The organism is Thalassospira xiamenensis M-5 = DSM 17429 (assembly GCF_000300235.2).
Taxonomy (GTDB): Bacteria; Pseudomonadota; Alphaproteobacteria; order Rhodospirillales; family Thalassospiraceae; genus Thalassospira; species Thalassospira xiamenensis.
The window spans coordinates 3,170,001-3,400,686 of sequence record NZ_CP004388.1; the positions used below are offsets into that span (position 1 = coordinate 3,170,001).

Genomic DNA, 230,686 nt, shown 5'->3' on the forward strand with positions numbered 1-230,686 from the left:
AGATCGGCCGCAATGGGGGTTATGGCAACTATATCCGTCTGCGCCACAACGATTCCTATGATACCGCATATGCCCATATGAAGGGCTTCGCCAAGGGCCTTAAACAGGGATCGCGGGTCAAGCAGGGGGATGTCATCGGTTATGTCGGCACCACCGGCGCATCGACCGGCCCGCACCTGCATTTCGAAATCCTGAAAAACAACGCCCAGGTCAACCCGATCAAGGTCAAGATGCCAAGCGGCAAGACCCTTAAAGGAAACGAACTGAAAACTTTCCTGGCCAAGGCAGAGGGGCTCCGCGGGCAATATGCCGAACTTTCGATGCATAACCGCAAAGTCGCCAGCGCCGAATAAACAGCACTTCCTGAAAATTTAGCAAGCCCGCCATTTGGCGGGCTTTATGCTTTTGGTGCCTGCTCGCCCCCCAGCATTTTATGCAGTTCAAGAATAAGACCGTCATAGAAATCACGTGCCATACCCGATAACGGCCGCACGTTGGACGTAATGATTTCCAGTGGCTCCATAATGCGAGGACGAAACGGCAGCAACCGGATGTTGGGAAAGTTGAAGGCATCGCTGAAATACCGGCAATTAAGCGCATCGACCAATGTCAAACCCATGCCGAGATTGACAAACGACATGGCATGAACCGTCGTATGGACCTCGATGATACGATTGAACGTGATCCCGGCATCGTCATAAGCCCGGCGCAATTCCCGTGTGGTGGCATTTTCCGAATCAAGTGTGATCCAGGGGGATGTTCCGGCATCCGCCAATGTCACCTCATCAAGCCGGGCGGCCGGGTGATCAAGTGGAACGGCACAGAAGCAGGGCAAATCCATCGAAACCGATTCATGGCTAAGCGAGCTTTCGGATTTATCCACCAGCCCGATCTGATACTGCCCGGATGCCACCCCCTGCCGAATCACTGAACAACCCGCATGATGCAGGCTGACCTGCACACCGGGATTCCTTTTCATGTAATCGGCAATCAATTCCGGCAAAAAGCGATAGGCAGGGCCAAAGATGGAACAGATCCGCAGACGCCCGCCCTTATTATTGCGTGCCGCTTTCAGACTGTCTTCAAGATGGCTAAGCCCTTGCAGAATTGAATAAACTTCATCATGCAGGAAGTGCGCTTCGTCGGTCGGCAGGAGTTTACCGTTATGTCGGACGAATAGCTTGTAACCGATTTCCGCCTCGAAATTCGCCAGCATCTTGCTGGCAGCAGGCTGGCTGACGAAGCTTCGTTCGGCCGCGCGGGTGATACTGCCAGTGACAAAAACCTCGTGAAATATCCGTAAACGCTTGATATTCATCAATCATAACTCGAAGTTATCGAACCATTAAAAACATTCAATACCATTATTCTTGTTCTTATCCTAGGATCACGATGATTTTGCGCCGGGGGGCCGGAAATCGCGTCTGATGCAGCAGCATCACAGATTGCGATACGGAAAACCGGTTTGCAGAAACAGCATCAACAAGAACCTTAATCAGGGAAGCATAATGAATAAATTTGCCTCGGCTCTGGCTGTCAGTGCAGCCATGATTTTCGTCCAGACGTCGGCCAGTCAGGCCGAAGAAGGCACATCGACACTTCAGACCGTCAAGGATCGCGGCAGTGTCAGCTGTGTGATCGGGAACTCCTTCCCGGGCTTTTACAGCCTGAACAAGGAAGGCGAATGGCAGGGCATGGATATCGATATGTGCCGTGGTGTTGCCGCAGCCGTTTTCGGAGATGCAGGCAAGGTCAACTTCCTGCCGGTTCAGTGGGCACAGAGCTTTACCACGATCAAAAGCGGCAAGGGCGACATCCTTTCCAAAGGCATGACCTGGACGCTGTCACGTGATGTAAGCCAGGGCCTCGACTTCCTTGACACCTATTTCTATGACGGCCAGGGCTTCATGGTCCGCAAGGACCTTGGTGTCACGTCTGTCAAACAGCTTAAAGGGGCGACGGTCTGCGTGCTGACCGGCACGTCAAGCGAACTGAACCTTGCAGATTACAGCCGGACACATGGTCTGGACCTGAAAACCGTTGTTTTCGATGATTCGGCCGTGCGCAACACCGCGTTCTTTAACGATAACTGCGACGCGCTGACCAATGACAAATCCGGCCTTGCCGCACAACGTTCCGCCGCACCGAACCCGGCAGATTATGTTGTTCTGCCCGAAACCATTTCCAAGGAAGCCCTGTCATTTGCCGTCAAACAGAATGATAGCGAATGGGCCAATGTCGTGAAATGGACCTTCCAGGCGATGGTTGCTGCCGAGGAATACGGCATTACCTCGGAAAATGTTGATGACATGCGCGCCAATTCGGAAAGCCCGATCATCCGTCGTATTCTCGGGGTCGAAGGTGATCTGCATGTCGGTCTGGGATTGCCGCAGGACTGGGCCTATCAGGTCATCAAGAATGTTGGCAATTACGGCGAAATCTATGAACGCAATGTCGGCCCGGACAGCATTCTGGGTCTGGACCGCGAAGGTACGCTGAATGCCCTTTGGCAGGATGGCGGCCTGATGTATGCAAAGTCATTCCGTTAATTCCGTACGTTCAGGCAGGCTGGTGATCCAGCCTGCCTGAATGCCCCACATTCCCACGGTTACCCCGGTATGAACTTTATTTCGCCATCGCGTCCAAAACCCGGCATCGCGCACAGCATTTTCTCCTGTCTGAACAAGGATTCAACACGCGGCGTGGTCATACAGGCCGCAACGCTTGGCCTTGTGCTGGCAGTTCTTTTGTATCTGTTTTCAAATTCGGCACAGAACCTTGACAGGCTCGGTCTGAGTTTCGGGTTTGACTTTCTGCAAACGACCGCCGGCTTTGACATAAGCTGGAGCCTGATCGCCTATGACCCGAGCATGAGCTATTGGCGGGTCTTTCTGGTCGGGATCGTCAACACCCTGTTCCTGTCCTTCTGTGTCATTGTCTTTGGCACCCTTATCGGCACCATTGTTGGCATTTTGCGCCTGTCCCATAACCCGTTGGTATCGCAACTGGCGCGATGCTATGTCGAGGTGGTCCGCAATGTCCCACTGCTGATCCAGATTATTTTCTGGTTCACCACCGTCTTTTCCGCCCTGCCGCCACCGCGCAGCGGTTACGGGTTTGCCGGGCTGATCTTTTTGAACAATCGCGGCTTTTACATGCCATCCGCCGTCAGTGATATGTCTGGCTGGCTGATTGCCGCAGTAAGCCTGATATTGCTTGGCACGCTCTGGTTCCTGCTGCGTAGCATACGTCGCCAGCAACGCCAGAACGGATCGGTCAGCCGTTCGTACCGGATTGCCTTTGCCCTCTGGGGTCTTGTGTTATGTGGCATGGCCCTGATCGTTGGCAGTTCATTGCGCTGGTCGGTACCCGCGTTGCAGGGCTTCAATATCGAGGGCGGCATGTTTTTGCCCTCGGCATTTGGCGCGGCCTTTATCGCAATGACGGTTTACCGGTCCGCCGCCATTGCCGAAACCGTGCGTGCGGGTATGGAATCCATCAGCAAGGGACAACATGAAGCCGCCGCGACCATCGGCTTTTCACGGTTTCAGACGCTTCGCCTGATCCTGATTCCACAGGCCGTTCGCGCCATTATTCCCCCGCTTGCCAATTCCTGGCTGGTCGCGACCAAGGATTCGTCGCTTGCCGTTGCCATCGGCTTTCCCGAACTGGTGTCGGTCTTTATGCAGACATCGGTCAACCAGACGGGGCGCGCGATCGAGATCATTTCGATGGTGATGGGCTTTTACGTCGTGGTCAGTCTGATCATTTCATATCTGCTCAACAAATATAACGCCCACGTGCAAATCAAGGCGAGGTAAGCAATGTCTGAACAGAAGCTCAAACATTTCGTTCCCACCCCGCCCCGCCTTCCGGCCACGAACGAGCAAAACCTGCTACGCCGCATTCAAAAGCGCTGCTTTAACAGCATCGGCAACAGCCTGCTGACCATTTCGGTTCTGGTGCTGATCTATTATGTCGCGAAGTCGTTTCTTGACTGGGCTGTCTTCAACGCGGTGTGGAATGCGGCCACCCGGCGCGAATGCATGGATATAAGCCCGGATGGTGCCTGCTGGGCCGGTGTGATCGACTGGTTTAACGGCCTGATTTACGGACGTTATCCGGATGAAGAACAATGGCGCGTCAATAGCGGTGTCATCATGGCGCTTTTGTGGTTATTGCCCCTGATGACCCGGCGCATTGCCTATCGCAATTCCATCCTGATCAGCTGGATCACCCTGTATCCGTTCCTTGGGGCCTATATGTTTCTTGGCGGCACCTTCGGACAGGATGTCGGGATCATTCATATGATCTTTACGTCGCTGGCTGCGGGCTACTTCATCCTGCTGTATCTGAACTGGATGCTGTGTGCCGCCGGGCAGCCATCCCTGCCGGAAAGGCTGACACCGCTGACGTCAAAGCTGTTTCGGCGCGGGCAACATATGAACGGTTTCCTTTTGGTCTGGGCCGTTCTGTCGATCCTTTGCGGCGGCGTACTGGCGCAGGTGCATCTGGAACCGGTTCCGGTGGATCGTTGGGGCGGATTGTTCCTCACACTGATCATTGCATCCTTTGCGATTACCATGTCCATTCCGGTCGGCATTCTACTGGCCCTTGGGCGACGCTCGAAACTACCGGTCATTCACTGGCTATCGATGATGCTGATCGAACTGGTACGCGCGGTTCCGCTGATTACCGTTCTGTTCATGGCCGTAACCCTTTTGCCGATCTTTTTGCCAAGCGGTGCCGAGCCCGACAAGCTGTCGCAGGTCCTGTTTGCGGTCTGCCTGTTTGCCGGGGCCTATATGGCCGAAAACATTCGCGGCGGCCTGCAAGCCATTCCCGACGGCCAATATGAAGCCGCCCAGACACTGGGCCTTGGCTATTGGTTGACCATGGGGCTGATCATTCTGCCACAGGCCATGCGGCTGATGATCCCCAACATCATGACATCCTTTATCAGCATGCTCAAAGACACGACCCTGGTGTCGATCATCGGCCTGTTCGACATCATGCTGATGGCGCGCAATATCGCCAACGACAAAAACTGGATCGGCCTTCATACAGAGCCGCTTGCCCTGATTTCGATCCTGTTCTTCGTGATGTGCTACGGCATGTCGCAATACAGCCTGAACCTTGAAAAACGACTGAAAGCGCATCGCTCATGACTCTGTCTGATCCGCAGGCACCGGCAGGCAAACTGTCCCGCCCGGCCATTGAAATCGATAACCTGAACAAATGGTTTGGATCCTATCACGCCTTGCGTGACGTCTCCCTGACCGTTGGCGAGCAGGAGATCATGGTGGTGTGCGGCCCCTCTGGCTCCGGCAAGTCCACTTTGATTCGCTGCCTCAATCATCTTGAAGAATATCAGGAGGGCCGGATTTGCGTCTTTGGGCAGGAACTTGCCCGCGACCAGAAAAGTGACCGGTTCATTCATCAAACCATGGGCATGGTATTTCAGAACTTTAATCTGTTTCCCCATCTTACGGTTTTACAGAATTGCACGCTTGGCCTGACATGGTTGCGCAAGAAAACCGAAAGCGAAGCCCGCGATATCGCCATGGGATTGCTTGAACGTGTTGGCATCGAGCATCTTGCGGATCGCTTCCCCGGGCAGCTCTCCGGCGGTCAGCAACAGCGCGTGGCGATTTCGCGCTCCCTCGCGATGGACCCCAAAATCATGCTGTTTGATGAACCGACATCCGCCCTTGACCCCGAAATGGTCAAGGAGGTGCTTGATGTGATGGTCAAGCTTGCTGAAACCGGCATGACCATGGTGTGTGTCACCCACGAAATGCAGTTCGCCCGTCAGGTCGCCGACCGCGTGGTGTTCATGCAGGACGGCGAAATTGTTGAAGTTGGCCCACCTGAGCAAGTCCTCTTGCATCCGCAATGGGATCGCACGCGGGAGTTCCTCAATCACATTCTGTAGGTCCTAGTCCCTAATCCCCGATACACGCCCTGAAACGGAACACATCGAGATGTTGGCAAAACATTCATCGAACTATATCCATGCGCCTTATTGGCAGGCGGCCATCGCGCCGAAAAAACCCGAAGCATCGATCAACCACCGCGATCTTCCCAAGCGTGCCGATACCGTAATTATCGGCGGGGGCTATACCGGCATCTCGGCCGCCATCACCCTTGCCCGCGCCGGGCAGAAAGTCGTTGTTTTCGAAGCCGACGCGTTCGGTAACGGTGCCAGCAGCCGCAATGGCGGAATGCTTGGCCCAAGCTTCAGCAAGCTGGGTGAAAATGGCCTTGAACGCCAATATGGCCGCGAACAGGTTCACGCCACGATCCGCGAAAGTCTGGCTGCCTTTAACTGGCTGGTCGATTTCATCCGCACCGAACAGATCGATTGCGACCTTCAGATATGCGGCCGTTTTCGCGGCGCCAGTCACCCCGCTCACTATGCCGGTCTGATCGAACAGGCCAGCGAAATTGCCAAGATTGTCGACTTCTCCGCAATTGAAATCAGCCGCACCCAACAGGGCGACGAAGTCGGATCGAACGCCTATTACGGCGGCGTGGTTTATCCGACCGATGGCGCGGTCCATCCGGCCAAGCTTTTTCACGGTCTGTGTGAAATTGCAAAGCGCGACGGGGCATTACTGTTTGATCACAGTCCCGTACGTCAGGTGATTAAAAACAACAGCCAGTTCACCATCAGCATCGATGACAAGAAAATCACCGCCGATCATGTCATCATCGCGACCAACGGCTATACCGGCGGGCCGTTCGGTAAATTCAAACGCCGCCTGATTCCGATCCGCTCCGCGATGATTGCAACCGAAGAATTGCCGGAATCCGTCATCCGGTCGGTGTCACCCAAACTACGCTGTCATGGCAGCACCGAACGCCTGTCGGTCTATTACCGTCCCTCCCCCGATGGCAAACGCATCCTGTTTGGCGGGCGGTCGCTTGGTTATGGTGATTGCCCGCAGATATATCATAAATACCTGCAAAACTTCATGACGCGCCTGTTCCCGCAGCTATCAAACGCAAAACTTGATTACGTCTGGTCGGGCAAAATCGCCTACACGTTCGATCATGTCCCCCATATCGGGGTAATGGATGGCATGCATTATGCCATGGGCTATTGCGGATCGGGTGTCGGACGGGCGAATTACTTCGGACGCAAGATTGCGCAAAAGGTGCTTGATCAGGCCGAAGGTTACACAATCTTTGAAGAATTCCCCTTCAAGACCCGCCCGTTCTATACCGGTCATCCGTGGTTCCTGCCCGCGATCATGAAATGGCACAGTCTGGCGGATCGACTTGGGTTTTAGGGGCGGCATTAATCCCCCTCGGAAACAAGAAAAGGGCGGCCCGACGGGGCCGCCCTTGCTCGTTTTTCAATCCATAGCCGATTGTTGGGGCCTATGCTGCATCCTGTTCGAACTGCAACCTGGCCAGACGTCCATAAAGCGGGTTTGATTCCATAAGTTCCTGATGGGTCCCTATGGCAATCAGCTTTCCGTCATCAATCACGGCAATCCGGTCGGCATGCAGCACGGTTGCCAGTCGATGGGCAATCACAAGGGTGGTGCGTGTTGCCATGATGGTTTCAAGTGCCTTCTGGACCACCTGCTCGCTTTCGGCATCCAGCGCACTGGTGGCTTCGTCAAGCAGCAGAACCGACGGATTGCGCAGGATTGCGCGCGCAATCGCGATGCGCTGGCGCTGCCCACCCGAAAGACGAACGCCCCTTTCCCCCAGGAAGCTGTCAAAACCGTCGGGCAACCGATCAAGGAATTCGGTTGCATGGGCGGCATCGGCCGCCGCCCGGACGTCCTCGTCGGACGCGTCAGGGCGGCCATAGCGGATGTTTTCCCACGCATTGGCGGCAAAAATCACCGGATCCTGCGCCACCAGACCAATCCGTTCGCGCACGGCTATCGGATCAGCCGTACGGATATCGACGTCATCGACTTTGATCACGCCGTTCGCCGGATCGTAGAATCGCAGCAAAAGCTGAAACACGGTGGTTTTGCCCGCACCCGACGGGCCGACAAGTGCTACGGTTTCCCCCGGTTTGACCTGCAACGAAAAACCGGTCAGTGCCGAGCGGTCCGGGCGCGCCGGATAATGGAAAGTGACGTTTTCAAAACTGACATGGCCAAGATGTTTTTGCGGCATCTGGACGGGGTTTGCCGGTGCGGCAATCGCCGGTTCGGTTTCAAGCAACCCCATCAGGCGTTCAGCCGCCCCCGCCGCGCGTTGCAGATCACCGATCACTTCACTGATGGCACCTACAGAACCGGCAACAACAATGGCATAGAACACAAAGGCAGAAAGGTCCCCGGCCGAAATCGTGCCATCAAGCACGTCATGCCCGCCGATCCATAAAATCGTCCCCACCGCGCCAAAGACCATGACGATAACGATGGCGGTCAGAAGGGCGCGCGCCGAAATACGCGAAATCGCGGTTTTGAATGCGCCTTCGACAAAGCCATCAAACTTGTCGCTTTCAATCTTTTCGTGGGTATAGGCCTGAACCGTCCGCAGCGCATTGAGCGATTCTTCGGAAAAGGCACTGACATCGGCGATGCGGTCCTGTGCCTCGCGCGACAGGCGGCGTACCCGGCGCCCGTAACCGATGATCGGCACCACCACCAACGGCACGACGAGCAAAACAAGTGCGGTCAGTTTGGGGCTGGTGATCGCCAGCATGGTCAGACCGCCGACAAACATCAGGATATTGCGCAGCGCAATCGAAACACTTGATCCGATCACAACCTGCAAAAGGGTGGTGTCTGTTGTCAACCGCGAGAGGACTTCACCCGTCCGGGTGACCTCAAAGAATCCCGGATCCAGCCGGATGATATGGGCGTAAACCGCCGAACGGATATCGGCAACAACACGCTCCCCGATCCACGATACCAGAAAGAACCGGGCATAGCTTGCCCCGGCCATAAGCAGCGTTACGGCAAACAGAACAAAAAGCGCCTGATCAAGCAGGGAGGCATTGCCATCGGCAAACCCCTGATCAACAAGCATGCGCAACCCGCTGCCAAGCGCAAGCACCGTGCCCGACGCAACAACCAGTGCCACCATCGCGCCGGCAACCTGCAACCTGTAGGGCCGAACGAAGGGGATAATGGCGCGAAGAGCGGAGAAATTACGACTGGAGTCCCTGTCTGCAAGACGGGGTGAAGTACGAGGATTTAATGCCACAGCAGCCTTCCAGTTTACGCTTTTCCTGCCATTTCCATGATCGGATCAGTCGAGATCAAGTCGCCGACCGGTCTTCACCGCAAGATCAGCCGAAAGCTGATCGGTCAGCGTCGTCGACCCGCGGGTCGAGGTCCAGCTTTCATTGTCTTCATCGAAATCATAATGGCTGGCTCCGCTGACCGGCGAGGACATCCATATCTGGCGGTTCGGACCATGTTTATTGATGATGAACTGTTCACCCGAGTCGAGCTCGATCGTCAGGATTCCCGATTGCAGATCGACATCAAGATCATCGCCCATCTCGTCATCTATATGATCCGAGAGGGTTTCGATGGTGTCATCAGCAAGCTGATGGAAGCGGGTTTCATCAAGGGCCACGATCAACACTCCGTCTGTCAAAAGGGGCAAAACGCCCCCTGGCAAGGCGACAATTTCATATGCTGGCGCACCATACTATATAAAGAGTCTCGCGCAAGTCTGCATCACACAGGAACCACGGATTATTACCCGATGCGGTGTGCAATATCACCCTGCCCGCCGGGAAAAAACGCCTATCGCAACCGTTAATCAGGCTTTATCCAATAATTCCCGGATACAGGGGTTGCATAGGTCGATTTTTTACCTTATACACCGCGCTTCAAATTCCGGAGTGATAGGCGATGAAAAAAGACATCCATCCCGATTACCATGAAATCACCGTTCAGATGACGGACGGCAGCAGCTTCACCACCAAATCGACCTGGGGCAATCCGGGCGACGTTCTGAAGCTTGACATCGATCCGAAAAGCCATCCGGCTTGGACTGGTGTTCATCGTCTGCTCGACAGCGGCGGTCAGCTCGCGAAGTTCAAAAAACGCTTCGCCGGTTTCAATATCGGTAATAACTAAGCAAATTTCGCCTTTCTGGCGATTTATGGGATCAGCGCCCGCTAGCGTCTTCATGATGCTGCGGGCGTTTTTCTTTTCCGGATGCAGAATCAGAATGGTATGCAACCCAGCTATACGGTGGCATTAGCCATATTTAATGGTCATCCGGACATTTTCTTGCCATAATCTTCAACCGGCGCTATACCGCGCGGAAAACGGGGATGGGGTCCCCCTATTGTCAGGAAGACTGGGCTAAGCGAATGAACCAGGTGATTGCGCGCACCCAGGTCAGTTATGAGGTCTATGTAAAAGACCGTTCAGGGCGTTGGGAAATTCACGCCCACTTTACCGGTGCGCAGAAAAAGCAGGCCGAGGAAGAGGCGCGCTCGATTGAAAAGATGGCGCATGTCTCGGCTGTGAAGGTCATTCGCGAAGTCTATAACCACGCGACCAATGCTGCGGATGAATATGTCATCTATGAAACGCGGCAAAGCGGCGCAAAAGACAAACCCCAGAACGCATCAAAGACAGCACCAACCCGCCCGGCCCCGGCGCGTGCGCCAGCAAGCCCCCCCGAACAGGTTTCCCCACCGGCCCCAAAACCGGCCCGGACAAAGGTCAAAACAGCCAGCCCGGATGAAAGCCCGGGCCTCATTGCTGTGGCGCTGAAACTGGTGATGGCGTTTTGCATCGCGATTGCCATCGGTCTGGTTGCGATGCTTGGCGCATCTCACGGGCTTGAATATCTGCCGCGTATGGGACTTTCGATCAGTCAGGGCTTCTACGACAAGGCCAATTTCATATCCTTTATTGTCGGCTTCCTTGCCAGTGCGACACCGATGCTGATGAGCATCACAAGCAAATTCAAGGGCAAGGCGCGAAAAGAGCCGGCGCAACAGCCCGTGGCCAAACGTTCCGCCAGACCGGGGCGCAAGACGGCATCGCCGAACCGCCCGTCCTTATCGGGCAGCTTTGCAGAAATGGCCGCCGAGGTTGCGCGTTCTGAAAATGAAGCAATGCCCGACATCGATGCGGATGAAACCGACGATACCCAATCCGCATCCGAACAGCGCGATGACGGCATCCCCGATCAGCCAATGACCGTAACGCCAGCCCTTCAGGCCACGCGCGAGGTCATGAAATCCTTCATCGCCGGTTCGATAGAAGCCATCAAGCGGACCGTTCCGAACATGGACGCCTACCACAAATTCGGCGTCAATCTATACGTTGCCGGTGCCTGTGACGCCTGTAGCGAGAAGAACGCCCTTGGCACCAGTCAGGGACGAAGTGTTCTGAAGGACTGCATTTCCGCACTTGGGGCAACCCACAATATGGCCGACACATTCTGCAAGAATGTCGACAGCTATATCCTGGAACCGAAATACAAGGACATGTATGGCGCGGGCAGAAGCTCGATGGATGCCTACATGAAGGACGAGCAGAGCATCACCACATCGGTGTCGCGTGCGATTGCGTCATGGTCCGAAAAGCCGACTGGCGCGCCAGCAAACGCAAATAACAAGCTGCATGCGCTGATGTTTACCGACATCGTCAATTCGACCCAGATGACCCAGCAACTGGGCGATGTCGGCGCCCAGAAGATGGTGCATATCCACAACCAGATCGTGCGCACCGCCCTGATCAATAATTACGGCAAGGAAGTGAAGCATATGGGGGATGGCATCATGGCCGTGTTCCCGTCGTCTGCAAGTTCCGTCGAAGCCGCCATCGAAATTCAGCGCAACATGACGCAGCATAATGGCCGCGAGGACCTGAAATTCCAGATTCGCATCGGCATCAATGCCGGCGAGGCCATTGCCGAAGAAAACGATCTGTTTGGCAGCGTCGTGCAGCTTGCCGCACGTGTCTGCGCCCAGGCCGGTGGGGATGAAATTCTGGTATCGCAGAACGTGAAGGATACCTACGCCGGCAGCCGGGCAACCTTCACATCGAAAGGCACACGCCAGATGAAGGGCTTTGCCGAACCGATAGAAGTCTTTGCCGCGACCCCGCGCGCCTAAAGCATTTTGCCTTTAATCTGAAGAAGGTGGCTGAACCGTTGCTCAGGCTGAACAGCGTGCCGCGACCTGAAGCTCCATCCGCGCCGTTCGCATATAAAGCGAATGGGCCCGTTCCATAAGATCGCGAAGGGCGGGGGGAAATCCTGTTTCTTCGTCGCAGTCGTCGCGAACACAGATTTGCAGATCGACCATCAGATCATCAAGATCAACCGCATCTTCCCAATCAATCTCGCCCTCTTCAACCGCCCGCACCGCAAGCAGCCACGCCATCGCCCGGATCAGGCGGTTGGTCATGCGCATCTCCTCAACGAATTGCTTCATTTTGGCACTGCCGTGAATCCCATGGCGCGATGCGGTTCGATTTGCGGAAAGATAATTACGCGCCTCCACCAGCAGGGTGAAAGCCTCGTCATAGGTTCGCGAAAGAGGAACAATCGCGAAGTTGCTTTGATAGGGTTGCCCGATCCCGGTCGGGTGATCCTTTTTTGCCATAAAGCTTATATGGGAAACGGACACCGGGCTTCAAGCATCCGGGAAAATTTGCTCTGAATTTGCCCCGAAATAGCCCGAAATAGAAAGACCGCCCCAAAGGGCGGCCTTGCCTCAACCTGCTAAACTTGCCGGACTTTTTTTTATTCTTGATCTTGTTTGTGGCCGAACTGTAGCTAGCGGTTGGCAAGGGGTCAAGGTAATAAGTGTCGGAAATATGACAGTACGTATTAATACGTACCGAAATACGTATAAACAGTACGTAAAAGGCGAAAACATAAAAAGAACCGCCCTGAATTCGGGCGGTTCAGTTTAACAGGGAGGCATCGAAACATCACGTTCGACAAGGGGCCAAACAGTGGCCCACTACCCATATATAAGACGGTAAGTTTAATATTCAATTAACCGGAGATTTAAAAATATATCCTCACGTTTAATGTTTTGGCGTACCCGTCCCCGTCAGTTCTTGAAAAGCGCTTCCGCCCCGGCACGAACACCATTGCGATGCTCCATTGCCGCATCAACCCGCACCAGTTCCTGCTCCAGGGCGGCTCGATAATCGACAAGGTTTTCAATCGACATTCCGTCAAGGCTCCGCGGCAGGCCGAACATCGCGGCCAAAGGTTTTTGCAGGTCGTCTTCTTCCACAGTCATCCTCCTTTGACATTTTGCCCCTGGCGGTTTTGCCGCTATTACATAGGGATCGAATTTATCATTCGCTATGGAGTTTTGTCATGACCTTGCCAGACGACCTTGCCCCAAGCCTTGCCCCAGACCTTGCCAAAGACATGCAGGCAATCGAAATCCGTATTGACGGCGAAAACCGATATCTTGCCACGGGCAAGGTCGCGATGCCGCAAATCGCGCAGGGCGAGGTTCTGGTGCGTATTCGTGCCGCCGGGGTCAACCGGCCCGATCTGATGCAGGTGGCCGGCATGTATCCCCCGCCCCCCGGCGCGTCGGAAATCCCGGGGCTTGAACTTTCCGGTGAAATTGTCGCCACCGCCCCCGATGTCACGACATGGAAGGTTGGTGATCAGGTTTGCGCGCTGGTCACCGGCGGCGGCTATGCCCAATATGCCGCGGTCCCCGCCGCCCAATGCCTGCCGGTCCCGGCTGGTCTTTCCATGACAGAAGCCGCAAGCCTTCCTGAAACATTCTTTACCGTCTGGCATAATGTTTTTGACAAGGCCGGGCTGAAATCCGGCGAAACCTTCCTTGTTCATGGTGGCACATCGGGGATCGGCACCACCGCGATCCAGCTTGCCAAGGCATTTGGCGCGCGCGTGATCACAACGGCCGGCAGCGATGACAAATGCCAGGCCTGTCTGGACCTTGGTGCGGATATCGCCATCAATTACAAAACACAGGATTTCGTCGAACAGGTAAAATCCGCAACCGATGGCAAGGGGGCCGATGTCATCCTTGATATGGTGGCGGGCGACTATGTTGGCCGCAATTTCAAGGCGGCTGCGATGGAAGGCCGCATCCTGATCATTGCCTTCCTCAATGGGCCAAAGGCCGAAACCAACTTTACCCCGCTTCTGTTAAAGCGCCTGACCCTGATGGGATCAACCCTGCGCGCCCAGCCGGTTGCAAACAAGGGCGCGATTGCAGAAAAGCTTCGCGAACAGGTCTGGCCGCTATTTGAAAACGGCACGATCAAACCGGTCATTTACCAAACCCTGCCGATGGATCAGGCCCAACAGGCGCATGAGATTTTGCAGGGTGGCGCACATGTTGGAAAAGTGGTACTGGAAGTGCCTTGATCGTTTACGGATCCGGGTTGAAGGCATATCGATCACCATCGACTTCACCCTTTCCCGGCAACAGGCCTTCGATTGCGGGTCGAAAAGAAATATTCTTTTCGATAACCTGCAACAGATTGTTGCTTTTAACCGCACATTGATCGAAAAGAGCGCTGTGGCGGTTCCAGCGACGCGCGGCACTCACCTTGGGTTGCCTTTGCTGCGTTGCCGGAACACCAAAACAGATTATATTCTGGGGCAGATATTCCCGCGTATTTGGGGTTCATCCCATCGCCGGTCTCCAGAGAGAGAAAGAGTAAACAGGAGGAATTATGGCTCAGCCCCTCATGCCCAAAGCAACGGCCGTATGGCTTATCGACAATACCGGTTTGTCGTTCCGGCAGATTGCAGCCTTTACCGAGCTGCATGAACTGGAAATTCAGGCCATCGCTGATGGCGATGTCAATCAGGGGATTGTCGGCCTTGATCCGGTTGCCAATGGTCAGTTGACCAAAGACGAGATCGCGCGCTGCGAAGCTGATCCGCGTGCATTGCTGAAAATGGCAAAGTCCGACCTGCCGCGTCCGCGCGCGCATGGCAAAGGCGCACGCTACACCCCGGTTTCAAAACGCCAGGATCGCCCGAATGCGATTGCATGGCTGCTCAAACACCATCCGGAACTCTCGGATGCGCAGATTTGCAAACTGATCGGCACCACCAAGGACACGATTGGCAAAATCCGCGACCGTACGCATTGGAACTCGGCCAACCTGACGCCGCGCAACCCGGTGACCATGGGGCTTTGCATCGAACTTGACCTTGAAAAACAGGTCGTGATCGCACGCAGCAAAAACCCGGAAAAGGTCGTCAAGAATGTCGAGCCCGATCCGCTGCCCGAAGAATTGCAGATCAACCCGGAACCGGATTATCCCGGCAAAAAGGATGATCGCAAAAAAGACGAACCCAAAACATCCGATTACATGGAAGCAGCAGAAAACCTGTTCCGCTCCTGATCGATGCAAAGGCCGCCCACCGGGGCGGCCTCAGACCGCTGACAAACCCCGTCATATTTTGGCGGGGTTTTTCTTTTAGAGGTGTTTGAAAGCTGGCTTGAGTGTGCCGAGGGGATTATCCCTCAGCGATTGGCCCCTTGGGGCCCAAAGCCAGGGCTATTTTCTTGATGTTTTGGGCGGCGGCGGCCAGCAGACATTGGCATTTGACATTGATCAGTCCCCGGAACCTTGCATATCGATGACCGTGAAGCTGTTTGGCATCTGCAAAAGAGCGTTCGACCGTCTCTTTTCGGCGCTTGTAAACCCGCTTACCCCACTCTGTCAGACGATAGGCGTCAGCCCGGTCTCTGGCGTCTTGCCAGACATGGCGCGTGACAGTTTTTCGGTGGTGGGCATTGGCGGTACAGGAAGCCAGCACAGGACAGGTGCGGCATTTTTCCGGGTCGCTGTGATAATGGCGGTATCCATTTCGGTCGGTTGTCGCATAAGACAGAAGCTGACCTTCGGGGCAGCGATAAGCATCACGTTCAGGGTCATAAACGTATTTGCGTTTGGGGATGTAGCCTTCCCGAAGGTTCGGGCGGCGATAGCCCGTCACGCCAAGGATGTCACGATCTTCAAGGCCTTTGGCAATCGCGGCGGTCGCATAGCCCGCATCCAGTCCGACGGCGATAACATCAAGGTCAAAACGCTGCCTTTGTCGGTCAAGACGGTCGAGATAGGGAATGCTGTCATGCAGATTGGCCGGGGTGGCGTAACTGTCGGTAATGATCCCAAGCTTGCCATCGACCGTGCGGTGATCGAGATAGAAAAAGCCCTTGGGCTTGCCGTCGCGCACCATATATCCGCTGTCGGGATCGGTTCGGCTGATCTTGGTTTCTTTCTCAACCGGCTGGCGTTCCTTGGCTTTGAGCGGCTTTTTCGCATGAGCCGCCCGGTCTTCCTCAATCGCCAGATCCAGATCATCCCAATAGGCCGCGCGCGATTTGGCAACCACTTCGCGGTCCCATTTGTTCTTGTTGGCATCGGCCTTCAAATGCGTGCTGTCGGTATAGAGAACCTTACCATCCACCAGCCCGTGCCTGATCGCCTGCTCGACGATCTCGTCAAAAATATCCTGCGCAACACTGGCATCATGATATCGACGCCGCCGGTTCTGCGACAGGGTCGAGGCATCAAAGACCTTGTCGGTCAGCTTGAGTTGCAAAAACCAGCGATAGGCGACATTGACCTCAATCTCGCGCACAAGCTGGCGCTCCGAGCGCACGCCAAACAGATAGCCAATGAACAGCGCCTTAAACATCATCACCGGATCAAGGGCGGGACGGCCATTGTTCGCGCAGTACAAATCGGCCACGCGCGCATGGATAAAACTGAAATCGATCACGGCATCGATCTTACGAAGCAAATGATCGCTGGGGACCAAACTGTCGAGTGTCACCATCTCAAGTTCGGTTTGATGTGGGCTGGGTTTCTTAAGCATTCCCCATTGAATCAAAAGTCCCCGCCAATGGCGAGGACTTTGTCAGCAGTCTGAGGCCGCCCACCGGGGCGGCCTTTTCTCTTTGGCGACCAACCCAAAAGCGAATATGTTTTGTTTCATATGAATGCCGTGAAACGGTAATATTCCTGAAATGAACACGACATAACATTCGTTCAAACAAAACCGCGAAACAACCGCCAAAGAACCCCTCATGCAAAAACGTCCGACTGAACGTCAGGCCAGTATCGTTGAACTTGTCCGTGCTGACGGTTTCAAGACCATTGAACAGCTTGCCGAACGTTTTCAGGTAACCCCGCAAACCATCCGCCGCGATGTAAACGCCCTTTGCGACGAAGGATTGCTGCGCCGTCGCCATGGCGGGGTTGAACCGGCACTTGAACATGAAAACATCGCCTATCGGGCGCGCAAGGTTCTGCATGTGAATGAAAAGCGCAAGATCGCGGCACTGGTCGCGCGCGCCATTCCCGATGGCGCATCCCTGTTCTTTTCAATCGGCACCACACCGGAACTGGTGGCAAGCGCGCTTTTGCAGCATCGCGGTTTGCGGATTTTCACCAACAACCTCAATGTCGCCTATGTCGCCGCCACCAATGACAGCTTTGACGTCACCCTGATTGGTGGCCGGTTGCGCAATCGCGACCGCGATGTTCTCGGGCCAGAGGTCGAGGCCTTCTTTAACAGCTACAAGGTCGATTACGGCATTTTCGGCGTTGGCGGCATTGATGCCGATGGCAGTCTGCTTGACTTTGACGAACAGGAAGTCCGCGCACGTTCCGCCATTCTGACCAATTCGCGCCAGACCTATCTGGTCGCCGATCATACCAAGTTTGGCCGCAATGCCGTGGTGCGGGGCGGCTCTGTCACACAGGTCACCGCCTTCTTCACCGATTGCGCACCGCCCGCTGCCATCGCCCAGATGATCGAAAAAAACGGCGTTGCCCTGCATATCCCCGAACCAAACGCCGAATTCCCGACTTTCTACGTCCCCGAAGAAGACTGATTTGGCGTCCAGTCTCGCGCAGCCGCAATCAATCCATTGCGGACTTCGCGCAATCCGCTGCCCATCACCTTGTCGCGCCGGACAACAAGGGCAAGGCTCCGCGCAAGGTCCGGGGCAAGCTTGCGGGTTTTGATCGGGAACTGTGTGCGGCCCAGCCGCGCGCCCATGGCGGGCAATATCGTTGCCCCCAACCCGGCACCCACCAGTTCCTTGATCGCCTCGACACTGCCCAGTTCCATGATCGAATGCCCGGCAACACCGGCGGCCCGCAGCCAGTCATCAACAATCGTGCGCGTCTGACCACCGCGTTCATACAGAACCAATGGAATATCTGCCAGATCAGCCGGCCGGACCAGATCGGGCACATCCATCCCGTCGGCAAAGATCGCGACAAACGGATCGGTCAGAACCGGCACGATATCAAGACTGCGCCCACTGGCGGGTAATGTCACCAGCCCGATATCAAGGCTGTTTTCCTCAATCGATTTCAGAACGTCGCTGGTATTGCCGGTCCGAACGATGATTTCAAGCCCCGGAAAACGCCGCTGCAACTGTTCCAGAACCTTTGGCAGGAAATAGATACACGCCGTCGCCCCGGTCCCAATCCGCACCTGCCCCACCGTGCCGCTGGCAAATCCCGCCACCGCATCCAGGGCGTTCTGAACGGACGCGTCAATCTCCCCCACCCGATCCAGCAATGCCTGCCCGGCGGGCGTTGGCATCGCGCGTTTGCCGACGCGCTCAATCAACCGCACACCAAGACGATCTTCAAGCTGGCGGATCTGTTGACTGATCGCAGGCTGGCTTAAATTCTGCCGTGCGGCGGCGGCTGAAAAACTGCCAAGTTCGATCACATCGGCAAAGGCATGCACCTGATCAAGGTTAAGGCCACGCATCTAAAACTATTCCTTATGATCCGCATAAGAATACAAATCTTATCTTATTTCAGATGACCGGCTAATGTCACGCCATACCATCAATTTCTGATATGGAACCCCGATCAATGTCGACCGATACACTGCCCGCCGCCACCAAAACGTCCGATCTCGTCATACGCAATGCCGATCATGCCGACATTGCCGCGATCACCGCGATTTACCGCCACCATGTCCTGACCGGCACCGCCTCGTTCGAAGAAATCCCGCCGTCCGAGACCGAAATCACCAATCGCTTTGATGCCATCCGCGCCAATGGCCTGCCCTATCTGGTCGCCCTGCGCGGTGATGTCATCGTCGGCTATTGCTATGCCAGTCTCTATCGCCCGCGGTCGGCCTATCGCCACACGGTGGAAAATTCGATCTATGTCGCGCCCGATTGCATCGGGCACGGGATCGGTGCGGCCCTGATGGCGGCCCTTCTCGAACGCTGCGAAGCTGGCCCGTGGCGGCAGATGGTTGCCGCCATCGGCGATAGCAAAAACCACGCATCGATTGCCCTGCATCGGAAATTCGGCTTCGACATGACCGGGACGTTTCACAATGTCGGCTACAAGTTCGGCACATGGCTGGACTCGGTTCTGATGCAGTGCCCGCTTGGTTCTGATAAACCGGTCATCCCGGGCCCGACGGATAAATGATCACCCGCGCACTTGTCATAAAGCTGGGGCTGGGGCAGCTCATCAGTTGGGGCACGGCCTATTATCTGATTGGCAATTTCGGAACCCTGATCGCCCAACATCACGGCTGGTCCGACAGCGTGGTTTATGCCGGTTTCTCGGCAAGCCTCCTGACCATGGCGGTCATATCCCCCTTTTGCGGCAGGATGATCGACCGTCACGGCGGGCGGATCATCATGACGCTGGGGTCATGCCTCAATGCCCTTGGCTGTCTGATCCTTGCATTCGCCGATCATCAGATCATGCATTTCATCGGTTGGATCATTCTTGGGCTTGCCATGCGTGCCACCCTTTATGATGCGGCCTTTGCCACCCTCGCCCGGATTGGCGGGCGCGATGCCAGACGGGCGATGGGGCAGATCACGCTTTTTGGCGGCTTGGCCTCAACCGTCTTCTGGCCGCTCGGGCATTTGATCCAGTCGGAATTCGGCATCACAATCGCCCTTGTCGTCTATGCCGCTTTTGCCCTGTTGACCGTCCCGATGTATGCCGCCATCCCCGATGCCCGACATGGCAAACCTTCGGGAACCACCCTTAATTCCACCGATAATACCAATGACACCAGTAATGCCGATGACCATGGACTGCCAACGCATCAACGCCTGTGCGGCTTTCTGTATGCCGTGATCGTCACCCTGCTCAATGTCGTGAATGCCGCAATGTCGGCCCACATGATCGCCATCCTGATCGGACTTGGCTTAACCACCGCCGCCGCGATCAATGCCGCATCGCTCCGCGGTATCGGCCAATCCGCGGCGCGTGCCGCCGAAATCCTGTTTGGCAAACGCATCGCCCCGGCAAGCCTGACATTGTTTGCCACGGCCGTTTTGCCGCTGTGCTTCGTCCTTGCCTTCTGGGGCGATCAGTTTGCGATTGCCGCCATGACCTTCACCCTGCTTTACGGGGCGGCAAACGGCGTCCTGACAATCACGCGCGGAACCCTTCCCCTGATGATCTTTGGCAATGCCCGCTACGGCCATCAGGTCGGGCGTTTGCTGGTACCGGGTTTTATCCTCTCCGCCCTCGCACCCAGCCTTTACGAACGCGCCATCGCGCACTGGGGCCCCAACGGCGCACTCTGGCTTTCCATCGGCCTGCTGGCCTGTGCCTGTGGCGCAGCCATATGGCTTTATCTGCTCTTACGCCCGCAAAGGTCTGAAACCCGCCCTGCGCTGATTGTCCGATAGATATTTCTCATAAAAAAAGCCCGCAAATCAAATTTGCGGGCCTCACTAGCATCGCGTCGCGTTCAGAACTTCAGGTCTAAGGTAATCATCACATCTGCGCGCTGCGCAGCCGGATCCCCGGACAGGCTCAACTTACTCGAAAATCTGTCATCAATATCCGCAAGCATTGCGCCCGCGGAAATTTCTGGCGTCCCACGATCAGACAGGCTGGTACCGACATAGGGCGACGCCGTTACGGCAAAGTTTCCATCCCGACCGGTAAACGAAATACCATAAGCAACCAAACCGCTCAGCGTGTATTCGCGGTAATCATCACGCCCGACCATGCGCGACCCTTCGATTGAGCCCGACAGACCCGTCCCGCCCGAGGCAAACCGCACACCACCACCAAGGTCAAACGCCCCGGCATCGCCGTTGGTCTGGTCGGTGAAATCGTGGATATAACCCGCTTTGACATATGGCGTCAGGGACGTCTCGCTTATCTGGAAAGAATAGGCCAGCTCGGCATTCGGCTTTAACTGAACGGTATTGACCGAGGATTCAGCAACCCGGCTACCGTCACTTTCGGTGTAGGCAGCAAGCGTATTGCGCGACGTCAATGCACCCAGCCCGCCCGTAACCCGAAACGGGCTATCTGCAATTGGCTGGAAAGTCTGGCGTGCATCAACCTGCAGATACCAGGTCTGGCTGTCGGTATTTCCCGTCACAGTGCTATTGCGGCTTCTGGCGACATCCCCGAACGCATATCCCGCAATCGCCGAGAAGGTCAGCATGTCCGACGGTCTATAGATCACATAGGGCGAGAGGTTCCACGTATCCTCTTCGTAAGTGCCGTTCTCAAAGGTGGTCGTAATGTCTGTCTGGGCGTAGCCGACGGACATACCCGCCACCAGTGCGGGCGAAAAACGATAATCCGCACCGACATTGTACCCCCAGACGCTACCGTCGTAACGGCCGTCCTCGCCCGTCCGGTTGCGCGTATTCTCGATATCGGTAAAGGACCCATGCCCCCAGATCGTAATCGGACTTTCGCGAGACAGCAGCGTTCGTTGTTCCGCCCCATCCGTTGCACTATCAGCGTTTTGCGCCACCGCAAGCACACGCGATGTATCGAAAGACGCAAGCATCGCCAGCCCGCCCAGGGTTGTCCCCTCCGTGCGCGTTTTCTTGCCCATGGGATCATCAAGCAAGCCCACTGAAGCAAAACCGAATTGCTGTGTCGACGTGGTGTTAGTATTAGCCGGCACCGTTCCAACGGATTGGCCAGCTGTCATATTGGCCACCCGTGATCCGAAATTCTGGCCGATGATCACAGATTGCGCCCGTGTTGCCGAACCTTGAAGCGCGCGCAGGGCAGCGGCCGAGCTATCAGAGGATGCAGCATCAGCAGTCGTGATTGTGACCGATGCACTGTTGAAGGTCGTAGCCCCCCCCTACCACTAGGGTATAATTGACGGTCATCCGGATCGTCGCCCCGTTCTCCCCATCAATGGTGACCGTCGCGGTTTCATTAGTGGCATTTTCGCGGTCATTTGTGCAACTAGCACCAGCGGCGGCGTTAAAAGCGCCGAGACGACATCCTCTATGCGCAGCATCGTCGCTGCTACCCCCGGTTCCGATCCTGAATTGCTCGACTGAGAGGTTCGAGTTTCGGACCTGGAAGACGATATCGCGCAATGCGGTGCTGTTGTTTTCATTATTTGCCGCGACGCAGGTACCATCACTGTCGTCGTAGGCCACATGAGAGGTCGATGCATTGGCTGCTGCGAGGTTGGTGCAGGTGATTGTCGTCGTTGCCGCAAATGCGTCACGCCCATCACCGGCCATAAAGCCACAAAAGATGGTCATCGCCAAAAGCAGCAACGATGGCAATTTAGCAATACTAATCATACAGGTCCCCGAACCATTCCGCCCCAAACAGATTTATCGCACGCAACACCGCGTTGCATAACAACCTCCCACGCAACACTGCGTTGTGTAATAACCTGACTAGCTAAAATTTTTATTGTGATCAACCTTTTAAGAGCCACAAAAACAACGCGCGGTTTCACCACGCGGAAACTTCAGGCCCTGTGTCGCTTCTTTTGGTCGGGAGCGTATCTTCAACCCACGGTGGCTTAACCGGCCTTCCATGCGGTTTCCAGCATGTCGGAAATCGCCTTGCTAAGATGCCCCGACACGGGCAGGGCGGGCGGAATGTTTTCGGCAATCATCGGACAACGAATCATCCATCAGCACCTTGAACGCATCACGATAATAAATCATGTCATCAATACTCATTCCCGACACATTGGCCATCTGCCCATAACTGGCAGTTCAAACCCCGCCAAGGGCTGGATAAATCAACGCCGCCCCGGAACCCGGCCCCCAAAGCTCTCTTCGCGCGCCCGGACCGCAATCCCGGCAGCCAGAACGATCTTCTTGCCTGAATGCACCCGGCGATCTGATCCGTGCCTTTGCCGATCCGCCGGTCTTGCATTTCACGGGTTGGGTTGGGTTGGGTTGGGTCGGGGCGGGTCGGCTCTGCTCGGCTCTGCTCTGCTCGGCTCTGGCCCTGCCATGCCTGCCCCGCCATTCCGATGCCGCCTTTGTGACATTGGCCGGGCTTGGCGGAGGTGATGCTGCACGGGCAACGGGCAAATCCCCTGCCCGGCCTTCGCATAGCTTGGCGGTCTGGCAGTCTCGCGGCCTGACGGTTTCGCAGCTTGGCCGTCTGGCGATCTGGCATCGACGGAGCTGTCGCACCTGCCGATCTGATCCGGTCGCAATTCGGCCCTGCCGCAACCACAGTCATTGCCATCGCCACCCCTGTCGGGTTTGCCTCTTTCGCCTTCCCGACACTTCCGGCACGTCCCGATGCCCGAAGGACACATTTCTCCCGTCATGATTAACAACCGTTTTCGCAAATGCCCCCCGAAACTTATCGAGGCTATCGGGCGTCACCGCCCGGACGCACGTCCCCCGTAATGACTTTTCCATCCGCCATCAATGCCCCTGTGGCAACGTCGTCGTCGCCCTGCCGCCCCATCAGATCGCTGAACAATCATCGTCACTTTCCTGTCTTCCCGGCCCGGATAAGCAAAAACCCGCGAAAGCGCATCACGCTTTGCGGGTTTTTGATCCGGGTGCATTTGTCCCGTTGACTTTGCCTTTATGGCACAAATAAAAGAACAAATCAAGAACATTTTTCGGAAAAATTCATTCCCGTGAAAATGGTATATTTTTCAATATATTAGGAAGGCCCGCCCGCAGGATAAATCAGAATAAATCCGGCGGGCGGTGATGCTGCCCCGGCCCCATACCAGTCCCGGCATTGGGAGTTTTCATCCCATCAGGATCACGCCGATTTGGCGTAACCAATATCTTTCAGGGCTTCGGCAATTTCCGGCAAAATCCCCGGATCATCAATGGTTGCCGGGGCGTTATATGCCTCCCCATCCGCGATGGATCGCATGGTTTTACGAAGGATTTTGCCCGACCGGGTTTTGGGCAGACGATCCACGATGGTTGCCTGCTTAAACGCCGCAACCGGCCCGATCTGATCGCGGACCATGGCAACCACTTCCTTGATGATCGCCTCATGCGGGCGGTCCACCCCGGATTTCAGAACCACAAAGCCAAGCGGTAATTGCCCCTTAAGGTCATCATGCACCCCAATGACGGCACATTCGGCAACATCGGGATGCCCCGAAAGCACTTCTTCCATCGCCCCGGTCGACAATCGATGCCCCGCGACATTGATGATGTCATCGGTTCGCGACATCACATAGATATAGCCGTCCTCATCGATAAAACCGGCATCCCCGGTGGCGTAATAGCCCGGGAATTCTTCCAGATAGGCCGACCTGAACCTTTCATCATTCTGCCAAAGGGTCGGAAGTGTTCCCGGCGGCAATGGCAGCTTGGCGACCAGTGCGCCGATCTTGCCGCGTTCAAGCGGCTTGCCGCCCTCATCCACCACCTGCACGTCCCAGCCACAGGCCGCGACCGTCGGCGATCCATATTTGATCGGCAGCATTTCAATACCGCGCGGATTGGCACAGATCGACCAGCCGGTTTCGGTCTGCCACCAATGGTCGATCACCGGCACGCCAAGGCTGTCTTCGGCCCAGTGCAGCGTATCGGGGTCTGACCGTTCGCCCGCAAGATAAAGCGCCTTCAGGCATGAAAGATCATAATTGGCCATCAACGCGGCCTTGGGATCATCGCGCTTGATCGCGCGAAACGCGGTTGGTGCGGTAAACAGGACCTTGACGCGATGCTGCGATATCACCCGCCAGAATGCCCCGGCATCGGGCGTTCCGACCGGTTTTCCTTCATACATCACCGTCGTGCATCCGGCCAGAAGCGGCGCATAAACGATATAGGAATGCCCGACGACCCACCCCACATCGGATGCCGCCCAATACACATCACCCGCCTCAACATCATAGATATTTTTCATCGACCAGTTAAGCGCCACCATATGACCGCCATTGTCGCGCACAACCCCTTTGGGCTGGCCGGTCGTGCCCGATGTGTACAGCACATAAAGCGGGTCGGTCGCGGCCACGGGCACACAATCAGCCGGGGCGGCCTTGGCACATTCCGCCATCCAGTCAAAATCACGGCCGTCGATCAGCGGGGCCGAACATTGCGCCCGCTGGAACATCAGGACCGTTTCGACCTTGTGCTTCGCCTGATCAATCGCGCGGTCCAGAAGCGGCTTGTATTCGATCACCCGCGATCCCTCGATACCGCAACTGGCACTCAGGATCAGCTTTGGCTTTGCGTCATTGATCCGGGTCGCAAGCTCGTTCGATGCAAAGCCACCAAACACGACCGAATGGATCGCACCAATGCGCGCACAGGCCAGCATCGCCATCGCCGCCTGCGGGATCATTGGCATATAGATGATCACCCGGTCGCCTTTGGTCACCCCCTTGGCATGCAGGGCCCCGGCAAGGCGCGCAACCTCATCACGCAACCGGTTATAGGTGAATGTTTCAATCGTATTGGTGACGGGGCTGTCATAAATCAGGGCCGCCTGTTCACCACGACCGCCTTCGATATGACGATCCAGCGCATTAAAACAGGTATTGACCATTCCGCCTTCGAACCAGCGATAAAACGGCGCGTTGCTGTCATCAAGCACCCGGTCCCATTTCTTGTACCAGGACAGACTTTCCGCAGCTTCTGCCCAGAAACCTTCCTTGTCCGCGATCGAACGATCATAGATTTCCTGATAGCGACCCGTCATTTGTGAAACTTCCTCCCGCGCGTCTGGATCTTTGCCCAAATATACGCGTCTGGCTTGTGTGCTGCGTTACCGCGACATCATCATCCGCAAATGTTGTGACATCGCCTGCCCGATCCGTATCAAGGGCCAGCCCCAAGGCCGCCCTAATTCGGCATCATAATACCGATTTAAATTTCCAATGCCCCTTAGACATTGGTAGAGGGCAGAAAACCGGGATTTTTGCGGATTTAAATCAATCCAGAAAACATCTTTCCACGTATGTTGCTTTATGAAGGTCAGAACGCAGAAGGATGCTTACAAGAATGCCGCCTCTCGTTGTGGGCGACAAGCGGAGGCGGCAAAAAATGAAGGAACTGATCCTGTCGTCAGGAGATGCATTTTTCAGGAAATCGGCACAGCCTTACCATCACGCCATGCGGATTTTGCCAGCATCCTCTTGACGGCTAATGGGTTATTCGACTTATCTCGTCCTTGATTTCGAGCTTGCGGCGTTTAATGTCTGCGACACGGGAATTGTCTGGCGCCGGGCGGCGCTGCTCGTAATGGAGTTCCTGCTCAAGTGCAGCATGTTTGGCAGTGAGAGCTTCGACATGGGATTGAACACTCATTCGCCTACTCCTCAGTTCTGACTTTGCCCACACAAAGATGGTAGTAATTCTGTAATATGATTTCCAGTCTTTCGACGACGCAATCGTTCAAATAGTGACCCGGATAACACATAAAATGTCTCAAAAGGATCGACTTATCATTGGCATAACCGGCGCGTCCGGGGTGATTTACGGCATTCGTTTTTTACAGCTGCTGAAAAATTCGCCAATCGAGACCCACCTGATCCTTTCAAAGGCGGCAGAGCGCACAATCGCCTATGAAACCGATTTTAAAATCCGCGATATCAAAGAGTTGGCAGATGTTGTCCATGACAATGCGGATATCGGTGCCTCAATCGCATCCGGTTCTTTTCGCGCACGCGGCATGGTCATCGCCCCCTGCTCGATGAAGTCTCTAGCCGAGGTCGCAAGCGGAGTCGCAGACAATCTGATCGCACGTGCCGCCGATGTGATGCTCAAGGAACGCCGCCGACTGGTTTTGATGGCGCGTGAAACGCCTTTGCATGCCGGCCACATCCGCAATATGGCACTGGCGACTGAAAACGGTGCGATCATTGCCCCGCCGGTTCCCGCCTTCTATGCGCGCCCGCAATCGCTTGATGAAATGGTCACGCAAAGCTGCGGCCGGGTCCTTGATCTGTTTGATATCGATCTTCCGGAAACGGCCCGCTGGGGCGACACGGACGCCGAAAACCACATCCCGGTCACCGGCAAACCGCGCAAGACGGATTAAGCTATCAGGCCGCCCTGCGCCTTCGGACTTAACTTCATGCAGGCGCAAAGCTGTTCCAGCGCAGCATCGCATTCCGACTGGCTCATCTTAAAGCGGGTCGGCGATAGATAGGCCCGTGCCGGTGCCATCGGATCACCGGCCGGGACGGTTTCAACGGCCTTGCACAGAAGTTCCTGTTCGATACGTTCGGCGGCAACTTCGTCATTCTTGACCTTGCCACGCAGTTTTTGCGCACTGCTCCAATCGGCATTGCGCAAAAAGCGACGGGTATTGCGCAACGGCACAATCACCTGTTCACGCCAGTCCCGCACCGCATTTTCAAGGGCGGATATGCTATGCGGTGCCTGCCCCTTCTGGCCAAGATAGAACATGAACAGCAACATGTTCACATCCAGATCACAACGTTCCTGCAATTCAAGACAAAGCGGCGCAACGCCGTCCCGTCCATACATCTCGACCGTAAAGGCCCAGACTTCCTCTGCGTTCATATCCAACCTGTGCGTTTTTCGTTTTTATAAGCGTGCGATCTTTTGATCAGACCGTCTTTGCCGTCCGCGCTGTTTCTGGCGGATGCCCCAGATAGGCACCAAGCCCTTTTGCGGTCGATACCATGGTTCCCTTGGTATCGACAAGACGCGGCCCGACAATCACATCGGCCATCGCAACATCAATCACCTTGCGCTTTGACCAGGCGACGACACGATCAAACCTTTTCTGCGCAATCAGGTCCACCGCATGCACCCCGAAGGCCGATGCAATGACCCGGTCGCGCGGCGATGGAATCCCGCCGCGCTGCACATGGCCCAGCACGGTCACACGGGTTTCCCAGCCGGTTCGTGCGCCCAACTCATCGGCCAACCAATGCCCGATCCCGCCATAACGTATTTTCTGACCATCATCCCCTTGCGTCACCGCCGCACCGTCATCGCGTTTTACGGCCTCGGCAACGATCACCAATGCATGATTGCGTCCACGCTTGCGGATATTCAGACAATGTTCGGTCAGGGCATCCAGATCGTAATCCATTTCCGGGATCAGGATCGCATCCGCCCCACCGGCGACCCCGGCAAAAAGGGCAATATGCCCGGCATCGCGCCCCATGACTTCAAGGATCATGATGCGGTCATGGGATGCGGCTGTCGGCTGCAACCGGTCAAGTGCCTCGACCGCCACATTGACCGCCGTGGTAAAGCCGACGGAATATTCCGTCAGTGCCAGATCATTATCGATGGTTTTGGGGATACCCACCAGATTGATGCCACCCATTTCGGCCAACCGATGCAGGATCGCCATACTGCCATCCCCGCCAACCCCGATCAGGGCATCAAGGCCAAGCTTGTGATACCCGGCAATCACATCGGCGGATCGGTCGGCAAAACTGCCATCAGGCATCGGATAATGGAACGGATCCCCCTTATTCACGGTGCCAAGAATCGTACCGCCCAAACGCAGCATTCCGTCATTATTGACGTAATCGTTCAGATCAATGGCCTGCGGCGGGTCCTGCATCAAACCGTGCGTCCCCTGCCGGATGCCAACCACGTCCCAGCCATAACCAAGTACCGCACGGCGTACAACCGCCAGAATAACCGCATTCAGGCCCGCGCAATCGCCGCCACTGGTCAGAATTCCGATCCGCATCCGTATCCTCCGTCCTATCCGATCTTGCTTAACAAAGCAGATTACAAATCATATGGGTTGCCAACCCGAATTCTGATAGTATTACAGGCTCTTCGCGTCGCTAACCAAGCTGGATCAAAAATGGACGAAATCAATCAGATCGCGGTTGAAAAAAGACTGCTGTTTCTGCGCGAGGAACATCGTGATCTCGATATCGCAATCGAACAACTGGCCCACGGGGCCCATCACGATCAGTTGCGGCTGGGGCGCATGAAAAAACGGAAACTCGCCCTAAAGGACGAGATTCTGTATCTCGAGTCGCAACTCGTACCCGACATTATCGCCTGATAAACAATCCGGTGTTTCCGGCAGAACACCCCTTTTGGAAAGACACGAGCGGCACGGCAGGACGCCGTTCTCGCCTCAAAGACCGCTTGGAATACGTTGTAATTGCGCTGATTTCATTTCTTTTTCAGCACGCAGGGCATAATCGACAGATACCAACGCTTCTTCGGCGGTTTCCCCCGATTTGACGTGATAAATGCCAAAAACCGGAACGATGGTGATGTATTTTCCGTTCCAGAAATAAGGATGCTTTCTTAGCCGACGTGTAATTGCGTCTGCCCGCTGCCAGGCATCCTGTTCATCCATGTTGTAAAGCAACGCGATAAAATCGTTGCAGCCAAGATATCCGACCTGATGGGGCGGCATGATGAATTCGGTAATCGTGCGATACAAAAAGGTAAACACCCCTTCCTTGCATCCATGACCGTGCCGCTGCAACACATCATCAAGATTGGCAATCTCGCACAGCAACAGCGCGCGTGTCGTTCGATCCGATCCAACCAGCACCATTTCATTTTCAACAATCTGCATGAAACTGGTGCGGCTTAACGCGCCGGTAAATGGATCACGCCCTTCTGCGCGGGCCAGTTCGACCTGATGACGCTGCAATTCGCTCAGATGGTCCGAAAGCCCGTTAACGCGCAGCATCAAACGCGAAATCGCCCGTTCCACAGCCGGGGTCACCTGTTCATCAGGAATGCCCAGAACATCGGCAATGTCGTGGATGTTCGCGGTAACAGCCGGTTCGGCATTCAGGATATCGCGATTGACGATATCAACCTGATGCTGATCGGGGTCAGGCGCACCTTTTTTGCGCACCGACCTGCCATAGGTGTACGCGGCATAGGGATTGGATGGATACCGTCCATCGCCCGCCCCCATTGATGACGGTGTGGCGGCACCGGGTCTGGTGACTTTCATGTCTGCCCTCTCTTGTGCTACCTGCACAGAGACAAAAATTAAGATCAAAAACTATAAACCCAAAATACTTATACTTCACTTAAATTATCAACTGTAAGCAAGGATAGTATCCCTACCCTTATAGCTACCCCTGCGCAATATTGCGCGCCGCGCAGAATGCTGCGCGAAACGATGTCATATCGCGCCATTGGCGGGCTTGCATGATCACCCTTCCTGCCTATAATGCGGGCCTTCTGATAACGCCCGAAAACGGAGCCGCCAGCATGAGCGATCAAAGCCCGGTCATCGGCATTATCATGGGAAGCCAGTCTGACTGGGAAACCATGAAAAATGCAGCAGATGTCCTTGATGCGCTGCACGTCCCCTACGAAACCAAAATCGTATCAGCCCATCGCACCCCTGATCGCCTGTATGACTATGCCAAATCAGCAAAGTCGCGCGGCCTTAAGGTGATTATTGCCGGTGCTGGTGGTGCGGCCCACCTTCCGGGCATGGCCGCGGCCATGACGCCGCTTCCGGTTCTCGGCGTTCCGGTACAAAGCCGCACGCTTAAGGGCCTTGATAGCCTTCTGTCGATCGTTCAGATGCCGGGCGGCGTTCCGGTCGGAACACTGGCAATCGGTTCGGCCGGGGCCAAGAATGCCGGCCTGATGGCCGCCGGGATCATGGCACTGATGGATGATGCGCTCGCAGGACGTCTTGACGACTGGCGCGCACAGCAAACCGACGCGGTCGCCGAAGAACCGGTCGATCCCGCACCGTGACATGAATGAAGCGCGCCCGAACGGGCGCGTTTTTCTTTGGCATCATTCAGGTCAATGATGCCCGCCCCAACCGGGGAATGTGAAGGAATTCGAGGAATAAATGACGCAGGATTTCGCGACACGCATCATCGCACCGGGCAGCACGATTGGCATCATGGGCAATGGCCAGCTTGGCCGGATGGCCGCCCTGTGCGCTGCCGAGCTTGGCTATAAGGTTCATGTTTTCGGCCCCGGCACAGACAGCCCGACCGAACAGGTCTGTGCCAAGGCAACAATTGCCGATTACACCGATCTCGATGCGCTTCGTGCCTTTGCCGCCGATGTTGATGTCGTGACGTTTGAATTTGAAAACGTGCCGCATGACAGCGTGAAACTGTTATCCGAACTGGTGCCTGTCCGTCCGGGCTGGAAATGCCTGCATCTGTCGCAGAACCGTCTGCGTGAAAAGACTTTCTGCAATGAAAACGGCATCGGCACGGCACCTTTTGCCGCCGTCCGTTCGATTGCCGATCTTGAGGCCGCCGTTGCCAAACTTGGCCGCCCCGCCGTGCTTAAAACCACCGAAATGGGCTACGACGGCAAGGGTCAGGTCAAAATAACTGACGAAACCAGCCTTGCCGACGCATGGACGGAAATGAACGGTGCCGAGGCCATCCTCGAAGGATTCATCTCGTTCGAGCGTGAAATCTCGGTCATTGTCGCGCGCGGGGTCAAGGGGGACACCGCCTGCTTCTGCCCGGTTGAAAATGTGCATACCAATCACATTCTTGATGTCACCATCGCCCCGGCGAAAATTCCCGCCGATCTTGCCCGAAAGGCCGAGGACATCGCCACCCGTCTGGTCGAGGCGATGGAATTTGTCGGGTTGCTGGCGGTCGAGATGTTTGTGACCACTGATGGCGACGTTCTGGTAAACGAAGTTGCCCCGCGTCCGCACAATTCCGGCCACTGGACGATTGATGCCTGTGTCACCAGCCAGTTCGAACAGTTCATCCGTGCTGTTTGCGGATTGCCGTTGGGCAATCCGGCCCACCATTCAAATGCCCGGATGAAGAACCTTCTGGGCCATGACATTGATGACTGGCAGGCAATTTTGGCCGAGCCGGATGCAAAACTGCACCTTTATGGCAAGGCCGAAGCCAAAGCCGGGCGCAAGATGGGCCATATCACCTGGGTTCTGCCCAAAGAGGACTGATATCCATCCGAGTGCAATTTATGCCAATGCCCCGAACCATGCTGGTTTCGGGGCATTTTTCATTGGATCACAGATGCTTCGCCCGGCAGGCAGTTTCTTCCTGCCAAACTGGCATTGCGCTTGCTGATATCCCGTCAGGAAATACTTTTCGGGTAACAGGCGTGATGAAAAAACTTCTTCTCATCCTTGCAGTCATAACCGGCTTTGCATCAGCCACCGGCACAAATAACGCCGCCCACGCCGCACCGGGGGCCGCGGGTTTCCCGGATGTACTGCAAGGCGACCAGCTTCGGTTTGGCAATATGATTGTCGAACTGTTTGGCATCCGCGCCCCGCGACCGGGCATGATCTGCCGGGCAGGCAGTGTCGAGTTTCAATGCGGGGCCGCCGCCGCACAGGCACTTGACCGCATCATTGAAAATTATGCCGTCGCCTGCCAGCAGGTTTCAGATTCCCAGCTATTCCCGATGCTGACCGAATGCCGCATGGGTCAGACCGACATCAACCGTTTGCTGCTGCGCGCGGGTTGGGCAATTGTCGATATGAACAGTTGCGATGGCAACCCGAACTGCCTGACCTATCTGGGGGATCAGGCCCATGCCAAGGAAAACCGCAAAGGCATGTGGATGGGTGACCTGCCCTATGAACTGGTTGCATTGGCCGCCAAACCAAAGCCGATTGATATCGACAACGCCAATGGCGAAACGGAAGTCGCCAACGACAACGGTGCACCGTTCAGCATCAATCTTGCCGCCGAAATGGAACAGGCGAACAAGCCCGACACGACGCTTCTGAGCTTTCTGATGCGCTAGACGCAGTCACGCGCCTTGTCCCCAAAGTCCTCCCCAACGCAAAACGCCGCCCGATGCAGGGCGGCGTTTTGTCTATGGATATAAATCAGAGCCGGTCTATGCGCCGAACTGGCGACGGACCCGCCCCGGCGTTGGCATGCATTTGGCCAGCTTCGCACCAAGCTTGAACGGGGTTGCCGCGAATTTCCCTGCCTTTTTAACCGTGCCGGTGATTTTCGGGATTTGCATGACATTGCCGATCCGGCGATCCAGAAAGACCCAGCTGTCTGCGTGACCTTCGGATTTGTCATCCAGCCAGTAGGCAAGTGTCGAACCATAAACCCCCGCCAGCAACATCCGTTTGGTGTACCAATTGTGATCGGTCGACGTATCACCGGCCGCGATCCACATCTTATCCACCGTGCCATGCGTCAGCTTAAGGCTAAGCGGGACGTTTTGCGGCAATGCCAGATAGGAAAGGGCTGCCCGCACCGTATCCTTTTCATGTTCCACCAGCGACAGTCGGGTTTTGACCGCAGTGGCAATCCGTTCGCGGATTTTCATCGATGGCAGATCAAGCTCGTCGAGTTCCTCGACCATTTTGCGATCTGTCATCTCGACATAGGTAATGATGGCCTGACGAATGCCCCCGGGCAAAAGACGATCCACCTCGCCCGGTGCAAGTTCAAGGTCCTCGGCACCGCTGCGAAGGGCGGCCATGCTCCAGCCGTCAAACGGGATATGTTGAAGTGCCGCCGCAACCAGCGCCTCACGCTGCGTACGCAGGCGGTTCATGCTTTCGGAAACGGTCATTTCAGGCCTCCTTGCTTTCGTCATTGGCACCATCATCGGAACTGTCAGCAGATGATGCCCCCTGTCTGAGGGGCGTCTCGGGCGGGTTGTCGCGCAACTCGTCGGCAAAGCCCAGCAACGTCATGTCTTCCATACGTTCGGGATACATCACCCCGATCAAATGATCATATTCATGCTGAACCACGCGCGCATGGAATCCACCGGCAATGCGTTCAACATCCTTGCCATATTCATCTAACCCGCGGTAACGGATTTTGTTCCAGCGCGGCACCACGCCCTGCAACCCGGGAATCGAAAGGCATCCTTCCCAGCCATCAACGATTTCATCGCCAATCGCCTCTATTTCCGGATTGATCAGCACGCTTAACGGCACTTCCGCATCATCGGGATCATCGCTTTTGCGAAAGGCCGGGACATAAAAAACCATGATCGCCTTTGACTGAAACACCTGCGGTGCCGCAAGGCCAACGCCTCCGGCATCCTTCATGGTGTCCTTCATATCCGCGATCAAACGCTGGATTTCTGGATCAAGCGGGTTTTCGACCTGGTCCGCGACCCTGCGCAGAACCGGGTGGCCCATCCGGGCAATTTTAAGGATCGACATGGCTCTATATCCAACCAAAACGCCCCGACTGTAAAGCCCCTACGCATGATCCGCCGCCTAATGAGCCGACAAAACCAACGTCTGTAGCGGCCAGAGCAGCGCCTGAATACGCAGTAACAACGCATGCACGATCCCGACCGTCTGCACCATATGCAGGAACAACCATTCGCCCGTACTGATTTCCGGGTTTTCAAGCTGATCATGGGTATTGGTATAGGCATTGGCAACGCACTGGCTGCCCCTTGGCACATCCTTGATCTGCTCAGGATAAAGCGGGATCATTTTGGCAAGGAACGTACCCGGTACGGCCCGTTCCGAGATATCTAGCAATCTGTCTGTCGGGCGGAACTGACCGGCAGCAATCACCGGTTGCACACTGGTTACCAACATCGGGATGACTTCAAACGGCAGCGACGCACACGACATTTCCGCAAGAATCCCGGCTTTGACAACCTGGGCGGAAACCTGCTGAAAACCGGCTTGGAATATGACCTCCTCGGGTTCGGCTGGTATAAGGATACCGGCCGGACGTAACAACGGATTGACGATATCACCGATCTGCAATGCAAATTGCTGTATCACGCCATCGACACCGGCCCGGACAACGGTTTTGCCAAGGGCAACCTCGGCCGAACGAAGCGACGCTTCCGCGCTGGCAAGCTGGGCTGGCAGAAGGGTTTCCATTCTGGTTTCGACGGCATTGACATTGGCCTTGGCCGCATTAACCGATCCCTGTCGTGTGGTTAAGGCCACTTCAAGCCGTTCGACCTCCCGCCGGGAAACCGCATTGGTACCGCGTGACAAAAGATCAGCCTTGACCGCCAATTCCTCGCGCACCTGCTCATACGCCCCTTGCGCTTCTTCAAGATTGCCGTTCGCCACCGCAAGATCAGCCTGCGTTACCGCCATCTGCGCACGGATTTCCTGCACCTGCTGCCGGGCGATTTCGACCGCCTCGGTTTCTGTCCGGTCATCAAGGCGGAATAACGGTTCGCCCGATTTTACCTGATCATCGTTATCGACATAAATCTCGACCACCCGGCCATTTTTCTCCGGCAAGATGGTCAGGGTCCGATAGAACGACGCAACGTTATGACTTGACGGGTGGTAATAAAAAATCAGCGTAATCAGCGAAATTGTCAGGATCGCACAGCCGACAATCCCGTATCGCAGCTCGTACCAGACCGAAAACAGGGTGATTTCCTTGCCGATACGTTTGCCCTGCGCATATCGGCGAATCAAGTAATCAGGCAGGATCGTAAAAATGGAACATAGCATAAGTTCAAACATCTTTACGGCCCTCCTGCACATTCATATCGGCGGAGATCGTCGAGGCGTCACCATCGGTGACCGGCTTTGGCCCGGTGGATTCGCTCATTACCCCCTTTTCCCGTGCCATGGCCTTCACGGCATCAGCAATCGCATTAATCGGGGTGTAAAAATCGGGAACCTGAACCACGGCAATCACCAAAGCCGCCAGCCAGAACAGGTTGTTATGGGTAAACAGCGCCAGAAGCGTCAGGATACTGATAAGCTGGATCTGGGTGTGATTGGCATGATGGGCCAACCGTTCAGGCAGGGCATGCAGGCTCAGATAAAGAGCCCCCAACCCAAACACCCCCAGAACGACAGACCAGACAACAATCATGAACAGCACATCCGACTGTCCGGGCCCGGTAATGAAGAACGGCGCATGTGCAATTGCCGTCTCTCGCAATGAGCTTTCCATGTGCAAATATCCCACCGTTATGAGGGCTCTGCGCGGATGCAAACCTACGCCACCGGCGGCATACCCAAACTCACCCCCAGCGATAAGCCCAATTTTGTCAAAGCATTATATCAACTTTTGAGATTTTTTTCGGACATACAATTCGCGCAAAGCGCAACACCACAAACCCAGAGTCTGGAAATTCGTGTTTTGCCTTGGCGTTTTGCGCCTTTGGCTCAACCAACGCCAAAGGCGAATATCTCCTTCCCTCTTTTCTTTTGCTCCGCTTTGGACTATATAAAGCCCACGGTCATACAGGCCGTGCTACCAACCGGAGGGCATGCTGCCTTATCCGGGTGTTTTTGTTTTTTTGAAAGGAGCGTGGTTTCCGTGCAGGTAATCGTTCGCGACAACAATGTCGATCAGGCTCTGAAAGCGCTTAAGAAAAAGATGCAGCGCGAGGGCATTTTTCGTGAGATGAAACTCCGCCGCCACTTTGAAAAGCCGTCGGAGAAGAAAGCTCGCGAAGGGGCGGAAGCAGTCCGCCGTTCCCGCAAGCTGGAGCGCAAGCGCATCGAGCGCGAAGGCTTCTAGTCTTTTTCACTTTCGGGGTTCCTCGAACGTGACTGTACGATCGGTTTTGGCTTGCTAAAACCGGACCCGTGCGCCAAGCCCGCCTCGGAGCAATCCGGGCGGGTTTGGTTTTTTATACCCCTTTTTTCCAAATCTCTCCCCGGATCGCATAGCTGTCATTCCTGCTAAGTTTTTTGCCTTGGCATCGGATTGTTTTAAACAATTCCCCGGCAGGTCTTCACCCGCCATGCGCAAACACCTTTGCGCCACCACCAACCAGTCAATCGGGGAGACATGACTGTGAACACACAAACCGATACCGGCAACGCCCCCGCCGGATCCGACTTCAATGGATATTACCGACTGACCCGCGTCCTGCCTGTCATCGCTGTGATGGCCGCGATCTATGGCATTGCCGCACTGGTCGATTACCACATCAATGCTGTCTTGCTGACCATCGTTGTCATGATCGCGCTGTGTCTTTTGCGCGTTCCAGTGCCGATTGCGCTGATTTCCGCCGCCTTGCTGGGTGCACTGCATGCCGGGATGGATACAACCACCGCCATCGGTGCGCTTAATGACAACCTTCTGGTCGGCGCGCAGGTCGGCATGACCTATGTGATGATCGGTGCCTTTGCGGTTGCGATTACGCGTTCGGGCATTCTTGATCTGTTTGCCCAAAAGATCGCCGCCCGTGTCGGAAGCGATGCGCAAAGTACCTCAAAGGGCCTTAAGTGGTTCCTGTTTGCGATCTTCATTTTCTGTTCGTTGATTTCACAGAACCTGGTGCCGGTTCATATCGCCTTTATCCCGGTGATGATCCCGCCGCTTCTGGCCGTATTCAATCGCCTGCGGATTGACCGCCGCGCCATTGCCTGCATCCTCGCCTGCTCGATCAGCTTTTCCTATCTTCTGCTGCCGACCGGCTTTGGGGCGATTTACCTTAATGAAATCCTGATGGCCAATGTCAACGACGTTGGTGCGGCCTATGACCTTTCCATGACGGCCGATATGGCGCCCAAGGCTATGTTCCTGCCGGTTATGGGGATTGTCGCCGGGATGCTGGTTGCGGTCTTCATCACCTATCGCAAACCCCGCGATTATGTGACCGATCCATCTGCCGAGCGCCATATCAACCCGGCCAAGCCCGTGTCGATCAATCCGCTTCAACTGCTGGCAACCTTAGCCGCCCTTGCCGTTGCGCTGATCTGCCAGTTGCAGTTTGACAGCCTTCTGGTCGGCGCGATGATCGGCTTTGTCATTCTGGCGGCGGCGGGCATTTTCCGCTGGCGGGCTCAGGATGATGTCTTCACCGAAGGCATGCGGATGATGGCCCAGATTGCCGTGATCATCACCATAGCATCGGGCTTTGCCGGGGTGCTTGATGCCACCGGCGAAATTGCTCCGCTGGTGCAGGCCAGTGCCGAACTGATCGGCGATAACAAGGCAGTTGGCGCGCTGATCATGCTTCTGGTCGGCCTGTTCATCACTATCGGCTTTGGCGACAGCTTCGCCAGCGTGCCGATCCTGGCTCCGATCTATATCCCGCTGGCACTGGCCCTTGGCTTCTCGCCCATGGCAACCATTGCGCTTCTGGGGGCATCGGCTGCCCTTGGCGATGCCGGATCACCGGCATCCACCATCACGCTTGGCGCAACATCGGGCCTTAATGCCGACGGGCAGCATGACCATGTCAAGGATTCAGTGATCCCGACCTTCATCCACGCCAATTTTGGAATGGTTGTGTTTGCGTGGATTGCGGCCATGACCCTTTGATCAAATCCGCACAATAAAGCCGGAACCAAACAACAAACCCGTCCGATATTTGTCGGACGGGTTTTAATTTGCCGACTGAAACCCGGGTATCATTTCGACCCGAGCAACCAGTCAAACACCCCATCAACAGCTCCCTTTCTGGCGTCATTCGACTGTGTAACGTCTTCGCGCACCAAAAGCCCGAACTGGCTTTTATAGACCGTATAAGTATTGGCGACCGCGATATCGGTGAAAGTCGAACTGCCATATTCGGCATCAATCAGGAAGTTCCAGTCCGCCACCAGCTTGCCGATATCAATGCCCTTGGTCGCATCAAGGTCATAGGCCATATGCGGGCGGGTGTTCTGATCTTCGATATCTTGGTATCGGCCTTCCAGTCGCACCAGCTTGTACCGGGAATCCACGCCAAGAATATTGGCCCACGGCTTGATCTTCACAAACTCCGCGTCAATCCGCCACTGATCGCCGTAAATCACGTATTTGCCAGGGATATCGTGGCCCGGTAATGTCAGATAAGCGTTGTATTCCTGATCCCCGATTTCCTCGAACGTAATTCGCGCCACCGGCTCCTCGGCGGTCAGCCGGAAATAGGTGATGAAAACACCCGAAACCGACGCCACTAGCGCGAGCGACAACAGGACAATCGTAAAGACGGATACTTTCAGAAGTCGGAACATCAATTCTCCCGATTTGAAGGCGGAGTACAATTCTCAGGCATTTTCCTGAGAAAATCTGAACTCTTCACGTGTAATTTGATAATATCTACAACGCTCCTGACGATCTCGAGCAGAACTATATGCCATCCTTTCTTCGAAAGACTTCATACCCCATGAGGTCATGACACCAAAGGATGCCTCATTGGCAAGCTGGGCACCGGCTTCAATGGAATCAAAGCCAAACAGATCAAATCCAGCCTGCAAAATGGTGAGCTTGATTTCGCTTAAATACCCGCGCCGCTGTGCCGGTATCCCTATCCAATATCCAAGCATTCCCCTACGCGGATTATCCTGATAGCGATACAATGAGACCCAGCCAACAAAACGATCTGTCTCACGCTCGATGATCGCCAATGGCAGTGCGTCTCCTGCCGCCGCCTCCTTCCTACTTCTTGTGATGCGATCTCGCGCCATTTCGACGGTGAACGGAACCTTCCAAGAGGCCAACCAACAAGCAATTTCATGTACCATCAAGCTTGCAATGGTTTCCGCGTCCTGATCTTCGACGCATCGCAGATACAGACGTTCGGTTTGCGCACTGAAATTCGTTAGGCTGCTCATAGATTTCTTACTCAAGCAAAATGAAACGAGGCTAGACTGCCAAACCGACAAATACACCGTAGCCGACGGATATTTTAGTCGAGTATGAACCTTTAGAAGAAGAAAAGGGCGACCAAATGGCCGCCCCTCTTGTGTCCCAGCAGTGAAACCAAATCACTCGTCGAGATGCATCACAATCTCTTCGCACATCTTTTTGGCGTCACCGAACAGCATCATCGTGTTGTCCTTGAAGAACAGCTCGTTCTGGATACCGGCGTAGCCTGCCGACATTGAACGCTTGATGAACAGAACGGTTTTGGCTTTTTCGACCTCAAGGATCGGCATGCCAAAAATCGGCGATGACGGGTCGGTTTTGGCTGCCGGGTTGGTGATGTCGTTGGCACCAATCACAAAGGCCACATCCGCCGTGCCGAAATCGCGGTTGATTTCTTCCATTTCAAGCACGTCGTCATAGGGGACATTCGCCTCGGCCAGAAGCACGTTCATGTGGCCTGGCATACGCCCCGCTACCGGATGGATGGCATAGCGAACGTTAACGCCCTCGGCCTTGAGGATATCGCCCATTTCACGAAGCGCATGCTGGGCCTGTGCGACCGCCATGCCGTAACCCGGCACGATGATCACGCTCGACGCGTTTTTCATGATGAAGGCCGCATCGTCGCTTGAGCCCGATTTGACCGAACGGTCGCCATCGGTTCCGACCGCCGGGCCTGCATCGCCCTCGGTCCCGAAGCCGCCAAAGATGACGTTAAAGATCGACCGGTTCATGCCCTTGCACATGATGTAGGACAGGATCGCACCCGATGCACCAACCAGTGCGCCGGTGATGATCAGGGCATTGTTCTGAAGCGTAAAGCCGATGCCGCATGCCGCCCACCCCGAATAGGAGTTCAGCATCGAAACAACAACCGGCATGTCCGCCCCGCCAATCGGAATGATCAGCGTCACGCCAAGCACCAGAGCAAGCACCACCAGAATCCAGAAAGCCGTGTGGCTTTCGGTGGTCACAACGATGATGCCAAACACCAGTATTCCGATTGCGATTGCAAGATTGAGCATATGCTGCCCGGTAAAGCGAACTGGCGTACCCGATACGATCCCCTGCAACTTGCCAAAGGCAACAAGCGAGCCGGTGAAGGTAATGGCACCGATGGCAACGCCAAGGCCCATTTCAATCAGGCTGGCCGCCCCGATATTACCCGCCGTGCCAATGCCATAGGCACCCGGCGAATAAAGGGCGGCGGCGGCAACAAACACCGCTGCCAGACCCACCAGCGAGTGGAAGGCGGCAACAAGTTGCGGCAATGCGGTCATCTTGATCTTGAGCGCGATGACCGTACCAATGGCCCCGCCAAGCAAAATGCCGACAATGATAGTGGTATAAGACACGACTTCGGGTGATGCCAGGGTGGTCAGAATGGCAATCGCCATCCCCACCATGCCAAGGATATTCCCGTTACGTGCCGTTTCCGGTGAAGACAGACCGCGCAGCGACAGAATGAAGCAGACGGACGCCACCAGATACAGGAAAGCCGACAGGTTTTCCGACATTGTGTGTTCCCCCTACTTCTTTTTCTTGAACATGTGCAGCATGCGCTGTGCGACGATGAAACCGCCAAAGATGTTGACCGACGCCAGCACCACGGCAATGAAGCCCATCGCCTTGGACAGGTTCATATCAATCGGGCCAGCCGCCAGAAGCGCACCAACAATGATCACCGATGAAATGGCATTGGTCACCGCCATCAACGGTGAATGAAGGGCCGGGGTGACTTTCCACACAACGTAATAGCCAACAAAGCAGGCCAGAACAAACACCGTCAGGCCAAGCACCGTAGGGCTGACACCGCTTGTATGGACAACCGTGTTGGCCGAGCTGGCCATATCGCCCGCCTGATTGGCAAGGCTATCGGCAAGCTTTGCGGCCTTTTCGGCCAGACCAAGGGCCGCATCGCGCAGCTCGTTGGCATTCTCGGCGGCATTCTGGGCCGCATTTTGGGTTACGGATTGATCAGCCATTTGCGACCTCCTCACCACCGAATTTCGGATGAACAACCTTGCCATCACGGGTCAGCATGGTTTCGGCAATAATCTGGTCTTCGGCATTGAAGGCCAACGTGCCTTTTTCCTTGTCAACGGACAGCGTGATGAAATTCAGAAGGTTTTTGGCATACATCGCCGTTGCATCGGTTGCGACGGAACTGGTGATGTTTTCAGGGCCAATGATTTTCACACCATTATCGGTCACAACCGTTTCACCAAGTTTCGCACCCGCAACGTTGCCACCGCGTTCAGCCGCAAGATCAATGATGACCGATCCCGGCTTCATGCCCGCGACCATGTCGGCGGTAACGATTTCCGGTGCCGGACGGCCCGGAATCAATGCTGTTGTGATGACGATATCGGTCTTTGCCAGAACTTCCTTAAGCTTGGCGGCCTGTTTGGCCTTGTATTCGTCCGACATTTCCTTGGCATAACCGCCTGCGGTTTCGCCATCGGCTGCGTCGTCTTCGACCTCGATAAACGTCCCGCCAAGTGACTGAACCTGTTCCTTGACTGCCGGGCGCACATCAAACGCGGAAACCACCGCACCAAGGCGCTTGGCGGTCGCAATCGCCTGAAGCCCGGCAACACCGGCCCCGACGATAACAACGCGTGCGGGTGGCAACGTCCCCGCGGCTGTCATCATCATCGGATAAATCCGGCCAAATTCATGGGCGGCATCAAGCACCGCACGATACCCCGCCAGGTTGGATTGTGACGATAGCACATCCATCGACTGGGCACGCGAAATGCGCGGCATCAGTTCCATCGCAAAGGACGAAACCCCCGCCGCCGCCATTTTTTCAATAAGATCCTTGCGATCATAGGGATCAAGCAAGGCAATGATGGCGGCACCCTTTTTATAGGCGGCAAGCTCGTCGGTTTTTCCATCAACAACCGGCGGGCGCACCTTCAGGATGACATCGGCATCCTTGACGGTGGTTTTCATCGTTTTGGCAATGGTTGCACCAGCATCGGCAAAGCGATCATCCGGTATCGCGGCGTTAATTCCGGCACCAGCTTCGATTGCAACGTCAAACCCAAGACCAATCAGTTTCTTGACGGTATCTGGTGTAACGGCAACGCGCCTTTCCCCGGGCCATATTTCCTTTGGAACGGCCAGTTTCATCGCGTTCAACCTCCTTCCCTACAATTATGAATAAGCACGGCATTTTTGTTTTTATAAAACGCGGTCCGCGTCCGGTGCCTGCGCATCAGACTGGCCACGATTACCCTTGCCCGGCAAGAAAAAAGGCGGTTCTTCCGCTTTAACAGAAGAAACCGCCCACTTTCCCACCACGCATTCCGAGGCAAAAAGCCTTGGCGACAAGTCAGGTCCCACCCGCCATTGGTGCTCAGGACAAACAATCAATGACGCCCTGCCTTGTCTGCGTTGAATGCAAGATGCGATTTCTTCCGGCCTGCGACAACATCAAAACCCTATAAAAAATCACTTTAACTTAATTTCAGTTTATATTATCTCAAAACACATATGAGCGGATTCTCGCACATATTATTTCCACCCTGTAACAGGTCCTTATCCCGAACAGATAGAATCAATCCCTTGATTTATGGAAGTTTCCCCTATTTCACGCCATCGCGGTAAGTGAATATTATTTGAAAAACACACCCTCAGGTTTTCACCAAACCCATCACAACGCAAGCAAAGAAAGGAAAAAGTTTTCAACACCCAGGGTCGTTCAAGTAGGGAAATTTCGGATTAAATAGCCGAAAAAGGATCATGCAAAACCGTATTGTTCCGAAATAGCCGATCAATTCGCAAATCGACCCAACCGATTCTTTCGATCCGGAACGTCAAAAATAAAATTATAAAACAGGGAAATCGGATCAGTTTTCTGGACGATCCAGCCCGACTTTGGAAAGGGCAGCATCCTGATTGCGGGCCAATATGTCCGCATCAAAGTTTCCGACCAGATCGTTGAATATCTGATACCAGTTCAGATGCGCATCAAGGCGCAGGAACACCGCACCAAGCCCAACGGCCGCACGATCCACCAGAACAAATTCGCGCGGCGGCTTGACCCCACCGACGCGGCGCAACTCACTGTGCACCCTGCCCGCGACCTCCGCCCCATAGGCCACCGAATTGGTTTCATCCATCCGGCGTTCGCGATCATCAAGGATCGGGCCATACACAAAACCAGCCCAGATATTAAGAACATCAATCAGTTCTCGTGACGGGTTATCGAATCCCCAGCTTTGATAGGCATGAACCGCCTTTTCCTCGTCCTTATCCCGCAATGCTTCATAAAGCGTGATGACGGCATTGACGAAAGCAGGCGGGAAAATACGGATACAGCCGAAATCAAGCAGATTGACCGACAGATCTTCGCGCAGCGAATAGTTCCCCAGATGCGGATCGCCATGTATCACGCCATAACGATAAAATGGCACATACCACGCGCGAAACATGTTCAGCGCCACCTGATTGCGTGCTTCCTGCGACGGATCACTATCAAGGAATTTCTGGAATTTCTGCCCAGTCTGCCACGTCATGGTCAGAAGCCGCTTGGTCGTAAGGTCCATCACCGGTTCGGGCACATGCGCGCAATTTTCATCCGCCACCATATGGCGATAAAGCTGCATGTTGCGGGCTTCGCGTTCGTAATCAAGTTCCTCACGCAGGCGCGCGGTCAGTTCCAACTGGATATTTTCGGCATCAATCGCGCTGTCATACCGGCGATAGATCGCAAAGGCAGCGCGAAGCTGCTTAAGATCGGCTTCCACTGTCGCCGACATATCGGGATATTGCAGCTTGCAGGCCACCGTTCGACCATCATCAAGTGTGGCACGATGAACCTGCCCAAGCGATGCCGCGGCCACCGCATCACGGCTGAAATCGGCGAATTTTTCCTGCCATCCCGCCCCCAATTCGGTGCGCATCCGGCGTTTGACAAACAGCCATCCCATACTGGGGGCGTCCGCCTGAAGCGTTGCCAGTGCCTGGGTATATTCCTTTGGCAGGGCATCGGGGATGGTCGACAGGATTTGCGCAACCTTCATCAACGGGCCCTTAAGCCCGCCCAAGGCGGACGTCAGTTCGGCGGCATATTTCGCATGATCGATATCACCGCCGAACATTTTTCCCGTGGCAAGGCGTGCTGCCAGCTTTCCAGCCGACGCCCCCACCTTCGCATAACGACGAACCCTCCCGCCGAACCGATTGCTCTCGTTTTGGGCGGTGAAATCTTCGTCGTCATTGCTCATCTCAGGAAAGTTCCTCCAACTCGTCGATCATGCGTTTGATCATGTTAAGGCCGCGCTGCCAGAATGCCGGATCGGAGGCGTCCAGACCGAACGGTGCCAGCAGCTCCTGATGGCGTTTGGTGCCACCGGCTTTCAGCATTTCGAAATATTTCTGCTGGAAACCGTCTTCGGCATTTTCATAAACGTCATACAGCGAATTCACGAGGCAATCGCCAAACGCATAGGCGTAAACATAAAACGGCGAATGGATGAAATGCGGGATATAGGACCAGTAATATTTGTACTCGTCCTCGTACCGGATCGCATCACCCAGACTTTCATGTTGTACGGCAAGCCAGATCTCGCAGATCTCATCGACCGTCAATTCACCTTCGCGGCGTTTGGTATGAACGCGTTTTTCAAATTCAAAGAACGCGATCTGGCGCACGACGGTGTTGAGCATATCCTCGACCTTGCCAGCCAGCATGATGCGTTTCATCTTCGGATCGGTTTCCGCACGCAGCATCGACTGGAAGGTCAGCATTTCACCAAAAACAGACGCGGTTTCCGCCAAGGTCAGCGGCGTGTCAGACAGGAAATAGCCCTGCTCCCCGGCAAGAACCTGATGAACCCCGTGGCCAAGTTCGTGCGCCAGCGTCATCACGTCGCGCGTTTTGCCGTGATAGTTCAGCAGAAGGTACGGGTGGGCTGACGGCACGGTCGGATGGGCAAAGGCCCCCGATGATTTACCGGCGCGCGGCGGCACATCAATCCACGGATTATCAAAAAATTTCTGACCGACTTCGGCAAGCTCGGGCGAAAATTCACCATATGCCTTAAGGACGGTTTTACGCGCCGTGTCCCAATCGATATGGCGATCATCATCATCTGGAAGCGGCGCATTGCGATCCCAGTAATCAAGCTGATCAACGCCAAACCATTTGGCTTTCAGACGGTAATACCGATGCGACAGATCGGCATGGCTGCTGGCGACTGCGGAATTCAGCGCCTCGACAACATCGTCTTCGACCTGGTTTGACAGGTTGCGCGCCGACACGGGGGTTGCGAATTTACGCAGCCGGTCGTCAATTTCCTTGTCCTTGGCCAGCGTATTGGTGATATGGGCCAGAAGCTTGATGTTTTTTCCAAGCACATCGCCAATCGATTTTGCCGCTGCCTTGCGTTCCGCCACCTTGGTCGAAGACAGCATATTGGCGACATCCGACATGGTCAGTTCTTCGCCATTCATCGGGAAACGCAGATCGGCCATCGTCTGATCGAACAAACGCACCCATGCGCTTGAACCGGCAACGCGGCGTTCATGCAGGACCTGCTCGACCTCGTCCGAAAGTTGGTGCGGACGGAAAGCACGGTTTTCATCAAGCCACGGGCGATAGCGGCGAAGGGCGGCACTTTCGTCATATTTTGTCGAAAGCACCTCTTCCTCAATCCGGTTGATTTCAAGACCGAAGAACAGCGACAGGCTGGAAATGCTCGTCATTTCTTCCTGAACGGATTGATAGAACTGACCAATCGCAGCGTCCGAGCTATCGCCTGCATACAGCAGTTGGGCAAATGATCCGATCCGGCCACAGACTTCACTGATGGCTTCATATTCGGCAATTGCGGCTGCAAGTTCATTCCCCGAAAGATCGGCAAGCTTGCCCTGATAGTTTTTCTGGAAGGCGTCCGAGCGGGCTTTGGCATCGTCAAGATCACGCCGGATGGCCGGGTCTTTGGGATCGTTATAGAGATCGGTCAGATCCCAGGTCGGCAAATTCTTGTCGGTCGCGTTCATTTGTCCTCCAGACAGTCGATTATGCCATCAGGCCTTTTACATTCAGGCCCGAAACATCCATGCCCCGATATATGCTGGCCGGGGGCCCTGCGCCAGTGCCGATAACAGCTTTGTCTGTGCGCGCACATCAAACGGGGCGAATTTCAATACCGACAATAGCGTTTTGAACCCGGCTTGTGAAATCGCTATCATCGATGGAACCCAACGAATTTTTCCTACGGTGTGAAGTCGCACGCATTTGAACGGTTCAAAGATCATTTTCCGGCTGCGTAATGCCGCAATCCCTGATAACAAAAGCAATGTGGCCCCGTGCATCTGTGATGGAAGCGCCGAACTTTTGATAGTTTGCGATCACAATGCGGTGACAGACGTAAACAGTGACACCAAGATCACTGTATGAAGGTAAGAGAAACGACAACAAGGCAAGGAAGCGTCATGACGAATTTGCAGGATTATGCCGATTGGCAGAACTTGCCGTCGATGTTTTTCAAACAGGCTGAAAAATACGGGGATTCACCGTTCTTGTGGACCAAGGATGGTGAGACAGATGAGTTTGTCCCGACCAGCTGGAATGACGCCGCCGATCAGGTGCGCGCATTGGCGCGCTCACTTTATAAAATCGGGGTTCGCCCCGGTGATCGGGTTTTGCTGGTGTCGGAAAACCGCACCGAATGGAGTATTGCCGATCTGGCGATCATGTGTGTTGGTGCCCTGACCGTTCCCGCCTATACCACCAATACCGAACGCGATCATCTGCACGCGATCGAAGACAGCGGTGCAGGCATTGCCATCATATCGACCAAAAAACTCGCCCAGCCGTTCCTGCATGCCGCCCTTGATAGCGGGCGCTGCCGTCATGCGATCATGATGGAAGACTGGGGTCAAAGCTTTGTTGGCGACATTACCATCACCCGATGGGAAGATATGATTTCACAGGGGCGCGGACTGACCGATGATATCGATGCATGGGTTGCCAATATTGAACGCGATCAGCTTGCCTGCCTGATATACACATCCGGCACGGGCGGCGCGCCCAAGGGCGTTATGCTCAGCCACGGGGCGATCCTGTCAAACTGCATGGGGGCGTTTGATATCATCGAAACGCTGGGGATCGAGGAAGAGGTCTTCCTGTCCTTCCTGCCGCTGTCGCATTCCTACGAACATACCGCGGGCCTTTATTTTCCGATGAGCATCGGCGCACAGATCTATTACGCCGAAAGCCTTGATCGGCTCGCGGCAAACCTTGCCGAAGTCCGCCCAACCATCATGACGGCTGTACCGCGCCTTTATGAAATGCTCTATCAGCGCATGAGCCGCATGGTCGAAAAAGAAGGCGGCTTCAAGCAGAAGCTGTTTAACCTGACGCTCAAGCTTGGTCGCAAAACTTACGAAAAACAACCCCTCAGCCTGATCGAAAAAATCCAGAATTTCGTTTGCGAAATTCTTCTGCGCCGCAAATTGCGTCAGCGTTTCGGCGGCCGGATCAAGGCCATGGTATCAGGCGGCGGTCCTCTGAACTACGAACTGGGTGTATTGTTCGTCTCGTGCGGCATTCGTATCCTTCAGGGATATGGACAAACCGAATTTGCCCCGGTCGTGTCGTGCAACCGTGCCGAAAACAACAAATTGCGTACTGTTGGCCCGCCGATGGTCGGGGCCGAGGCGAAAATTGCCGATGACGGTGAAATCCTGCTGCGCGGCGAAAGCATGATGAAGGGGTACTGGAACCTGCCCGAAGTCACTGCTGCCACCATCATAGATGGCTGGCTGCATACCGGGGATATCGGCAAGTTCGACGAAGAAGGCAGCCTTGTTATTACGGACCGCAAAAAGGATATCATCGTCAATTCCGGGGGCGACAATATCTCGCCCCAACGGATCGAGGGTCTTCTGACGCTGGAAACCGAAATTTCCCAGGCGATGGTTTACGGCGACGACAAGCCCTACCTGGTTGCCGTACTGTGGCCAGACGAAGATTTCATGCGCGAATTCGCCAAGGAAAACGGAATCGAGAACAATATTGATCTCCTTGGCGAGAACGAGGAATTCCGCAAGAAAATCCGCACCGCGGTTGATCATGTCAATCGCCGTCTTTCGACGATTGAAAAGGTCAGAAGCTTTACCTTCGCCGAAAGCCCGTTCTCGATTGATAACGAGATGCTGACGCCATCAATGAAAATCCGCCGCCACAAGATCAAGGCGGCCTATGGTCAGGCTCTTGATGCCCTATATCAGCGCAAACGTGGCGGGCAGTAACAGGAACCAATGGCAAATCATTTGGCGGACAAACCGATATTAACCCTGATCCGGGGCCTTCCCGGATCAGGCAAATCAACCCTTGCCGCCGCGATTTGCCAGATAACCGATGCAGTCCATCTCGAAGCCGATCAGTTCATGATCGACCGCAACGGCAATTACCGGTTTGATAGCCGCAAACTGCGTGACGTTCATGCACGCTGCGAAGCCGAATGCGACGGGCATCTATCAGCCGGGCAAAGCGTTGTTGTTTCCAACACATTTAGTGAAATCTGGGAAATGCAGGCCTATCTCGACATGGCGGAACGCCACCATGCCGCATTGCAGATCATCGAATGCCATGGACGATTTGGCAATATCCATGGCGTCCCCGATGATAAAATCAACGCCATGCGCAAACGCTGGCAACAGCTTCCCGAACGTTATAGCTAAGCCGTTCAGTTCACGGTCGAAAAGACCTTTTTCAACACATCCGTTGTCCAGCGCGCCGGGTCGTTGCGGATATCGGCTTCCTGTTTTGCGATGTAATAAAACAGGCCATCCATCGCCTTGTCGGTGGCATGATCGGAAAGTGATGCCTTGATATCGGGCACCATCGGCAATGTGTCGTACTGCCCCATCATCTGATCATAAAGCTGCAACGCGCCGGTTTCGGCCAATGCTTCGCCAATTACCGGCCGCAATCTGCTTTCGATATCCCCGCCCGATACACGGCGCAGATATTTCGTCGCGGCATCTTCCGGCCCATCAAGAATACCCTTGGCATCTTCAAGCGTCATGCGACTGACGGCATCGGCGAGAATATCACCGGCATCCCGCATGGTCTGTTCGGCCGCGCGGTTCATTCGCAATTCAATTTCCTCGCCATAACTGCCAAGCCCGGCAGCACTTAGCAGGGATTGCGCATGCTTGACGCTATCAGGCAGCGGAATATGCGCCACCGGATCGGCATTGAAGCCATCCGTCACGCCAAGATCGGTGGTGACAACCTCAACCCCCTTATCAAGCGCCTGACGCAGGGCATCGGAAACCGTTTCATCGGATAACCCCGCCATCGACGCCGAACTGCTGCCCGATCCGCTGCCAGTCGTGTTCCCTGTCACGCTGCCAAGTGCTTCCTTGGCCTTGTCAAAAAAGGATTGCGCGGATGCATCGACCGATAGTCCGGCCATCAGGGCCAGAAACGACGCGGACACAATCAATCGGGTAAAGGTCTTGGGTTTTGGTGGCAGTGATCGCATGGATGTCCCTTTGGATTTGGTATTTTCATCATCCTGCAGGCAGATCATGGCCTTGAAAAGACAAAACCCCGATCCGGGACCGGGGTTTTGCAAGATTTCAAATCTGCGATGATCAGTCGACCAGTTCGACCTTCTTGCCGTTCAGAAGTAACTGACCGCCTTCAGCAGAAACCGGGATGGTATCGCCATCCTTGATCCCACCTTCAAGGATTTGCATTGCAAGCGGGTTTTGCAGATAGCGCTGAACAACCCGTTTAAGCGGACGCGCACCATAGACCGGGTCATACCCCTTATCGGCCAGCCAGCTTTTGGCGAACTCGTCAAGCTGCAGGGTGATTTTGCGATCAAACAGCAGCTTTTCAAGACGACCCAACTGGATATCGACAATCGTATCCATCTGGGCACGTTTCAGGCGATGGAAAAGAAGCACTTCGTCCAACCGGTTCAGGAATTCCGGGCGGAACGACGCCCGCACGACTTCCATCACCTGGCTGCGCAATTCGCTGCTGTCATGGCCTTCTTCCTGATTGGCCAGAATGTCGGCCCCCAGGTTCGACGTCAGGATGATCAACGTATTACGGAAGTCGACTGTGCGTCCCTGCCCGTCGGTCAAACGACCTTCGTCAAGGACCTGCAACAGAACGTTGAACACATCGGGGTGGGCTTTTTCGACCTCGTCAAACAGCACCACCTGATACGGACGACGCCGCACAGCTTCGGTCAGCGAACCGCCTTCCTCGTACCCGACATAGCCCGGAGGCGCACCGATCAAACGCGCGACCGCATGTTTTTCCATGAATTCCGACATATCGATGCGAACCATGGCCTGTTCATCATCAAACAGGAACTGCGCAAGCGCCTTGGTCAATTCGGTTTTACCAACCCCTGTCGGACCAAGGAACAGGAACGATCCCATCGGCCGGTTCGGGTCCTGCAAACCGGCACGCGCACGGCGCACCGCATTCGAAATCGACCGCACCGCTTCATCCTGACCGACGACGCGTTTGCGCAGGATATCTTCCATCCCAAGCAGTTTTTCACGTTCGCCTTCCAGCATCTTGTCAACCGGGATCCCCGTCCAGCGCGATACCACCGAAGCGATGTGCTTTTCGGTCACCGCTTCTTCTTTCATGCCGTCGGCCTGATCGTCTTCGGCCTTTTCAAGCAACCTTTCCAGTGCCGGAATTTCTTCGTATTGAAGCTGCCCGGCACGGTCCAGACGCCCGTCACGCATCGCACGTTCAAGTTCGCCGCGTGCCTGATCAAGCTGTTCCTTGATATGGGTCGATGCCGCCAGTTCCTTTTTCTGGGCTTCCCATTTCGCGGTCAGCTCCGCCGATTTGCCTTCAAGTTCGGCCAGTTCCTTGTCAAGACGGCCAAGGCGATCTTTCGATGCCCGGTCTTCCTCTTTCTTAAGCGCCTCGCGCTCGATCTTCAGCTGAATGATACGGCGATCAAGCTCGTCGATTTCTTCGGGCTTGGAATCAAGTTCCATCCGAAGACGCGACGCCGACTCATCCATAAGGTCAATCGCCTTATCGGGCAGGAAACGGTCGGTAATGTACCGGTTCGAAAGCGTTGCTGCCGCCACCAGCGCATTATCGGCAATACGCACCCCGTGATGGAGTTCGTATTTTTCCTTAATGCCGCGCAGGATCGAAACCGTGTCGGAAACACTTGGTTCTGAAACAAACACCGGCTGGAAACGACGGGCAAGAGCCGCGTCCTTTTCAATATGCTGCCGGTATTCGTCCAGGGTCGTTGCCCCGACACAGTGAAGCTCACCGCGCGCCAGTGCCGGTTTCAAAAGGTTGGAGGCATCCATCGATCCCTCTGCCTTTCCGGCTCCGACCAGCGTGTGCAATTCGTCAATGAACAGAACAATCTGTCCTGCTTCGGCCTCGATCTCGGACATCACCGCTTTCAGGCGTTCCTCAAATTCGCCGCGGAACTTGGCACCGGCAATCAGCGCCCCAAGATCGAGCGACAGAAGTTTCTTGTCCTTAAGCGTTTCAGGCACGTCACCCTTGACGATGCGCAACGCCAAACCCTCGGCAATGGCGGTTTTACCCACGCCGGGCTCGCCGATCAGAACCGGGTTGTTTTTTGTCCGGCGCGACAGCACCTGAATCGCGCGCCGAATTTCTTCATCACGGCCAATCACCGGATCAAGTTTGCCTTCTCGTGCCGCCGCGGTCAGATCACGCGCGTATTTCTTAAGCGCGTCATACTGGCTTTCCGCACCGGAACTATCGGCCGTGCGGCCTTTGCGGATATCGTTAATCGCCCCGTTAAGAGCCTGTGCGGTCAATCCTGCATCGGCCAGAACCTTGCCCGCAACCGATTTCGGATCAAGTGCAATGGTCAGCAACAACCGTTCAGCGGTGACATAGCTGTCACCGGCTTTCTTGGCGACTTCCTGTGCCTGATCAATCAACCGGGCAAAGTCGGACGACAGATAAATCTGGCCATTGCCGCCCGATACCTTGGGCAGTTTTGCCAATTCCTGCGCACAGCGATCCTGTGCCGTTTTCGGCTTTCCGCCCGCCGCCTTGATAAGATTGGCTGCCAGACCTTCTTCGTCGTCAAGCAGCACTTTCAGAAGGTGGATCGGCACAAACTGCTGATGGTTTTCACGCAGCGCCAATGATTGCGCCGCCTGAAGAAAGCCTTTGGACCGGTCCGTAAATTTTTCGAATTCCATGCCTGTCACTCCTTGAGCCAACAGTATCGTAACATGCGGACCTTCTTGGAAGCATCCGCGACCTTAAGTGGTTTTATCCACAATGGAAATTATCACCCTTTCCATTGCCGACGTCTTTGATATGTCTCAGTTTCAGGGCTTTGCAAGACGATACCCCTACAAAAGTTGCAAGAATTAATTGTGCATCGCAAAACCGTTTTCTGGCATCATTCAAGATTGCGACGAAAAGCACTGTCATTCCCGGCAAATCCGTTGCGCAAGACCGCACAGGAAGTCTTGCCCTTGGGAATGCAAGGCATTAACGTCGCCCTTCATATTTTTACGGCTTGCAACCCGGCCCGCCCCGTTTGCCGATATGCATATTATGCCACACAGGATCGAATGCCATGACTGTCCAGCTTAAAGCCATCAAACGTTACCCCGTCAAAGGGCTCAGCGGCATTGAAATGCCTGCCGCCGACATCACTGCACACAAGATGCTGCAAGATGATCGTCGCTTCATCATCGCCACCCAATCATCGGTTGGTCAGGACGGTGTGCATGAATGGGCGCGCAAAAGCAATTTCCTGCAACTGGTTAACACGCCCAAGCTGGCCGAACTTGGCATCGAATATGACGATGCAACCACGACGTTGGCAATCCTTCGCAATGGTCGCGTGATCTGCAAAGGCAATCTTGAAGACAAGATGGGCCGCACCGTGGTCGAGGATTTCCTCTCGGCATTCCTGAAAAACGAGATCGCCGGAACGCCCAGAATTTATTCTGTCCCCGATGTCAGCTTCGGCGACATGAAGGAACCCTATATCTCGATCATCAATCTGGCATCGGTGCGCGATTTCGGCGACCGTGTCGCCCAGACAGAAATCGATCCGATGCGCTTCCGCGGTAATCTGCTGATTGACGGGCTTGAACCATGGGCGGAACTGAAATGGGAAGAAGGCCAGATCATTCAGATTAATGGCGTAGATTTCCGCGTTATCCACCCGATCACGCGCTGCAAAGCAACCAGCGTCAACCCCGGCACGGCAGAGTCCGACATCAATGTGCCCCTGCTGCTGCGTAAAGGTATGAACCACCTTTATATGGGGGTTTATGTCGAAGCACTCGGTTCCGGTGCCATCCATCCGGAGGATGTAGTCACAGTTGCATAACGCTAGCTGAATGTCGGGGCATGTACGGCCATGCCCTGAAACATCTCGTCATGGTACCAGTCGATCCGGTACGCCCGGATCGGCGGGGTTCCTTTACGAAACAGGATCTGTTCTTCGACCGGGAAGCGCGCAACTTCGGTTGATCGCAGGATTGGCTGATTGTCCTGGGGTCGCAGATGCACCGGGCGATCACCGCTTACACCACCCCCGGTATCGTCAAATTTCGACATCGCAGTCAGTCCGGCAACCCAATCCAGGTTGAAAGCCCCATCCTGGCTCAGCACCGAAATCGCATCCGCCTTCCCGACAACATTTTCCCAATTCAGGCAAACATCCATCAGGCCGCTAACACCGGAAAAACCGGGCCAGATGATCATGCCATCGCCAAACCCGCCACCCAAAAGACGTTCAAACAACGGCATCCGGCCAACGGCCTCGATACCGTCCAGCAACACCAGAAATTCTGCATCCCCGCTTTTCCAGTCCCGGCGGGCAATCAGCTGCATCATCGCACCAATCATCACCCGGCTGAATGCGGTTTGGGTGGCCGGTGTGTCACCTCCCATTTGACCGACAATGAAAATGGATACCGGTCGCCCCGTCAGATCATCCATACCAAATGTGCTATTGCTGACGACACGTGCAATCGCCGGATTGTCAAAATCGGCCGTTGCCATCCGGCACGCCTCGATAATCGACATCCGCTGATCTTCGGTCATATCAAGGATCGTCAGGGCAATATCAGAAATCCTGCCATCTGCGGATTCAATCCCCATCAGATCCTCAAGTATTTTATAGAAACGGTGCGATGGCATGACCAGGTTGCGGCGAACTTCGGCAAGGCTTCTGCTTTCTTTCAGGCTGGTTTGCATTGTGTAAACAATGAACCCCTGCAAAAGGGTGCGTGCCGCGCGTGTTTCCTGCTCGTCCAGTTCCTGTACAAATGCCGGTGCCAACAATGTATCGGCAATCAAACCGGCATCGGCAATTAATCCTTCGCCCTGCTGGCGTATAAAATCGCATGGATTGAACTGATCGGTTTCTGCGCCGGCCTGACCATGCGGATCAATCACGATGATCCGCTGCCCAAGTTTTTTGCGGCGCTCATGCACCGCACGATAGATGCTGCCATAACGTTCATAAACAAACAGCGCACCAGTATGGAGCAAGGCGTTTGGCTCCGCCGAAGCGCGATAATATTCTTCCGGCTTGCTGGCGAATGTTATCACTCGGCGCAATCCCGATGCCCCGATCAGGCGCTTTTCAGCCCCCCAGCGTCCCAGAACGATTGACGGCTTGGGATCAAGAAGCTTTCGCGCTTCCAGGTCTTCGGCCTTGGCCCATTGGCCCTCGGCTTTCATCTTGGCCGCTACCATTGGTGATACAGATTGTTTTTTCTTCGACGGGGATGATTGCGCACGATTAAGCACGATCACAACCAGCGGCAGGAACATCGGAATGATAAAACAAACCGCCCCTAACAAAGCCAGCTCATAATCACCGTTAAAAACGCCAAGCGCGACAACCATAGCGCCAAGCGCCCACAGCAGTACCATGATGACGCGGAACAAGCCTGCCCCCATCATTCCCCCCCCAAGAATGTTTACCTGTCTTTTAGCGAAGAGACCCCAATGCATTAAAATGCCTTTCGATCCTCCAGCAGGTCATACTTCCATCAAGTGATAGCAGTTAAAATCTGCAGTTGCATCATATTAACTATTTATGGATGCGGGGTTTCACATCAAGAAGTCCAATTGACAGCACCGTAAATAAAGCTGTGGCAACGTGGCACTTCGAGGGCCCGGAAACAACAAACCCCGCGGGATTTCTCCGGCGGGGTCTGTTGTAATCGTGACAAGCCAAATGATCAGGCGGAAACCGGTTCCGCTGATTTGTCTTCGCTTGTACCTTCATCGCCATCTTCGCGACCGGCAGCACGGCTGCGGCCACGACGCGCTGTCGGATGACGGCCACGTGTGCGGCTTGTTCCGGCAGCAGCTTTGCGCGGTTTCTTTTCTTCGCCGTCCGCCGACGTATCGGTATCAGCATCGGCATTATCAGCTGGGCCAATATCCAAAGATGGCTGATCGCTGTCTTCGGATGCGGCTTTTGGCGGGCGACCACGCGGCGCAGCACGGCGTGCACGCGGTGCACGTTTTACCGGTGCAGCATCACCATCGTTGTTGTCCGTGGAAGAAGCAGCAGAAGAAGTTGCAACATCATTGCTATCGGCCGAATTGGTGCCGGTATCATTGGACGTATTATCTGCCGACGCCGCAACATCATCCTGATTGACAGAATTGTCGCTGCTGTCGTCCCCATTCTGGTTCTCGCTGCGCTCGTCACGGTTCGGGCGGTTGTTGCCCCGATCGTTACGGTCATTGCGATCATTTCGCTGCGGACGCGGGCTGTTATTGTCGCCACGCTCTTCACGACGCTGGTTTTCCCAGTCAATCGCGGCTTGCAGAATACGATGATAGTGTTCCGCATGCTGGTAATAGTTTTCAGCAAGGACCGGATCGTCAGTACAATCCTTCGCCAGCGAAACGTATTTTTCGTAAACCTGCTGGGCGTTTCCACGAACGCGCCCGTCCGGACCGTTACTGTCAAAAGTCTGAAATTTCGGATTTACAGGACGTTTATTCGGCTGCTGCCGACCGCGCGGACGCTTATTGTTGTTGTTGTTGTTATTTCTCATATCAACATGTCTTTGGTGTTGAAGGACAAATCCGGATTCATAAAGGAATCCCGGAACCACTCCGTCTGAAAAACATATTTCCCGCTAAACAGCACCGATTGAACGGCACTACGACAAACCTGCCGAAAACCTTAAAGGGAACGGAGATTCATTACTGTTTACAGGGGAACACGGCGCTTTCATAGCGCGTCGGGCACCCGGCCCGTAAAAACAACCTATATGGCTTGACGCCTTATTCCAACTGTTTTTTTCAATGCCCGTATTTTTTTTGCAATGACGTGGCAGATCGGTCAGATCACACAGCGCCCGACAGAACAGCGGGTCTTTTTGGCTGCAACGCAGCGCACGATGCCCCCCAAATCCTCCCGATATTCCACGCCGACAAATCCGGCCTCGACCAAAAGACGGGCAACGTCTTCTTCCTGCCCTTGCCCGATTTCAAAAATCACGAACCCGGCCGGTTTGACGAGTGAAAATGCAACCTGTGACAGAATGCGATACGCGCCAAGCCCGTCACCTTCATCGGTCAGCGCCATACGCGGATCATATTCGCGTACTTCAGGCGATAATATTTCCATATCTGCCCGTGTGATATAGGGCGGGTTGGACACCACCAGATCAAAACCTTCCTGGCGTTCCTCGTCCGTAATCGCACTGTCCCAGTCCGACACACGAAACTCAACCTGATCGCCAAGATCAAGGCGGTCGGCATTTTCGCGTGCGCAGGAAACTGCCCCCGCACTGATATCAACGCCAAGCCCACGGGCATTTTGCAGATCGCCGACGATGGATAACAACAGACATCCCGTGCCGGTTCCGAAATCAATAACCGTCGGCGCGTCGCGGTCTTCAAGCCAGTCCAAAGCCAGTTCGACAAGCGTCTCGCTATCGGGGCGTGGATCAAGGGTTTCGGGGGACAGCTTGAAACTGTGACGCCAGAAATCCCGTTGCCCCAAAATGCGTGATACCGGTTCGCGCTTCAAACGGCGTGCGACCATGTCCCGGAATTTTGCTGCACGGTCATTGGCAACCACATCCTCGGGCCGTGCCGCAATCCGGCTGCCATCGACTTCTGCTGCGTCGGATAAAAGAATACGGGCATCCATTCGGGCATTTTCGATACCAGCATCACGCAATGCGCCAACCGCCTCGGCCATCAGCGCGCCAAGGGTTACCGAGTTGTCGGTCGTGGTGGCATGGTCTGCCGTCATGGGATCAATTCTCGATCTCGGCCAGTTTCTGGGCCTGATCTTCCGCAATCAGGGCATCAATCATTTCATCAACCGACGGTCCGCCCGTAATGAAATCATCCAGTCGATAAAGGGTCAGGTTGATACGATGATCCGATACACGCCCCTGCGGGAAGTTATAGGTGCGGATGCGTTCAGAACGATCCCCGGAACCGACCTGCGATTTGCGGTCGGCTGCGCGCGCGCTGTCCTTGCTTTCACGCTCCTGATCATACAGACGCGAAAGCAGCATCTTCATCGCCTTTTCCTTGTTCTTGTGCTGCGACTTTGCTTCCTGGCTGGCGGCGACCACACCGGTCGGAATATGGGTGATACGCACCGCACTGTCCGTGGTGTTAACGTGCTGGCCACCCGCCCCTTGCGAACGATAGGTATCGATACGCAAATCTTTTGGATCGATATGGATGTCGACCTCCTCGGCTTCGGGCAGAACGGCAACGGTTGCCGCCGAGGTATGAATGCGCCCGCCACCTTCGGTCACGGGCACACGCTGCACCCGATGCACGCCACTTTCAAATTTCAGGCGCGCAAACACGCCCGAACCCGATACGTTGACGATGACTTCCTTGTATCCGCCAAGATCGTTTTCATTGGCGTCCATCTGCTCGAACTTCCAGCCGCGGTTTTCCGCGTAACGCTGATACATGCGATACAGATCGGCGGCAAACAGGGCAGCTTCCTCGCCACCGGTACCGGCGCGAATTTCAAGGATGGCGTTCTTTTCGTCCGCATCATCCTTGGGCAGAAGCATCAGCTTCACGTCATGCTCGGCCTTCGGCAGCGCGTCGAGGATTTCATATTTCTCGGCTTCGGCCATTTCGCGCATATCGCGATCAGAACCCGCATCGTCAAGAATTTCCTGCGCACCTTCCAGATCAACGCGAAGCTTTTTGACCTTTTCGACCGCTTCGACAATCGGGGACAGCTCGGCATATTCGCGCGACAGTTTGGCAAACGAGTCACCATCCACCGCTCCACCTGACAGCAGGGATTTGAGCTCGTCGAACCGGCGTACAACGCCATCAAGTTTACCGGGGTCCAGACTCACTCTTTTTCCTCCTTCGGGGGTTCATCATTCTGTTCGGCTTTGGTGCCATTCGGTTCGGACTGCAACGCGAACAAACGCGTCAAAAGCTTTTGCGCCTTCATCCATTCGACCGTTCCCGCACCATCCGTGGTTGCCGCAAGGTCTTTAAGCGCTTGGGTCGGTGCATGCAACAACCTATTGATCAAAAGCCGGGTTGCCTTTTCAGCATCACCGTGGCTCTCGCGCAGCGCATCATCACGCACCGTTTCGAAATGCGTTCTTAAATCCGCCATCGCCGGGATCGCGGCACGCTCGGCCCGGACACGGACGAAATGTTCAACCTCTTCCTCGATCAGCGCCCAGGCTTCGTCGGCCTTTTCTTCACGCCCGCCACGCCCTTCGGCGGCAATTTTTTCAAGATCATCCAGCCGGTAAAAGAACACTTCGTCGATTTCGTCAACCTGCGGGTCGATATCACCGGGAACGGCGGTATCGATCATCAGAACCGGCCGATATCGTCTGCGTTTGATTGCGGCAAGGGCGCGCGTTTTGTCAATAATATAGCGGCGTGATCCACCCGCGGTCAGAACCATGTCCGCCTCGGCCAACAAGCGATCCAGATCATCAAGTTCCGACCAGTGGCAATCAAGACGGCGCGCCACAAGACGTGCCCGTGCCGCCAGTCTATCGGTCACAAGAACCCGACCCATACCTCGTTCGGCAAGGGATGCGGCAATCAGTTCGCCCATGTCCCCCGCACCCGCCAAAAGCAATGTGCAGTTGGCAATATCACCATGCAGGTCACGCGCAACAGACTGTGCCGCCGCGGCAATCGAAACCGCCCCCTGCCCGATCCCCGTCCGGCTGCGCACCTTTTTGGAAATGGCATAGGCCGTCTGATAAACCAGTTCCAGTTCGCGTCCGACAAGCTGATGCTGCCGTGCGATCCGGTGGGCATCCTTGACCTGTCCGAAGACTTCCGGCTCGCCAATCACCAGACTGTCTAGCGACGCGGCAACCGCAAACACATGGCGCAACGCATCGCGCCCGGAACGGATGTAAAGCTCGCTTGCCAGCTTGTCGCGATCAATATCCGCCCAAAGCGCCAAAAGATCGATCAACCGTTCCCGGCCGCGTTCGGCTTCGGACGCAAGCAAATGGATTTCAGTGCGGTTGCAGGTCGAAACCACGATCGCCTGACCCAAACGGGCCTGCAAAATCGCCGACAGGAACTGCGGCAGGCGGGCTTCGTCGATGAACAGACGGTCACGCGTATCCTCGCTGGAGCGCCGATGATTGGTCCCGATCACCATCAGGCGATCCAGTGGCCAGTCTCCGGCTTCTTCACGCGCGAATGCGTCTGTCACCCTGCACTTACCTTTTGCCGATTACGCCTGCAAGCTGATCAAGTGCGATTTCCTGCTGCTCGCCACTGTCAAGGTCGCGCAACTGTGCAATCCCCTTGGCCAGTTCGTCATCGCCAAGAATAACCGCAAGATGCGCATTGGCCTTGTCCGCACGCTTCATGCGCTTTTTCATGTTACCGGCATAGCCAAGCTCGACCGCGATCCCCGCCTCACGCAAAGTCTGCGCCAGCGTGCGGCATCGTGCCTCGGCAGCATCCCCCATCGGGATCAGCGCAACCGGGCGCGGTGCTGCCGGGGCTTCACCGACCATCAATGCCAGACGTTCAACACCTGCAGCCCAGCCAACGCCAGCCGTCTGCGGGCCACCCATGGTCGAAATCAGGCCATCGTAACGGCCACCTGCCATAACGGTTCCCTGTGCACCAAGGGTGTTGGTCGTGAACTCGAAACAGGTATGACAATAGTAATCCAGACCACGCACCAGACGCGGGTTCAACTCATACCCGATCCCGATATCACCAAGTCCACCAGTCAGCGACTTGAAGAATTCCTGACTGTGTTCATTCAGATATTCGGCAAATAGCGGTGCATTGGCTACCAGTTCCCGGTCGCCTTCATCCTTGGAATCAAGGATACGCAGCGGGTTCTTTTCAAGACGCGCCCGGCTATCTTCCGACAGCCTGTCGAAATGTCCCTTGAAATAATCGACCAGAACATCGCGATACGCAGCCCGGCTTTCGGGATCGCCAAGGGTATTGAGCTCAAGCGTTATGCTTTCCCAAAGACCAAGGCTTTTAAGGATATGCGCGCCGTATGCGATCATTTCGATATCGCCCGCGACCTGCTCGACGCCCAGGAGCTCCGCACCGATCTGATGGAACTGGCGCTGGCGGCCTTTCTGCGGACGTTCATAACGGAACATCGGCCCATAGTAGGAAACCTTGACCGGTGACATCTGCTGCATCCCGTTCGAGATGTAGGCGCGCGCGATGCCGGCCGTCCCTTCGGGGCGTAGCGTGATCTGTTCACCACCGCGATCCTCGAACGTATACATTTCCTTTGTCACGACATCGGACGTATCGCCAAGGGTCCGTGCAAAGACATCGGTAAATTCGAAGATCGGCGTGGTCATGCGATGGTAACCATACAACTCGCCGATGTCGCGCGCGACCTGCGCGATATGATCCTGCAGACGGTTCTGTTCAGGCAGAAGGTCATGCGTGCCACGGACGGGTTGAAGCGATGCCACTTTGGGGTCTCCGATCTAACTTGAATTCCAGATATTTGCGCCAAAATGATCGGCCCAAATTCATGTGAACATGAAAATAGCTTTCCACCCGGACGGCGGAAAGCCAAAATTCGTCAATTCTGCTACGCTATTCTGCCGCGGCCAGCTTTGCCGCTTCTTCGGCTTCGATCTTGGCGGCGCGTTCCTCGACCAGTTCGACGATATGGTCGACCATTTTTTCGGTGCTGATATTGTGATCCGGGCGACCGGAAATATACATCTTGTGGTTTCCACCACCGCCACCGGTAAGCCCGATATCGGTTTCACGCGCCTCGCCCGGGCCATTGACGATACAGCCAATGATCGACAGCGAAATCGGCGTCGAAATGTGCGCCAGCCGTTTTTCAAGCTCCGCCACGGTATCGACAACGTTAAAGCCCTGACGTGCACAGGACGGGCAGGAAATGATCTGCACACCGCGGGTCCGAAGGCCCAGAGATTTCAGAATGTCATAACCAACGTGGATTTCCTCGACCGGGTCTGCCGAAAGCGACACACGCAACGTATCGCCGATACCGGCCCACAGAAGGTTGCCCATGCCAATCGCCGATTTAACAGTACCACCGCGAAGGCCACCAGCCTCGGTAATCCCCAGATGCAAAGGATAATCGCATGCCTCGGCCAAGCCGTAATAGGCGGCAACCGCAAGGAATACATCCGATGCCTTGACCGAAATCTTGAACTCGTAGAAATCCTGATCTTCAAGGATTTTGGCGTGGTTTAACGCACTTTCGACCATCGCCTCCGGGCAGGGCTCGCCATAACGTTCCAGCAATTCCTTTTCAAGCGATCCGGCATTGACCCCGATACGCATCGAACAGCCATGATCCTTTGCTGCCTTCACGACTTCGCGTACACGGTCGGTCGAACCGATATTGCCTGGATTGATCCGCAGGCACGCTGCACCGGCTTCGGCGGCTTCGATGGCACGTTTGTAATGGAAATGGATATCGGCGACGATCGGGACATGCACCTGCTTGATGATGTCCTTAAGCGCCGCGGTCGACTCCCGATCCGGGCAGGAAACACGAACAATATCGGCACCTGCTTCTTCAAGGCGCAGGATCTGATCCACGGTCGCAGCAACATCGGTGGTCAGGGTATTGGTCATCGACTGCACCGAAATCGGCGCGTCTCCACCAACTTCCACATTACCAACGCGGATCTTGCGGCTTTTGCGGCGTTCAATATCTCGATAAGGGCGGACGCTCATTTCCGGTTCCAAGCAAATCTGTGTCTCTAGGCCGACTATATAGCTTATCAAGTGCCAATTAGAAACCGTTGCCTTACGGTTTTTCCGTCAGATTTTGCAAAGCTGTCATAAAAAAAGCGGCCTGATATGGCCGCTTTCTTCAAAATCTTTGGTGCCCTCATGATAACGAGAGGGCCCGGCACTACTGTGCAGGTGCCACACCGGCCCCTTCAAGGGCCTCAACATCAAGAGAGAAGTCCGAAATCACCGCACCATATTCACCGACCGGCAAGGCTTCCTTGCCATCAATGCTGTAGGTAAGTGCCCCGGCATTACCGACTTCAAGCATCAGCCCGTTTTTATTGGGCACGCGATAGGTATCCCCCGCACTCAGCATCCGGGTCAGCAGGATGTTGCCATCACCTTCGCGAATGCGAACCCAACTGGTTTCGACCGCCTCAATGGTAACACGGCTGTCAAGATTGACCGCACCAAACACACGCCCGCCACCAACTTCGTCAACAGCCGGTGCTGCCGGAACAGAAGCCGTTTCCGCCGCTGGTGCAACTGGTGCCGATGACGGCGACTGTGCGGTTGATTGTTCCGGTGCTTGCGCTGTCGGGGCAGGTGCTTCGGCAACTTCGTTCTGTGCCGCAGGTGTTTCTACCGGTACCGTATCAGCCACTTGCGGGGCTTCTGCGGTTTCCTCCACCGGTTCCTGTTCTGTCACGACAGATGCAGGTGCATTTGAATCATCCGCTGGCGCTTCCGCCGTTTCGGCAGGTTGCTCTGCGGATGCGGATGGCTCGACTTCTGCCGCACGGGCATCCGCCGCATTTTCAAGATTGCGTTCCGGAACGGCCTGCTCACCACCCGACGTATAACTTGCAAGACGTTCAGGCAGCGGATCAACGAGATCAGCAATCGTTTTTCCCTGGCTCGACAAGTAATACCAGCCACCATAGGCACCGATACCAAGCAATGCCGCAATCAGAAGAACCGCTCCACCGGGAACGCGGCTTTCCTGAACAGGTTTTGGGAAACTAAGCTCGCTTCGGGCTGCGGGCGCATTGCTTTCCACGCGGAAACGCCGCACGATTTCTGCCCCGTCAAGTCCGAGATGTTCGGCATAGGCTTTAACAAAGCCCAAACCATACGGGCCACCGGGCAACACCGAATAATCGCTGTTCTCGATCGCCTCGATATAAATCTTGCGGATACGCAATAACTGACAAACGTCTTCCACGCTCTGACCAAGGCTGTTCCTGGTATGGCGCAAAAGGCGTCCTACCTCGGTCTGGTCAGCGGAATTACCGGTATCTGCTTCCATCTTAATGTCATTTGACGGCCCATTTCCAGGCAAAGGCCTGAAACGCAAGCGCCCCCCGGATTGCTCGTCCAAATGATCTTCCTTTCGCTTTCCGATCGCCAACTCCGCACCCCCACGTTACGATCTAGCAATAAAAATAGCAGAATCCCCACCAAAAGCGATTGTTTTTAAAGTTTTACACCGTGATCTATTGCGAAAGCCTTAAGACGCGATCGCAATGACTTGGTCGAACTTCCCATCACCGACAGGACATATCCTTCAACGCTTCTCACATTCAGACTCCGGACCATTTCCTTTACAGGACCGATAGAAGCCGGTGCCATGGACAAGCGGCGAATGCCCAATCCGATCAGGGCCATCGCTTCAAGTGGTCGCCCGGCCATCTCGCCGCAGATGGTCAGACGCACATTCCGTTCGTCACACAATGTGACAAGCTGCCGCATAAATGCAAACACACTTGGCGAAAGTGTATCATATCGCCCTTCCAACCGCGGGTTTCCACGATCAGCAGCGAACATGAACTGCAGCAGGTCGTTGGTTCCAACCGACAAAAAGTCGACACGCTCCAGAAGCGCCGGTGCCTGCCATATCAGCGCCGGAACCTCCAGCATCGCGCCAACCTCGACCCGGTTCGGTACATAGCCGCGTTCTGCTTCGCGTTTCAACTGCTGATCCAGAAGCGCCCTTGCCTGGTCGAACTCTGCGACTTCGGCAATCATCGGGAACATGACATACAGGTCCCGCTCATGGGCGGCCCGGATCAACGCGCGCAACTGATGAACAAGCACTGCAGGCCGATCCAGCGTAATGCGGATCGAGCGCCAGCCCATCGCCGGGTTCTCTTCTGTCATATCCTCCCAATAGGGCAACAATTTGTCACCCCCGACATCAAGCGTCCGAAACACGACCGGACGACCTTCCGCCTGTTCAAAGATCCGGGTGTAAAGCCGGGTCTGATCGCCAATATCTGGCATGGCCGATCTGACCATAAATGGAATTTCCGTCCGATAAAGCCCGATCCCGTCCGCGCCGCTTTCAATCACATGGGGTACATCGATCAAAAGCCCCGCATTGACGTTCAGCGAAATATCAATCTCGTCACATGTCCGGGACGGCATATCGCGCATCTGCGCATAAAGCGCCTTGCGCTCGGCCCGCGCACGAAGCGCACCGTCAATAACCGAACGGACATCTTCACTCGGCCGGACGAACAATTGTGCATTGTCGGCATCGACAATCAGCGGATCACCGGTTTCGACCTTGTCGAGAACCCCTTTAACCCCGCCCAGCACCGGAATATCCAGCGCACGCGCAACAATTGCCACATGTGACGTATGCGACCCTTCTTCAAGAGCAAGGCCGCGCAGGCGGGTATGATCATAATCCAGAAGTTCCGCCGGACCGATATTTCTCGCCACCAGAATGATATCGTCGGGCAACTCGCCAAAGGCCGGGGACTGATACTGCCCCGAAAGATGCTGCAGCAGACGGTTCGCCAGATCTTCAAGATCATGCAAACGTTCGCGCAGATACGGATCACTGACCTGGGCCATGCGCGCACGGGTATCATCATGAACCTTCTGAACCGCGGCTTCCGCCGTAAGGCCGGTATGGACCGCCTCGGTAATGCGGTTAAGCCACCCGGTATCCTGCGCAATCATTTTATAGGCTTCAAGGATATCGCCCGGATCATCATCGCCGCCACTGCTATCCATTCCCGCAACAGCTTCAAGCATTTTGTCGAGATGGTCCTGAAGCCCGCGCATGGCGTCGCGAAGCCGGGTCAGTTCCTCGTCCGGATCATCGGATACCATCCGGTCGATGACAATACGCGGCTCATGAAGAACCGCAACGCCCTTGCCAATCCCCGGTGCCAGACGCGCCCCACCAAGCCGCAAGGGCAAAAGCGCAATCCCGTCGGTCGGAATCAGTTCATCGCGGCTGACCAGTTCGCCACCGGCGACCATTTCGGCCAGCACCATGGCAACGTTTTCAAGCGCTTCCTGCTCGTCCTCTGAATAAAGACGTTCGGTCCGGTTCTGCACGGCAAGGACGCCAATGATACGGCCCCCACGCAGGATCGGCACACCGATCATGGAATGATAGATTTCCTCGCCGGTTTCCGGACGGTAAGCAAAGTTCGGATGGCCTTGCGCATCTTTAAGGTTAAGGGGCCGCGCATGGGCCGCCACATAACCGACAATCCCCTCGCCCACCCGAAGGCGGGTCATATGAACTGCCGCCGGTGCCAGACCGCAGGTCGCGAAAAGTTCCAGCACCTCGCCCGCGCGCATCACATAGACCGAACATACCTCCGCCACCATATCGGCGGCGATGATGGTCACGATCTGCCCAAGGCGCTCTTCTGCCGTCCCCGGACCAGCCATGACGTCGCGAACGCGCTTTAACAGGCGTCGCGGACCAGTGACTGCGGCGGACGGCATGCTCATCGGGTTTAACTGTCTCTTCTAACGAGGGACTGAACGGCCTGTTCGACCAGTTCTTCCAGAATTTCGGATACCGGTTGTTCTTTCTTTACCATACCAACCGACTGCCCTGCCATAACCGATCCGCCATCGACATCACCATCGATAACAGCCCGGCGAAGCGCACCGGCCCAGAAATGTTCGATCTCAAGCTGGGCTTCACCCTGATCAACCTCACCGGCGCGGAATTTGGCAATTACCTTGCGCTGGGTTTCAAGGAATTCATCGGTTCCCTTATTGGCAAGGGCGCGTACCGGAATAACCGGGAAACGTTCATCAAGCTGAACCGTGGTGACCGCATCGCGTGCGCTGGCACGAATGAAGGCCTTTTTGAAATCGGGATGCGCAATACATTCGGTTGCGCATACCAGTCGCGTACCGATCTGAACACCGGCCGCCCCCTGTTCAAGCAATCCGGTAATGGCTTCGCCGCGCGCGATACCACCGGCACAGAATACCGGAACATCGCGCATTTCCGGCAGGATTTCCTGCGCCAGAACCGTCAGGGAAACCGGGCCGATATGACCACCAGCTTCGCTGCCTTCGATCACCAGCGCATCCGCACCCGAGCGCACCAGTTTTTTGGCCAAAACCAGTGCCGGTGCAAAACAGATGACCTTGGCAAATTCCTTGGCTTTCTTGATCGCTGCCGATGACGGCAGACCACCGGCCAGAACGACATGACCGACTTCATGCTCACGGCAAACCTCGATCAGGTCATCAAGCATCGGGTGCATGGTAATCAGATTGACGCCAAACGGCTTTTTGGTCAGGGCCTTGGTCCCGGCGATTTCTGCCGACAGCAATTCCGGGGTCATCGACCCGCACGCAATCACACCAAAGCCACCGCCATTTGAAACCGCCGCCACAAGGTGACGTTCGGAAACCCAGGACATTGCACCCGCCATGATGGCGTAATCCGTTCCCAGAAATTCCTTGCCCGCCGCCCACAATTTTTCAAGGCGGGCGCGTGCGACATCGAATTTCGGATCTCTCATATCATTCTGTACCCCAAAGCAGAAATGCAGGAAACCAAGGGTTCCCTGCCATTTCATCATAAAGGCCGAAACCGATAGTTCCAGCTAGTATGTAATAATTGACGCAATTTAACAGTGACTTAATCACAGGCCATGCAAGTCACATTATATTAAATTACTCGGCATCAAGGCCATAAGCGGTATGAAGCGCGCGAACTGCCAGTTCGGTATATTCTTCGGCAATCAGAACGCTTACCTTGATTTCCGAGGTCGAAATGACCTGGATATTGATGCCTTTTTCCGCAAGCGTTTCGAACATCTTGCGCGCAACGCCAACGTGCGAACGCATGCCCACACCAATGATCGACACCTTGGTCACATCTGATGTGCTCAGCAATTCCTTATAGCCGATCTTGGCCGAATTGCCCTCAATCACCGACAGCGCACGTTTAAATTCGCCGCGCGGCACGGTAAAGGTCATGTCGGTGCTTTTACCGTCTTCTGAAACGTTCTGCACGATCATGTCGACATTGATATTGGCCTCGGCCAGCGGGCCGAAGATAGAAGCAGCGATTCCCGGTTTGTCGGCGACTTTCACCAAGGTGATCTTGGCTTCGTCACGGCTATAGGCAATCCCGCTGACGACTTCCTGTTCCACGATTTCGTCCTCGTCTACAACAAGTGTTCCTTCCGCATCACTAAAGGAGGAGCGGACCTGTACCCGGACGCGATGGTTCATGGCCATCTCGACAGAACGGGTCTGAAGGACCTTCGCACCAAGCGATGCCAGTTCCAGCATTTCTTCGTAGGTAATCTTTTCGATCTTGCGCGCCTTGGGCACGATGCGCGGATCGGTCGTGTAAACCCCGTCAACATCGGTATAGATATCGCAACGATCAGCCTTCAGAGCCGCGGCAAGCGCCACCGCAGAAGTATCCGAACCGCCACGGCCCAGCGTGGTAATGCGGTTGTCAGGTGCGATCCCCTGGAAACCGGCAACACAGACAACCTCGCCGCTATTCATGCGCTTGTCGAGTTCGGTTGTATCGATTTCCTTGATACGTGCCTTGGCATGCGCGCCATCGGTCTTTATCGGAATCTGCCAGCCAAGCCATGAACGTGCTGGTACGTCAATGCTTTGCAGCGCCATGGCGATCAGGCCAACTGTCACCTGCTCGCCCGATGATACGATCACGTCATATTCACGCGCGTCATACATCGGTGAAATTTCATCAGCCCAGCCAACCAGTTCGTTGGTCTTGCCCGACATTGCCGAAACAACAACCGCTACCTGGTTCCCGGCATCGACCTCGGATTTGACCCGACGGGCGACGTTCTTGATCTTTTCGACATCGGCGACCGATGTGCCGCCGAATTTCATGACAATACGGGCCATGAAGTATCCCCGCTAAGCTTGCCATCCATCGGTGCTCCGAAGAAGACGGCATGTGATCCGGCCCTCGATCGATTGGCGCAGGCCATCAATGCGGCGCGCCGCCTGATCCGGGCGGCGTTATCAATACTGCCATACTCTTTTGGAAACAAGCATCAACGCAGGGGAAAATTGCATCGATTCATTTTTTATTCGGGTTTGATGCGCCAGATGCCTCCCCAAGGGCGCAAACTGCGAAATATCCTGCGAATTCTTACCTGAAAACCCTGACAACACATGCGATTGGCGCAAGGCACGTTTCGATTTCCCTCATGCTGGCAAAGCCCTCATTCGCCCGGCGTCAGGACCTTGATGCCCGGCAAACTATTGCCTTGCCGGGCGCGCCCGCGTAAACAGGGCAAAGAAAATCAACGTCACGCCATCGGAGCCGTCCATGTCGCACGCATCCGCCAATAACAGCCGCACCGCCAATGCCGAGGAAATCGCACGCTTTTCCGCAATGGCCGAAAAATGGTGGGACCCGAACGGCGCGATGAAGCCCCTGCACAAGTTCAATCCGATCCGCTTGCAGCTTCTGCGCGACAATATCGCTGCCCATCTCGGACGCGATGCCAACCAGCTTGACGTCCTGAAAGATGTCGAAATCATCGATATCGGTTGCGGTGCCGGTCTTCTGTCCGAACCGCTGGCACGCATGGGCGCAAAAATGACGTCAATCGACGCAGCCGAAAACAATATCGAAGTCGCAAAAGTCCACGCTGTGCAATCGGGCCTTGCCATTGATTATCGCAATTGCACCCCGGAAATGCTGGTCGACGAGGGCAAGCAGTTCGATATCGTTCTGAATATGGAAGTCATCGAACATGTCGATGACCCGCAATTCTTCATGCAGGCCTGTGCGGCGTTACTCAAACCCGGCGGGTTGATGTTTGTTGCCACCCTGAACCGGACGATCAAATCGCTGGCACTGGCAAAATTCGGCGCTGAATACATCCTGCGCTGGTTGCCTGCTGGCACCCATGACTGGCGCAAATTCGTCAAACCATCAGAAATGTCGGGCTTGCTGCGAGGTGCCGGTCTTGATCTCGTGGATATCACCGGTGTGACCTACAACCCGATCACGGATAAATGGTCGATTGCCCCTCGCGATCTTGACATCAATTATATGGTGATCGCGCAAAAACCCGCCAAAGCCTGATCCTATAGCTGACAACGTATTTTAGGACGGCACATCAGGCATGAAGGGAGCAAAGCGGGATCGAGCCCCTAATTCTTCTTGCTCTCATCAAGCCATGGCAACGCCTGAACATCAATGCCTTCATCGATCAGTTCGGCGGTTTCTTTAAGTGATGCCTCGCCATAAATGCCGCGCTTTTCGGTTTCGCCGTAATGGATTTTGCGGGCTTCCTCGGCAAATTTGTTACCGACATGCTCGCAATTCTGTTCGACCTGCTTGCGGATTTCGGCGATTGCCGCACGGGTTGCCTCGGCAAAGGCGACCTGGCGGGTCTTTTCGGCGGCTTCCTCTTTTTGGCGCGACGTCCGAAGACGCGGTGCCATCAACGCCTTTCCGACATTGGCCGTTCCACAAAACGGGCATGACAATTCACCGCTGGCAGCCTGGGTGTCATAAGTGGCACCGTCTTTGAACCAGCCTTCAAATTCGTGATCATGTTCGCATTTAAGCTGAAAGAGGATCATGGTGTTGTTTTGTTCAAGCAAACCGTAACAATTGCAAGGTGTTTTGATATCAATGATATAGCGACACCCTGCCCGAAACGCCAGTTTCAGGCGGCTCCTTCAATAACCAAGATTTATGAAAATGTCATCATTAATGCCATCGGACTGGGTTACCCGTCATTCCCCACCCTGCCCCGCGACCGGTGGAACGGCCCTTGATCTTGCCTGTGGCAAGGGTCGTCACAGTTTCTGGCTGGCGGATCAGGGATGGCAGGTCACAGCCCTTGATCGCGATCTGTCGGATACGGGAACCGGTGAAAACACAGGAATTGAGTGGATCGAAGCAAATCTTGAATCTGGTCCCTGGCCGCTTGGGGACCGGCAGTTTGATCTGGTGGTGGTCGTCAATTACCTGCACCGACCGCTATTTGAAAATCTTCGCGATGCGATCAAATCCGGTGGCACTTTGCTTTATGAAACCTTCATGATCGGTAACGAAGCATTCGGCCGCCCGCGATCACCAGAATTCCTTCTGCACCCTGGCGAACTGCAAAACGCCTTTTCCGGCTGGAAAATCAACGCATTCGAGCAGGGCCCTCAATACAAACCAGCCACAGCCGTTCCCTTCGCTGTGAAACAATTCCTGTCGGCCTGCAAACCATAGGCAAAGCAGACCGCAACAATTCCGTAACACACTGGAATAAAAATAAAAATAAACACAAGTGTCATAATTAAAACAGCTGGTTTCTGGCATCTTCCTCGGCGCTAGTTTTAGCATTTGGCAGAGAGAGAAAACCATGACAGAACACTTTGAAATCGTCGAGGATCGCGATGACATTCCGTCGAACCCGACAAACAATCCGCGTGTAGCCGACCTGATCAATGCCCGCCTTTCCCGCCGTGGCTTTTTCAAGGGGCTGATGGCAACCTCGGCCGTCGCTGGCGCCGGTATCGCGACCTCCGGCATGGCCCGTGCGCAGGACGCATCGACCCTGACCTTCAAATCGATCCCGCAGAAAATCACCGAAACTCATGCGGTAGCTGACGGTTACGATGCCGACGTCCTGATTCGCTGGGGCGACAAGGTTGCTGCCGATGCACCGGCCTTCGTTCCGGGTGCTGTTGACGCAACCGCCCAGAATAAACAGTTCGGCTATAACTGTGACTATGTTGGCTATATGCCGCTGCCGGTCGGCTCGGACAATTCCGAACACGGCCTTCTGTGCGTCAGCCATGAATACACCAATGCGGAAATGATGTGGCCGGGACTCAAGGATGCCATGGGCGCATCACAAGAACAGGCCCTTCACGAAATTGCCGCCCACGGCCATTCCATCGTCGAAATCAAAAAGACCAATGGCAAATGGCAGGTCATCGACGGGTCAAATTATGCACGCCGCATTTCGGCCCTTGATACCGAAATGGCCATCTCCGGCCCGGCCGCCGGCCATGACCGCCTGAAAACCAGTTCTGACCCGACCGGCACGCGCGTCATCGGCACGCTGAACAACTGTGCAGGCGGCAAAACCCCGTGGGGCACCATCCTGATCGCCGAAGAAAACTTCAACGGCTATTTCGGGGGCGACATCGCCAAAACCAGCGAAGAACGCAACTACAAGCGCCTCGGCATCGAGCCGGACAGCTGGTATTCATGGGTCAAATATTTCGACCGTTTCAATGTCGAAAAAGAACCGAACGAACCGAACAAGTTCGGCTGGATGGTCGAAATCGATCCCTACGATCCGACATCAATGCCCAAAAAACGCACCGCCCTTGGCCGCTTCAAACACGAAGGCGCAACTGTTATCGTCAACAAGGATAACTCGGTTGTTGCCTATTCCGGCGACGATCAGCGTTTCGACTATCTCTATAAATTTGTTGCGGCGAACAAATACAATCCAAATGATCGCGCCGCAAACATGGACCTGCTTGACGAAGGCACGCTGTATGTTGCCCGGTTCAACGATGACGGTACCCTCGACTGGATGCCGATTATCTTTGGCGAAGGCCCGCTGACCGCCGAAAACGATTTCAACAGCCAGGCCGATGTCCTGATCGAAACCCGCCGTGCGGCTGACCTTCTGGGTGCTACCCAGATGGACCGCCCCGAAGATGTCGAACCGAACCCGGTCAACGGCAAAGTCTACGTTATGCTGACCAATAACAGCAAACGCAAGGAACCCAATGCCGCCAACCCGCGTGCAGCCAACCCGCATGGTCATGTTCTTGAACTGACTCCTCCGGGGGGTATGGGCAAGGATGCGGATCACACCGCAAATCGCTTCACTTGGGACATCATGATTGCTGCGGGCAATCCTGCCAATCCGGATGACAAAGCGGTTTACCACCCTGCTGCCGAAGCCTGGGTATCATGCCCTGACAATATGGCAATCGACCATCGTGGTCGTTTGTGGATTTCGTCTGACGGAGCACAGGGTTCCGACATTCCTGATGGCATGTGGGCAACCGATGTTGATGGGCCGGGTCGTGCATTGACCAAATTCTTCTTTGCCTGCCCGGTTGGCGCTGAAATGTGCGGCCCGGAATTCACCCCGGACGGAACGACCCTGTTTGTCGCGGTTCAGCACCCAGCAGATGGTTCGACATATGACGCACCCAGCACCCGCTGGCCGGACTTCAAGGACGGCGTTCCGGCGCGTCCGTCGGTGGTTGCGATCACCAAGCAGGGCGGCGGCGAAATCGCAAGCTAAGGCCACGAAACACACCTGATGGATCACACGCTGGTCCTGAAGAAAATGGCGGCGGGCAAGGATGTATTTCCGGTCCGCCGTCCTTGTTTTACCTGCTATGTCGGTTCATTCGCACATCGGAATATTGGTCAAATTGTTCAAGGCTTTAGTTTGGAATAAATCCAATTCATGAAGCTTCGAGCCCCAAAATACATTCACCCGAACATTGTAACCTATCAATCACATTAGCTTCACCAAACCGCCCCTTATCGATCTTAAAATGAGAACCATTCGCTGCATGGCAGAGTGCAGCCGAATATTCCGTTCGATAAGGGAGAACATCGAAATGAAACGCCTTCTTGTCGCTTCCGCACTGGCTGGTGCCATGTGTGCGAACGTTGCTGTTGCCGCTGACATGCTGCCGCAGGCCAATGATCCGTATTTCGTCGCCGCCCAGCAGACCCTGCAGCAGAAACTGCAACAGCAGGCCAACACCAACCGCGCCAAGAACATCATCCTGTTCGTTGGCGACGGCATGAGCATCCCGACCGTTACCGCAGCCCGCATCTATGAAGGCCAGAAGCGCGGTGTGGACGGCGAAAGCAACAGCCTCGCCTTCGGCCAGTTCCCGAACGTTGCCCTTGCCAAAACCTATACCCACGACGGGCAGATCGCAGACTCGGCTCCGACCGCATCGGCGATGATGGCTGGCGTCAAAATGAATAACGGCACCATCGGCGTCAGCTCGGACGTTGTCCGTGGCGATTGCAAGGCACAGCTTGCCCATCCGGTCAAAAGCCTTGCGGCCCAGGCCGAAGAACAGGGCATGTCGACCGGCGTGATTTCCACCGCTCGTCTGACCCATGCGACCCCGGCAGCAACCTATGTTCACACCTCCGATCGTAACTGGGAAAGCGACAGCGACCTCTCTGATGCTGCCAAAGCGGATGGCTGCAAAGACATCGCAGCCCAGTTGATTGAATGGTCGGCGGGCGACGGGCTGGAAGTTGCCTTTGGTGGCGGTCGCCGCATGTTCATGGACAAAACCATGGAAGACCCGGAAGACAAGGGCAAGATGGGCCAGCGTTCCGACGGTCGCGATCTGACCAAGGAATGGGTTGATGCCAAGGGTAAAGGCGCGTCCTACATCTGGAACAAAGAACAGTTTGATGCGATCGACGTTGCATCGGCAAAGCATGTTCTGGGTCTGTTTGACCGCTCGCACATGGAATATGAAGCCGACCGCGCCAAAGATGCGGCTGGCGAACCGAGCCTGGCCGAAATGACCGGCAAGGCAATTGATATTCTGTCGAAAAATGACAAGGGTTACTTCCTGATGGTTGAAGCTGGTCGTATCGACCATGCCCATCACGAAGGCAATGCGGCACGCGCACTCGAAGACACCGTCGCACTGAACGACGCGGTCAAGGAAGCCATGGGCAAGGTCAATCTTGACGATACCCTGATCATCGTCACGGCCGATCACTCGCACACCATGACCATTTCCGGCTATTCCAGCCGCGGCAATCCGATCCTTGGCGTTTCCGAGGAAAAGGGCGACGACGGCAAACCTTACACTACCCTTGGCTACATGAACGGCCCGGGTGCGCTTAAGGACGAAGTCCGTGCCGACCTGACCAATGTCGACACCACCGACATTGACTTCCTTCAGCAGGCACTGGTCCCGATGAGCAGCGAAACCCATGCTGGCGATGATGTTGCCATCTTTGCCAACGGCCCGTGGTCGCACCTGTTCAGCGGTGTCGTTGAACAGAACTTCATCTATCACGTCATGTCCTATGCCTCGAAAATCGAAGACCGCATGGCTTCGAAATAAGGCTTGCGTCTGATACCGCCGACCGCAGCAAACTGCGGTCGGCATTTTCTTTGATGGAGATTTCCATGATCGTCGGACGCCGCACATTCATTGCAGGTGCAGCCGCCACCGCCGGGATGCTGATCGCCCCGCCGGCCTTTGCACGCGACCGGATCAAAATTCCCGATATTTACGAAACCCAGAACGAATTTTCCGTTCAGGCCAAGACATTCGCCAAAGATAAAAGTCGCATCGAAATTACCGGCTTCATGGCTCCGCCACTTAAGGCGGAGGCATCCTTTTTCGTACTGACCCGTCGCCCGATGTCAGTTTGCCCGTTCTGCGAAACATCCGCCGACTGGCCGGTCGATATTGTCTTTGTCAGAACCCGCGAAAGGGTCGACGCCGTCGCCTTTAACCGCATGATCGTCACGAGCGGCATTCTCGAGCTCGGCGAAGCCAAAGATGAGGAAACCGGATTTGTCAGCCTTGTCCGACTTGTCGATGCAGAGTTCGAAGTCCTCTAAGCCCGGCGCAGATCAAAGCGCGTCGGACCTGTTGCGGATTTCGGATCTTCAACTGCGCTATCATCGCAATACGGCCCCGGTCATCAGCCTGCCATCCCTTGCCATCCATCAGGGCGAGGTCGTTGGCATTTCCGGCCCGTCGGGGTCGGGGAAGTCCAGCCTGCTTTATCTGATCAGCGGCCTTTTGCGTCCGACAGGCGGCAATATCATCTGGAACGGAACCGATATCACCAGCCTGTCCGAAGGCGCATCTGATCGCTGGCGCCGCCAATCGATCAGTTTTGTCTTTCAGGATTTCCATCTGATTGATGAAGTCAGCCCGCTTGAAAATGTTCTGATCCCGGCAAGCTTTGCCGGATGGCGCATTTCACCAGAAACCCGTAAACGCGCCTATGATCTTCTTGATCAGGTCGGCGTCCCGATGGCGCGCAAAAGCACATCGGACCTATCGCGCGGCGAACAGCAACGCGTGGCGATTGCACGTGCCCTTCTGTTCGATCCGCCGATCATCCTTGCTGATGAACCAACCGCAAGCTTGGATGACACAGCAAGCCAGATCGCGACTGACATTCTGTTTTCACTTGCCGGATCAAACCGCACCCTGATCACCGTCAGCCACGACCGCGACGTGATTGATCGCTGCGCGCGCATCCTGAAATTCGACAAGGGCCATCTTGTGGATGATGCGACCACCAACCGGGCGGAGGGCACATGAACCCGTTTCCCATCGTCATTGCAAGCCTGCGCCGCCACTGGATCATGAATATTCTGTTCGTGCTGCTGATCGCGGTTGCGGTTGCCATTGGTGTCGGCATTACCGCACAGGAACGTGCACTGCGCCAAGGCAGCGCCAAGGCCGCCGACAAATTCGACATCCTTATCGCCGCCCCCGGCAGCCAGACCGAAATCGTCATGAACACGATTTTCCTGCGCCATAGCGCGATCAATCTACTCGATGGTCAACACTGGGCCAGCCTGATGACCGACCCGCGGGTTGAAATCGCCGCCCCGCTTGCCTTTGGCGATAGCTGGCAGGATTACAGCATTGTCGGATCGACGCCGCAATTCGTAGCCTATCTGTCGGATGGACTGGCAAACGGCCATATATTTGAAAACATCGAACAGGCCGTTATCGGTGCTGCCGTCCCGCTTGAAATAGGCGATGAATTCGAGCCCAGCCACGGTCATGGTGCCGAAGCCGAGCTTGAACATCATCACGGCGTTCATCTACAAGTCGTCGGCAAGATGAAGCCCACCGGAACCCCGTGGGATAGTGCGATCATCGTTGCCGTCGAGCAGGTCTGGGATATCCATGCCCTGCCAACCGGCCATGATGAAGACGAAGATCACGACCATAACGGTGCCGCAGAAGAACATCATGACGAACATGAAGATCATGATCATGACGAAGCAGCGGAACATCACGACGAGGATCACGAGCACGAGCACGAGCACGAACATCAGGTGATGGACCATATCGGCCCGCCCTTTGATGCCGATGCCCTGCCCGGTGTTCCGGCACTGGTTGTCCGCCCCAAAAGCGTCGCAGCCGCCTATACGCTGCGTGCCGATTACCGGACAGACCACAGCACCGCCTTCTTCCCGGCCGAGGTTCTGGTGGAAATGTATCGCCTGCTGGGCAATGCCGGTTCGGTGATGCGTGCCATGGCACTGGGATCACAGGGACTGGTCGTTGCCGCCATTCTGGCCGCGATCCTGGCATTGATGCAGCTTTATCGCAAACAATTCGCTGTCCTGCGCGCTCTTGGCGCACCGCGAAGCTATGTGTTTGGCGCGATCTGGTCCTATGTCTCGATCCTTGTCGTGATCGGTGCCATTGCCGGTCTTGGACTTGGCTGGTTTGTTGCCCAATCGGTTTCTACCGTCTTTACGGCCGAAACCGGTATGGCGTTACAGGCAACAATTTCAGGCTCAGAACTATCGCTTGCCGGTGGCTTTGTCCTGATTGGCCTGATCCTGGCCACGGTTCCGGCCTTCCTGCTTTATCGGCGGCCAGTCGTCGAGGCCTTGCGCAACTCATAAAAACGCCCCCAGCAGACCAATCTGCCGGGGGCATTTCATCCTGAGGTCACCTTACTTCACCGGGGCTGTCCCGTCATAGGTGCCGTCATTATCGCGGATCGCCTTCCAGCTTTTATCCGACGCATCCTTGGCTTCAAGCGACGTCCAATTACCTTCGGACTTGTTGATATTCCCACTGATATCGCTGGACCAGAAACCAACCACCGTCGGCGTGATGTTCAGATAAAGCGCCCCATCGACAATCCGCCAAAGGTTCGGATTTGCCGGAACCTTGCCCCCCTGTGCAATGCCATAGGCACAATGCCCGTCATATTTCGGCGCATATTTTGCAGGATTGGCAACAAACATGTCGCGATGCTCCTCGGATGCAAACGCCCATGTCGCACCGTTGTAATTGGCGGTAATATCGGCACGACCCGGCACCGCAAGTGGCTGTGCCCCGCCCGGCTCCGCCTGTTTCAGATCGAAATAGGCCACCGGATCATACCCGCTGATCGCAAATCCGGTTTCATCAACATATTGCTCCCCGGCAAAAGCCGCCCCTGACGCCGCTACCATCACGCACGAGGCCAGTAAAATACGCTTAAGCATGACCATAAAACTCCGTTTGCTGTCTTGATGATCACAGACTGCAAAAAGCGCCCCCAAAGGTAAAATGACGTTGCGACACTGTTTCGTGAAGCCGCGTGACCAATGGCGTCCAAAATCGAGCTGATCACGAATTTTCCTATTGACCTCAACTTAAGTTAAGGAATTACACAGAAAACAGTTGAGAGAAAAACATAAAGGAGATCACCATGAGTGATGCATTTTTGGAACATGTGAATTTCACCGTCGCTGATCCAGCCAAAACGGCTGCACAATTATGCGACTGGTTTGGCTGGCATGTGCGCTGGAACGGTCCGGCAAAGGATAACGGCATCAGCTATCATGTCGGCAGTGATACAAGCTATGTCGCCGTCTATTCCGGCGGAACACCGGTAAGTTCGGACGAAAATTCCTATCGCACGCTGGGTGGGATGAACCATGTCGCCATTGTGGTTGACGACCTTGATGCCACCGAAAAGAAAATCCTCGCCAGCGGCCTTAAAACCCACAATCACGCAGATTACGAGCCCGGCCGCCGGTTCTATTTCCACGATGAAAACGGCATCGAGTTCGAGGTAGTCAGCTATAGCTGACCATCTGCCAGACGGCGCTTAAATCAGCAAGGTTTATACGCCCGGTCATTATGAAGCGACGGCACCATCCGCCGAATGTCTTCGACCCGGTCCAGATCGATCTCGGCGGTAACAAAGCCGGGATCGGTCCCCGCATCGGCAAGAACCTCACCCCATGGATCGATAATAAGCGAATGGCCGAATGTCTGCCGGTTGCCCGGATGATCACCACACTGTGCGGCTGCAACCACATAACAACCATTTTCAATCGCGCGTGACCGCAACAGATTGTGCCAGTGCGCCTGCCCGGTCGTGCGCGTAAACGCCGCCGGGATCGACAGAATCTTTGCCCCCGCCTTGGCATAATCACGGAAAAGCTGCGGGAACCGGACGTCATAGCAAATCGCGATGCCGATATCGCCGATATTGGTTTTGGCAAGCCGTGCCTGATCGCCGGGGCGGAATGTTTTACTTTCGCGGTAACTTTCCCCATTCGCCAGATCGACATCAAACATATGGATCTTGTCATAGGATGTGATCACCGCCCCGTCCGGGCCGATCACAAAGCAGCGATTGGCAACCCGGTCTTCGCCCGGCACCTTCACATGCAATGACCCGACAATCAGGGTCGATTTCAGTTCTTCGGCCAGATCGCAGAAAAATGTCAGGGCCGGATGATCGGCCTCGTCAAAGGCGGCTGTCCGCACCTTTTCCCCGCCAAACGACATCATCGAAACATTTTCCGGAAACGCAATAAGCGTCGCCCCCGCCGCATGGGCATCGCGCGCATAGGTCGCGGCACGTGCAAGGTTGTCGCTCATATTGTCACGCGCATTCACCTGGACACAGGCAGCAATGAAACGGGCCATGACATCGTCTCCTTATCGTTGTTCTGCGATAATCATGGAACGCGATCGGACCACGGACAATACACAATTGGGCTATCGCGCCACCAAAACAGTGTTTTAATCTGAGAACACAACCACAGAGTCATTTTTTGTCGATTTGATCTTCCAATGGTTAAGTTTAGTGTATACAGTATTCCACATGCGAAAAAAGGATTGAAGATGGAACCGCTTTCCGGTCGTAAAAGTCTGACTGACGAAGTGCATGATCGCTTGGTCGATGCCTTGTGTTCCGGTGCTCTCCCTCCCGGAACGCCTTTGCGTCAGGAAGCCTTGGCCGAGGAGCTCAATGTCTCGCGGCAGCCAGTGTTGCAAGCTCTGGGGTTGCTGCGTCGTGATGGACTGGTGGTACCGATGGGACGGCGCGGATACCGCGTTGCGCCGGTCGACGCCAAACTGGTCGAGCACGTTTATGACTTGCGCGAAGCGTTTGACGGGCTTGCCGCCCGTCTGGCGTCAAAATCCCCGGAAGACGAACGGAAATCGGCCCTGCGGGCTGCCATCCAACAGGGACACCACGCCCTGGACAGCAATACCACCGCAGACCTTGTTGCAGCCGACGTCGCGTTTCATCAAACGATCTATCGCCTGTCGGGCAACCCCCTGTTGCCCGAGGCATCAGCCGCAATCTGGCTGCAGGTTCGGCGTGTCATGCATGCTGATCTGCAAACCGGGACCGGTCCCGACCCCGTCTGGACCGAACATCAAGCCATCGCCGACGCGATCTGCGCCGGCGATGGCGCGGCGGCCCAACAATTGGCAATTGCACATACACGCAATGCCGCAAACCGCCTGATCACGCACATGAAAGAAACTGCAAAGAAAAACAATTGAATCGCCTGGCGCATAAACCGCCCGAACCGGGCACAAGGTCGCACAACAAAAACCAAAATCTTGCGACACGGAGGAACGTCATGAAACTCAATGAAGCGGCACTTGCCGAATTTCGCGAACAGGGCTTTGTCTTTCTACCGGAACTTTTCTCTCGCGAAGAAGCCGCCCTTCTTCTGTCCGAAGCCCGCCAGATTTATGCATCCGACCGCGAAGAAGTCTGGCGCGAAACATCGGGCGTCGCCCGCACGGCTTTTGCCGCCCACACCTATAACGAAGCCCACCGCCGCCTTGGTGCCCATCCCCGCCTGATCGAACCTGTGGAACAGTTCCTTGATGAACAGGTTTACATGCATCAATACAAAATCAACGCCAAGGCCGCTTTTGATGGCGCCGTCTGGCAATGGCATCAGGATTACGGCACCTGGCAGCGCGACGATGAAATGCCCGAACCGCGCGCGTTCAACATCGCCCTGTTCCTCGAAGACGTCACTCCGGCAAACGGCCCGTTGCTATTCATCCCCAAAAGCCACAAGGCAGGCGTACTCAAAGCCGGTCACGATCTTGAAACCACCTCCTATCCGCTTTGGACCCTGGATCGAGAAACCGTGACCAAGCTTGCTGCCGAAGGCGGCTGTGAAGCCCCGATTGGGCCTGCCGGATCGGTTGTGATGTTCCACGGCAACCTTGTCCATGCCAGCCCCCCCAATATCAGCCCGTTTGACCGCACCATTGTTTATCTTAGCCTGTGCGCGGTTTCGAACCATATCCGGGCGTTTAATCGCAAACCGTGGATCGCCCATCGCGACTTCGCCCCGATCACACCGCTTGCCGATGACTGTCTTGACGAACTGGTCGCCAAACAATCGTCCGCCAAAAGTTCTGCGGCCTGATCGCCCGGCGACGGAGTATTTCAAATGAACCTTGATGCAAAGCTGCGCAAACGTGCCGCAGACGGCAATCCCGTTCGCGTCGGCATTATCGGTGCAGGTAAATTCGGCTCGATGTTTTTAAGTCAGGCCGGACACCATCCGGGCTATCACGTTCTCGGGGTCGCAGACCTGAGCGCGACCCGCGCCAAAGAGGCCCTCGACCGTGTCGGCTGGCCAAAGGAACGCTATCAGGCAACCGATCCGGACAATGCGCTTGAAAACGGCACCACCTGGATCACCGAGGATGCCGATGCCCTGATCGAAGCCAACGGCCTCGAAGTCATCATCGATGCCACCGGCAGCCCCGCAGCCGGTATCCGCTATGGCCTGAAGGCCATCGAATATGGCCGCCACCTTGTCATGGTCAATGTCGAGGCCGACGTTCTTGCTGGCCCCCTTCTGGCCCACAAAGCCGAACAGGCAGGCCTTGTCTATTCCATGGCCTATGGCGATCAGCCCGCCCTGATTTCGGAAATGGTTGATTGGGCGCGTGCCGTCGGCCTTGATGTCATCTGTGCGGGAAAAGGCACCAAATATCTGCCCGCCTATCACCATGTCACGCCTGATGATGTCTGGACCCATTATGGCCTGACACCGCAACAGGCAAAGGCGGGTGGGATGAACCCGCAGATTTTCAACAGCTTCCTTGACGGCACCAAATCCGCCATCGAAATGGCCGCTGTTGCCAATGCCTGTGATCTGGTGCCACAGGATATCGGCCTTCGCTTCCCGGCCTGCGGGGTCGATGACCTGCCACGTCTGCTCTCACCACGCGAAACCGGCGGATTGCTTGATCGCAAGGGCACGGTTGAAGTGGTTTCAAGCTTGGAACGTGATACCCGCCCGGTGTTTCGCGATCTGCGCTGGGGCGTTTATGTCACGTTTGAAGCCCCCAGTGACTATGTCAAACGCTGCTTCTCGGAATATGGTCTTCTGACCGATCCGACCGGGCAATATTCCGCGATGTATAAACCCTATCACCTGATCGGGCTGGAACTGGGCATTTCGGTCGCCTCTGCCGCCCTGCGCCACGAGGCCACCGGCTCACCGCGCGCATGGTCGGGCGATGCGGTTGCCTTTGCCAAACGCGACCTTCGCGTCGGTGAAAAGCTCGACGGGGAAGGCGGTTACACGGTCTATGGCAAACTGATGCCCGCCCGCATGTCAAAGGCCCAAAATGCCCTGCCCATCGGCCTTGCGCACCACCTGACACTCAACCGCAATGTCGCAATTGATCAGGTCGTGACATGGGACGATGTCGATTTCGACCCTACCGATCCCGCCATCCGCTTCCGCAAGGAAATGGAAGATACCTTTGGCTAACGAACTCTCTCTGTCGCATCACCAAAACGAAAACCCCGGCCACATGGACCGGGGTTTTCAATGTGCAGGGTGATGGCCCCATTCAGGCCGACAGCTTGCTGTCTAGGCCGCCCTTGGCGTTCAGCGCCATCAACTCGTCGCAACCGCCAATATGTTCGTCATTGATGAAAATCTGCGGCACGGTGTGCTTGCCATTCGCACGATCCATCATTTCCTTTTTGCGACGCGGTTCCATCATCACATCGATCAATTCGTACTTCGCACCCTTTTCTTCCAGAAGCTTGCGGGCACGCTTGCAATAGGGGCACCATTCGGTGGCATAAACTTCGACTTTTGCCATCTGGTCATGTTCCTTTTTCATTGGGTCGTTATCGGTGCTATGGCGCATATTTTCACGGCCTTGCACCAGAATACGACCGGCAATCCGTCCTTTATGGGCGTTCTATAACAGATATTTTGCGACGCGTCATCGGACCACCCGTGCAACTGTGATCACATCGACGTGCATGGCTCCGGCGCGCTTTAAAATCCGCGCGCATGCATTGGCCGTCGCACCGGTGGTCAGCACATCATCAATCAAAACCACGCGCGCCCCCGAAAGCCCGATCCGCTGTGCGATCCTGTCATCTACGCCGAACGCACCGCCAACCTCGCGCTTGCGCGACGACGGCCCCAAACCGCCCAGACTGCGCGTTTTTCGCAACCGCCGCAGCACCGTACCATGCCATCCAATGCCGGTCTGGCGCGACAGACTGGCGGCCAACAACCCAGACTGATTATATCGTCGCATCAAAAGCCGGGTACGATGCAACGGCACCGGAAGAATGATATCCGCATCGGCCCAGAAATCCCGCCCGGCCTGCACCAGCCAGCGACTTAAAAGCGGCGTCAGATCGGTGCGATCCCCGTGCTTGAACCGTAAAAGGTAATCACGACTGGCGTCGTCATAAACCAGTGCCGCACGGGCCCGATCAAACGCAGGCTTTTTACGCAAACATTCGCCGCACAGGATGCCATCGCCCGCATTGTCTTCAGCGGCAAGCTCGAACGGATAGCCGCAACACGCGCACAGTGGATCGGAAATAAACCGAAGCCCGATCCAGCAATCAGCACAGACCGCATGCACTGTATCGGTAACCGCACCGCATCCACCACAACGCGGCGGCAAAACGGTGCGCAAACCGATCTGCATGACATTGCCGACAATACGGCCAATCTCTGCCGGTAAAATCCCCACTCGATCTTCCCTGCCCATGCATCGTCATCGATCACAAAACACCCGATCCTATCACGCAAGATGATTGAAACGATGCGCTAATTGATACGCTTATCCGCACGCAGACGATCCACCGCCAGGTCAATAAAGGCGCGCACCTTAGCCGGTGCATGGCGGCCTTCGGGATGGACGATATGAATGGGGATCGGTTCGGGCTCATAATCGCGTAAAACGACTTCAAGCGATCCTGCCTCAATCGACGGTATCGCCTGATAAGACAACAGGCGCACCAGCCCCCATCCGTCAATCGCCGCCTTGCGCGCGGCTTCAATCGAATTGGTTTGCAATCGTGCACTGACCGAAAGACTGGTTTTCTGATCGCCGCCAAACTGCCAGTCCAGTGGTGCCGATGATCCGGTTGATGCAACAACCCTGTGCATCCCGATATCTGCGGGTACCTGTGGCCTGCCGTGGCGATCAAAATAATCGGGGGACCCGCAAATGATACGCCTAACCGTCCCGACCTTGATCGCGCTCATTGATGTATCGGCCATATGCCCGATCCGAAGAGCAAGATCGATGCCTTCCTCGACAATATTGACGATGCGATCAAACAACAGTACCCGACCGCGCATTTCGGGATACTGATCGAGGAATTCGGTCATTACCGGAAATACATACATCTGACCGAACAGAACCGGGGCCGTGATGATCAAGGTCCCGCTGGGTCTGGCATAGGCACCGCCTGCCGCGGCTTCGGCTTCTTCCAGGTCGCCAAGCAATCGTTTGCAATCGTCATAATAATGTGCGCCCGGTTCGGTCAGGGAGACAGACCGTGTTGTCCGGGTCAAAAGCCGTGCGCCGGTGATATCCTCAAGGAAGGCCACCGCACGTGTAACCGCTGGCGGGCTTGATCCCAATTCCCGTGCCGCAGCGGCAAAGCTTTGTGCTTCGACAACGCGCACAAAAATCCTCATCGCCTGAAATCGGTCCATGGTGCTTTTCCTGCTCCGCCAACACACAACTCCACTTTATGGAATAATGAATTCCCCGAAAACCATATTCCGCAAATCAGAGGAAACAATCACAGTAGGCAGCATCGCATCAACCTCATATTCGAAGAAGGATTTGGAACAATGAAGCTGCATTATTTTCCCCTCTCGGGCCATGCCCACCGCGCCCACCTGTTTCTAAGCCTTCTGGGCGTTGAGCATGATGTCATAACGGTCGATCTGCCCAATGGCGCGCATAAATCGCCGGAATTCCTCAAACTGAACCCGTTGGGTCAGGTGCCCGTGCTTGAAGATGGCGACGTCGTGATTGCCGATTCCATCGCCATCATGACCTATGTCGCCAAGAAACGCGGCGCGACCGACTGGCTGCCCGAAGATGCCGAAAGTGCCGCCAAGGTTCAGAAATGGCTTTCGGTCGCGGCGGGGCAAATTGCCTATGGCGTCTGTGCTGCCCGTCTGCTCACGGTGTTTAATGTACCGTTCAATGCCGACGAAGTCATTGCACGCGCCCATGCCATTCTGGCCCAGATTGATGACGCGCTTTCGGGCAAGGACTGGATCGAGCTGGGCCGTCCAACCATCGCCGATGTCGCCCTTTACAGCTATATCGCCAATGCGCCCGAAGGCAATGTTGACCTCGCCCCCTATGGCAATGTGCGTGCCTGGCTGAAACGGGTCGAAGCCCTGCCCGGTTTCGTGCCGTTCGAACAGACTGTCGCTGGCCTGCGCAAGTCGGCCTGACAGGTCGGGCCGGTCTTTCGCCTTGTCCAGGCTCCCCCTGCACGGACACAGCGATCACCCCGCCCGACCGGCCCTTCCCCGACTTCCCTTGTGTCGCAAAGGAAATTGCCATGAACACGCCCGTTACGTCATCTGCCCCCGTAAAATTCACCCCGTCTGGCACCGACACCAACGGTCCGTGGCACGAAGGTGAAATTCACATGCAGAAGCTGGTCGGGGTCGATGAACGTATGGCCGAAGTTGGCAAACGTGTTCTGCGCGACCATCTGATCGACCAGCATCGCCAGTTTTACCCGCAACTGCCCTTTGCAGTATTTGGTGCGGTTGATGACAATGGCGATGTCTGGGCGACCCTTCGCGCCAACCACCCCGGTTTTCTGCATTCCCCCGATCCCTATCAGCTTGCCGTCGATATCCCCCGCGATCCAGCCGACCCGGCCGATGCCGGGATGGATGACGGCAAGGCTATCGGAATGATCGGGATCGAACTGCACACAAGACGCCGCAACCGCCTGAATGGCACCATCGCACGTTCTTCTGATGATGGTTTCTCGATCCGGGTCGGGCACAGCTATGGCAACTGCCCGCAATATATCCAGTTACGTGATTTCGAGTTCACCCGCGATCCACTGACCCCGGTTTCGCCAGAAATCAAATTGTATGAGAATTTGGAAAACGCATTGAATGATCGGGTCCGCGCAATGATTACCGCGGCCGACACCTTCTTTGTCGCGACCTATGTTGATCGCCCCGATGAGAACCGCGAGGTCGATGTTTCACACCGTGGCGGCAAACCCGGATTTGTCCGTATTGATGACGATGGCAGCCTGACCATCCCCGATTTTGCCGGAAACCTGTTTTTCAATACGCTGGGTAATATCCTCGCCAATCCCAAGGCGGGCCTTGTTTTTACCGATTTTGCCACGGGCGATGTCCTGCAAATCACGGGCGATGCCGACGTCATCGTCGACGGGCCGGAAATTGCTGCCTTTCAGGGGGCGGAACGTTTGTGGCGGGTTTTCCCGCGCAAGGTCACCTTGCGCAAGGCCGCCCTTCCGATCCGCTGGCGTGATCAAACCGACGGTGCATCCCCCAACAGCCTTCTGACCGGCAACTGGGAAACGGCGGAGCGCAAGATCGCGGCGATGAAAAACGCGATTATTTGGAAAAATTTCAAAATCGCGCGGATTGTGAAGGAAAACAGAATAATCAAATCCTTCCATCTCGAACCGCTCGACGGGACTGGAACCCTGCCTTACAAGGCCGGACAGCATCTGCCGATCCGGGTCACGGTACCCGGCCATGACAAACCACTGATCCGCACCTACACACTTTCAAGCGGCCCGTCGGACAATCGCTATCGCATCAGTGTGAAGCGCGAAGGCTTGGTTTCAAGCCACTTGCACGATAACCTTGCCGAGGGCGATGTGATCGAGGCCCGTGCGCCTGCAGGCGATTTTTCAATCGACGCCCATGTCAAACGCCCGGCAGTTCTGATTGCGGGTGGGATCGGTATCACACCGATGATCTCGATGTTGCGCCATATCGTTTATGAGGGGCTCCGCACCCGCGGCTTCCGGCCGACATGGCTGTTTTATGCGGCGCGAACCCTTGAAGACCGGGCGTTTGATGACGAGCTGGTCGAACTGGTCAAAGCAGCCCAAGGCAGCATTCGCCTTGTCCGCGTGCTTGCTGATCCGACCGACGCCGAACCGCGCAAGGATTACGAAGCATCCGGGCGTATCGATATGGATTTGCTGCGCTCCCTGCTGCCGTTTGACGATTTCGATTTTTATCTGTGCGGTCCGCCACCTTTTATGCAGGCAATATATGACGGTTTGCGCGGCCTTAACATTACCGATACCCGCATCCATGCCGAGGCCTTCGGCCCTGCATCCCTGCAACGCAGCCACGACAGCCAGCCCGATCTGCCTGAACTGGCACCGGCAAGCAGCACGGATACAAAAGTTGATTTTTCAGGTTCGGACAAAAGTGCGATCTGGAAGCCAGATGATGGCAAAACCTTGCTGGAACTGGCCGAAGATGCCGGATTGGCACCAGAGGCAAGCTGCCGCGGCGGGAATTGCGGCACCTGCCGGACTAAAATCCTGCAAGGGAACGTCACCTATAAAACCCGGCCCTCGGCTAAAACCGCCCAGGACGAGGCATTGATCTGCTGTGCGGTACCTGCGGCTGCGGAAGATAGTAGCGATGAATCGCTTGTTCTGGCGCTTTGATCCGGTCTTGGATTGCAAGGGAGGGCGCGACGTTCTATCTAGGTCGTAACTTTTAAAACGACTTTTGACGGAGCTTCCCGCCTCATGGCCGATCCGATCACCGTTTTTGATCGCCACATCCTGAAACTGCGCCGCGACCGCGCGGCAAAACGTGCCAGCGAGTTCAATTTCCTGTTTGCCGAAACTGCCGAACGCCTTGCCGACCGGCTTGACGACACCACGCGCAAATTCCCGCTAGCGGTTGATCTTGGCTGTCACAATGGCGAGCTTGGCCAGATCATCGGTGCACGTGGCGGGATAGAAACCCTGCATCAATGCGACATTTCATATGGTTATGCGCAGTCAGCCAAAATGCGCAATGAGCGCACGACATTCGTTGCCGATGAAGAATTCCTGCCGTTTGGCGATGGATCGCTCGATCTGATCCTTTCGAACCTGTCGCTGCACTGGGTCAATGACCTGCCCGGTATGCTGCTTCAGGCGCGGCGCGCGCTTAAACCCGATGGCCTGTTTCTGGCATGCATTCTGGGAGGCGATACGCTGCGCGACCTGCGCGAGGCATTGATGACCGCCGAGGCCGAAGAAGAAGGCGGCGTATCCCCTCGCGTATCCCCCTTTGTCGATGTTCGCGATGCAGGGTCGCTGTTACAGCGCAGCGGCTTTGCCCTGCCGGTGGTTGATAGCGACCATATCACCATCGATTATCCAGACGCCCTGAAACTGATGCGCGATCTTTCGGGGATGGGCGAAAGCAACCTTGTCGCCATCCGGTCCAAGAAATTCACCAAACGCAGCACATTGGCCCGTGCGGCGGCAATTTATCACGAACGTCACGGTCGCCCGGATGGCCGCGTTCATGCCAAATTTCAGGTGATCTACCTTACCGCCTGGGCGCCCGATGAAAGCCAGCCCAAGCCGCTTAGACGTGGTACCGGTCAGGTCAGCCTTGTTGATTTTCTGGGTGACGCCCCGGACAAGCCCGATCCGGCGAAAAGCAATTAGTCATACTTTTTGATTTAACCGATCAAAAGCAAACAGTTACCGGAATTTGACATGCTCCTTCCCTCTCCCCTGATCCGGGGCAAGCTGATCAAACGTTACAAACGTTTTCTGGCCGATATCGAGCTGGAAAACGGCGATATGATCACCGCCCATTGCGCCAATCCGGGCGGGATGATCGGGTTGAAGGAGGCCGGGATCGATGTCTGGCTGTCGCAATCGGACAATCCGAAACGCAAACTGAAATACAGTTGGGAACTGTGCCGGGTTGGCGGTGCGATGGTTGGCATCAATACTGCCCATCCCAACGCAATCGTCGAAGAAGCCATCTTGTCGGGCAAGGTGCCGGAGCTGGCCGGATATGAAACGCTGAAGCGTGAAGTCAAATATGGCAAGAATTCACGGATCGATATCCTGCTTTCTGATCCGGAACGTGGGCTTTGCTATGTCGAAGTCAAGAATGTGCATCTTAAACGCGATGATGCTGTTCCGGGGCTGGCGGAGTTTCCCGATGCGGTTACCGCGCGCGGGGCAAAGCACCTTGACGAAATGGCCGACATGGTCGCAGAAGGTCACCGTGCCGTGATGTTCTATCTGATCCAGCGCGATGATTGCGACCGTTTTGCCTTGGCATCCGATATAGATCCGCACTATGCCGCGCGCTTTTCAGCGGCGACCAGCGCCGGGGTCGAGGCATTGGCCTATGACTGCATCATTGATGTCAAGACACCATCGGTAACCGTAAACAAGGCCGTTCCGATCTGGGACATCAGCGCAAAGTGACGGCATCCTTGCCAATTTCGCCCTGTCCGATTATGTCATTGAACTATGTTGCGACACAGCGACCATTGAATTTACTGCCGAACCAAGGAGATTTCGGGTGGCGAACGGAAAAGTAAAACTGCACGGACCCGAAGCGTTCGAAGGGATGCGCGCCGCCGGACGGCTGGCTGCGGAAGTCCTTGATTACATTACGCCCTTCGTTGTTCCGGGCGAAACGACCGGCAGGCTCGACCAATTGTGTGATGAATATATTCGCGATCATAATGCGGTTTCGGCCTGCCTTGGCTATCGCGGCTTTCCGAAATCGATTTGCACCTCGATCAACCATGTTGTCTGCCACGGGATTCCCGGCGACAAGAAACTGATGAATGGCGACATCATGAATATCGATGTCACGGTCATTCTCGATGGCTGGTATGGCGATACGTCGCGCATGTATATCGCGGGCACGCCCAAGGTGATGGCGCAGCGCCTTGTCGATGTGACGTACGAAGCATTGTGGCGCGGGATTAATGCCGTCAAGCCGGGGGCGACACTTGGCGATATCGGTCATGCGATCCAAAGCTATGCCGAAAGCGAACGTTTTTCGGTTGTACGCGATTTCTGCGGTCACGGCCTTGGTCAGGTGTTCCATGATGCGCCCAATATCCTGCATTATGGCCGCCCGGGCGAAGGGCTGGTTCTGGAACCCGGCATGATTTTCACCATCGAACCGATGATCAACCAGGGCACTTATACCTGCAAAATCCTGCCTGATGGCTGGACAGCGGTGACGCGGGACCGCAAACTGTCGGCACAGTTCGAACATTCACTTGGTGTCACCGATGACGGGTTTGAAATCTTTACCCGTTCACCGGCCGGGCTTGAAAAACCACCATACGACATTAGTGCAGCCGCCGAATAAGGCCGCAAACAAAAAGGGGGAAGCGGATTTGAGCGAAACAGAAGATCGCAAGGCTGCTTCCCGTCCTGACGCATCAATCGATGTACAGATTGATGACGGCACGCGCGTCTTTTTCGATCAGACGCGCGCTGCGGTTCCGGTCGGACAAAGTACCAGTTTCCAGCCATCGCCGAGCGACGCGAAACCGCCCAAACCCCATTATCACGGCCACCGTCAACGCCTGCGCGAACGGTTCCTTAAAGGCGGGGCCAATGCGCTTGCCGATTATGAATTGCTTGAACTTCTGCTGTGTACGGCGATGCCGCGTGGCGATGTCAAACCGCTGGCGAAATCGCTGATTACGCAGTTTGGCAGCTTTGCCAATGTTCTTGCCGCACGGCCCGAAGATTTGCAAAAGGCCAAGGGGCTTGGCGATGCCGGAATTGCCGCGATCAAGGTGGCCGAGGCAAGCGCGCAATATCTGGCCCGTGAACGCGCGATGGAATTGCCCGTGATCGCCAGTTGGGAACAGCTGATTGATTACTGCCGGGTGCGTCTGGGCCATCGCAAGACCGAAGAACTGCATCTGCTGTTTCTGGACCGCAAGAACCGGTTGATTGCCGATGAATGCCATCAGACCGGCACGGTCGATCACACCCCGGTTTACCCGCGCGAAGTGATCAAGCGCGCCCTTGAATTGCACGCCAGCGCGATCATTCTGGTCCATAACCATCCCAGCGGCGATGCCACCCCATCGCGCGGCGATATAGACATGACGCGCAAGATTGTCGAGGCCGCAAAGGCGATGGAAATCACCATCCACGACCACATCATCATCAGTCAGGCCGGGTATAATTCGTTTAAAACCCTTGGCCTGATTTAGCCACATGATCCAGCGGGATAAGATCGTGCTTTTGGGATAAAAGTGCAGCGCCGCCGTAAAACGAACGGAACCAGACAGAAACAGTTGGCTAAAACGGAAAATCTGGTCAGCCATTGAGAACAGCCGACCAGATATCTGTCTCTTAATTTTCAATTGTCTCAAACAATGAAGACGACCGAGGTCAAATCCTTCCTTCGGCAACCATTTCACGAGTACGCTTCAATGTAGACATCAGGGCTGCTTTGTAGCCGTTATTGCTATCGAACTGTGCTTGCTCTGCCTGTTCTTCCGAGCCGTTAGGTTCCTTGTCGCGCAGTCCTAGGTAGCAGTAGAATTTGAGCTGAAGGTCGCCCGTTTCGTCCTCGAACAGTTCGTTGATGATCGCCCCCTCTCGCGGGCCTGTTGCCTGAAAGAAGGTGACCTTTCGTTGCGCATCCAGCGTAATGATCTCGCGCAGGTCGACACCGCTGATCGTAGCATCGCGGACGAAATGTGTTGAGCTTTCCTCTGTGACATCGCAACGGGTACAGAGGCCAGCCGGAAGAAATTGTCGCGCATCACGAGCTTTCAGCTCAAGGCCCTTCCAGACCTGTTCGCGTGTCAGTCTGGGTTTACCTTGCGGGTTAACCGGGACGGTTGCAGTCGAATATATCATGTCGATGATCCTTTTTTCGGTCGGGTTGGAATGAGGGCGATCAGTCAACGATCTGCGCGACATAATCACGATAGGAGCGCAACGGACGGCCAAGCATCGACGTCAACCGGTCGACGTCGCCAGCATCCGGAAGCATGCCATCGGTCAGGAAACGCTCCGCCATCAGTCGCATATCAAAGGCCATCCAGCCTGGCATGAACTGACGCAGGTTCTGTTCAAACCCAGCAGTATCGTTGCCGGGAAAGGTGATTGGGCGGCCAAGGACATCGCCCCAAATCGTGGCCGCATCCTTGCCGGTCAGCGTATCCGGACCAACAAGGTTGATGCGATTGATCGGCAGCGGTATTGCCGATTGTTCACGGCGGATCAGTTCGAGCGCAGCAATTTCGCCGACGTCACGTGCATCAATCATTGCAAGTCCCTTTTCACCAATCGGCATCGGATAGATGCCAAAGTTGGTGACGACGTCCATGATCGTAATTTCGTTATCCATGTAATAAGCTGGGCGCAAAATGGTGGCACCAAGACCCATTTGTTCGATCATCCTCTCAACACCGAACTTGCCCGCGAAATGCGGCACGTTGACATAGATATCGCTGTGGATCACCGACAGATATACGATCCGCTCGATCCCGGCCTCACGGGCAAGGTTAAGCGTAATCAGCGCCTGCGTGTATTCGTCGGCAACAACCCCGTTCAGCAGAAACAGGGTCGAGACACCGGACAGGGCGCGCCGCAGTAAATCGACATCACGCATATCGCCCTGAACGACTTCCACGTCGTTCGGGAAACTGGCCTTGGACGGGTCACGGACCAATGCACGCACATCTGCACCGCGTTTCAGAAGTTGTTCGACAACATTGCTTCCGACATTGCCGGTCGCGCCGGTTACCAGAATGGTCATGGTTTTTCTCCTTGGTTGAGCAATTTGACTGCCCCAATTTAATGATCCACATTCACGGCAATAGACGTTATATTTAGACAGACTGTCTCGCTGGTGGAACACATGGACCTTCTTGCCCTTGCCGACTTCAATCTGGTCGCCCGACACGGTGGGTTTGGGAAAGCGTCGCGCGCCACAGGCCGCCCGAAAGCGACACTGTCACGCCGCGTGGCAGAGCTGGAGGCAAGCCTTGAGCTGCGTTTGTTCGAACGCAGTGCTCGACTTCTCAAACTGACCGAAGAAGGAAGGACGCTGTTCGAGCGGACGAGCCAGTTGTTCACTGAACTCGACGAGACGACTGCGGCAATTGCCTCTGGCGGACGCGAACCGAGGGGGAAACTTCGGATCAGTGCACCTTTGCTGTTTTCGCAGACTGCGATGGGGAAACTGGCTGCGGACTTCGCCCTCAAATACCCGAAGGTCCGACTTGAGGTCACGACCGAAGATCGCCCGGTCGATATGATTGAGGAAGCCTATGATCTGGTAATAAGGGTTAACCCGGAACCTGATGAAAGCCTTGTCGGTCGTGTGTTCCTGCGTGATCGACTGGTGATCGTTGCTAATCCGGGCCTGACGCCACCGATGGATGGCTCCTCTGTCCCGGCTGTTGTACGGGGGCAAGTCCGCCAAGACGAAAGCTGGAATGTGAAAACATCAACCAGCCAGTCAAAGATCGCGGTCAATCCGGTCCTGAGCCTCTCATCGCTCGTCATGGTTCGGGACGCCGTACGCAAAGGAGTTGGCGCGGGACGACTTCCGGTGTCGCTTGTGTGTCATGATCTTGCCGATGGTACGCTGGTGCATTGGGGCGATGTGGACGGGCCTGAAATTACCTTATGGGCGCTCTATCCGTCACGCCGCTTGCTAAGCGCACGCGTCTCGGCGTTCCTAGACTTTCTAAGGGATGCTTTTCCCAAAGGAACTCCGGACGAGTTGGCGGCCTATGTGGGAAGATGAAAGCCATATAGCTTGGCTTCCATGCCTGCTGTCCGATTGAAAAGAGCACAGAAAAGGCGAGTCGGCCCACTGGACGTGACCGACCCGCCAGAAACCGGCCGCCTGAATTTGGGGGGCAGGAGACCGGTGCCTGAACCCAAAGGTCAGAAGTTGTAAACCAGACCCAGACCGATGCTGTAAACATAGTCATCATCAATCAACGGGCTGTCAGTATAGCTGTCAGGCAGCAATTCCACCCCACCGGTTCCAAGCAGAACGATACTTTCGGTAATCGGATAGGTCACAGAAACGTCAAGATGCGGGATAAAGGCAGCATCCGCGTCATAGACGGCCCGGTCACTTCTGACTTCGGTGCCGCTGACACCGACATGGTAGTTTGCCAGCTTATCGCTTTGCCAGCGTACCCCGCCACCCCAGTCGAATGTTACATTCTGCAGATCCATCGGGATGGTATAGGTGAGGTCAAGTTCATGACCGTCATGGGCGTCATTCAGATCAGTCAGGTAATAGGCCCCGACTTCCCCGCGCCACAGGCGGCTGGTGAAACCGATCCCGGCCTCATAGGCCATATCGCGCTCTTTCATGCCACGCAGATATTCACTATCGCCATTTTCAAACGGCTTCATGCGAAGCGCACCAAGTACGTCAAGACTGGCGAATTCATTTTGCCATGCGGTGACAGATATCCCGTCGGTCCCGATATGCAGCCGATCCGCATCATAGGCCAAAAGCGGCAAAGGATCTAAATCGACGCTGTCCGCACCACGATAAGGATTGCTTTCAACCTGGCCATATGCCCCGAACTGCCATACCCCACCAAGCCAGGGATCAGCAGCTTCATCTTGTTTGGGGTTAACCTCTTCGCGCAGGACGTCCCTTGTACCTTGCTGCGCATTGGCCGACGTACTGATGACGAGCATAAGCGCACTTGCACACAATCCGGCCCCCAACAGGATCAAACCGTTCCCGACCAGATTTGAAACTTTATAAAAATTCATTTTGTCCGATCACCCTTGTATCAGTTTTGGTGACCCGACAATGCAGTGTCGTTCTGTGTCTGGCGTCCGGCTCTGTATCTTCGAACCTGATCTATGCGATCAAAAGGTACGAATGCGCATTCGGACGCGTTAAGTATTTGTATTTAATGAATTCTCATCTCGGTACGCACTGGGCGTTTTGCCGATGATTTTCTTGAAGGCCAGATTGAAAGTCGATTTGGAATTAAACCCGACACTGATGGCGATATCGAGGATCGTGCGATCCGGCTCCTTGATCAGAAGGCGGGATGCCTCGTATGTACGGACCTCGTTGACGAAATCAAAGAAGCTTTTGCCAAGATGCTGGTTCAGCACATAGGAAAGCTGATTGGGTGTCACCCCAACAGCATTCGCGAGCTTTGGCATGGTCAGAAGCGGATCAAACATCAGCTCGCGTGCCGCCACGATGCGGTCCAGTTTTGCCCCTATTCGGCTGACATCTTCGGGATCAACCACATTGCGCGCCAGACCGGGTCTGGGCCTTTTTCCATCACTCTCGCCGGTGTTTTCAACCTCGTCGCGTTCAGGCTGTACGAACAATGCCGGATTGGCGGCAATAACGTGACACATCCGAAAGAACACCAGAACAAAGGTCGCCTTCACACACAGAACCAGCCATTCACTGCGTGAAACGATGGTATCGAAAAGACTGATCAGCGTGAAAAGGGTGAAAATCACACTCAACCCGACGAGCAGTTCGAGAATCCAGCGCCTTAGCCCTTTCTGATCGACTTCAAGCTGCCGATGGGCATCTTTCAAATACCGGACCGCAACATGCCAGATCCGGAACATATAGATCGCAAATTGCAGACAGAAGATCGCGATCAACATCATCAGCAGCAGATTAAAGACGTTGCCCTGACTGAAATCGAGATTGATGCGGACGTCGGAAACAGCCGTGTCCGACCGCGAAAGACTGGCATGCAGCAGAAAAACGACCCAGACCATGACCGCCGACACCGGAAGCATGATTGCAAAATGCCATGCCGGTTTTGCGGATGGATTGCCTGATATCTCCCGGAAATAAAGATAGATTGCCGGAATGAAGGCGAAAAAGAAGGGTGTAACAAGTGGTGTCAGATACAGGTTCACAAGTGGGGGGACGATGGTATCGACAATATCATCGATAAAGCCCATGCCGACAGCCACCGCAAACATCATCAGCCATCGATTTGCTCGAAATGCGCGTTTACCCTCGCCCTGCAAAAGAATAATCAGAAAAACGGCCTGAACCGCGCCAAGTGCCGCAATCAGCAGCAGCAGCAAATCGATTGTTTCAAACATTCATATGCCCGTCATTTGCGACGATAAAGATTACAGCAGCGCTAAAGTACGGGGTTACGCCGCGACAGGGTCTCCGATCGGTAAACACTTGGCGTTTTGCCGGTGATTTTCTTAAAAGCCAGATTGAAGGTTGATTTGGAATTAAAACCAACACTGGTTGCGATATCAAGGATGGTGCGATCCGGCTCGTTTACCAAAAGGCGGGATGCCTCGCCGGTTCGAACTTCGTTGATGAAGTCAAAGAAGCTTTTGCCAAGATGCTGGTTCAGCACATAGGAAAGCTGGTTAGAGGTTGCACCGACTGCATTTGCAAGCTTTGGCAGGCTGACAAGAGGATCGAAAAGCAGGTCGCTTCTGGTCCTGATGGCGTCAAGCCGTTTACAAATTCTGCTGATTTCATCGGCATCCACCAAGTTGCGAGGTGCAAACCTGGTTTGCCTCGACCCGGTTGCCGTGAAATCACGGGCATCTTCATCCATTGCCATCTCTTGCGCCCCGTCCCATTCCGCCTGAACGAACAAAGCCGGGTTGTGCGCAATCACGTGGCACATACGAAAGAATACGAGCGCGAACGCCCCCTGTACAAGGGTCGTCAGCCATTGGCTATCGGTAATGAAAATATCGACAATCGTCGTTGCGGTAAAAATCAGAAAAATCAGGCTGATGCCAGTCAGCAGTTCCGTCACCCAGCGGCGCAGAACGCGCTGATCCGCACCGAGTTGTTCACCCGCCTGCCGCAGATAGCCAATCGCAACCCGCCAGATTTTGACCATATAGCCAAACAACTGGACATAAAGCGCAATAATGATTGTCAGCAGGATCGCAGCCACAGGCAAATGACTTTCAATATCGGTATCCAGTTCGAAATCGATTTCTCCGCCAATGTCGCCCGGAAGTATACGGGTGCGCATTATGTGTACCGCGACCGCCGTCAGGATGGCGACCGGCACCAGAATGACGAAATGCCCCCCCGGATAGCGCACGGGACGGTCAGCAATTTCGCGAAAATACAAGTAGATAGATGGCAAAAAAACAAATGTGACCGGTACAAAAATAATTGCCAGATACAGAATATAAAGCGGCGAGAGGAAGACATCGCTGATGTCTTCGACAAAGCTTGCGCAGGCGGTCAACGAGAACACCAGCAACCAGCGATTCGCACGAAATGCGCGTTTGCCCTCGTGCCGCAACAGCAGCATCAGGAATGCGGCCTGTGCAAGGCCGACTGCAGCAATAAGCAAAAGAACGATTTCGGACGTATCCATTCTTTATCCTGATGGTCGCTGTCTGTTGTTAACCGGGGCCGACGACAGCATCCCCAACAATTCCGGGGCGGTCGTGTGCGTATCTGCAGCAACTCGGTATTTGCTTGGTGTTGTACCGGTTACACGCCTAAACGCAAGATTGAAGGTGGATTTTGAATTGAACCCGACGGCCATGGCAATATCAAGAACCGGTCGATTTGGCTCGGCAAGAAGCAAGCGAACAGCTTCTTCGATCCGGACGGTATTGACGAATTCAAAGAAGCTTTGGCTTAGATGCCGGTTCAGGACAAAGGATAACTGATTAGGCGTTGCCCCAACCGCGCTTGCCAGTTTGGGCATCGTCAGAAGCGGATCAAACATCAAATTACGTTCGGTGCGCAGAACATCAAGGCGTTTTCGGATGCGTTCACTTTCGTCGGTATCGACCAGCGAACGTAGTGGTTCATGATCTTTGTCAGCGAGATCGGTCAGCGGGTCGACCGACAGGTGCACAACCTTTGCTGGAATGGTATTGAACGGCTGGCTTGCGACCAGAAAACTCAGCCGCATCACTATGCACAGGAACACGAAATTCATCACCGACCCCGCCCAGTAAAGGCTTTCGGTCCACCACTGAATTATCTGAATACCGGCAAAAACGACGAAGGCCAGATGCAGGCTTCTTACGACATTGCCGATCCATTGCCGCTTGGCCAGGCTTTGCTCAGTTCCCTGTTTTGTCAATTCCGTCGCAAAGGACCGGGCGGCACGCCACATCATGAGATGATAAGTGCCGACATAAACAAAAAACGCCGTCATGATGGCAACCACAAACCAGGACAGCGCCGGATCGGTTTCAAATGTCAGATGGATAGGCGCACCGGAAGAAATTTCATCGCCATATCTGGCAAAGACCGAGGCGGTCAGAATACTCGAAAAGACCATACCGACCAGAAGCGATACAAAATGCCACCAGCCGTTGGATACCCAACGCCCGGCAACAGTGCGAACATAAAGAAAGATTGCCGGACCAAGTGCAAGATAGGCGCTGAAAAGTAGCGGTTCGGTCATCAGCGCGATTTCAGTTCCGAACAGCAGAAATACCGCATCTCGAAGGAAAATCAGCGCAAAGCACAGTATGAAGATATAGAGCCAGCGATTAGCATAGAGGGCAGATGGCCCTTCTTGGCGCAAGAGCAGAATAAAGAAACCGGCCTGAGAAATACCAAGTATGGCAACCATCAGGGCCGCCAGATCAAACGGGCTTAAAGGCATCTTTCGGTCGCATTTGTTGATAAAGGAAATCTGCAAAACAGCGTACGCAAAAACCCGTAGCCTGAATGACGATGTTTCTCAACGGCAATTTTTTGAATTCACGCTTGTTTCATCAAGCTGCCATGACGCGATACCGGGCCTGTATTCCGAAATCTTTTAACGCGCGAAAATGTAACCAGAGCACGCCCATTTTCGCGCCAAGATATTGAAATCGCCTGAATTGCCGAAAAATAATGCAGAAAATCACAAAGCCCGATTCGTGATCACCGAATTTGGCGGCCAACCCTTTGAATGTGAACTGTTTCACTTTTTGCGCATATAGCCGCAAGGCGCGACGCGACAATCACCATTACATGCAAAACGTTTTACAGGCGAAAGTTGCAGGCTTCCTCAGCCGTAGAACAATCTGCTATTTCCGAATAATACGCAAGATAACACCACAAAACGACTACAATCACGCAAAAAAACACCATTTATTTCAAATTTGTGGAATCGTGACTTGCAGATCACGCATGTCAGTCTCAGTATTTTTGCGTACGTACTTTCAGGGAGTACGTCGGCAACAAAGCAAAATAGATGAGGGAGACATTACAGATGTCACAAAACGCGAAGACCGCAAATGGTCTCGTGAAGGGATTGCTTAATTCCTCGCGGGCCTTTGTGCTGGGTACGGCATTGCTTGCCGGTTCCATGACCATGCTGTCCACCACACATGCACAGGCTGAAAAAATCCTGCGCGTCGGCAATGACGGCGAACCGCAATCAATGGACCCGCATTTCATTTCGACGGTTCAGACCAGCCGCCTGTCGGATGATATGTTTCTGGGTCTTCTGACATATGGCCCGGATGGTGAACCGGTGCCAGGTGCCGCTGAAAGCTGGACCGTTTCTGACGACGGCATGACCTATAGCTTTAAAATTCGCGATCACAACTGGTCGGACGGCGTGCCGGTAACTGCCGGTGATTTTGTCGCGGGCTGGAACCGCCTGCTTGACCCGGCGACCGGTGCGGAATACGCATCCCTGCTTTATATCATCGAGGGTGCCGAGGCTGTTAACAGTGGCAAGGAAGGCGCGAAACTCGCGGCCACCGCCCTGGATGATAAAACCTTGCAGGTCAAACTGACTGCGCCAGCCCCTTATTTCCTGGCACAACTTACCCACCAGACCGCCTTCCCGATCCCGCAGCATGCGATTGCCAAATTTGGCAAAGACTGGGTGAAACCGGAAAATATCGTGGTGAACGGTCCGTACAAACTGACCGAATGGCTGCCGAACGTTCATTCCAAGCTTGAAAAGAATCCGGAATTCTATGACGCAGCCAATGTGCCGATCGACGAGGTGATCTATTACACCTATGAAGATCGCACCGCGATGCAGAACCGTTTCCGTGCAGGCGAACTTGATGTCGCACGCGACATCGCGTCCGAACAGATTTCCTGGCTTCGCGATAACCTTGCCGATAGCCTGCGCATCGCACCGTATGCCGGTATCTATTACTATGCGATCCGTACCGACAAGGACATGTTCAAGGATGTCCGTGTCCGCAAAGCCCTGTCGATGGCGATCAACCGCGAAGCCATTACGGACTCGGTTCTGAAAACCGGTGAACTTCCGGCCTATTCCTTTGTTCCGCCCGGAACCGGTAATTACGGCGAGCCAGCCTACATTTCGTGGAAAGGCCTTTCCTATAATGAAAAGCTCGAAGAAGCCAAAAAGCTTCTGGCCGAGGCCGGTTACGGTCCTGACAATCCACTTAAATTCACCCTGCGCTACAACACGTCTGAAAACCACAAGCGCATCGCGATTGCGGCCCAGAACATGTGGAAGCAGATCGGCGTTCAGGCCGAGCTGTTCAACACCGAAGGCAAAATCCACTATGCCGATCTGAAGGTCGGTAACTTTGAAGTGGCACGTGCGGGCTGGATTGCCGATTACAACGACGCGCAGAACTTCCTGTTCCTCGGCGAAGACCGGACCGGGCCGCTGAACTATGCGGCTTTTGATAACCCGCGGTACAACGAACTGATGCTGGAAGCCGAAAAGGAAGGCGACCTGAAAAAGCGTGCCGGCCTTATGAAGCAGGCCGAAGCCATCATGATGGAAGCACAGCCTTACATCCCGATTTACTACTATGTCTCGAAACAGCTCGTCTCACCGAAGATCGAAGGCTGGATCGATAACGCCCCGGATCGCCACCTAACCCGCTGGCTCGACATCAAAGAGTAAACGCCGGAGACTTTGCCGCAGGTCCGGATCACGGACCTGCGGCAACTCATCGGCCCCCAATGGGGATGAGAGAGAATTATGTTATCTTACGCCATCCGGCGCCTGATGATCGCGATCCCAACGCTGTTCGTCGTGATCACGGTTGCCTTTTTCATGATGCGCATTGCACCAGGCGGACCGTTCGATCAGGAACGTGCCCTGCCCCCGGAAATCGAAAAAAACATCAAGGCCGCCTATGACCTTGATAAGCCGCTGCTTGAACAATACACGATCTATATCGGCAAAATCCTGCGTGGTGACTTTGGCCCGTCGATCAAAATTCGCGATTTTTCCGTCGCGGAACTGATCATGGCTGGTGCCCCGGCATCGATGCAGCTTGGTCTGTCGGCGATCTTTCTGGCGCTGATATTCGGGGTTGGCTTTGGCACCTATGCCGCCCTTCGACAGAATAGTGTGGTTGATTTTGCGGTAATGGGCGTTGCCATGGTCGGCATTGCCATCCCGAACTTTGTCATGGCGCCGCTTCTGTCGCTGGTGTTTGGCCTGTATCTTTCGATCCTGCCAACGGCAGGTTGGGGAGACGGCGAAATTCAATACAAGATATTGCCGATCATCGCCCTTGCCCTGCCACAAGTCGCTTATATCGCGCGCCTGACGCGCGGGTCGATGGTCGAAGTCCTCCATTCCAATTACATCCGCACTGCACGCGCCAAAGGTTTGCGTGAAAAGCTTGTCGTCAACCGGCATGCGATCCGCGGCGCGCTTTTGCCTGTCGTATCCTATCTGGGACCGGCAACCGCGGCGGTGATGACCGGCTCTGTGGTCATCGAAACCATCTTTGGCGTGCCCGGTATCGGGACCTATTTCGTCAAGGCAGCGCTTAACCGCGACTACCCGCTGGTGATGGGTGTGGTCATTGTCTATGCGGTGATGATCATCCTTCTGAATTTCCTGGTCGACATGGTCTATGGCCTGCTCGATCCCAAGCTGAAGTCACGCTCATGATGAACAAGGATCAAAAAACAGCTATGCTTCAGGCGGCAGGCACCGCCGGAGAGATCGAGGGTCGCAGCCTGTGGCGCGATGCCCGTATTCGCCTGTTTCGCAACAAGGCAGCCGTCGGGTCGATGATCATTCTGGCCATCATTACTCTTATGGCGATTTTCGCCCCGCTGCTCAGCCCGTTTGAATACGACCAGATCGACTGGGGCTATATTCAGGAAGGTCCGAACTGGGAAAACGGCCATATCCTTGGCACGGATGGCAATGGCCGCGATATTTTCATTCGTATTCTTTACGGTGCGCGTGTGTCGCTTGCAGTCGGCCTGCTGGCAACAGCGGTGTCGCTCGTGATCGGGGTGACCTATGGCGCGGTTGCAGGTTATTTCGGCGGCCGGATCGACAATATCATGATGCGGTTTGTCGATGTGCTTTATTCCCTGCCCTTCATGTTCTTTGTGATCATGCTGATGGTGGTGTTTGGCCGGAACATTTTCCTGATTTTCGTCGCCCTTGGTGCGGTTGAATGGCTGACCATGGCGCGGATTGTCCGCGGTCAGACGCTTTCGATCCGACGGCGCGAATTCATCGAAGCCGCGCATGCCACCGGTGTTTCGAACTTCAAGATCATTTTCCGCCATGTGATCCCCAACGTTCTGGGGCCGGTCATTGTTTACATGACGCTGACCATTCCGCAGGTGATCCTGACCGAAAGCTTCCTGTCGTTCCTGGGCCTTGGCGTGCAGGAGCCGCTCACAAGCTGGGGCGTTCTGATTTCCGAAGGGGCGAAAGTGATCGAAGCAGCGACCTGGATGCTGATTTATCCGGCGATCTTCCTGGCACTGACGCTGTTCTGTTTCAACTTCATCGGCGACGGATTGCGCGACGCCCTTGATCCGAAGGACAGATAGGCACATGACAAATCATATTCTGACTGTTGAAAACCTGCGTGCCCGCTTCCAGACCCCCGACGGCGAGGTCGAGGCTGTCAACGATGTGAACTTCCATATCGATCCGGGCGAAACACTTGGCGTTGTGGGGGAGTCCGGATCGGGCAAAACCCAGATTTTCCTTGCCGTGATGGGTCTTCTTGCCAAAAACGGCAAGGCCACAGGTACGGTGCGCTACAAGGATAAGGATATCCTCAATATCCCGTCACGCCAGCTTAACAAAATACGCGGTGTGACGATGTCGATGATCTTTCAGGATCCGATGACGTCGCTTAACCCGTTCCTCAAAATCTCCAGACAGATGACCGAGGTACTGGTGGAACATCGCGGCATGTCCGAAGGCGATGCGCTTAAACGCGCGATCAACATGCTTGATCGTGTCGGTATTCCGGGTGCGGCCCAGCGCGTGCATATGTATCCGCATGAATTTTCCGGCGGCATGCGCCAGCGCGTGATGATTGCCATGGCGTTGCTGTGCGACCCCGAAGTCCTGATTGCAGACGAGCCAACCACCGCCCTTGATGTGACGGTGCAGGCACAGATCCTTGATCTGCTGCGCGATCTTAAAAAGGATTTCAATACGGCCATTGTCATGATCACCCATGATCTTGGCGTGGTGGCAGGCCTGTGTGACCGGGTGATAGTAATGTATGGCGGGCGGATTGTCGAAACCGGTTCGGTGCGTGACATTTTCTATGACAGCCATCATCCCTATACCGAGGGGCTTTTGAAATCGATGCCGCGCATCGACACGGCAAGCGAAGAACACATGTTTGCCATCCCCGGACAACCGCCTAACCTGCAAAACCTGCCAAAGGGATGTGCCTATCAGGAACGCTGCGCCTATGTGATGGATCGATGCTGTGTTTCCCGCCCAAGCCTGTTTGGCTTTGACGATGGTCGCGCCAGTGCCTGCTTCCGGGAGGACGGTCAATGAATGCGATCCGTAAAAAGAAAAACGTCCCGATCCTGTCGGTTCGTGACCTTAAGGTTCACTTTTCCCTGCCGGGCAAGGGATTTTTTGGGGCAGAACGCCAGCTTAAGGCCGTCGACGGGATCGATTTCGATCTGTATCCCGGCGAAACGCTTGGCATTGTGGGCGAATCCGGTTGTGGAAAATCGACCCTTGGCCGTGCGATCCTGCAACTGATCCCGCCGACCGACGGGCAGGTCGTGTGGCTGGGGCGGGATATTGTCGGCGCCCCCCATCGCGAAATGCAGCCGCTACGCCGGGACCTGCAGATCATTTTTCAAGACCCGCTGGCTAGCCTTAACCCGCGCATGACGATTGGCGAGATCATCGCCGAGCCGCTTGTGACCCACAAATCCGAACTGGGTAAGGACGAAATCAAGGCGCGCGTTAAACGCATGATGGCGCGCGTCGGGCTTTTGCCACAGATGATCAACCGCTATCCGCATGAATTTTCGGGCGGCCAGTGCCAGCGTATCGGCATTGCACGCGCGATGATCCTCGAACCGAAACTGATCATTTGTGACGAGCCGGTGTCAGCACTTGATGTATCGATACAGGCACAGATCGTAAACCTGTTGCAGGAATTGCAGCGCGAATTTGATCTGTCGATGATTTTCATCAGCCACGATCTTTCAATTGTGCGCCATATCTGCCACCGCATATTGGTGCTGTATCTCGGCAATCTTATGGAGCTGGCCGACCGCGACAGCATCTATGCCAACCCAAAACATCCCTACACCAAGGCGCTGATTTCCGCAGTTCCGATCCCGGACCCCGAGATTGAACGCACCAAGGAACGCATCGTGCTGACCGGTGATTTGCCCAGCCCGATCAACCCGCCATCGGGTTGCGTGTTCCGCACCAGATGTCCGTTTGCCAAGGATGTCTGCGCGACCGATGTCCCGACCGTTGACACAGTCAACGATCACCATCGGGTGGCCTGCCATTTCCACGAACGGATGTAGGAGGGCAACCTCCCTTTGCACCACCCAAACTTAGTCGGGCCGTCTTGCGACGGCCCGTTTTTTGTTTGGATCGCTCAGTAGTCTTCAAGATCAACCATGCTCAGCGTATCGATGATCTTTGTGCGATCCTGACCATCACGTTTGAAATAGACAAGCGCATAGGGTGCGTTGCTTTCAAGCGCCTGCCCCATCACGGCTTCGAACTCCTCGGGTGTGGAAATCTCGGTATCATTGATCCGGGTAATGAAATCACCCTTTGTAAATCCAGCCTGATCGCCTTGCCCCATCTTTTCCATCCGATCAACGACAAGCCCCTTCGTGCCAACGGGTAAATCCAGTTTTTCCCATGCCTTTTCATTAGCCGGAACCAGTTCGAGGCCCATGACTTTCTTCCGACCATCATCCTTCGGCGTTTTACCAAGAATCTTGTCGCGTTCGGCCTGGCGGCGGCGGCTTTTGGCTTCGTCCATATCGCCGGGGATCATCGTAAAGCTTTTAAATCCACCATCGCGCCAGACGGTAACGGTCGTTTCACCTTTTGCCTCCGCCGCCTGCATGCGGAAATGCAGGCGCGATGTGACCGTTTCGCCATTCACCGCAACAATCACATCTCCTGCACGAATACCTGCTTGATAGGCCGGTTCGTCATCGGGGGCCCGGTGGATCAACATTCCCTCGTCATGGTCCATCCCCAGAAGCTTGCCGATGCCCGGCTTGACTTCAGAATAGGCAATCCCGAACCATCCGCGTTTGATTTCACCATCTTTGACAAGCAGATCAATGATCCCCTGCGCATGTTCAGCCGGGATGGAGAAGGCCAGCCCCTCGTTCCCGCCAGAGCGGGTATAAAGCGCGGAGTTAACGCCAACGACCTTGCCATCCATCGACAGAAGCGGCCCGCCGGAATTGCCCTTGTTTACCGCGGTATCGGTTTGCAAATAAGGGTTATATTCCCCTTTGGATAGCTGGCGCTGCTTGCCCGAAATCACCCCGGTGGTCAGACTTTGATCAAAGCCATAGGGATAACCAAGCGCAAAAACCGGATCTCCGATACGGATCGCATGCGAGTTGCCCCATGAAAGCGGCTTAACATTTTCAGGCATTTCAACACGAAGGACGGCGAGGTCGGTCAGAAAATCCTTCCCCACCAGATCAGCGCGAACACGACGACCATCTTTCAAAACAACTACAAAACGCGCACCATCGCGGACCACATGCTCGTTGGTAACAATCAGGCCGTCATCGGTAATGAAAAAACCAGTCCCGGTCGACGCATTGCGCTTTTTTTTCTGCCAGTCGTATTTGGGTTCATCGCCCTTTTCGCTTTCCTTGTTCTTTTCATCGCGATCATTGCGATCTTCATCTTCGTCCTGATCGCCACGTTCGTTCGGCGGCAGATAGAAATCCTCGCCGTTTTCCTTTTTCTCCCGTTCTTCGGCGACGATCTCGGCATAGCTTTTCTTGATGACATTGATGCGAACAACGCCAAGTGAAACAGCGTCGTAAACTTCGGCAAGGTCTTTGTCGGACAATGCCATGCTTGCCTGTTCTGCCATTGCATGAACGGGGACAAGGCTTGATGTGGCAAGCATCGCGGCAAACAGGGTCGCGGTCAGGGTTCTTTTCATATTATCGATCTCACAAGCAGGTTTGGCCGGGGCCCAAAGCCCCGACAGGATTAACGCGGAATTTTCAGTAGGTGTAAGTCAGTCCGAGCCAAACTGTCCGGCCCTTGCGGTAGGGGGTAGATGACGCAAGCGTATGGGCGCCGCCGCGGTTCAGAACATTCTCGATGGAAGCATTAAGGCTCAGAACACCCTTTTCCCGGCTGATAATGTCGTAATCAAGCGTCATATCCAGATCGAAACGCGCCTTGGCGTCGCCGTCCTCATAGACATCATAGGTCGCGCCATTGATGGTGGTATTCGATCCGCTGTCATCTATCGTGGAATAGGACAAGGTGTATCGCCCGGTTAGTCCGGTACGCAGGCGATTGTCATCAAAACTCGAAAACAGGCTGGCGTTAAAGAAGACCGGCTCGTCCAGATTACCGGTCAGGATCGACAGATCCGTGGTCGATATGATCTTGCCGTTATAGACCACACTTTCGCTGTCATCACTGGTCAGGAAGTAACTGTTGTTGGAAGTTCTGCGTTCGGAATATTGGCCATTGATATTGAACACATGACGCCCGCCGAACGGCCCGGAACCAATTCCCCTGCTCCATTCTGCGGAATAGGAGGTGTAGAGGCTGGAGCCCTCATTCGACAGATTATATTCGGTTGTTCCGGTGTCATCGGTGGCACGCGAAAACTGGTCACGGCCTTTTCTTTCCAGCCATTTCAATCGTGTCACCCCGCCAAGAAACGGCAGAGGGAATGAAACGGACGCTGTCTGTTCGTCGGAAAAGGGGGTGCTCAAACCTGAACCGGAAAATGACCGCTTTATCCCGGATGACGAGGCTGTCCAGTCATCATAGAAAATAGATGAACCCGGAGTGGTGGTGGTATCAGCAGTCCGCGTTTCACTGATGGTCGCCGGGGTTGCATCCTGAAAGGCGTAACTCAGCATGTTTGCTGCGTAATAGCGGTTCCACCCCGCATTGAAGCTGATATCCCAGTCCGTGTAGTAGGTCGCGTTGAAGCGCGGAGCCAGATTGGTATTGCCAAGATATGTGTCGTGTTCAAGCCGTGCACCCGGCCTGAATTCCAGCTCGCCGAAAGGAACATGGTCAAAAAGCAGCGTATATTCATTATAAAGGGCTGTACTTACGAAACTGACGCTTCCTTCGAACGCCTGATATTTTGTCCGACGCCGGTTCGCCTGATCACCATCATCACAGAATATGTCATCGGCACTCGCGCAAACCACGTTGGTGCCAGTAGTTCGGGTAGTTGCATAATACGCATCGGCAGAACGTTCTCGTGTTCCGCTCAGACGATGGATATCCGCACCGAGCAGAAAGTTCGTTCCAAAAATATCGCCGGTAAGGTCGGCGGTATAACCGACATCTTGCTGGGTCTGGGACAGGTCTCCGTACCAGCCGGTCACACATGTACTGGCATCACACAGATCGGCATATTGTGACCCGGCCACAGTCGTACTGATCTGTCGGCGTACATTGCTTTCGGAATCACGTGCATTTTCTGATGAATTGAAGGACAGCTTCGTATCGAGAAACAGATTGGAAACCCCGTAGCCATCATATTCAAACGGCTTTTCGAGCCCGACATAGGTGGTTAGGCCAGTGCCAATGATATCCATCCTGCTGTCATAGTTTTCCGATGCTTCCCATTCCTGGGCATAGGGCGCGTAAACGATCTGGGTCGTAATCGCGGCCCCCGTATCACTTTCGTAACGCAGTTTGCCAAGCACGTTGTCGGCTTCAGTGCTGGTCGTGACCTGTCGACCATAATAGTCATCGCCAGCAGTCTTGGTCGTCTCGGCGGTACGCCGACCGGCAGAAACCAGCATGCCCCAATTATCATTGATCGGTGTGCTGGCAGACGCTGAATAGAACCATTTTTCATAAATCGGCTCTTTGGCAGCAGCATCAGGAGTCTCTTCGGATTTCAGATGATAATCGTTCCAGTTCGAGCCGCCGCGTTTGATACTTGCCCCGAATGTCGGTTCATTTGACGGATTCTTGACCTTGTAATTGACGACCCCGCCCTGGAACCCACCGTATTTCGCTGACACATTACTGTCGATGATTTCGGCCTGCTCAAGAATATTTGAGTCCACATAGACAGTCTGTGGATGCAAGCCATGGAGGGTGTCTGCGTTGATCGTATTGTCATCATCTTCTGGCATGTTTGAGTCGTTGTAATTCGACTCAGTTCCGCCAAAGGAATTGATCCCGACCCCATCAAGCATGAAGTTGTTCTGATCGACCCCAGCCCCGGATATGCTGATATTTTGTGGACGCAAGTCCTGTTCGGCAGTTGCGGTTGCCCCTTCTTCACCGCGCTGCCCTGCGATCACATACTGGACATTCGGATTGGCGCGAAAAATCTTGTTCGGGTCACTGTCACCTTGGACCACGGCACCAATCATATCCTCGCCATAGACCGTTGATCCACTGGCGGCACCGGTTCCTAGTTGAAAGGTCGGTGTACGGTTGGCACTGACCGAAATCGGGGCCGTAACAATTTCTGCATCCTGCGACTGGTTGGACAATTTCGGGGAAATCACCAGAACGCCGTCGGCAACGGCAAAAGTAACTTCCGTACCTTCCAGCATCCGCAGCAAGGCATTTTCAATGCTGAAATCACCAATCACCGCCTGACCGTTCATCGCAAGGTTGGTACCATCCTGCACCGAAAACGGAATACCGGCCTGCTGTGATAGTTGTTCCAGCGCACGCATTAGCGGCAAGGACGGAATATCAAAACGGTATGAGGGAGATGCTCGTGGTGGAACCGGTGTGTCATCAATAACCGGGTTCTCCTGCGCATGCAGCAAATTCGACGGCGCCACTGCCAGCAAGGCAGAAGACGCAACAGCACAGAACAACAAATCTTTCCATGCCCGGCAATGCCCGGCTTCACTTGTACTGTGGGCGGTATTCTGTTGTCTGGTAGTCTTCATTCGGCACGACCTAATGCAAGTTATTGCGTATCACTCGCATTTAAGGACGTTGCTATAAACAGAAACCGGACATTTTTTTAATGTTTTTATTCAAAGGGGATTTTAACGGGGAATTCGCCTGAAAATGTCGACCAATTGCTGTACGCGCCAGATGTGAAATGCGGCATCAGCGCGCCAGCAGATAATGATCAAACGGCAATTCAATAATTCTTGTGCCGGTGGTTCGGGAAATCAGGTCCAGCGATGCCTTGGCATCGGCAACATTGAACCGACCGCGTATTTCCAGATCGGCAAGACCGGGATCAAGCCAGATTTCCGTTCCGCTCTGGCGGCTTATGGCATGGGCGACATCGGACAGTTTCGCCGATGAAAATACCCGCCATCCGTCCAGAATTTGCATAATATTTTCACCGTCAAAGTCACGCCGTCTTACATCTCCATTCCCCGAAACGGTGACGCCATCACCCGCATGCAGGGTAACTTCGCGGGCTGGTGGGGATTGTTTTTGCACCACCCGGACCGTTCCTTCGGCAACACCAACCTCGCTGGTTTCAGCATCGCCAATCACAACAAAGCGGGTCCCGACAACCACCACACGGCTTTGGGGCGTTGTCAACACAAGCTCCCGGTCCTTGTTCGGTGCGGCAGAAATCACGACCGCCCCCTGATCAAGGACAATATTTCGTTCCTGTTTGGAAAACTCCCAGTATAGCCGGGTGCCACGCGCGAGCTGCAATTCGCTGCCATCGGGCAAAATCTGGCTGACGGGGGTGGTGTTTGCCGCGATATAACCGGGATGATCAGAATGGTCCGCCGGGCGCAGTGTCAGCACGGCAACAAGGATTGCAGCACATAGGGCAACCCCGCCCCAAAATGCCCTTCGAGCAAGTGGCATCCCGGCCGTCACTGGGCGCAGTGACCTGCGCGTGGGGGGGGATATTTTCAACACGCCTGATGCCGTATATGTCCGGGTAGTCGATTCTGGACCAGCGTCAAATTTCCGCAAAATATCGTCGAAATCACGGTCATCAAGAAAAGCCCGGACTGAGCGGGCCGCCTGCTCATGAGCTGTGCTTTGACCGCACCATTTCTGAAACGCTTCATGCGTTTCCGTCCCGGCGATGTCCACACCGTCACGGGCAAGCCACTCCATTGCCTGATCGACAAGACGATCCTGCAAATCGTCCTTTGCGGCTGTCTCCGGATTCTGGCCGGTATAATGGGTGCCGGTCATGGGCATGGCCTAGTCATAGTGTTTCATCAGATCACGACATGTCGTCATCGCACGATAAAGATGTTTCTCGATCGCGGCCTTCGATAATCCGGTCGCAGCAGAAATCTCGTCATGGGTCTTACCATGCAACTTACGCAAGATGAAGACTTCTCTGGATCGCGTTGGCAGGGATGCAATGGCCTGCTCAAACGCTTGCAGACGCTGCCGGTGATAAATCACACTGTCGGCGGGCGGGCGGTCTTCTGCCGCCCATTCCAGCGGATCATGACCTGATTTCAGCTCAACAATATGGCCGGCATTGCGTCGCCTCTGATGATCGCGGATCAAATTGAGAACCACAGTCCGCAGGAATGCCGGCGGATCGTTGATCGGTTCTTCCCGGTCCTTGATCCCGGCAATCCTTACGAAGGCATCCTGCACGATATCCTTCGCCTCGTCCGGATTTCCCAGCTTGCGCATAGCCAGGCGCAGCAAAGACGCGCGTTCCTTTTCAAAGGCGCGAACAAGATTTACCGATATCTGCCGGGATGCGAAAAAGGTCATAAAAACAAACAGGAAGGTGAATTCGTTCCTGCTGACATACACCAGCCGCGCTTAATTGCAAATAGTTATTAATAACCTTTAATAAGCACCACAGCAGCCAGAATGATACCGGCCCAGATCAGTCAGACCCGGATCAGCTATTTGGCATCATGAAAAATGATGCCAAGCGTATGCCGTGACCCGGCGCGCAGGCGGGAAACACCGTGGCGCATATTCACCCGGTACGTTCCGCGCCTGCCCGCCACAGGGCGATGGTGGACGGGGAAAATCACGGCATCGCCTTGCATCAGCGGCACGACCTCGGCGCGGGATTGCATACGCGGACGCTGTTCGGTCAGAACAAATTCGCCGCCTTCAAAATCCGTTTCCGGGTTGCTTAGAAGGATCGCGACCTGCAAAGGAAACACGCAATCGCCGTAAACATCCTGATGCAGGCAATTATAATCCCCTGCCCGATAACGCAGCAAAAGCGGCGTCGGGCGGGTCTGCCCCGCGTCATGGCATTGGGCAACAAACCGGGCGTGATCGCCGGGAAAGTGCCGATCCAGGCCCATCGCCCGGTTCCAGCGGTTGGCAATTTCGGCCAGTGGCGGATAAAGCGATTGCCGCAAACCCGCGATCATATCGGGCAGGGGATAGGCGAAATATTTGTATTCGCCGCGCCCGAACCCGTGCCGAGCCATATGGATATGGCGGCGAAAAGTTTCCGGCTCGTCATAACGCGCGATCAATGCCCGGCATGTGTCCTGATCAATCAGGTGTTCAAGGATCGCACAGCCATGGGTATCAAGTTCGCGGGCATGCTTTTCCCAATCAAGCGATGCGATCCCGTCACGGGTCATCTTGTTCATTCCCCGGCCTCCCCGCTTTCAATATCCAGCAGGGTTTTCTTGCGCTCCACCCCCCAACGATATCCCGAAAGATCGCCATCCTTACGCACCACCCGGTGGCAGGGAATGGCAACCGCGATGCTGTTGGCGCCACAGGCCTGCGCAACGGCGCGGGTAGCAAGCGGAGATCCGATCTTTTCGGCGATTTCGGCGTAGCTTGCCTTTGTCCCGGCCGGAATTTCCGAAAGCGCCTGCCAGACGCGTTGCTGAAAGGCTGTACCGCGAATATCAAGCGGCAGGTAATGACCAAGCTGCGGGGCTTCGACCAGACCGATGATCTGTGCCATCCAGTCCTCGAACGCCGGATCACCACCAATCAGTTCCGCCTTGGGAAAGGCGTCCTCTAACTGACGCACCAGCGCATCGGGGTCATCGCCCAGAAGGATCGTGCAAATCCCCTTGGCGCTTGCCGCGCCAAGGATTGCGCCAAGCGCACATTGCCCTACCGCAAACCGGATTTTTTCGCCCTTGCCCCCCGCGCGATAGCTGCTTGGCGTCATGCCCAGCATCTTGTGTGCGCGTTCATAAAACCGGCTGTTGGAATTGTAACCCGCGTCATAGATCGCCTCGGTCACGGTATTACTGCTGCGTAGTTCCTCGCGTACACGACCGGCCCGGTGGGCGCCAGCATAGGCCTTTGGCGTTACACCGGTAACCGCTTTAAACACCCGGTGAAAGTGAAACCGGCTCATCCCGGCTTGTGTGGCCAGATCATCAAGGCTTGGCATTTCTTCGGCATTACGGATGATTTCGCATGCCGTTTCCACGACATCCGCATTGCGTTCGGCAATCGATGCGGTGTTCGGACGGCACCGTTTGCACGGGCGGAAACCCGCCTGTTCGGCATCATCGCAACTGGCATGAAACGCGACATTTTCCCGGCGCGCCAACCGTGCGCCGCAAGACGGGCGACAATAAACCCCGGTGGTTGCCACCGAATAATAAAACTGCCCATCGGCTTTGCCATCGCGTTTTGCCACGGCCTGCCATTTATCTTCGTCACTGATCCAGCGGATCGTTTTGTTCAATCTCGTCTCCGTCAGCATGGGATGACTCCTTTATCAGAATACAGGGATGCCAAATGCATCCGTTTGACCGGCATTCTGATCGTCCATCCCGTTGGCCGCACTCCGTTCCTTGCTTTCGAATTCGCACCCCACGAAAACCCGTCACATTTACGAATTCAATGCCAATAACCGGAGTGATCCGTTTCCGTTCGCAATCTAGCGTCCCGACATTCGGCCTTGCTGGCCATCCTATCATGACACAGGGGACGGAAATATGTTCACACTGGACGGTAAAACCGCAATCATCACCGGGGCCAGTTCCGGCATCGGTCACGCCGTGGCCGAACTTTTTGCAAAGCAGGGCGCACAACTTGTCCTTAATGCGCGGCGCGCTGATCTGCTTGACGATATGGTCGCCGATATTCGCGATGCCGGTGGCATGGCGGTTTCGGTTCCCGGCAACCTCACGGACGAGGCAATTTCAAAACAGCTGGTCGAGGCCACCCTTGATCATTTCGGCAAGCTTGATATCGCGGTCAATAATGCCGGGATGGTCGGGGAATCGGTTTCGATCCCTGATATGGCAACCGATGACTGGCATGAAATGATCGAAACCAACCTGACATCGGCGTTTTTCGGGGCGAAATATCAATTGCCAGCGATGCTTGCCAATGGCTCGGGATCAATGATCCTGACATCAAGCTTTGTCGGTTATTCTGTCGGCATGCCCGGCATGGGGGCCTATGCCGCCAGCAAGGCAGGCATGATCGGATTGATGAAGTCGCTGGCAGCCGAATACGGACCACAGGGCATTCGGGTCAATGCACTGCTGCCCGGCGGGACCGATACCCCGGCCAGCATCACCAACAAACCCGGTGCCGGGCCGGAGGTCGAACAGTTCGTCAACAGCCTGCATGCGCTAAAACGTATGGCAAAACCGTCCGAAATGGCGCAGGCCGCCCTGTTTCTGGCATCCGACGCGGCAAGCTTTGTGACCGGGGTGCCATTCCTTGCCGATGGCGGGGTTTCGATCAACCGAACCTGATCAAAGACGGGCCGGGTGCAATGCGTCCGGCCCGTTTTTACCTGCGCAAGAACTGCGTAATATCGACTGCGTCACATTGATCGGGTTGCAAATATTTGCGGCCATATTCGATATAAACGCCAGATGACAACAGCAGATCGAACAGGTCGCCATCAATCTGTCCTTTGTCTCGCATGTCGGCCAGGATCGCGATGCATTCCGATAACATTTTGGGCCGTTTATAGGGACGATCAACCGCAGTAAGTGCCTCGAAGATGTCGGCAATCACCATCACCTTTTCGAGAATGCCCATATCTTCGCCAAGCAATCCGTTGGGATAGCCCGAACCATCCATTTTTTCGTGATGGTTGCCGGCAATTGCCGGAATGCGTTGCAGTTCCCGAGGATAGGGCAATTGTGCGAGCATTTCCTGTGTCACGACCACATGATCATTGATGATCTTGCGCTCTTCGGATGTCAGGGTGCCGCGCGGAACCGAAAGGTTATAGAGTTCGCCGCGGTTAATGCCCAGATAGGCCTGATCGCGGCGGTCATCCAGAAGCTTTTCAACGCCGGGCTGGCTGAATTTGGCACGGTCATCTTCGGTCAGGCGTTGATTTTCGGCCCATGAAAGCCCGATGGTACGGTCAAAATGTCGCACCCATTCCTGCGCCCCGATTTCATGCAGGGCAAAGACCGCGTCGGTATCGAGTTCCTCGTCACCAATATTGCTGTGCGCAACCATTGAAAACTGGCTTTCAAGTTCGGCAATCCGGGCGTTGAAATCGGCATCGCAACGTTGGGCATCCTCGCCCGCGAGCTTGCGTTTGAGCATCTCGATTTCGGCATCGCGCCTGAGGACCTCGAACCGGGTGCGGATTTCGTGAATACGGTTATGGATGGTTTCAAGTTTGGTGGCCTTTTCCACCACATGATCGGGTGTGGTGATCTTGCCGCAATCATGGAGCCACGCCGCCAGATCAAGCTCGTACCACTCCATATCCGTCAGATAGAAATTGGAAAATGTTCCCCGTTTTTCATCGACGGCGGCCTTGGCCAACATGCGGGCAATGATGGGTACTTTTTCACAATGATGGGCTGTATGGGGGGATTTGGCATCAATTGCCTGCCCCAGAACACGCACGAAACTCTCCATCAGGTCGCGCTGCGCCATTAAAAGGCGGCTATTTTCAAGTGCCACCGCCGCCTGACTTGCCAGCGCATTGATGATCGGTTCGATTGCCGGATCAAAGGCAATAATATCGCCCGCATCGTTACGTGCATTGATCAACTGCAACACACCGATCACAGTACCGCGCGTATTTTTAAGCGGTACCGTCAGGAATGATTTCGACCGATAACCGGTTTTGGCATCAAAGGCGCGCGTGCCGGAAAAATCGAACCCGTCGGCGAAATAGGCATCCTCGATATTGATCGACTCACCCGTTAACGCGACATAGGTTGCGATGTTTTTGTGATTGGGGTTGCCCGCTGCATCATAAAGCGGCAGGGGAGGAAAAGGTTTCTCGTTTTCGCGGCCAGATACGAAGAACGTATCAAGCGTATCGTTCATCAGAATACGAAATTGAAGTTCCGTCTCGTCCTTGTTGACCAGATACAGCGACCCGCCATCGGCATTGGTAAACTGCCGGGCTGCCATCAGGATTTTCTGATGAAGTTCCTCACGACCCTGCTCTGCCGACAGGGCAATACCAAGATCCACCAGCTGCGCAAGATAGCGCGCATCGGTGTCTTCGCTTCGGGCTATGCGGGTCGGAGGATTTTTCAAATCATCCCCGGTGCGGGTCATAAATACGCGCCATTATCTGTGTCCACTCGCGATCAGAGCGGTTTGCCCGCCCTTGTTCTGGAATGCTCGTTTTACGAACTGTATCCATCAGGAGATTGAGATAATCTTAGCAGATGGCAAGTTACACACAGGTAAAAAGCGATAATAAAGCTGTTATGCCCCAAAACAGGGTCCAAGCATAGTAATGCGTTTGGTGCGTGTCACTCCCTGATAAAAAAGATCAAAACTGCCAATCGGCCGGGACCCAGGCATAGCCAACATCCGTCTTGAGCATCCGGCCAAGGCCCGGGAACGGATAGTGGAAGCCGAGAACAAGGAGTCGGTCTGTCGCTGCCATGTCAAAGATGCGACGGCGAGAGGCAAGAGCCGTTTCCTTGTCGCGATCCGGCCCCGGCAGCCATGACCGGTCGACATTGACGATCGGATGATACGCAAGATCGGCCGTCAGCAGGAGCTGATCATTTCCGGATTGAACAAGGAAATTTGCCATGCCAGGTGTATGGCCCAATGCCGGAAGCGTGGTCAGCCCGGGGACGATCTCCTCACCGGCTTCGTACAATTCGATCCCGTTTGTGACCGGCTCGACACTCCGCCTGATGGCGGCGGCGAAATTGCGACGGAAATCCTCGGGCACCGGCATGTAGGAAAGGTCTGGATCGTTGGCGACAAAAAAGTCCCAATCGGCACGGGGCGCAAAGACAGTCGCCCTTGGAAATGCCTTGCCTCCATCGACAGTTCGAAGATTGCCGACATGGTCCGGGTGCGTGTGCGAAACAACCACAATATCGATATCCTCGGGCCTTAAGCCTATGGCCGCCAGATTCTCGAAGATGCGACCGCCTTGCGGCCCCATCGTCTGCCCGGCTCCGGCCTCAAGAAGGATACGCCTGCCATTCGTTTCGATAAGAAGCGTGTTGAGGTTGAGCGTCAGGCGGTCGGTCGGCAGAAAGGCTTGCCTCAGAACTTCCTCCAGTTCCACCTCCGGCGCATTGCTGGCATAAATCCGCGGCGGGCCACCGATTAGCCCATCGCTCAACACGGTTGCGGATATATCGTCTCCGACGCGAAAACGATAATAGCCGACATTTCCACCCGTATGTCCACTTTGGGCCGGAGACGGCGCGCCGGCAGCAGCCTGCGCAAATGCCATGCAGCCGGTTGGCAAGATCAGTCCCGCCGCTGCCGATGCGGCTGTCAGCATGATCTTTCTGCGATTCAATGTGATTCCGCTCATACTCATCATCCTGTCCAAATATCTGATTGCAGATGCCGTATTTGATTTCAGCTTGTTGCAGCATCGCGATTATCCGCAAGCGACGCCCCGCAGCATGCTTTCTAGGGATGACACAGATCGAGCGCGCAGATAAGCTAACAAAAATGGATCAGCTTATTAAGCAAAGCTTTGCAATGAAATCGTTACGCCTCGACAGTCTGGAGATATTTGAGGATGTCGTGCGATGTGGTGGCTTCAGAGCCGCCGCGCTCGGCAGGGGCGTATCATCCTCTGCCATCAGCCAATCGATCAGTGTGCTTGAGGAAGCGCTGGGCATCCGGCTGCTGAACCGAACGACACGCAGCGTCGCGCCTACCGAAGCAGGCGAGCGGCTTCTTGAGCGACTTGGACCTGCCCTTCACAATATCAGAACAGCCATCGACGATCTCAATCAGCTTCGGGAACACCCGTCCGGCACCGTGCGGATCAATGCGCCGGGACCGGCCGCCGACCATGTTCTTTGCCCTCTGGCCTTTGAATTCATGGAAATTTACCCCGACATCAATATCGAGATCGTCAGCGATGCCGCGATCATCGATATTGTGGCGCAGGGTTTCGACGCTGGCGTGCGCTTCGGACATCAACTCGCCCAGGACATGATCGCCATACCGCTGGGTCCCGCATTGCAATATGCAATCGTGGCCTCGCCCGATTATCTTCGCAGACGTGATCGCCCCGGCTCACCGGGCGATCTTCTTACCAATGACTGTATTCGCCGCCGCTTTCCCGGCGGAACCATGGTGACGTGGAAATTCGAAAAGGACGGTAACGAGGTGGAAATCCCCCCAAAGGGCCGACTGACTTTGAGTTCAGCACATCAGGAACGTCAGGCCGCCCTTGCCGGATCTGGCATCGCGCATCTGTTTGAGGATTATATCCGCGACGATGTCGAACAGGGCAGACTTGTCGAATTGCTCGTCGACTGGAAGAAGAAGCTGCCGAGTTGGTATCTGTATTATCCGAACCGGCGCCATACAAGCGCGGCCATGCGAGCCTTTCTCGAATACATCCGCAATCGGAAATGATCCCCGATTGGAGACTAATGCCCGGCAGGCATATCGAGAAACATGTAGCAGCAATCGAAAAACACCGGCAAAGATGCCCCCGGACGGGGACGCTGCACGATGCAGGGTTGCCAATCGCGACGATTTGGACTATCCGACGCTTTGAAAGCGTGCCGGAACCAGCATCGCACTTCGCTGATCACGCAATCTGGTCATGACCCGGCACCCAACCATCCTGCCCGGAGGCGACTGCATGATCCCCCGTTATTCCCGTCCGCAGATGACATCAATCTGGGAACCGGCGAACAAATTCCGTATCTGGTTTGAAATCGAGGCACACGCTGCCGACAAACTGGCCGAGTTGGGCGTCATTCCGACTGCCTCTGCCAAACTGGTCTGGGAAAAAGGCAACAAGCCCTATACCCAGGACCGTATTGATCGCATTGATGCTGTCGAAGCCGAAGTCAAGCACGACGTGATCGCCTTCCTGACGGAACTGGCAGAACTGGTCGGCGAAGAAGCCCGCTTCGTTCATCAGGGCATGACCAGCTCCGACGTTCTCGATACCTGCTTTAACGTGCAGCTCGTTCAGGCAACCGACATCCTGCTTGAAGATATGGACAAGCTTCTGGCCGCCCTTAAAAAGCGCGCCTATGAAACCAAGGACATCGCCTGCATGGGCCGTTCGCACGGCATCCATGCGGAGCCTGTGACCTTTGGCCTGAAACTGGCAACCTTCTATGCCGAATTCAAACGTAACCGCGACCGTCTGGTCGTCGCGCGTGAAGAAATCGCGACCTGTGCGATTTCCGGTGCGGTCGGCACATTTGCCAATATCGACCCGCAGGTCGAAGAACATGTTGCAGCCAAGCTTGGCCTGAAACCCGAACCGGTTTCAACCCAGGTGATCCCGCGCGACCGTCATGCCGCTTATTTCGCCGCCCTTGGCGTTATCGCATCCTCGGTCGAGCATCTCGCCACCGAAATCCGCCACCTGCAGCGCACCGAAGTTCGTGAAGTTGAGGAATTCTTCTCAAAGGGGCAGAAGGGTTCGTCGGCAATGCCGCACAAACGCAACCCGGTTCTGACCGAAAACCTGACCGGCCTTGCACGTCTTGTCCGTTCGATGGCGATCCCGGCCATGGAAAACGTCGCCCTGTGGCATGAACGTGATATTTCGCATTCATCGGTCGAACGCAATATCGGCCCGGATGCGACCGTAACCCTCGACTTTGCTTTGATGCGCCTGACCAATGTGGTTGAAAACCTTGTCGTCTATCCGGAACGGATGGACGAAATCCTCAATCAGATGGGTGGTCTGGTCTTCTCGCAGCGCGTGCTGCTGACCCTGACGCAGCATGGCGTTTCGCGCGAAGATTCGTACCGCATCGTTCAGCGCAACGCGATGAAGGTCTGGAACCGCGAAGGCGATCTGTTGTCGCTTCTGAAGACCGATGCAGACGTTACCGCGAAAATCCCGATGGAAACGCTCGAAAGCCTGTTTGACCTTGGTTACCACACCAAGCATGTCGACACGATTTTCGCCCGCGTGTTTGCCGACTGACGGTAGCACCGCACACTAAAATCAAAGCCCCGGTCAATTTGCCGGGGCTTTCAGACCGCTGACAAACCCCGTCATATTTTGGCGGGGTTTTTCTTTTAGAGGTGTTTGAAAGCTGGCTTGAGTGTGCCGAGGGGATTATCCCTCAGCGATTGGCCCCTTGGGGCCCAAAGCCAGGGCTATTTTCTTGATGTTTTGGGCGGCGGCGGCCAGCAGACATTGGCATTTGACATTGATCAGTCCCCGGAACCTTGCATATCGATGACCGTGAAGCTGTTTGGCATCTGCAAAAGAGCGTTCGACCGTCTCTTTTCGGCGCTTGTAAACCCGCTTACCCCACTCTGTCAGACGATAGGCGTCAGCCCGGTCTCTGGCGTCTTGCCAGACATGGCGCGTGACAGTTTTTCGGTGGTGGGCATTGGCGGTACAGGAAGCCAGCACAGGACAGGTGCGGCATTTTTCCGGGTCGCTGTGATAATGGCGGTATCCATTTCGGTCGGTTGTCGCATAAGACAGAAGCTGACCTTCGGGGCAGCGATAAGCATCACGTTCAGGGTCATAAACGTATTTGCGTTTGGGGATGTAGCCTTCCGGAAGGTTCGGGCGGCGATAGCCCGTCACGCCAAGGATGTCACGATCTTCAAGGCCTTTGGCAATCGCGGCGGTCGCATAGCCCGCATCCAGTCCGACGGCGATAACATCAAGGTCAAAACGCTGCCTTTGTCGGTCAAGACGGTCGAGATAGGGAATGCTGTCATGCAGATTGGCCGGGGTGGCGTAACTGTCGGTAATGATCCCAAGCTTGCCATCGACCGTGCGGTGATCGAGATAGAAAAAGCCCTTGGGCTTGCCGTCGCGCACCATATATCCGCTGTCGGGATCGGTTCGGCTGATCTTGGTTTCTTTCTCAACCGGCTGGCGTTCCTTGGCTTTGAGCGGCTTTTTCGCATGAGCCGCCCGGTCTTCCTCAATCGCCAGATCCAGATCATCCCAATAGGCCGCGCGCGATTTGGCAACCACTTCGCGGTCCCATTTGTTCTTGTTGGCATCGGCCTTCAAATGCGTGCTGTCGGTATAGAGAACCTTACCATCCACCAGCCCGTGCCTGATCGCCTGCTCGACGATCTCGTCAAAAATATCCTGCGCAACACTGGCATCATGATATCGACGCCGCCGGTTCTGCGACAGGGTCGAGGCATCAAAGACCTTGTCGGTCAGCTTGAGTTGCAAAAACCAGCGATAGGCGACATTGACCTCAATCTCGCGCACAAGCTGGCGCTCCGAGCGCACGCCAAACAGATAGCCAATGAACAGCGCCTTAAACATCATCACCGGATCAAGGGCGGGACGGCCATTGTTCGCGCAGTACAAATCGGCCACGCGCGCATGGATAAAACTGAAATCGATCACGGCATCGATCTTACGAAGCAAATGATCGCTGGGGACCAAACTGTCGAGTGTCACCATCTCAAGTTCGGTTTGATGTGGGCTGGGTTTCTTAAGCATTCCCCATTGAATCAAAAATCCCCGCCAATGGCGAGGACTTTGTCAGCAGTCTGAAAGCCCCGGTCAATTTGCCGGGGCTTTTTTCGTTTACGGGTTTTGCGACAATGTCAGTTCCCGTGCCTCGCCCAGCAGCCAGTCGCGAAACAGCTTCACCTGACCGCGCAGTTCCCGGTTTTTTGGATGCACCAGATAGTATCCCGAAGGAACGGCCAGAACCTGTTCGGGGAACAGATGGACCAGCTTGCCTTCCATCACGTCTTCTTCGGCCAGCAATGGATTGGCCATTACCACACCCTGTCCGTGAATCGCGGCCTCGATTGCCATGGATGTCTGATCGATTTCAATGCGCTTGATTGCGGCAATCTCGCTTGGGTTCATCCTGGCAAACTGGCCAAGCCATTCTTCCCACCAGTCATGCAGAATGTCGTTTAACAAAGTAGCACGCGCCAGATCGGCTGGATGCTCAAACCCCATGCGGTCGCGATAGGCCGGCGAACAGAATGCCGCCGCCTGACCGCGATAGATCAGGACGGATTCAAGTTTGTCGTCATTGCCGTCAAAATACCGCACGGCAATATCGACCGGATCGCGATCAAAATCCGTAAATTGCACCGACGACCCGACATGAAGTGACGTTGACGGATAATCGATCAGGAACCGCGCCATCCGTTTGGAAAACCATTTCGCGGCAAAACTTGGCGGCATGACCACACGCACCGTATGTTCGCGCTGCCCGCGCAAATGCTGACTGGCATCGATGATCTGCAGCAAGGCGGGTGATATGCGCGCGGCATAATCAAGCCCGTCGGCTGTCGGTTTCACCTGCCGGACCGAGCGAACAAACAGTTCCACCCCTAGCCAGTCTTCAAGCTTTCTGAGCTGCTGCCCGACGGCACCCGGCGTCACATTCAGCTCTTCCGCTGCACGAGAAAAACTATTCAATCGAATAGATGCCTCGAACGCACGCAAGGAATTGAGCGGCGGATATGAACTCATGATGCAGATTTTCTATTCCATGATCCAGATAACATGATTTGTACGCCATTTGGACCGGACCTACAATCGCGACATGACCCCCACGAAAGTTCCGGCCATGAAGAACAACGCATACCTCGTCTTTGGCTTTCTTGCCCTGTGCTGGGGCATGACCTTTTTGTTCAACAAAACGGCAAGCAGCCTGATATCGCCAATGCAGGTCGTGACCGTGCGGGTCATCATGGGCTTTCTGCCGGTTCTGGCATTTGCGATGGCGCGCAAGGTGCTGCATTGGCAACATCTGCGCCATACGCATCATTTCATCGTCATGTCACTTCTCGCGGCCACCGTCTATTACCTTGCCTTTGCCAAGGGCATCTCGCTTCTGCCATCCAGCGTTGCCGGGATGCTAAGCGGTGTGATCCCGATGTTTTCCTTTATCGCGGCGGCGATTTTCCTGCGCAGCGAACCGGTCAATATCCGATCCATCATCGGATTGCTGTTTGGCTTTACTGGTGTCCTGATCATTGCAAAACCATGGGAATCCGGTGCGTCTGGTATTGATCTGATGGGGGTTCTTTATGTCGCCATCGGGTCGGGCTGTGTCGGGCTTTCATTTGTTTATGTTCGCAAATTCCTAAGCCCGCTTGGCATTTCGCCAATTGCACTTTGCACTTATCAGCTTGGTATTTCGGCGGTAACGCTTCTGCTGATTTGCGATTTTTCCGGTATGGATGCGATCTTTACCAACTGGAAAATCGCCACCGGCCTTTTCATCGGCCTTGGCATGTTTGGAACCGGCATTGCCTATATGTGTTATTACTTCCTGATCGGTAAACTGGGCGCTGTCAAAACCGCCGGGGTCACCTATATCCCGCCGGTCATCGGCCTTCTGACCGGCAGTCTGATTTTGGATGAACCGGTTTCCGCAACCGATATCGTTGCGACCGCAATGATCCTGTCGGGTGTCTTCATAATCCAGTCGGGCAGAACGCCGCCGTCATCTACAAACACGACATCACCGAATGTCCGGGCAAACAACCTGCCCGAACGTGCCTGAGACTCTCCGTCTCATGGACAGCACCCCCGCGTTGATCACGGGGGTGCCCTTTTTGATTGGCTATTTTTCCGATGCAGCTTTGACAAAGCCCGTGATCAGCGGATGATTTTCACCGCGCAGGGCGGATCGTTCCGGCTGAAATGCCGTGCCGATAAAGAAACGATGATTGTGCAACTCCACCGCACGTGGATCGCCATCTGCATCCCATGCCCCAATCTGCAACGCCTGCCCTGCCAGCAGCCCCGCATAATCACGATTAAACCCATAACTGCACCGATAGGTTTCAATCAGATGATCCGATCCGCAATAATCACGCATCAGGCTCCCCGCGGCCAAATCAATCGCGCCATCCTGATCAATCAATGCACAGGTTAGCGGCGCGATCAGCGGCAATTCCGCATCCGGATCAATTTCGGCATTCGCGGCATTGGAAAGCCCCAGAACATTACGCGCATATTCCAGAACCGCATGCTGATAGCCACCGCACGTGCCCAGAAAGGCAATATCGTTTTCACGCGCAAAACGGATGGCGGCAAGGGCACCTTCAAGACTTTCATACGGACTGGCCGGAACACACCACATCCCGTCATAGCCAGACAGTATCTGCCCCGCACCACCATCAAAACACGGCGTTGCGATCCATTCATATTCAACGGGAATACCGATTTCGGCAGCCGCGATTCCAATAGCCTTGGGGATAGCCTGATGGGCAGTAACGGCGGGATTATAATCCCCGACAAGGGCGATACGGATGGTCATTTCAGTTCCTCGTTTCAGGTGACATTACGAGGGGAGTAGCCCAAACCGCCAAAGAAAAACGGCCCGTGAAATCACGAGCCGGGTTTCGAGCGTCAGATAGCGCTGCCTTTGACAAGCTTACTACAAGTTTCCAGCGCGCGCCATATCTTCAAGTGCGATTTTTACCGCCTGTGCACGGTTGGACACATGCAGTTTGCGGTAAATGTTTTTCAGGTGATATTTCACCGTAATTTCGCGCAGATCAAGATGCCGCGCGATATCCTTGTTCGGCCGCCCTTCGGCCAAAAGCGCAAGAACTTCACGCTCCCGCGGTGTCAACCGGCTGAAATCGCCTTCGTTGCCAAATCCGCCAGCCATGCGCGGTTCGCCGTCACTACCGCCGCCAAATCCATCCCCCATGTCATTAAGGATCGAGGATGGCAGATATTTTTCGCCCGCCAGAACCAACTGGATCGCATTGGCAAGTGCCTGCCCGCGCAGTGTTTTGGGGATAAAGCCGTGTGCGCCATTTTCGATGGCATGACGTACATCTTCGCTGCGATAGGCACCGGAAAGCAAAACGACCGAGGTTGTTTTGGATGCCTTTTCAAGCGTGCGTTTAAGTCCCTCAAGCCCGTTCATGCCGGGCATGCGCAAATCCAGAAGCACCAGATCGAAATCATTCTGAGCTTCGATATGCTCCAGCGCCGGGTCAAGCGCCCCGGCTTCGACCACTTCACAACCTTCGAAATATTGCTGGAATAGCAGTGATAATGCTTCACGAACCAGATCGTGATCGTCTGCCAACAGGATACGCAAAGCCTTTACCCTTCTTTACCTGACCCACAACCATGCCCGAACATTAACAAGCAAAACAACGCGTGGCTGCAACCAGAAATCTTTCTTGATCCGGGAACAGAATACGAAACCGGCTAATGGTTTGCAAATCCGAACTTTTTCTTATTTCGGGGAAACAACTATTCCTCGAGCACTTCGGCACGTGCGATTGGGCGTAACGCTTCGAGTTTACGGTTAAGTTCGCTAACCGTCATATCGATATTGTGCCGTCCGAAATCGGCCAGAATCACCGAAATCACCCCGTTCTCCTGAGGATTTGCAATAACATCGCCGATGACTTTTGCAGCATAGGCCTGACTTTCGGCCTCGGTCATACCCATTTTATCGCCGGCCCAAACGGCAAGCTTTTTATAAAGGTGGGCCTCGATGCGGAAATTCTGTTCAAGATCAAAGCTGTATTTTGCCTCGAAACCGCGTTCGCGTTCGGTCAAATTCGTCATGTGCGCACTCCTCCATCTGATTTGTTTTTTGGCGGGACGTTTCCCCGTTGTCCTTTATTTATGGACTGTACCACGTCATGTCACCGTGGTGCTGTGATACTTTTGAATTTGACAAATGCCGGTCCATGTCGCTTTGATCTGGGTCATGTGTACATTTATCATTCTGCGCCGCCCCGACCATGAATGGCCGGTGATTATCGGCGCCAATCGCGACGAAATGAACAACCGCCCGTGGAAGACCCCTGCCCGCCATTGGGAGGATCGCCCGGATGTTATCGCCGGACTGGATGAAACCGGCGGCGGAACATGGCTTGGCATCAACGAAGATGGCGTGGTGGCAGCGGTCCTGAACCGGTTTGGCACACTTGGCCCCGCCGACGACAAACGGTCCCGCGGGGAACTGCCGCTTGAAGCACTTGATCATGCCGATGCCATTGATGCCGCCCAGGCACTTGCCGAACTTGATGGCACAGCCTATCGACCGTTCAATATGGTGATTGCCGATAACCGCGATGCTTACTGGCTGGCCAATCGGGGAGAGGGCAAAATTGAAATCACCGATATCCCCGAAGGATTGTCGATGATCACCGCCCATGACCTGAATGACAAGACCAACAGCGAACGCACCAAACGCAACCTTCCGCGTTTTTTAACGGCGCCGCCACCCAACCCCGAAGCCGATGACTGGTTTGCCTGGCAGGCGCTTCTGGCCGATACCGGCTTGATGGAACCCGATCCAGAACATCATGACATCCGTGCTGATGCCATGCTGGTGCGCAGCAATATCGGGTTCGAGACGATCTGTTCCTCCCTGATCGGGCTTCCGGCCATTCCGACTCAGAAAAACGAACTGCCGCGCCGACCGGTCTGGCTGTTCGCCAATGGCCAACCAGACAGGGTTCCGTTTCACCCGGTTGAGATTTAGGCACCCCACTAATTTCGCCTCGCAACGCCCGGATTTGGCGGGCCATTTGCGCTGCAACAACCTGTCAGACGGACAGTTGCAAAATCCTATTATCAAGTCTGCGTAAATAGACCTACACGGCAATTGAGTTTCTGCGTCAGCACTGCTATACGGGGGGCGCGATTTTCAGGGTGCTCGGGGACACTCCCCGCGAGCAAAGATGTGAAAGATCCCGCCAATGTCCAGAAAGCAGCCCATCTACGAGGGTAAAGCCAAGGTTTTGTACGAAGGTACCGAGCCCGGAACCATCATCCAGTATTTCAAGGACGATGCCACGGCGTTCAACGCACAGAAGCGCGGCACCATTGCCGGCAAAGGCGTCCTGAACAACATGATCACCGAATTCGTCATGACCCGTCTGGCGGAAATCGGTATCCCGACGCATTTCATTCGCCGCATCAACATGCGCGAACAGCTTTGCAAGAAATGCGAAATCGTTCCGATCGAAGTCGTGGTGCGCAATATTGTCGCCGGTTCGATGGCAAAACGTCTTGGCCTTGAAGAAGGCGAACGTCTGCCGCGCCCGATTGTCGAGTTTTATTACAAAGACGACGCCCTTGGCGATCCGCTGGTTTCTGACGAGCATATCCTTGCCCTTGGCTGGGCAAGTGCGGAAGAGCTCGAAGAAATCGTTGGCATGACCCTTCGCGTCAATGATTACCTGTGCGGTCTTATGCGCGGCATCGGCATCAAACTGGTCGATTTCAAACTTGAATTTGGCCGCGTCTGGGAAGGTGATTTCATGCATCTGGTTCTCGCCGATGAATTCAGCCCGGACAACTGCCGCCTTTGGGACGCCGTCACCAACGAAAAGATGGACAAGGACCGGTTCCGCCGCGATCTTGGCGGGGTCGAAGAAGCCTATCAGGAAGTGGCGCGCCGTCTCGGCGTCCTGCCTGAGTCCGCAGATATAGAATCGCTGAATAAAGACAAATAATCCAAAGGCCGCGCTTGCGCGGCCTTTTCTTATCGACTTCTCATCGATGCCGGAACCTTCGGAACCGGTACATTATTGTTTGCAAACAAGTATCGCCGTATGGCGAGTGCGCACTCAAAGGAGCTTCTCGTGAAAGCACGTGTCCACGTCACCCTGAAGAACGGTGTTCTTGACCCGCAGGGTAAAGCCGTTCACCACGCCCTTCAGGGTCTTGGTTTTGCAGGTGTCAACGATGTCCGCCAGGGCAAGTTCATCGAACTCGAACTGGATGGCAGCGACGTCGAAAAGGCACGCGCCGAGGTCAAGGAAATGTGCGAGAAGCTTCTCGCCAATACCGTGATCGAAGATTACAGCATCGAGCTGGCCTAACTGCCCGGGCGGGGCTTTGCCGTTGCAGGGCCTTTGTCTGTCGCGATCAAGTAACGGATATTAATCGAGAGACGGTATTTCATGAAATCCGCTGTCATCCTCTTCCCCGGCATTAACCGGGAGAATGACGCCATTGCAGCACTCGAACAGGCCACCGGCACCAAGCCAACCGTGGTTTGGCATGGCGAAACCGAACTGCCAAAGACCGACATCATCATGGTCCCGGGCGGTTTTTCCTATGGCGACTATCTGCGTTGTGGCGCCATGGCGGCCAAATCCCCGATCATGCGTGCGGTTGCCGAACGCGCCAAGGCCGGTGTGACTATCCTTGGCGTTTGTAACGGTTTCCAGATTCTGACAGAAGCAGGCCTGTTGCCCGGTGCGCTGATGCGCAATGCCAGCCTGAAATTCATCTGCAAGAACACGCATCTGAAGATCGAAAATACCGACACACGCTTTACCAACCAGTACAAAACCGGCGACGTTGTCGATTATCCGGTAGCCCATCATGACGGCAACTTCTTTGCCGATAGCGAAACGCTTGACCGCCTTGAAGGCGAAGGTCGCGTTGTTCTGCGCTATTGCGATGCCAATGGTGTTGTTGATCCGGCAACCAACCTGAACGGGTCGCAGCGCAATATTGCCGGCATCATCAACGAGGCGGGCAATGTCCTTGGCATGATGCCGCACCCGGAAAATGCGATTGATCCGCTCCATGGTGGCACCGATGGCCGCAATCTGTTCAAAAGCTTGGTGGAGGCAGCATCGTGAGTGCTAACGATTTCAACACCCCGATCACGCCGGAACTAGTCAAGGAACACGGGCTGAACGAGGAAGAGTACAAACTCGTCCTCGAAATCATGGGCCGCGAGCCCAATATCAACGAGCTTGGCATTTTTTCGGTAATGTGGTCGGAGCATTGCTCCTACAAATCATCGAAAAAATGGCTCAAAACCCTTCCGACCAAGGCAGACTGGGTCATTCAGGGTCCGGGCGAAAATGCCGGTGTTATTGACATTGGTGATGGTCAGGCCGCCGTATTCAAGATGGAAAGCCACAACCACCCGTCCTTTATCGAACCCTATCAGGGTGCGGCAACCGGCGTTGGCGGCATCATGCGTGACGTATTCACCATGGGTGCCCGTCCGGTTGCAAATCTTAATGCGCTTCGCTTTGGCGAGCCGGATCACCCGAAAACCCGCCACCTGCTAAGCGGTGTGGTCGAAGGCATCGGCGGTTACGGCAATTGCATGGGTGTCCCGACCATTGGTGGGGAAACCAATTTCCACGCATCGTATAACGGCAACATCCTGGTCAATGCGATGACCGTGGGCCTGGCCGATGCAGACAACATCTTCTATTCGGCAGCAGCCGGTATCGGAAACCCGGTTGTCTATGTCGGTTCGAAAACCGGCCGTGACGGTATCCATGGCGCGACCATGGCCTCGGCCGAGTTCGATGACGACAGCGATGAAAAGCGTCCTACTGTTCAGGTCGGCGATCCGTTCACCGAAAAGCTTCTGCTGGAAGCCTGCCTTGAACTGATGGCAACCGACATGATCGTCGCCATTCAGGATATGGGGGCGGCCGGTCTGACATCCTCCTCGTTCGAAATGGCGTCCAAGGGCGGCGTTGGTGTCGAACTGTGGCTCGATAAAGTCCCGATGCGCGAAGAAGGCATGACCCCCTACGAACTGATGCTGTCAGAATCGCAGGAACGCATGCTGATGGTCCTGAAACCCGGTTGCGAAGACGCCGCCAAGGCGATCTTTGACAAATGGGAACTCGACTTTGCCGTCATCGGTATCCTGACCGATACCAAACGCATGGTTCTGAAATGGCATGGCGAGGTTGCCGGTGATCTTCCGATTGATCCGCTGGCCGAAGCATCGCCGGAATATGACCGTCCATGGGAACCGACCCCGAAGCAGGATCGTATCGATCCAGCCAGCATTTCGGGCAAGGTCAGCCATGTCGATGCGCTGAAAACCCTGATGGCGTCGCCGGATCTGGCATCGCGTCGCTGGATCTGGGAACAGTATGACCACCTGGTCATGGGCAACACGATTGTCCGTCCGGGGGGGGATGCCGGTGTCGTGCGCGTTTCGGGCACGAACAAGGGCATTGCAGCCACCACCGACTGCACCCCGCGCTATGTCATGGCCGATCCGGTCGAAGGCGGTAAACAGGCCGTTGCCGAAGCCTATCGCAATCTGGTTGCAACTGGTGCCAAACCGCTTGCGATCACGGACAATATGAATTTCGGCAACCCGGAACGCCCGCGCATCATGGGTCAGTTTGTTGGCGCATGTCAGGGAATTGCCGAGGCCTGCATCGCACTCGACTTCCCGGTCGTTTCGGGCAACGTGTCGCTGTATAACGAAACCAATGGCGTCGGTATCATGCCGACCCCGGCAATTGGCGGCGTCGGGGTGATTTCCGATCTGGGCCATCATGCCACCATCGCCATCAAACGCGATGACAGTGCATTGATCATGATCGGTGCCGCGACCGGTGAACTTGGCCAGTCACTGTATCTTAAAACCATTGAGGGCCGCGAAGAAGGCGCCCCGCCGCCGGTCGACCTGAATGCGGAAAAACGTGCCGGTACGCTGGTGCGCGAACTGATCGAGCTTGGTCTGGTACGTACCTGCCATGATATCGCCGATGGCGGTCTTCTGGTCGCGGTTGCCGAAATGTGCCTTGCCGGCAATATTGGTGCTGACCTGCATCTGCCCGAAGCCGGCAGCGAAGTCGCATGGCTGTTTGGCGAGGATCAGGGCCGTTATGTGATCGCCACCCGCGATCCGGACAAGGTCCTGAATGCCGCTAGCAGCGCCAATGTCGCCGCCGTCATCATCGGTCAGGCCGGTGGCGACGCGGTCACCATCGATGGTGGTGCCAAGGTATCCCTTGCCGAGCTGCGCGAACTGAACGAAGGCTGGATGCCGAACTTCATGGCAGAAGCCGTCCAGTAAGCCGTCTACACTACAAACACAAAACCCCGTCAGAGAAATCTGGCGGGGTTTTGTGCTTTGGCCCGGTTCGGTTCAAATTAACGCAAATCGGCCGCCAGCCCCCGCAAAATGGCCGCCGTTTGGGTGTCGGCTGGCAACAGGGTTTCGATGGCAAGTTCGGACAATGTGACTTCGACCGGAGTGCCAAAGACCGTGGTTGTGCTGACAAAACGCAATTCACCGGCGTCACTTTGCAAAACCAGCGGCACGACAAGCCCGGACAGATCCCCTGCCCCGTCAGCGGCACCGGGTTCGTCCGCATTTGCGGGCGCATGATAACGACTGGCTTCATCATAAAGGCAGCGCAGTTTCGCATCGGCCGTCACTACAATCTGGCGACGCAATCGATCCAGCAAATGGTCGCGCCATTCGACGTAATTCACGACCCGAGGTGCAAGCCCGTTAGGATGGAGGCTCAGCCGCAGGATATTGACCGGCGGTTTCAGAAATTGGGGATCAACCCCGCCAAGCAATAACGGTACGACCCGGTTCGCCGCCACCATGTTCCAGTGCCGGTCCATCGCCAGCGCCGGATAGGGTTCATGTGCGGTAAGGATTCGATCCACCGCCGCCCGGATTGCAGCCGACTGTTCGGTGCCAAGATCATGTTCGGCATAGATGGGCGCAAATCCCCCGGCAATCAGCATCGCATTGCGTTCGCGCAGCGGCACATCAAGACATTCGGACAGATGCAAAACCATGTCGCGGCTGGGCCGGGCGCGACCGGTTTCAAGAAAGCTCAGATGCCGGGTCGATATGGCGGCCTCGCTTGCAAGGTCAAGCTGGCTCATACGACGCTGCTTGCGCCAGACCTTAAGCACATTGCCAAACGGATCGGGTTTTATCGCGCTCATCAGATCACCGTCATTATTGATGACGTAATCCTAACACCGATCAATTCGAACCAACATTACCTGTCAGGTAATCGTATTCTTTCCCACTTTTCGGCAAGGTTCGCGAACCACAACCAACCGAAAGGTCAAAAAGATGTCTATTGATGTGCCAAACAAAATGCTGAAAACCGTCCTGATGCTTGACGCGGCAACCTGCCTGACCTTCGGCCTGCTGCTGTGTATCGGCAATGCTTTCCTTGCGGGCCTGCTGGGCCTGCCTGCCGATTTGCTGCTTTATGCCGGGATCATCCTGTTTCCCTGTGCCGTTTTGATGTCTGCCACCGGATGGCAAGCCCGTCCAAATGGCTTTCTTGTCCGGTTGATCGTTGTGGGCAATCTGGGCTGGGTCCTTGCCAGTCTTGCGGTGCTGATTGCCCCGGTTGGCGTTCCTACAGCCATCGGATATGGCTTTGTCATCTTACAGGCACTGGGCGTTATGGGCATCGCGGCACTGGAATATCGCTTTGCAGCATCGCATTCCTTGTCGGTGGCATCCTGACGCCCCATGTCTTCTGTACGGTAAGAAGCATCATCAGGGGCCAGAATGACATTTCCGGCAAGATTATTTGCCCTATTGATACTCGTCGTCGGCCTGGCCTTCGCGGTCCTGATGCCGGCGACGCAAAGCCATGCCGAAACCATTTATGTCGACGAAGCCAATCCGCCCTTCATGTATCGTGCCGGGGATGAGGCCGCGGGCATTTACCCGGCCCTGATCCGTGCGATTTTCAGACATGCCGGCATAAATGTTGATGTCGTTGCCGTCCCTTGGAAACGCGCCATTGAAAACCTTGATGCCAACAAGGGCGGTGTTGCCGGGATATACAAGAATCTTGAACGCCAGAAGAAATACGTCTTTTCCCAGCCGATCCATATAGAACAGCTGATGCTGTATCAGCGCCAGAGCACATTCGACAATCCAACCGATATTGATGACCTGCGCGGCCAAACCGTTGGTGTCATTCGCGGATGGAGCTACGGGGATCAGATTGATGATGCGCGCAAACGCGGCGTGTTTAGCGCATCCGAAGCCACCGGGGACGAACAGAATTTTCAGATGCTGGCACTTGGTCGGGTCGATACCGTCATCGCGATTGGCGAGGCAGGGGATGTCTGGGTCAAACGGCTGGGACTAAGCGACAAGGTCGTCCGCAGCAAAACCCCGATCCGGGAAAACCCGACCTATATCGTATTCAACCGTGCATCATCGACAATATCGACGGTGACGATGATCAATCGATCCATCGAAGAACTGCGCGAAAACGGCACCCTGCAACGCATCGCTCAAGAAGTTTTGCAGGGTACCAGCAATTATTAGGCGAAAGTCGGGCGACCTAACGGAAGCTGATTTTCGGGAACAGGCTTTTCTTCGGTGCGGTTTTCGGTCCGATGCGTTCGTCAATTGCCGCGGCGATCTTGTCGGCAATCGCGGCATAGGCCTTGGAATGTTCACCTTCGGGATCGGTATGGATAATTGGTTTGCCTTCATCCGCACCCAGCCGGATTTTAAGGTCCAGCGGGATTTCACCAAGGAACGGGACGCCCAGTTCATCTGCGGCCTTGCGTGCACCACCATGATCGAAGACATGATCGACATGGCCACATTCCGGGCATTTGTAATAGCTCATATTCTCGATCAGGCCGAGCACCGGCACATTGACCTTGCGGAACATATTAAGTCCCTTGCGCGCATCCAAAAGGGCAATGTCCTGCGGGGTGGAAACGATAACCGCCCCCGTAACCGGCACGCGCTGCGCCATCGAAAGCTGGATATCGCCGGTACCCGGTGGCATGTCGACGACCAGAACATCGAGTTCGCCCCAATCGCTGTCGCGCAGAAGCTGTTCGAGCGCGCCCATCGCCATCGGTCCACGCCAGATCACCGGCTGTTCTTCATCGACCATAAACCCGATAGACATGATCCGGATGCCAAAGGCCGACGGCGGCACCATTTTGCCTTCCTTGTCGGAATGGGTTGGTTTGGCATCACGAAGGCCCATCATCCGTGGCAGGCTGGGGCCATAGATATCGGCATCGAGAAGACCGACCTTAAGCCCCTTGGCCGCCAGTGAAAGCGCCAGATTGACCGAAGTGGTGGATTTCCCCACCCCGCCCTTACCCGACGCAACCGTGACGATCGAACGGACACCCGTCATTTCGAGCGGCTTTTGCCCTGCACCTTGCGGACGTTGCCCTGCTTGCGGTGCGCCCTGTTGCGCCCCATGTGTATGATCATGAGAATGGGGATGCGAATGACCACCTTCAGCCGGGGCAGAAGCCCCTTTGGGACGCTCTGCGGTAAGGGCCACACGAGCTGTTGTGACCCCGTTCACATTGGCAACGGCACGTTCGGCCGCAAGGCGCAGATCTTCAAGAGAAGCCCCGCGTTGCGGGTCAACCGCGATTATGACGTTCACGGTTTCGTCATGAATATCAATGCCTTGTACCATACCCTTTTCAACGATAGTCTTGCCGTCAGCCGGATCGATAACACTTGAAAGGGCTTCAGTAATGCGTTCCCGGTTGGGCGAGGTCATATTGCAGTCTCCGAAAAATGGCTTAAGTCCGTGATCGTACAGAACCTGCAGGCGCGTATCGTTGTTTTGCAGGACAAGCTGTCATATAAGGCCTTAGGGCGTGGCCCCATTAATTACATGCAACTCTGCTTCGATAAAAGGATTGAGACGGTTCTTGATGCGCAGATAGGTCAGATGACCGCGATAAGCAAGTGATCAGGCATGTTATTGATGGGCTCATGTCCCAAGCTCGGTAAGCATAAATAAACACCGAACGGCAAGAAGAGGAAGACACTCGATGCCTTGGAATTCACAAGGGGGCGGCGGCCCCTGGGGTGGTGGCGGAAACAATGGCGGCGGCCGCAATCCTTGGGGACAGCGTCCTCAGGGTGGCGGCGGCGGCGGTGGTAACACGCCCCCCGATTTTGATGAAATGATTCGTAAAGGCCAGGAACGCTTGAAGCGGCTGTTCCCCGGTGGTGGTGGCTATAAGGGCTTTGTCCTGATCGGTATTGCCATAATCGGGTTGTGGCTTTTGACAGGCTTCTATCGCGTCCAGCCGGGTGAACAGGGTGTTACACTTCTGTTTGGCAAATGGGTTGGCACGACCGGTCCGGGTCTGAATTATTTCCTGCCCGCCCCGATTGGCGAAGTCATCAAGCCGAACGTCGAACGCACCAACCAGATTGAAATCGGTTACCGTGGCAATGGCACCGGCACCGGTGGTGCCCGTGATGTCCCGGAAGAAAGCCTGATGCTGACCGGTGATCAGAACATTATCGACATTGATTATGTCGTTCAGTGGCGTATCAGCGATGCGGGTGCCTACCTGTTCAATGTTCGCGATCCGGAAAACACCATCAAGCTTGCAGCTGAAAGTTCGATCCGCGAGGTCATCGGCAAAACCAGTCTGGAAGAAGCCCTGACGGTTGGTCGTGTACGCGTTGAAGAGCAGACACGCACCTTGCTGCAATCCATTATGGATGGCTATGAGTCGGGTATTTTCATTGCAGAAGTGAAAATGCAGAAGGTTGACCCGCCGCGTGATGTTATCGATGCGTTCAACGACGTGCAGCGTGCCCGTCAGGACCGTGATCGTTCACAGAACGAAGCACTGGCGTACCGCAATGACATCATCCCGCGTGCAAAGGGTGAAGCCGAACGGATGGTTCTTGAAGCCCGCGCGTACAAGGATCAGGTTGTGAAGAACGCCCAGGGTGAGGCCGAACGCTTTACCTCGGTCTATAATTCCTATCTGACCGCGAAGGATGTCACCACGCGTCGTCTGTATCTTGAAACCATGCAGGATGTTCTGAAGAACTCCAACAAGGTCATTCTTGATCAGAAGGGTGAAGGTGCCAATGGCGTCGTTCCTTACCTGCCATTGCCCGAAATCCAGAAACGCTCGAACGCAGGAGGCAACAACTAATGGCAAGTCCTAAACTTATTGCCACCGGCGTCGTTGTCGTCATCGCGGCCGTGGTTGCATCCATGTGCATGTTTACCGTCCGTCAGGACCAGCAGGCGCTGGTGCTTCAGTTCGGTAATCCGGTTCATGCGGTTTCCGAACCGGGTCTGCATTTCAAACTGCCGATCCAGAATGTGGAATATTACGAACGCCGCATTCTTGAACTTGATCCGCCGGTGCAGCAGGTTCTTCTGTCGGACCAGAAACGTGTCAATGTCGACAGTTTTGCCCGCTGGAGAATCGTTGATCCGCTGCAATTCCGTCAGCGCGCAACCAATGCAGCGAACTTTGTTCAGCTGTTTGGCCAGCGTCTGAACTCGGTCATTCGTGGCGAACTTGCACAGGCCCCGCTTGTCGCCCTGCTGTCGGACAACCGGTCGCAGATCATGGAGAAAATCCAGGCGACCCTGATCGAACCGGCCAAGGAATTCGGTGTCGAACTGATCGATGTCCGTATCGGTCGTACCGACCTTCCGCAGGAAACGTCGCAGGCGGTTTATAACCGTATGCGTTCTTCGCGTATCGCCGAAGCCGCACAGCTTCGCGCCGAGGGTGAAGAGCTTAAGGCGAAAATTCAGGCCGAAGCAGATCGTGAACGGGTTGGCATTCTGGCCGAAGCCCGCCGTCAGGCCGAAGTCCTGCGCGGTGAAGGCGATGGCGAGCGAAACATCGTTCTGGGTGAAGCCTATGGCAAGGATGCCGGTTTCTTCGAGTTCTATCGTTCGCTTGAAGCCTACCGCGAGGCCCTTTCGGATGGCTCGACCATGGTGATTTCACCGGATTCCGAATTCTTCCAGTACTTTAACAACTCCACGCCTGGCGCAACGCGCTAGACAAACGGGTGCTGGACAAAGCACTAGGGCGACCGGCATAGTGTGCCGGTCGCCCTTTTTTGTTTGAAAATAATGTCCTGTTGATAGTTATATCGCACACAGGTTCATAGAAACGCCGGAACGTCCACGCCCATGAAGGAACTCGCCACAGCTATTCTCCTGGCCATCGCGCTGGAGGGAATGTTTTATTCGCTGTTCCCGGGCGGGGCGAAACGTGTGATGGAGCTAATGCAGGAAATCCCCGAATCCCAGCTTCGGATCGGTGGCCTTGTTGCCGCGATTGCCGCCATTGCTGCGATCTGGGGGATGCGGGTCTGGCTTTGAGGGCAAAGTTTCAAGGCATTTCTGCGCATATTTGCGCCTTCTTGTGTGAAAACACAGAAAAACCAGAGCTCTTCCTTGATTTTTCTCAAGCCTGCCAAATTTCTGACAAACTCGGCGCTAACTTGGCTAGTTAAGCGGTGCATGAACTATCCAAAAGAACAGCATCGCGTGCTGCAAAAATTCAATACCGTGAACGCGGCAACGAACAGGATCAGACACATGCTAAAAGCATTATACAACCCGGCGCGAAGCAGATTTACGGCTGCGCTGGTGATTGTTCTTCTTGGCGTGACCAGCGTCTCGCAGATTGCGAACGCTCGCCCCGCTCCTGAAAGTTTCGCAGACCTGGCCGAAAAGCTTCTGCCCAGTGTGGTAAATATCTCGACCAGTCAGATGGTGGCCGAACGTCAGGGGCCGGACTTCCAGTTCCCTCCCGGCTCGCCGTTTGAAGATCTTTTCAAGGACTTTATGGATCGCAACGGACAAGGCGGACAGGGTCAGGGCCAGACTCCGCAACAGCGCCGTGCGACCGCACTTGGTTCGGGCTTTATCATTTCGGCTGACGGTTACATCGTGACCAACAACCATGTGATCGATGGTGCCGACGAAATCACGGTGCGCCTGCATGATGGCGATACCCTTCCGGCAAAACTGATTGGCCGCGACCCGAAAACGGATGTCGCACTTCTGAAAGTCGAACCGGAAGAAGACCTGCCCTTCGTCAATTGGGGAGACTCCGATCATTCCCGCATTGGTGACTGGGCCATGGCGATCGGTAACCCGTTTGGCCTTGGTGGCACGGTGACAGCCGGGATCATTTCGGCACGCAACCGCGACATCAATCAGGGTCCGTATGATGATTTCATTCAGACGGATGCATCGATCAACCGTGGCAACTCGGGCGGGCCTTTGTTTAACCTTGATGGCGATGTTATAGGTATCAACAGTGCAATCTATTCGCCGTCGGGCGGTTCGGTTGGTATCGGCTTTGCCATTCCCTCGGCAATTGCACAGTCGGTTGTTGATCAGCTCAAGGAATATGGCCGGACCCGTCGTGGCTGGCTGGGTGTCCACATCCAGACCGTGACCGACGATATCGCAGACTCGGTCGGACTTGATAAATCGACCGGCGCAATGGTTGCCGGTGTATCCGATGATGGCCCGGCAAAAGCAGCTGGCATCAAACAGGGCGACGTCATCCTGTGGTTTGACGGCAAGGAAGTCGAAAGCATGCGCCGCCTGCCACGTATCGTTGCCGAAACCAAAATCGGCAAGGATGTCGATGTTGTGATATGGCGTGACGGAGAAAAGAAAACCGTTCAGGTCGAACTTGGCGAACTTGAAGAAGACGTTGTCGCAACATCTGCGGAACCGGGCGAAGAACAGGCACCGGTCGCAATTGCCGAAGCCGAAATCAAGCCGCTGGGCATGAAGATTGCCAATGTCGATGATGAACTGCGCCGCCGCTATAACCTGGCCGAAGGCACCGAGGGTGTCATCGTGACCGAAGTCAATCGTGACAGCTATGCCGCCGAAAAGGGTGTTCGCCCGGGCGACATCATTATCGAGGCATCGCACAGTTCGGTTTCCTCGGTCGAGGAAGTTTCAGACGCGGTCAAAAAGGCAATGGATGATGACAAACGCACCATCCTGATGCTGATTGAAACCTCGGCGGGACCGCGTTACTTCGGCCTGACGCTGAATAAGGAAGATTAAGACCTTCGGGTTTTACTCTCCCAAAATCAAAGAGGGCGGCCTTTGCGGGCCGCCCTCTTTGCATTCCGGCTTATGATTGCCGCTATCAGCTCGAAAAATCGGATTGTGCATATCCTTGCAGATACAACAATGCGGTCAGATCACCATGATTGATGCAGATGCGCGCCTGTTCCTGAACCGATGGTTTGGCATGAAACGCCACACCGGTCCCGGCCAGTGAAATCATCTGAAGATCATTGGCGCCATCGCCAACCGCAATGGCGTCCTCAACCCCGACACCCTGCTGGGCGGACAGTTTTTCAAGCGCATCGACCTTTGCCTGACGGTCAAGCACCGGTTTCTGAACCTTGCCCGTCAATGTGCCGTCTTTGGTGATCAGCACATTGGCCTGATCAAAATCAAATCCCAGTTCACGACGCACGGCACCGGTAAAGAAATCAAACCCGCCCGACACAAGGGCAGCGTAGGCACCATTGGCCTTCATGGTCGCCACCAGCGTTTTGGCCCCGCCAGTATATTCAACGGTTTTCCATGCCTCGGCCAGCATGTCGGTCGACATGCCATCCAGCAACCCGACCCGTTCATCAAGGGCAGCCTCGAAATCCAGTTCACCATTCATCGCACGCGCGGTTATCGCCGCAACCCGGTCCTTGACCCCGGCAAAGGCCGCCAGCTCATCAAGCGTTTCACCGGTGACCATGGTGCTGTCCATATCGGCAATCAGCAATTTCTTGCGGCGCGTTTTGGCAGTCTGGGTCACGGCATCGACACCAAGAGCGGCATCGCGAAGAGCCGTATCGGCAATATCGAGGCTGAGCCCGCCAAAGCCGATATCACAGGCCTCCCCCGCCGCCAGCCACGAAACATCCCCGACACGCGCCCCGGCCCCGGCCAGAACGGTTTTGGCGCGCGCGACAATATTGTCACCTAGCGCGTTCGAATTGGGGGCAGCGATCAGGGTCAGGACCAGATCCATGGATTGCGGGCTCCTTGGCGGGACAAAGGTAAATCGGATTTTCGTCTTTATCCGTATTGGGACCGGCAAAGACAAGGAGTTTTCTTCAGGCTACGGGTAAGCCCGGATCGGTTTTACGAAGAAGGGCGTGACTGGCCATCCCTTGCCACCAGCGTTGCAGGCGCGGAAAGCTATTCACAATTTCCAACCCTTCCGGGGCCAACGTGAAATAAGCCATCATCGCGCCAAGATGCAGATCGGCATGGCTGATCGCTGCCCCTGTCAGAAAGTCCCCGTCGCCCGCAAGCTTATCTAGTGCTTCACAAACTTTTCGCGATGCGACTTTACCTTCGGCGATAACGTTTTCCTCAGGCTCCTCGCCCTCAGCCACCCGAAAGACGCGATGGGCAAAGAGCTGTCGCACCATGGGCCAGTATCCGTAGCTATCCGCAATTTGGATCATTTGCATCATCAGCGCCCGACTTTCGGGATCGGGTGGTGAAAGCAATACAGGAGGGGAAATTTCATCAAGATATCGCGCAATAGGTGCGGTTTCATACAGGACAAAATCACCATTACGGATCACCGGAACCCGACCAAAGGGGTGTAGATCAAGGTAAGCCAGATCAGGATTGTCGGAAAAGGGATCAATTTCGACATAGCGATACGCAATGTCCTTGGCGGCGAGTACCATTCTGACGATGCGCGTATAAACGCTATAATGATAGCCATACAAGATTACCGACATGCGTTTGTTCCCGCAAAGTCACAACGGTCGAAACATAACACGAGACCTTATCAGATATAGACTTGTTGCTACATTATTGAAAAACGCGCGCAGACATTGTAGCATTGTTGCTACAATATTGGAGGCGAGCCATGGGTATCACAACAATCACGAGCCGTGATTTCAATCAGGACACGAGCGGAGCCAAAAAGGCATCCCGCAACGGGCCGGTCATGATCACGGACCGGGGCAAGCCATCGCATGTTTTGCTGTCGATTGAAGATTACCAGAAACTGACCGGGCAATTGCCGTCAGTTGTTGATCTTCTTGCCATGCCAGCAGCAGGCGATATCGAGTTTGAGCCGCCGCGCATGCAGCCGATCACACGTCCGGTTGATTTTTCTTGATGTATATCCTTGATACGAATGTCATATCGGAATTGCGCAAAGCCGGTAACGGAAAAGCCGACGGAAATGTTGTTCGATGGGCGGATTCTGTCCCGACTGCCAGTCTTTATATTTCGGTCGTAACCATCTTGGAAATCGAGACCGGGATTTTGCAACTAGAACGTCGAGCTCCCGATCAGGGGGGCATATTGCGCGAATGGTTTGAAGCCCATGTCCTGTGCGCGTTTGAAAATCGCATTCTGTCAATAGATGAGACAGTTGTCCGACAATGTGCCCGGTTGCACGTTCCCGATCCGAAGTCAGAGCGGGATTCCCTAATCGCGGCAACCGGACTGGTACATGGCATGACGGTTGTGACGCGGAACATTCGTGATTTTGAACAGACAGGCGTGAAGCTGCTTGACCCGTGGCAGCCATAAAATCCCGATATAGAAACAAATTGATATGACACAGCCAAGCAGCACGATTCCCTTCCAACCCGTCCTTATCGTTGCCGGGCCAACAGCCAGCGGCAAGTCCGCCTTGGCACTTGATCTGGCGGATGCGTTTGACGGGGTGGTGATCAATGCCGACAGCATGCAGGTTTACAAAGAACTGCGCGTGTTGAGCGCGCGGCCCGATGACAGCGAGATCGCGCGCGCGCCGCATCGGCTTTATGGCGTACTATCCGGGCGCGAAGCATGTTCGGCCGGAAAATGGCGCGATATGGCGATGGCGGAAATTGCCGAATGTCATGCAAGCGGCAAGCTTTCGATCATTACCGGGGGTACGGGCATGTATCTGAATGCCCTGACCGAGGGGATCGCGCCGATTCCCGATATTCCTGCCGGGATTCGCGACCAGGTCACAGCCGAGCTTGAAAAAGACGGACATCAGGCCTTTTTTGAAGCATTTGCCAAACGCGATCCCGACACCGCCGCCACCCTTGATCCGTCAAATACCCAGCGCCTGATTCGTGCGGCCGAAGTTCTGGCGGGCACGGGGCGCGGGGTGGCGGCATGGCACCGCGAACCGATGGTAACCCCGCCCGACGGCATGGTTTTCAAAAAGCTGTGTTACATGCCACCGCGCGACATTCTTTATGATCGCTGCAACCGGCGTTTCGATTTGATGATCGAACAGGGCGCGATTGAGGAAGTGCGGGGGCTTTTGGCCGAAAACCTGCCGGAAACAGCCCCGGTGATGAAGGCCGTCGGCGTGCGCGAGATTGCCGCCTACCTTGCCGGCGAGATCGATCTTGAGAGTGCAAAAGAGAAATCGCAGCGCGAAACCCGGCGTTATGCCAAGCGTCAATTAACGTGGTTTCGTCATCAGATGAGTGACAAGGAGATCATCGACACGCAATATTCGGAAAGTTTGGCAGGCAAATTGCGTAATGATGTTCACCAATTTCTGTTGACCACGCCAAAGTGAGGCGATAGGTTGGCCCTTCCGCCGTCGAAATGGCGGAAAACCGCCGTTTCGGCGGATTTTTCAACTCCAGTTCAAGGGTAATTGGATCATGTATCAACCACGCGGTTATCACGCGACACGTTGTTGTCGCTAAGGAAGAGGCTCGAAAAACATGGCAGAACGTATTTTAAGCGGTTCGGAAGTAGTGTTGCAGGCCCTGGTCGATCAGGGTGTGGAAGTCGTGTTCGGCTATCCCGGCGGCGCCGTCCTACCGCTATATGACGAGATATTTAAGCAAAACAGGATTCGTCATATCCTAGTACGCCATGAACAGGCAGCCGTGCATGCCGCCGAAGGTTACGCACGTTCGACCGGAAAGGTCGGCGTTGTTCTGGTAACCAGTGGTCCGGGTGCAACGAATGCCGTTACCGGCCTTACCGACGCGTTGATGGATTCGATTCCCATCGTCTGCCTGACCGGTCAGGTACCGACCCACCTGATCGGCAATGACGCCTTTCAGGAAGCCGACACCACCGGCATCACCCGCCCCTGCACCAAGCATAACTATCTGGTGAAGGATAGTGCGAAGCTTGCACGCACGATGCATGAAGCATTCCACGTTGCGTCAAGCGGCCGCCCGGGTCCGGTCGTGATCGACCTGCCGAAAGATATTCTGGTTGCCAAGGCACCGTATCTTGAACCGTCACAGGTTCAGCACCGCACCTATAACCCGGTTGTCAAAGGCGACCGTGGCCAGATCGAGGAAGCGCTGGAATTGCTGGCATCGGCGAAAAAGCCGATCCTGTATTGCGGTGGTGGCGTCATCAATTCCGGCAGCCAGGCCTGCAAGGTCCTGACGGAATTCACCCGTCTGACCGGCATTCCGATCACGCTGACGCTGATGGGGCTTGGTGCCTATCCGGCTTCGGATAAACAGTATCTTGGCATGCTGGGCATGCATGGTACGTACGAAGCGAACATGGCGATGCACGATTGCGATGTGATGATTGCGGTTGGTGCACGATTTGATGACCGCGTGACCGGCAACCTTGATTTCTTCTCGCCGGGTTCGCAGAAAGTCCAGATCGATATTGATCAAAGCTCGATCAACAAAAACGTTCCGGTCGATATCGGGATTGTTGGCGATGTCGGTCATGTCCTTGAAGACATGATGAAAATCTGGAAAGCCAAACAGCACAAGATCGAAGCCAAGGCGCTTGATAGCTGGTGGGACGAGATCGAAGGCTGGCGGGGCAAGCATTGCCTGTCCTACAAGCAGCCCAAGGATATCATCAAGCCGCAGCATGTGATCCGTCGCGTTCATGCACTCACGCGTGATCGCAAGACATACATTACCACCGATGTCGGACAGCACCAGATGTGGGCGGCCCAGCATTTCGGATTTGAACATCCGCATGAATGGATGACGTCGGGCGGGCTTGGCACCATGGGTTATGGCATGCCAGCGGCCCTTGGCGTTCAGGTTGCCCACCCGGATGCCACCGTTGTCTGCTTTACCGGTGATGCATCGATCATGATGAATATTCAGGAATGCGCGACGCTGACCCAGTATCGCCTGCCGGTGAAAACCGTGATCCTGAACAACCGTTACATGGGCATGGTCCGCCAATGGCAGCAATTGCTGCACGGGTCGCGCTATTCGGAAAGTTACAGCGAATCCCTTCCGGATTTCGTGAAACTGTCCGAGGCATTCGGCTTTACCGGTCTTACCTGCAACAACCCGGCCGATCTGGACGATACGCTTAAGCAGATGCTTGAGATTGATGGTCCGGTGATCCTTGATGTGGCCGTGGATGACAAGGAAAACTGCTATCCGATGATTCCGTCGGGCAAGCCGCATAATGAAATGCTGCTTGGTGCGGAAACCACCGGTGACGAAGCCATTGATTCCGACGAAGGGATGGTTCTGGTCTGATCCGCGAAACCCGTTCGCGTCAAGACATCATCAAAACCAAAATCAAAGGCCGGGCCGGGCTGCACATTGAATGCGCCCGCCCGCGCCCTAGCGGAGCAAGACCCGTGAGAGAAACCGAAATTTCGAAACACACGATATCCGTTCTGGTGGATAACGAAGCAGGCGTTCTGGCCCGTGTCATCGGCCTGTTTTCCGGTCGTGGCTATAACATCGAAAGCCTGACCGTGGCCGAGGTTGACGCCAGTTCCCATCAGTCGCGCATCACTGTTGTCACCTCGGGTACGCCCATGGTGATCGAACAGATCAAGGCACAGCTTTCACGTCTGGTGCCGGTTCACAAGGTCAGCGATCTGACCCTTTCAGGACCGTGCGTTGAACGTGAACTTGCCCTGGTCAAGGTGATTGCATCGGGTGAAAAGCGCGTCGAGTCCCTGCGTATTGCCGATATCTTCAAGGCCCGCGCAGTCGATGCGACCAACAGTTCCTTCGTCTTCGAAATCATCGGAAGCCCGGAAAAAATTGACGCTTTCATCAAATTGATGGAGCCGTTGGGGCTTTCGGAAACTTCGCGCACGGGTGTCGCAGCAATTTCGCGCGGCACGCTGACGATGTGAGTTCGCCGGGGGTGCCTTGGCAGTCCCGCTTTAACAATTTGATCCATCCGCCACGCAAAGAAAAATCGCGTGGTCCAACGTCCAGAGGTATCGAAAGATGCGTGTTTATTACGACCGCGATGCAGATGTTAATCTGATCAAGACCAAAAAAGTTGCCATCATCGGTTACGGTTCGCAGGGCCATGCCCATGCACTGAACCTTCATGATTCCGGTGTCAAAGACGTTGTTGTCGGCCTTCGTGAAGGTTCCAGCTCGCGCAAGAAGGCTGAAAATGCCGGTCTGAAAACCATGACCCCGGCCGAAGCCGCCGCATGGGCAGATGTTGTCATGATCCTGACCCCGGACGAACACCAGGCTGCGATCTATGCCAACGAACTGCGCGACAACCTGAAAGACGGTGCCGCCCTTCTGTTCGCACACGGCCTTAACGTTCATTTCGGCCTGATCGAGCCGCGTGCTGATCTTGACGTCATGATGATCGCACCGAAGGGCCCGGGCCACACGGTTCGTTCCGAATACAAACGTGGCGGTGGTGTGCCTTGCCTCGTTGCCATCGAACAGAACGCGTCGGGCAACGCGCTTGAACTCGCACTTTCCTATGCATCGGCAATCGGTGGCGGCCGTTCGGGCGTGATCGAAACCACCTTCCGCGAAGAATGCGAAACCGACCTGTTCGGCGAACAGGCTGTTCTGTGTGGCGGCCTGACCCAGCTGATCAAATACGGTTTTGAGACCCTTACCGAAGCTGGTTATGCTCCGGAAATGGCCTATTTCGAATGCCTGCACGAAGTGAAACTGATCGTCGACCTGATGTATGAAGGCGGCATGGCCAACATGCGTTATTCGATCTCGAACACCGCGGAATACGGCGACTATGTCACCGGCCCGCGCGTAATCGACGCATCGGTCAAAGAACGCATGAAAGAAGTTCTTGCCGACATTCAGGAAGGCAAATTCGTTCGTGACTTCGTTCAGGAAATGCATTGCGGCCAGCCGATGTTCAAGGCAACCCGTCGCCTGAACGCCGAACACGAAATCGAAGAAGTTGGCACCAAGCTGCGCGCGATGATGCCGTGGATTGCTGCCAACCAGCTCGTCGACAAAGAAAAGAACTAGGCTTTCCGCTTTGTTTTGCAAAACGGCCGTCCCGATGGGGCGGCCGTTTTTGTTTGTCCGCACACAACAGCCATGATCTGTTTGGGGTAGATTTTACAACCTGATCCGCGTAATCCTGACCTTTAAAACTTTAACTCAACCATGAGCATTCTGAATGTCGGACTTTATCGATATCGCCCCGGAAGTCGCAGAAGCCCTTGCGGCAGGCCGCCCGGTTGTCGCCCTTGAATCCACCATCATCTCGCACGGGATGCCCTATCCGCAGAACCTTGAAACCGCGCAGGCGGTTGAGCAGGACGTGCGTGATAATGGCGCAATCCCGGCCACCATTGCGGTGATCGGCGGGCGTTGCAAAATCGGCCTGTCGCCGTCGGAACTGGAATATTTTGCCAAGGGCACCGACATTCTGAAACTGTCGCGCCGTGATATTCCTTATTGCATCGCCAAAAAACGTGATGGTGCCACCACCGTTTCAGCAACCATGATTCTGGCGGAAAAAGCCGGTATCAAGGTCTTTGCCACCGGCGGGATTGGCGGGGTTCACCGCGAACTTGCGGCAAGTTTTGATATCTCGGCCGATCTGACCGAACTTGGCAAAACCAGCGTTGCCGTCGTCTGCGCGGGTGCCAAGGCAATCCTTGATATTCCGATGACGCTTGAACATCTTGAAACGCTAGGTGTGCCGGTGATTGCATATGGCACCGATGAATTCCCGGCCTTCTATACCGTCAAGAGCGGCCAGAAAGCCCCGATCCGCCTCGACACCCCGGCCGAGATTGCAGAATTCCTGAAATCCAAATGGGACTTTGGTCTTGAAGGGGGTGCCGTGATCGGCAACCCGCCGCCTGCGGACAAGGCACTGGAGCTTGATGCCATCGAACATGCGATTGACAGCGCGCTGATCGAAGCCAAGGGCCTTAACATCCATGGTCGCGAAGTCACGCCCTTCCTTCTGGAACGCGTGACCCAGCATACCAAGGGCAAAAGCCTTGAAGCCAATATTGCGCTGGTGCGCAACAATGCGGTCCTTGGCGCAAAAATCGCGGTTGCGCTGGCGGGTTAAAGCCCGACCTGTTCCGATTTAAAAGGCAGTCATCTGGCTGCCTTTTTGTTTATTCCGGTGCTTTGGCAACCGGTCCGGAATAGGCCGGATCAAGGCGGGTATCTGCCACCGGATCGCCCCAGACATTGGTGCAGGGTAAAACCCCGGCCCAGACCGGCAGACTGTAATCCTCCTCGTCATCGACAGGATCACCGCTACGGACCTTGGCCGATACCTCGTTCAGGTCAAAACCAAGGAACATGGTGGCCTTGAGCTCCTGTTCACTGGGGTGACGGATCTGGTCCCAGCGGCCTTTGGACAACTTTTCAACAAACAGCCGGGAATGTTCCATTTTGCCTTCCGGGTCGGCCACGATTTCGCCCCTGCCGTAAATCACCACCGACCGATAGTTGGCCGAGTGATGGAATGCCGAACGCGCCATGACAAGACCATCCAGATGGGTGATGCACAGGCAGGCTTCCTCGCCATTGGCGATGGCGGCCAGAATGCGGTTCTTCGATGCACCATGGATATAAATCCGTTCGCCCACGCGCCAATGCGCGGTCGGGATCATCGACGGGCGACCATTCACAACGGTTCCGACATGGCAGATCAGGGCATCATCGATAATGCCATGCACAAGTTTACGGTCGTAACTCGCACGTTTGGGGCCGCGCACGATTTTGGTTGATGGATAGACTTCGTATTGCTCGGGAAGGTCGATGGTATCAGGCATTTTCTATTTCTCTGTAACTTCTGGTGGTGCGACGGGCTGGTGTGATCATCGGCATAATTGGACTTTATCAAAGGTCCGTTATAATAATTTTGATAGAACCAATTTTACTGACCCTGATTTTCGATAGGCCACCATGCGCAGCGACTTTACCTGGATCTATCCCAGCCATGCAGCCACGGCAGGCGATGAGAACGGCGATACGGCTTATCGCCGGCTTTATCTTGGCATCCGCCAGGCCATTCTGGACGGGCGACTGCATCCGGGTGAAAAGCTGCCTGCCAGCCGTGATCTGGCCAAAAGCCTTGGCATTTCACGCAATACGGTGGTGACGAGTTTCGATCTGCTGGTATCCGAAGGTTATCTTGAAACCCGGATCGGGGCCGGAAGCTTCGTTGCCAGTAGTCTGCCCGACCGGGAAATGACGGCAACCATCCTGCCCGCATCGGCCGATCAGACCCGTAAATCCGCAAACCTTCCACGGCTTAGCCAAAGTGCGACCCGCATGCTGGCCTATGACCGGCGCTTTCCACGGTTTCGCGTGGCGCGTCCGTTTAACCCGGCAACCCCCGATCTTGATGCCTTTCCATTTGATCTTTGGGCCCGGTTACTGCGCCGAAGCTGGCGGGCCCCCACCCTTGATCTGACCATACCGGTTGATCCGCTTGGCATGCCGGCATTGCGCGACGAGGTTGCCAAATGGTTGCGGCAATCGCGCGGGGTCAAATGTGATGCCGATCAGGTGATGATTGTTTCCGGTGCGCAGCAGGCGCTGGACCTGATTGCGCGTGCCCTTGTGGACCCCGGTGACGTGATCGCGACCGAGGACCCGGGTTATGAAGGTATTCGCGGGGTCCTTGCCGCCAGTGGTGCAACGTTGCTTCCGATCCCGGTCGATACCGATGGATTGCAGGTCGACAGGCTTGATCAGGGGCCCCCGGCGCGCATTGTGGTCACGACGCCATCGCGCAATTATCCGCTGGGCACGACATTGTCGCTTGCCCGTCGTCTTGCCCTTTTGGCATGGGCGGATGCCCATGATGCGTGGATCGTCGAAGACGATTATGACAGCGACTATCGCTATGACGGGCCGCCGTTATCGTCCCTTCAGGGGTTGGACCAGCAAAATCGCGTGCTTTATGTCGGCACGTTTTCGCGCGTCCTGTTTCCCGGTATCCGGCTTGGCTATCTGGTTTTGCCACATGCCCTGATCCCGGTATTTCGCGGGATGCGCGGCTTTGCCGATGGCGTGCCCGCCCCAACGGCACAGGCGGCACTGGCCGCATTTTTTGCCGAGGGGCATTTTGGCGGTCATGTCCGCAAGATGCGGCTGAGTTACGGTGAGCGCCGGGCGCATCTGCGTGACCTGATCGAGACACGCGCCAGCGATATTTTGCAGGTCCTGCCATCGGATGGGGGATTGCATCTTTGCACGCGCCTTATCTGTGACCAGGACGATGTGGAATTGCAGGACCAGATGGTCAAGGCGCAGCTCGACTGCCGGGCGCTTTCATCCTACTATCATGATAAATCGACACAAAATCGCGGCAACCTGCCCCACGGACTGGTGCTTGGATTTGCCGGATGGAAAAAGAATGTGATTTCGCAAAGTTTCGATGAACTGATCAATCTGGTCCGCCGTACATGATGATGTACCCCGAGCCAGAGAGAGCGCATCGACATCCCTCTATGCTGTCACAGTCGATGTGCTCTCTCACCCTTTTGCCCCCTCCCTCCCCCAAGGTACGAGTTCCCGGATGCCTTCTGCTTCTGCCGCACCGATTGCCATCATGTGGTTTCGCAATGACCTTCGTCTTGCCGACAACCCGGCATTGAACGCCAGCGTAAAGTGGGCACAGCAAAATAACGGCATCGTGCTTCCGGTATTTATCCTTGATCGGGTGATTGATGCCCAATTGGGCGGGGCGACGCGCTGGTGGCTCGAAAAAACCCTGACGCGTCTTGATGAAAGCCTTGCAACAGTGGCCGGAAAAAAGGCCCCCTGTCTGCGGGTTTTCAGATCGGATGCGCGGGACGTTTTCAATCAGTTGCAAACTGATCACAAAATCGGCGCGCTTTTCTGGAACCGGCTTTATGACAAGGCGTCCATCGCGCGCGATGCTGATATCAAATCATCCTTGCGCGATCAGAATATCGAATGCGAAAGCTTCAATGGTCAATTGCTGTATGAACCATGGGAAGTCAAAACCGGGGCCGGATCGGACTTCAAGGTTTTCAGTCCGTTCTGGCGGGCGTGTTTGAAACTGCCACCCCCGGCAGAACCCAAAAAAGCCCCTGAAAGCATCCCGCTTGGCGATCTGCAACTGAGCGATGAAGCAGATATTGCCGGGCTTGATCTGTCGCCCAAGCCGTTTGACTGGGCCACCGGCTTTGCCGATCGGTTCACGCCGGGTGAACAGGGCGCGATGGATCAGCTACATGACTTTATTGATGGCAGGCTTTCTGATTACGCCGACCTGCGCGACCGACCCGATCATCGGGTGACGTCGGAACTGTCCCCGCATCTGCGGTTTGGCGAGATCAGCCCGCGGCAGGTGTGGCACGCGGCAAACCATTACGCCGACGCCCATCCCGGCCAAGGCAAAACCGCATCAAAATTTATGGCCGAACTGGGTTGGCGGGAATTTGCCCATCACATCCTGTTTCATGCCAGGGATTTGAAATCCGTGCCGCTTCAGGGGCAATTCACCGATTTCCCGTGGGATGATGATCCAAAGGCGCTTGAACGCTGGCAACGCGGGCAAACCGGTTTTCCGATTGTCGATGCCGGAATGCGGGAACTTTGGCATACCGGTTATATGCATAACCGGGTGCGGATGATTGTCGGATCGGTACTGGTCAAACACCTTCTGATCCATTGGCGCGAAGGTCTGGCATGGTTTGACGATACGCTTGTCGATGCCTGCCCGGCCAATAATCCGTTTTCCTGGCAATGGATTGGGGGCTGTGGTGCCGATGCCGCCCCCTATTTCCGGATTTTCAATCCGGTCCTGCAAGGCGAGAAATTTGACCCGGACGGCCGTTACGTCCGGCAATGGGTCCCGGAACTTTCCGATATGCCCGCGCAATATATCCATAAGCCGTGGGAAGCATCCCCGCTGATCCTGAAGGCCGCAGGGGTGGATTTGGGGCAGAGCTATCCCGAGCCCCTGATCGGTATCAAAGAAGGCCGTGAGCGGGCGCTGGCGGCTTATCAGGATATGAAACGAGCAGCGACCTAGCCGCCGCCCGGTTTCGATTTGCCGGGCGGGCTACTTCCAGAACGGTTTCTGCTTTTCGAATTTCTTCCATGCCTTATCAAGCCCCTGAAGGCGATGATCGGCGCGTGCACCGAACCAGCCGGAAATCAGGCCAATGGCGATCATGCCGTCTTTGGAAAGCTGCGGCCGCAAGGCCATCAGGCGGGATTCTGCCACGGCAACATCATTCAGCCAGCCAAGAATTTCCTGCAAACCCGTCAGTTCCTTGCGGAATTTATTGACCGGTTTGGCCGCATAAACCTCGCCAAAGAAATCGCTGCCATAGCGCATCTGTTTGACATCCAGACGCAAGGCGTGAAGTTGTGGCACCGTAAGCTTGCCAACGTCGCCGCCGCGTTTGGTCACGCGTTTATAGGCCCGGCTCAACAGCGGTTCTGCCAGTTTTGTGACAGGTGCAGACATCGCCTTCATCTGGCTGGCATCCGCCCCCGATGCCCAGCGCGAATAACTCGACCATGCGCCAAGCAACAACAAAAGCTGCTGATACTCGAAACTTTCAAGCATTTCGCGCGCGATTACCAAGGCCGCTTCGCGCTGCTTGGCGGCAGCCTTGCGCAGATCGGCGACGCCGGGATGATCGGGAAACCGTTCCTCGACCATCGGCAGGGTTTCGGTTAGGAAAACATCCCAGTCGCGCAGGCCATCAAGCGCCTTGGTGCAATGTTTCAGCAGGCGGCGGATCAGGACAGCCTCGCCCTGCGGCAGGTTTTTCTTAAACAGGTTGAACGCAACCCGAAGGCGGCGCATCCCCACCCGCATCTGATGGCAGCCTTCGATATGAAGGTCTTCGCGCACGCAGACCTCGTTGCCAAGGATCATCCGAAGCCCTTGCGCAAGAACCGCCCGAAACGAAATTTCGGCCGACATATCGGCAGCAAGCCCGACCGGAGGTGCCTTATAGAAGCCAGGTGTCTCGTTAAGATAAAGCGCACGTCCGCGCGATGCCTTTGAGCGCAGGCTCAGGAACAGGGGTACGGTGCGTTGCAGTTCAAGTGCCAGATCAAACAGGGCGGCGGGATGGCCTTCCTTCAGCTCCAGCTCCACCTCGGACAGGGGTGATTCTTTCTCCGCGGTGCGCACCACGCCCTGATCGATTGCCAGTTCCATGATCGCGTCGCGATAGGTCAGATCAACCGCACTGCGTTTCAGATCGGTTTCAAAAATCCGTTCGATCTTCTTCTTTTTAACGTGCTTATCAAGCAGTCCGACGACGTCTTCATCGGTGAATTTATCCAGATCAAGAACGCCATCGGGCAGTTCGACATTCCATTCATGACGTTCCGGCAGGGCTTCGCGAAGTCCGTTTGATGCCTTGACGGTCTGCTCCCACCCGTTCGTTCCCTTCTTGCGCACACGCAGGGCCAGCCCCTTGCGGGCCAGCGAAAGCTTGGGCGTGTCGTGATAGATGGACACAAGATGGGTGGTCAGAAGACGACGGCCTTCCTTGACCTCGCGCAGGACGGGTGCCTGCTTCAAACGCGATACATGTTTCGGATCGATACGGAGCTTCAGTTCGATCTCGATCTGCTTTTCGGCCATCAGGGTCCCCTGGATGTTTGTTATTGCAGCGCAGAACACGCTGTCTGCCATAACGTCATAGCCCGATTTGTGTTTCAGCAGTTTGAAACCAGCCGCCAGACATCATGGTAACGGGATGTAAAATTTCTGCAACATTCCTGACATGACTGTCTCTTTTCAAGCGTTAATGTTGCGGCTGACATCTTGCGCGCACGGTTGTTTTCATTTGAAAAGCGAACCGACGCGATACGTTCGTTTGAGCAGTACAAGTATGAGGAATCATCAAAACACCCGGACGAATCGCAAATTTGTCGAGGGTGAAAAGGTGCCGTTGCCCGCGATTCCCTCCCTTTTTCTGACAGCGTATAAAGTTTTTCAAAAAAGTTCTTGATTTGTTCTTTTATTTATGGCATAAGATAAAAGTCAACGGGATAAATGCCCCCGGACCGAACCCCGCAAAGCCTTGTGCCTTGCGGGGTTTTGCGTTTGGGGCCGGATCAAAGAGGATATCAGGATGCAGCGGCAAAGACACAGACAGGATGGCGGGGTAATCCGCAGGATATGGGTCGGCGGATGGCGAAGCCATTACGGCGGCATTTCGCGCCGGGTCTAACAGGTTTCGAATACGCTTGTTTGTCATGACGGGAGAGGTGCGTCTTATCGGGGAAGGGATCCCGGATTTGCCGGAGGCGGCAACGATGGCAGCAGCGGGCTTTGGCCCGCCGATGGTGGACAGATGGGGGCCGTGCGCCCGAAGTCCGTCTTTGGCGAGAATGACCGACGCCCGAAGTGTGTCCGGGCCGAACCGGTTGCCGGAAATGCCATCAGGGCCGAGAGTGATCAGAGCGGGTCAGAAGCCCGAGAGCCGTCGGTTGGCGAGTATGGCGAAGGCCCGAAGTTTGTCTGGATGTCGGGGTGGCAGGTTGGCACCGTGACCGGAAGATGATCGAAGTGGGCAACGAGCCCGTGGACCGTCTGTAGGTGGTCCGTCGGCGAGGTTGCTGGAGGCCCGAGGTTTGTTCGGGGTTCATCAGTGACGCGCATGAAGCGATGGTCCTGCGAAACACTGGGGAAGTGCCGAAGGTGGTGTCTGACATGCCGGAGATCGGATCGACACACGAGATTCAGGACATTGCGAAACTGGTTTCGCAACGCAGCGCCAGATCGCTCCTTTTTGGATTAGGCACTATGCAAAATAGAGCGCCAAACTATGCAAAAAGCCACGCGCCGCTTTAGAATATTTGGACGTCTTCAAGGTGGGGAATATCAAAAAAATGAAACGCGACTTTCGTTCGCGCACAAAAAAACCCGGCCAATGGCCGGGTCATTTTGGGCTACCTAAAGATGGTGCCCGGGGGCGGATTCGAACCACCGACACGCGGATTTTCAGTCCACTGCTCTACCAACTGAGCTACCCGGGCATTCTTTAAGCGTCTCCGTTTCCGGAGCGTTCCCTGCGGAACGAGCGGGGTTATACAAACTCCTTCGGGGCTTGTCCAGCCTCAAATCGCATTTTTTTTATGCGCGAAAATCTTCTTCATCTTCAAGGTCTTCAAGATACTCCGGCGGTTCGGTCGCCGGGACGGCATAGCTTTCATTGAGCCATTTGCCGAGGTCGAGATCAGCGCAGCGTTTCGAGCAGAACGGCCTGTATTTTTCCACCACCGGCTTGCCGCACATGGCACAGCCCGAGCCTGCTGTTTTAACTGTGTTTTTTTCAACCATATCAGAGTTTCTCCAGCCTGTAGTCAGCGCGCGAAAGGCTTTCGTCGGCGGCCAGTTCCGGTGCCATCCCCATCGCACGTTCAAGAATTTGTTGCCCGTGGCTTCCCGGCGCAAGATCCGCGACAAGGTCCTTTGACAGATAAAGCCTGTATCGCCCGCCCTGTCCGCCCTGCCCGCTGCGCATATCGCGAATCACGGAACGCAGCACAAAGTTCAATGCTGCCGTTCGCGTCGGCATCGGATCAGGCAGCCTGCCTTGCATCAAATCGACAAGGGCAATGCCGCCGCGCTGCCGGGTCAGTTCAAACAGACCCAATCGTGTGAACCCGCCAAACTGAACCGCACCGCTCATTTCCGGGCCAAAGGCATCGCGAAGGGCGGCTTCGAACCGGTCGCGCGATGCCTTGCCCGCCATGCGAAGCGGATCAATCACCACCAGACCGCCAATATTGCGCAACTGCAATTGGCGGACAATTTCGGGTGCTGCGCGCAAGTTGACCTGCTCTGCCCGCCGTGCCTGATCATTGTCGGAATCCGATCCGCCTGCATTGACATCAATCGCACAAAGTGCGGTCGTCTGTTCGATGGCGATCCAGCCACCGCCCGGAAGCGGCACACGCGGTTGCAGGGCGGTTGCGATATCGTCTTCGATATCCTGATCATCAAACAGCAGGCGCGTGCCGTCATGACGGATCAGGTGCGCATCATCCAAACCACGTGCGCGCAACAATCCACGCAAACGCACAAATTCGTCCGAACCATCAACAATGCATTCGCCGCCCGCCATCACGTGGCGTTCGATCAGCTGATCGGCATCCGACAATGCCTTGAAAACCACAACCGGCTTTGCCGGTGATGCAAGGGCCGCCTGGGCGCGTTTCCACACAGCCCGAAGCTGTCCAAGTTCGCCTGCCAATGCGCCGTCATCCCAATCGATTGCCAGACTGCGCAGCGTGATGCCCTCTTCGCGGGCGATCAGCCCCTTGAACAGGGTCATGAGCACCGCACGCCGGTTTTCGTCCTTGAGCTTGCGGGGGAGTTCCACCAGACCGCCGCGCTTTGCGTCGGTGGGATGCTCGTTCGGGCGCAGGATCATGCCCAGCCCCTCTATCGCGATGCGGCCGGTCAGTTTCGGGCCTTTATCCTCGAACCCGAGGCGGGAAATCTGCACGATGACCCATTGGCCTTCATGAAGCGGGCCGTCAATGCGATCAAACGGCAGCAGACCATCGTCGACACCGTCAAGAACCACCATGGCCGCAGCCATTTCAGAAAGAATTTTCGAAACACGGCCCAGATGGATATCAAACCGCGCCGGGCCACCGCGATCAATCCATAAACGCGCCAGCCGGTCATTGCGGATCAGGGCGATGCGCCGTTCGCATGCGACGGCATCAATCAGCAGGCGGTCTGTTTCTGTTCCGCCAGCCACCATGATCACATCCCCTGTTTGAAACCAAGACCGCGCAGCATCCCGTCAGCCTCGCACAGCGACAGGCCAACGACATTGGAATAGGACCCGGTGATGCTTTTAACAAACGTTGCGGCATATCCCTGAATGGCATAAGCGCCTGCCTTGCCCTGCCACTCGTCATGGGCCAGATAGCGCGCAAGATCGTCATCGCCAAGACGGCGGAAAACCACCTGTGTTTCGATCACGCGCGCGCGGGTCGTACCATCGGGCGCAACCACACAAAGACCACCATAAACACGGTGACGTCGACCGGAAAGCAGCGAGAGGAATTTGCGGGCCTCGTTCGTATCGGTCGCCTTGCCCAAGGCGCGACGGCCACAGGCCACAACCGTGTCGGCGGCAAGAACAAAGCATCCCGCATGGTCGGCGGCAATCGCACGTGCCTTTTCCTCGGCCAGGCGCAAGGCAAGCCGACGCGGACTTTCATCATCATGCGGAGTTTCGTCGATATCAGCAGGGATAACCTGATCTGGCACAATTCCGATCTGTGCCAGCAGCTCAAGACGCCGCGGCGATGCAGAGGCCAAAATCAGTTTCGACAAGTCGCGGCTCCCCACAGACATCCAAAGCCAAACCAGAAGGGTTGTAGACACAGCAAAACGCAACCTTGCGCGCAAACCTAAACTGCGCGCCCGGCAACGTCAATTTTTGCGGTATTACAGGTTCCGGATTACTTGAAACGGAAGGTAATACGACCCTTGGTCAGGTCATAAGGCGTCATTTCGACGCTGACGCGGTCACCAGCAAGAACACGAATGCGGTTCTTGCGCATCTTGCCCGAGGTATGAGCAAGAATTTCGTGATCATTGTCCAGCTTCACGCGAAACATCGCATTGGGCAGAAGTTCGACAACAGTGCCCTGAAACTCGATAACGTCTTCTTTAGCCATGAGACTCCTAGCTTTCGTATTGCAATACCAATTACCGGTGGCCCGCAAACTGCTCCGAACGCGCAAAAAGGTCAAGCCCTTTCACGCAAGGGACAAAGCGGCCCAGCACTGCATTTCAATCATGCCCTGCGTGATGGCATTAACCCGCACCGGGAAATCATGTTGTTTCCCATGACCAATCCCCTTTATGGTTCCAAGGCCCCCATCAAGGACCCTGACCATGACCGCCAATCATCGCCATCCCGTCAACCCGCCCCAAATCCGGCCCGCAACCGCACAGGATGTTGACGATATCCATGCCATGCTGTTTGAAATTGCCCGTGCGACCGGGTGCGAGGATAAATTCAAAAGCACAGCGGAAGATCTGGCGCGTGACGGGTTTGGCCCCAACCCGGCGTTCGAGGCCCTGATTGCGCATGACGGGGATACACCGGTTGCACTTTGCCTTTATTTTCCGAGCTATTCGACATTTCGTGGCAAGGCCGGGATTTACATTCAGGACCTGTTTGTCGCCCCGGAATATCGTGGCGGCGGTTTTGCCCGTCATCTGATTGCAAAGGTTGCCGAACGGGCCCGAACACGTGGCCAGCATTATATCCGCCTGTCAGTCGATGCCGAAAACGTCATCGGGCAGCGGTTTTATGCCCGCATCGGCATGCGGCATGCCCATGATGAACGCATTCATGTGCTGGACGGGGATGCGTTTGACGCGCTGATTGACGGCCCATACGGGGCGTCTGTTTAGACCTTGGGTGTCAAACCTTGGGTGCAGGACCAACCGGGAAGCGTTCAAGGATGCGTTTTTTGATCTGGTCGCGGACCTGCCGATAGGCTTCAAGGCGGATTTCGCGTGAACCTTCGACAATTGTGGCGTCGAAGGTATTCCAGAATTCGACATCACAGGCCATGGTGCGGGTCATTTCAACCGCCCTGTGCTGGGCTTCGGGTGACAGGGTGATGATCAGATCGAAAAACCCGTCTTCAAGTTCGTCAAATGTCTTGGATTTATAGGTCGAGATATCCAGCCCGATTTCTTCCATGACCGCGACGGCAAAGCCATCAAGATCACCGGCCCGCAAGCCGCAGCATTCAACATACACCTTCGTTCCGTGATAGTGACGCATAAGCGCAGCCGCCATCACGGATCTTACAGCGTTGAAGCTACAGGCAAAAAGAACCGAACCGGGGAGTTCTTCTGCCACCGTGCCCTAACCCCGGATATGAAGGACGCAGATCAGGGTAAACAGGCGACGCGCGGTATTTTCATCAATCGTCACCTTTTCCGACAGCAGTTCGCGAAGCTGTTCGGATCCTTCGTTATGCAGGCCGCGGCGCGCCATATCGATGGTTTCGATCTGTGCGGCGCTCGCCTTTTTGATCGCGTCGTAATAGCTTTCGCAGATCATGAAGTAATCCTTCACAATCCGGCGGAACGGGGTTAACGGCACGACAATGGTCGTCAGGTTTTCGGTATCATCATCGCCGCGCACATCCATATAGATGCGGTTGTCTTCGATGCGCATGTGAACCGAATACGGACCTTCGAAGCCGCCCTTGGGCACGAAATGGTTATCTTCGAGAAGGTCATAGATGGCCACCGCCTGCTCGTGCTCGACCTCGGGGCGGCGACGCACCTTGTATTTCTCGTCGAGATAGATACCGGCAATGCATTGGTTGTCTGCAATTTCTGCCATCTTAGTCTCCCTGCGATCCCTCGGCGCTGCACTGCAACAGCTTACATGCGGTTGGACCGGATCGCCACAGAAAGTCCGTGTGCCTGCAAACCTTCGCTTTCGGCCAGTGCAATCGCCGCCGGGCCGATTTTGGCCAGACTTTCAGGCGTGCATTTGATCAATGACGACCGCTTGATGAAATCAAGCACACCCAGACCCGACGAGAAACGCGCCGAACGGGCGGTTGGCAGAACGTGGTTTGGCCCGGCAACATAATCGCCAATCGCCTCGGGCGTGTAACGGCCAAGGAAAATGGCACCGGCATGATGAATGTCTTCGGCAAGTGCGTCCGGGTCATCCACAGCCAGTTCAAGATGTTCCGGTGCGATCCGATCAACCAAGGCCGGAGCCTGCGTCAGATTTTCCACCAAGACAATTGCACCAAAGTCGCGCCAGCTTGCCCCGGCGATTTCGGCACGCGGCAGTTTTTCAAGATGCGCGTCAATGGCGTCCTGAACACGATCGGCAAAAGCCGCATCATCGGTAATCAGGATCGACTGTGCGACCGGATCATGTTCGGCCTGCGACAGCAGATCAGCCGCGACCCAGCTTGGATCGTTGGAACCATCGGCAACAACAAGGATTTCCGACGGACCGGCGATCATGTCAATCCCGACCTGCCCGAAAACGCGGCGCTTGGCAGCGGCGACAAAGGCATTGCCCGGACCAACGATCTTGTCGACCGGCTTGATGGTTTGCGTCCCATAGGCCAATGCTGCAATCGCCTGTGCCCCGCCAATCCGGTAAATTTCGTCAACACCGGCAATCCATGCGGCGGCCAGAACCAGCGGGTTCATCTTGTTATCAGGGGTAGGTACGACCATCACCAGACGTTCGACACCGGCAACCTTGGCCGGAATGGCGTTCATCAGCACCGAAGACGGATAGGATGCCAGCCCACCGGGCACATAAAGCCCGGCAGCCGATACCGGACGCCAGCGCCAACCGAGTTCGACCCCGGTTGCATCGGTATAACGTTCGTCAGACGGCATTTGCCGATCATGGTAGGAACGAATGCGTTCAGCGGCCAGTTTCAGCGCCTGCAGAAGGTCGGCATCGATTGCGGCAATCGCAGCATCGACTTCGTCCTTTGTCACAACCATGCCGCTGGCATCGATATTCAGGCGATCAAACTTGTTGGTGTAATCACACACCGCTTCGTCTCCGCGTGCGCGGACATCGGCAATGATATCGGCAACTGCGGCATCAACATCGGCATCAGATTCCCGCTTCATGCCAAGCAGTTTGACAAAGCCTTCTTCGAAATCGGCATCGGTGATCGAAAGTTTAATCGGCATTGCGCACCTCGGAGAAACGGTCAATCCAGGGCTGAACATCAGTCGGACGGGTTTTAAGTGCGGCCCGGTTGACGATCAGGCGCGAGGTGACATCGGCAATATGTTCGATTTCGCGAAGCCCGTTGGCCTTTAACGTATTACCGGTCGACACAAGGTCAACGATACGACGGCACAGGCCAAGGGTTGGTGCCAGTTCCATCGCCCCGTTCAGCTTGATGCATTCGGCCTGCACACCGCGCGCGGCAAAATGATTGCGGGTGACGTTGGGGTATTTGGTGGCAACACGGACATGCGACCAGCGCGACGGATCATCGCCATCAATCATTTCTTCGGGCTCGGCCACGGCAAGGCGGCAATGCCCGATATCGAGATCAAGCGGGGCATAGATTTCGGAATAATCGAATTCCATCAGGACATCATTGCCGCAGACACCGATATGCGCCGCACCAAAGGCAACAAATGTTGCAACGTCGAAGCTGCGCACACGGATGATATCGATATGCGGATGATTGGTGGCGAAACGCAGGGCCCGGGATTTCGGATCGTCAAATGCGGCTTCCGGTTCGATCCCGGCTGCGCGCACCAGCGGCATTACCTCGTCTAGAATGCGCCCCTTTGGCAGGGCCAGCACCAGCTTTTCGTCACTCATCAATCAGTCGCCTTACGCGTTTATCTGTCTGTCCCGGCCTGCTGGCCGATAGCCCATGTCATTATGCAGGGTAATTATGCAGGAACACGGACACGTTCGATCTGCGCCCCGCAGGCGCCAAGTTTTTCTTCCAGCCGCTCATAACCGCGGTCCAGATGATAGACACGGTTAATAATCGTCTCGCCCTCGGCTGCCAAGCCTGCAAGTACCATGGATACCGATGCACGCAGATCGGTCGCCATGACTTCGGCCCCCGACAGTTTGGCACTGCCGCGCACAATCGCGGACCGGCCATGCACGTTGACATCAGCGCCCATGCGGCTCAGTTCCGGGACATGCATGAAACGGTTTTCAAAAATCGTTTCGGTGATCATGGATGCGCCATTGGCCACCGCCATAAGCGCCATGAACTGTGCCTGCATGTCGGTCGGGAAGCCGGGATAGGGTTCGGTCATGACGTCAACGCCCTTAAGGGCGGCGCGATTGCCGCGCACGATCATGCCGTCTTTGGTTTCCTCGATCTCGACACCGGCCTTGCGCATCGACACGATCAGGCTTTCGATCAGTTCGGCCTTTGTTCCGACCAGCTCGATCTCGCCCCCGGTAATGGCGGCGGCAATGGCATAGGTACCGGTTTCAATGCGGTCCGGCACGACGGAATGTTCCGCACCATGCAGGCGCGGCTTGCCGGTGACCTTGAGCGTATCGGTGCCGATACCTTCGATCTCCGCCCCCATCGCGACAAGGCAATGGGCCAGATCGGTGACTTCGGGTTCACGCGCGGCATTGGCGATTGTGACCACACCATCGGCAAGGGACGCCGCCATCAGGGCGTTTTCGGTCGCACCAACCGATACCTGCGGGAACAGGATATGCCCGCCCTTGAGCCCTTCGGGGGCGCGGGCTTCGATATAGCCCTCGGTCAGGTGGATTTCAGCACCCATGGCTTCAAGCGCCTTCAGATGCAGGTCAACCGGACGGTTGCCAATCGCACAGCCACCGGGCAGCGACACACGTGCCACACCACACCGCGCCACCAGCGGCCCCAGCACCAGAACCGATGCCCGCATTTTGCGGACCAGATCATAGGGTGCGGTCGTCGATGCGATTTCCCTGGCGGTCATTTCCAGAACCCGACCGGTATGGCCGCCATTGGGCGCATGGCCGTTCAGATGCAACGCGACACCATGCTGCCCCAACAGGTTGGCCATCGATGTGATATCGGCCAGATGCGGCAGGTTGGAAAGGGTCAGCGTCTCATCGGTCAGAAGGGCTGCTGCCATTAGCGGAAGGGCCGCATTCTTGGCACCGCCAATTGCAATTTTGCCCTGCAAGCGGCGACCGCCGGAAATCTTGATCTTGTCCATTCAATCCTCGTATGACCATGCCGATTGCGACATGGCGGTTACTCGTGTCTTTGGCGATGCCGCCTTTATGCCATTGCCTTTATCACAGGCGTGGCAGCGTGACACCTTTTTGGCCCATATATTTTCCTGCGCGATCCGCATAGGAGGTATCGCATTCGCTGTCGGCTTTCAGGAAAATGAACTGGCAGGCCCCTTCATTGGCGTAAATGCGGGCCGGAAGCGGCGTGGTATTGGAAAATTCAAGGGTGACGTGCCCTTCCCATTCCGGTTCCAGCGGCGTGACATTGACGATGATGCCGCACCGCGCATAGGTCGACTTGCCAAGGCAGATCACCAGCGTGTCGCGCGGGATACGGAAATATTCGACCGTGCGCGCCAGGGCGAAACTGTTGGGCGGGATCACGCAGACATCAGTCTGGCGATTGACGAACCCTGCGTCGGAAAATTCCTTGGGATCGACAATGGCCGAGTCGACATTGGTAAAAATCTTGAATTCGTCGGCAACCCGGGCATCATAGCCATAGGAACTGACCCCGTAGGAAATGACACCATCGCGTTTGAAACCGTCGACAAACGGTTCGATCATGCCTTTTTCCTGCGCCATCTGGCGTATCCAGTGATCCGGTCTTACCGACATATCGCCACCCCTGTTGTACAAATTGGCATTGTGCCATTGGTTTTACCCGTGCGGGGCATGCAAGATCAACCGGACGATGCGGGCAACCGGGCCAAATTGGCATTTTTCTTGAAATGGGGCTCCGAAACCGGTGGGAAGCGGACTAATCCTTGTCCGAACCGTCCGAACCGCTGCCCTGTTCGTCCGCCTTGGTATTCTGATCCACCGTCTTGCGCGAACGCTGCTGCTGCTTTCGGCGCGCCAGATTGGCACGCAGGGCTTCGGCTTCGCGTTTTTTGCGCTCTTCATTGGTCGCGGGATATTGCTTGCTTTGCTGTGCTGTCATCTTGCCAATACGTTTCTGGTTCCAAAGGTCCGGCTTTTATAGAATATTCCGAAGCAGAATGCAGCCTTGACCAACAAAATTGCACCATCCGCGCAAGATCAAAAATCTTCGCATAATTCGGGCTTGACCAATTGCCAGCCAGTGGCCTATAACCCGCCCGCACCGCAAGGGCTCGATGCTGCTGTAGCTCAGGGGTAGAGCACTCCCTTGGTAAGGGAGAGGCCGGGAGTTCAAATCTCCCCAGCAGCACCATTGCCCGACGATCAGCCTTTTTTTAAGGGCTGCTGTAGCTCAGGGGTAGAGCACTCCCTTGGTAAGGGAGAGGCCGGGAGTTCAAATCTCCCCAGCAGCACCATTTTCCAGATATTTTAGGAAACCACGCAAAAGCATAACGCTGTAAGCGCAGTATGCATGACTTGTGGTATAGAACAGGCGCAATCACGCCTGCCCCTAACAAACCAAGCCTTACCCGTAAAAGGCTTTGTACCATTCAACAAAGCGGCCAATCCCCGTTTCAATCGAGGTTTCCGGCTTGAAGCCGACGGCATCGGTCAGGGCATCGACATCGGCATAGGTCGCCGGAACGTCACCCGCCTGCATCGGCAGCATGTTTTTATCAGCCGTTTTGCCCAGTGCCTTTTCGAGCGTTTCGATCATGTGCATCAGTTCTACCGGGCTGTTGTTGCCGATATTGAACACGCGATACGGCGCCGAACTGGTTGCCGGGTCCGGTTTGGCCGGGTTCCAGTCGGGATTAGGGGCAGCAACGGTTGAAATGCAGCGATGAACACCTTCGACGATATCGTCGATATAGGTGAAGTCGCGGCGCATTTTTCCTTCGTTAAAGACGTCAATCGGTCGTCCTTCCAGAATGGCCTTGGTAAACAGGAACAACGCCATATCAGGCCGCCCCCAAGGACCATAAACCGTAAAGAAACGAAGGCCCGTGGTTGGCAAGCGGTAAAGGTGGCTGTAGGTATGCGCCATCAGTTCGTTGGCTTTTTTCGATGCGGCATAAAGACTGATCGGGTGATCGACATTGTGATGCACCGAAAACGGCATTTCGGTATTCATGCCGTAAACCGAACTGCTTGAGGCATAGACCAGATGCTTCACACCATTATGACGGCAACCTTCAAGGATATTGGTAAATCCAACGAGGTTGGCATCAATATAGGCATGCGGATTTTCGAGCGAGTAACGCACCCCGGCCTGGGCCGCGAGGTTGACGACATAGGTTGGCTTCTCGGTTGCGAACAGGTCAGCAATGCCGTCGCGATCTTCAAGGTTCATGCGGACAAATTTGAAACCGTCCCGCCCTTCAAGCCGTGCAAGCCGGGCTTCTTTCAGCGTGACGTCATAATAATCGTTGACGTTATCAAGCCCGATTACGGTGCTGCCCTGATCCAGCAGTTTCTGGCAAAGATGCGATCCGATAAAACCGGCAGCCCCGGTAACCAGAACCGTTTCATTTGCGGGAATGACAAAGTCGGACATCACGATCAGTTTTCCTGTCTTGAAAGGCTATTGCCCAAGAATTGGGGGCATCCAAAATCAAGCCTTTCCTGTAACAGCCTATACTTTGGCACGCAAGACAGCATGCTTCATGCAAGGCACCAAAGGTATAGACACCGGGCGAGACTCCTGCGAATTTTCCTGCTATCCTTACGTATCGATTTTGTATCGCCACGGAAAACCATTTCGATCCGATGATTACGACCGGTCAAACCATAACGAACCCCGCTAGCGGTGGATTGGGCATTGTCCTGAATGTCAGGGAAGTTGCACAAACCGCTGATGGCAGGGTTTTGGCCGAATACGAAGCGCTCGAAGTTAAACTTGGCAATAAATCCGGACTGTCAAATGGTGCTTATGGTTTTGGCGATGCCTCAGCAGCCGGGGTTCGAACGCGTATCGTAGACCCAAGGACACTTACCGAAGCACAAGCCGTTGCCAGTGGCGTCAGTCGCGGCGAGTATCGCGAAGCCCGCGAGGCCAGCGAAGACAATGCCGAAAGCAATAATGCCGGCCCTAAAAACCCGGCGAATATGAGTGATGCGGAGAAGGCCGCAGTTGCGAAGCTGCAAGCTAGAGATTCGGCTGTAAAACAGGAAGAAAAGGCCCACGCAGCGGCGGCTGGCATGTATGCTTCTGCCCCGCAATATGAATATCAGATAGGGCCGGATGGAAAGGCATACGCCGTTGGCGGACATGTCGATATCGGTGTTAGCCTTGTCGGGAGCAAGGAAAACAGAGAACGCGCCCTGGCAACCATTCAGAATGCAGCGCTTGCACCGAACGCACCATCGGGCGCCGATATGGCAGCCTTCCGAGACGCAAGTTTGCAACGCGCAGCACTTGGCAGTGATGCATCAGAAGTGATGTCGAACGATCAGCAACCGAAAAACGACGCGAACGACATTTTTTCGATTTACGCATGATTTTCTCTAGCCATATAACTTGAGATTCAATGAACTTTACTATGCAATACGCGACAATATCTTTATCACATTACACAGAATACTATCCTCATGGATAATTCCACCCCCTGAAATCCATCCTGCAGTTTGACAGGACATCAGAATTATTTAATGCTGCGCTCGCGTCCGGGGGGACGCGAAATTTGGAAGATGACAACTTTGCGTGTTTCCGTATGTTTGGGTGCGGGACGCGATACCGGTACCGCCTTTTGCGGGAGACGGCTAAAAACGGGTACGGCACAATAACATGAACATCCTGCTAGCGGACGACCATGACCTCGTTAGAGACGGGATCACATCCTTTCTGAAAACGGCGGCGCCAGAAGTCGAAATTGCCCAGGCAAAAGACTTTGCCGAAGCACTTTCCATCGTCGATGGCGATACGCCGGTCGAACTGACGATCCTAGATCTCAACATGCCAGGCATGAACGGGCTTTCGGGCCTGACCGTAATGCGGCAGAAACATCCGGAAATTCCGGTCGTCATTTTGTCGGGATCGGTCAAACGCAGCGATGTGCTCAATGCACTTGAACATGGTGCGTCGGGCTATTTGCCCAAAACGTTGTCTGGCAAGTCGCTGATCAATGCGCTCCGCCTGATCATGTCAGGGGAAAAATACATTCCGTCGGCACTTCTGGAAGATGATGGCAGCAACACCCGTCCGGGTGAAATTGATCTGGATGGGCTTGCTCCTGATAATCCCCTGCGTCAACTGACCAATCGGGAACGTGAAGTTCTGGCCCTGCTGACCAAAGGTCTGTCCAACAAGGAAATCGCCAAACAGCTTACGGTCCGCGAAATCACGGTGAAGGTTCACCTGACCGGCATTTTCAAAAAGCTTGGTGCCGCGAACCGTACACAGGCGGTTAAAATAGCCATGCAGCTTGGCTGGGAAGCCTGATTTTCCCGCATCAAACCAAAGCTTTCAAAACCCGGCCCCTTGGCCGGGTTTCAGACTGCTGACAAAGTCCTCGCCATTGGCGGGGATTTTTGATTCAATGGGGAATGCTTAAGAAACCCAGCCCACATCAAACCGAACTTGAGATGGTGACACTCGACAGTTTGGTCCCCAGCGATCATTTGCTTCGTAAGATCGATGCCGTGATCGATTTCAGTTTTATCCATGCGCGCGTGGCCGATTTGTACTGCGCGAACAATGGCCGTCCCGCCCTTGATCCGGTGATGATGTTTAAGGCGCTGTTCATTGGCTATCTGTTTGGCGTGCGCTCGGAGCGCCAGCTTGTGCGCGAGATTGAGGTCAATGTCGCCTATCGCTGGTTTTTGCAACTCAAGCTGACCGACAAGGTCTTTGATGCCTCGACCCTGTCGCAGAACCGGCGGCGTCGATATCATGATGCCAGTGTTGCGCAGGATATTTTTGACGAGATCGTCGAGCAGGCGATCAGGCACGGGCTGGTGGATGGTAAGGTTCTCTATACCGACAGCACGCATTTGAAGGCCGATGCCAACAAGAACAAATGGGACCGCGAAGTGGTTGCCAAATCGCGCGCGGCCTATTGGGATGATCTGGATCTGGCGATTGAGGAAGACCGGGCGGCTCATGCGAAAAAGCCGCTCAAAGCCAAGGAACGCCAGCCGGTTGAGAAAGAAACCAAGATCAGCCGAACCGATCCCGACAGCGGATATATGGTGCGCGACGGCAAGCCCAAGGGCTTTTTCTATCTCGATCACCGCACGGTCGATGGCAAGCTTGGGATCATTACCGACAGTTACGCCACCCCGGCCAATCTGCATGACAGCATTCCCTATCTCGACCGTCTTGACCGACAAAGGGCAGCGTTTTGACCTTGATGTTATCGCCGTCGGACTGGATGCGGGCTATGCGACCGCCGCGATTGCCAAAGGCCTTGAAGATCGTGACATCCTTGGCGTGACGGGCTATCGCCGCCCGAACCTTCGGGAAGGCTACATCCCCAAACGCAAATACGTTTATGACCCTGAACGTGATGCTTATCGCTGCCCCGAAGGTCAGCTTCTGTCTTATGCGACAACCGACCGAAATGGATACCGCCATTATCACAGCGACCCGGAAAAATGCCGCACCTGTCCTGTGCTGGCTTCCTGTACCGCCAATGCCCACCACCGAAAAACTGTCACGCGCCATGTCTGGCAAGACGCCAGAGACCGGGCTGACGCCTATCGTCTGACAGAGTGGGGCAAGCGGGTTTACAAGCGCCGAAAAGAGACGGTCGAACGCTCTTTTGCAGATGCCAAACAGCTTCACGGTCATCGATATGCAAGGTTCCGGGGACTGATCAATGTCAAATGCCAATGTCTGCTGGCCGCCGCCGCCCAAAACATCAAGAAAATAGCCCTGGCTTTGGGCCCCAAGGGGCCAATCGCTGAGGGATAATCCCCTCGGCACACTCAAGCCAGCTTTCAAACACCTCTAAAAGAAAAACCCCGCCAAAATATGACGGGGTTTGTCAGCGGTCTGAAACCCGGCCCCTTGGCCGGGTTTTTTTGTATTTCAACCCGCAACGACTTCGGAAATTTCATCAAGCGTTGCCAGAAGCTCTTTTAAATCAAGCGGCTTTGCCATCACCATGACCGGCGCATCATCCCCATCCTCTGTCGGTCTGTCGGCATCCCCCGGATGACCGGTCATAACGATCACCGGCAAAGCGGGATTGCGTGAACGCAGTTCCCGAACCAGACTATTGCCATCCATCTGTGGCATCCGGATATCGGTGATCAGAATGTCGGGCTGCACAACACCGGCCAGTGCAAGCGCATCTTCGCCGTCGCTTGCCGCCGAAACCGAGAATCCCTGCGCTTCGAGATAGGCTGCGATGATCTCCATCGCATCAATTTCATCATCGACAACCATGATCCGCAAATCGCGCGACCTTGCCTCCGGAACTTTTTCCTGCTGAGGCAATAACGGGGCATCATCAGACGGATCATTTTCATCCCCCTGCGTTTCGCCGATATGCGTCGCAGGCAGAACAATCTCGAAACAGGCACCGTCTCCTTCATTGCGAACATCAATATGCCCGCCCATTCCCTCGACGATGCCATAGCTTACCGAAAGGCCAAGCCCCGTTCCCTTTCCGACATCCTTGGTCGTAAAGAACGGATGGAAAATAAGGCCAATGGCGTCCTCGGGGATGCCGCCGCCATTGTCATTAATCGCAATTCGAAGCACTTCCTGATCGGGATCAAGCATGGCTGTTAATCGAATGAGCCCGCCAATCCCGCCGGTATCATCGCCGTTTTCCGTGATTGCATCACGCGCATTGGTCAACATATTGACCAGAACCTGTTCAAGCTGGACCTGTCGCCCAAGCACCTGGCAACTTTGTGCCGATGGAACGACATCCACCACGATCCCCGCCAAACGGCAATCATGCTCGATCATGTCCACTGCACGGGTGACCGCCCGCATCGGGTCGAAAAGCTCGAAATCATCCTCGTCCGGCCGACTGTATATCTGCAAATGTCGAATAATTTCGGCCATGCGCTGGGTTTGCCCGCTGATCAGGGACAGTCGCTCTCTCTGAAACGAGGGTTGAACCTTTTCAAGTTCATATTGAAGCGCGCAGGTATCAGCCGCCATCCGAATGACATTAAGCGGCTGGTTCATTTCATGGGCGACGGATGCGGCCATCTCGCCAAGGGTCGCCAGCTTGGAGGTCTGAACCAGTTGCCGTTCGATTTTGCGCTTTTCCGTAACATCCTCGGCCAGCATCAGCATGGCTGGCGCGCCTTCGTGGGTGAAGGCGATGGCGGATACTTCAAGCTCGACATTCTCGCCGTCGCCCCGTCGGCAGATGATGACAAAATCCGCCCGCCCCGTATAACCGCCAGCGTAACGGGCAATATATTCGCTCATGATTTCGCGGCTGTCGGGATGGACCATCTCCATGAAGCTGCGCCCGACCAGTTCGGAACTGTCGTTCCCATGCAGAATGGCAACGCCCTGCTGGTTGATATAGGTAATTTCCTCACCGCTCAGCACCGAAATCAGTTCCGGTGCCAGTTCCACCAGCTTGCGATACCGTTCTTCGCTTTCCTTCAAAGCCTGCTCGGCACGCGACCGTTCAATCGCATAACGGATGGATCGGCGAATGGTCCTGCCGTCGGGGAATTCTTTGGTCAGGTAATCTTCTGCGCCGTGCTGAAGGGCTTCAAAGGCAAGTTCTTCGTCCTTGTGCCCGGTCAGGACAACAACCGGTGCGCTATGCGCGCAGCCGCGAATTCGGCGGATGGTCTCAACCCCCGATGAATCGGGCAGCGTCAAATCCAGCAGAACAACATCAAACTGTCCATCCGGTGACGGATCATTCAGCAGGGCCATGGCCGAAGCAAGATCGGACCGATGTTCGATACCGAATTGCTCACCGGTTTCCTCCAGCAATGTTTTTACAAGAAACGCATCGCCGGGATTATCTTCGACCAGAAGGATGCGAAACCGGTTTTCGGTCATATGGCACGGCCCATTCATTTCAGAATTTCAGGATTGGCAGCTCGGATCAGACTGATTCTGCATATATTTGCCTCTGCTAGCAATCCTGCACATCAATCAGCAAACGCCCCCGAACCTGCCCTTTGAGGATTTTTTCACTCCACGGCAGGATATCACGAAGTCCAACCTTTGTTGTCACAGCATCCAGTTGATCCATTGGCAATTCCTGTGTCAGACGTTTCCAGGCTGTGACGCGCTTTTCATAGGGGCACATCACGGAATCAATTCCGATCAACCGGACCCCGCGCAGCAAAAACGGAAGAACCGTTGCAGGTAAATCCGGCCCGCCAGCCAACCCGCAAGCAGCAACCACGCCATGATACTTCATTTCCGATAAGACATGCGCCAATGTCGTGCTGCCGACACTGTCAACAGCCCCCAGCCAACGCTCGCTCAGCAAGGGCTTGCTTGCCTCGCTTAACTCTGATCGATCCAGAATTGAATGCGCACCAAGGCTTCGAAGATAGTCATGCGTGTCAGCACGCCCGGTCGAGGCGGCAACACGATAACCAAGATTGGAAAGAAGACCTACCGCGACCGACCCAACACCGCCCGCCGCCCCGGTAACAAGGACTTCGCCATCCTGATCGGGTGATACGCCCTGCTCTTCAAGGGCCATCACGGCAAGCATGGATGTAAAGCCCGCGGTACCGATGGCCATGGCGTGCGCACCATCAAGCCCATCTGGCATTGGCACCAGCCAATCGGCTTTGACGCGGGCATACTGGGCATATCCGCCCCAATGGGCTTCCCCAACCCGCCATCCGGTCAGGATGACCTGATCGCCGGGCGCATAACGCGGATCATCCGATGAAATCACTTCGCCGGCAAAATCGACACCGGGCACATGCGGGTATTGCCGGACAAGACGGCCAAGCCCGTTCAGGATCATGCCGTCCTTGTAATTCAGGGTCGACCATCGTACCCGAACCAGCACATCTCCGTCTGGCAGATCATCAAGTGTCAGATTTTGAAAATCGGCCTGAACTGATTTTTCCTGCTGGCGCAGAACCAAGCCACGAAATGTATCTGCCATGGTCGTATCCCCGTTTCATGATGGAATTGCATCCAAGCTTAAAAGGGCGGGGCAAAGACTGTCAAAGGCGCAAAAGTCGTGCCTTAACCAGCAGACGAAGTTTTCAGGAAGCTATCATCGGGCCCTGTGAGCATAACAATGCCAGTCAGAACCAGGATCAAAATCAGAAGATACAACCATTTACGAGACTTTGCCGGCGTCTCAAGATTGTCGGATGCCATATCCGATTTTATGGATGGCGGCAGGCTTTTATATGAAAGCCATCCCAACAGGGGCACGATAACAAGATCATCAATCCAGCCAATACCGGCAATGACATCGGGCAACAGGTCAATCGGGCTAACGAGATAGATAATCCCGGCCAGCAACAGGATCTTGCTTCGCAGTGGCACATCCGGTCGAAACAGGCTGCGCAACAAATTGGGAATAATCGCCCAGACAGTCGGTTTGGCCATTGGATACTCCAGACATTAACCCTGCATTACCAACGCGTCAGGTCGACTTGGCGATATCAGCGACGCGCCGTATCCAGAGGAAGGCTTACCTGCATATATGCGCCACCTATTGAACTGGCCTTTTCCAGATCAAATGCACCGCACAGACTGCCACAAGATGCGTTATCGGCATTCCCATAACGGATGGCATACATTTCAAACCCGGATTTGTAGGCAGGAACCGGCACAAGATTGAGCTGGGTTCTCTGATCCCCCACAGCCACCTGAAGCCACGCCATGGAAACGGCAAACAGCAACACCACGATCATTGTCAGATGCTCGGTACGGATCATCTTTCTGGTCCGGAACAGTTGAAACAAAATTCACATGATAAGCAAATGCATTAGCATGCGAATTGTTCCCGATTGATCGCAAACAGGATTGTCCGGACCTTAAAATTTCAGCTTTAAGAACGCCCGCCATTAAACTCTTTGAGGCTTGGCGATCGTAAGTTTCTCTGCCGCAAACAGGGGATAGCGATAATTGACCGATACCGTTTTGCCATCGGTCGTTTCAATTTCGGTTTTCACATCTCTGTCTGCCCGAATATCGTCGACACCTGACAAATGCATTATCCCGATAGTCGCATGCGGTTCGTTGGGTTCGACAAAGATCGATTTCTCGGCATCCCAGAATGGCTTGTGCTGACATTGCCACATCGCATAGGCAGGGAGATATTCGGCCTTATAGCCTTCAATGTGGATGATCTTGCCCAAAGACAACTGCTCGGCCGGGAACATTTTTCCGTTCATGGCAGCTTCAACAATAACTTCCTGCCAACGCTTCCAGTGTGGTGCCTTTGCTGCAATCGCGAATGTCGCCGCAGACAGCACATAGTGGGGGATCATTTTTTTGGCTGTCGCCCAGCCAAAAGCCTTTTTGCCATTGGCGTTATAGAAACTGCCAATTTTTCGGGGCCATCTTCCAAGCCAGGAAATACGGATCGGCTTTGGATAAGAGCGGTCTGCACCATTCGTAATCGCCAGACGATCACCTTTCGCAGCGGATCGAATGAACATCTCTACAGATGACCAGTCCTGAACCCAGGTATCACAATCCATCCACAGATATACGTCATATCCGGGAAATATTTCGGGGATGAAGGGGCGGCAAATACACGCCTTGAGGTAGTCCTTACCTTTTGATTTTTCTTCCGAAATGCCATTGGGCCAGCCAGGGATAACGAGTTGGTTGACCAGAGGTGACAGTTGTTCCCTCTGGGATTCAGCCAAACCTGCATCCATCACACAGATGTCGATATTTCGGTCGACCGAGAATTGTCTGACCGAATGCACCATTTCGATCAACAAAGGAAAATAGTTTTTGTCGGAACCTGAAACGATGGCGATCCGCATGCTTCCCCGCTTAAACAAACCGATAATTTATTTTAAAAACTTACATGAAAATTCAAAAACTTTGTCAACAGACAGGTCTGTCATCAAAGATTTCTGAGATTTCCAGTCGACACCGTCAGCCACAATCTGATCATAGTTGCGATCCGTGCAGACATAAGCTGTCTTCTTACCATATGGCGCATAGTTTTCCGGTCGGGATGGCCCAAAAAGCCCCACGGTGGGAGAACCGGAAGCAGCCGCCATATGCATCAAGCCGGAATCATTACCGATATAAAGATCGGCTTTCTCCAGGCACGCTTGCACGGTCAATAAATGCTCGGTTCCAAAAACAACAGTTCTGCGATCATCCGCAATGGATGAAATCAGTTCCTGCGCCTTCTCGATTTCAGAAGGTGCACCAACCAGCAAAACATGCGCATCCGGCAACGGACCCGCTAAGGACGTCAGCCGCCCAACAAGATCCTGGAAACGATCTATCGGCCACATCTTTCCTCCCCAGTTTGCCGTCGGACCAACGACAAGAAGCGGTCGCCTGGCAAAAGAGGAAAGAATTTCCTGAGCCCGTTTCACATGTATCGGATCAAGCCAGATTTTGGGATTTAGAGGACGATCAACACCGATCAGACGTGCAAGCTGCTCCACCCGGTGAACACTGTCATCGTTGCCTTTGAGCACCACCCGCTTCCAGCCCGGCAACACATAAGCCGTCGCACTGCCGCGCAGATCGACGATGATGTCCCACCAGCGAAACGCGACCGACTTCCAAAGCTTCCACCAATGGCCGCCGCGTTTCTGTTTTGGCATTTCGATGATGCGTTCAAGCCCCGGAACTGCTTCAAAAATCGGGGCGGCGACCGGGCCGCAGGCAACCGTCACCCTGATGCCGGGATAGGTTTCGACATAGTGGCGCAGCACTGATGTCGAAAGAACGGCATCGCCCAGCCGGTTCGAGGTGATGAACAGCAAACGCACGGTTTAAAGTTTCTCCAGCTCGCCAGCGACATTAAGCCATTCACGGCGGCTGTTACGCGCCGCTTCGGACTGGCTGGCAAAAATCTGCCGGTCGGCCAGCAACTGCATCACCAGATTGCCATAGGCGGTTTCATCGGGAACGATATAGCCGGTTTTGCCGTTTTCGACCCGCGCCGTGGCAATCCCGCCATAGGACACAACCGGGGTTGCCGCCGCCAGCGCATCGTAAATCCATTGACCGACCTGATCATTGCCGTATTTGCCGTGATGCAGAAACGCCCGCGCGGTTGCGACACGTTCGGCCATGTCGGCCTCGGGCATCGGGTGGCAAACGCGCACACCCTTGTCGATATTGTCGCGCACCATATCGACGAGTTCGCCGGAAACATCGTCATTTTCGCCCGCCATCGCCAAGAACAGGTCGGCAGCATAAATTTCCAGAATGGCACCGGGCACCTTGGGTGCGACATAAGCCGACCAGATGCGGATGATCTGGGCAATGCCGGTTTTGCTGTTGGCGACCGTCACGGCAAGGTTTTCGCGGCTCTCGAACGCCCAGTGCATGTTTGATGCCATGGCAAAGGCCGGACACGCCCCCGGCGCAATCACAATGGGGCGTTTGGCGATATCGCCATCAAATGCCTTGCCCTGATCTTCATGGGTGAAAATCACCTGCGCACCGGTTTCAAGCAATGCCAGACGTGCCTTATCCGCATTCAGATCGGATACCATGCCATCAAACCAAAGCCAGCAATCGGCACCTTCGGGAATGGACGGATGACGCAGCAGCTCCGCATCGCGCCATACCAGAACCCTATCCACAGGATCCCCGCCAAAGGGCGGCATGGCACTGTCAAGCTGTCGCCAGGCGACACCATGATGATCAAGGTCAATGCCACCGTTCCGGCAGGCTTCAACCTTGTGGCCACGGGCAACAAGGGCTTCGGCCAGCGCGATAAATCCGCGTTGGCGCGATCCCAGGGGGCGGGCTTCGCGATCCTTGGGATCAAAGCCGATGGAACGATCAAGCATCAATATTTTCATACATTGCGTTCTATCGGTTCCCGCGCAATTTATGAAGGCTTTTCTTGTGGCAGGTTGCTTTTGCCTTTGCCAAACCACCCCTTGCCAAATGCCCCCCATTGCCCCACATTTCGGCCAACAATTCCGATAAACCGGAGCCATAAGAATCATGAGTGAGACTTTATACGCCCCCCTGCCTGACCGGGCCGTGATCCGGATCAGCGGGCCTGATCGCGTCAGCTTCCTTCAGGGGCTGGTGTCGAACAATATCGAAAAAATCACGGCTGATCATTCCGGCTATGGCGCGCTTTTGTCGCCGCAGGGCAAGTTCCTGTTCGATTTTTTTGTCTATCAGCAGGACGAGGACAGCCTTCTGATTGAATGCGAACGCGGCGAAGACGGTGCGCGTGCGGCCGAGCTTTTCAAGAAACTGCGCATGTATAAATTGCGCGCGAAGGCCGAACTGACCGATGTCACCGAAAGCTATGACGTCGTTGCCGTCTTCGGCGATGGTGCGCTTGCAGCACTTGATCTGCCCGATACGCCCGGTGCCACCGCACCGTTTGCCGACGGGATCAAGGCGGTTGATCCACGCCTGAGTGCGATGGGTGCGCGCGTGTTGCTGCCCAAAAACGAACTGGCACAGATGGCAGCCATCGGTGCCACCGAAAGCGATGAAAGCACCTATCATCAGCATCGCGTGCTGCTGGGCCTGCCCAATGGCAGCGAGGAAATGGAAATCGACCGTGCCATCCTGCTTGAAAACGGGTTCGAGGAACTGGGTGGCGTTGATTTCAAAAAGGGCTGCTATATGGGGCAGGAACTGACCGCGCGCACCAAATATCGCGGGCTGGTGCGCAAACGCCTGCTGCCGATCACGATCACCGGCCCGACCCCGGAAATCGGCACCCTGATCATGAATGGCGACAAGGAAGCCGGTACGATCCGCAGCATCCATGGCAATGCGGGCCTTGCCCTGATCCGGCTGGAACGGATTGGCGATGATGCCGAGCTGATGGCGGGTGATGCCAAAATTTCGGTCAAGGTTCCCGACTGGGTCAAGTTGCCGGAAACGGCGGCCTGATCCGCCAACCGATAATTTCATCAAATGCAAACGGCGGCAGAATTTCTGCCGCCGTTTGCTTTATCAATGCTGCCCGTCAGCAGCCTTATTTCTTGAGCGCAGCCTGTGCGGCAGCCAGTCGCGCAATCGGCACGCGATAGGGCGAGCACGAGACGTAATCCAGCCCCTGTGCCTCGCAGAACGCGATGGATGCCGGATCACCGCCATGTTCGCCGCAAATGCCAAGCTTGATGTCAGAACGCGTTTTACGGCCACGTTCAGCCGCAATGCTGACCAGTTCGCCCACCCCTTCCTGATCCAGCGATACGAACGGATCACCGGCAAAGATATCCTTGGAAATATAGGTATCCAGGAACCGGGATGCGTCATCACGCGAAAGGCCAAAGGTCGTCTGGGTCAAATCGTTGGTTCCGAAGCTGAAGAATTCGGCCTCTTCGGCGATTTCACCGGCCCGAAGGGCGGCCCGCGGCAATTCGATCATCGTGCCGACAAGGAATTCGAGCTTGGCCGATTTTTCGGTTTCGACTTCGCCTGCGACCTTGATGATCACGGCCTTGAGGATTTCAAGTTCCTTCTTGCCGACAATCAGCGGGATCATGATTTCCGGTATCACCGGATCGCCGCCATCCTTTGAAACCTCGATCGCGGCTTCGAATATCGCACGTGCCTGCATTTCATAGATTTCGGGATAGCTGATGCCAAGACGGCACCCGCGATGCCCCAGCATCGGGTTGGCTTCCGACAGTTCCAGCAACCGGCGACGCACGACAATCTCTGCCACACCCGCCGCATTGGCGACCTCGGCAATTTCGTTGTCGCCATGCGGCAGGAATTCATGCAATGGCGGGTCCAGCAGACGGATCGTCACCGGAAGGCCCTTCATGATCCGGAACAGGTCAATAAAGTCCTGACGTTGATAGGGCAGAAGTTTATCAAGTGCCGCACGACGGCCCTTTTCCATATCCGCCAGGATCATTTCGCGCATGGAGATGATGCGTGCCGGATCAAAGAACATATGTTCGGTCCGGCAAAGGCCGATCCCCTCCGCCCCGAAACCGCGCGCGGTTGCCGCATCATCAGGTGTTTCGGCGTTGGTGCGGACCTTAAGACGGCGCACCCCATCCGCCCATTCCATCAATTGGGAAAAATCACCCGACAGGTCGGGTTTCAGTGTCGCCACCTCGCCCAGCATCACCTCGCCCTTCGCACCGTCAAGGGTGATGACATCGCCTTCGTTGAGCGTCACGCCGCCCGACATCATGGTTTTATTGGTATAGTCAATCTTGATCTGACCGGCCCCGCACACGCACGGCGTCCCCATGCCGCGCGCCACCACGGCGGCGTGGCTGGTCATGCCACCGCGCGATGTCAGAATACCCTCGGCTGCGTGCATGCCGGCAATATCTTCGGGGCTGGTTTCTATGCGCACCAGAATGACCTTGCGGCCCCGGTTATGCACCCAGTCCTCGGCGACCTCGGCGGAGAAAACAATCTGCCCGGATGCCGCACCGGGCGATGCCGGAAGCCCCATGCCGATCACCTTGCGTTCCGCATCGGGATCAAGGGTTGGGTGGAGTAACTGGTCAAGCTGTGCGGGATCAACACGGCGAAGGGCATCTTCGCGCGTGATCACATTGGCCTGACACATTTCGACCGCGATGCGAAGGGCGGCCTTGGCGGTGCGTTTGCCCGCACGGGTCTGCAGCATGTAAAGTTTGCCGGACTCGACGGTGAATTCCATGTCCTGCATGTCGCGATAATGGGATTCAAGCCTGTCACGAATATCACAAAGCTCGCCAAAGACGCCGGGCATGGCTTCTTCCATCGACAGAAGGTCGGAACCCGACTCTTCGCGTTCGATTTTGGTCAGCGGGGCCGGGGTACGGATCCCCGCCACAACGTCCTCGCCCTGCGCATTGATCAGATATTCGCCGTAAAAACGGTCTTCGCCGGTCGACGGATTGCGCGAGAAGCAGACACCGGTGGCACAATCATCGCCCATATTGCCAAAGACCATGGCCTGAACGTTAACCGCCGTGCCCCAGCTTGCCGGGATATTGTGCAGGCGACGGTATGTATTGGCGCGCGCATTCATCCAGCTTCCGAAAACCGCACCAATCGCCCCCCAAAGCTGTTCGCGCGGGTCCTGCGGGAAGGGACGCCCGAGTTCGGCATCGACCTTTTTCTTGAAGCCCTGGACAATCGCCTGCCAGTCATCGGCATCCATATCGGTATCAAGGACATAGCCCTTGTCTTCCTTGTGGATTTCAAGGATTTCCTCGAAATGGTAGTGATCGACGCCAAGGACCACATCGCCATACATCTGAATGAAACGGCGATAGCTGTCATACGCAAAACGGCGGTCACCAGAGACCGCCGCCAAACCTTCAACCGTTTCGTCATTCAGGCCCAGATTAAGAACCGTATCCATCATGCCGGGCATCGAAGCACGTGCGCCGGAACGGACCGAAACCAGCAACGGGTCTTTGGGGTCGCCAAATTTGCGCCCGACCAGGGCCTCGACAGCAGCAAGCGACTTTTCGACTTCGGCTTCAAGACCATCCGGGTACGCACGGTCATTGTCATAAAATGCCGTGCAGACTTCGGTCGTGATGGTAAAGCCGGGCGGGACCGGAAGGCCGAGATTGCTCATCTCGGCAAGGTTGGCACCTTTACCGCCCAAAAGCTCGCGCATATCGGAACGTCCCTCGGCGCTACCGCCACCGAAGCCGTAAACCCATTTGGTCATCTTGCCTTTTCCTCATCTGGTCAAGGCGTTCCGGAATTCCGGGCGACCCCGACCTTATTTATGACTCGATCTTCGAGAAATCGGCAATGTCATGCAAGGCAGTCCGAATTTGCGCCAGCAGCTTAAGCCGGTTGGCACGTTCTTCTGCCTTGTCACTATTTACCGTGACCCCTTCGAAGAATGCATCGACCGGTCCGCGCAGATGCGCGAATTCGGCCATAGCCGCGGCATAATTCTCGGCCCGCAGAAGCGGCAAAGCCTTATGCCGGACATTGATGAGCGCCTCATAGAGCTTGCGTTCCTCGTCCTGCGTCAGAAGATCGGCGGACACATCCGCATCATAGGATTTTTCATCCTTCTTCTCTTCGATACGCAGGATATTGGACGCGCGCTTGTACCCGGCCATAAGGTTAACGCCGCTTTCACCCGATACAAAATCAGCAAGCGCATCAACACGGGCCAGAAGGCGGACAAGATCGTCCTCGCCATCCAGGGCAAACACGGCGGACACCAGATCATGGCGCACGCCCTGTTCACGCAGATGGACTTTCAGGCGGTCGGCAAAGAATGCCAGAAGTTCGTCAACCGCCTCGTCACGACGAATAGAGGCCGGATATTGGGAAACGGCAAAGGCAAATGCACGCCGCAGCGGCACACGCAAACCGTTTTCCAGAACCAGCCGGATGACACCCAATGCCGCACGACGCAGCGCGAACGGGTCTTTTGAACCGGTCGGCTTTTCATCGATGGTAAAGAACCCGGCAAGGGTATCGAGCTTCTCGGCCAAGGCAACAGCCACCGAAACAGGCGCGGTCGGACACATATCCGACGGACCGGCCGGTGCATAATGCTGTGCAATGGCGTTGGCGACTTCGGGGGCTTCGCCGTCATTCTCGGCGTAGTATTTCCCCATCAGTCCCTGAAGTTCGGTAAATTCGAACACCATGTTCGACACCAGATCGGCCTTGGCAATTTCCGCCGCCCGATCGGCAAGTTTGACATCGCAGCCCGGAATGTCGGCTGAAAGTTCGCGTGCCAGTCCGCGCAGGCGCAAAACACGCTCCGCCAGCGAGCCAAGCTTGGCATGGAACACGATGTTATCAAGTTTCGGCAGACGCGCTTCAAGCGTCACTTTCCGATCCTGATCCCAGAAGAATTTCGCATCATGCAGGCGCGCACGCAAAACGCGTTCGTTCCCGGCGATGATCTGCGCATTCGCATCCAGCGTCACCATGTTCGAAATGGTGATGAAGCGCGCGGCCAGTTTGCCCGTGCTGTCTTCGACAACGAAATATTTCTGATGTTCACGCATCGAGGTTTCCAGAACCTCGCGCGGGATATCCATGAACTGGTCATCGACCTTGCCCATGACGGGTACCGGCCATTCAACCAGACCGCAGACTTCCTCAAGCAGTCCGTTATCTTCCAGAAGCGTAAAGCCTTCTGATGCCGCAAGCTTGCGCGCACCGTCCAGAATGACTTTCTTGCGTTCTTCACGGTCCAGCATGACCTTGGCAAAGGCAAGCTTCGCCTTGTATTCGGCGGCATTGGCAACACTAAAGGTGGCCGGTGCCAGGAACCGGTGGCCGCTTGTGATATTGCCTGCCGTTACCGGGCCAAACGATGCCGGGATCACCTTGCCGTCAAACAGGCACAGGATCCGGTCAAGCTGACGGACCCAACGGACCTTCTGATCGGCCCAGCGCATCGATTTCGGCCAGGGCAGTTTTGCCATGGCGTCTTCGATGATGTCCTTGATGACATCCGCGCTATCGCGGCCCTTCTGTTCGACAATCGCAAACAGGAAAACACCCTTGGGCGTTTCGCGCTTTTCACATTGTTCCAGCGTCACACCATTGCCGGCAAGGAAACCGGCAATCGCCTTTTCCGGGGCATCGGCACGCGGGCCACGGCGTTCTTCGCGAAGGTCCGGCTGTTTTTCGGGCAAACCATCAATGATCAGGGTCAGACGGCGCGGTGTAACCAATGCCTCGACATTATCAAAACCAAGGTCGGCGGCCTTAAGCCCATCGGTGACCAGTTTGGTCAGGTCTTCGGAAGCACGCGCCTGCATGCGGGCCGGAATTTCTTCCGAAAACAGTTCAAGCAGCAATTCGGCCATGACTTATGCCTCCTCTTTCAAATGCCCGCGCGAACGAAGCCACGCCTCGCAGCAGGATTTCGACATGTCGCGGACACGGCCGATATAGGCCGCACGTTCGGTGACCGAAATCACGCCGCGCGCATCGAGGAGGTTGAAGATATGGCTGGCTTTCATCGCCTGCTCATAAGCAGGCAATGCAAGGCCGCGTTCGATATTGACCGCACATTCGGCCTGCGCGTCCTTGAAATGCTGGAACAGCATGTCGGTATTGGCGACTTCGAAGTTATAGGTCGACTGTTCCTTTTCGTTCTGCAGGAACACATCGCCATAGCTGACGCCATTTCCGTTATAATCAAGGTCATAGACGTTTTCGACGCCCTGGATATACATCGCCAGACGTTCCAGACCATAGGTCAGCTCGACCGGGACCGGATCGCATTCAAAACCGCCGACCTGCTGGAAATAGGTGAACTGGGTGACTTCCATCCCGTCCAGCCACACTTCCCAGCCAAGGCCCCACGCGCCCAAAGTCGGGCTTTCCCAGTCGTCTTCGACGAAACGGATGTCATGCGCCATCGGGTCAATGCCCAGATGGGCCAGCGAGCCAAGATAAAGTTCCTGCGAATTGGCCGGTGACGGCTTCATCAGGACCTGGAACTGGTAATAGTGCTGCAAACGGTTCGGGTTTTCGCCATAACGACCATCGGTCGGGCGACGGGACGGCTGCACATAAGCCGCATTCCAGCTTTCCGGACCCAGCGCGCGCAACGTGGTTGCGGTGTGGAAGGTACCGGCCCCGACTTCAAGGTCATAGGGCTGCAGGATGACACATCCCTGATCGGCCCAATAGCTTTGCAGGCGGAGAATGATTTCCTGGAATGAAGGGGGACGTTGCGACCCGTCGAGCGCCATTGCGCGAACTCACTTTGATGTTGTCGGTAAATTTAGAGCGGCAAGCTACCGCCCCACCCCGTCGGGGTCAAGAACGCAAAAGCCCTGAGTGGGCCTGAATTTAGCGCTTTTTATGACGTCCCGCCGAATCTTATACCGCATTGCAACATACAACATCCGTGCAACAACCGGTTTTTCAAAGCGAAATCACGGTTTATTGGGCGAAAGTCGAAGAAATCAGCAAAGGAAAATATGCCGTCCGCGCAACTCAGACTTCGCAAACATGCGCGCTGCCTTCGGCGTGATAGACACCGCATTTCGGGCATTTTTCAAGATCATGCGCCACAGCTTCGTGTTTCTGCTGTTTGGCTTTTTTGTCATGCGCGGTCTGTTTTGGCTGCTCCTGCCCGGAAACCTGATTCTTGCGGGTAAACAGCTTGAAGCCCTGCCATACCACCAGAACGATCAGTGCGGTAAAAAGGATTTTCGACAAACTCAGCATGGCATTTCCCAAAGCATCAAGGTTTCTGCGCCACAACGGACCCGCGACGCACTTTATAGTGCCCTTATATTAAACCAAGCCCGATTTAGAAACCGGGCAATGCAGATGGCCCCCGCAAAATCGCCTCGCATTCGGGCAGATAAGCCCCCGCCTCGTCATGCAGAACAATTCCGCGTCGCAGGGCAACCGGCGATGAAACGCCCTTGCGGGCCGAGACAATCACGCGAAGCGGCGCATCGGCACTGGCCTTGCTCCAGATCGGATAGATGGTCATGTCGCCTGCCCGACCGTGCAAAAGCCCGATGATCCGGTCGAGATGATCCGCCCGGTGTACGATGGTGATCCGGCCCTTCTGGCGGACCATCTTAAGGCAGAAATGGATCCAGTCCTTAAGATCAGCCGTACCTTCCTGATGCGCCTTGGCCCGGCTTTCATTGGCGGGGCGCGTTCCCCCGGCATAGAAGGGCGGGTTTGAAATCACCTGATCAAAGCTTTCGGCTGCCAGCGGCAAGGACCGGTCATTGATATCGCCATGAACCGGCGTTACCCGGCCAACAAGATCATTTTCGACAATGTTGCGGCAAAACAGCGCATAGAGATCGTCCTGCAACTCGACCCCGGTCACTTCGGCATCGGGCAGACGGCGTGCGACGCACAGCCCGGCCGATCCGACAGCCGCCCCGACATCGAGTATTTTCTGATCCCGTCTGGAATTGATCGAAACGGACGCCGCCAGCAAAACAGCATCGACCGCCGCGCGATACCCATCGACCGGCTGTTTTAACGTCACCGAACCGCCCAGCAGAAAATCGTGGCTGATGCGTTCTTCCGCAAAATCGGGAACATGAAATGCGCTATCGGTTCGGGTCATAAATGCCTTAATTCCTGCAACCTTGCCGATGTCGGACTGATTTTCAGTCCTGAACTTCCTCGGTATCGGGATCATGCTGTGCGTTATGCGCATCAAGTTCGCGTCTGGCAATATCAAGGATGTATTTGGCCCGGCTTTCTTCCTCGGGGGCCACCATCAAACGCCTTGGCAATGCGCCGATGGATCCTTCGAGAATGCTGGCGTGGTAATCAAAAATATGGCTGGCGATGTCTTCGTCGGCGAGAACCGATTGCGCCCAGCTGAGCTCGATCGGGTCGTTGCTGCGAAATAGCTCGATCATGCGATTTATGCGCCCCGGTTGTTATTGTATGTTTATGTTATCCATATATATGTGTGTGGCAGAACATATTCGGGTAAAAATGACGGCAAAGCGGTTATTGTTGCCTGTCTGGCAACCATTTGTCCACTTGACCGTCACCACCCGGCATCTCTATGTTGAGGCCGCCCACTGAAATCAGCGTTACCCGTCCCGGTGGGCGGGGTCAATACGCGAGAAATTGTTTCGGATTACAGCGTGACCAATATCGCAACGCAGCAGACGACCGAACCCAGCCTGGACTCCCTGATCCGCCTTGTCGATGCCGACATGAAGCGCGTCAATCAGGTCATCATTGACAACATGCACAGCGAAGTCGCGCTGATCCCGCAACTGGCAAGCCATCTTGTCGCTGCTGGTGGCAAGCGCATGCGCCCGATGCTGACACTGGCATCAGCCCAGCTTTGCGGCTATCAAGGCGGCACATCGGCGGTTGATCTTGCGGCCTGTGTCGAGTTTATCCACACCGCAACGCTTCTGCATGACGATGTCGTTGATGAAAGCCTGCTGCGCCGTGGTCAGGCATCGGCCAATGCCCTGTTTGGCAACGAAGCCAGCGTTCTGGTCGGTGACTTCCTGTTTGCACGCGCCTTTGTCGTGATGGTCAAAAACGGCTCGCTCAAGGTTCTTGATATCCTTGCCAAGGCGTCCGCCGTCATTGCCGAAGGCGAAGTTTTGCAACTTTCGACCGCCAATGACATGGCGACCACCGAAGAAGCCTATCTTGAAGTCATCACCGCCAAAACCGCCGCCCTGTTTGGGGCTGCGTCGCAAATCGGGGCGGTGATTGCCAATCGTTCAGCGGAGGACGAAGAAGCCCTGCGTCTTTATGGCATCTATCTTGGCACGGCTTTCCAGCTGATCGACGATGTTCTGGATTATTCCGCCCATCAGGCGACGCTTGGCAAAACTGTCGGCGATGATTTCCGTGACGGCAAGGTGACCCTGCCGGTGATCATTTCCTATGCCAAGGGTGACGACGCGGAAAAGGCCTTCTGGCGCCGTTGCATGGAAGATCAGGAATTCCAGGATGGCGATCTTGATCGCGCGCAGGAACTGATTCGCAAATATGACGCGCTTAGCGCATCGATGGATCGTGCGCGTGAATTTGGCCAGCTTGCCATTGATACCCTGACGCGCTTTGACGATGGCCCGATCAAAGATGCGATGATCGAAGCGGTCGAGTTCTGCATTTCGCGCCCATACTGATATCGCATGCCGGTATCGCATGCCGGGGTCCCGGCGGATTGGCGCAAAAAATCCTTGCGTCGGTCGGTATTTGGGATTATCACCCGGCTTCGCAGAATGACGGAGCGTAGCTCAGCCTGGTAGAGCACTGTCTTCGGGAGGCAGGGGTCGGAGGTTCGAATCCTCTCGCTCCGACCATCATTCAAAGGCCCTGAAACGGTTTGACGTTTCGGGGCCTTTTGCGTATTGGCACAAACCCCGCCGAATTCACCCGCAAAGCGATTGATGCCCACACCGCGCAACCGTGAAATCATCTGTCGTAAAACGGCAAAGTTTTTCAGGCCCACCGACCGGTTTATGCTTGATCCAGCCCTGAAGACGGGCTAAACAACCGCCCACTGACGGAGCGTAGCTCAGCCTGGTAGAGCACTGTCTTCGGGAGGCAGGGGTCGGAGGTTCGAATCCTCTCGCTCCGACCATCAGTCGGGAAGCCTTTTTCAAAGGCTTCCCGTTTTCATTTCCGGATGCTTTCCCCGCCTGACATGCCCCGCCTTAACCATGCGTTATATCGGGTGCCTGCATCACAAGGTCCTCTTTCCGCACGGCTGACCAGAAAGCCCTTCGCAAACCGGTTCTTCATCAAATCAAACCATCTTGGCCGCACTGCGCCGCGCCGCAACAAATTCGCACTCCCGTTCGCAAGTGCAAACTTTCTCATCATGCTTTGGCATCGCTTCCCCTCACCTTGCCAGTCTTGCGCATGACGGCACCACACCCGTCAACAATCCGAAAGCAGTTGCTTTGCCAATCGATTCGCAACCATAGCGCGGGTTACCGGGCCTTTCTGCCATAACAACTTTAAATGAGAGCTATGCAATATGCTGAACCCCGTATAAATACGCATTTCCATGCGGAAATCCCGGTTTTTTGAGCGAAATCAAGTCATTTTTGTGCGTTCGCGAAGATATTTTCTTGCGTAGCGGGCGAAACAAACTTGCTCATACTTGCGAAATACGCTTAAGCTTCGCCCTGCAACAAGAGGAACGGGACGTTTTCGCCAGCAATAACAAAAGCAAAAGGCGGTTATCGCCCCGACGTGGTAATACCAATTTCGGACTTCTTAGGGAGGAAGCTACGAATGAAATTTTCTAGTTTTTTGAAATCTGCAACCTGTGTGGCCGTACTTGCAGCGGCTACTTTGACGACGGTTGCGCCTGATGCGGATGCTGCTGATCGTGTTCGCTGGAAAATGGGCTCGACCTATCCGGGCAGCCTGACCCAGCTTGGCACGCTTGGCAAACGCGTTGACGAAAAGATCGACGAAGTTTCCGGCGGCAACATTCAGATTAAATTCTATGAGCCGGGCGCACTTGTTCCGGCACTTGAAGTGTTTGATGCGGTTTCAACCGGTTCCATCGATGCCGCCTTCTCCACCCCGGGTTACTGGGCGGGCAAGGTTCCGGCACTTCAGCTTTTCGGTGCCGTTCCGTTTGGTCCGCAGGCTGGTGAATATCTGGCATGGGTCAAATTTGGCGGCGGTCAGGAAATCTTTGACCGGCTTTACGCCGAACATGGCATCAAGTCGCTGTTCTGCGGCCTGATCGCACCAGAAGCCTCAGGCTGGTTCTCCAAGGAAATCAACACGGTTGAAGACCTTAAAGGCCTGAAAATGCGCTTCTTTGGTCTTGGCGCAAAAGTGATGGAAAAGCTTGGTGTCTCGACCCAGCTTCTGTCGGCTGGCGACATCTATCCGGCACTTGAACTCGGCACGATTGACGCGACCGAATTCTCCATGCCGGCGATCGACCTTAAACTGGGCTTCCATCAGGTCGCCAAATACTACTATTTCCCGGGCTGGCATCAGCAATCCACCTTCTTCGATCTCATGATCAACAAGGAGAAGTGGGAAGGTCTTGACAAGACCCAGCAGGCACAGATCGAAGCCGTCTGTAACGACAACCTGGCTTATGGTTTCGCCGAAGGTGAAGCGATCCAGTTCGCAGCCCTTAAAGAACTTCAGGAAAAAGGCGTGAACATCAAGAAATGGTCGCCTGAAATGCTTGATGCCATGCGCGGTGCATGGGAAGAAGTCGCAGGCGAACTTGCTGCACAGGATGCGGACTTCAAAGAAGCCTATGACAGCCTGCAGGGCTTCCGTGCCAACTACAAAATCTGGAAAGACATCGGATATCTCGATTAATCTTTCCCGGTCCTGATGCGACCTTGTGTCGGACCACAAAAAAGTCTCGGCAAGGCCGGGCGCCAATGGCCCCGGCCTTGACCGCGATTAAGAAAAGACCCGGGAGGCTTTTTAATGGAAGCGCTACTAAAACTGAGTGACGGCATTGATGCCATCGTTTCCCGCATCGGGAAATGGGCCGCCCTGCTTGCCATTCCGTTGATGCTGACGATCATGTTTGACGTGATCCAGCGTAAATTCGGCGGCCAGGGTTCCATCAAGCTGCAGGAACTGGAATGGCATCTCCATACCGGCCTGTTCATGCTGTGTTTCGGTTTTGGCTATATTCGTGACTCTCATGTCCGCATCGAACTGATCCGTGACAATTTACGCCCGCGCACACGCGCCATCGTCGAGATGATCGGCGCGATTATCTGCATTCTGCCGTTCTGCGCACTGGTGATTTATTTTGGTTATGATTTTGTCCTTCGATCCTTCGAAAACCACGAAGTCTCTGCCTCGACCACGGGGCTGACCCATCGCTGGCTCATCAAATCAACCATCCCCATCGGCTTCGGCCTTCTCGCCATGGCCGGTTTTTCGGTCTTCCTGAAATGCTATGTCTTTGTGTTCGGCCCCAGCAACCTGCGCAGCCGTGCGGGTCACTATGTCGGCGCAACACATCACGCAGACCTTGGCAACGAAGCCGCCAGGCTCAAAGACTGATTGCGGAACGGGGATAATTCCAAATGGAAAACTTCTATATCGAAGACTGGTTTCCGCTGATCATGTTTGCCTCGCTGGGCATTCTGGTCTTCTCGGGGCTACCGGTCGCATTCGTCATTTCGGGCATCGGGATCGCCTTTGGCTTCCTTGGCATGGCCTATGACGTCTTCTCATTCATTGAATTCTTCAACATCGTATCGCGCATCTGGGGTGGCATCGCCGAAAACATGGTGATGGTTGCCGTTCCGATGTTCATCTATATGGGCACGATGCTGGAAAAAAGCGGCGTTGCCGAAGACCTGCTTGAATGCCTGAACGTGCTGATGCGCAAGGTTCCCGGGGGTCTGGCACTTTCGGTTACCCTGATGGGTACGATCATGGCCGCCACCACCGGCATCATCGGTGCATCGGTTGTGATGATGACCCTGCTTGCCCTGCCGGTCATGCTGCGCCGCAATTATGATCCGTCGCTTGCGACCGGGACGATTGCCGCATCGGGAACGCTCGGCATTCTGATCCCGCCAAGCATCATGCTGGTCCTGATGTCCGACCTTCTGTCGGTTTCGGTCGGGAACCTGTTCCTGGCGGCGATCATTCCGGGTCTGTTGCTGGCATCGCTTTATACCATCTATATCTTTGTGCGGTGCCAGATGCAGCCCCATCTTGCCCCGCCCCTGCCCGATGCCGAAGCGGTCCATGGCACGGAGATGCTGCGCATGATGGTGCGAAGCTTCATCCCGCCGGTCTTCCTGATTGTGCTGGTGCTGGGATCGATCTTTGCCGGTTTTGCCACCCCGACCGAGGCCGCAGGCGTTGGTGCGGTAGGCGCGACCTTCCTGGCACTGGTCAAGGGTCGCCTGAAATGGGATGTGCTTAAGGACGTCTGCGAACGGTCGGCTTTGACCGGGGCGATGCTGTTCTTCCTGTTTGCCGGTGCAACCGTCTTCTCCTATGTGTTCCGTTCACTGGGCGGGGATGATCTGGTTATCGATCTGGTCGATAGCGCCGGCCTTGGGGCGTGGGGCGTTCTGTTCCTGCTGATGCTGATCGTGTTCATACTTGGCTTCTTCTTCGACTGGGTCGAAATCACCCTGATCGTGTTGCCGATCTTTGCACCCGTCATTGCACAGCTTGATTTCGGTGATCACCTTGCCGTTGCCGGGATTGGCCCGACCGAGACACAGGTTCTGACCTGGTTTGCCGTCATGGTTGCGGTCAATTTGCAAACCAGCTTCCTGACACCGCCCTTCGGGTTTGCCCTGTTCTATCTTAAGGGCGTCGCACCGAAATCGATCACCATCCAGCAGATTTACAAAGGCATCATTCCCTTTGTCATCCTGCAGGTGATCGGGCTGTTGCTGGTGATGTATTTCCCGGAACTGGCGCTGTGGATGCCAAATACCATTCTTGAATAGGCTTATGTCTGTCACATCAAAGGCACCGTGCAAACGGTGCCTTTTTGTTTCCATCCCCTGCAACACAAAGAAAAACCGCCCCGACAGGGCGGCTATAATCTTTAATGTCCAAAGGGATGCCGGACTATTGCTGCGGCAGGTTCCGCTCGCTTGGCAATTGCAGCATACGGCCCATCAGGTAATCGACATCGTCTGAGTCAAATTCGACACCAAGATCACCATACTGGGTCAGAACCCGTTCAATCATCCGGCGTGAATAGCGTTCCCGATCACGTTCCCCGCCATCAAGGTCGGTTTCACGCGCAACTTCTATGGCCGCGCGAATGCCCGGGAAGAAATGTTTGGGCATGTCAGCCTTGTTGTAAATCGCTTCAAGCCCGAACGGGCCGCTATCATGGATCAGAATGCGGGTATTGATCAGTGACACCCCGGCACGGCGCGCAAGGGCGGCTTCGAAAAAGGCAACATCGCCCATGCAAAGCGCACGCAGGATCAGACCGCTGGTCAGACGGTTGTTGGTGTGAAGATGTTCGACCAGAAGCTCGACATCGCGTTCTTCCGCACCATCCCCCAGAAGGCCAATGGTCGCACTTTCCTGCGACTGGGTCATGACCGCATTCACGATCCCCTCGGGGATGTGGCCGCGCGCAATCAGTTCGGATCGCATCCGGTCAGACACCAGCGTCACAAGCCGTTCGGCAATCGTGATCGGCAGATGGTTGCGTTCGATCATCGGCTTTTGGATGCGCTCGTTCTCGCCGAATTCATCCACAACCTTTTGCAGGGAATGTTCACTGATCTGTGCGCCGTCATTCGAAATCAGATCGACCATCACGTCTTCATGACCGATATCGACAAGAGTTGCCGAAACGATTTCCGACACATGCGGTCGTGATGCGATGGCACGCTGTTTTTCAACACTGTCGGCATTGTCACCGATAATGTCGACCAGATCCTCGTCATTGAGAACTTCGGAAAATTTCAGGATCGGCAGGGCCACATCATCAACGTCGCGTGCAAGGGTCGCTGCGACATCGTGGGGCACAAGCGGGGTCTGCTTAAGGTTCTTGGCCAGCGCCTTGCGCACACGCACTTCCGCGTCACGCACCATCAGCCGGAAAATATCCTCGGCAAGCAGACGTTCGCTGTCACTCAGGCTTTCAGCAGAAAATTCACGGCTGATTTTCTCGGCCGTTTCGGCACGATTCTTCCCGGAAGGATCCTGGATCAGATTGTTAAGATCTTCTTTGGTTATACGCGGCAATGGAGTTCTCCCGGCACGCTAAGCAATCGGCTGCCAACCATTTGTAATTCTTTATACACCGTAGGGCCGATTGACTAAACGCAAATTATTCAGTTCCTGCATGTGGTAAATGTCGTGTCGAATTCGGGAAACTCAACAGTAAGCCGATCTTTTTTAACGAAAAGCGAATTTTTGCTTCTGTTTATGTTTTTCGGTTCACTTGTGAACCAACCAACGACACAATGTAGTGGGAACCCTACCACCGCAGACCAAGAGAGGCCCGCAATATGAATTTGACCAAAACACTTACCATCGCCGCCACCCTGGCCGTACTCGGCATGGCACCGGCAATGGCTGGTGATGCCGAAAAAGGCGAAAAAGTTTTCAAGAAATGCGCTGCCTGCCACAGTGTGGAACCTGGCCAGAACAAGGTCGGACCATCGCTGGCGGGGGCCTTTGGTGCGCAATGTGGCCATGTCGCCGACTTTAAATACGGCAAAGGCTATCAGGCTGCTTGTGAAAAAGGTTTCACCATCGATGAAGCCTTCCTGGTTGACTATCTTCAGGATCCGTCAGCCAAGCTTAGCGAAATCTCGGGTTCGAAAGAACGCTCGAAGATGACCTTCAAGCTGAAAAAAGAAGACGAAATTGCCGATGTCATCGAATATCTGAAAGCGCACTAAGCCTTTCGATATCCGGTACCGGAATAAAAAACGGCCAGTGCTTCTGCATTGGCCGTTTTCATGTGTGCGAAGATATCACGCTGCGGCGCGTCGCCGACCAAGTTCCTCGGTGATCGCGCGGATTTGCTCCTCGACCCGAATATCGATGGTCGATGTAACTTCCAGTTCGCGATCTTCGTAAACATCGCGATCAGGATGCTTTTCACGCCATTCGTTGATTGTCATATCACGCAGGCGAATCAGCTGTTCGATTTGCGGCCGATACAGAAAGATCATCCCCGATATCCAGCGATTTACCGGCCAGGATGGTTGCGCATGATCAATGATGAAGTTTTCGAGCATATTGATCACGGTTTCGCCGTCATACCAGACTTCGCCGGTCACCCACCGGTTGGTGGTGAACAGACGCTGGGCAAAACCGTATTCATCCATCGATACCGCAATCAGGTGCGACAGCGCGTCATTTGGCCCTTCGGGATAGTCAAATCCCTCAATCGGTAACGGCTTTGACCCGGCCGGCATACCGCGCGGCCGCAGGAAGGTATGGAAATGTCCATGCTCGTTCCAACTGCGCTGTTCGTCTTTGGGATGGGCATGATAATAAAACTGGGCGTGCGAATTTCGGTCATACACATCCCCTTCGGGATAGTGCGTCCATTCATAAAAAGGCCCCGCCGTCTTGATCAGTTCACCGACAATATTATCGCCGGTCACCGTCAAGACCCGGTGGCATTCCATAACATCGCGTCCCGCAGTCAGCATCCGTTCAAGCCGTCCGGTCGGAAGCGATGTCCAGTCAATTGCAATTTCGGTCATTCCAACACCAGTAACCTTGCGATGAGAATCCTATCCGCAGCGGCAGAAATAACCCGTCCATGACCATGACGGCCAATTAATCCCGTTCAAGAATTAGTGATTCTGTCACAATGTGCAAGTCTGCTTCGAAAACAGGTCACTATTCATGCATCAACCGAAATCCGATAAGGATATGCTGCATATGTTCCGGCCTGCCATGGCGGGCGGCGGGGCGGCAAACACCGCATCCCCGATCATCCCAAGATCCGCCCTTAACAATACGGTATCCGGCTTGCAAACTGGTGGCCGTCCATTCAAACACCTGCCCCGCCCCGTCATACAGCCCATAAGGTCCGGGTTCGAACTGTCCCACCGGGACTGTATCAAACGGGCCGCGATCGGCACTGTTCAATTGCAGCGGATCATAAATATTGCCCCAGGGATAGAAAATGCCGTCCGCACCGCGAACCGCCTTCTCCCAATAGATTTCTTCGGGGATGCGCCACTTGATGCCGGTTTTCGAACTTAGCCAGGCGGCATAATCCTGGGCATCACGCCACGACACCAGAACAACCGGATGATTGCCCTTGCCACGCGGCGGTTCGCCATTCTGCCACGCAAAGGGACGGGTCGCGTCATATCCGTAAATCAGACCAAGACTTTCCCAGTCTTCCTCGCTGATATCGGGCGCCTCACGACCGGTATCCCGGACAAAGGCGGCATACTGATCATTGGTGACCGGCGTTTTCATGATGAAATAGTCGGGCAGATAAATGTGCCATTTATCGACTTCAACATCGTACCAGCGATTCCGGCGGCTGATGTCATGGCCATAGACCTGCTCATCAATCTGATAGGCATATTGCCGTTCAATCGCATCCGACCCCTGAAAGAACCAACCGGCCGGAATTTCCGCCACATCGGCATATGGTACATCTGCGGACTGCGCCCGCACAGAACCGGGCAACGACATCGCGGCCAAAACGGTCGCAAAAAGCCCGCCGATCATGTGACTCTGCTGTTTTTTCATTGTCTGTTCCGGTCTCCGTGATGGCTGTTCTCACGGTTTATTCAACCGTACGCCATGCTCCGCTCCCCGTATCCCTGATTTCTTAAATGCGTAAAATCTATCGGTTTTTCAATCGTTTTGATACCAAAGCATAAAAAATCAAACATGAATTGTTCGCGACTCATTCAACCGTTGGCATATTTTGACCGCTTCTTTCACACGGCTCTCTCACATAACAGTGAAACCATGTGACGTTCCGGGCGACCTGATTTGGCGCATATTGGCCTGCATCGGACGAAAAACATTCAAACGTCCCTAAGTCAGATCGAAATGAACGCTTAATCAGTGAGGCAATCAATGTCCAAAAAATCCAGCTTCTTCTCCCAGTCGGCCCTGATGCCCGCGATTGCCGTTGGTGCCGGCCTTGTCATGGCAGCCCCGATGGCAATGGCGGCCCCGCTTCCGACACCGACCGCCGAAGTCGCGACCTGCACAGCCAATCCTTGCGCGGCCAACCCCTGTGCCGCAACCCCCTGTGCCGCAAACCCGTGCGCGGCCAAAAAGGTCGTCAATCCCTGCAGCCCGTGCGCGGCCAACCCTTGTGCTGCAAATCCTTGCGCGGCGGCTAACCCCTGCGCTGCCAATCCGTGTGCGGCAAATCCCTGTGCTGCCAAATAACCGGGCCGATCCGTCGCCCTGACCATGCAAAAGGGGCAGTGCTTTTGGCGCTGCCCCTTTTTCGTGTCTGTCCGGAACGATAGCAATCAGTCGCGAACCACCATCACCGAACAATCGGCATGGCGAACAACCCGCGCGGCATTCGGCCCCAGAAGGTAATCCTTCAATTCCGGGCGGTGTGCCCCGATGACGATCAGATCGCAATTGGTCTTTTTCGCCATTTTCAGGATCACTTCATAGACCGTGCCCTGTCCCACGATATGCTGGACCTTAAGGTCGGACGGAATATGTTCGGAAACGAACTGGTGCAGTCTTTCGTTATAGGCATCAAGAACCTTTTTCTCGTAACCCTTCGGAAAGAACTGCCCGACCATCGACATCCCGACCGTGGGAACCACGGTCAGGACATGAAGGCGCGCATTGAATGCCTGGGCTTGCTTGATTGCGACCGGAATGGCTTTTTTCCAGGATAGATCGTGATCAAGATCCACTGTAACCAGAATATCCTTATACATGGACTTGGCCCTCCTTAGGCCGCTTCGGCACGACGGCGACGGCGTTGCAATACGATGATCCCGCCCAGCAGAACAAATGCCGGGATAAAGAACACCTCTTTGGGCATGCGGTCGGCTTCGATCTTGATCGCGGTGATTTCAAAGTCGAAATCAAGTCCCGCTTTCTCGGCCGGACCACCAAATACCAGATCATCGATAAAGACCTTGCCGTCTTCGTTGCGAACCGCAATGCCCGCATTGTAAAGACGATCTTCACCCGATGCTTCCGGCCCCAATGGCAACATCACCGATTTGCTGACTTCGTCGCCTTCAAGACTGATGCCCTCGACATCCAGAAGAATGCTGGTATTGGCGGGCATATCGGCCGCCTTTTCAACAATCTCGGTCGCGGGCAGGTTTTCATAGGGCGGTTCCAGCAGATCAAGCCAGAAACCCGGACGGAACAGGGTAAAGGCAATCAGCAGAAGTGCCGCACTTTCCCACAGTTTAGAGCGGGTGAAGAAATACCCCATCGTCGCTGCGGCAAAGACCAGCATCGCAACAATCGCGACAAAGATCACCATCACCACTTCAAACGGATGATCAAGCCCGATCAGCAGAAGCTGCGTGTTGAACAGGAACAGGAACGGCAGAACGGCGGTACGCATGCTGTAAAAGAACGCGACAAAGCCGGTCTTCATCGGGTCGGCCCCTGAAACCGCAGCCGCGGCAAAGGATGCCAGACCAACCGGTGGTGTCACATCGGCCATAATGCCGAAATAGAACACGAACAGATGCACCGCAATCAACGGCACGATCAGGCCGTTCGCAGCCCCCAGTTCAACAATCACCGGTGCCATCAGGCTCGACACCACGATATAGTTCGCCGTGGTCGGAAGCCCCATGCCAAGGATCAGGCTGATGATCGCGGTAAAGATCAGGATCAGCATCAGATTGCCGCCCGAAATCAGTTCCACGAATTCGACCATCACCTGACCGATCCCGGTCAGCGACACCGTACCCACGATGATACCGGCCGCCGCGGTCGCAACCCCGATCCCGATCATGTTGCGCGCCCCGGTGGCAAAACCGTCAATCACATCGGCAATGCCATCCTTGATGCTGGCCATATAGTCCGGCTGCTTGCGGAAGAACGCCTTGACCGGGCGCTGGGTCAGCATGATGAACAGCATCAGAACCGTCGCCCAGAAGGCCGACAATCCGGGTGATTTCAACTCGATCATCAGGAACCAGACCAGAACCACGACCGGCAACAGATAATGCAGGCCGGACTTGGCAGTTTCGCCCAGTGCCGGAAGCTCCAGCACCGGCTTGTTGGGATCATCCAGTTCAAGATCGGGATATTTCGCCGCATAATACAGACCGGCAAAATAGATCGCGGCACATTCGACCGCGACAATCCAGCCCACCGCGTTACCGAATATCTGTTTCTGGAAATTGATCGCGTAGTAAATCACACCCGCAAGAATAACCAGCGACAACACGAACAGAAGCGAACGCATCAGCACTTGCTGCACGGTCGATGTCTGACGTTTCGGCAGGCCCTTCATATTGGCCTTAAGCGCCTCAAGATGGACGATATAGATCAGCGCGATATAGGAAATCGTCGCCGGCAGGAAGGCATGCTTGATGACTTCCGGGTAAGGAATGCCGACATATTCCACCATCAAAAAGGCCGCAGCCCCCATGACCGGCGGCATGATCTGCCCGTTGACCGACGATGCGACTTCGACCGCACCGGCCTTCTCGCCCGAGAAACCGACACGCTTCATAAGCGGGATGGTAAAGGTCCCGGTCGTTACCACGTTGGCAATCGAGGAGCCTGAAATCAACCCGGTCATTGCCGATGCCAGAACGGCAGCCTTTGCCGGACCGCCACGCATGTGACCAAGGGCGGCAAACGCCACCTTGATGAAATAGTTGCCAGCCCCGGCTTTATCGAGCAACGAGCCAAACAGCACAAACAGGAACACGAAGCTGGTCGAAACGCCAAGCGCAATCCCGAACACGCCTTCGGTGGTGATCCACTGATGCGACATCGCCTTGGAGAAGCTTGCACCCGCCCATTGCAGGACATCGGGCACCCACGGCGCATTGCCAAAGAACACATAGGCAAGGAACACCATCGCCACGATCATAAGGGGCGGACCAAGTGCGCGGCGCGTTGCTTCAAGCAACAGCACCAGACCGGCACCGGCCACCACAAGATCCTGCGTGATCGGCAAGCCCGGACGCGATGACAGCTCGCGGTAGAAAATAAAGATATAAAGAGCACAGAATGCCCCGGCAGCCGCCAGGACCCAGTCAAAAACCGGAATATAACTTCGCGGTGAATTCTTGAAAGCCGGATAGGCCAGAAACGCCAGGAACACGGCAAAAGCCAGATGGATCGACCGTGCTTCGGTCGAATTGAAAACCCCAAAACTGACAATATAGGGCAGTGGCGATGCCAGCCACAGCTGGAACAGCGACCAGGCCACGGCAACATACAGCAAAATTATTGCCGTCATGCCGGTCGGCTGGCGCGCGCCTGTATCATTTTCCGCGATCAGATCCTGAAGATCCTGGTCCGATGGACCCTGTGTCGCGCTTTTATCGTCGGTCATTGCAAACTCCCGGTCTGAACGCGGTTTCTGTTTCGGGCGGCCCAAACCGATAGCCCAGAAACAAAAAACCTCCGTCGACACTTACCCGGTCGCCCACGGAGCATATCGGCACATCATTGTGCGCCATTTTGATCAAATTTTTTAAAATGCCCGCAGGACGGAAGAAAACAAAACGGGAGGCACGGCGTGCCCCCCGTTTCAACCTGACTTACATCAGGCCAGCTTCTTTGAAGTATTTGACAGCGCCGTCATGCAGCGGTGCCGAAAGGCCGTCTTTGACCATTTCTTCTTTTTTGAGGATCGCAAAAGCCGGGTGCAGCTTTTTGAAGTCCTCGAAGTTTTCAAAGACTGCTTTGACAACATTGTAAACGACGTCCGCATCGGTTGCGGTCGAGGACACGAAGGTCGCGCCGACACCGAAGGTCTGAACGTCGTCCGGGTTACCGCGATACATGCCGCCCGGAATGGTGGCAACACGGTAATACGGGTTATCGGCAACCAGTTTGTCGATTTCCGGACCGGCAACTTCGACCAGAACAGAATCACAGGAAGATACAGCTTCCTGAATCGAACCGGACGGATGACCAACGACATAAAGCATCGCATCGATCTTGTTATCGCAAAGCGCCTGCGACTGTTCAGCCGGCTTCAGTTCGGATGCCAGTGCGAAATCGTCAAGCGTCCAGCCCTTGGCGTTCATCACGATTTCCATGGTGTCGCGGCTACCCGAACCCGGGTTACCGATATTGACACGTTTGCCTTTAAGGTCATCAAAGGTTTTGATGCCGGAATCAGCGCGGGCAACAATGGTGAACGGCTCCGGATGGATCGAGAAGACGGCACGCAGTTCCGGGAACGGGCCGACGTCTTTGAATGCTTTTTCACCATTCAGGGCATAGTACTGAACGTCAGACTGAGCAACGCCAAGATCCAGCTCGCCCGAACGAATGGTGTTGATGTTGTAGGACGAACCACCAGTGGACTCGACCGAGCAACGAATGCCATGCTCTTTACGGTCTTTGTTCACCAGACGGCAGATTGCACCACCGGTCGGATAGTAAACGCCCGTCACGCCACCGGTACCGATGGTGATAAAACGGTTTTCCTGTGCCGATGCCTGTCCGGCGAACAGCGACGCACCTGCCAAGGTGGCAATGGCACCCGCTACAGCAATAAGTTTCTTCATCAGGATTAGCTCCCTATTACACCCTGTTATAAAGTTTTCAACCACACCGCGAAGATGTGGCGGAAAAACATGGAAACATCAGATAAATCAGATGTTTCAGCGAGAGGATTATAATGACGAGCCCCAAGAATTGAAACCCTATAACCCCGAAACCCCCTGATACTTTTATGTCAGGTAACCAGTCTGTTTTCATTGGCGCGCCAAAGTTCACCACTGCGGTTGCATGATTTTTCGCGCCTGATCGCCGGTCGCAACAGTCCGACCCATAAGATACGCGCCTTCGCGCGCCTGAACGATCAAAGCAGCATTGTCGACCGCACCCGAACGGTCAACCAAAAGATGATTATTTTCAAAACCAATGCGCGCATGGCCACCCAATCCGGCCGCCGTCAACGCACAGGCATTTTCATGTACCCCGAAGGCGCACATCATCCATTCCGATACAAATGGCGACGCATCCAGATACGGCAAAAGGTCTTTGGGATCGGATACCTGCCCCGTGGTGTAACGGCCCAGAACATAAAGCACCGGCAGCTTTTCCCCCGGAATGACACCATCACGCACAAGCTGGTTGAACCGGATCACGTCTTCTGGCGCATAAAGGATGAATTGCGGCAGGATATCCGCCTCGCGCATGAAGGCAAAGAAATCGCGCAGTTCATCAAGATCGGCATTTTCCGGCGCAATTTCGCGCACTGCAATCGATACCGCCTCGGGCACAAGTTCGCGGATCATCGCCATCTGATCCTGCGCGCCATACATGCCGACCGCCTCGCTCGTGACCTGAAGCAGCATGTCATCACCAACACTTGCGCGCACCTCGGTCAGCATTTCACGATACCGGCCCACATCAATGCTGTGCTTCTGGTCATCATCACGCACATGCAGATGCATCATTGCCGCCCCGGCGGCCTTGCATTTGGCGGCTTCCTTGGCCAGTTCGGCCGGGGTTATCGGAATATTAGGCAGATCGGCCTTGGTTTTGCGCGCCCCATTGGGGGCCGATGCGATCAGAAACGGGGTTTCACCATAAGACATTACAAAAGCCCCTCGGCGGCAAACACGTCATTCATCGCCAATTCAAACAGATCAACGATCCTTGCGACATCATCCCCGGTCACGATAAAGGGCGGCGCAAACAGCACATGATCGCCGCGCACGCCATCAATCGTGCCGCCCATCGGATAGGCCATCAACCCGCGGGCAAAGGCCGCCTTCTTGATCTTGGCGTTGATCTTGCGCGCCGGATCAAACGGGTCTTTGGTTTCGCGATCCGCGACCAGCTCAAGCCCCCGGAACAATCCCCGACCGCGAATATCCCCCACAAACGGATGTTGCCCGAACCGTTCGCGCAATCCATCGGCCAGCAATTCGCCCTGCCTGACGACATTGGCCAGAAGGTCGCGTTCGCGAATGGTTCGCTGGGTTGCAAGGGCCGCGGCACAGGCGGTTGCATGCCCCTGATAGGTATGACCGTGCTGAAAGAAACCCGATCCATTGGCAATCGCGTCATCGATTTTCTTCGACACCAGGATCGCACCAATCGGCTGATATCCGGCACCCAGCCCCTTGGCGATGGTTTGCAAATCACCCGAAATGCCTTCCTGTTCAATCGCATGCAGGGTGCCGGTGCGGCCCATCCCGCACATGACCTCGTCAAGGATCAGCAGCACACCATACTGATCGCAAATCTCGCGGATGCGTTTGAAATATCCCGGCACCGGGGCCAAGGCACCCGATGTTGCGCCGACAACCGGCTCGGCGACAAAGGCGGCAACGCTGTCGGCCCCCAGTTCAAGGATCGCGGTTTCAAGTTCGTTGGCGACCCGCAAACCATATACCTCGTCGCTTTCGCCCGGCATCTGGTCACGATACGGATAACAGGGCGCGATATGGTTTGCCGTAATCAGCAGCGGTTCGAACTGCTTGCGACGCCACATATTCCCGCCAACCGAAAGCGCGCCCAGCGTATTGCCATGATAGGACTGGCGGCGCGCAATCACGTATTTCCGGTCGGGCTGCCCGATCTCAAGGAAATATTGCCGCGCCATTTTAAGCGCCGCCTCGGTCGCCTCCGACCCGCCCGAAACGAAATATGCCTTGGCAATGCCTTCGGGGGCATGGGTTACAAGGTCCTCGGCCAGTTCTTCCATCGCATCGGTGGAAAAGAAACCCGAATGGGCATAGGCAATCTGATCAATCTGGGCATGCATGGCCGCACGCACCAACGGGTCGGAATGCCCAAGGCATGAAACTGCGGCACCTCCGCTGGCATCCAGATAACTTTTGCCATTCTGATCAAAGATATAAACACCTTCGCCCCGCACCGCACGCGGCGGGATCGCAAGACTGTTGCGATGAAGGACATAGGTTTCGGGCTTGCTGTGGGGCTGATTCATGATCGGGAATTCCGGGTGGGGGCGGCTTCTTCATGATAGGTATCGAAAGCCGCAAGTTGTTCTTCCGCAACGGCAATCCGTTGCAGTACCTTTTGACCGCCGCGCGCAACCAGAAGGGCGACAAGCGCCTGCATGACCGAAACGCTGGTGGTAAAGCTTTGGAAAAAGGATGGGGAACTGTCTGATACGACCAGCTTTGCAACCGCATCGACCGCAATCGGCGCAACGTCCGAATCACAAACCGCAATCACCGGACAATGCTGTTTGCGGGCAAACGCGACCGCGCGCACCGTATCGCGAATATAGGGCCGTGCCCCGACGGCAATCAGAACGTCCCGCGGGCCAATCCCGCGCAACTGGTCCCCGAATGCCCCTGCATGCCCGTCAACCAGAACACCATTTTCGTTAAACAGCCGATAGGCATAGGCAAACTGATACGCCGCCGGATAGGCCGCACCACGCCCGACGACAAAAACCTGACGGGCGCGCGCAATATGTTCACACGCATCCTTCATGCGTTCGCACATTTCCGGTGCGAATGCCTGACCGATATTGGCAATCTCGGTCTGCGCGATGCTTTGCAGCAGATGTGCATCGCGATGGATATCGGCATCGCTGTTTTGCAACGCGCGCGCCCGGTGTGCGTAACTTGCCGGCAGGTCAAGCAACCGGTTCTGGTAACTGTCGCGAAACTGCTGCCAGGTATCGACACCGATGGCCGCCATCAGGCGGGTAACCGTACTGGGTGGCACATTGGCCGCCCGTGCAAGGGCGCGCATCGAACGCAGGGCCACATCATTGGGATGATCAAGGATATGGCGCGCCGCCTTTTGCATTTGCGGGCTCAGCGTCGCATAATCGGAAATCAGCTTTTCGCGCAAATCGGTGTAAACACCCATTTTCCCGGGTTCCTGTGATCAATTGATCGGAAAACTACGCCACAGCGCCACCGGATTTGCAACGAATGTTTCAATTGTATGACTTAATGAAACGTTTGTTTCGCAAAATGTTTCATGGCCGCAGTACCCCTTAAGGCTGCAATTGGTAAAAACCATGGACTTATAAGAAAAAGATGTAACAATACCAAATTCGCGGCAGGAACGTTTACGTTTCATATAAAGATATAAATCTACATTCGCGATGTGGGACTGGGCACCGAATCGATAAGGTGGCCAATGAATAACCAGATCATCGATGCACTGGCACAGACAAGTGCGGGCATCGCTCTTTTTGACAGCAATGAACGGATCATCTATGCGAACCCGGCGTGGGAACAGCTGATTACCGGCGTTGCCGAAGAAGACCTGCTGTTTTCCGAAACGGAACTCGCTGACGGTGGCATGATTTCCGTCTGCTTCGTCAAGCCGCAGGCGGAGCATCCCCACCCGATTGCCCTTCCGGCATCGGCCAATGACAGTAAAATCGGTACCGTGATCATCGCCGATGACAGCGAAAGCAACCGCATGGTCGCGCGCCGCATCCTGCAAGCCGAAGGATACGGCATTGTCGAGGCCACCAACGGGCAGACCGTGCTGAACATGCTGCGTCGCGGGGTGACGGCCGATCTGATCCTGATGGACGTCGAAATGCCCGATATGGACGGATTGCATACGACGCGCCGCATCCGCCACATGCAGGGGCCGGTTGCCCATACCCCCATCATTGCCTTGTCTGCTCACCAGTCGCGCGACTGGAACGTCATTGCGCGTCAGTCCGGGGTTGATGAATTTATCAACAAACCGATCCAGCGCGCCAAGCTGCTTGATACCATCCGCGACCTCATCAGCCGGTCCCCGGAGGGTGCGGCTTCCGCCCCGCGTCTTTCGCCGCCGCCGGTATTGCGATCCAAGGGGGCACGCATCACCCGCCCGGAACGCCTTGATCCGCCTTCAAGCCCGGTGCTTGATATCCGCACCCTCGAACAGCTTTATGCCGACGCCGGGGACGAAGGCGCATCATGCGGTATCGACCTTTTCATCAATGAAACCGAAACCCGTCTGGTCAAAATTGACAACGCGCTGTCAAATGACGACCTCGCAACCGTCCGGGACGAAGTCCATGTGCTCAAAAGCACCTCGGGTACCTTTGGCTTGCGCCAGCTTTCCGATTTGTGCGGGGTCACACAGAATTTCTTTGAAGAAGACGATATCGACGAAGGCCGCATCCTTGCCCTGTCCCGCCAGGTGGTGCAACTGGCACCAACGGCCCTGACCGCGCTTAATCTTTATCGCCGTTCACGCGGCTGGGGGCGTTCCGGCATGTAACCCCCTGTCTTGATGCGTGCTGCAAACAATGCAACATTTTCCACCATTGCTGTGCTGATGTTTGCCGCTCCGATATCCGATTGCCAACACCCCTCCCGCAGTCTCCAGACCAGCATCGCCCAAAGGCTTAACGCCATATCCGGTGCCCTAGCTTGTGTTGCCCTATGCCAGTAATGCCGCCGTTGGCGGTTTGTCACCGGCAGATCGCCAAACAAGACATCAATGATCCGCCCGTCATTTCCCCAAAGCAATGCGCCAAGCTTAACCAACCATTCAGCGATCGGCGGGTTGAAGCCGATTTTGCCTGCACACAGATAACCATCAGGCATCATCGGCGCGATGACCGCCCGCAACAGGACCTTCCCCCCGCCGCGCAGATGCGCCCCTGCCGGAACATGCCCGGCGATTGCCATCACCTCATGGCCAAGCAACGGCACCCGATATTCAAGCCCATACGCCATGCCGCACCGATCCGACATGGCAAGCTGATTGCCCGGCAAGGTGATTTTCCGGTCAAACGCCATCAGCCGGTCGCTCAATTCGCCATTTGGCAAATCCGCGGCCAATGACAATTGCGATGACACTTGCGAAATGCCCGCACGATCATTCCAGAAATGAAACGCATCTTGGGCGCTCCCCTGCCCTCCGCGAACAAACCGTTCTGCCTTGCGCGGCAATGTCCTCGCAAAATTCCCGGCCATCGCGCGCCGAACAACACCGGGTATATGCTGCCAAAAACGGAACATCCGGGCGGCCCGATAGCGCGGATAACCGCCAAACAGCTCATCCCCGCCATCCCCGGCCAGACAGACCGGCACATGCTTTGACACGCCCGCACTCAATGCCTGCATCAGAACAATCGACGGATTGCCAAACGGGGAACCAAAAGCCCGTAAACCATCCTTCAGATGCCCAAAAATTTCCTCAGGCTCCTCCGGTGCCGCAATGACATGCAGCTCCATTCCCAGATGCTTCGCCAACTGCCGGGCCCTTGGCGTTTCGTCCATCGTCGCATCGCGGAACTGCATGACAAAGCCCGGCGGCGGCTTTTGACCGCGTTCACGTGCAACGTCTGATGCCATCGCGGCAATTGCACCGCTATCCATCCCACCGGACAACAGCAGGCCAACATCCCGATCCGCATCCATCGCATCCGCGACCGATTGTCGAATCGCCCCTCGCAGATCGGCCTCTATGTTATCCCCGCGAACTTGATGGCAGGCGGTCGGCTGAATGACCCGACGGTCAAAGGTCCCATCCTGCCAGCAGATCAACTCCCCCGGCCGTAACTGCCGGATATTGGCAAAGCCGGTCGCCGGTGCCGGGACAAACAGATGTGCAAGATAATTTGGAAGAACATCCCGATCCGGCGCAGACGGAACGATGCATCGCAGGGCGGCAATCTCGGACGCGAAAGCCACATTGCCACTGCCGTACCCCGCGAAACAAAGCGGCTTTATCCCGGCGGGATCACGCCCCAGCCAAAGCTGCCGCAAGGCGCAATCCCAAAGCGCAAAGGCATACTGCCCGGAAAGATCGCCAAGCGCTTTGGCAGGATCACCACCATCACGCAGGGCACTACCAAGAACCGTCAGAAACAGTGCCGCATCACTGTCGCTTTCAACAGTGAAACCATCTTGGCGCAAGGACGCAATACGCCGCCGATGCCCGGCAATATAACCGTTAAACGCCAGAACAAACCGGCCATCGGGTGAAATCAGGGGCTGATTTGCCGCAGCCCCCGGATCGGTCGTGATCAGCCGACGCACGCCAAGCGTTACCGCACCCGCGGGATCAGACCAGCACCCTTCACCATCCGGTCCCCGATGGACAAGTGCATTCAGTGCTGCGTGAACACGTGGTTGCTCCCCGCTGGCTGTCGCCCCTGCCAGTCCACACATTTATTGATCTTCCGGTGCTTCTTCGTGACCCGATGGCATATCAGGGTCACGATCCCGCCCCAACCGCCCCTGCAAATCCGCCAGCACATATAACCGCAAGGCGCTTGAAAGGTTGCCGTCGCGGCCTTCATCAACCTCGGCCACCAGTTCGGCAATTGCCATGTCGCGCCGTGTTGCGATGCCCTGAAGTTCGGACCAGAATGCATCTTCAAGCGAGAAACTCGTCCGGTGTCCGGCAATTGTCACAGATCTTTTGCGAACGTCGCTGCTCATCGGCCTGTATATCTTCCCAATCCTCGGCAACTCGATCATCATGCCGGTGGCGTCACCCGATCATGATAAGGCATCCCTATGAAATTCATACATCTTTCCGACACGCATCTGCTGGCCCGTGATGATCTTTCGCGCCCACCACATGCGGGTGATACGCTGCGTGCCGTCATTGCCGAAATCAATGAATATCATGCCGATGCAACGATCTGCGTGATTACCGGCGACATCACCCATCATGGCCGCCCCGAACAATATGACCACGCGGTCGAACTGTTCGCGACCCTTGCCATGCCGTTTATCATGATCCCGGGCAATCACGATATCCGCGAACCGATGCTCGCCGCCTTCCCCGATACGCCGCGCGATGAAAACGGCTTTATCAATCATGGACAGACAATCGGCGGCATCCGCTTTGTGATGCTTGATACCATCGTGCCTGATGCCCATCACGGCACATTGTGCGACGCCCGGCTTGACTGGCTGAAACACGAACTGGCAGAGCACCAAAACCTGCCGACCTTCCTGTTCATGCATCACCCGCCGCTTGATATGGGCCTGCCGTTCCTTGACTCGATCCGGATGGATGCAGACGTCGAACTGGCCGTCATCGTCAAAGACCATCCGCAGATCAGGCATATCTTCCTTGGCCACCTGCACCGTCCCTGCAACGGCATCTGGCAGGGTATTCCGTTCAATGTCGGTGGCAGCAGCCAGAAGGGCGAGCCTCTCGACATGCGCCATGAAAAGGAAGAAGAACTGGTTGAACGCGCCCCGTTAAAGCCGATGTTCGGCATCGTACTGACCGATCCGTCGGGCAATGTGCGCTATCATTATGAAACAGTGCCGTTCGACTAGGATCACGGCGCGGGGCGCGCCCATTCCGCCAGCACCACCGGATCACTTTCCATGCGTTCATGACGGGATCGCAGGGCGTCAAACGCCTTGCCATCCATCAATTGCGACAGCGCCCAGACCGCCGATCCGCGCACAAGCGGGCTTTCGTCGGTCAAAAGGCTTTCGACACGCGGCACAAGATTGACCGCCCCGCTATTGCCCACCGCCGTCAGGACATTGCGCAAAAACTTCGCCCGCCCGATCCGCTTGATCGGCGATCCGGTAAAGAAACTGCGAAATGTCTCGTCATCCAGATCAAGGAAATCGGCAAGCCTTGGCGCGGTCAGTTCGGCGCGCGGGATAAAGGCCATTTCCTGTGTCCGGCTGGCAAACTTGTTCCACGGGCATACCGCCAGACAATCGTCACAGCCATAAATCCGGTTACCCATGGCGCGTCGAAACTGGGGCGGGATCAAGCCATCATGCTCGATCGTCAGATACGAAATGCATTTGCGCGCATCAAGTTTATAGGGCCCCGGAAACGCATCGGTCGGACAGGCCGAAAGGCATTTGGCGCACGACCCGCAATGATCGATTTCCGGCGCCGCCAGATCAAATTCAAGCGTCGTGAAAACCTCGCCCAGAAACAGCCAGCTGCCATAGTCGCGGGACACAAGATTGGTATGCTTCCCCTGCCAACCAATCCCGGCGGCCTGCCCCAACGGCTTTTCCAGCACCGGGGCGGTATCGACAAATACCTTGACCTGTTCGCCGCCTACCCCCGATTTTTGCGCCTGTTCCATCATCCAGCGCGCAAGCTGTTTGAGGCGTTTCTTGATCAGGTCATGGTAATCGCGGTTTCTGGCATAGACCGAAATCATCGCCCGGTCGGGATGGTCCAGAAGGGTTAGCGGATTTTCCGCAGGGCCATAGTTGGAACCCAGAACAATGACGGATTTGACTTCCGGCCACAGCATTTTCGGATCGCGACGGCGCGGCAGCCGTTCCGGGTCATTCATCCAGTCCATGGTGCCATATTCGGCAGCGGCGACAAATTCATCGAGCCGCGCCTGATTGCGTTCGTCAATCTGCGGGCGCGCCACGCCACAGACATCAAAGCCGATTTCACGGGCTTTGGCCTGAAGGCTTTCAAGGGTTATCGCAGCACCAACCGTCATGGCAAAACATCTGGGTCGTTTTCTCTCTCTGTGCTGCCTTATATAGGTTTGTCGCCGAAACGCAAAAGGCCGCAGCACATGGCTGCGGCCTATGGTCTCGAAAATGCGTAATTTACCAGTTATATGTCAGGTTCGCGATAACACGGCGTCCTTCGCCTGCATAGCAACGATATTGCGTACAATTGGTCAGATAGTTCTCGTCGAGCAGGTTGGTGGCATTCACCCCCAACAACCAGTTGTCGTTCAGGCGATAATTGACTACCGCATCAATCAATGTCCTCGGACGGGTCTGATAGTCGTTTGCCGTGTCACCATAATAAGTACCGGTGAAACGGACGCCGGAACCAACTGCCAATCCGTCAAACACACCATGATTGAACGTATACTTGGCCCAGGCCGAAGCAATATGCGTCGGTGCGAAAGGCACATCATTGCCCCGATCACCCGTTTCACTTTTGGTGATTTCGGTATCGGTATAGGCATAGGAGGCCGTCACATCAATCGCCTCGGTAAGGGATGCCTTTGCCTCAAGCTCGATACCGCGCGACCGGACTTCTTCCGACTGCCTGTATGCAATCGCACCATAGTCATAGGTAACCGCGTTTGATTTATCCAACTGGAAGACCGCAGCACTGAACAGGGCATCAAAGCCAACCGGCTTGTATTTTACGCCAGCTTCGTACTGGTCGGACTCTTCGGGGTCAAACGTCCGGCCATTGGCATCAACATTGTTGTTCATGTTAAAGCCCTGCGCGTAACTGACATAGGGAACAATCCCGTTATCGAACTCGTAACTCAGCGCAAGATGCGTGGTAAATGCATCTTCGGTGTTCTCGGTCGTTTCACCGGTCTGGTTATATTCCATCTCGCGCGTGAAGTTGGAGTATCGTCCGCCAAGGGTAAACAGCCAATTGTCGGCAATCCGCATCTGGTCCTGAGCATAAAGACCGATCTCGGTATTGGTCTGGTCAAAATCATACTGGCTTTGATAAGTGCCGGTGAAACCCGTCGTACCAGCATAAACCGGGTTTGTGATATTCAGGCTGGAAACAGTGTAATCTTCGCCGCCATAGCGGAAATTATTCTGCTCATATTCGCCGTCGATCCCCATCAGGACGGTATGATCAATATTATCGGTCCCGAAGTCAGCCTGAAGCTGGTTATCAAGAACGACCCCGCGCACTTCGTTGTCGGTATAGTTCACATAACGATCAATATTGTTGCCTGAACGCTGCCAGCCAAAGACACTTCCCGCTTCGACATCCAGACTGCTATAGCGCGTCTTTTGACGGAACTGCCAGACATCATTGATCCGGTGATCAAGTTCAACCGCCGCCGTGAATTGTTCGTTATCATAGAATTCATATCCCGGTTCGCCCGGCATAAAGCCAACATTGTTGCCTTTGGCATCAACAAACGCATAGTTCCCGCCACGATTATCAAGCGTATAATCCGTCAGGATCGTCACTTTGGTATCGCCATTCGGGGCATATGTGAATGACGGCGCGATATAGATGCGGTCCTTGTCGACCTCATCCCCGTTGGCAAGGTCGTACTCATAATTGCCCTGGCTTGCCAAACCGACAAGACGGAACAGAACCGTTTCGTCCTCAACAACAGCTCCACCAATATCAAACGCACCCGATACATGGTTCCAGTCACCATATTGAAGGCGCACTTCCTGCTTCTGATCGGCATTCGGGCGTTTGGTCACACTATCGACAATACCGCCAATATTGGCTTGCCCATAAAGTGTATTGCTTGAACCTTTAAGGACGTTCACCCGTTCAAGGCCGTATTCTTCGGCAACATAAAGCGCCTGATTTCCGCCGGTTACCCGTAAACCATCACGAAACTCGCCGTTTTCATAATTCTCAAATCCGCGCATGAAAAAACTGTCGTAACCGCGCGGGTCCTTGCCGTAGGCCTCGCCGAAAACACCAACCGAATAACGTGCGGCTTCAAACAGTGTTGCAGCACCGCGATCTTCCATTTCTTCGCGCGATACAACTGACACCATTTGAGGAACTTCAACGATTGGCGTGTCAGTTTTGGTTGCTGTCATTGACCGGGTCGCCACATAGCCGTCCACCGGGCCATCTGCGGTTTCGGTAACCGCATTGGCTTCGACCCGCACCGGATCAAGCACCGTTTCACCACTGGCGGCAATCTGTTCAATCGTGACCGTGTTATCCTCGGTAAAGCGCCAGGTGTAGCCCGTCCCGTTCAGAAGCTGGCCCAGCGCCTGATCAACCGTCATTTCCCCCTGAATGGCGGATGCCTGAACACCGGAAATTCCGCCGGACGGAAAGAACAGACGCACACCGGCCTGATCGGCAAGGCTGGTCAGCGCCCGGTCAAGGTCCTGTGCCGGGATGTTGAAATCAATCACGCTCGCCTGTGCGATTTCGGCATTGTCGCGCGACGCGGCAATATCGGCCGCCGTCGCACAAAACGGTGCGATGGCAACAACGCCGGAAATCACCGTGGTTACCGCAAGACGGCGTTTCCAGCCCATCAGCATCATCCGCCGGGCCACACAAACGTTTGTATTCATTCCATAAGCCTTTTCGTCAGAAATCCCGATGCGAATGAAATTAAGAACCGAAATCATTCGCTGTTATTTCTGAGACGAAACCGGCTAACGTGATTTGCAGTAAAAAATTCAAAAAATTTTCAGATCGGGAAAAAGCCCGGAACCCGTGGCCTTCGCCAGAAGGATCAATAGATGATCGTGAGCAACGGCAACCGGGTAACGCGTGCGGATGTCGTTTGCGCGATAGAGGCAAAAACCGCATCAAGGTCAGTCGTTTCGAACACACCCGTAACCTTAAGGTCGCGCAACGTATCGCGCGCCACAACGATCCTGCCCGGCTGGTAGCGTTGCAGTTCCGCCATCACATCCGAAAGCGTCCGCTGATTGAAAATCAGCTTACCGCGCTGCCAACTGCCATAGGCCGCAAGATCGGCATCCGTAATCTTTCTCAATCCACCATCGGTGTCATAATGCGCCTGCTGCCCGACGGTGATCCGCACCGGCTCACTGTCGCCACGGGTCACTTCCACAATGCCTTCGCGCACGGTGACATTCGCCCCACCGTCCTCAAGCCGCACCCCGTAAACCGTGCCAACCGCGCGCGCCGCCCCGCCATTGGCGGAAACAATAAACGGATGATCGGCATCCTTCGCCACGTCAAAAATCACTTCGCCCGCTTCAAGGCGGATTTCGCGACGTGGGCCGGAAAAATCAACGGAAAAGGCCGATGCGGTATTCATATGCGCGACCGACCCATCGGCAAGCATCACCGCCCGCTGCTGCCCGATGGCCGTGCTGTAATCCGATGTCCAGCGCGCAATCGGCCCGGTTGCTTCCAACCCGCCAAAGATCGCCAGCATCAAGGCGCAAATCATCGTCCCCGCAATGGCAAGGCGTCCGGGCCGGAGCCAAACTGCCCGGTGTCGTGCCGGTTGCAGCCTAGGTTGTCTGCGGGGCGCTGCAGCCCCCGGCGCGGGGGATCGGAAACTGCCGATCTCGTGCCGGATATCGGGATTTTCCTGCCATTGCTGCGCGGCTTCGGTTTGACCGACGGCGGCAAAAAGGCTTCGGGCCTCGGCGGCGGCACGGGCGTGATCGGGGCTTTGCGCGCACCAGTCGGCAAAGGCCGCATGATCGCGCGCCGTGGCATCGCCTGATTGCAGCATCACCAGCCATTCAATCGCCTGATCGCCAAGATCGGCGGTCAATGGCCTGCTGGCTGGTTGCTGATCCGATAACCCGGTCTTCAAAACCCGATACCCCGAAAATGGTCCCGCACGGCCACCAATGCATGGCCCATATTGTTAAGACGTTTGGGCATGGGCAAATCTACAATGATTTTTGCCATTATTTTTCGCCCTCGCGCAGAAGCTCGTCACGGCAATGTTGCAGGGCGCGCACAATATATTTCGCGACCATGCTGTTCGATACGCCAAGACGCACGGCAATTTCACTGTGTGACAACCCGTCGACCCGAAACATCAGCAACGCCATACGTGGTTTTTCTGGCAGCTTTTCCAATGCTTTATCAAGCAGTAAAATCTGTTCGCGATCCAGCACGATGTTTTCCGGGCCGGGTTTGGGATCGTGGATCGCGTTGGTATCCTCGCCCATATCTTGATGGGCGGTAATGCGTTTTTCACGCCTGATCCCGTCAATCGCAAGGTTCCCGGCCACCCGATAGATATAGGCACGCGGATTGTCGATCACGTCGCCCTGATCGGGGGCATCGGCAAGCCGCACATAGGTATCCTGCACCACATCGGCTGCGCGTTCATGGTCCCCGCCCAGCTTTCGGGTCAGAAACCGGAAAAGCTGTTCGTAATTTTCCTGAAAGCTTGCGATCAGAACCGATGCGCTGTTGCGCGCCATGGCCTTGCCCAAACATATCGTTGCCAAGTGTCGCAGGTCATCCTGCCCGCCCGTCTATTAGCAAGAACCAAACCCTAAAACAATGAGAATAATTCGCATTGTTAACAACTATACTTACCGGTAATGCCCAAAACAAAAAGGCTGCCGCCGGTTTCCCGACAGCAGCCTTTGATTTTGCATCAATTCCAGCAGACCTGGCTACTAGCCACGCCCGCGATAGGGCGCAACACCCTGATCGGGTATCCACACCCCTTCAGGGGCCGGGCCGGTCTGATAAAACACGTCAATCGGAATGCCGCCGCGCGGATACCAGTAGCCACCAATGCGCAGCCATTTCGGATCAATCATATCGGCAATCCGTTTGCCGACCTTGACCGTGCAATCCTCGTGGAACGAGCCATGATTGCGAAACGACGTCAAGAATAGCTTCAGCGACTTGCTTTCGACAAGCCAGTCACCCGGCACATAGTCAATCACCAGATGGGCGAAATCAGGCTGACCGGTGATCGGGCAAAGCGATGTGAATTCCGGTGCAACAAACCGCACACAGTAATCGGTTCCCGCCTGCGGGTTCTGCACCCGTTCAAGAACCGCTTCATCCGGGCTGGCGGGCTGTTCGGTGGCCTCGCCCAGCATGGTCAGGTTGTCGTAAATGGTTTGATCAGCCATTTGATTAATCCTCGATGATCGGCACGGGATCAATATCCCCGCCTTCCTGGCCTGCATAAAAATCACGGGCGAACTGTTCCATGCGGCCCGCGGCAATGGCCTCGCGCATGCCACGCATCAGATCCTGATAATAGGCAAGGTTATGCCAGGTCAGCAGAACCGCCCCCAAAATCTCGCCCGCCTTGATCAGGTGATGCAGATATGCACGCGAATATTTCGTGCAGGCCGGACAATTGCACTGATCATCCAGCGGACGGTCATCATCGCGATGACGCCCGTTTTTAAGGTTCAGCGTGCCGCGATGGGTAAAGGCCTGCGCATTGCGGCCCGACCGGGTCGGCAAAACGCAATCAAACTGGTCAATCCCGCGCATCACCGCGCCCACAAGGTCCGATGGCTTGCCAACCCCCATAAGGTAACGCGGCTTGTTGGCGGGCAGCATATCGACACAGAAATCAAGCGTATCAAACATGATCTGCTGGCCTTCGCCAACAGCAAGACCGCCGACCGAATGGCCCGGCAAATCAAGCTCGGCCAGTTTTTCGGAACTTTCGCGCCGCAGATTTTCAAAAACGCTGCCCTGCTGAATGCCATAAAGCGCATAGCCTTCGCGCTCGACAAACGCATCCTTGGACCGCTTGGCCCAGCGCATCGACATGCGCATGGACTCTGCGGCCTGCTGTTCGGTCGCCGGGAACGGGGTGCATTCGTCAAACGCCATGGTAATCGTCGATCCCAGCAGATGCTGGATTTCCATCGAACGTTCCGGCGACAGGGCAAATTTGCGCCCGTCGATATGGCTTTTGAACGTAACACCGTCTTCGGTAATCTTGCGCAGCTTGGATAACGACATCACCTGATAGCCGCCGCTATCGGTCAGGATCGGCTTGTCCCAATTCATGAATTTGTGCAAACCGCCAAGGCGTGCAATGCGTTCCGCACCGGGGCGCAGCATCAGGTGATAGGTGTTGCCAAGCAAGATCTGCGCGCCGGTATCGGCGACATTTTCCGGCAACATGCCCTTGACCGTGGCGGCCGTGCCAACCGGCATGAAGGCCGGGGTATCGATCACGCCGTGGGCGGTATGAATGCGGCCCAGACGGGCCTTGCCGTCGGTCGCCAGAAGTTCATAACGGAATTCAGTCATCAGCTTTTTTCAATCTTACTGGCGCATTCAAGCAGGCTGCAATCGCCATAGGAATAGAAACGGTATCTGTTTTCAATCGCGTGGCCATAGGCCGCCTTCATGCGCTCAAACCCGGCAAAGGCCGATACCAGCATGAAAAGTGTTGATCGCGGCAGATGGAAATTGGTCAGCAGCATATCCACCGCCCGGAACCTGTATCCCGGCGTGATAAAGATGTCGGTCTCGTTCTCGAACGGTTCAACCACCCCGTCCTCGCGCGCTGCACTTTCAAGCAACCGAAGCGAAGTCGTCCCCACCGCAACAACCCGCCCGCCCTTGGCGCGCGTTTCATTGATCAGGCTGGCGATTTCGGGCGATATGCTGCCCCATTCGGCGTGCATTTTGTGGTCTTCGGTATCATCCACCTTGACCGGCAAAAACGTGCCCGCCCCGACATGAAGCGTGATCGTGCGCCGCGCAATGCCGCGCGCATCAATCGCTGCCAGCAATTCCGGGGTAAAATGCAAACCCGCCGTCGGGGCTGCCACCGCGCCGTCATGCTGGGCGAAAATCGTCTGATAATCCGATCTGTCCTGATCATCCCCACCCTTGTCGCGCCGGATATAGGGTGGCAACGGCATCACGCCATATTTTTCAAGGGCGGCAATCAGATCAGCCCCGGCAACATTAAAGCGCAGCAACACCTCGCCGCCGTCTTTCTTTTCCATGACCTCGGCTTCGAAATCATCGGCGACCTTGAAGGTTTCCCCAACGCGCAGCTTCTTGGCCGGTTTGGCAAAGGCGCGCCATTGCGCAAGACCTTCCTGCTTGTGCAGGGTCACTTCAATGCCCGCATCCCCGCGCTTGCCAAACAGGCGCGCCGGGATCACGCGGGTATCATTGGAAATCAGAAGATCACCGGGCCGCAGGATTTCGGGCAATTCACGCACGATGCGGTCATGCGTCTTCCCGCCCGTCAGATCAAGCATGCGGGCACTGTCACGCGGGTTGGCCGGATGTTCGGCAATGCACTCACGCGGCAGATCGAAATCGAACAGATCGACTTTCATCAGAAAAACAAAACCTGCAATTATCAGAAAAAATCAGAGGGGCGCTTTATATCGCCCCCCTATGCAAAACCTCAAGGCATCGCGTCGGAATATCAGCCCTGCATCAACCCCGCTATCAGCCTTGGGCAGGGGCTGCTTTCATACGCGGGGTCACCACCGTCATCAGCAAACGGAACGGTGCCAGACAGGTCAGCGCCATGATGATCTTGGCGCTGAAATCGCCCATCGCCCATGTATGCCACGGAAGCCCGGTACCGACAAAAGCGATGGAAAAGAACAAGGCCGTATCCACCGCCGACCCGATCCCCGATGAGATCAGCGGGGCTTTCCACCAGGTCGCACGGCGCAGCCTGTCAAACACCGTCACATCAAGCATCTGCGCAATCAGAAACGCCGTGCCCGATGCAATCGCAATACGCGTATCGGCAACGATCAACGACAGAACAACCGCAATCGCAAACCCGGCCAGCACGACAAGGCGTGCCGCCGCTGCCCCGCGTGCGCGGTTGGTCAGGTCCGTCACCAGAAACGCCACCGGATAGGTAAACGCCCCATAAGTCAGCCAGTCGGCCAAAACGCCCGGCAGCGGATATTCAACCAGAATGTTCGATGCAACAACCGTCACGGCCATTGCCAGAACGCCAATAATGATGGCTTTCATCGTTTTTCCTTAACCAAAATCCTGACCAAAAGCAGAACGCACGCATAGGAAATCTCGCGGCCCACTTTGATTGGGCGACGATTCGGCACGGGTTTGATTCAAATTATGGTTGGGGTAATTACGCTTGGAGACCCCAGGCGTCAAGGAAAAACGGCGGTCAGACAAAGCCTGACCGCCGCTGCAGATCGCCACAAGCTGCTCCGGGGAAAAGGAGGAGCACCGTGCCGCGAAACGTCAATTCTGCGCCTAATTCCGACGGAATTAAAGCATGATCCCGCGAATGGTGAAAAACAGCAACGCGCCAAGGAACGCCCCGGCCGGAACCGTGATCACCCACGCGGTCGCAATCGTCACCGCATACCGACGCCGCACCAGCAACCGCTTGCGCAGTTTCTTCTCGGCCTTTTCGGCCTGTGCCGGGTCAAGCTGACGCAGGGCTTCGATATGCTGTTTCTGTTCGTCACTTTCCTGTTCCGCACCGACCAGCATCGGCGCACTATCCATCCGGCGACGATGGCTTAGCGTTTCACGCAGGAACCCGACCCCAAACACCGCACCAACCGCAATATGGGTCGAACTGACCGGAAGACCCAGCGCGGATGCCACAATCACCGTCAAAGCCGCCGACAGCGCCACGGTATAGGCCCGGATCGGATCAAGCTTGGTGATTTTCGATCCGACCGTCTTGATCAGTTTCGGCCCGAACAGGATCAGACCGGCAGAAATACCAATCGCCCCGATCACCATCACCCAGATCGGGATCGGGGCCGATGTCACGATCTCGCCGCTATCAACACCCGAAACGATGGCGGCCAACGGTCCAATGGCATTCGCCACATCATTTGATCCATGCGCGAATGACAGAAGGGCTGCGGACACGACCAGCGGAATGCGAAACAGCGATGCGATTTCCTTGCGCCGCCCGGTCATGTTACGCGACGCATGCAGCACGGCCTTGCGGGTCGGCAACAGGGTGACGAAAAAGGCTGCGATACCGATAACAATGACCTGCCACGTATCAGCAGCCCAGATCTTTTTGATCCCCTTCATCATCAGATACATGGTGAAGGCCGATACCATCACACCGACCAAAATCGGCACCCATTTGCGGGCCGCTTCGACGCAATTTTCGGTATACAGAATCTTGAACTTGATAAAGGCAAGGAACGCGGCTGCGATCACGCCACCCAGAACCGGCGAAATCACCCAGCTTGCGGCAATCGTGCCCATAGTCGGCCAATTGACCGCGCCAATGCCGACGGCTGCCATACCCGCCCCCATCACACCGCCAACGATGGAATGGGTGGTCGATACCGGCGCGCCCAGCCATGTGGCAAGGTTAAGCCAAAGGGCGGCTGCCAGAAGGGCCGCCATCATCGCCCAGACAAAGGTCTGTGCATCGGGCATCTGGGTCGGGTCGATAATGCCGTTCTTGATCGTGCCAACAACATCGCCACCGGCGATAATCGCCCCGGCTGCTTCAAACACGGCTGCAATCAAAAGGGCGCCAACCATGGTCAGCGCCTTTGAACCAACCGCCGGACCAACATTGTTGGCCACGTCATTGGCACCGATATTCAGTGCCATGTAACCGCCGATCACCGCAGCGGCGATCAGGAACCCACTTTGCGGCAGGCCGCCCATGTGAAAGGCGACAAAGGCGCTGCACGCCAAAAGAAAGACAAGCGCAAGTCCGAGCTTCGCACTCAGGGAGGCAGTCTCTCCGGCACCCGCATCCATGCGGCGCTGCCATTTGAGATCCTTATCCAGAGCGGTTTTCTTTGCGACCATGATCAACCGTTACTTAAAAAGGGAATCGACGCGCGGATCATGTCGAAGCAAACCCGGTTTGTTAAGGTTTTTTTGCCTTTTTATGACAGCCATGTCCCGACCGCATCCCGCCAATAGCAAAACGGCCCCGCAATGCAGGGCCGTTTTACGTTTGGAACAGTTGTGAAAAGTTATCGACCGAACTGGTTCAGAAGCCCTTTCAGAACATCCTTGGCCGCATCCTTGGCGGCATCCTTGCCCGAACTTCCCGATCCGCTATCGGATGAACCACTCCCGCCCAGTGCCTTATCAAGGATATTATCCAGAACCTTGATCGCGACCTTGTCCATGCGCCCGGTAATCGCCGGGTTGCTGATATTGCCCTTGGCGTAAACGCTAAATGGCGGTAATTCTTCGATTTTCTCGGAAAAATCGAAATCGGCCTGCGTATCCATCTGCCATTTCGGCAGATCAAGGGTCGCATCGGCATCCGCCGTCCCCACACGCGATGTCGCTTCGACACGGGTGGTTTTGGCAATCCCGTTGGTGATGGCAATGTCGGCCTCAAGGGTCTGAACCAGATCGTTGTTACCGACCCCTTCAACCACCATCGCCTGCGGGCCCTGCTGCAACAATGCCTGAATGTTCAGCTTCGGATCAGCAGACCGTTTATCGGCATTGCTGAACCGGACATTATTCAGAACAAGGTTCGCCGTACCATTCAACGCACTGACCAGCTTGCGCGATGTATTGCCCGATGCGGTGACATCAAACTTCGTCGCCGCCCCGCCGATCACCGTGTCATTGGCAACCCGGATCGGGGTCAGCTTTTCGATATCCGCCCCGTCAAGATTACCTTTAAGCGCCAGTTTCGGCGTATCGGAATTGCGCGCATCAAACGTGCCATCAATCGACAAATTCCCATCGCCCAGAAGGCCGGTGAATTTCTGAATGGTCAGAAGCCCGGTCACGAGTGTCGCCTTCAAATCCGGCTTCACAAGGCTGTAGGTATCGAAATCAAGCTGATCAAATGCGACCGTGATATCGGCATCAATCGACCGCAGGGCCGATACATCAATCACCGTATCATCCCACGGCGTGCCGTCACGGGCATCAACAGTCGTAACCTTCATCGTGGTCGGCATATTGAAAGCCGCCCGGCGCGCACCGCTACCGCCTTCGGGCATCAGTCCGGCCCGTTTTGCCGCGGGCACGAACGGATCAACATTCAATACCCCGCCCGAAAGGGCCACGGCCAGTTTCGGCTGCGCCCCGGTGGCGTCGAAATCAACGTCACCCCTGGTTTCAAACGGACCGATACCGAACTTCGCGATATCAAGCGCGATATTCTTGGCATTGCCCTTGACCGTACTGTCCAGAACCAGACGCCCCAGATTGCCCGACGGCTCATAGGTCGGTGCCAGCAACGGCAACACACGGTTCAGGCTTGATGCCTGCATCGCAAGTTTGCCATCAATGCCCGGTGTCGCCCCAAACAGGTCGCTCAGCACCCCGTTCAATGCCACCTGCATCAACGGGTTGGATACATCAAGATCAAGGTTCGGGCCGGTCACCGGGCCATTCAGCCCGATATTGGCCTGAATGCTTTTATATTCGCTGGCCGGTGCCGGAAGCGTCATACCGGTCAGCTTCGCCAACGGCGCCAGCGTTTTGGCCGTGACTTTAAGCTTGATCCCCTCGAATGCCGGAACAGCCACATCGCCACGGAACACACCGCTGGCACTGGCCGAAAGCCCGGCCGCATCGGCCACTGCAAAATTGTTCAGCGTGATCTGCGAACCGCTCAGGCTGCCATCAATCGAAATGCCCTTGATCGACACACCCGATGAAATGATTTCATCAGCCGCCAACCGATAATTGGCCGCAACACCATCAAGCGGTGCCAGCGCATCCTTGATCATCCTGACCATGGCATCACCGCCCGCCGCGGGTCCCGACGACGGGGCCGCATCCGAACCGTTCGCTGCCGTGCCGGAATCCGTTGTTGCGGAATCGTTGCCCGCTGGGCTTGCCGCATCGCCATTTCCGGCGGCTGGTGCTGCCGAAACATACTGATCCAGATTGATACGATCGAGCTTAAGACCAATACCAAGTGCCGGAAGCCCCTCGCCGCTCAGATTGGCGACGATGGCACCGCGAATGGCCGTATCGTCAATCCGCATATCCAGATCGGAAATATCAAGCTTGTCAGGTGTCCCCTTGACCCCGCCCGTCAACGAGAAACGACGCAACCGGTCCGCCCGGATGCCATCAACATCCACCCCAAGCCAGCGCGCCACCGCACGAATGTTTTCCGATGCCATCTCATAGGAAAGGGCCGCACTCGGCTTCGGACCTTCGCCCGAAATGCTGCCAAACACCGAGAAATCCGTCCCCCCTGGCAAACCGGCGGAAACTTCGTTCAATGTGATCTTGCTGTTGGCAATCGCGGCATTGATCCGCGCATTATGCACCGGCGTCTGGTTATAGATCAGGGTTTCAACTTCGAAATCAATCGATGCCGTCAGATCAGCCGGGATCATCGGACCATTGGCCGCACCCGATGTCTTATCCCCCTGCGACGGAATGGATTGCCCACCAGCATCGCCCGCCGATCCATTTTCCGGGGTCGCCATGCCGCTGTCACCCGTGCTGCCCGCACCTGTATCCGGATTGGCACCATCGCCCATATGCGTCAGCACAAGGATTGAATCAAGATCAAGCTGATTGAAACGCAGCGCCACATCGGCCCGCATTTTCGGGTCCTGATCAATCGCAATTGCCCCCGATCCACGGGTTTCACCAAACCGGATCGACAGATCATTAACCGTCACAGATTTGGCATTGGCGGCAACCTGCCCGCCCAGATTGAACGGCTTGGCGGCGATATCGGGGATGTCGGCACCGTCACCGGCAATCCGAAGGGCCGCTTCGCGCAGATCATCGAACTTGCCGTCAATCTGGCCGTTAAAGCCCGGATATTCCGCCGAAAGATCAACCTGACCGCTTAAATTGATACCGCCATCGACCTTGTCGATGCCAATCTGCATGCCGACCGGGAACGGGCCGGTCTGGCTGATTTCGCCGACATTGAAATTAAACGTCAGCGGAATCCCGCGATAGAAAACATATCCCTCGCCCTTTGCCGGACCATTCAGGCTGTCGGCCGAAACGCCAAGGGTCAGCCCCTCGATCCGCTCCGTGCTGCCGGGTGTGTGATAAAGGATTGTCGCATTTTCGATTTCCAGACGATCAATCTGGATCGTGCTGGCAAAATCGGATGATCCGGCGTCGCTTCCGCCCGATTGTGCATCGGGTGCCGCCTGTTCACCATTCGGTGCCGGGGAGGCGGATGGCGGTGTCGTGATCGTGCCGGCATCCGGCCCGCTTGGTGCGGCCTGTGCCGGATCAAACACCAGATTGTTGCTGCCGTCTTCAAATGTCTCGATGGAAATCACCGGATCAATCAGGCTGATCTCGGTCACCTGCACATTGCCGGTCAGAAGCGGCATCAGGGCGACAGAAACCCGGACTTCCTTGACCGACACCATGTCGGGGTCCTGCGCACCGGGCAGATTGCCAAGCGTCACCTGCTCGACCGACAATGCCGGGAACGGCAGAACGGACATCGAAAGATCGCCGCGAATTTCAAGATCGCGACCGGTTGCTTCACGCACTGCCTGGGTGATCTGTGGCTTGTAACCGTTCCAGTCAATCAGGGAAGGAATGACCAACAGGGCAGCGATGATCACAACCAGAATGGCGCCAATCACGGCAAGGATCTTTTTCAACAGTCCGGCTCCGCTTTTTGCTCGGCACCGCTGAAACAGACATGTTTGCGCGGTGCGATGTTGTATTTATCTCAGTAGCATATGGCTCGTACCGCTCGTCGCAACAGAAAATGGCAATAAGTTGGTTGATGATACCATTTCCGCACGTTTTCGGTACGCGCATTTCCCTTTTACCGGTTCACCTATGAATTTGTGAGCAAGACCAGCGGTAATCAAGCATCCCCTATGGAAAACTGCCCCCGCATCCTCATATGAAAAACCTGTGCTATTGAACACAGCCGATACTGGCAATTGTTTTGCGAAGTGATACTATAAACAAAAAAGAACACACCATCAGGGCGTTGAGCCTGTGTATCAGCCACCTTGATCAATTCTGATCAACAGGGTGCAGGGAGGATGCAGATGTCCGAAACCACAATCGAACAACCAACAGGTTCCATCGGCGGGCTTCCGCAAGGCATTGCCATCCGCGATGTCACAAGTGACCAGTCCGGCAAATGGCTTGAAGCAGGCTGGCGCGATTTCAAACGTACCCCGGCCATCGGTCTTGCCTATGGCGGGCTTTGCGTCATTGCCGGTTATCTTATTTTACTAAGCCTCTTTCAATCGGGTCAGCCCTATCTGACCCTGCCGCTGGGTGCCGGTTTCATGCTTCTGGCACCGGTGATTGCCGTTGGCCTTTATGAAACCAGCCGCCGCCTTGAAATGGGTGAAAATGTCACCCTGTGGCACAGCCTGAATGGTTTCCGGCGCAATCCGGGTCAGCTTGGCGCGATTGGCGTCGTCCTGATGCTGTTCTTTCTGGCCTGGACGCGTATTGCCATGCTGTTATTTGCGCTGTTTTACAATGGCTCGGTCCCGTCGCTTGATGTGCTGGTATGGGAAACCTTCTTCTCGCGCGATGCCATCACCTTCCTGATTACCGGCACCATCCTTGGCGGCGTGCTGGCGATGATGGTGTTTGCCATTACGGTCGTCTCGATCCCGCTTCTGGTGGATCGTGATATCGATGTGATCACCGCCCTGATCATAAGTGTTGCGGCGTTTCGCAAAAACTGGCGGGTGCTGACCGGGTGGGCGGCCATGATTGCGGTCATGGCGGCGTGTGGCATGGTGGTCTTCCTGCTGGGTCTTGCGGTCATGATGCCGCTTCTGGGCTATTCAAGCTGGCATGCCTATCGCGGCCTGATCGACACTGAAAAGGCCGAAGCCCGACGCCTGCGGCGTGTGGTACCATAACACCCGCCAAATAGCATTTCACATCGGCGCAAGGATGCCTGAAACCAGCCTTGCGCCTTTGTTTTTGCCAAAAGAAACCCGGCAAAACTAACCCGTGTTAGCCAACCCGGATGCCCCATGTGCTAAACCCTTCGATAGCTTGGCGGAAGTTCCGTCGAGCCTTGTTTAAGGCACACGCGCATGACACAGAAAACTGTCGAAGCCGACAAAACGGCCACCTCAATTCCCGCGCCCCTTCTCGAAGTTTTTAACGGACCGCTTGCATCGACGGTTAAAAACAATTCCGAAGCCATCGCCAATAGCATGCAGGTCGTTCCTGCAAAGCTTGGGGAATTTGTCGCAGGCCGGATCAAGGCCAATGTACAGCTTTACCAGACGTGTCAGGAATGCACGGATTGGTCGGACCTGATGGATGCGCAGCAAACCTGGCTAAAAGACACCAATGCCGCATTCGCCGATCAGACCAATACCATCATCGCAATGACCCAGTCCCTTTTTGGCCAGATCGAGGTCCCCAAAGGCACCCCGGAAACAAAAGTTTCCGATAAAGCGCACAAATAAGATCTGACAACATTGACGACCTTCAATGTCACAGACATCGAAACGCATCACGAAAAAGGGCGGGATTTTGCGCGATGCAGAATCTCCGCCCCTTCATGTCGGGATATTGAATATTTCCGCCTGAAAAGCATTTGCCGAAAACCGTTACGCCCGACTAAGCGGGATGCCGTACCGAATTGCCACCTTTGATGATTGCTTTGATCAGATCATGAACGGCCTGATGATGGCCGTCCACTTCCACCCCGGGTTCGCCGGTGACATGCGCGCTGGCCGCATCTTCAAGAATACCGATAACATCCTTGTCCGTCATAAGGCCCATATCTCCCAGACAAAGCAAGAGAGACTCGCAAATCGAAAGGGCAGCAGCACCTTGAACGCTGTATTGATCATCCATTTTATTTATCCTTTAAATAATCTTGAATTTATCGCATCTATCTTGCGAAATATGACCAAAAGATTTATCATCATGTTTCACAACTAGCGTAAACACAGATCAGGATTTTGAAAATATTGGCATAATAATTTTTATTATTTTGTCATGAAAGAAAAACACATGATTTCGTCTACAAAATTTGTTGTTAAAAAGCTGAAATCTTTCATCGATCTGACCGATAATGAAATTTCTACATTTTCTTCGCTACCACACAGATTGATCACACTTTCCGCCGGGCGCGAAATTGTTCACGAAGGACAGCGGGCACACAATGCCTTTATCCTGCTTGATGGCTGGGTCGCGTCTTACAAACTGCTGCCCGATGGCACGCGCCAGATCATCGATTTTCAAATTCCTGGCGACTTCCTCGGCCTGCGCAGCCTGTTGCTGCGGACCTCGGATCACAGCTTCGAAGCGATAACCGAAATCACAATCGCTGAAATATCAGCCCAGAACATGATATCCACCTTCGCGAAATCCCCCCGTCTGGCAAGCGCCATTCTCTGGGCGGCGTCGCGTGATGAGGCAATGGTTGTCGAACATCTGGTAAATATCGGCCGACGGTCCGCGATTGTGCGCACGGCCCACTTCCTGCTGGAACTGGGGACCAGATTGAATCTGATCGGGGTCGGCACCCCAAACAGCTACCCCTGCCCGCTGTCACAATACCTTCTGGCCGATGCCTTGGGCCTAAGCGCGATCCATATCAATCGTGTACTGCGCCAATTGCGCGAACAGGATCTGATGACCTTCCAAAAGGGGATCGTGCATTTCAACAATCTTGAAAAGCTGATCGCCCTTGCCGATTTTCAGGTCGGCTACCTTGATCAGGACGAGCCCATCATCCGGCATTGATCCGGCCATACCGGGCATCGATCACCCCCGTACGATCAAAAAACCTTGCCTGCCATCCACGCATCGACATCCTTTGTCGCCTGCTCTTCGGACAGGCTGGCGCGGACTTTGATCATATTGCAAAACTGCCCCTTGGTCCGGATCGTCGAAAGATCATAATGCGTCAGGAATTTCCAATGCTTCTGCGCATCCCTGAGGTAACCCTTTTTGCGGGTCACGGCTTCGGCTGTTTCTCCACCCTGGAAACCAAACATTTACACTCTCCTGTTTGTGATATTATTGAATTTCAAAATGAAATGGATTATCCAAATCAACCGGGCAAACCGGGCGATATCGCCCGGCCCGTTGATCAGATCAAAATGCCTTGGTCGCAGATATCGGGATGTCAGCGAATAACCATCGCAAAGGGTGATCTGGCAGATGAAACCCGGCTTGCACGATGTATTTCGCCCACCAAATGCAATTCCTGTTCGGAAATATCGGCATCAAGAAGGGCCAGTTCTTCTTCCGCGATCTCGTCCATCACCAACGCAAGATCAAGTTCTTCAAGACTGACCAGGATCGAAAGCCGCGCCGCATCGGAAGTCGGCGTCCCATTGATATGCAAAAGCGACAGGACCGGCTGATAGGTGACAAAACTATCGCCCTCCGCCAGCTCTTCGTATGTCTCTACACAATATGTACCGGCTGGCAGATTTCGTGTACGGCCTGTCAAATTGAACGGATGCTTGAAACGGTAAACATTGCTGATCGTGCGGACACTCATGGAAGCCTCCTGTGTACTCAGGTGAAATCCTGCTGTTGCGTCATGGCCTGTTTGAAAAAAACCACCCCGACGAAACCGCCGGGATGGAAGATGTCAATAGGGGTAGGACATCAAAGTTCAGTTCAAAGCTTTGGTCGCTGCGTCGAGCGATTTGATACATTCAGGATCGTTTTTGGCCTTTTGGGCCGTTTCGGCAGCCTGATAATGCTTCAACGCCGCTTCTTTTTTCGGACCGGAAGGTGCCTTGTCCCAGGCAGCCTTGACAGTCTTCATTTTCTCGGCAGCGGACTGCCCTGAACTCTGTTGTTCTTTCATAGCCATTGACCTTAAGTCTTGATTTCATGAGGGCAATATAGGGGGACTTGTCTTGAGCATCGGGGGTCCGACTGTGGGCGACAAGTATTGCCCTGAAAAAACCGAATTTGAATAACTGAACATTCAGCATTCATGATGACTTTTAACCGAAATTTCAAAGCACAGAACTAACCTGTGTTTGCTTAGGCCAAAATTTTATATCGCCATTACATTAGAAAAACACCTGAACATCATTTGTGAATGAAACACCAATGATGACAACAATCAATACAAGCATGATCGAACAGGGAAAATAGCCCCACCTGCGGCTAAAAGACCAGATTGGCATGGTCACGACAAATATCGATCCCAAAATCATCAGTATCAGGAATGTAAGCGACATGATGCCCTCGTTCAATCGAGTGGCCGCGAAGATAAAGAACCTATCCAAACGGAAAAAATTCATTCTTTCATGATTATACAAATTTGAAACCCGTGCACTGATCTGTGTTTATTTATCCATCAAAAAACAAAAATAGAACATTCGATAAAATAACCGGATCAGCGTACAATAATATTCAAAACAAAATGAAACATCTTCGAACAGGATACTTCACATATCCACGGCACAATCAGAATTTCCGCTTGAAGGCTGTCCGTTCAGCACACCGGTTCCCTTGCCAAAAAAAGAACCGGACGAAGGATATCCGCTGCGCTCGTAAAATGATTTTGCCCTCCCCGCCGAATGTCCCGCGCACCATCGGACAGGGTCATTGCCGGGGCCACCGCAAATGGAGCCTCATGCCATGACGACCATCAGAACAATCCAGAAAACATACGCCTTCCACCATCCTTTCCACCTGAAAGGCTTCGATCACAGTTTCCCGGCTGGCTCGTACAATGTTGAAACCGAAGAAGAAATGCTCGAAGGGCTGTCTTTCGTTTCCTACAAACGAACCGGAACCACGCTGCATATGATCCGCACGGCAACCACCATCATTGAACCCAAAATATTCAATATCGACCCGCGCGATTTCGACCTTGCCGTGCTTCGTGATCGCCATCAATGTGCCGAGGAAACCGAATTGTCAGACCCGCCATCGATGATGTCGCGCGTCGACAAACTGGCAATTGAAAGAGGCGAAAACGAAGGCATGACGCCCCGTAAATAGGGACACAACGGCACGATCCGCCCCACCGCCAGATACCCCGAAATACAAACCACCGCCCGGCGATACGGGCGGTGGTTTTCTTTGCTCAAGGGCGCGCTCAAAGCAGGCATCGAGACCCTAACTGGTTGCCGATGCCCGACGATCCGATGGGCGTGCCGGCCGGACAAGGAACGTCCCCGCCACCACACAAGCCAGTGTCACGATCAGTTCCGGCCGCAATGTTTCCCCCAGAAGCAACGTGCCCCCCGCAAGACTGGTCAGGGCCATGACATAGCCGATCTGGCTGAGGAATACCGGGCCTGCCACACGCTGCAATTCGAAATGGCAGATATACATCATGCTGGCGACCGCCATCTGAACCCCAATGATCAGCCACGCCATTCCATTGCCGAAATCGGGCACATGCAACTGGTCCCGTCCGGTTTCGAACCCAAGGCACAGGATCGCACTGGCCATCATCATCCCCGACGCCAGCGTCAGCGGCGACGCCCCCGCGGGCCATGCCACGGTCCGGTAAACATTGCCAACCGCCAGACTGACCGGGATCAGGGCCGCCACCAGCAGGTAAACCAGAAGGGTGCTATCGGGTGCACTGATCTGCGGCACATACAAAAACAGCACACCGCAAAAACCGACCATCAACCCCATCAGGCGCTTGAATTGCGCGGTTTCAATCCCGATCCCCATCGAAATCAGGTATGTCATCAGCGGCGGCAGGGCGGTAAACACACCGGCCATCGATGCCCCGATATAGGGCACCATGAAATAACCAAGCCCCATCGGGATCGCGAGACTGACCAGACCGGCGACAAAATAATACCGGATATATCCGGCCCGCAACGGCGGCAAACCACCCCGCCCGACCGACAATATCGCCAGTATCAACCCGGCACCAAGGCACTGCCAGAACAGATAGGAAAGGGCGGGAATGCCTTCCTGTGCCGCAACCTTTGACAGCAGGATCGAACTGCCGCCCATCGTTCCGGAACCAATCAGCAATAAAACAGGTTTGAGCCAGGTGGCGCTCATGGTCGTGATCCTTCTTCGGGCCTGCGCGGATATGTGGGGCGCGCAGGCAATTTCAATTTTGGTGAAACTAACACAACATTACCAGTCGATCTTGCCGCTATTTGATCGTAGTTTATTTCCAGTATGGAAATTATAGGGTTGTTTGACCGGAATACGGGGAACAGGAATGGACCGTCTGCGCGCACTGGAATGTTTTCGTAAAATCGCCGAACGCGGCACATTTGCCGCCGCCGCCCGCGAACTCAACATGACACCCGGCTCGATGACAAAACATATCAACGCGCTTGAAGATCAGCTTGGCGTGCAGCTGATCGCGCGCACCACGCGCCGCATGAGCCTGACCGAGGCGGGCGAAACCTATCTTGGCCGGATTACCGGCATCCTTGATGAAATGGCCGATGCCGATGAAACCGTGCGCGATCTTAACGACGGGCCGCGCGGACGGGTGCGCATCGCCGCCCCGATGTCGTTTGGCATCCGGCAACTGTCCCCGATGATTGCCGAAATGATCGATGCCTATCCCGAACTGACCATCGAACTTGAACTCAATGACAAGGTCGTCGATCTGGTGGACGAAGGATTTGATATTGCGCTCCGGGTCAGTGAATCGCTGCCCAATTCAAGCCTTATTGCCCGGCGATTATGCGGCTATTCCAGAGTCTTATGCGCAAGCCCCGCCTATATCGCCAAATCACCCCCGCTAACCCGGCCAGAGGATCTGTTGCACCACAACTGCTTTGTTTACACCAATGACAGCCGCCCGGGTTTCTGGACCTTCGTTGATGGTGAACATGAACGCAGCATTCAGGTCAAAGGCCGCTTTTATGTCAACAGCAGCCTTGCGAAGCGTGACGCACTGCTGCAAGGTTGCGGCATCACGCTGACACCGCGTCTGGTTGTCGACGATTTACTGCAAGATGGCAGGCTTGTCAGTCTTCTGGATGATTTCGCCCCGCGCGAGCTGGGCCTTTATGCTATATGTGCACCGCAACGTCATAAACTGCGTAAAATCAGAACCGTGATCGATTTCATGGTCCGGAAATTGCGCGTCAATAATGATCAGAGCATTCGATGACATCGCCCAAAACCATTTCGAAACGTCTTCTGGCATCGCTGCCCGTCCTTGGTGTTCTGACCATGGCAAACATCGCCCATGCCCAGCAAAACACCGCATCCGGTCCGCAATCGACCCGCACCCCCGATGATAAATGGGGGGTGTCGCTATCGGTTGAAAACGATCTGTTCACCAAAAACAATCAGGACCAGCATTACACCAACGGTGTCCGGCTTGCCTTCGTCTCCCCCGAAGACAGTGCGCCCGAACCGGTCTTGACCGCAGCCAAGGCCGTGCCGTTTTTCGCCTCGAACGGTCGTATCCGTACCAGCTACGCCATCGGGCAAAGCATGTTTACGCCAAACGACATCTCGATTGCCGAAAACCAGCCCGATGACCGCCCGTGGGCCGGCTTGCTGTATGGCAGTGTCGGGCTTCTGTCCGATACCGGATTGCAACGCGACGACGACAGCAACTATTCGCGGATCGACACCCTTGAACTGACCCTTGGCGTTGTCGGGCCTGCATCCTTTGCCGACAATACCCAGAAAGTCGTTCACGAAATGATCGACAGCCCCGACCCCAAAGGCTGGGACAACCAGATCCACAACGAACCGATCGTCAATCTGGCTTATGAACGCAAATACAGAAGCTGGTTCGAAGGCGATGTTCTCGGTCTTGAATATGACGCCACCCCGCATGCCGGTTTCATGCTGGGCAATGCCTATACCAATGCTGAACTTGGCACCATGTTCCGGCTGGGCTTTGACCTGCCGGGCGATTACGGCCCGCCGCGCATCCGCCCCAGCCTGCCGGGTTCGGATTTCTTTGTCCCCGACACACGCGGCTTCCCCGTCAGCGGCTATCTGTTTGCCGGGGCTGCCGGTCGCTGGGTGCTGCGTGACATCACCCTTGATGGCAACACGTTCCGCGACAGCAATTCCATCGACAAGGAACCGCTGGTTGGCGATCTGCAAATCGGCTTTGCCGTCATTGTCGGTCAGGCGCGCTTTACCTACACCCACGTCTATCGTACCGCCGAATTCGAAGGCCAGGACAAGGGCGATCAGTTCGGATCGCTATCCATGTCCGTCCGTTTCTGACGCCAGAATCGTATAATATTTTATACGAACCCGCCAAATTCCATCAATAAAGTATCAAAAACGATACTTTGTTAGTGACAAGTATCGTTTATTTTACTAAAATCAGCCATCAACAGCACAGTATAAAAGAAATTTTATAATGGCTCGATTGCGATACGGGATTGTGACATTCAAGGGCAATCGCGCAGGCATCCTGCGCGAAGAACCCGGTAATGCAACATCATTTGAATATGATCTAGGCTTTGATCACGACATTGCGTGCTGCCTGCCCGCCGCGCAACGCACACATTTCCATCCAAATGGCCTGCATCCGTTCTTTTCGCATCTCGGCCCCGAGGGCTGGCTTCGCGAACGCCAAAGCGCCTTTGAAGACTTGGACACCAACGACGATTTTGGAATTCTGCTTGCATTTGCAGGCGATTGCATCGGTGCGGTCGGCATTATCGACCCCGAAGCAAAACAGGATCGCAGGTTAAAAACATCAACCCTGTCCCCGATGGATCAGGCGGCAAATACGGAACGCACCATCAGCGGTGTTCAGGCAAAAATACTTTGCAATGAAACAGATGACGGAAAACTGCATCCGGCCAAGCAGGATGAACCGGCACCGATCATTGCAAAATTCTCCTCTGAAAACCTGCCCGATCTTGTCACCAACGAAGCCGGCACGATGGCGCTTTGCAAAACGCTTCTTCCCAAAGGCGAAGTCGCGCACACATGGCGCACCTTCGTCACCGGCATCCCCGATGCGGCCCTTGCGGTCCGGCGCTTTGATCGACAGGGTGCTGCCATGCAAACCAAACTGCGCTGCGAAGATTTTGCGCAAATTCTTGGCGTCACACCGGGCCGCGATCACCGTGGAAAATACAATGCGTCCTATGGCGATATTGGCCGGGCTCTCTCGTTTTCCAGTGCGCCGCTGATTGATGCAAGGCGCGCTTTTATCAGGCTCGCGGTTTATGTGCTTCTGGGCAATGTCGATTGCCACATCAAAAACTGGAGCCTCCTGGAAACGCCAAATGGCCTCAGATTATCCCCCGCATACGATGTTCTGAACGGGTATATCTATGGCGCTCAGGGATACACCACCCGCTTTGGCTTGCTGGTCAATGACCAACGCCTGCAATGGGAAAACTATGACCGGGACCTCCTGCTTCGGATCGCCCCGGAATTTGGCCTGCCGCGAAAGGCCGCCGAATCAGCCTTGAAACAGCTTTATCGCAAAAAAGAACCCCTGTTTAAAAACCTGAAAGACAGGATTCTGCTATCCGAAGAAAAATCGTTCCGCTACGCCAACACCGTCAAGGAAGCATGGGAAAGAATCTATGACTGAAAAGCTCCCGTCCCTTCAGGAACTCGGACGCCGCGTGCAGGAAGCCCGCAAACGGGAAAACCTGTCGCAGGTCGCCTTGGCCGAACTGATCGGCATCAGCCACGTCACGATTGTCCGCCTTGAAAAGGGCGAAGGCAATCTGCGGCTGGAAAACGCGTGGAAGGCGCTATCCGCCCTTGGTCTCGTCGATACCTCGTCTTCCGACAACACCTGATCCACATAAAAAACGGGGCCGCTTTGGCCCCGTTTTGCATTCATCTGACAGGTCGGGCGCTCTTAAAGCCCCGGAATAAGCTTGCCCGGGTTCATCAGTCCCTTGGGATCAATCGCCGATTTGATGGCACGCATCAGGGCAATCGTATCGGGGCCATGTTCGGCTTCCATGAAATCAAGTTTGCCATAACCGATGCCATGTTCGCCGGTACATGTCCCGCCCAGTTTAAGCGCACGTTCGACCATACGATCATGCAGGCGTTTGGCTTCGGCCATCTGTGCCGGATCTTCGGGGTCCAGCAGGATCAGGGTATGGAAATTGCCATCCCCTACATGGCCGACAATCGTACAGGTCAGCGGGCTGGCATCGCAATCGGCCCGCGTTTCGCGGATCGCCTCGGCCAGCTTTGAAATCGGCACACAAACATCGGTCGGCATGCCCGCCTTGCCCGGTTCAAGCTGAAGCGACGCATAATAGGCCTTGTGGCGCGCCGCCCAAAGCTTGTTGCGATCTTCCTGACGCGTCGCCCACTGGAATGCCTCCGCCCCGAATTCTTCGGCAACCGACTGAACAAACTCCGCCTGTTCCTTAACACCCGCTTCGGTGCCATGGAATTCGAAAAACAGGGTCGGCGCTTCCTTGTGATCGGTCTTGGAATAATTGTTGATCGCCCGGATTTGCATCTCGTCCAGAAACTCGATGCGTGCCACCGGAATACCGGCCTGAATGGTCAGGATCACGGTATCGACCGCTGCATCAACGCTTGGGAAGGCGCAAACGGCTGCCGACATCGCTTCGGGGATGCCATACAGCTTCAACCCGATTTCGGTAATCACGCCAAGTGTCCCTTCGGACCCGACAAACAGGCGTGTCAGGTCATAACCCGCCGATGATTTGCGCGCCCGGTTGGCAGTCTTGATGATCTTGCCATCCGGTGTCACCACCGTCAGGTTCAGGACATTGTCGCGCATGGTGCCATAACGCACCGCATTGGTGCCCGATGCGCGGGTTGCGGTCATGCCACCGATGGAGGCATTCGCGCCGGGATCAATCGGGAAAAACAGACCGGTATCGCGCAGATGATCGTTAAGCTGTTCGCGCGTCACCCCGGCCTGAACCCGGCAATCAAGGTCCTC

General features: G+C 55.2%; 215 protein-coding genes and 5 tRNA genes (2 of these 220 only partly in view). 96 read left to right on the top strand and 124 right to left on the bottom strand.

Annotated features, from left to right (window positions below):
- On the top strand, positions 1-353 hold the end of the coding sequence (locus TH3_RS14700; protein ID WP_233421781.1) for a M23 family metallopeptidase. The gene continues 958 nt to the left of window position 1, outside the view; the window shows 353 of its 1,311 coding nt (coding positions 959-1,311); its start codon lies off the left edge, out of view; it ends in the stop codon at positions 351-353.
- A 44-nt stretch (positions 354-397) separates the two neighbouring features.
- Here the strand turns inward: TH3_RS14700 and TH3_RS14705 are convergent, their stop codons facing one another.
- Positions 398-1,318, bottom strand: a complete 921-nt coding sequence (locus TH3_RS14705) for a LysR family transcriptional regulator (protein WP_007092408.1) — start codon at positions 1,316-1,318, stop codon at positions 398-400.
- Positions 1,319-1,508: 190 nt separating this feature from the next.
- On the opposite strand from TH3_RS14705, the gene TH3_RS14710 reads away from it, so the two are divergent.
- The 5 genes from TH3_RS14710 to TH3_RS14730 all read left to right on the top strand — a co-directional run bounded on the left by TH3_RS14710 (position 1,509) and on the right by TH3_RS14730 (position 7,295).
- Positions 1,509-2,549, top strand: a complete 1,041-nt coding sequence (locus TH3_RS14710; protein ID WP_007092407.1) for an amino acid ABC transporter substrate-binding protein — start codon at positions 1,509-1,511, stop codon at positions 2,547-2,549.
- A 69-nt stretch (positions 2,550-2,618) separates the two neighbouring features.
- Positions 2,619-3,821: an amino acid ABC transporter permease gene (locus TH3_RS14715; RefSeq protein WP_007092406.1), complete on the top strand. Its 1,203-nt coding sequence runs from the start codon at positions 2,619-2,621 to the stop codon at positions 3,819-3,821.
- Between the two features lie 3 nt (positions 3,822-3,824).
- Positions 3,825-5,168 carry an amino acid ABC transporter permease gene (locus tag TH3_RS14720; RefSeq protein ID WP_007092405.1) on the top strand — a complete coding sequence of 448 codons (1,344 nt, stop codon included), beginning with the start codon at positions 3,825-3,827 and terminating at the stop codon, positions 5,166-5,168.
- Positions 5,165-5,935 (top strand): amino acid ABC transporter ATP-binding protein, encoded by a 771-nt coding sequence (locus TH3_RS14725; protein ID WP_007092404.1) that lies wholly within the window; start codon positions 5,165-5,167, stop codon positions 5,933-5,935. The genes TH3_RS14720 and TH3_RS14725 overlap by 4 nt, the downstream gene beginning before the upstream one ends.
- 49 nt (positions 5,936-5,984) lie before the next feature.
- Positions 5,985-7,295, top strand: a complete 1,311-nt coding sequence (locus TH3_RS14730; protein ID WP_007092403.1) for an NAD(P)/FAD-dependent oxidoreductase — start codon at positions 5,985-5,987, stop codon at positions 7,293-7,295.
- A gap of 91 nt (positions 7,296-7,386) precedes the next feature.
- Here the strand turns inward: TH3_RS14730 and TH3_RS14735 are convergent, their stop codons facing one another.
- Positions 7,387-9,183 (bottom strand): ABC transporter transmembrane domain-containing protein, encoded by a 1,797-nt coding sequence (locus tag TH3_RS14735; protein ID WP_037990143.1) that lies wholly within the window; start codon positions 9,181-9,183, stop codon positions 7,387-7,389.
- A 45-nt stretch (positions 9,184-9,228) separates the two neighbouring features.
- Positions 9,229-9,561, bottom strand: a complete 333-nt coding sequence (cyaY, locus tag TH3_RS14740; protein ID WP_007092401.1) for an iron donor protein CyaY — start codon at positions 9,559-9,561, stop codon at positions 9,229-9,231.
- A gap of 281 nt (positions 9,562-9,842) precedes the next feature.
- On the opposite strand from cyaY, the gene rpmE reads away from it, so the two are divergent.
- Positions 9,843-10,070 (top strand): 50S ribosomal protein L31, encoded by a 228-nt coding sequence (gene rpmE / locus TH3_RS14745; protein ID WP_007092400.1) that lies wholly within the window; start codon positions 9,843-9,845, stop codon positions 10,068-10,070.
- A gap of 239 nt (positions 10,071-10,309) precedes the next feature.
- Positions 10,310-12,070 carry an adenylate/guanylate cyclase domain-containing protein gene (locus TH3_RS14750; protein ID WP_007092399.1) on the top strand — a complete coding sequence of 587 codons (1,761 nt, stop codon included), beginning with the start codon at positions 10,310-10,312 and terminating at the stop codon, positions 12,068-12,070.
- A gap of 42 nt (positions 12,071-12,112) precedes the next feature.
- On the opposite strand, the gene TH3_RS14755 is transcribed toward TH3_RS14750, so the two are convergent.
- Together TH3_RS14755 and TH3_RS14760 are read right to left on the bottom strand one after the other, a co-directional pair.
- Entirely contained in the window at positions 12,113-12,586 is a 474-nt protein-coding gene (locus TH3_RS14755; protein ID WP_233421782.1) for a DUF1465 family protein, read from the bottom strand.
- Between the two features lie 432 nt (positions 12,587-13,018).
- The gene (locus tag TH3_RS14760) at positions 13,019-13,213 is read right to left on the bottom strand and encodes a DUF1192 domain-containing protein (protein ID WP_007092397.1); all 195 of its coding nucleotides are present in this window, start codon (positions 13,211-13,213) and stop codon (positions 13,019-13,021) included.
- An 80-nt stretch (positions 13,214-13,293) separates the two neighbouring features.
- On the opposite strand from TH3_RS14760, the gene TH3_RS14765 reads away from it, so the two are divergent.
- Both TH3_RS14765 and TH3_RS14775 read left to right on the top strand, forming a co-directional pair.
- The gene (locus TH3_RS14765) at positions 13,294-14,328 is read left to right on the top strand and encodes an NAD(P)H-quinone oxidoreductase (RefSeq protein WP_007092396.1); all 1,035 of its coding nucleotides are present in this window, start codon (positions 13,294-13,296) and stop codon (positions 14,326-14,328) included.
- A gap of 311 nt (positions 14,329-14,639) precedes the next feature.
- Positions 14,640-15,320 (top strand): DUF1013 domain-containing protein, encoded by a 681-nt coding sequence (locus tag TH3_RS14775; protein ID WP_040060006.1) that lies wholly within the window; start codon positions 14,640-14,642, stop codon positions 15,318-15,320.
- Positions 15,321-15,435: 115 nt separating this feature from the next.
- On the opposite strand, the gene TH3_RS14780 is transcribed toward TH3_RS14775, so the two are convergent.
- On the bottom strand, positions 15,436-16,803 hold the full coding sequence (locus tag TH3_RS14780; RefSeq protein WP_040059618.1) for an IS1182 family transposase: 1,368 nt from the start codon (positions 16,801-16,803) through the stop codon (positions 15,436-15,438).
- A 211-nt stretch (positions 16,804-17,014) separates the two neighbouring features.
- Between TH3_RS14780 and TH3_RS14785 the strand changes: the two genes are divergently transcribed.
- Entirely contained in the window at positions 17,015-17,824 is an 810-nt protein-coding gene (locus TH3_RS14785; protein WP_007091077.1) for a DeoR/GlpR family DNA-binding transcription regulator, read from the top strand.
- Here TH3_RS14785 and TH3_RS14790 read toward each other — a convergent pair.
- Positions 17,803-18,720, bottom strand: a complete 918-nt coding sequence (locus tag TH3_RS14790) for a LysR family transcriptional regulator (protein ID WP_007091078.1) — start codon at positions 18,718-18,720, stop codon at positions 17,803-17,805. The genes TH3_RS14785 and TH3_RS14790 overlap by 22 nt on opposite strands.
- Before the next feature lie 107 nt (positions 18,721-18,827).
- Here TH3_RS14790 and TH3_RS14795 point away from each other — a divergent pair, with 107 nt between their 5' ends.
- Positions 18,828-19,400: a GNAT family N-acetyltransferase gene (locus TH3_RS14795; RefSeq protein WP_007091079.1), complete on the top strand. Its 573-nt coding sequence runs from the start codon at positions 18,828-18,830 to the stop codon at positions 19,398-19,400.
- Complete coding sequence (locus TH3_RS14800) at positions 19,397-20,626, top strand: MFS transporter (protein WP_007091080.1); 1,230 nt, start codon at positions 19,397-19,399, stop codon at positions 20,624-20,626. The genes TH3_RS14795 and TH3_RS14800 overlap by 4 nt, the downstream gene beginning before the upstream one ends.
- Before the next feature lie 62 nt (positions 20,627-20,688).
- On the opposite strand, the gene TH3_RS14805 is transcribed toward TH3_RS14800, so the two are convergent.
- The 4 genes from TH3_RS14805 to TH3_RS22690 form a co-directional block, all read right to left on the bottom strand.
- A complete protein-coding gene (locus TH3_RS14805) occupies positions 20,689-21,801 on the bottom strand; it encodes an autotransporter outer membrane beta-barrel domain-containing protein (RefSeq protein WP_167710580.1) in 1,113 nt (370 codons plus the stop codon).
- 208 nt (positions 21,802-22,009) lie between these two features.
- Entirely contained in the window at positions 22,010-22,516 is a 507-nt protein-coding gene (locus TH3_RS14810; protein WP_007091082.1) for a hypothetical protein, read from the bottom strand.
- A gap of 1,447 nt (positions 22,517-23,963) precedes the next feature.
- Entirely contained in the window at positions 23,964-25,904 is a 1,941-nt protein-coding gene (locus TH3_RS14820; RefSeq protein WP_267958667.1) for a propionyl-CoA synthetase, read from the bottom strand.
- 404 nt (positions 25,905-26,308) lie between these two features.
- Positions 26,309-26,473 carry a YdcH family protein gene (locus TH3_RS22690; protein ID WP_007091085.1) on the bottom strand — a complete coding sequence of 55 codons (165 nt, stop codon included), beginning with the start codon at positions 26,471-26,473 and terminating at the stop codon, positions 26,309-26,311.
- A 115-nt stretch (positions 26,474-26,588) separates the two neighbouring features.
- Between TH3_RS22690 and TH3_RS14830 the strand changes: the two genes are divergently transcribed.
- A complete protein-coding gene (locus TH3_RS14830; protein WP_007091086.1) occupies positions 26,589-27,206 on the top strand; it encodes a UbiX family flavin prenyltransferase in 618 nt (205 codons plus the stop codon).
- Here TH3_RS14830 and TH3_RS14835 read toward each other — a convergent pair.
- Positions 27,203-27,694, bottom strand: coding sequence for a TIGR02444 family protein (locus tag TH3_RS14835; RefSeq protein ID WP_007091087.1), 492 nt, complete (start codon positions 27,692-27,694; stop codon positions 27,203-27,205). The two genes, TH3_RS14830 and TH3_RS14835, sit on opposite strands and share 4 nt — an antisense overlap.
- 46 nt (positions 27,695-27,740) lie before the next feature.
- Positions 27,741-28,847: an ATP-dependent 6-phosphofructokinase gene (locus TH3_RS14840; RefSeq protein WP_007091088.1), complete on the bottom strand. Its 1,107-nt coding sequence runs from the start codon at positions 28,845-28,847 to the stop codon at positions 27,741-27,743.
- A 120-nt stretch (positions 28,848-28,967) separates the two neighbouring features.
- Between TH3_RS14840 and TH3_RS14845 the strand changes: the two genes are divergently transcribed.
- Positions 28,968-29,174 (top strand): YdcH family protein, encoded by a 207-nt coding sequence (locus TH3_RS14845; RefSeq protein ID WP_007091089.1) that lies wholly within the window; start codon positions 28,968-28,970, stop codon positions 29,172-29,174.
- Between the two features lie 75 nt (positions 29,175-29,249).
- On the opposite strand, the gene TH3_RS14850 is transcribed toward TH3_RS14845, so the two are convergent.
- Positions 29,250-30,092, bottom strand: coding sequence for a GGDEF domain-containing protein (locus TH3_RS14850; protein WP_007091090.1), 843 nt, complete (start codon positions 30,090-30,092; stop codon positions 29,250-29,252).
- A 263-nt stretch (positions 30,093-30,355) separates the two neighbouring features.
- On the opposite strand from TH3_RS14850, the gene purE reads away from it, so the two are divergent.
- From purE to TH3_RS14865, 3 genes are all read left to right on the top strand, one after another.
- Positions 30,356-30,856, top strand: a complete 501-nt coding sequence (gene purE, locus TH3_RS14855; protein ID WP_007091091.1) for a 5-(carboxyamino)imidazole ribonucleotide mutase — start codon at positions 30,356-30,358, stop codon at positions 30,854-30,856.
- Between the two features lie 100 nt (positions 30,857-30,956).
- The gene (locus TH3_RS14860) at positions 30,957-32,051 is read left to right on the top strand and encodes a 5-(carboxyamino)imidazole ribonucleotide synthase (RefSeq protein WP_007091092.1); all 1,095 of its coding nucleotides are present in this window, start codon (positions 30,957-30,959) and stop codon (positions 32,049-32,051) included.
- Between the two features lie 164 nt (positions 32,052-32,215).
- Entirely contained in the window at positions 32,216-32,863 is a 648-nt protein-coding gene (locus TH3_RS14865; RefSeq protein WP_007091093.1) for a thermonuclease family protein, read from the top strand.
- A 96-nt stretch (positions 32,864-32,959) separates the two neighbouring features.
- On the opposite strand, the gene TH3_RS14870 is transcribed toward TH3_RS14865, so the two are convergent.
- From TH3_RS14870 to TH3_RS14885, 4 genes are read right to left on the bottom strand one after another with little or no spacing between them, the layout of a single operon-like run.
- A complete protein-coding gene (locus tag TH3_RS14870) occupies positions 32,960-33,655 on the bottom strand; it encodes a COQ9 family protein (protein WP_007091094.1) in 696 nt (231 codons plus the stop codon).
- Position 33,656: 1 nt separating this feature from the next.
- Positions 33,657-34,259 (bottom strand): peptide deformylase, encoded by a 603-nt coding sequence (def, locus tag TH3_RS14875; protein ID WP_007091095.1) that lies wholly within the window; start codon positions 34,257-34,259, stop codon positions 33,657-33,659.
- Between the two features lie 57 nt (positions 34,260-34,316).
- Positions 34,317-35,549: an HlyD family secretion protein gene (locus tag TH3_RS14880; RefSeq protein WP_007091096.1), complete on the bottom strand. Its 1,233-nt coding sequence runs from the start codon at positions 35,547-35,549 to the stop codon at positions 34,317-34,319.
- Positions 35,542-35,988 (bottom strand): hypothetical protein, encoded by a 447-nt coding sequence (locus TH3_RS14885; protein WP_007091097.1) that lies wholly within the window; start codon positions 35,986-35,988, stop codon positions 35,542-35,544. Before TH3_RS14885 ends, TH3_RS14880 begins: the two co-directional genes overlap by 8 nt.
- 369 nt (positions 35,989-36,357) lie before the next feature.
- Between TH3_RS14885 and rpsU the strand changes: the two genes are divergently transcribed.
- Positions 36,358-36,561, top strand: a complete 204-nt coding sequence (gene rpsU, locus TH3_RS14890) for a 30S ribosomal protein S21 (protein ID WP_007091098.1) — start codon at positions 36,358-36,360, stop codon at positions 36,559-36,561.
- Between the two features lie 273 nt (positions 36,562-36,834).
- Positions 36,835-38,316 (top strand): Na+/H+ antiporter family protein, encoded by a 1,482-nt coding sequence (locus TH3_RS14895; RefSeq protein WP_007091099.1) that lies wholly within the window; start codon positions 36,835-36,837, stop codon positions 38,314-38,316.
- An 89-nt stretch (positions 38,317-38,405) separates the two neighbouring features.
- On the opposite strand, the gene TH3_RS14900 is transcribed toward TH3_RS14895, so the two are convergent.
- The 7 genes from TH3_RS14900 to TH3_RS14930 form a co-directional block, all read right to left on the bottom strand.
- Entirely contained in the window at positions 38,406-38,993 is a 588-nt protein-coding gene (locus TH3_RS14900; RefSeq protein ID WP_007091100.1) for a hypothetical protein, read from the bottom strand.
- Between the two features lie 33 nt (positions 38,994-39,026).
- On the bottom strand, positions 39,027-39,593 hold the full coding sequence (locus TH3_RS14905) for a GNAT family N-acetyltransferase (protein WP_007091101.1): 567 nt from the start codon (positions 39,591-39,593) through the stop codon (positions 39,027-39,029).
- A 153-nt stretch (positions 39,594-39,746) separates the two neighbouring features.
- On the bottom strand, positions 39,747-41,144 hold the full coding sequence (locus TH3_RS14910; RefSeq protein WP_007091102.1) for an NAD(P)(+) transhydrogenase (Re/Si-specific) subunit beta: 1,398 nt from the start codon (positions 41,142-41,144) through the stop codon (positions 39,747-39,749).
- Positions 41,145-41,156: 12 nt separating this feature from the next.
- Complete coding sequence (locus TH3_RS14915; RefSeq protein ID WP_007091103.1) at positions 41,157-41,612, bottom strand: NAD(P) transhydrogenase subunit alpha part 2; 456 nt, start codon at positions 41,610-41,612, stop codon at positions 41,157-41,159.
- Positions 41,605-42,765 carry a Re/Si-specific NAD(P)(+) transhydrogenase subunit alpha gene (locus TH3_RS14920; RefSeq protein WP_007091104.1) on the bottom strand — a complete coding sequence of 387 codons (1,161 nt, stop codon included), beginning with the start codon at positions 42,763-42,765 and terminating at the stop codon, positions 41,605-41,607. The genes TH3_RS14915 and TH3_RS14920 overlap by 8 nt, the downstream gene beginning before the upstream one ends.
- A 719-nt stretch (positions 42,766-43,484) precedes the next feature.
- On the bottom strand, positions 43,485-44,864 hold the full coding sequence (locus TH3_RS14925) for an ABC1 kinase family protein (protein ID WP_007091105.1): 1,380 nt from the start codon (positions 44,862-44,864) through the stop codon (positions 43,485-43,487).
- 1 nt (position 44,865) lies between these two features.
- Positions 44,866-46,641: a M3 family oligoendopeptidase gene (locus tag TH3_RS14930; protein ID WP_007091106.1), complete on the bottom strand. Its 1,776-nt coding sequence runs from the start codon at positions 46,639-46,641 to the stop codon at positions 44,866-44,868.
- A 435-nt stretch (positions 46,642-47,076) separates the two neighbouring features.
- On the opposite strand from TH3_RS14930, the gene TH3_RS14940 reads away from it, so the two are divergent.
- Complete coding sequence (locus tag TH3_RS14940; RefSeq protein ID WP_007091108.1) at positions 47,077-48,897, top strand: AMP-dependent synthetase/ligase; 1,821 nt, start codon at positions 47,077-47,079, stop codon at positions 48,895-48,897.
- 9 nt (positions 48,898-48,906) lie between these two features.
- A complete protein-coding gene (locus tag TH3_RS14945; RefSeq protein WP_007091109.1) occupies positions 48,907-49,329 on the top strand; it encodes a P-loop nucleotide/nucleoside kinase family protein in 423 nt (140 codons plus the stop codon).
- Between the two features lie 5 nt (positions 49,330-49,334).
- Here the strand turns inward: TH3_RS14945 and TH3_RS14950 are convergent, their stop codons facing one another.
- Positions 49,335-50,138: a DUF4197 domain-containing protein gene (locus TH3_RS14950; protein ID WP_233421783.1), complete on the bottom strand. Its 804-nt coding sequence runs from the start codon at positions 50,136-50,138 to the stop codon at positions 49,335-49,337.
- Between the two features lie 112 nt (positions 50,139-50,250).
- The gene (gene clpB / locus TH3_RS14955) at positions 50,251-52,842 is read right to left on the bottom strand and encodes an ATP-dependent chaperone ClpB (RefSeq protein ID WP_007091111.1); all 2,592 of its coding nucleotides are present in this window, start codon (positions 52,840-52,842) and stop codon (positions 50,251-50,253) included.
- Between the two features lie 386 nt (positions 52,843-53,228).
- Here clpB and TH3_RS14960 point away from each other — a divergent pair, with 386 nt between their 5' ends.
- Complete coding sequence (locus TH3_RS14960; protein ID WP_007091112.1) at positions 53,229-53,993, top strand: MOSC domain-containing protein; 765 nt, start codon at positions 53,229-53,231, stop codon at positions 53,991-53,993.
- A 2-nt stretch (positions 53,994-53,995) separates the two neighbouring features.
- Here the strand turns inward: TH3_RS14960 and TH3_RS14965 are convergent, their stop codons facing one another.
- The 11 genes from TH3_RS14965 to TH3_RS15015 all read right to left on the bottom strand — a co-directional run bounded on the left by TH3_RS14965 (position 53,996) and on the right by TH3_RS15015 (position 69,004).
- Positions 53,996-55,579: a type IV secretory system conjugative DNA transfer family protein gene (locus tag TH3_RS14965; RefSeq protein ID WP_233421784.1), complete on the bottom strand. Its 1,584-nt coding sequence runs from the start codon at positions 55,577-55,579 to the stop codon at positions 53,996-53,998.
- Between the two features lie 281 nt (positions 55,580-55,860).
- A complete protein-coding gene (locus TH3_RS14970; protein WP_040060017.1) occupies positions 55,861-56,691 on the bottom strand; it encodes a DUF4167 domain-containing protein in 831 nt (276 codons plus the stop codon).
- Positions 56,692-56,981: 290 nt separating this feature from the next.
- Positions 56,982-57,902, bottom strand: a complete 921-nt coding sequence (gene prmC, locus TH3_RS14975; RefSeq protein WP_007091115.1) for a peptide chain release factor N(5)-glutamine methyltransferase — start codon at positions 57,900-57,902, stop codon at positions 56,982-56,984.
- 4 nt (positions 57,903-57,906) lie between these two features.
- Positions 57,907-58,989, bottom strand: a complete 1,083-nt coding sequence (gene prfA, locus TH3_RS14980; RefSeq protein ID WP_007091116.1) for a peptide chain release factor 1 — start codon at positions 58,987-58,989, stop codon at positions 57,907-57,909.
- Complete coding sequence (hemA, locus tag TH3_RS14985; RefSeq protein WP_007091117.1) at positions 58,986-60,335, bottom strand: glutamyl-tRNA reductase; 1,350 nt, start codon at positions 60,333-60,335, stop codon at positions 58,986-58,988. The genes prfA and hemA overlap by 4 nt, the downstream gene beginning before the upstream one ends.
- A gap of 7 nt (positions 60,336-60,342) precedes the next feature.
- Positions 60,343-61,584: a histidine--tRNA ligase gene (gene hisS / locus TH3_RS14990; RefSeq protein WP_007091118.1), complete on the bottom strand. Its 1,242-nt coding sequence runs from the start codon at positions 61,582-61,584 to the stop codon at positions 60,343-60,345.
- A 127-nt stretch (positions 61,585-61,711) separates the two neighbouring features.
- Positions 61,712-62,836, bottom strand: coding sequence for a flavodoxin-dependent (E)-4-hydroxy-3-methylbut-2-enyl-diphosphate synthase (ispG, locus tag TH3_RS14995; RefSeq protein WP_007091119.1), 1,125 nt, complete (start codon positions 62,834-62,836; stop codon positions 61,712-61,714).
- 181 nt (positions 62,837-63,017) lie between these two features.
- On the bottom strand, positions 63,018-64,145 hold the full coding sequence (locus tag TH3_RS15000) for a helix-turn-helix domain-containing protein (RefSeq protein WP_007091120.1): 1,128 nt from the start codon (positions 64,143-64,145) through the stop codon (positions 63,018-63,020).
- A 167-nt stretch (positions 64,146-64,312) separates the two neighbouring features.
- Positions 64,313-66,595, bottom strand: a complete 2,283-nt coding sequence (ptsP, locus tag TH3_RS15005) for a phosphoenolpyruvate--protein phosphotransferase (protein WP_007091121.1) — start codon at positions 66,593-66,595, stop codon at positions 64,313-64,315.
- Positions 66,596-66,600: 5 nt separating this feature from the next.
- The gene (locus TH3_RS15010; protein ID WP_040061073.1) at positions 66,601-67,629 is read right to left on the bottom strand and encodes an NAD(P)H-dependent flavin oxidoreductase; all 1,029 of its coding nucleotides are present in this window, start codon (positions 67,627-67,629) and stop codon (positions 66,601-66,603) included.
- Between the two features lie 154 nt (positions 67,630-67,783).
- On the bottom strand, positions 67,784-69,004 hold the full coding sequence (locus TH3_RS15015; protein ID WP_007091123.1) for an aspartate kinase: 1,221 nt from the start codon (positions 69,002-69,004) through the stop codon (positions 67,784-67,786).
- 430 nt (positions 69,005-69,434) lie between these two features.
- Here TH3_RS15015 and ubiG point away from each other — a divergent pair, with 430 nt between their 5' ends.
- A complete protein-coding gene (gene ubiG, locus TH3_RS15020) occupies positions 69,435-70,199 on the top strand; it encodes a bifunctional 2-polyprenyl-6-hydroxyphenol methylase/3-demethylubiquinol 3-O-methyltransferase UbiG (protein ID WP_007091124.1) in 765 nt (254 codons plus the stop codon).
- Positions 70,200-70,267: 68 nt separating this feature from the next.
- On the opposite strand, the gene TH3_RS15025 is transcribed toward ubiG, so the two are convergent.
- Entirely contained in the window at positions 70,268-70,702 is a 435-nt protein-coding gene (locus TH3_RS15025; protein ID WP_007091125.1) for a DUF1178 family protein, read from the bottom strand.
- 121 nt (positions 70,703-70,823) lie between these two features.
- Here TH3_RS15025 and TH3_RS15030 point away from each other — a divergent pair, with 121 nt between their 5' ends.
- The 6 genes from TH3_RS15030 (at position 70,824) to TH3_RS15055 (ending at position 77,757) form a co-directional block, all read left to right on the top strand.
- Positions 70,824-71,345: a class I SAM-dependent methyltransferase gene (locus tag TH3_RS15030; RefSeq protein ID WP_040061075.1), complete on the top strand. Its 522-nt coding sequence runs from the start codon at positions 70,824-70,826 to the stop codon at positions 71,343-71,345.
- Positions 71,346-71,478: 133 nt separating this feature from the next.
- Positions 71,479-73,392: a PhoX family protein gene (locus TH3_RS15035; RefSeq protein ID WP_007091127.1), complete on the top strand. Its 1,914-nt coding sequence runs from the start codon at positions 71,479-71,481 to the stop codon at positions 73,390-73,392.
- A gap of 325 nt (positions 73,393-73,717) precedes the next feature.
- A complete protein-coding gene (locus TH3_RS15040; protein WP_007091128.1) occupies positions 73,718-75,208 on the top strand; it encodes an alkaline phosphatase in 1,491 nt (496 codons plus the stop codon).
- Positions 75,209-75,273: 65 nt separating this feature from the next.
- Positions 75,274-75,714 carry a hypothetical protein gene (locus TH3_RS15045; RefSeq protein ID WP_007091129.1) on the top strand — a complete coding sequence of 147 codons (441 nt, stop codon included), beginning with the start codon at positions 75,274-75,276 and terminating at the stop codon, positions 75,712-75,714.
- Positions 75,692-76,429 carry an ABC transporter ATP-binding protein gene (locus TH3_RS15050; protein WP_076519661.1) on the top strand — a complete coding sequence of 246 codons (738 nt, stop codon included), beginning with the start codon at positions 75,692-75,694 and terminating at the stop codon, positions 76,427-76,429. The genes TH3_RS15045 and TH3_RS15050 overlap by 23 nt, the downstream gene beginning before the upstream one ends.
- Positions 76,426-77,757, top strand: coding sequence for an FtsX-like permease family protein (locus TH3_RS15055; RefSeq protein WP_007091131.1), 1,332 nt, complete (start codon positions 76,426-76,428; stop codon positions 77,755-77,757). The genes TH3_RS15050 and TH3_RS15055 overlap by 4 nt, the downstream gene beginning before the upstream one ends.
- A gap of 51 nt (positions 77,758-77,808) precedes the next feature.
- Here TH3_RS15055 and TH3_RS15060 read toward each other — a convergent pair whose 3' ends face one another.
- Positions 77,809-78,348 (bottom strand): YHS domain-containing (seleno)protein, encoded by a 540-nt coding sequence (locus TH3_RS15060; RefSeq protein WP_233421785.1) that lies wholly within the window; start codon positions 78,346-78,348, stop codon positions 77,809-77,811.
- A 206-nt stretch (positions 78,349-78,554) separates the two neighbouring features.
- Here TH3_RS15060 and TH3_RS15065 point away from each other — a divergent pair, with 206 nt between their 5' ends.
- Entirely contained in the window at positions 78,555-78,938 is a 384-nt protein-coding gene (locus TH3_RS15065) for a VOC family protein (protein WP_007091133.1), read from the top strand.
- Between the two features lie 23 nt (positions 78,939-78,961).
- Here the strand turns inward: TH3_RS15065 and TH3_RS15070 are convergent, their stop codons facing one another.
- Positions 78,962-79,786: a carbon-nitrogen hydrolase family protein gene (locus TH3_RS15070; RefSeq protein WP_007091134.1), complete on the bottom strand. Its 825-nt coding sequence runs from the start codon at positions 79,784-79,786 to the stop codon at positions 78,962-78,964.
- A gap of 198 nt (positions 79,787-79,984) precedes the next feature.
- Here TH3_RS15070 and TH3_RS15075 point away from each other — a divergent pair, with 198 nt between their 5' ends.
- From TH3_RS15075 to TH3_RS15085, 3 genes are all read left to right on the top strand, one after another.
- Positions 79,985-80,656, top strand: a complete 672-nt coding sequence (locus tag TH3_RS15075) for a GntR family transcriptional regulator (protein ID WP_007091135.1) — start codon at positions 79,985-79,987, stop codon at positions 80,654-80,656.
- An 80-nt stretch (positions 80,657-80,736) separates the two neighbouring features.
- Positions 80,737-81,546, top strand: coding sequence for a phytanoyl-CoA dioxygenase family protein (locus TH3_RS15080; RefSeq protein WP_007091136.1), 810 nt, complete (start codon positions 80,737-80,739; stop codon positions 81,544-81,546).
- 24 nt (positions 81,547-81,570) lie between these two features.
- Positions 81,571-82,908: an NAD(P)H-dependent oxidoreductase gene (locus TH3_RS15085; RefSeq protein ID WP_007091137.1), complete on the top strand. Its 1,338-nt coding sequence runs from the start codon at positions 81,571-81,573 to the stop codon at positions 82,906-82,908.
- Positions 82,909-82,990: 82 nt separating this feature from the next.
- Here the strand turns inward: TH3_RS15085 and grxC are convergent, their stop codons facing one another.
- The 3 genes from grxC to TH3_RS15100 form a co-directional block, all read right to left on the bottom strand.
- The gene (grxC, locus tag TH3_RS15090; protein ID WP_420823194.1) at positions 82,991-83,269 is read right to left on the bottom strand and encodes a glutaredoxin 3; all 279 of its coding nucleotides are present in this window, start codon (positions 83,267-83,269) and stop codon (positions 82,991-82,993) included.
- Positions 83,270-83,374: 105 nt separating this feature from the next.
- Positions 83,375-84,145 carry a ComF family protein gene (locus TH3_RS15095; protein ID WP_007091139.1) on the bottom strand — a complete coding sequence of 257 codons (771 nt, stop codon included), beginning with the start codon at positions 84,143-84,145 and terminating at the stop codon, positions 83,375-83,377.
- A gap of 77 nt (positions 84,146-84,222) precedes the next feature.
- Entirely contained in the window at positions 84,223-85,119 is an 897-nt protein-coding gene (locus TH3_RS15100) for a LysR family transcriptional regulator (protein WP_007091140.1), read from the bottom strand.
- A gap of 141 nt (positions 85,120-85,260) precedes the next feature.
- Here TH3_RS15100 and TH3_RS15105 point away from each other — a divergent pair, with 141 nt between their 5' ends.
- From TH3_RS15105 to radC, 6 genes are all read left to right on the top strand, one after another.
- Entirely contained in the window at positions 85,261-85,878 is a 618-nt protein-coding gene (locus tag TH3_RS15105; RefSeq protein ID WP_007091141.1) for a glutathione S-transferase family protein, read from the top strand.
- 110 nt (positions 85,879-85,988) lie between these two features.
- Positions 85,989-88,115 carry a 2Fe-2S iron-sulfur cluster-binding protein gene (locus TH3_RS15110; RefSeq protein WP_007091142.1) on the top strand — a complete coding sequence of 709 codons (2,127 nt, stop codon included), beginning with the start codon at positions 85,989-85,991 and terminating at the stop codon, positions 88,113-88,115.
- Positions 88,116-88,199: 84 nt separating this feature from the next.
- Complete coding sequence (locus TH3_RS15115; RefSeq protein ID WP_007091143.1) at positions 88,200-89,117, top strand: methyltransferase domain-containing protein; 918 nt, start codon at positions 88,200-88,202, stop codon at positions 89,115-89,117.
- 51 nt (positions 89,118-89,168) lie between these two features.
- Positions 89,169-89,897, top strand: a complete 729-nt coding sequence (sfsA, locus tag TH3_RS15120) for a DNA/RNA nuclease SfsA (RefSeq protein ID WP_007091144.1) — start codon at positions 89,169-89,171, stop codon at positions 89,895-89,897.
- Positions 89,898-89,994: 97 nt separating this feature from the next.
- Entirely contained in the window at positions 89,995-90,801 is an 807-nt protein-coding gene (gene map / locus TH3_RS15125; protein ID WP_007091145.1) for a type I methionyl aminopeptidase, read from the top strand.
- Positions 90,802-90,829: 28 nt separating this feature from the next.
- Positions 90,830-91,663 (top strand): RadC family protein, encoded by an 834-nt coding sequence (gene radC, locus TH3_RS15130; protein ID WP_052268425.1) that lies wholly within the window; start codon positions 90,830-90,832, stop codon positions 91,661-91,663.
- Positions 91,664-91,844: 181 nt separating this feature from the next.
- On the opposite strand, the gene TH3_RS15135 is transcribed toward radC, so the two are convergent.
- Both TH3_RS15135 and TH3_RS15140 read right to left on the bottom strand, forming a co-directional pair.
- Entirely contained in the window at positions 91,845-92,318 is a 474-nt protein-coding gene (locus TH3_RS15135; protein ID WP_007091147.1) for an AtaL-like protein, read from the bottom strand.
- 40 nt (positions 92,319-92,358) lie between these two features.
- A complete protein-coding gene (locus TH3_RS15140) occupies positions 92,359-93,222 on the bottom strand; it encodes an SDR family oxidoreductase (RefSeq protein ID WP_007091148.1) in 864 nt (287 codons plus the stop codon).
- 102 nt (positions 93,223-93,324) lie between these two features.
- Here TH3_RS15140 and TH3_RS15145 point away from each other — a divergent pair, with 102 nt between their 5' ends.
- Positions 93,325-94,218, top strand: a complete 894-nt coding sequence (locus TH3_RS15145) for a LysR family transcriptional regulator (RefSeq protein WP_007091149.1) — start codon at positions 93,325-93,327, stop codon at positions 94,216-94,218.
- Positions 94,219-94,361: 143 nt separating this feature from the next.
- Here TH3_RS15145 and TH3_RS15150 read toward each other — a convergent pair whose 3' ends face one another.
- The 5 genes from TH3_RS15150 to TH3_RS15170 form a co-directional block, all read right to left on the bottom strand.
- Positions 94,362-95,216 carry a MipA/OmpV family protein gene (locus tag TH3_RS15150; RefSeq protein ID WP_007091150.1) on the bottom strand — a complete coding sequence of 285 codons (855 nt, stop codon included), beginning with the start codon at positions 95,214-95,216 and terminating at the stop codon, positions 94,362-94,364.
- Between the two features lie 129 nt (positions 95,217-95,345).
- A complete protein-coding gene (locus tag TH3_RS15155) occupies positions 95,346-96,539 on the bottom strand; it encodes a helix-turn-helix domain-containing protein (RefSeq protein WP_007091151.1) in 1,194 nt (397 codons plus the stop codon).
- A 41-nt stretch (positions 96,540-96,580) separates the two neighbouring features.
- Positions 96,581-97,804, bottom strand: coding sequence for an AraC family transcriptional regulator (locus TH3_RS15160; RefSeq protein ID WP_007091152.1), 1,224 nt, complete (start codon positions 97,802-97,804; stop codon positions 96,581-96,583).
- Between the two features lie 3 nt (positions 97,805-97,807).
- Positions 97,808-99,058, bottom strand: coding sequence for an AraC family transcriptional regulator (locus TH3_RS22465; RefSeq protein ID WP_007091153.1), 1,251 nt, complete (start codon positions 99,056-99,058; stop codon positions 97,808-97,810).
- A gap of 112 nt (positions 99,059-99,170) precedes the next feature.
- Positions 99,171-99,401 carry a hypothetical protein gene (locus TH3_RS15170; RefSeq protein ID WP_139328285.1) on the bottom strand — a complete coding sequence of 77 codons (231 nt, stop codon included), beginning with the start codon at positions 99,399-99,401 and terminating at the stop codon, positions 99,171-99,173.
- 251 nt (positions 99,402-99,652) lie between these two features.
- Between TH3_RS15170 and TH3_RS15175 the strand changes: the two genes are divergently transcribed.
- The 5 genes from TH3_RS15175 to TH3_RS15195 all read left to right on the top strand — a co-directional run bounded on the left by TH3_RS15175 (position 99,653) and on the right by TH3_RS15195 (position 105,174).
- The gene (locus tag TH3_RS15175) at positions 99,653-101,287 is read left to right on the top strand and encodes a peptide ABC transporter substrate-binding protein (protein WP_007091155.1); all 1,635 of its coding nucleotides are present in this window, start codon (positions 99,653-99,655) and stop codon (positions 101,285-101,287) included.
- A gap of 78 nt (positions 101,288-101,365) precedes the next feature.
- Positions 101,366-102,292 carry an oligopeptide ABC transporter permease OppB gene (gene oppB, locus TH3_RS15180; protein WP_007091156.1) on the top strand — a complete coding sequence of 309 codons (927 nt, stop codon included), beginning with the start codon at positions 101,366-101,368 and terminating at the stop codon, positions 102,290-102,292.
- 23 nt (positions 102,293-102,315) lie between these two features.
- Positions 102,316-103,197, top strand: coding sequence for an ABC transporter permease subunit (locus TH3_RS15185; protein WP_052268426.1), 882 nt, complete (start codon positions 102,316-102,318; stop codon positions 103,195-103,197).
- Positions 103,198-103,201: 4 nt separating this feature from the next.
- The gene (locus tag TH3_RS15190; protein ID WP_007091158.1) at positions 103,202-104,173 is read left to right on the top strand and encodes an ABC transporter ATP-binding protein; all 972 of its coding nucleotides are present in this window, start codon (positions 103,202-103,204) and stop codon (positions 104,171-104,173) included.
- A complete protein-coding gene (locus TH3_RS15195) occupies positions 104,170-105,174 on the top strand; it encodes an ABC transporter ATP-binding protein (RefSeq protein WP_007091159.1) in 1,005 nt (334 codons plus the stop codon). The genes TH3_RS15190 and TH3_RS15195 overlap by 4 nt, the downstream gene beginning before the upstream one ends.
- A gap of 74 nt (positions 105,175-105,248) precedes the next feature.
- On the opposite strand, the gene TH3_RS22470 is transcribed toward TH3_RS15195, so the two are convergent.
- From TH3_RS22470 to ada, 6 genes are all read right to left on the bottom strand, one after another.
- A complete protein-coding gene (locus tag TH3_RS22470) occupies positions 105,249-106,802 on the bottom strand; it encodes a trypsin-like peptidase domain-containing protein (RefSeq protein ID WP_007091160.1) in 1,554 nt (517 codons plus the stop codon).
- Between the two features lie 64 nt (positions 106,803-106,866).
- Positions 106,867-109,764: a hypothetical protein gene (locus TH3_RS23080; RefSeq protein WP_233421786.1), complete on the bottom strand. Its 2,898-nt coding sequence runs from the start codon at positions 109,762-109,764 to the stop codon at positions 106,867-106,869.
- A gap of 166 nt (positions 109,765-109,930) precedes the next feature.
- Entirely contained in the window at positions 109,931-110,998 is a 1,068-nt protein-coding gene (locus TH3_RS15210; RefSeq protein ID WP_076519654.1) for a FecR family protein, read from the bottom strand.
- Positions 110,999-111,007: 9 nt separating this feature from the next.
- Positions 111,008-111,541: an RNA polymerase sigma factor gene (locus tag TH3_RS15215; RefSeq protein ID WP_083676753.1), complete on the bottom strand. Its 534-nt coding sequence runs from the start codon at positions 111,539-111,541 to the stop codon at positions 111,008-111,010.
- Positions 111,542-111,678: 137 nt separating this feature from the next.
- Positions 111,679-112,392: a 2OG-Fe(II) oxygenase gene (locus TH3_RS15220; protein WP_007091164.1), complete on the bottom strand. Its 714-nt coding sequence runs from the start codon at positions 112,390-112,392 to the stop codon at positions 111,679-111,681.
- Positions 112,389-113,459, bottom strand: a complete 1,071-nt coding sequence (gene ada / locus TH3_RS15225) for a bifunctional DNA-binding transcriptional regulator/O6-methylguanine-DNA methyltransferase Ada (protein WP_233421787.1) — start codon at positions 113,457-113,459, stop codon at positions 112,389-112,391. The genes TH3_RS15220 and ada overlap by 4 nt, the downstream gene beginning before the upstream one ends.
- 253 nt (positions 113,460-113,712) lie before the next feature.
- Between ada and TH3_RS15230 the strand changes: the two genes are divergently transcribed.
- A complete protein-coding gene (locus TH3_RS15230) occupies positions 113,713-114,483 on the top strand; it encodes an SDR family oxidoreductase (RefSeq protein WP_007091166.1) in 771 nt (256 codons plus the stop codon).
- Between the two features lie 37 nt (positions 114,484-114,520).
- Here the strand turns inward: TH3_RS15230 and TH3_RS15235 are convergent, their stop codons facing one another.
- Positions 114,521-116,272: a GAF and HD-GYP domain-containing protein gene (locus TH3_RS15235; protein ID WP_007091167.1), complete on the bottom strand. Its 1,752-nt coding sequence runs from the start codon at positions 116,270-116,272 to the stop codon at positions 114,521-114,523.
- 220 nt (positions 116,273-116,492) lie between these two features.
- On the bottom strand, positions 116,493-117,506 hold the full coding sequence (locus TH3_RS15240; RefSeq protein WP_202965947.1) for an MBL fold metallo-hydrolase: 1,014 nt from the start codon (positions 117,504-117,506) through the stop codon (positions 116,493-116,495).
- A gap of 107 nt (positions 117,507-117,613) precedes the next feature.
- Here TH3_RS15240 and TH3_RS15245 point away from each other — a divergent pair, with 107 nt between their 5' ends.
- On the top strand, positions 117,614-118,570 hold the full coding sequence (locus TH3_RS15245; RefSeq protein ID WP_040060025.1) for a LysR family transcriptional regulator: 957 nt from the start codon (positions 117,614-117,616) through the stop codon (positions 118,568-118,570).
- A gap of 232 nt (positions 118,571-118,802) precedes the next feature.
- Positions 118,803-120,113 carry an adenylosuccinate lyase gene (purB, locus tag TH3_RS15250; protein ID WP_007091171.1) on the top strand — a complete coding sequence of 437 codons (1,311 nt, stop codon included), beginning with the start codon at positions 118,803-118,805 and terminating at the stop codon, positions 120,111-120,113.
- Between the two features lie 135 nt (positions 120,114-120,248).
- On the opposite strand, the gene TH3_RS15255 is transcribed toward purB, so the two are convergent.
- Positions 120,249-121,616, bottom strand: coding sequence for an IS1182 family transposase (locus TH3_RS15255; protein WP_040060026.1), 1,368 nt, complete (start codon positions 121,614-121,616; stop codon positions 120,249-120,251).
- Between the two features lie 87 nt (positions 121,617-121,703).
- Positions 121,704-122,612, bottom strand: a complete 909-nt coding sequence (locus TH3_RS15260) for a LysR substrate-binding domain-containing protein (RefSeq protein ID WP_007092023.1) — start codon at positions 122,610-122,612, stop codon at positions 121,704-121,706.
- Between the two features lie 97 nt (positions 122,613-122,709).
- Here TH3_RS15260 and TH3_RS15265 point away from each other — a divergent pair, with 97 nt between their 5' ends.
- On the top strand, positions 122,710-123,651 hold the full coding sequence (locus tag TH3_RS15265) for a DMT family transporter (RefSeq protein WP_007092024.1): 942 nt from the start codon (positions 122,710-122,712) through the stop codon (positions 123,649-123,651).
- A 60-nt stretch (positions 123,652-123,711) separates the two neighbouring features.
- Here TH3_RS15265 and TH3_RS15270 read toward each other — a convergent pair whose 3' ends face one another.
- The 3 genes from TH3_RS15270 to TH3_RS15280 all read right to left on the bottom strand — a co-directional run bounded on the left by TH3_RS15270 (position 123,712) and on the right by TH3_RS15280 (position 125,687).
- Positions 123,712-124,410, bottom strand: coding sequence for a CTP synthase C-terminal region-related (seleno)protein (locus TH3_RS15270; RefSeq protein ID WP_007092025.1), 699 nt, complete (start codon positions 124,408-124,410; stop codon positions 123,712-123,714).
- A 120-nt stretch (positions 124,411-124,530) separates the two neighbouring features.
- Positions 124,531-125,208: a response regulator gene (locus tag TH3_RS15275; protein WP_007092026.1), complete on the bottom strand. Its 678-nt coding sequence runs from the start codon at positions 125,206-125,208 to the stop codon at positions 124,531-124,533.
- 158 nt (positions 125,209-125,366) lie between these two features.
- Positions 125,367-125,687, bottom strand: coding sequence for a DUF1476 domain-containing protein (locus TH3_RS15280; protein ID WP_007092027.1), 321 nt, complete (start codon positions 125,685-125,687; stop codon positions 125,367-125,369).
- Between the two features lie 145 nt (positions 125,688-125,832).
- Between TH3_RS15280 and TH3_RS15285 the strand changes: the two genes are divergently transcribed.
- The 5 genes from TH3_RS15285 (at position 125,833) to purL (ending at position 130,935) form a co-directional block, all read left to right on the top strand.
- Positions 125,833-126,612 (top strand): NRDE family protein, encoded by a 780-nt coding sequence (locus TH3_RS15285; protein ID WP_040061092.1) that lies wholly within the window; start codon positions 125,833-125,835, stop codon positions 126,610-126,612.
- A 217-nt stretch (positions 126,613-126,829) separates the two neighbouring features.
- On the top strand, positions 126,830-127,588 hold the full coding sequence (gene purC / locus TH3_RS15290; RefSeq protein WP_007092029.1) for a phosphoribosylaminoimidazolesuccinocarboxamide synthase: 759 nt from the start codon (positions 126,830-126,832) through the stop codon (positions 127,586-127,588).
- A gap of 129 nt (positions 127,589-127,717) precedes the next feature.
- Positions 127,718-127,957, top strand: a complete 240-nt coding sequence (gene purS, locus TH3_RS15295) for a phosphoribosylformylglycinamidine synthase subunit PurS (protein ID WP_007092030.1) — start codon at positions 127,718-127,720, stop codon at positions 127,955-127,957.
- An 81-nt stretch (positions 127,958-128,038) separates the two neighbouring features.
- Complete coding sequence (purQ, locus tag TH3_RS15300; protein ID WP_007092031.1) at positions 128,039-128,728, top strand: phosphoribosylformylglycinamidine synthase subunit PurQ; 690 nt, start codon at positions 128,039-128,041, stop codon at positions 128,726-128,728.
- On the top strand, positions 128,725-130,935 hold the full coding sequence (gene purL, locus TH3_RS15305) for a phosphoribosylformylglycinamidine synthase subunit PurL (protein WP_007092032.1): 2,211 nt from the start codon (positions 128,725-128,727) through the stop codon (positions 130,933-130,935). The genes purQ and purL overlap by 4 nt, the downstream gene beginning before the upstream one ends.
- Before the next feature lie 77 nt (positions 130,936-131,012).
- Here purL and TH3_RS15310 read toward each other — a convergent pair whose 3' ends face one another.
- Positions 131,013-131,828: a helix-turn-helix domain-containing protein gene (locus TH3_RS15310; protein ID WP_007092033.1), complete on the bottom strand. Its 816-nt coding sequence runs from the start codon at positions 131,826-131,828 to the stop codon at positions 131,013-131,015.
- 133 nt (positions 131,829-131,961) lie between these two features.
- On the opposite strand from TH3_RS15310, the gene TH3_RS15315 reads away from it, so the two are divergent.
- Both TH3_RS15315 and TH3_RS15320 read left to right on the top strand, forming a co-directional pair.
- Positions 131,962-132,366 (top strand): hypothetical protein, encoded by a 405-nt coding sequence (locus tag TH3_RS15315; RefSeq protein WP_007092034.1) that lies wholly within the window; start codon positions 131,962-131,964, stop codon positions 132,364-132,366.
- Between the two features lie 45 nt (positions 132,367-132,411).
- Positions 132,412-133,185, top strand: a complete 774-nt coding sequence (locus tag TH3_RS15320) for a substrate-binding periplasmic protein (RefSeq protein ID WP_007092035.1) — start codon at positions 132,412-132,414, stop codon at positions 133,183-133,185.
- A gap of 16 nt (positions 133,186-133,201) precedes the next feature.
- On the opposite strand, the gene TH3_RS15325 is transcribed toward TH3_RS15320, so the two are convergent.
- Positions 133,202-134,404 (bottom strand): Mrp/NBP35 family ATP-binding protein, encoded by a 1,203-nt coding sequence (locus TH3_RS15325; RefSeq protein WP_007092036.1) that lies wholly within the window; start codon positions 134,402-134,404, stop codon positions 133,202-133,204.
- A 277-nt stretch (positions 134,405-134,681) separates the two neighbouring features.
- On the opposite strand from TH3_RS15325, the gene hflK reads away from it, so the two are divergent.
- From hflK to TH3_RS15345, 4 genes are all read left to right on the top strand, one after another.
- Entirely contained in the window at positions 134,682-135,812 is a 1,131-nt protein-coding gene (gene hflK / locus TH3_RS15330) for an FtsH protease activity modulator HflK (RefSeq protein ID WP_007092037.1), read from the top strand.
- Positions 135,812-136,684, top strand: a complete 873-nt coding sequence (gene hflC, locus TH3_RS15335; RefSeq protein ID WP_007092038.1) for a protease modulator HflC — start codon at positions 135,812-135,814, stop codon at positions 136,682-136,684. Before hflK ends, hflC begins: the two co-directional genes overlap by 1 nt.
- A gap of 132 nt (positions 136,685-136,816) precedes the next feature.
- A complete protein-coding gene (locus tag TH3_RS15340) occupies positions 136,817-137,008 on the top strand; it encodes a DUF2065 family protein (protein ID WP_007092039.1) in 192 nt (63 codons plus the stop codon).
- A 219-nt stretch (positions 137,009-137,227) separates the two neighbouring features.
- Positions 137,228-138,724: a DegQ family serine endoprotease gene (locus TH3_RS15345; RefSeq protein WP_007092040.1), complete on the top strand. Its 1,497-nt coding sequence runs from the start codon at positions 137,228-137,230 to the stop codon at positions 138,722-138,724.
- Positions 138,725-138,809: 85 nt separating this feature from the next.
- On the opposite strand, the gene serB is transcribed toward TH3_RS15345, so the two are convergent.
- Positions 138,810-139,700 carry a phosphoserine phosphatase SerB gene (gene serB / locus TH3_RS15350; RefSeq protein ID WP_007092041.1) on the bottom strand — a complete coding sequence of 297 codons (891 nt, stop codon included), beginning with the start codon at positions 139,698-139,700 and terminating at the stop codon, positions 138,810-138,812.
- 85 nt (positions 139,701-139,785) lie between these two features.
- Positions 139,786-140,415, bottom strand: a complete 630-nt coding sequence (locus tag TH3_RS15355; protein ID WP_233421788.1) for a glutathione S-transferase family protein — start codon at positions 140,413-140,415, stop codon at positions 139,786-139,788.
- 143 nt (positions 140,416-140,558) lie between these two features.
- On the opposite strand from TH3_RS15355, the gene TH3_RS15360 reads away from it, so the two are divergent.
- The 7 genes from TH3_RS15360 (at position 140,559) to TH3_RS15390 (ending at position 146,935) form a co-directional block, all read left to right on the top strand.
- Positions 140,559-140,813 (top strand): type II toxin-antitoxin system Phd/YefM family antitoxin, encoded by a 255-nt coding sequence (locus TH3_RS15360; RefSeq protein ID WP_007092043.1) that lies wholly within the window; start codon positions 140,559-140,561, stop codon positions 140,811-140,813.
- Complete coding sequence (locus tag TH3_RS15365; protein ID WP_007092044.1) at positions 140,813-141,232, top strand: type II toxin-antitoxin system VapC family toxin; 420 nt, start codon at positions 140,813-140,815, stop codon at positions 141,230-141,232. The genes TH3_RS15360 and TH3_RS15365 overlap by 1 nt, the downstream gene beginning before the upstream one ends.
- Positions 141,233-141,257: 25 nt before the next feature.
- On the top strand, positions 141,258-142,226 hold the full coding sequence (gene miaA / locus TH3_RS15370) for a tRNA (adenosine(37)-N6)-dimethylallyltransferase MiaA (RefSeq protein ID WP_007092045.1): 969 nt from the start codon (positions 141,258-141,260) through the stop codon (positions 142,224-142,226).
- Between the two features lie 151 nt (positions 142,227-142,377).
- Positions 142,378-144,141, top strand: coding sequence for an acetolactate synthase 3 large subunit (locus tag TH3_RS15375; RefSeq protein WP_007092046.1), 1,764 nt, complete (start codon positions 142,378-142,380; stop codon positions 144,139-144,141).
- Positions 144,142-144,245: 104 nt separating this feature from the next.
- Positions 144,246-144,755 carry an acetolactate synthase small subunit gene (ilvN, locus tag TH3_RS15380; RefSeq protein ID WP_007092047.1) on the top strand — a complete coding sequence of 170 codons (510 nt, stop codon included), beginning with the start codon at positions 144,246-144,248 and terminating at the stop codon, positions 144,753-144,755.
- Between the two features lie 97 nt (positions 144,756-144,852).
- Positions 144,853-145,872 (top strand): ketol-acid reductoisomerase, encoded by a 1,020-nt coding sequence (gene ilvC, locus TH3_RS15385; RefSeq protein ID WP_007092048.1) that lies wholly within the window; start codon positions 144,853-144,855, stop codon positions 145,870-145,872.
- A 154-nt stretch (positions 145,873-146,026) separates the two neighbouring features.
- Positions 146,027-146,935 carry a pseudouridine-5'-phosphate glycosidase gene (locus tag TH3_RS15390; RefSeq protein WP_007092049.1) on the top strand — a complete coding sequence of 303 codons (909 nt, stop codon included), beginning with the start codon at positions 146,027-146,029 and terminating at the stop codon, positions 146,933-146,935.
- A 49-nt stretch (positions 146,936-146,984) separates the two neighbouring features.
- On the opposite strand, the gene TH3_RS15395 is transcribed toward TH3_RS15390, so the two are convergent.
- Complete coding sequence (locus tag TH3_RS15395) at positions 146,985-147,650, bottom strand: pyridoxamine 5'-phosphate oxidase family protein (protein WP_007092050.1); 666 nt, start codon at positions 147,648-147,650, stop codon at positions 146,985-146,987.
- Between the two features lie 133 nt (positions 147,651-147,783).
- Between TH3_RS15395 and pdxR the strand changes: the two genes are divergently transcribed.
- Both pdxR and TH3_RS15405 read left to right on the top strand, forming a co-directional pair.
- Positions 147,784-149,295 (top strand): MocR-like pyridoxine biosynthesis transcription factor PdxR, encoded by a 1,512-nt coding sequence (pdxR, locus tag TH3_RS15400; protein WP_007092051.1) that lies wholly within the window; start codon positions 147,784-147,786, stop codon positions 149,293-149,295.
- 109 nt (positions 149,296-149,404) lie between these two features.
- On the top strand, positions 149,405-150,889 hold the full coding sequence (locus TH3_RS15405; RefSeq protein ID WP_007092052.1) for a cryptochrome/photolyase family protein: 1,485 nt from the start codon (positions 149,405-149,407) through the stop codon (positions 150,887-150,889).
- Positions 150,890-150,919: 30 nt separating this feature from the next.
- On the opposite strand, the gene TH3_RS15410 is transcribed toward TH3_RS15405, so the two are convergent.
- Positions 150,920-152,467, bottom strand: a complete 1,548-nt coding sequence (locus tag TH3_RS15410) for a CYTH and CHAD domain-containing protein (protein WP_040061096.1) — start codon at positions 152,465-152,467, stop codon at positions 150,920-150,922.
- 724 nt (positions 152,468-153,191) lie between these two features.
- On the opposite strand from TH3_RS15410, the gene TH3_RS15420 reads away from it, so the two are divergent.
- Entirely contained in the window at positions 153,192-153,392 is a 201-nt protein-coding gene (locus TH3_RS15420; RefSeq protein WP_139328326.1) for a hypothetical protein, read from the top strand.
- Between the two features lie 399 nt (positions 153,393-153,791).
- On the opposite strand, the gene TH3_RS15430 is transcribed toward TH3_RS15420, so the two are convergent.
- The 5 genes from TH3_RS15430 to infA form a co-directional block, all read right to left on the bottom strand.
- Positions 153,792-153,867 (bottom strand) — tRNA-Phe (locus TH3_RS15430).
- 97 nt (positions 153,868-153,964) lie between these two features.
- On the bottom strand, positions 153,965-154,171 hold the full coding sequence (locus TH3_RS15435; RefSeq protein WP_007092056.1) for a DNA gyrase inhibitor YacG: 207 nt from the start codon (positions 154,169-154,171) through the stop codon (positions 153,965-153,967).
- Position 154,172: 1 nt separating this feature from the next.
- Positions 154,173-155,606, bottom strand: a complete 1,434-nt coding sequence (locus tag TH3_RS15440) for a ribonuclease E/G (protein WP_007092057.1) — start codon at positions 155,604-155,606, stop codon at positions 154,173-154,175.
- A gap of 2 nt (positions 155,607-155,608) precedes the next feature.
- On the bottom strand, positions 155,609-156,187 hold the full coding sequence (locus tag TH3_RS15445; RefSeq protein ID WP_007092058.1) for a Maf family protein: 579 nt from the start codon (positions 156,185-156,187) through the stop codon (positions 155,609-155,611).
- 128 nt (positions 156,188-156,315) lie between these two features.
- Positions 156,316-156,534 (bottom strand): translation initiation factor IF-1, encoded by a 219-nt coding sequence (gene infA, locus TH3_RS15450; protein ID WP_007092059.1) that lies wholly within the window; start codon positions 156,532-156,534, stop codon positions 156,316-156,318.
- 220 nt (positions 156,535-156,754) lie between these two features.
- On the opposite strand from infA, the gene TH3_RS15455 reads away from it, so the two are divergent.
- On the top strand, positions 156,755-157,279 hold the full coding sequence (locus TH3_RS15455) for a GNAT family N-acetyltransferase (protein ID WP_007092060.1): 525 nt from the start codon (positions 156,755-156,757) through the stop codon (positions 157,277-157,279).
- Positions 157,280-157,289: 10 nt separating this feature from the next.
- Here the strand turns inward: TH3_RS15455 and TH3_RS15460 are convergent, their stop codons facing one another.
- The 7 genes from TH3_RS15460 to TH3_RS15490 form a co-directional block, all read right to left on the bottom strand.
- A complete protein-coding gene (locus tag TH3_RS15460; RefSeq protein ID WP_007092061.1) occupies positions 157,290-157,736 on the bottom strand; it encodes an arsenate reductase ArsC in 447 nt (148 codons plus the stop codon).
- 6 nt (positions 157,737-157,742) lie between these two features.
- The gene (locus TH3_RS15465) at positions 157,743-158,219 is read right to left on the bottom strand and encodes a UPF0262 family protein (RefSeq protein ID WP_110252823.1); all 477 of its coding nucleotides are present in this window, start codon (positions 158,217-158,219) and stop codon (positions 157,743-157,745) included.
- A 50-nt stretch (positions 158,220-158,269) separates the two neighbouring features.
- Positions 158,270-159,565, bottom strand: coding sequence for a histidinol dehydrogenase (gene hisD, locus TH3_RS15470; RefSeq protein WP_007092063.1), 1,296 nt, complete (start codon positions 159,563-159,565; stop codon positions 158,270-158,272).
- Entirely contained in the window at positions 159,555-160,214 is a 660-nt protein-coding gene (gene hisG / locus TH3_RS15475; RefSeq protein ID WP_007092064.1) for an ATP phosphoribosyltransferase, read from the bottom strand. The genes hisD and hisG overlap by 11 nt, the downstream gene beginning before the upstream one ends.
- A gap of 74 nt (positions 160,215-160,288) precedes the next feature.
- Positions 160,289-161,581 carry a UDP-N-acetylglucosamine 1-carboxyvinyltransferase gene (gene murA, locus TH3_RS15480; protein WP_007092065.1) on the bottom strand — a complete coding sequence of 431 codons (1,293 nt, stop codon included), beginning with the start codon at positions 161,579-161,581 and terminating at the stop codon, positions 160,289-160,291.
- 82 nt (positions 161,582-161,663) lie between these two features.
- Complete coding sequence (dcd, locus tag TH3_RS15485; RefSeq protein WP_007092066.1) at positions 161,664-162,218, bottom strand: dCTP deaminase; 555 nt, start codon at positions 162,216-162,218, stop codon at positions 161,664-161,666.
- Positions 162,219-162,360: 142 nt separating this feature from the next.
- On the bottom strand, positions 162,361-162,543 hold the full coding sequence (locus TH3_RS15490; RefSeq protein ID WP_007092067.1) for a hypothetical protein: 183 nt from the start codon (positions 162,541-162,543) through the stop codon (positions 162,361-162,363).
- A 177-nt stretch (positions 162,544-162,720) separates the two neighbouring features.
- Here TH3_RS15490 and TH3_RS15495 point away from each other — a divergent pair.
- Together TH3_RS15495 and TH3_RS15500 are read left to right on the top strand one after the other, a co-directional pair.
- Positions 162,721-162,795, top strand: a tRNA-Thr gene (locus TH3_RS15495).
- Between the two features lie 28 nt (positions 162,796-162,823).
- Positions 162,824-162,898: transfer RNA gene (locus TH3_RS15500), tRNA-Thr, on the top strand.
- 110 nt (positions 162,899-163,008) lie between these two features.
- Here the strand turns inward: TH3_RS15500 and TH3_RS15505 are convergent.
- Entirely contained in the window at positions 163,009-164,040 is a 1,032-nt protein-coding gene (locus TH3_RS15505; protein WP_007092068.1) for an NAD-dependent epimerase, read from the bottom strand.
- Between the two features lie 212 nt (positions 164,041-164,252).
- Here TH3_RS15505 and TH3_RS15510 point away from each other — a divergent pair, with 212 nt between their 5' ends.
- The 3 genes from TH3_RS15510 to TH3_RS15520 all read left to right on the top strand — a co-directional run bounded on the left by TH3_RS15510 (position 164,253) and on the right by TH3_RS15520 (position 167,397).
- Positions 164,253-164,984 (top strand): putative metalloprotease CJM1_0395 family protein, encoded by a 732-nt coding sequence (locus tag TH3_RS15510; RefSeq protein ID WP_007092069.1) that lies wholly within the window; start codon positions 164,253-164,255, stop codon positions 164,982-164,984.
- 286 nt (positions 164,985-165,270) lie between these two features.
- Positions 165,271-165,924: a response regulator gene (locus tag TH3_RS15515; RefSeq protein WP_007092070.1), complete on the top strand. Its 654-nt coding sequence runs from the start codon at positions 165,271-165,273 to the stop codon at positions 165,922-165,924.
- Between the two features lie 104 nt (positions 165,925-166,028).
- Positions 166,029-167,397, top strand: a protein-coding gene (locus tag TH3_RS15520) for an IS1182 family transposase (protein ID WP_040059618.1) whose coding sequence is annotated in 2 segments (ribosomal slippage) — positions 166,029-166,817 and positions 166,819-167,397 — 1,368 coding nt in all. Because the reading frame shifts where the segments join, the coding sequence is not laid out codon by codon here.
- A gap of 117 nt (positions 167,398-167,514) precedes the next feature.
- Here TH3_RS15520 and TH3_RS15525 read toward each other — a convergent pair.
- The 7 genes from TH3_RS15525 to TH3_RS15555 all read right to left on the bottom strand — a co-directional run bounded on the left by TH3_RS15525 (position 167,515) and on the right by TH3_RS15555 (position 174,401).
- Positions 167,515-169,473, bottom strand: a complete 1,959-nt coding sequence (locus TH3_RS15525; RefSeq protein ID WP_139328265.1) for a response regulator — start codon at positions 169,471-169,473, stop codon at positions 167,515-167,517.
- Between the two features lie 76 nt (positions 169,474-169,549).
- Positions 169,550-170,548 carry an acrylyl-CoA reductase (NADPH) gene (gene acuI, locus TH3_RS15530; RefSeq protein WP_007092423.1) on the bottom strand — a complete coding sequence of 333 codons (999 nt, stop codon included), beginning with the start codon at positions 170,546-170,548 and terminating at the stop codon, positions 169,550-169,552.
- A gap of 83 nt (positions 170,549-170,631) precedes the next feature.
- A complete protein-coding gene (locus tag TH3_RS15535; protein ID WP_007092422.1) occupies positions 170,632-171,003 on the bottom strand; it encodes a YkvA family protein in 372 nt (123 codons plus the stop codon).
- 56 nt (positions 171,004-171,059) lie between these two features.
- Positions 171,060-171,335, bottom strand: a complete 276-nt coding sequence (locus TH3_RS15540) for a hypothetical protein (RefSeq protein WP_007092421.1) — start codon at positions 171,333-171,335, stop codon at positions 171,060-171,062.
- A gap of 129 nt (positions 171,336-171,464) precedes the next feature.
- Entirely contained in the window at positions 171,465-172,397 is a 933-nt protein-coding gene (locus TH3_RS15545; RefSeq protein ID WP_007092420.1) for a glycosyltransferase, read from the bottom strand.
- 27 nt (positions 172,398-172,424) lie between these two features.
- Entirely contained in the window at positions 172,425-173,201 is a 777-nt protein-coding gene (locus tag TH3_RS15550; RefSeq protein WP_233421789.1) for a glycosyltransferase family 9 protein, read from the bottom strand.
- Positions 173,202-173,372: 171 nt separating this feature from the next.
- Complete coding sequence (locus TH3_RS15555) at positions 173,373-174,401, bottom strand: glycosyltransferase (protein WP_233421790.1); 1,029 nt, start codon at positions 174,399-174,401, stop codon at positions 173,373-173,375.
- A 160-nt stretch (positions 174,402-174,561) separates the two neighbouring features.
- Here TH3_RS15555 and ygfZ point away from each other — a divergent pair, with 160 nt between their 5' ends.
- Positions 174,562-175,476: a CAF17-like 4Fe-4S cluster assembly/insertion protein YgfZ gene (ygfZ, locus tag TH3_RS15560; RefSeq protein WP_007092417.1), complete on the top strand. Its 915-nt coding sequence runs from the start codon at positions 174,562-174,564 to the stop codon at positions 175,474-175,476.
- Positions 175,477-175,561: 85 nt separating this feature from the next.
- Here the strand turns inward: ygfZ and ppdK are convergent, their stop codons facing one another.
- From ppdK to TH3_RS15590, 6 genes are all read right to left on the bottom strand, one after another.
- A complete protein-coding gene (ppdK, locus tag TH3_RS15565; RefSeq protein ID WP_007092416.1) occupies positions 175,562-178,225 on the bottom strand; it encodes a pyruvate, phosphate dikinase in 2,664 nt (887 codons plus the stop codon).
- 58 nt (positions 178,226-178,283) lie between these two features.
- The gene (gene glyS, locus TH3_RS15570) at positions 178,284-180,347 is read right to left on the bottom strand and encodes a glycine--tRNA ligase subunit beta (RefSeq protein ID WP_007092415.1); all 2,064 of its coding nucleotides are present in this window, start codon (positions 180,345-180,347) and stop codon (positions 178,284-178,286) included.
- 3 nt (positions 180,348-180,350) lie between these two features.
- Positions 180,351-181,241: a glycine--tRNA ligase subunit alpha gene (locus TH3_RS15575; RefSeq protein WP_007092414.1), complete on the bottom strand. Its 891-nt coding sequence runs from the start codon at positions 181,239-181,241 to the stop codon at positions 180,351-180,353.
- A 247-nt stretch (positions 181,242-181,488) separates the two neighbouring features.
- The gene (locus TH3_RS15580; RefSeq protein WP_007092413.1) at positions 181,489-181,722 is read right to left on the bottom strand and encodes a hypothetical protein; all 234 of its coding nucleotides are present in this window, start codon (positions 181,720-181,722) and stop codon (positions 181,489-181,491) included.
- An 85-nt stretch (positions 181,723-181,807) separates the two neighbouring features.
- Entirely contained in the window at positions 181,808-182,593 is a 786-nt protein-coding gene (locus TH3_RS15585; RefSeq protein WP_007092412.1) for a tRNA1(Val) (adenine(37)-N6)-methyltransferase, read from the bottom strand.
- Positions 182,594-182,636: 43 nt separating this feature from the next.
- Positions 182,637-182,894 carry a putative signal transducing protein gene (locus TH3_RS15590; protein WP_007092411.1) on the bottom strand — a complete coding sequence of 86 codons (258 nt, stop codon included), beginning with the start codon at positions 182,892-182,894 and terminating at the stop codon, positions 182,637-182,639.
- A 234-nt stretch (positions 182,895-183,128) separates the two neighbouring features.
- Here TH3_RS15590 and TH3_RS15595 point away from each other — a divergent pair, with 234 nt between their 5' ends.
- The 6 genes from TH3_RS15595 to TH3_RS15620 all read left to right on the top strand — a co-directional run bounded on the left by TH3_RS15595 (position 183,129) and on the right by TH3_RS15620 (position 188,438).
- Entirely contained in the window at positions 183,129-184,139 is a 1,011-nt protein-coding gene (locus TH3_RS15595) for a polyprenyl synthetase family protein (RefSeq protein ID WP_037992287.1), read from the top strand.
- Between the two features lie 100 nt (positions 184,140-184,239).
- A tRNA-Pro gene (locus TH3_RS15600) sits at positions 184,240-184,316 on the top strand.
- Positions 184,317-184,520: 204 nt separating this feature from the next.
- A tRNA-Pro gene (locus TH3_RS15605) sits at positions 184,521-184,597 on the top strand.
- Between the two features lie 659 nt (positions 184,598-185,256).
- Positions 185,257-186,318: a TRAP transporter substrate-binding protein gene (locus TH3_RS15610; RefSeq protein ID WP_007089654.1), complete on the top strand. Its 1,062-nt coding sequence runs from the start codon at positions 185,257-185,259 to the stop codon at positions 186,316-186,318.
- Between the two features lie 114 nt (positions 186,319-186,432).
- Positions 186,433-187,023: a TRAP transporter small permease subunit gene (locus TH3_RS15615; protein WP_007089655.1), complete on the top strand. Its 591-nt coding sequence runs from the start codon at positions 186,433-186,435 to the stop codon at positions 187,021-187,023.
- Positions 187,024-187,046: 23 nt separating this feature from the next.
- A complete protein-coding gene (locus tag TH3_RS15620; protein WP_007089656.1) occupies positions 187,047-188,438 on the top strand; it encodes a TRAP transporter large permease in 1,392 nt (463 codons plus the stop codon).
- Between the two features lie 124 nt (positions 188,439-188,562).
- Here TH3_RS15620 and spbR read toward each other — a convergent pair whose 3' ends face one another.
- Positions 188,563-189,702, bottom strand: a complete 1,140-nt coding sequence (gene spbR / locus TH3_RS15625; RefSeq protein WP_007089657.1) for a SpbR family protein — start codon at positions 189,700-189,702, stop codon at positions 188,563-188,565.
- A gap of 266 nt (positions 189,703-189,968) precedes the next feature.
- On the opposite strand from spbR, the gene TH3_RS15630 reads away from it, so the two are divergent.
- Positions 189,969-190,364 carry a c-type cytochrome gene (locus tag TH3_RS15630; protein WP_007089658.1) on the top strand — a complete coding sequence of 132 codons (396 nt, stop codon included), beginning with the start codon at positions 189,969-189,971 and terminating at the stop codon, positions 190,362-190,364.
- Positions 190,365-190,439: 75 nt separating this feature from the next.
- On the opposite strand, the gene TH3_RS15635 is transcribed toward TH3_RS15630, so the two are convergent.
- Together TH3_RS15635 and TH3_RS15640 are read right to left on the bottom strand one after the other, a co-directional pair.
- A complete protein-coding gene (locus TH3_RS15635) occupies positions 190,440-191,180 on the bottom strand; it encodes a DUF6969 family protein (protein WP_007089659.1) in 741 nt (246 codons plus the stop codon).
- 139 nt (positions 191,181-191,319) lie between these two features.
- Positions 191,320-192,189, bottom strand: a complete 870-nt coding sequence (locus tag TH3_RS15640; RefSeq protein ID WP_007089660.1) for a formylglycine-generating enzyme family protein — start codon at positions 192,187-192,189, stop codon at positions 191,320-191,322.
- 336 nt (positions 192,190-192,525) lie between these two features.
- Here TH3_RS15640 and TH3_RS22695 point away from each other — a divergent pair, with 336 nt between their 5' ends.
- Entirely contained in the window at positions 192,526-192,846 is a 321-nt protein-coding gene (locus tag TH3_RS22695; RefSeq protein ID WP_076519627.1) for a hypothetical protein, read from the top strand.
- An 86-nt stretch (positions 192,847-192,932) separates the two neighbouring features.
- Here the strand turns inward: TH3_RS22695 and TH3_RS15650 are convergent, their stop codons facing one another.
- From TH3_RS15650 to TH3_RS15675, 6 genes are all read right to left on the bottom strand, one after another.
- On the bottom strand, positions 192,933-193,361 hold the full coding sequence (locus TH3_RS15650) for a universal stress protein (protein WP_007089662.1): 429 nt from the start codon (positions 193,359-193,361) through the stop codon (positions 192,933-192,935).
- A gap of 14 nt (positions 193,362-193,375) precedes the next feature.
- Positions 193,376-195,967: a TRAP transporter permease gene (locus TH3_RS15655; RefSeq protein WP_007089663.1), complete on the bottom strand. Its 2,592-nt coding sequence runs from the start codon at positions 195,965-195,967 to the stop codon at positions 193,376-193,378.
- Positions 195,968-196,175: 208 nt separating this feature from the next.
- Complete coding sequence (locus TH3_RS15660) at positions 196,176-197,153, bottom strand: TAXI family TRAP transporter solute-binding subunit (protein WP_007089664.1); 978 nt, start codon at positions 197,151-197,153, stop codon at positions 196,176-196,178.
- Positions 197,154-197,360: 207 nt separating this feature from the next.
- Positions 197,361-198,191, bottom strand: coding sequence for a beta-keto acid cleavage family enzyme (locus TH3_RS15665; protein WP_007089665.1), 831 nt, complete (start codon positions 198,189-198,191; stop codon positions 197,361-197,363).
- Positions 198,191-199,552, bottom strand: a complete 1,362-nt coding sequence (locus TH3_RS15670) for an aspartate aminotransferase family protein (RefSeq protein ID WP_007089666.1) — start codon at positions 199,550-199,552, stop codon at positions 198,191-198,193. The genes TH3_RS15665 and TH3_RS15670 overlap by 1 nt, the downstream gene beginning before the upstream one ends.
- A complete protein-coding gene (locus tag TH3_RS15675; protein ID WP_007089667.1) occupies positions 199,549-200,451 on the bottom strand; it encodes a MurR/RpiR family transcriptional regulator in 903 nt (300 codons plus the stop codon). The genes TH3_RS15670 and TH3_RS15675 overlap by 4 nt, the downstream gene beginning before the upstream one ends.
- Before the next feature lie 276 nt (positions 200,452-200,727).
- Between TH3_RS15675 and TH3_RS15685 the strand changes: the two genes are divergently transcribed.
- Positions 200,728-201,816, top strand: coding sequence for a response regulator (locus TH3_RS15685; RefSeq protein WP_007089669.1), 1,089 nt, complete (start codon positions 200,728-200,730; stop codon positions 201,814-201,816).
- Here TH3_RS15685 and asnB read toward each other — a convergent pair.
- Together asnB and TH3_RS15695 are read right to left on the bottom strand one after the other, a co-directional pair.
- Positions 201,777-203,717: an asparagine synthase (glutamine-hydrolyzing) gene (gene asnB / locus TH3_RS15690; protein ID WP_007089670.1), complete on the bottom strand. Its 1,941-nt coding sequence runs from the start codon at positions 203,715-203,717 to the stop codon at positions 201,777-201,779. The genes TH3_RS15685 and asnB overlap by 40 nt on opposite strands.
- A complete protein-coding gene (locus TH3_RS15695; protein WP_007089671.1) occupies positions 203,718-203,990 on the bottom strand; it encodes a ribbon-helix-helix domain-containing protein in 273 nt (90 codons plus the stop codon).
- A 78-nt stretch (positions 203,991-204,068) separates the two neighbouring features.
- Between TH3_RS15695 and TH3_RS15700 the strand changes: the two genes are divergently transcribed.
- Positions 204,069-204,845 carry a phosphodiesterase gene (locus tag TH3_RS15700; RefSeq protein WP_007089672.1) on the top strand — a complete coding sequence of 259 codons (777 nt, stop codon included), beginning with the start codon at positions 204,069-204,071 and terminating at the stop codon, positions 204,843-204,845.
- 2 nt (positions 204,846-204,847) lie between these two features.
- Here TH3_RS15700 and queG read toward each other — a convergent pair whose 3' ends face one another.
- From queG to TH3_RS15750, 10 genes are all read right to left on the bottom strand, one after another.
- On the bottom strand, positions 204,848-206,002 hold the full coding sequence (gene queG, locus TH3_RS15705; protein WP_007089673.1) for a tRNA epoxyqueuosine(34) reductase QueG: 1,155 nt from the start codon (positions 206,000-206,002) through the stop codon (positions 204,848-204,850).
- Positions 206,003-206,114: 112 nt separating this feature from the next.
- On the bottom strand, positions 206,115-208,559 hold the full coding sequence (locus tag TH3_RS15710) for a TonB-dependent siderophore receptor (RefSeq protein WP_167710583.1): 2,445 nt from the start codon (positions 208,557-208,559) through the stop codon (positions 206,115-206,117).
- Between the two features lie 164 nt (positions 208,560-208,723).
- A complete protein-coding gene (locus tag TH3_RS15715) occupies positions 208,724-209,788 on the bottom strand; it encodes a FecR family protein (RefSeq protein WP_007089675.1) in 1,065 nt (354 codons plus the stop codon).
- 97 nt (positions 209,789-209,885) lie between these two features.
- Complete coding sequence (locus TH3_RS15720; protein WP_040060039.1) at positions 209,886-210,410, bottom strand: RNA polymerase sigma factor; 525 nt, start codon at positions 210,408-210,410, stop codon at positions 209,886-209,888.
- 201 nt (positions 210,411-210,611) lie between these two features.
- Positions 210,612-211,079, bottom strand: coding sequence for a preQ(1) synthase (gene queF, locus TH3_RS15725; RefSeq protein WP_007089677.1), 468 nt, complete (start codon positions 211,077-211,079; stop codon positions 210,612-210,614).
- A 4-nt stretch (positions 211,080-211,083) separates the two neighbouring features.
- The gene (tgt, locus tag TH3_RS15730; RefSeq protein ID WP_007089678.1) at positions 211,084-212,226 is read right to left on the bottom strand and encodes a tRNA guanosine(34) transglycosylase Tgt; all 1,143 of its coding nucleotides are present in this window, start codon (positions 212,224-212,226) and stop codon (positions 211,084-211,086) included.
- Positions 212,226-213,275 carry a tRNA preQ1(34) S-adenosylmethionine ribosyltransferase-isomerase QueA gene (queA, locus tag TH3_RS15735; RefSeq protein ID WP_007089679.1) on the bottom strand — a complete coding sequence of 350 codons (1,050 nt, stop codon included), beginning with the start codon at positions 213,273-213,275 and terminating at the stop codon, positions 212,226-212,228. The genes tgt and queA overlap by 1 nt, the downstream gene beginning before the upstream one ends.
- A gap of 115 nt (positions 213,276-213,390) precedes the next feature.
- A complete protein-coding gene (locus TH3_RS15740) occupies positions 213,391-213,936 on the bottom strand; it encodes a queuosine precursor transporter (RefSeq protein WP_007089680.1) in 546 nt (181 codons plus the stop codon).
- A gap of 261 nt (positions 213,937-214,197) precedes the next feature.
- Positions 214,198-215,727, bottom strand: a complete 1,530-nt coding sequence (locus TH3_RS15745) for an inorganic phosphate transporter (RefSeq protein ID WP_007089681.1) — start codon at positions 215,725-215,727, stop codon at positions 214,198-214,200.
- A 170-nt stretch (positions 215,728-215,897) separates the two neighbouring features.
- Positions 215,898-219,497 carry an AsmA family protein gene (locus tag TH3_RS15750; protein ID WP_007089682.1) on the bottom strand — a complete coding sequence of 1,200 codons (3,600 nt, stop codon included), beginning with the start codon at positions 219,495-219,497 and terminating at the stop codon, positions 215,898-215,900.
- Between the two features lie 402 nt (positions 219,498-219,899).
- Between TH3_RS15750 and TH3_RS15755 the strand changes: the two genes are divergently transcribed.
- A complete protein-coding gene (locus TH3_RS15755; protein ID WP_007089683.1) occupies positions 219,900-220,736 on the top strand; it encodes a DUF2189 domain-containing protein in 837 nt (278 codons plus the stop codon).
- A gap of 180 nt (positions 220,737-220,916) precedes the next feature.
- The gene (locus TH3_RS15760; protein ID WP_007089684.1) at positions 220,917-221,297 is read left to right on the top strand and encodes a hypothetical protein; all 381 of its coding nucleotides are present in this window, start codon (positions 220,917-220,919) and stop codon (positions 221,295-221,297) included.
- 154 nt (positions 221,298-221,451) lie between these two features.
- Here the strand turns inward: TH3_RS15760 and TH3_RS15765 are convergent, their stop codons facing one another.
- Positions 221,452-221,691, bottom strand: coding sequence for a hypothetical protein (locus tag TH3_RS15765; protein WP_007089685.1), 240 nt, complete (start codon positions 221,689-221,691; stop codon positions 221,452-221,454).
- A 159-nt stretch (positions 221,692-221,850) separates the two neighbouring features.
- On the opposite strand from TH3_RS15765, the gene TH3_RS15770 reads away from it, so the two are divergent.
- Positions 221,851-222,585: a Crp/Fnr family transcriptional regulator gene (locus tag TH3_RS15770; RefSeq protein ID WP_007089686.1), complete on the top strand. Its 735-nt coding sequence runs from the start codon at positions 221,851-221,853 to the stop codon at positions 222,583-222,585.
- A 35-nt stretch (positions 222,586-222,620) separates the two neighbouring features.
- Here the strand turns inward: TH3_RS15770 and TH3_RS15775 are convergent, their stop codons facing one another.
- The 4 genes from TH3_RS15775 to TH3_RS23525 all read right to left on the bottom strand — a co-directional run bounded on the left by TH3_RS15775 (position 222,621) and on the right by TH3_RS23525 (position 224,111).
- Complete coding sequence (locus tag TH3_RS15775) at positions 222,621-222,839, bottom strand: hypothetical protein (protein WP_007089687.1); 219 nt, start codon at positions 222,837-222,839, stop codon at positions 222,621-222,623.
- Positions 222,840-222,970: 131 nt separating this feature from the next.
- Positions 222,971-223,351, bottom strand: a complete 381-nt coding sequence (locus TH3_RS15780) for a hypothetical protein (RefSeq protein WP_007089688.1) — start codon at positions 223,349-223,351, stop codon at positions 222,971-222,973.
- A 117-nt stretch (positions 223,352-223,468) separates the two neighbouring features.
- The gene (locus tag TH3_RS15785) at positions 223,469-223,666 is read right to left on the bottom strand and encodes a hypothetical protein (protein ID WP_007089689.1); all 198 of its coding nucleotides are present in this window, start codon (positions 223,664-223,666) and stop codon (positions 223,469-223,471) included.
- Positions 223,667-223,877: 211 nt separating this feature from the next.
- Complete coding sequence (locus TH3_RS23525; RefSeq protein ID WP_040060043.1) at positions 223,878-224,111, bottom strand: DUF3309 family protein; 234 nt, start codon at positions 224,109-224,111, stop codon at positions 223,878-223,880.
- 340 nt (positions 224,112-224,451) lie between these two features.
- Between TH3_RS23525 and TH3_RS22475 the strand changes: the two genes are divergently transcribed.
- Entirely contained in the window at positions 224,452-224,817 is a 366-nt protein-coding gene (locus tag TH3_RS22475; protein ID WP_007089690.1) for a hypothetical protein, read from the top strand.
- Positions 224,818-224,934: 117 nt separating this feature from the next.
- Here TH3_RS22475 and TH3_RS15800 read toward each other — a convergent pair whose 3' ends face one another.
- A complete protein-coding gene (locus tag TH3_RS15800) occupies positions 224,935-225,846 on the bottom strand; it encodes a DMT family transporter (protein ID WP_007089691.1) in 912 nt (303 codons plus the stop codon).
- 166 nt (positions 225,847-226,012) lie between these two features.
- Between TH3_RS15800 and TH3_RS15805 the strand changes: the two genes are divergently transcribed.
- The 4 genes from TH3_RS15805 (at position 226,013) to TH3_RS15820 (ending at position 229,550) form a co-directional block, all read left to right on the top strand.
- Complete coding sequence (locus TH3_RS15805; RefSeq protein ID WP_007089692.1) at positions 226,013-226,921, top strand: LysR family transcriptional regulator; 909 nt, start codon at positions 226,013-226,015, stop codon at positions 226,919-226,921.
- Entirely contained in the window at positions 226,918-228,003 is a 1,086-nt protein-coding gene (locus tag TH3_RS15810) for a lipid A deacylase LpxR family protein (RefSeq protein ID WP_007089693.1), read from the top strand. Before TH3_RS15805 ends, TH3_RS15810 begins: the two co-directional genes overlap by 4 nt.
- A 139-nt stretch (positions 228,004-228,142) precedes the next feature.
- Complete coding sequence (locus TH3_RS15815) at positions 228,143-229,336, top strand: type II toxin-antitoxin system HipA family toxin (RefSeq protein ID WP_007089694.1); 1,194 nt, start codon at positions 228,143-228,145, stop codon at positions 229,334-229,336.
- The gene (locus tag TH3_RS15820; RefSeq protein WP_007089695.1) at positions 229,329-229,550 is read left to right on the top strand and encodes a helix-turn-helix transcriptional regulator; all 222 of its coding nucleotides are present in this window, start codon (positions 229,329-229,331) and stop codon (positions 229,548-229,550) included. Before TH3_RS15815 ends, TH3_RS15820 begins: the two co-directional genes overlap by 8 nt.
- A 62-nt stretch (positions 229,551-229,612) precedes the next feature.
- On the opposite strand, the gene TH3_RS15825 is transcribed toward TH3_RS15820, so the two are convergent.
- A protein-coding gene (locus TH3_RS15825; protein WP_007089696.1) for an FAD-binding oxidoreductase crosses the window boundary here: on the bottom strand, positions 229,613-230,686 show its 3' portion. The gene runs 330 nt beyond the window's last position; only the last 1,074 of its 1,404 coding nucleotides appear in the window; the start codon falls outside the window, past its right edge; it ends in the stop codon at positions 229,613-229,615.

What these genes read in the sequence shown, in the direction of transcription:
- clpB (WP_007091111.1), bottom strand. Translation starts at nt 52,842, where the DNA reads ATGGAATTCGAAAAATTTACGGACCGGTCCAAAGGCTTTCTTCAGGCG.
- TH3_RS15620 (WP_007089656.1), top strand. Translation starts at nt 187,047, where the DNA reads ATGGAAAACTTCTATATCGAAGACTGGTTTCCGCTGATCATGTTTGCC.
- TH3_RS14720 (WP_007092405.1), top strand. Translation starts at nt 3,825, where the DNA reads ATGTCTGAACAGAAGCTCAAACATTTCGTTCCCACCCCGCCCCGCCTT.
- TH3_RS15700 (WP_007089672.1), top strand. Translation starts at nt 204,069, where the DNA reads ATGAAATTCATACATCTTTCCGACACGCATCTGCTGGCCCGTGATGAT.
- queF (WP_007089677.1), bottom strand. Translation starts at nt 211,079, where the DNA reads ATGGCTGATCAAACCATTTACGACAACCTGACCATGCTGGGCGAGGCC.
- TH3_RS15575 (WP_007092414.1), bottom strand. Translation starts at nt 181,241, where the DNA reads ATGGCGCTCGACGGGTCGCAACGTCCCCCTTCATTCCAGGAAATCATT.
- TH3_RS15765 (WP_007089685.1), bottom strand. Translation starts at nt 221,691, where the DNA reads ATGGATGATCAATACAGCGTTCAAGGTGCTGCTGCCCTTTCGATTTGC.
- purE (WP_007091091.1), top strand. Translation starts at nt 30,356, where the DNA reads ATGAGCGATCAAAGCCCGGTCATCGGCATTATCATGGGAAGCCAGTCT.
- TH3_RS14920 (WP_007091104.1), bottom strand. Translation starts at nt 42,765, where the DNA reads ATGAAACTGGCCGTTCCAAAGGAAATATGGCCCGGGGAAAGGCGCGTT.
- TH3_RS14710 (WP_007092407.1), top strand. Translation starts at nt 1,509, where the DNA reads ATGAATAAATTTGCCTCGGCTCTGGCTGTCAGTGCAGCCATGATTTTC.
- TH3_RS15675 (WP_007089667.1), bottom strand. Translation starts at nt 200,451, where the DNA reads ATGGGTGTTTACACCGATTTGCGCGAAAAGCTGATTTCCGATTATGCG.
- TH3_RS15025 (WP_007091125.1), bottom strand. Translation starts at nt 70,702, where the DNA reads ATGATCCTCTTTCAGCTTAAATGCGAACATGATCACGAATTTGAAGGC.
- TH3_RS14880 (WP_007091096.1), bottom strand. Translation starts at nt 35,549, where the DNA reads ATGTTTGAACTTATGCTATGTTCCATTTTTACGATCCTGCCTGATTAC.
- TH3_RS22690 (WP_007091085.1), bottom strand. Translation starts at nt 26,473, where the DNA reads ATGAGTGTTCAATCCCATGTCGAAGCTCTCACTGCCAAACATGCTGCA.
- TH3_RS15285 (WP_040061092.1), top strand. Translation starts at nt 125,833, where the DNA reads ATGTGTACATTTATCATTCTGCGCCGCCCCGACCATGAATGGCCGGTG.
- TH3_RS14885 (WP_007091097.1), bottom strand. Translation starts at nt 35,988, where the DNA reads ATGGAAAGCTCATTGCGAGAGACGGCAATTGCACATGCGCCGTTCTTC.
- TH3_RS15395 (WP_007092050.1), bottom strand. Translation starts at nt 147,650, where the DNA reads ATGCCTGATACCATCGACCTTCCCGAGCAATACGAAGTCTATCCATCA.
- TH3_RS15610 (WP_007089654.1), top strand. Translation starts at nt 185,257, where the DNA reads ATGAAATTTTCTAGTTTTTTGAAATCTGCAACCTGTGTGGCCGTACTT.
- TH3_RS15135 (WP_007091147.1), bottom strand. Translation starts at nt 92,318, where the DNA reads ATGATATATTCGACTGCAACCGTCCCGGTTAACCCGCAAGGTAAACCC.
- TH3_RS15340 (WP_007092039.1), top strand. Translation starts at nt 136,817, where the DNA reads ATGAAGGAACTCGCCACAGCTATTCTCCTGGCCATCGCGCTGGAGGGA.
- TH3_RS15390 (WP_007092049.1), top strand. Translation starts at nt 146,027, where the DNA reads ATGTCGGACTTTATCGATATCGCCCCGGAAGTCGCAGAAGCCCTTGCG.
- TH3_RS15650 (WP_007089662.1), bottom strand. Translation starts at nt 193,361, where the DNA reads ATGTATAAGGATATTCTGGTTACAGTGGATCTTGATCACGATCTATCC.
- TH3_RS15055 (WP_007091131.1), top strand. Translation starts at nt 76,426, where the DNA reads ATGAACCCGTTTCCCATCGTCATTGCAAGCCTGCGCCGCCACTGGATC.
- rpmE (WP_007092400.1), top strand. Translation starts at nt 9,843, where the DNA reads ATGAAAAAAGACATCCATCCCGATTACCATGAAATCACCGTTCAGATG.
- TH3_RS15655 (WP_007089663.1), bottom strand. Translation starts at nt 195,967, where the DNA reads ATGACCGACGATAAAAGCGCGACACAGGGTCCATCGGACCAGGATCTT.
- TH3_RS15185 (WP_052268426.1), top strand. Translation starts at nt 102,316, where the DNA reads ATGCTTCAGGCGGCAGGCACCGCCGGAGAGATCGAGGGTCGCAGCCTG.
- TH3_RS15010 (WP_040061073.1), bottom strand. Translation starts at nt 67,629, where the DNA reads ATGAGAGATCCGAAATTCGATGTCGCACGCGCCCGCCTTGAAAAATTG.
- ygfZ (WP_007092417.1), top strand. Translation starts at nt 174,562, where the DNA reads ATGAGTGAGACTTTATACGCCCCCCTGCCTGACCGGGCCGTGATCCGG.
- TH3_RS15805 (WP_007089692.1), top strand. Translation starts at nt 226,013, where the DNA reads ATGGACCGTCTGCGCGCACTGGAATGTTTTCGTAAAATCGCCGAACGC.
- TH3_RS15265 (WP_007092024.1), top strand. Translation starts at nt 122,710, where the DNA reads ATGAAGAACAACGCATACCTCGTCTTTGGCTTTCTTGCCCTGTGCTGG.
- TH3_RS15260 (WP_007092023.1), bottom strand. Translation starts at nt 122,612, where the DNA reads ATGAGTTCATATCCGCCGCTCAATTCCTTGCGTGCGTTCGAGGCATCT.
- TH3_RS15100 (WP_007091140.1), bottom strand. Translation starts at nt 85,119, where the DNA reads ATGGACCGATTTCAGGCGATGAGGATTTTTGTGCGCGTTGTCGAAGCA.
- infA (WP_007092059.1), bottom strand. Translation starts at nt 156,534, where the DNA reads ATGGCTAAAGAAGACGTTATCGAGTTTCAGGGCACTGTTGTCGAACTT.
- ptsP (WP_007091121.1), bottom strand. Translation starts at nt 66,595, where the DNA reads ATGAGCATGCCGTCCGCCGCAGTCACTGGTCCGCGACGCCTGTTAAAG.
- TH3_RS15040 (WP_007091128.1), top strand. Translation starts at nt 73,718, where the DNA reads ATGAAACGCCTTCTTGTCGCTTCCGCACTGGCTGGTGCCATGTGTGCG.
- TH3_RS15035 (WP_007091127.1), top strand. Translation starts at nt 71,479, where the DNA reads ATGACAGAACACTTTGAAATCGTCGAGGATCGCGATGACATTCCGTCG.
- TH3_RS14715 (WP_007092406.1), top strand. Translation starts at nt 2,619, where the DNA reads ATGAACTTTATTTCGCCATCGCGTCCAAAACCCGGCATCGCGCACAGC.
- TH3_RS15635 (WP_007089659.1), bottom strand. Translation starts at nt 191,180, where the DNA reads ATGACCGAAATTGCAATTGACTGGACATCGCTTCCGACCGGACGGCTT.
- TH3_RS15640 (WP_007089660.1), bottom strand. Translation starts at nt 192,189, where the DNA reads ATGAAAAAACAGCAGAGTCACATGATCGGCGGGCTTTTTGCGACCGTT.
- TH3_RS15215 (WP_083676753.1), bottom strand. Translation starts at nt 111,541, where the DNA reads ATGACCTTTTTCGCATCCCGGCAGATATCGGTAAATCTTGTTCGCGCC.
- TH3_RS15060 (WP_233421785.1), bottom strand. Translation starts at nt 78,348, where the DNA reads ATGCTTAAGCGTATTTTACTGGCCTCGTGCGTGATGGTAGCGGCGTCA.
- TH3_RS15545 (WP_007092420.1), bottom strand. Translation starts at nt 172,397, where the DNA reads ATGCGGATCGCCATCGTTTCAGGTTCCGACAAAAACTATTTTCCTTTG.
- TH3_RS15405 (WP_007092052.1), top strand. Translation starts at nt 149,405, where the DNA reads ATGCCTTCTGCTTCTGCCGCACCGATTGCCATCATGTGGTTTCGCAAT.
- TH3_RS22475 (WP_007089690.1), top strand. Translation starts at nt 224,452, where the DNA reads ATGACGACCATCAGAACAATCCAGAAAACATACGCCTTCCACCATCCT.
- TH3_RS15745 (WP_007089681.1), bottom strand. Translation starts at nt 215,727, where the DNA reads ATGGTCGCAAAGAAAACCGCTCTGGATAAGGATCTCAAATGGCAGCGC.
- TH3_RS15490 (WP_007092067.1), bottom strand. Translation starts at nt 162,543, where the DNA reads ATGACAGCACAGCAAAGCAAGCAATATCCCGCGACCAATGAAGAGCGC.
- TH3_RS14930 (WP_007091106.1), bottom strand. Translation starts at nt 46,641, where the DNA reads ATGAACGCGACCGACAAGAATTTGCCGACCTGGGATCTGACCGATCTC.
- TH3_RS14945 (WP_007091109.1), top strand. Translation starts at nt 48,907, where the DNA reads ATGGCAAATCATTTGGCGGACAAACCGATATTAACCCTGATCCGGGGC.
- TH3_RS15210 (WP_076519654.1), bottom strand. Translation starts at nt 110,998, where the DNA reads ATGACCGGCACCCATTATACCGGCCAGAATCCGGAGACAGCCGCAAAG.
- TH3_RS15550 (WP_233421789.1), bottom strand. Translation starts at nt 173,201, where the DNA reads ATGCCAAAACAGAAACGCGGCGGCCATTGGTGGAAGCTTTGGAAGTCG.
- asnB (WP_007089670.1), bottom strand. Translation starts at nt 203,717, where the DNA reads ATGTGTGGACTGGCAGGGGCGACAGCCAGCGGGGAGCAACCACGTGTT.
- TH3_RS14765 (WP_007092396.1), top strand. Translation starts at nt 13,294, where the DNA reads ATGACCTTGCCAGACGACCTTGCCCCAAGCCTTGCCCCAGACCTTGCC.
- grxC (WP_420823194.1), bottom strand. Translation starts at nt 83,269, where the DNA reads ATGAAAAAGGAACATGACCAGATGGCAAAAGTCGAAGTTTATGCCACC.
- TH3_RS15220 (WP_007091164.1), bottom strand. Translation starts at nt 112,392, where the DNA reads ATGAACAAGATGACCCGTGACGGGATCGCATCGCTTGATTGGGAAAAG.
- TH3_RS15665 (WP_007089665.1), bottom strand. Translation starts at nt 198,191, where the DNA reads ATGTCTTATGGTGAAACCCCGTTTCTGATCGCATCGGCCCCCAATGGG.
- TH3_RS23080 (WP_233421786.1), bottom strand. Translation starts at nt 109,764, where the DNA reads ATGAAGACTACCAGACAACAGAATACCGCCCACAGTACAAGTGAAGCC.
- TH3_RS15555 (WP_233421790.1), bottom strand. Translation starts at nt 174,401, where the DNA reads ATGCTTGATCGTTCCATCGGCTTTGATCCCAAGGATCGCGAAGCCCGC.
- TH3_RS15360 (WP_007092043.1), top strand. Translation starts at nt 140,559, where the DNA reads ATGGGTATCACAACAATCACGAGCCGTGATTTCAATCAGGACACGAGC.
- hflK (WP_007092037.1), top strand. Translation starts at nt 134,682, where the DNA reads ATGCCTTGGAATTCACAAGGGGGCGGCGGCCCCTGGGGTGGTGGCGGA.
- TH3_RS15770 (WP_007089686.1), top strand. Translation starts at nt 221,851, where the DNA reads ATGATTTCGTCTACAAAATTTGTTGTTAAAAAGCTGAAATCTTTCATC.
- dcd (WP_007092066.1), bottom strand. Translation starts at nt 162,218, where the DNA reads ATGTCGGTAAGACCGGATCACTGGATACGCCAGATGGCGCAGGAAAAA.
- TH3_RS15110 (WP_007091142.1), top strand. Translation starts at nt 85,989, where the DNA reads ATGAACACGCCCGTTACGTCATCTGCCCCCGTAAAATTCACCCCGTCT.
- ubiG (WP_007091124.1), top strand. Translation starts at nt 69,435, where the DNA reads ATGTCGCACGCATCCGCCAATAACAGCCGCACCGCCAATGCCGAGGAA.
- TH3_RS14725 (WP_007092404.1), top strand. Translation starts at nt 5,165, where the DNA reads ATGACTCTGTCTGATCCGCAGGCACCGGCAGGCAAACTGTCCCGCCCG.
- murA (WP_007092065.1), bottom strand. Translation starts at nt 161,581, where the DNA reads ATGGACAAGATCAAGATTTCCGGCGGTCGCCGCTTGCAGGGCAAAATT.
- TH3_RS15070 (WP_007091134.1), bottom strand. Translation starts at nt 79,786, where the DNA reads ATGGCCCGTTTCATTGCTGCCTGTGTCCAGGTGAATGCGCGTGACAAT.
- tgt (WP_007089678.1), bottom strand. Translation starts at nt 212,226, where the DNA reads ATGACTGAATTCCGTTATGAACTTCTGGCGACCGACGGCAAGGCCCGT.
- TH3_RS14800 (WP_007091080.1), top strand. Translation starts at nt 19,397, where the DNA reads ATGATCACCCGCGCACTTGTCATAAAGCTGGGGCTGGGGCAGCTCATC.
- TH3_RS22465 (WP_007091153.1), bottom strand. Translation starts at nt 99,058, where the DNA reads ATGCCTTTAAGCCCGTTTGATCTGGCGGCCCTGATGGTTGCCATACTT.
- hflC (WP_007092038.1), top strand. Translation starts at nt 135,812, where the DNA reads ATGGCAAGTCCTAAACTTATTGCCACCGGCGTCGTTGTCGTCATCGCG.
- TH3_RS15820 (WP_007089695.1), top strand. Translation starts at nt 229,329, where the DNA reads ATGACTGAAAAGCTCCCGTCCCTTCAGGAACTCGGACGCCGCGTGCAG.
- TH3_RS14795 (WP_007091079.1), top strand. Translation starts at nt 18,828, where the DNA reads ATGTCGACCGATACACTGCCCGCCGCCACCAAAACGTCCGATCTCGTC.
- ilvC (WP_007092048.1), top strand. Translation starts at nt 144,853, where the DNA reads ATGCGTGTTTATTACGACCGCGATGCAGATGTTAATCTGATCAAGACC.
- TH3_RS14790 (WP_007091078.1), bottom strand. Translation starts at nt 18,720, where the DNA reads ATGCGTGGCCTTAACCTTGATCAGGTGCATGCCTTTGCCGATGTGATC.
- TH3_RS15320 (WP_007092035.1), top strand. Translation starts at nt 132,412, where the DNA reads ATGACATTTCCGGCAAGATTATTTGCCCTATTGATACTCGTCGTCGGC.
- TH3_RS15585 (WP_007092412.1), bottom strand. Translation starts at nt 182,593, where the DNA reads ATGACCCGAACCGATAGCGCATTTCATGTTCCCGATTTTGCGGAAGAA.
- TH3_RS14860 (WP_007091092.1), top strand. Translation starts at nt 30,957, where the DNA reads ATGACGCAGGATTTCGCGACACGCATCATCGCACCGGGCAGCACGATT.
- TH3_RS15810 (WP_007089693.1), top strand. Translation starts at nt 226,918, where the DNA reads ATGACATCGCCCAAAACCATTTCGAAACGTCTTCTGGCATCGCTGCCC.
- TH3_RS14805 (WP_167710580.1), bottom strand. Translation starts at nt 21,801, where the DNA reads ATGGGCAAGAAAACGCGCACGGAGGGGACAACCCTGGGCGGGCTGGCG.
- TH3_RS14730 (WP_007092403.1), top strand. Translation starts at nt 5,985, where the DNA reads ATGTTGGCAAAACATTCATCGAACTATATCCATGCGCCTTATTGGCAG.
- TH3_RS15695 (WP_007089671.1), bottom strand. Translation starts at nt 203,990, where the DNA reads ATGAGCAGCGACGTTCGCAAAAGATCTGTGACAATTGCCGGACACCGG.
- hisG (WP_007092064.1), bottom strand. Translation starts at nt 160,214, where the DNA reads ATGAGTGACGAAAAGCTGGTGCTGGCCCTGCCAAAGGGGCGCATTCTA.
- TH3_RS15365 (WP_007092044.1), top strand. Translation starts at nt 140,813, where the DNA reads ATGTATATCCTTGATACGAATGTCATATCGGAATTGCGCAAAGCCGGT.
- TH3_RS15535 (WP_007092422.1), bottom strand. Translation starts at nt 171,003, where the DNA reads ATGGCCAAACCGACTGTCTGGGCGATTATTCCCAATTTGTTGCGCAGC.
- TH3_RS14775 (WP_040060006.1), top strand. Translation starts at nt 14,640, where the DNA reads ATGGCTCAGCCCCTCATGCCCAAAGCAACGGCCGTATGGCTTATCGAC.
- TH3_RS15660 (WP_007089664.1), bottom strand. Translation starts at nt 197,153, where the DNA reads ATGAAGAAACTTATTGCTGTAGCGGGTGCCATTGCCACCTTGGCAGGT.
- TH3_RS15785 (WP_007089689.1), bottom strand. Translation starts at nt 223,666, where the DNA reads ATGAAAGAACAACAGAGTTCAGGGCAGTCCGCTGCCGAGAAAATGAAG.
- hisD (WP_007092063.1), bottom strand. Translation starts at nt 159,565, where the DNA reads ATGCCGATTAAACTTTCGATCACCGATGCCGATTTCGAAGAAGGCTTT.
- TH3_RS15105 (WP_007091141.1), top strand. Translation starts at nt 85,261, where the DNA reads ATGAAGCTGCATTATTTTCCCCTCTCGGGCCATGCCCACCGCGCCCAC.
- TH3_RS14905 (WP_007091101.1), bottom strand. Translation starts at nt 39,593, where the DNA reads ATGAGCAGCCTAACGAATTTCAGTGCGCAAACCGAACGTCTGTATCTG.
- TH3_RS14895 (WP_007091099.1), top strand. Translation starts at nt 36,835, where the DNA reads ATGACTGTGAACACACAAACCGATACCGGCAACGCCCCCGCCGGATCC.
- glyS (WP_007092415.1), bottom strand. Translation starts at nt 180,347, where the DNA reads ATGGCCGAATTGCTGCTTGAACTGTTTTCGGAAGAAATTCCGGCCCGC.
- ppdK (WP_007092416.1), bottom strand. Translation starts at nt 178,225, where the DNA reads ATGACCAAATGGGTTTACGGCTTCGGTGGCGGTAGCGCCGAGGGACGT.
- TH3_RS15800 (WP_007089691.1), bottom strand. Translation starts at nt 225,846, where the DNA reads ATGAGCGCCACCTGGCTCAAACCTGTTTTATTGCTGATTGGTTCCGGA.
- TH3_RS15325 (WP_007092036.1), bottom strand. Translation starts at nt 134,404, where the DNA reads ATGACCTCGCCCAACCGGGAACGCATTACTGAAGCCCTTTCAAGTGTT.
- TH3_RS15375 (WP_007092046.1), top strand. Translation starts at nt 142,378, where the DNA reads ATGGCAGAACGTATTTTAAGCGGTTCGGAAGTAGTGTTGCAGGCCCTG.
- TH3_RS15510 (WP_007092069.1), top strand. Translation starts at nt 164,253, where the DNA reads ATGATTACGACCGGTCAAACCATAACGAACCCCGCTAGCGGTGGATTG.
- TH3_RS14840 (WP_007091088.1), bottom strand. Translation starts at nt 28,847, where the DNA reads ATGCGGATCGGAATTCTGACCAGTGGCGGCGATTGCGCGGGCCTGAAT.
- TH3_RS15760 (WP_007089684.1), top strand. Translation starts at nt 220,917, where the DNA reads ATGACACAGAAAACTGTCGAAGCCGACAAAACGGCCACCTCAATTCCC.
- TH3_RS15190 (WP_007091158.1), top strand. Translation starts at nt 103,202, where the DNA reads ATGACAAATCATATTCTGACTGTTGAAAACCTGCGTGCCCGCTTCCAG.
- TH3_RS14915 (WP_007091103.1), bottom strand. Translation starts at nt 41,612, where the DNA reads ATGGCTGATCAATCCGTAACCCAAAATGCGGCCCAGAATGCCGCCGAG.
- TH3_RS15115 (WP_007091143.1), top strand. Translation starts at nt 88,200, where the DNA reads ATGGCCGATCCGATCACCGTTTTTGATCGCCACATCCTGAAACTGCGC.
- TH3_RS14940 (WP_007091108.1), top strand. Translation starts at nt 47,077, where the DNA reads ATGACGAATTTGCAGGATTATGCCGATTGGCAGAACTTGCCGTCGATG.
- serB (WP_007092041.1), bottom strand. Translation starts at nt 139,700, where the DNA reads ATGGATCTGGTCCTGACCCTGATCGCTGCCCCCAATTCGAACGCGCTA.
- TH3_RS14785 (WP_007091077.1), top strand. Translation starts at nt 17,015, where the DNA reads ATGCAAAAACGTCCGACTGAACGTCAGGCCAGTATCGTTGAACTTGTC.
- TH3_RS14900 (WP_007091100.1), bottom strand. Translation starts at nt 38,993, where the DNA reads ATGTTCCGACTTCTGAAAGTATCCGTCTTTACGATTGTCCTGTTGTCG.
- purQ (WP_007092031.1), top strand. Translation starts at nt 128,039, where the DNA reads ATGAAATCCGCTGTCATCCTCTTCCCCGGCATTAACCGGGAGAATGAC.
- TH3_RS15755 (WP_007089683.1), top strand. Translation starts at nt 219,900, where the DNA reads ATGTCCGAAACCACAATCGAACAACCAACAGGTTCCATCGGCGGGCTT.
- TH3_RS15065 (WP_007091133.1), top strand. Translation starts at nt 78,555, where the DNA reads ATGAGTGATGCATTTTTGGAACATGTGAATTTCACCGTCGCTGATCCA.
- TH3_RS14830 (WP_007091086.1), top strand. Translation starts at nt 26,589, where the DNA reads ATGTCTCAAAAGGATCGACTTATCATTGGCATAACCGGCGCGTCCGGG.
- purC (WP_007092029.1), top strand. Translation starts at nt 126,830, where the DNA reads ATGTCCAGAAAGCAGCCCATCTACGAGGGTAAAGCCAAGGTTTTGTAC.
- miaA (WP_007092045.1), top strand. Translation starts at nt 141,258, where the DNA reads ATGACACAGCCAAGCAGCACGATTCCCTTCCAACCCGTCCTTATCGTT.
- TH3_RS15455 (WP_007092060.1), top strand. Translation starts at nt 156,755, where the DNA reads ATGACCGCCAATCATCGCCATCCCGTCAACCCGCCCCAAATCCGGCCC.
- TH3_RS15045 (WP_007091129.1), top strand. Translation starts at nt 75,274, where the DNA reads ATGATCGTCGGACGCCGCACATTCATTGCAGGTGCAGCCGCCACCGCC.
- TH3_RS15175 (WP_007091155.1), top strand. Translation starts at nt 99,653, where the DNA reads ATGTCACAAAACGCGAAGACCGCAAATGGTCTCGTGAAGGGATTGCTT.
- TH3_RS22470 (WP_007091160.1), bottom strand. Translation starts at nt 106,802, where the DNA reads ATGAAAAGAACCCTGACCGCGACCCTGTTTGCCGCGATGCTTGCCACA.
- TH3_RS15195 (WP_007091159.1), top strand. Translation starts at nt 104,170, where the DNA reads ATGAATGCGATCCGTAAAAAGAAAAACGTCCCGATCCTGTCGGTTCGT.
- def (WP_007091095.1), bottom strand. Translation starts at nt 34,259, where the DNA reads ATGTCGATCCTTAAAATTGCCCGGATGGGCCACCCGGTTCTGCGCAGG.
- TH3_RS14910 (WP_007091102.1), bottom strand. Translation starts at nt 41,144, where the DNA reads ATGTCGGAAAACCTGTCGGCTTTCCTGTATCTGGTGGCGTCCGTCTGC.
- TH3_RS15000 (WP_007091120.1), bottom strand. Translation starts at nt 64,145, where the DNA reads ATGGAAGCAGATACCGGTAATTCCGCTGACCAGACCGAGGTAGGACGC.
- TH3_RS15255 (WP_040060026.1), bottom strand. Translation starts at nt 121,616, where the DNA reads ATGCTTAAGAAACCCAGCCCACATCAAACCGAACTTGAGATGGTGACA.
- TH3_RS15615 (WP_007089655.1), top strand. Translation starts at nt 186,433, where the DNA reads ATGGAAGCGCTACTAAAACTGAGTGACGGCATTGATGCCATCGTTTCC.
- TH3_RS15780 (WP_007089688.1), bottom strand. Translation starts at nt 223,351, where the DNA reads ATGAGTGTCCGCACGATCAGCAATGTTTACCGTTTCAAGCATCCGTTC.
- prmC (WP_007091115.1), bottom strand. Translation starts at nt 57,902, where the DNA reads ATGACGGCAGACCATGCCACCACGACCGACAACTCGGTAACCCTTGGC.
- queG (WP_007089673.1), bottom strand. Translation starts at nt 206,002, where the DNA reads ATGACGGTTGGTGCTGCGATAACCCTTGAAAGCCTTCAGGCCAAAGCC.
- TH3_RS14970 (WP_040060017.1), bottom strand. Translation starts at nt 56,691, where the DNA reads ATGAGAAATAACAACAACAACAACAATAAGCGTCCGCGCGGTCGGCAG.
- acuI (WP_007092423.1), bottom strand. Translation starts at nt 170,548, where the DNA reads ATGGCAGATACATTTCGTGGCTTGGTTCTGCGCCAGCAGGAAAAATCA.
- TH3_RS15310 (WP_007092033.1), bottom strand. Translation starts at nt 131,828, where the DNA reads ATGAGCGCGATAAAACCCGATCCGTTTGGCAATGTGCTTAAGGTCTGG.
- TH3_RS15815 (WP_007089694.1), top strand. Translation starts at nt 228,143, where the DNA reads ATGGCTCGATTGCGATACGGGATTGTGACATTCAAGGGCAATCGCGCA.
- TH3_RS15160 (WP_007091152.1), bottom strand. Translation starts at nt 97,804, where the DNA reads ATGGATACGTCCGAAATCGTTCTTTTGCTTATTGCTGCAGTCGGCCTT.
- queA (WP_007089679.1), bottom strand. Translation starts at nt 213,275, where the DNA reads ATGAAAGTCGATCTGTTCGATTTCGATCTGCCGCGTGAGTGCATTGCC.
- TH3_RS14760 (WP_007092397.1), bottom strand. Translation starts at nt 13,213, where the DNA reads ATGACTGTGGAAGAAGACGACCTGCAAAAACCTTTGGCCGCGATGTTC.
- TH3_RS15525 (WP_139328265.1), bottom strand. Translation starts at nt 169,473, where the DNA reads ATGACCGAAAACCGGTTTCGCATCCTTCTGGTCGAAGATAATCCCGGC.
- TH3_RS15740 (WP_007089680.1), bottom strand. Translation starts at nt 213,936, where the DNA reads ATGAAAGCCATCATTATTGGCGTTCTGGCAATGGCCGTGACGGTTGTT.
- TH3_RS15315 (WP_007092034.1), top strand. Translation starts at nt 131,962, where the DNA reads ATGTCTATTGATGTGCCAAACAAAATGCTGAAAACCGTCCTGATGCTT.
- TH3_RS14965 (WP_233421784.1), bottom strand. Translation starts at nt 55,579, where the DNA reads ATGATGGGGGCAGGCTTGTTCCGCGTCATCATGGTACTGCTGTGGGCG.
- TH3_RS14705 (WP_007092408.1), bottom strand. Translation starts at nt 1,318, where the DNA reads ATGAATATCAAGCGTTTACGGATATTTCACGAGGTTTTTGTCACTGGC.
- TH3_RS15240 (WP_202965947.1), bottom strand. Translation starts at nt 117,506, where the DNA reads ATGAGCGGAATCACATTGAATCGCAGAAAGATCATGCTGACAGCCGCA.
- TH3_RS14850 (WP_007091090.1), bottom strand. Translation starts at nt 30,092, where the DNA reads ATGAAAGTCACCAGACCCGGTGCCGCCACACCGTCATCAATGGGGGCG.
- TH3_RS14865 (WP_007091093.1), top strand. Translation starts at nt 32,216, where the DNA reads ATGAAAAAACTTCTTCTCATCCTTGCAGTCATAACCGGCTTTGCATCA.
- TH3_RS14810 (WP_007091082.1), bottom strand. Translation starts at nt 22,516, where the DNA reads ATGATTAGTATTGCTAAATTGCCATCGTTGCTGCTTTTGGCGATGACC.
- TH3_RS15280 (WP_007092027.1), bottom strand. Translation starts at nt 125,687, where the DNA reads ATGACGAATTTGACCGAACGCGAACGCGGTTTCGAGGCAAAATACAGC.
- TH3_RS15245 (WP_040060025.1), top strand. Translation starts at nt 117,614, where the DNA reads ATGACACAGATCGAGCGCGCAGATAAGCTAACAAAAATGGATCAGCTT.
- TH3_RS15410 (WP_040061096.1), bottom strand. Translation starts at nt 152,467, where the DNA reads ATGGCCGAAAAGCAGATCGAGATCGAACTGAAGCTCCGTATCGATCCG.
- TH3_RS15505 (WP_007092068.1), bottom strand. Translation starts at nt 164,040, where the DNA reads ATGTCCGACTTTGTCATTCCCGCAAATGAAACGGTTCTGGTTACCGGG.
- TH3_RS15440 (WP_007092057.1), bottom strand. Translation starts at nt 155,606, where the DNA reads ATGGTGGCTGGCGGAACAGAAACAGACCGCCTGCTGATTGATGCCGTC.
- TH3_RS14925 (WP_007091105.1), bottom strand. Translation starts at nt 44,864, where the DNA reads ATGAGCAATGACGACGAAGATTTCACCGCCCAAAACGAGAGCAATCGG.
- TH3_RS15630 (WP_007089658.1), top strand. Translation starts at nt 189,969, where the DNA reads ATGAATTTGACCAAAACACTTACCATCGCCGCCACCCTGGCCGTACTC.
- TH3_RS15345 (WP_007092040.1), top strand. Translation starts at nt 137,228, where the DNA reads ATGCTAAAAGCATTATACAACCCGGCGCGAAGCAGATTTACGGCTGCG.
- TH3_RS15050 (WP_076519661.1), top strand. Translation starts at nt 75,692, where the DNA reads ATGCAGAGTTCGAAGTCCTCTAAGCCCGGCGCAGATCAAAGCGCGTCG.
- purB (WP_007091171.1), top strand. Translation starts at nt 118,803, where the DNA reads ATGATCCCCCGTTATTCCCGTCCGCAGATGACATCAATCTGGGAACCG.
- TH3_RS15270 (WP_007092025.1), bottom strand. Translation starts at nt 124,410, where the DNA reads ATGACCATCCGTATCGCCCTTGTCGGGGATTATAATCCCGCCGTTACT.
- TH3_RS15230 (WP_007091166.1), top strand. Translation starts at nt 113,713, where the DNA reads ATGTTCACACTGGACGGTAAAACCGCAATCATCACCGGGGCCAGTTCC.
- TH3_RS15670 (WP_007089666.1), bottom strand. Translation starts at nt 199,552, where the DNA reads ATGAATCAGCCCCACAGCAAGCCCGAAACCTATGTCCTTCATCGCAAC.
- TH3_RS15710 (WP_167710583.1), bottom strand. Translation starts at nt 208,559, where the DNA reads ATGAATACAAACGTTTGTGTGGCCCGGCGGATGATGCTGATGGGCTGG.
- ispG (WP_007091119.1), bottom strand. Translation starts at nt 62,836, where the DNA reads ATGAGCGTCCGCCCTTATCGAGATATTGAACGCCGCAAAAGCCGCAAG.
- TH3_RS15075 (WP_007091135.1), top strand. Translation starts at nt 79,985, where the DNA reads ATGGAACCGCTTTCCGGTCGTAAAAGTCTGACTGACGAAGTGCATGAT.
- TH3_RS15140 (WP_007091148.1), bottom strand. Translation starts at nt 93,222, where the DNA reads ATGACCATTCTGGTAACCGGCGCGACCGGCAATGTCGGAAGCAATGTT.
- TH3_RS22695 (WP_076519627.1), top strand. Translation starts at nt 192,526, where the DNA reads ATGTCCAAAAAATCCAGCTTCTTCTCCCAGTCGGCCCTGATGCCCGCG.
- TH3_RS14835 (WP_007091087.1), bottom strand. Translation starts at nt 27,694, where the DNA reads ATGAACGCAGAGGAAGTCTGGGCCTTTACGGTCGAGATGTATGGACGG.
- TH3_RS14960 (WP_007091112.1), top strand. Translation starts at nt 53,229, where the DNA reads ATGACTGTCCAGCTTAAAGCCATCAAACGTTACCCCGTCAAAGGGCTC.
- TH3_RS15015 (WP_007091123.1), bottom strand. Translation starts at nt 69,004, where the DNA reads ATGGCCCGTATTGTCATGAAATTCGGCGGCACATCGGTCGCCGATGTC.
- TH3_RS15235 (WP_007091167.1), bottom strand. Translation starts at nt 116,272, where the DNA reads ATGACCCGCACCGGGGATGATTTGAAAAATCCTCCGACCCGCATAGCC.
- TH3_RS15435 (WP_007092056.1), bottom strand. Translation starts at nt 154,171, where the DNA reads ATGGTTGAAAAAAACACAGTTAAAACAGCAGGCTCGGGCTGTGCCATG.
- oppB (WP_007091156.1), top strand. Translation starts at nt 101,366, where the DNA reads ATGTTATCTTACGCCATCCGGCGCCTGATGATCGCGATCCCAACGCTG.
- TH3_RS14870 (WP_007091094.1), bottom strand. Translation starts at nt 33,655, where the DNA reads ATGACCGTTTCCGAAAGCATGAACCGCCTGCGTACGCAGCGTGAGGCG.
- TH3_RS14780 (WP_040059618.1), bottom strand. Translation starts at nt 16,803, where the DNA reads ATGCTTAAGAAACCCAGCCCACATCAAACCGAACTTGAGATGGTGACA.
- TH3_RS15080 (WP_007091136.1), top strand. Translation starts at nt 80,737, where the DNA reads ATGAAACTCAATGAAGCGGCACTTGCCGAATTTCGCGAACAGGGCTTT.
- TH3_RS15775 (WP_007089687.1), bottom strand. Translation starts at nt 222,839, where the DNA reads ATGTTTGGTTTCCAGGGTGGAGAAACAGCCGAAGCCGTGACCCGCAAA.
- TH3_RS15155 (WP_007091151.1), bottom strand. Translation starts at nt 96,539, where the DNA reads ATGTTTGAAACAATCGATTTGCTGCTGCTGCTGATTGCGGCACTTGGC.
- sfsA (WP_007091144.1), top strand. Translation starts at nt 89,169, where the DNA reads ATGCTCCTTCCCTCTCCCCTGATCCGGGGCAAGCTGATCAAACGTTAC.
- TH3_RS15150 (WP_007091150.1), bottom strand. Translation starts at nt 95,216, where the DNA reads ATGAATTTTTATAAAGTTTCAAATCTGGTCGGGAACGGTTTGATCCTG.
- pdxR (WP_007092051.1), top strand. Translation starts at nt 147,784, where the DNA reads ATGCGCAGCGACTTTACCTGGATCTATCCCAGCCATGCAGCCACGGCA.
- TH3_RS15720 (WP_040060039.1), bottom strand. Translation starts at nt 210,410, where the DNA reads ATGGCGCGCAACAGCGCATCGGTTCTGATCGCAAGCTTTCAGGAAAAT.
- TH3_RS14845 (WP_007091089.1), top strand. Translation starts at nt 28,968, where the DNA reads ATGGACGAAATCAATCAGATCGCGGTTGAAAAAAGACTGCTGTTTCTG.
- TH3_RS15515 (WP_007092070.1), top strand. Translation starts at nt 165,271, where the DNA reads ATGAACATCCTGCTAGCGGACGACCATGACCTCGTTAGAGACGGGATC.
- TH3_RS15145 (WP_007091149.1), top strand. Translation starts at nt 93,325, where the DNA reads ATGGACCTTCTTGCCCTTGCCGACTTCAATCTGGTCGCCCGACACGGT.
- TH3_RS23525 (WP_040060043.1), bottom strand. Translation starts at nt 224,111, where the DNA reads ATGAATTTTTTCCGTTTGGATAGGTTCTTTATCTTCGCGGCCACTCGA.
- TH3_RS15590 (WP_007092411.1), bottom strand. Translation starts at nt 182,894, where the DNA reads ATGATCGAGCTATTTCGCAGCAACGACCCGATCGAGCTCAGCTGGGCG.
- TH3_RS15685 (WP_007089669.1), top strand. Translation starts at nt 200,728, where the DNA reads ATGAATAACCAGATCATCGATGCACTGGCACAGACAAGTGCGGGCATC.
- TH3_RS15580 (WP_007092413.1), bottom strand. Translation starts at nt 181,722, where the DNA reads ATGCTGAGTTTGTCGAAAATCCTTTTTACCGCACTGATCGTTCTGGTG.
- TH3_RS15030 (WP_040061075.1), top strand. Translation starts at nt 70,824, where the DNA reads ATGTCATCATTAATGCCATCGGACTGGGTTACCCGTCATTCCCCACCC.
- TH3_RS14750 (WP_007092399.1), top strand. Translation starts at nt 10,310, where the DNA reads ATGAACCAGGTGATTGCGCGCACCCAGGTCAGTTATGAGGTCTATGTA.
- TH3_RS15540 (WP_007092421.1), bottom strand. Translation starts at nt 171,335, where the DNA reads ATGATCCGTACCGAGCATCTGACAATGATCGTGGTGTTGCTGTTTGCC.
- TH3_RS14950 (WP_233421783.1), bottom strand. Translation starts at nt 50,138, where the DNA reads ATGCGATCACTGCCACCAAAACCCAAGACCTTTACCCGATTGATTGTG.
- TH3_RS15085 (WP_007091137.1), top strand. Translation starts at nt 81,571, where the DNA reads ATGAACCTTGATGCAAAGCTGCGCAAACGTGCCGCAGACGGCAATCCC.